Source organism: Streptomyces sp. NPDC050504 (assembly GCF_044458065.1).
GTDB lineage: Bacteria > Actinomycetota > Actinomycetes > Streptomycetales > Streptomycetaceae > Streptomyces.
In genome coordinates this window covers 1-230,686 of the sequence record NZ_JBITHO010000009.1, presented here as the reverse complement: position 1 = coordinate 230,686, position 230,686 = coordinate 1, and the positions used below count along the sequence as shown (strand labels likewise).

Genomic DNA, 230,686 nt, shown 5'->3' with positions numbered 1-230,686 from the left:
CTCCATGTTTAGTACGGGTTGTCCGCACCCAGAGTAGAACCGCCCCCGGCCGCGACGGCGACCGGGGGCGATTCTGACGGGGTCTCGGCTCAGAGCACGCACTCCGCCTCGGCGTAGCGCTCCTCGGGCACGGTCTTCAGGGTCTCCACGGCCTCGGCCAGCGGCACCATGCGGATGTCCGTGCCGCGCAGCGCGGTCATCATGCCGAATTCGCCGCGGTGCGCCGCCTCCACCGCGTGCCAGCCGAAGCGGGTCGCGAGGACGCGGTCGTACGCGGTGGGGGTGCCGCCGCGCTGGACGTGGCCGAGGATCACCGGGCGGGCCTCCTTGCCCAGACGCTCCTCCAGCTCGATCGCCAGCTGCCGGGCGACGCCCGCGAACCGCTCGTGGCCGTAGACGTCCTTGCCGCCGACGTCGAACTCCATGGAGCCCTCGCGCGGCTTGGCGCCCTCGGCGACCACCACGATCGCGAAGCGCTTGCCCGCCGCGAAGCGCTCGCCGACCCGCTGGGTCAGCTCGTCGATGTCGAAGGGCCGCTCGGGGACGACGACGGCGTGCGCGCCCGCCGCCATCCCGGAGTGCAGTGCGATCCAGCCGGTGTGCCGGCCCATGACCTCGACGATCAGCACGCGCTGGTGCGACTCGGCGGTGGTCTTGAGGCGGTCGAGTGCCTCGGTCGCGACGCCGACGGCGGTGTCGAAGCCGAAGGTGACGTCGGTCGACGCGATGTCGTTGTCGATGGTCTTCGGTACGCCGACGATCGGCAGGCCGCCCTCGGAGAGCAGGTTGGCGGCCTTCAGGGTGCCTTCGCCGCCGATCGGGATGATCACGTCGAGGCCCAGTTCGGCGACGTGGCCCCTGGCGCGCTCGACGCCGTCACGCAGGTGTGCGGGCTGGACGCGGGACGAGCCGAGGATCGTGCCGCCGCGGGCGAGGATGCCGCCGACGGCGTCGAGGTCCAGCTTGCGGTAGTCGCACTCCAGGAGACCCTTCCAGCCGTCGTGGAAGCCGATCACCTCGTCGCCGTGGTCGGCGACGGCCCGGTGGACTACGGAGCGGATGACGGCATTCAGACCGGGGCAGTCGCCGCCGGAGGTGAGGACACCAATGCGCATGGCCCGAGAAACCTTTGCAACGTGGGCAGGTACCCGGACCACGTCGTCCGGTTGGATCCCCGTCACCCTACCGGCGAGGGGTGCCCCGACCGAACCGGGCGTCCGACAGCTGGGACGCCGCTCGAATGAACGAACGGCGTCCCATGTGAGGCCGGCACCCGCGTCGGCCTGCGGCGGCCGACGGACCGTCAGGAAGGCTGCGTGGCGGCCGCCATGCGCTCGGCGCGCAGCGCCTCGTACCAGCGGTCGTCCGTCGGCGGCAGCGCGTTCACGTCGAGGGCCAGCTTCAGCAGCAGGTCCGCGATCTGCGGGTTGCGCGCCATCACGGGGCCGTGCATGTACGTGCCGAACACCGTGTCGTTGTACGCGCCCTCCGTGCCGTCGCCCGTGCCGTTGCCGCGGCCCAGCGTGACGCGGGCGAACGGGCGGGCCGTCGGGCCGAGGTGGGTGATGCCCTGGTGGTTCTCGAACCCGGTGAGCGGGGGCAGGCCCAGCTGCGGGTCGATGTCGGCCAGCACGTCGCCGACGCACCGCTCGCCCTCGCCGCGGGTGGAGATCACGTCGAGCAGGCCGAGGCCCGGCTCGCGCTGCCCGAGGTCGTTGATGAACTCGTGGCCGAGGATCTGGTACCCGGCGCAGACCGAGAAGATGATCGCGCCGTTCTCGGCCGCGCGGTTCAGCCCGCCGTCGCGGCGCAGCCGCTCGGCCGCGAGCCGCTGCGGCCGGTCCTCGCCGCCGCCGATGAGGTAGATGTCGCCCGAGGTGGGGATCGGCTGGTCGCTGCGGACGTCCACGCGGTGCACTTCGAGGCCGCGCTGACGGGCCCGGCGCTCGACCACCAGCGCGTTGCCCTGGTCGCCGTAGGTGCTCAGCAGGTCAGGGTAGACCCAGACCAGGCGGAGGCCGTTGTCGCTCATGTTTCTCCTCACTGTGTCCCGGCCCTCAGTTCCCGACTCGGCGGCGCACGTCCTGGAACGCCGTGTAGTTGGCGATCAGTTCGATGCGTCCGGGCGGGGCGAGCTGGGTCGCCTCGTCGACGGTCTCGCACACCCGGAAGTCCAGGCCCGCGACTTCGAGCCGGACCGCGAGGTCCAGCCTGCGGTCGCCGATCACGAAGATCGGGTGCCCGGCGAGGCGCGTGTAGTCGACGTCCCAGAGCCAGGAGGTGTCCGTGCCGTCGGCGCCGCGGGCGTTGACGGAGAGGACGACCGGCGTCGGCGGGGGGTCGATGAGCGAAAACGTTTCGAGCCAGCCCGCCGGGTTCTTGGCGAGCAGCAGGCGCAGTTCGCGGCCCTGGAAGGTGACCACGTCGTACCGTCCGGCCACCGCCTGCACCTGGTACATGCGCTCCAGGGCGACCTGCGGCGGCACGCCGAAGACCGCGGCGACGGCCGCGGAGGTGGCGGCGTTCGCCTTGTTGGCGCGGCCCGGCAGCTGGAGGTGGATCGGCCACGCGGAACCGTGCGGGTCCAGCACGTGGTCACCGCTGAGCGCCCAGCTGGGCGTCGGGCGGCGGAAGCCGCACTCCGCGCAGAACCAGTCGTCGCCGGGGCGCTGCATGACACCGCCGCAGGACGGGCACGACCAGGCGTCGTCCTTCCACTCCTGGCCCGCGGCCACCCACAGCACGTTCTGCGAGGAGGACGCGGCCCAGACGATCAGCGGGTCGTCGGCGTTCGCGATCACGATCGCCTTGGAGCCCGCCAGGCCCTCGCGCCACTTCTCCGCGAGCATCCGGGTCTCGGCCGCGCGGTCCAGCTGGTCGCGGGAGAGGTTGAGCAGCGCGATCGCCTTGGGCGTGACGTCGCGGGCCACCCCCGCGAGGTACTTCTCGTCGACCTCGATCACGCCGTATCGCGCGTCCGAGCCGCCCGCCAGCGCGGACGTGATGCCCGCCGGCATGTTCGCGCCGAGCGCGTTGGACACCACGGGGCCGCTGGCCCGCAGTGCCTCGGCGATCAGCCGGGTGGTGGTCGTCTTGCCGTTGGTCGCCGACACGAGGACGACGTCCAGGTGCTGCGCGAGCCGTCCCAACAGGTCCGGGTCGAGCTTCAGCGCCACCTTGCCGCCGATCACCGATCCGCTGCCGCGCCCCGCGGCGCGCGATACCGCCGCTGCGGCCTTGCCTGCCGTCACGGCCAGCTTGGCCCGCGGGGACAGCGGCTCCGTGTTGCCTGCCATCGTCCTTGATCCTCCTTGCATCGGTCCGGGCCCAGCCTATCGAGATCCGGTCCGCGGCCCGAACCGCCGTACCCTTCACCCATGCGAAACCGCCTGATCCCCGGCAGCAACGGGGCCGTACGCCCCCTGACCCTGCTGGGCGACCCGACCCTTCACACACCCTGCGGAACGGTCACGGACTTCGGTCCGTTCCTCACCGGCCTCGTCGAGGACATGTTCGCGACGATGTACGCGGCGCAGGGGGTCGGCCTGGCGGCGAACCAGGTGGGGGTGGGCCTTCGGGTCTTCGTGTACGACTGCCCCGACGACGAGGACGTCCGGCACGTGGGGCACGTGGTGAACCCGCGGCTCGTCGAGACGGACGACCTGGTGCTGCGCGGCCCGGAGGGGTGCCTGTCCCTGCCGGGCCTGGAGACGGGCGTGCCGCGGTTCGACCGGGCGGTCGTGGAGGGGGTGCGACTGGACGGCACGCCGGTGCGGGTCGAGGGCACGGGCTTCTTCGCCCGCTGCCTCCAGCACGAGTGCGACCACCTGGAGGGCACGGTGTACCCGGACCGCGTGACCGGCTGGCGCAGGGCGCGAGTGCTGCGCGCGGCACGACGGGCGGGGTGGGGCGGTAGGTAGGGGGCGGGAGGCGCGGGTTGTGCTGCGCGGGACATCCCCCACCCCGCGCTCCTGAAAGGGGCGCGGGGAACTGCGCGAGAGTGGGGCACGCGCGCAACGTGCCCACTGCCCCGCAGGGCCCCCGGAGGGTTTCGGGAAGGGGCGGGGAGGGGACCGGCCCGCCGCAGGCGAAACGGCGCCCCCGGGACCGGGTGCCCGCCCCCGTACCCCCCTAGAAGCCGGGTCCCCCGGCACGGTCACCGGCCGCGGCGAGCCGCCCCCACAGCAGATCCGCGAGTCCCCGGACGAGCTCCGCCCGCCCGCAGGGCCGCTCGGCGAGCCACCAGTCGCCCGCCGCGTGCATCATTCCGACGATCCCGTGCCCCCACACCGTCGCGAGGGCCTCCCCGCCGGGCCCGAGGTCGACCCGCTCGGCGATGACGACCCCGAGGTCCTCGCCCATCCGCCGCAGCAGCGGCGCGGAGTGCCGCCCCACGTCGAAGGAGTCCTCCGAGGGGTGCATCAGGAAGCGGTACACCTGCGGCCGCGCCTCGATCGCAGCCAGGTACGTGTCGAGCGTCGCCTCCACCCGCTCCCGCCGCCCGGCGGGAGCGTCCAGCGCGGCCCGCAGCGCGGCGAGCAGCGCGTCGGTGTGGCGCTGCGCGAGCGCCCGGTACAGCCCGCCCTTGTCGCCGAAGTGCCGGTACAGGATCGGCTTCGTGATCCCCGCCTCCGCGGCGATCGCGTTCATGGAGGCCCGCGGTCCGTCCCGCAGCACCACCCGGTCCGCAGCCTCCAGCAGTTCCTTGCGGCGCCGCTCGGCCGCGGACCGCTGCGACTCGGCCGGCTGTGTGGTGGTCTCCATGGTCTGCGTCTCCCCGCCCTGCATGTGCGAATTCCTTGGCGCCAGCGAAACGTAACACCACCGCCGCTGACAGTGCTGATGAGGCCGGTTCTGTTGACATGCGCTACTTACCGGTAACAGACTGCGGTTACCGCTAGTAACGCTTGTTGGAGGGGAAATGGCCGAGTTCACGATGGAGCTCAACGACGACCAGAAGCAGGTCCGCGAGTGGCTCCACGGCTTCGCCAAGGACGTCATGCGCCCGGCCGCCGCCGAGTGGGACGAACGCGAGGAGACCCCCTGGCCGATCATCCAGGAGGCCGCCAAGCTCGGCATCTACTCCCTCGACTTCTACGCCCAGCAGTTCTTCGACCCCACGGGCCTGGGCATCCCGATGGCCACGGAGGAGATCTTCTGGGGCGACGCGGGCATCGGCCTGGCCATCATGGGCACGGGCCTCGCCGCGGTCGGCGTCCTCGCCAACGGCACCGAGGAGCAGATCGGCACCTGGATCCCGCAGATGTACGGGGACGTGGACGACGTCAAGGTCGCCTCGTTCTGCTCGTCCGAGCCCGACGCGGGCTCCGACGTCGCCGCCATGCGCACCCGGGCCGTCTACGACGGGGCCAAGGACGAGTGGGTGCTCAACGGCACCAAGACCTGGGCGACCAACGGCGGCATAGCCAACGTCCACGTCGTCGTCGCCGTCGTGGACCCCGACCTCGGCTCCAAGGGGCACGCCTCCTTCATCGTCCCGCCGAACACCCCGGGCCTCTCCCAGGGCCAGAAGTTCAAGAAGCACGGCATCCGCGCCTCGCACACCGCGGAGGTCGTCCTCGAAGACGTGCGCGTCCCCGGCAGCTGCCTCCTGGGCGGCAAGGAGAAGCTGGACGAGCGCCTGGCCCGCGCCCACGAGCGCGCGAAGGCGGGCGGCGGCGAGCGCGTCAAGAACGCCGCCATGGCCACCTTCGAGGCGTCCCGCCCGGCCGTCGGCGCCATGGCGGTCGGCACCGCCCGCGCCGCGTACGAAGTGGCCCTCGACTACGCCAAGACGCGCCAGCAGTTCGGCCGCCCGATCATCGACAACCAGGGCATCGCCTTCCAGCTCGCCGACATGCGCACCCAGATCGACGCGGCGCGGCTGCTGGTCTGGCGCGCCTCCTGGATGGCCGGCACCGGCAAGCCGTTCACGGCGGCCGAGGGCTCGATGTCCAAGCTGTACGCGTCGGAGGTCGCCAAGAAGGTGACGGCGCAGGCCATCCAGATCCTCGGCGGCAACGGCTTCACCCGGGAGTACCCGGTGGAGCGCATGCACCGCGACGCCGCGATCTACACCATCTTCGAGGGCACCAGCGAGGTGCAGCGCCTGGTCATCGCCAGGACCCTCTCGGGGATGCCGATCCGCTGAAAGCCCGTGTCTGAACCTGGGCCGGCCCGTCAGGTGCCCGCCGTGACGCGGTCCAGCACCGCGGCGTAGAGGTCCCGCCGGTCCGGACGGGCCCGGTCGGCGGCCCGGCGCAGCGCGGACACCGCGGGCCCGCCCAGCAGCACGAGACCGTCGGCCGCCGCCGTCCGCACCACCGGGTGACCGTGGGTCAGCAGCTCCACGAGGGCGGGCGCGGCGGGCCGCCATCCGGCGTGCGCGAGCGTACGGACCGCCGTGCGCACCACGTCCGGCTGGGCGTCGGCGAGCAGGACCTCCGTATGACGGAGGTACGTCCCGCGGTCCAGCATCGCCCGCGACGTGCGGTGCGCGCGCAGCCGCACCCCCGGGCGCGGATGGGTGAGCAGCGCGCCGAGCAGCGCGCGCAGCTCGGGGTCCTCGTCGGGCGCGGATCCCGCGTGCCGCTCGGCCAGCCGCTTCAGCGCGCGGTGCGCCTGCTCGGGCGAGCCGTCGCGGGCGAGCGCGATCAGCTCCCCTCTGGACGGCTCGGCCCGCTCGGGCGCCACCGCGCTCCGGTCCCTGAGCGCGGCCAGCGCCCCGGCGTCGCGGCGCTCCGCGTCGGGCCCGCGCAGCGGCGCGTCCACCAGTGACAGCCGGTCGGCGAGGTCGGGCCGCTCCTGCGCGCACAGCCGCTCCCGGAGCCCTGCGAGCTCCGGCGTGCGCAGCAGGGCGCGCCCCCCGAGCAGATCGAGCAGCCCCCACGCGCCCCCCGCGATCCGCTCGCGCAGCCGCTCCGCGAGTGAGTCGGCCGATACCCGGGCCAGCACGGCCCGTGCCTCGGCCCGCAGACCGGCGGGGCCCTCCTCCCACCACCGCAGGAGCAGCGGCACCAGCGGCTCCAGCCCGGCGGGGTCCAGCGCGGCGGCGAGCCGTGCCACGCGCTCGGGCCGCACCCCGTCCGCCGTCAGCTCCGCCGGGTCGCACGCGACGAGCGCGCGGGCCGCTTCGGCGCCGCACGACACGGTGACGCGACCGCGCAGTTGGGCGCGGAGCACGGCGAGCCGGACCTCGGGCTCGGGCCACTCCAGCAGGGCGCGCGCCGCACTGTCCCGGCGCTCTGGCTCCGGCGCGTCCAGCAGCCGCAGCAGCCGTGTCCGCTGAGCGCCCGACCTGGGCTGGTCGAGGTCACCGTCCCTGACGGTGCGCGGCGCGGGGCCTGGGGTTTCGGCGATCGTCCACGGCGGTACGCCCAGCGGCTGGAGCTCCGTCATCCGGTCCAGCAGTTCCGCGCGCGCGTCCGGCCCCGCCGAGGCGTACGCGTCGAAGAGCTCGGCGAGCCGCACCCGTGACGCGGACGGATCGGGAGCGGACGGCCCGGGTGCGCCGAACGCCTCGTGCAGGACGGCCTCTTCGGCCCGGCGCGGTTCGGGGGAGAGCCGCGCGGACGCCAGCTCCCGGTCCAGGTCGGCGCGCACCAGCACGGCACCGGCCGCCCGGAGCAGCCGCAGCGTCGACCGGCCGCCGTCCGGCGGCAGCGCCCGCACGGCCGCGCGCAGGGCGGCGGCCTCGGACGGCGGCAGCAGCGGGGCGGCCGCTTCGAGCGCGCCGATGAGCCGGTCCCGGAAGAAGTCCGGTTCTTCGCCGGTGACTTCGCTCAACGCGCGGGCCAGGGCGCGCCAGGACCGGGCCAGCAGCGCGGGCTCGCCGTCGCGCCAGGAGCCGGTGCGGCCCCGCAGGGCGAACCGCAGCACGTGGATCGCGGACGCGGGTTCGGACTCGGCGAGCCGGAGCAGATCGGGCAGCCGGTGCCGCACGCGGTGCGCACCGGGCAGCTCGGCCACCCGTGCGAGGCGCAGCGCCACGTCGGGGTCCCAGGCGTCCTCCAGCAGGTCGAGGAGCCGCTGTGTGCTGTCCGGTGCTTCCTCTTCGCCGAGGGCGGCGTGCAGCAGTTCGCGCACGCGGGAGTCGGCGGCCCGCTCGGCTGCGGCGCGCAGGGTCGCGGTCCGTGCCTTCCCGAGGATGCCGCGCAGCGCGTCGTCCAGGTGGTCGCGGAAGCCCGGGTTGTCGTGGTGGCCGAGCCAGTGCAGCAGTTTCGGTACGGCCCCGGCCGTGCCCGCCGTCCGGAGCGCGAGGGCCGCGGCCTTCTTGACGTTCATGTTGGGGTGGTCGAGGCACGCGGCGACGGTGGCGCTCGCCCCAGTGGCCCGCGCACGGCCGAGGGCGAGCAGCGCCTGACGTACCGTCTCGATGTCGTCCGCCCTGGTCAGCACGGTCAGGCTCGCGCTGAGCGCACGGGCGTCCGTGCCGTCGGGGTCCCGCGCCAGCAACGCGATCACCTGCTTGCGCACGTGCCGGTCGCGGTGGCGCAGCAGACGGTGGAGGCGCTGCCGGGCGCGGGCGCCGGGGGAGCGCAGCAGGAGTTCGAGGAGGACGGCCTGTTCGGCGGCGGACAGTCCGGGCTCGCCGATGAGGTCGAGCAGCAGGGCCGCCAGCAGCTCCCGGCCCGCCTCGTCCGCGTCCGCGGCGTCGAGCAGGCAGAGCGGCCGGAGCTTGCCGCGCGCGTGCAGCCGACGGCCCAGGCCGCGTACGGCGTCCAGCACCTCGTCGGGCACCCCGTCGCCGTCGGCGACGGGCGCGGCGGGGTCCGCGGCGTCGGCGGCCGTCCCGGCGACGACGCGCAGCAGCAGCTCGCCGATGACCGGCAGCGTCGCGGCGCTGCCGTGGGCGGCCAGCCGGCACAGCGCGGCGACGGGCTCGGCGGGGTCCAGGTGCGAGCCGAGCAGCGCCAGTTCGCGCTCGTCGGGGGAGCCGAGGTCGGCCGCGACGCGGGCGGGCAGATCGTCCGGGTCGAGACGGCCGACGAGGACGCCGCGGGTGCCGGGGTCCGGGTCCAGGTGCCACAGCAGTTCGACGGCCCGGTGCCGGACGGCCCGCAGGGGGGCCGCGACGGGACCTTCGGGTACGACGCCCAGGGCCGCGCGCAGCACCTCGGCCGTCCGCCGCCCGCCGACCGCCTCCAGCGCGTCCAGGCAGGAGTCGGGCTCGCGCGGCAGCAGCGCGAGCACGGCCTCCTCGGCGTCGGCGTGGCGCAGCGCGCGCAGCGCCCGCAGGAAGGGGCGCGGCGAGCGGGCCAGGGGGAGCAGCCGGGTGACGGCGTCCCCGACCGGCACGTCGTCGGCGCCCTGCCCCGCCAGCGCGACGAGCAGGTCGAGCCGCCTGGGCCACCCGCGATCGTCCGGCGCCGCGTCGAGCAGGCAGCGCGCCGCCTCGGCGCGCGCCGTGTACAGGACCGTCATCAGCGCGTCGGCCGGCAGCGCGTGGTCGGCGAGCGCGATGCCCAGGACGCCCTCCACCGCGGCGCCGGCCACGAAGTGGCCGCGCTGGTGCAGCCCCCGCAGACAGTCGAGCAGCGGCCCGCCGAAGAGCAGCGGGTCCCGCGCGGCGACGGCCACCAGCGCGGCGATGTCGGCGCGCTCCGCGAGGTCCCCGAGGAGCGCGAGGGCCCGGCGGCGCAGCGGGGGCGGTGCGTCATCGTCGTCGAGGGCGAGGAACAGCAGGTGGCGGTGGCCGTGCCGGGCGGCGGCGGTGAGCGCGGCGAAGGCCACGGGCCCGTCGGAGGCCGACAGGGGCGCCAGGAGCGCGGCGGGCAGCGGCTCCAGCACGGCCCAGGGCTCGGCCAGTTCGGTCAGGGCGGCGGCCGCGACGTGCGCGGGGCCCGTGAGCAGTCCGAGCAGCTGGGCGCGCGCTCGGGCGGGCGTCAGCCGGTCGTGGTGCAGCCCCTGCCCGGCGAGCCGCAGGGCCTCGGCGCGCAGCACCGGGTCGTTGGAGGCGACGAGCGCATCCACGAGGGCGCACAGGCGGTGGGCGCGCAGGACGTCGACGCCGCGCACGGCCTGGTACAGCAGCTCGTCGGGCGCCTGCCGCAGGGCGGTGCCCGGCCGGTGGTGGAGCTCGGCGCGCAGCCAGGCGATCCGTACGCGGGCGGGCAGCGCGGCGCCCCGCCAGTCGGGCCACTCGCGGTCCCCGATGCGGGAGCCCCACGTCTCGTACGCCTCGGCGAGCAGCAGCGCGGCCTCGGGCTGGGCTCCGGGCTCCGGCATGGTCCCGGGCAGCCGCTCGGCGAATTCCGGGGGCTCATCGCCGAGCGGGATCCGCCGGGCGAGCCGCGCCAGTGCGCCGGGACCGGCCTCCGTGCCGCCCGTGTCCTTCTCCGCCCCCACGCTCACTCCCGTCATCGGCGCCCGGCCGCCACGGCGGGCATCATCACTGATCCCGCTCACGCGGAGCAACCGCGTCGGCCCCGGGCGCGAGCAGGTGGTCCAGGGCCCCGTCGGGCAGCGGATAGGGCCGCTCCGACGGCAGCAGCTGCCGCGCGGCAGCCGCCTCCCCGTTCCGCACGTGCCCGTGGATCGTGCGCGCGAGAGCGGTGACGTCGGTCACGGAGACGAGCCACTCGTCCGCGTACCGGTGGGCCGCCTCGCCCGTGAGCCCCAGCTGGAGCGAGCGGTGGGGGAGCGGCTGGAGCCGCAGATCGCGCTCGGGGTCCCACTGCACCCTGGCGGGGGCGCGCTTCAGCGTCCGCTGCCAGTGCGCCCGGTCGGGGTGGAGCCCGCGTTCGTAGTGGGACAGGCAGGCGCGGGCCAGCGCCCACTCGAAGCCCTCGCGGGTGATCTCCACGGCGAGTACGGTCTCCTGCCCCTCCTTGGCGGCCCACCCGCAGCGGTACATCATCCAGAGGAACGAGGGCTTGATCCACGTCATCCGGTCCCGCTTCCAGGCCGCGGGGAACCTGCCGTCCGCGGCGGCGGGCAGCCCGATGCCCGGCGGGTACGCCTGGTAGACGGTGACCGTCGAGTCGGTGTGGAGGGCGCGGATGCGGTACTTGGGCTCTGTCACGGGGACCAGAGTGCGCGGGGCGCAATGCGCCGCGCCAGCCAATTACCGGGTGCCCGTCACCCTTCTATGCCTTCGACCGAGTGGTTCGTGCATCATTCACCGGCGGGGTGGGCAATCTAGGGATCCGCCAGGTCAATTGCGCTTTCCCGGTGTATGCACAGAACCGCGTGCCACGCTGGGCTTTTCCATGGGTTGTTCACCCGAAGGGGTTGTTGTGGACGCGCGGGACGTGCCCGTGCCCGCAATATTGCGTTGTCCCGGGCGGATAGTAACCCGCGCTCATTCTTTGGTTCTTCCTACTGGCCGCGCCCTCGCGGTTACCGGAAGGGCGCGGCTACGAACTCAGGAGGGGAGGTTCAGTTGTGCGTTATTTCAGCAGCCTCGCCCTGAACCGACCCCACAGCCCGGGTGCCGCGAGGATCGTGTACAAGCCGACCACCATGGTCAGCGCCAGGCACAGCGCGGGCACCGCCTCCTGTTGTCCGACCGTCAACAGCATGGCGAGCGTGCCCGGACCGGCCGCGGCGACGGCGGCCTCGGTGGAAGGCTGCAAAAGGGGACGGTCCGCAGGAGACTGCGGATCAGGGTCGGCTTCCTGCCGGCCCTCGGGGGTTGTTGACATGACGACTCCTGGAGAGACGGGGGAGCGGTGCCGTGTCAGGTGCCCGTCCGATCCGGCAAGAAGAGTCGGGTGCCTGGGCGGTGCCGCCCCCCGGTTGAGTTGTGCACCGAACGTTCATGGCCCGGCTTCTCTGAGAACTTCGCGGGATACGCGAAGGTCACGCGTACGACCCATCCGGTGGGGATGGCATGTAGTTGCGTCCGGTTGACGGCCCTTGTCCGCGGCCGTCTGCGGGGATCCGGAGCCCTGCGCCCTGCCGTAACGGTTCGGCCGATGTGTCTCCCGCTCTCCCTTGTGTCCGTCGCAAACGCGTGCGCCCGGTCCGCGGGGACCGGGCGCACAGGTGCGGAACGGGCGTTACTCCGGGAGGTTCGCCTCGATCAGCGCGATGACCTCCGGGTCCTCGGGCTCGGTGCGCGGGCGGATCCGCGCGACCGGCTCGCCCTCGGGGCCGACCAGGAACTTCTCGAAGTTCCACTGGACGTCCCCGGCCTCGCCGGCCGCGTCCGCGAGCTTGGTCAGCTCGGCGTACAGCGGGTGCCGGTTCTCGCCGTTGACGTCCGTCTTCTCCAGCAGCGGGAACGTCACTCCGTACGTCGCGGAGCAGAACGTCCCGATCTCCTCCGCGCTCCCCGGCTCCTGGCCCGCGAACTGGTTGCAGGGCACGCCGAGGACCGTGAAGCCCCGGGCCTCGTACTGCTGCTGGAGCCGCTCCAGGCCCGCGTACTGCGGCGTCAGGCCGCACTTGGAGGCCACGTTCACGATCAGGACCGCCTTGCCCTGGTGGGCGGCGAGCGACGTGGGGTCGCCGGTGAGGGTGTGCAGCGGGATGTCGTACAGGGGCATTGCTCGTGACTCCTCGGTCGGTGCCGTTGCCGTCGGTGCGGCCCCGCCCTGCGGTGGTCCGGAGGGCGGGGGCAGTTCGATGAAAGCACGACCCGCGGCGGAGGCGGGGAGCCGGGCACGGCTCTCAGCCGACCGCAACCGGCCTCGGCACCGGGTCCTCGCCGAACACCCACGGCGCCAGCACCACCAGCCAGCCGTCCGGGTCCTCGAAGAGCACCGCGCCCCGCTGCGGCCAGTACGCGTTCGCGGCCTCGACCGGCTCGTGGCCCCGCTCCCGCAGCCGCCGCCCGGCCGCGGCGACCGCCTCGGGACCCCGCAGGTAGAGGACGAGCTGGTTCTCCGGGTTCGGCTCGGGGATGCGCGGCGGGTCGCCGTGCTGGGTGATCTCCATGTGGACCGGGGCGCCGGGCAGCCCGAACACCACGCCGTCGTACGCGGAATGGTCGCGCCACTGGGCGAGCACGGGCAGGCCCAGGTCGTCGCGGTAGAAGGCGAGCACGGCGTCGTACGCGGCGGTGGGGCGCGCGAAGCGGACGGCGCCGACGGCGAGGTGTTCGGGCCAGGTGTGGGTCATGCGGCCATTTTCGATCATGGTTCGGGCGGGTGGGAAGGGGCCCGGGGCGGAGACGGCGGCGGGACTCCGGACGTAGGCCGGACTACGGCCCCGCCCTACGCCCCCGGGCCCTCCGGCAGCGGCGGCAGCCCCATCGCGTTGGGGAACGGCACCCCGCCCGCCGCCGCGATCCGCCGCCCGAGCGGCCGCAGGCACTCCGTCAGCCGCTCGACCCCCACCGGGCCGAGCGCGTCGAACGGCGCCCGCGCCAGCCGGTCCGTCGCGTCCTCCACCCGCGCCCGCCACAGCCGCCCCGCCGCGCTCAGCGTGCCGTCGTCCGCCAGGTGCCCGCGCAGCCGCAGCCGCCCCGCGGCCGCCTCCCACTCCCGCTCCGTCCAGCCCCGGTCGAGCCGCTGCCCGGCGGGCGCGAGCCCGGACGCCACCGCCGCCACGTTCGCCTCGCAGCCGTCCGTGCCGTCGGCCAGCAGCACCGCCGCGTGCCCGTCGCCCCGGAACTCCCGCAGCGCGGTCACCGCCCACCACAGCGCCAGGTGCGGCTCCGCGGGCACGGGCAGCGCCGCGTGCGCCGCGAACAGCACGCGTCCCGCGGGCGGACAGGCGAAGACCATCCGCCGCGCCAGGTCCGCCGCCTCCACGGCCTCCGGCCCCAGGGCCAGCTCGCCCAGCAGCCTGCGCAGCGCCCGGTCCACCGCCCCCAGGCGCGCCGCGAGCACCCGCTCGGGCGCCGCGACGTCCCACGCGTCGGGCACGGCACGCGCGACCCTGCCGGGCGCGAAGTTGTGGAACGCGGCGGTCACCACACCGGCGGGCGCCGCGCCCAGCGCGGCCGCGCGCGAGGCGAAGTAGCCCGTCCAGAAGCCCTTGAGCCCGAGGTCCGCGTAGGCCTCGCGGGCCTCGGGGGCGAAGTACACCGGGGCGTGGACAGTCTCGATCAACTGCCAGGTCTCGTCCATGGACCGCAGGCTAGCCGGGAACCTCGGGTCCCCAGCTCCCGGTCACGGCGCGGGCAGCGGGCGGAACAGTCCCTCCTGCACCACCGACACCAGCAGCTCGCCCTCCCGGTTGTAGATCCGGCCCCTGGCCAGGCCGCGCCCGCCCGTCGCGATCGGCGACTCCTGGTCGTACAGGAACCACTCGTCGGCACGGAACGGACGGTGGAACCACATCGCGTGGTCGAGCGAGGCGATGTCGAAGCTGCGCGGCCCCCACAAGGGCTGGACCGGCAGTCTCACCGCGTCCAGCAGCGTCATGTCGGAGGCGTACGCCAGCGCGCAGGTGTGCACCAGCTGGTCGTCGCCCAGCGGGCCCACCGCCCGCATCCACACCGCGCTGCGCGGATCCGCGCCCTCGATCTCCTCCCGCGTCCAGCGCAGCCGGTCCACGTACCGGATGTCGAACGGCTGGCGGCGCGCCATCCGCTCCAGCGCCTCCGGCAGCTCGCCCAGGTGCTCGCGGATCTCGTCGGCGACCTTCGGCAGGGACTCCGGGTCGGGCGCCTCGATGCGCGGCGGCAGCTGGTGTTCGAACGGGCCCTTCTCCGGCTGGTGGAAGGAGGCCGTCAGATTGAAGATCGTCCGGCCCTGCTGCACCGCGGTCACCCGGCGCGTGGTGAACGACCTGCCGTCACGGACGCGCTCGACCTCGTACACGATCGGGACCCCGGGACGGCCGGGACGCAGGAAGTACGCGTGCAGCGAGTGGACCGGGCGGTCCTCCTCCACCGTGCGCCCGGCCGCCACCAGGGCCTGCCCCGCGACCTGCCCGCCGAAGACCCGCTGGAGGGACTCCTGGGGGCTGCGGCCCCGGAAGATGTTGACCTCGATGCGCTCCAGGTCGAGCAGGTCGACGAGGCGTTCGGCGGGGTTGGTCGGCACGTTCCTCAGACTCCTTCTACAGACCGGACAGCTGGCCCACGTCGGTGACGCGGACGACGGCACGGCCCTCCTCGTCGGACGCCGCGAGGTCGACCTCCGCGCTGATGCCCCAGTCGTGGTCGCCGTTCGGGTCGGCGAAGATCTGACGCACCCGCCACAGGCCGTGCGCCGGATCCTCCTCGATGAGCAGCAGCTTGGGGCCGCGCGCGTCGGGACCCGTGCCGAGATCTTCGTACTCGTCCCAGTACTTGTCCATCGCCTCGCCCCAGGCGTCCTCGTCCCAGCCCGAATCGGCGTCGAGTTCACCCAGTTCGCGCACGTGGTCCAGGGCCGCCAGCTCCACCCGGCGGAACATCGCGTTGCGCACCAGGACCCGGAAGGCGCGGGCGTTGGCCGTGACCGGCTTGACCTCGTCGGCCTTCTCCTGCGCCTGCTCGGCCGTCTCGACCTCCGGGTTCGCCAGCTGCTCCCACTCGTCCAGCAGGCTGGAGTCGACCTGGCGCACCATCTCGCCCAGCCAGGCGATCAGGTCTTCGAGGTCCTCCGACTTCAGGTCGTCGGGGATGGTGTGCTCCAGCGCCTTGTACGCGCCCGCCAGATAGCGCAGCACGATGCCCTCGGTGCGGGCCAGCTCGTAGTGCGAGGTGAACTCGGTGAACGTCAGCGCGCGCTCGTACATGTCGCGGATCACCGACTTCGGCGACACCGGGTGGTCGCCGACCCACGGGTGCGACTTGCGGTAGACGTTGTACGCGTGCCAGAGCAGCTCCTCCAGCGGCTTGGGGTACGAGACCTCCTGGAGCCGCTCCATCCGCTCCTCGTACTCCACCCCGTCCGCCTTCATCTGGCCGACGGCCTCGCCGCGCGCCTTGTTCTGCTGCGCGGCGAGGATCTGGCGCGGGTCGTCCAGCGTCGACTCCACGACCGAGACCATGTCCAGCGCGTACGAGGGCGACTCGGGGTCCAGCAGGTCGAAGGCCGCCAGCGCGAACGTGGAGAGCGGCTGGTTGAGCGCGAAGTCCTGCTGGAGGTCGACGGTCAGCCGGATGTGCCGGCCCTCGGCGTCGGGCGTCTCCAACTGCTCCACGACGCCGCCGTCGAGCAGCGAGCGGTAGATCGCGATGGCGCGGCGGATGTGCCGCAGCTGGTTCTTGCGCGGCTCGTGGTTGTCCTCCAGGAGCTTGCGCATCGCGTCGAAGGCGTTGCCCGGCCGGGCGATCACCGACAGCAGCATGGTGTGGGTGACCCGGAAGCGCGAGGTCAGCGGCTCGGGATCGGAGTCGATGAGCTTGTCGAAGGTCGTCTCGGTCCAGCCGACGAAGCCCTCGGGCGCCTTCTTCCGCACCACCTTGCGGCGCTTCTTCGGGTCGTCGCCCGCCTTCGAGAGCGCCTTCTCGTTCTCGATGACGTGCTCGGGCGCCTGCGCCACGACGAAGCCCGCCGTGTCGAACCCGGCGCGCCCCGCGCGGCCCGCGATCTGGTGGAACTCGCGGGCGCGCAGGGTGCGCACGCGGTTGCCGTCGTACTTGGTGAGCGCGGTGAACAGCACCGTGCGGATCGGCACGTTGACGCCGACGCCGAGCGTGTCCGTACCGCAGATGACCTTGAGGAGACCGGCCTGGGCCAGCTTCTCGACGAGGCGGCGGTACTTGGGGAGCATGCCCGCGTGGTGGACGCCGATGCCGTGCCGTACGTAACGGGAGAGGTTCTGGCCGAACTTGGTGGTGAAGCGGAAGTTGCCGATCAGCTCGGCGATCTTGTCCTTCTCCTCGCGCGAGCACATGTTGATGGACATCAGCGACTGCGCGCGCTCCACCGCCTGGGCCTGCGTGAAGTGCACGATGTAGACCGGCGCCTGCTTGGTGTCCAGCAGCTCGGTCAGCGTCTCGGTGATCGGCGTCAGCCGGTACTCGTAGCTCAGCGGCACCGGGCGGGTCGCGGAGCGGACCGTCGCCGTGGGGCGGCCCGTACGGCGGGTCAGGTCCTCCTCGAAGCGCGAGACGTCGCCGAGGGTCGCCGACATCAGGACGAACTGCGCCTGCGGCAGCTCCAGGATCGGGATCTGCCAGGCCCAGCCGCGGTCCGGCTCGGCGTAGAAGTGGAACTCGTCCATCACGACCTGGCCGATGTCGGCGTCCTTGCCGTCGCGCAGCGCGATGGAGGCCAGCACCTCGGCGGTGCAGCAGATGACGGGCGCGTCGGCGTTGACCGACGCGTCGCCGGTGAGCATGCCGACGTTCTCGGTGCCGAAGATCTTGCACAGGTCGAAGAACTTCTCCGACACCAGCGCCTTGATCGGCGCGGTGTAGAAGGTGACCTGGTCGTTCGCGAGGGCCGCGAAGTGCGCCCCGGCCGCCACCAGGCTCTTGCCCGAGCCCGTCGGGGTCGACAGGATCACGTTCGCCCCGGAGACCACCTCGATCAGCGCCTCCTCCTGAGCGGGATAGAGGGTGATGCCGCGCTCCTCGGCCCATGAGGAGAAAGCCTCGAAAAGGGCGTCGGGGTCGGCGGTCCGGGGGAGCTGATCGATGAGGGTCACGCCCTTATCTTGCCTGTCTTCCCCTCGGATGAGGGAACCGGGCGGCGGAACGAAGATCACGACGGATAGGCTGGTCCGTCCATCGGCGTGACGGTCCCAGGCGGCCGTGGCGGTTCACGACAACTGAAACGGGGCGGGACGAAACATGATGGGACCGGCGCACTCACTGTCCGGGGCGGCGGCCTGGCTGGGGGTGGGAGCGGCGGCCGCGGCGGCGGGGCACGCCATGCCGTGGCCGGTCCTCGTCGTCGGCGCGCTGATCTGCGCGGGAGCCGCGCTCGCCCCCGACCTCGACCACAAGTCCGCGACGATCTCCCGGGCCTTCGGACCGGTCTCCCGGGCGCTGTGCGAGATCGTCGACAAGCTGTCGTACGCGGTCTACAAGGCGACCAGGTCGGCCGCCGACCCCCGGCGGTCGGGCGGGCACAGGACCCTGACGCACACCTGGCTGTGGGCCGTCCTGATAGGGGCGGGCGCCTCGGTCGCGGCCGTGACGGGCGGCCGGTGGGCCGTCCTGGCGATCCTCTTCGTGCACCTGGTCCTCGCGGTGGAAGGGCTCCTGTGGCGGGCCGCCCGCATGTCCAGCGACGTGCTGGTGTGGCTGCTGGGCGCGACGAGCGCGTGGATCCTGGCGGGCGTGCTGGACAAGCCGGGGAACGGGTCGGACTGGCTGTTCACCGGGGACGGGCAGGAGTACCTGTGGCTGGGGCTGCCGATCGTGCTCGGCGCGCTGGTGCACGACATCGGGGACGCGCTGACGGTGTCGGGGTGCCCGATCCTGTGGCCCATCCCGGTGGGGCGCAAGCGGTGGTACCCGGTGGGGCCGCCGAAGGCGATGCGGTTCCGGGCGGGGAGCTGGGTGGAGCTGAAGGTGCTGATGCCGGTGTTCATGCTGCTCGGGGGGTTGGGCGGCGCGGCGGCGCTCAACGTGATCTGAGGGGGGGCGGGCGCTCCTCGCGGGGGTCCCGCTGCCCGGGGGCGCCGTTTCGCCTGCGGCGGGCAGCGCCCCGCCCCGCCCCTTCCCGAAACCCCGCCGGGGGCGCCAAAAGACCGCGCCCACGCGGCGGAGCCGCACATCGACACAGCCCCGCGCCCCTTTTTAGGGGCGCGGGGAACTGCGCGAGGGCGGGGCACGCGCCGCACCGACCCACTTGGTCCGGGCGGGCTCGCCACCGGGGCCTTCCGCTACCCGTGCCAGGACCGCCACAGCGCTGCGTACGCGCCGCCCGCCGCCACCAACTCCTCGTGCGTGCCCAGCTCCCGTATCCGTCCCTCCGCCATGACCGCCACCCGGTCCGCGTCGTGCGCGGTCTGGAGGCGGTGGGCGATCGCGATCACCGTGCGCCCCGCCAGCACCGCCCCCAGCGCCCGCTCCGCGTCCCGCGCCGTCGTCGGGTCCAGGAGCGCCGTCGCCTCGTCCAGGACCAGGACCTGGGGGTCGGCCAGGACCACCCGGGCGAGCGCCAGCTGCTGCGCACGGGAGCCGTCCAGGCGGTGCCGCCCCGCGCCCAGGACCGTGTCGAGGCCGTCCGGGAGCTCCCGGGACCACTGCGCGCCCACCGTCGCGAGCGCCGCGTGCAGCGCCCCGTCGTCCGCGCCGGGCGCCGCCAGGGTCAGGTTCTCGCGGAGCGTGCCCCGGAACACGTGGTGCTCCTGAGTCACCAGCACCACCCGCCCCGCCCGCACCGTCCCCTCGCGCGGCGCGTCGATCCCGGCCAGCAGCCGCCCCAGCGTCGACTTGCCCGCCCCCGACGTGCCGACCAGGGCGAGCCGCTCCCCCGGGCGCACCGTCAGGTCCACCCCGTGCAGGACGTCGTCCCCGCCCTCGTACGCGAAGTGCACCCCGCTCAGCACGATGCTGCCGTCGGGCGAGGGGAGCACGGGGGAGGGGCCCGCCTTCTCCGTGTGCGCCAGGCCCTCCACGCGCGCGAACGACGCGCTGCTGCTCTGGAGCTGCTCCACCCAGTTGAGCAGCTTGTCCAGCGGGCTCTCCATCTGCCGGAAGTACAGCGCGGCCGAGACCACGGCCCCCAGGCTCACCGCGTCCCGCTCCATCAGCGCCCCGCCCAGCAGCAGGACCGCGACGACGGGCAGCACGTACGCGACGTCCACCGTCGGGAAGAAGACCGAGCGCAGCCGCAGCGTCCCGAGCCTGGCCCGGCGGCTGCGCGCCACCGCGTCCTCGGTCAGCGCGATGCGGCGCTCTTCGAGGCGCAGCGCCTCCACCGTCCGCGCACCCGACGCGGTCTCCGCCAGGCGCTCGGCGAGCAGCGACTCCGCCGCGCCCTCGGTGAGGTACGCGGAGCGCGCGCGGCGCAGGTACCAGCGCGTCACCACCGAGATCACCAGCAGCGCCAGCAGCCCGCACGCGCCGAGCAGCGGATCGACCAGCACCACGGCGGCCAGCACGAACAGGCACTGGAGCAGTGCGATGAAGACGTCGGGTGCGGCGTCCCGCAGCGTCGTGCCGACCGAGGACACGTCCGTGGTGCCCCGCGTCGTCAGGTCCCCCGCCCCCGCCCGCTCCACCACCGACGCGGGCAGCCCGAGGGCGCGGTCCACGTACTCCTCGCGCACGCGGGCCAGCGCCCGCTCCCCGAAGCGGTGACCCGCGTACCGCGCGTACCGCGACAGCAGCACCTGGGCGAGCGCGCACCCCATGATGGCGAGCGCCAGCCGGTCCACCGCCGCCACGGACGCGCCCGTCCCGACCTCGTCCACGATCCGCCCGAGCAGCCAGGGCGCGACGAGTCCCGCGCCCGCCGCGAGCGCGTTCAGGGCCAGGACCGCCAGGAAGGCGCGCCCGTCGTGCCGTACGAGCCGCACCGCGGCCCGCCGGACCTGCGCGGCCCGTGCGACCGGCAGCAAGGTCGTCATCGCACGGCCTCCGAATCACCCACGGTTCCCGCGTCCCACGGGCCCTCTTCGTCGTCCCTGGCCACCAGCCGCCGGTACCCCGGCTCCCGCGCCAGCAGCTCGCGGTGGCTGCCGCTCGCCGCGACCCGGCCGTCCACCAGGAAGTGCACGGCGTCCGCCCGGTCCAGCACCAGGGGCGACGTCGAGACGATCAGCGTCGTGCGGCCCGCACGGGCCTCCCGCAGCCGCTGGGCCATCGCCGCCTCCGTGTGCGCGTCCACCGCCGACGTCGGCTCCACCGCCAGCAGCACCTCGGGATCGGCGAGCAGCGCACGGGCGAGCCGCAGCCGCTGGCGCTGCCCGCCCGAGAGGTTGCGGCCCCCCGACCCGACCGGCGCGTCGAGCCCCTCGCGCAGGCCCCGCACCACGTCCTGGGCGACCGCGGCCCGCACGGCACGGGCGATCGCCTCCTCGTCCGGCGCGCCCCGCCCCGACAGCACCTCGCGCAGCGGCCCCGCGAAGAGGTCGGCCTCGTTGTCCGCGACCAGGATCCGGTCCCGCACCTCGGTCAGCGACACCCCGTCCAGGCGCAGCGCGCCCCACGTCGCCGCCGAACGCACGAAGCCGCCGATCCGGTCGACCACCGCGACCGCGTCCCCGGGCGCGGCGCTCACCAGCGCGGTCAGCCGCCCCGGGAGCACGTCGAGGCCCGAATCGGGGTCCCGCAGCGGCGCGGGCCCCGCGGGAGCCGGAGCGGGCGTACCATCCGCACCGCTCCGGGGCTCCAGCGCCAGGAACCGCACGATGCGGCGCGCCATCACCAGGCCCCTGCTGATGTCGTAGCCGCCCTCGACGAGGAAGTACACGGGGATCCACAGCGCCGCCACGTAGCCGTACACCGCGGTCAGTTCGCCGACCGTGATGGTCCCCTCCGCCGCCATCCGCGCGGCCGGCCAGGTCACCCCCGCGAGGAACAGCGTCGGCAGACCCAGCGACAGCGCCTGGATCCAGCTCGCCACCGCCCCGACCCGGTACCCCTCGCTCCGCAGCCGCTCCGACTCCCCGCGGTACCGCTTCGCGAACGCCTCCTTGCCGCCGAGGCCGCCCAGCACCCGGAGGCCGCCGACGATGTCGCCGAGCAGCGACGCCAGTTCCCCCTGCCGCTCCCGGTACACCGCCTCGGTGCTCTGCAGCCGCCGCAGCAGCGGGCCGAGCACCACCACGAGCAGCGGCACGCCGAGGAGCACCACGGCCGCAAGCACCGGCGAGATCCGCAGCAGCAGGGCCGCCACCAGGACGTAGGCGAGCACCGAGCCGACCCCGGGGCCGATCACGGTCAGCGCCTGGCTCATCGCCCGCACGTCGGAGATCCCGATGGTGACGACCTCGCCCGCGCCGACCCGGCGCGGCAGCGCCGCACCGAGCCGCACGGCCTGGCGCACCACGATCCGCGCCGTGCGGAAGGAGGCGTCCATCCGGAGCCGGGTCATGGTGCGGTGGCGCAGGACGCCGACCAGCGCGACGAACACCCCGGACACGAGGAAGGCGGCGGTCCAGCGCAGCAGCGCGCCCCGGTCGCCCGCCGCCAGCCCGTCGTCGACCGCGCGTGAGATCAGGTACGGCTGGAGCGTCAGCAGGCACATCCAGACGCTGGCCAGGACCGCGCCCGCCCAGGCCCGGCCGGGCTGACTGGTGACCAGCCACCAGAGGTAGCGCAGGGGGCCGCGCAGGTCGGGCGTGCCCGGCTCGTCCCCGGCCGGGCCCCGGCCCGCGCCGAGGCCCGCGTGCGGCTCACCCATGCCAGGAACGCCACAGCGCCGCGTACGCGCCGTCCGCCCGCACCAGTTCGTCGTGGCTGCCCAGCTCGCTGATCCGGCCGTTCTCCACCACCGCGATCACGTCCGCGTCGTGCGCGGTGTGCAGCCGGTGCGCGATCGCCACGACCGTACGGCCGTCCAGTACGCGGGCCAGCGAACGCTCCAGGTGGCGCGCCGCCCTCGGGTCGAGCAGCGACGTCGCCTCGTCGAGCACCAGCGTGTGCGGATCGGCGAGCACCAGCCGGGCCAGCGCGATCTGCTGTGCCTGCGCGGGCGTCAGCACGGCGCCGCCCGAGCCGACCTCGGTGTCGAGGCCGTCGTCGAAGGCCCGCGCCCAGCCGTCCGCGTCGACCGCGCCGAGCGCCGCCCACAGCTCCGCGTCCTCGGCGCCCGTCCTGGCCAGCAGGAGGTTGTCGCGGAGCGAGCCGACGAAGACGTGGTGCTCCTGGTTGACCAGCGCCACGTGGGCGCGCACCCGCTCGGCCGGCATCTTCGCCAGCTCCGCGCCGCCGAGCGTGACCTGCCCGGTGCGCGGCCCGTAGATCCCGGCCAGCAGTCGGCCGAGCGTCGACTTGCCCGCGCCCGAAGGGCCGACCAGGGCGACGCGCGAGCCGGGCGCGACGGCCAGCGAGACGTCGTGCAGCACGTCCACGTCCGCGCGGTAGCCGAACCGCACCCCGTCGGCGCGCACGTGCCGCCCGTCCGGGCCGATCCGCTCGTCGCCCGCGTCCGGCTCGATGTCCCGGACGCCGACCAGCCGGGCCAGCGACACCTGTGCCACCTGCAACTCGTCGTACCAGCGCAGGATCAGCCCGATCGGGTCGACCATCATCTGCGACAGCAGCGCGCCCGTGGTCAGCTCGCCCACCGTCATCCAGCCCTGGATGACGCAGAACCCGCCGAACATCAGCACCGCGCCGAGGATCGTGACGTAGGTGACGTTGATGACCGGGAAGAGCACCGAGCGCAGGAACAGCGTGTAGCGCTCCCACGCCGTCCACTCCCGCACCCGCTGGTCGGAGAGCGCGATGCGGCGCGCGCCGAGCCGGTGCGACTCCACGGTCCGTCCCGCGTCGACCGTCTCGGCCAGGACCGCGGCCACCGCCGCGTACCCCGCGGACTCCGAACGGTACGCGGAGGGCGCCCGTTTGAAGTACCAGCGGCAGCCGACCACCAGCACCGGCAGCGCCACCAGCGCGGCGAGCGCGAGCGGCGGCGCGGTCACGGTCAGCGCACCCAGCAGCAGCCCGACCCAGACCACGCCGATGGCGAGCTGCGGCACGGCCTCGCGCATCGCGTTGGCCAGCCGGTCGATGTCGGTGGTGATGCGCGAGAGCAGGTCGCCGGTCCCGGCCCGCTCCAGCACGCCGGGCGGCAGGCCGACCGCCCGCACGAGGAAGTCCTCGCGCAGGTCGGCCAGCATCCGCTCGCCGAGCATCGCCCCGCGCAGCCGCACGGACCGCACGAAGAAGGTCTGGACGAGCAGCGCGGCCGCGAAGATCGCGGCGGTACGGCCCAGATGGAGCTCGCGCGCCCCGTCCGCCAGGTCCTCGACGACCCCGCCCAGCAGGTAGGGGCCGACGATCGACGCGGTCACCGCGACCGCGTTGGCGCCGACGAGCAGCGCGAAGGCGCGGCGGTGGCGGCGCAGCAGCTCGGTGACGTAGCCGCGGACCGTCGCGGGCGTGCCGACGGGCAGGGTGGTGGCCTCCGTCGGCGCCGCCGGGTCGTACTCCGGGGGTGCCACGCCGATCATGCGGACTCCTCGATCTCCGCGAGGGCCCGGGGCCCGCGCTCTCGTAGCTCTCGTACGGCCGTTCCGCCGTCCGTCCGGCCGACGCCCCTGGCGTCCGCCTCGTCGTCCCTCTCGTCGTCCGTCTCGCGCGTGACGACCGCGTGGTACAGCGGCTCGGTGCGCAGCAGTTCACGGTGCGGACCGACCGCGACCGCCGTGCCCCCGTGCACGAACACCACGCGGTCCGCACGGTCCAGGAGCAGCGGCGACGAGGCGAACACCACGGTCGTACGGCCCTCGCGCAGCCGCTTCACGCCGTCGGCGACGCGTGCCTCGGTGTGCGAGTCGACCGCCGACGTCGGCTCGTCGAGCACCAGCACCTCGGGGTCGGTGACCAGCGAGCGGGCCAGGGCGAGACGCTGCCGCTGGCCGCCCGAGAGGGACCGGCCGCGCTCGGTGATCCGGGTGCGCATCGGGTCGCCTCCGGTGTCCACCGACGCCTGCGCCAGCGCGTCCAGCACGTCGCCGCAGTGCGCGGCGGCGAGCGCGTCGTCCGCCGAGACCTGCCCCGACCCGGGGACGTCCAGCAGCTCGCGCAGCGTCCCCGACAGCAGGACGGGGTCCTTGTCCTGGACGAGGACGGCCCCGCGCGCGGCCTCCAGCGGCAGCTCGTCCAGCGCGACTCCGCCGAGCAGTACGGAAGCGGTCCTTACCGGCCGCGCCGCGCCTCCGGTCTTCTCGGCGTCCGAGGAGCCCTCGGTGCCCTTGCCGTCCTTGCCGTCTTCAGCGTGCTTGTCGTCCTTGTCGCCCTTGCCGTCTTCGGCGCCCCCGGCGACCGGCTCCGCGTGGCCGCCGAGACGCTCCGCGAGCGCCCCCGCCGCGTCAGGGTCACCGCACACCACGGCGGTGAACCGTCCGGCGGGCGCCAGCATCCCGGTCACCGGGTCGTACAGGTCGCCCGAGAGACCGCCGGACGGCACGGTGCCCCCGGCCGCCTCGACCGAGGTGCGCCGCAGCGACAGCACGCGCACCGCGCGCGCCGCCGAGGGGCGCGAGAAGGAGTACGCCATCGCGATCTCCTCGAAGTTGCGCAGCGGGAACAGCATCAGCGTCACCGCGCTGTAGACCGTGACCAGCTGGCCGACCTCGATCCGGCCGTCGCGGGCGAGCCCGGCCCCGTACCAGACGAGCGAGATCAGCAGCAGGCCCGGCAGCAGCACCTGGATCGCGGAGATCAGCGCCCACATCCTGGCGCTGCTCACCGCGGCCTTGCGCACCTCCTGCGAGGCGTCGCGGTAGCGGCCGAGGAACAGGTCCTCGCCGCCGATGCCGCGCAGCACGCGCAGGCCTGCGACGGTGTCCGAGGCCAGCTCGGCGGCCCTGCCCGCCTTCTCGCGCTGCGCGTCGGCCCGCCGGGTGGCGCGCGGCAGCAGCGGCAGCACGCCGAGCGCGAGCACCGGCAGCGCGAGCGCGACGACCAGGCCAAGCTCCGGCAGGTAGAGCAGCAGGCCCGTGGTGATCAGGACGAGGGCGACAGCGGCCGCCGCGAAGCGCGACAGCGCCTCGACGAACCAGCCGATCTTCTCCACGTCACCCGTCGAGACGGCGACCACCTCGCCCGCGGCGACCCGCCGGGTGAGCGCGGAGCCCAGCTCGGCGGTCTTGCGGGCCAGCAGCTGCTGGACGCGGGCGGCCGCGGTGATCCAGTTGGTGACCGCGGTGCGGTGCAGCATGGTGTCGCCGACGGAGATCAGGACGCCGAGCAGCGCGATCAGCCCGCCCGCGACGGCGAGTCTGCCGCCGTCGCGGTCGACGACTGCCTGGACGGCGAGCCCGACGGCCAGCGGCAGCCCGGCGATTCCGGCGTGGTGCAGCAGCCCCCAGCCCGCCGACTTCAACTGCCCGCCCAGCTGCCGCAGGCCGAGCCAGAGCAGGAAGCGGGGGCCCGAGCGGACGTCCGGATCGCCAGGATCTGTGAACGGAAGATCGCGAATCTGCATGACGTCCCAGTGCTAGAGAGTGTGGGGGGGGCAGGTGAAGGGCCGCGGGCGAGGCGGCACGGCGAAGCGGCCGGAGCCGTGCAAGGTTCGCGCTTGAGAGAGGCCCGCCGCAATCGAATTTCCGGTGAAACGGCTCAGAACGCGCCAAGGCTCTGACGTCGAAGCGCCGAGGCCCTGGCGTCCTGGCCGCCGTCGCGCTTCACTCCTGACCCATGAGACAGAAGATCATCACCATGGCGGCCGGGTTCGCCCTCGCGGCGGGCACGCTGCTGGGCGCGGGCCCCGCCGCCGCGGCCCCGGCGGCCGCCGAGCCCCCGGCCGAATTCGGCACCGACTGGCACGACCCGCTCACCGCGGCCCCGCCGGTACCCAAGCCGTCCACGAAGTCCTGCGAGGTGACCGTCGCCGAGGCGCAGTTCCGCGACTTCACGCCGTACGAGGGGAGCTACGCGCCCCCGAAGGGGTGCGGCGAGCGCTGGAGCAAGGTGGTGCTGCGGCTCGACGGGAAGGTCAAGGGACGGCAGTACGACCGGCTCGGCTATCTGAAGATCGGCGGCGTCGAGGTGCTGCGCACGTCGACGCCCGAGCCCTCGCCCGACGGCATCACGTGGTCGGTCGAGAAGGACGTCACCCGCTACAGCCGGACGCTGGGCGGTCCGCAGCCGGTCGAAATGCTCATCGGCAACGTTGTCAACGAGACGTACACCGGTGTCATCGACGTCAGGGCGACGCTCGTCTTCTACGCCGCCGACGGCCGCACGAAGCCCGCGCGGGTGCCCGACCGGGTGCTGCCGTTCGCCAACGGCACGGGCGAGCTGACCACCCCGCGCAACTCCGAGCGCATCCTCGCCGAGGTGTACGCGACCGGCTCGGGCGGCGGCTGCGAGGAGTACTGGTACCTGACCGTGCCGAAGGAAGCGCCGTACTCCTGCAAGGCCGACGAGGGCCCGTACCGGGAGGTTCAGATCTCCGTGGACGGGAAGCTCGCCGGGATCGCGACGCCGTTCCCGACGGTCTGGACGGGCGGCTGGTCCAACCCCTTCCTCTGGTACGTGATTCCGGGGCCGCGCGCCTTCGACATCAAGCCGATCCAGTACGACCTGACGCCGTTCGCCGGCCTGCTCAACGACGGCAGGCCGCACCGCGTCGAGGTCTCCGTCGTCGGGCTGCCAGCCGGGCAGAGCGGCTGGTCGACGCCGACCAACATCCTGCTCTGGCAGGACGCGAAGCGCGAGGTCGTCACGGGCGCGCTGACCCGCCACGAGAACGCGGCGCCCACCGGCTCGGTGAAGCACACGCCGGGCGCCGAGCACCGCCTCGACACCGAGGGCGGCCACCGGCTGACCGTCGCCGGGTACGTCGACACCTCGCACGGCCGCGTCGCGACGACCGTCTCCCGCTCGCTGGCCAACACCTCCGTGCACCGCTGGACCGAGGGCGAGAGCCTGGACGCGCTGAAGAGCACCTGGCGCGACGACGAGACGGTCACGACGGGCGGCAGGACGACCCGCACGCACCGCACGTACACCATGGACGGGCGGACCACCCTCGGCGACGGCGACCGGCTGCGGACGGTGCTGACGCTCGGCGACACGGCGGAGGTCCTGTCCTTCGGGGGCGGCGCGCGACCCGCGTACACCCGCTTCGACGACACGTACACGGGTGACGCCGCCTACACCGCGAACGTGCCGCGCGAGCAGCGGCACGCGGTCGCCACGACGAGCGAGCGCTACCGGCTGTACGGGACTTCGGGGTGTTACGACCGGAGCCTGAGGACCGTGCAGGGCACGCTGACGGTGGACCGCAGGGCCTGCTGAGCCGGGCGGGAGGGGGCCCGGTGGGCACCGGGCCCCCTCGTCACGTCACGCGGTCGGTTTGGCCGAGTCCATGCCGGGCCTGGACTTCTTCCACTCGCCCCGGGTGAAGTCCGGGATCTGCATCGGGGCGCCCTTGGCCTTGACCGAGAGGTGGCTGAGCGGCACGGGCGCGGTCCACACGGCCGCGTCGTACACGTCGAAGTCGGGTACCAGGCCCAGCCGCATGCACTGGATCAGCCGGAACACCAGCAGGTAGTCCATGCCGCCGTGGCCGCCGGGCGGGTTGGCGTGCTCCTTCCACAGCCAGTGGTCGAACTCCGCCGCGTACTTGCCGAAGTCGGCCCACTGGTCGTTGGTGTGGTCGGGCTCGATGTAGATCCGCGCCGGGTAGTCCTCGAAGACGCCGCGCGTGCCGCCGAGGCTGTTGATCCGGGAGTACGGGTGCGGTGTCGACACGTCGTGTTCGAGCCGGATCACCCGGCCCTTGGCGGTCTGGACGAGGCTGATCGTGCGGTCGCTCTCGATGTACGTCTCCTTCCAGCTCGGGTCGCCGGGCGGCATGTGCTCCTTGCGGTACTCGGCGAGGCCGAGCGCGGGGGAGCCGACGCTGACGATGGAGACGGCGCGGTCACCGCGGTTGATGTCCATGTAGTTGGCGGTCGGCCCGAAGCCGTGGTTGGGGTAGAGGTCGCCGCGCAGCCGGGTGTGCCACAGGCGGCGCCAGGGGCCCTCGTAGTAGTCCGGGTCGAACATCAGGCCGCGCAGGTCGTGGTTGTACGCGCCCGCGGCGTGCAGCAGGTCGCCGAACTTGCCCGCGTGCGCCATGCGCAGCACGCGCATCTCGTTCTTGCCGTAACAACAGTTCTCCAGCTGCATGCAGTGGCGGCGGGTGCGCTCGGAGAGGTTGACCAGCTCCCACAGCTCGTCCAGGCGCATCGCGACGGGACACTCCACGCCGACGTGCTTGCCGTTGAGCATGGCGGTCTTCGCCATCTCGAAGTGGAAGTCCCACGGCGTCGCGACGTACACGAAGTCGATGTCGCCGCGCTTGCAGAGGTTCTCGTAGTCGTCCTCGCCGCTGGCGTAGATCGCGGGGGCGGGCTGCCCGGCCTTCACCACCTTGGCGGCGGCCTGCTCGGCCTTCGCCCTGACCGGGTCGCAGACCGCGACGACGCGGCAGGCGGGCTGGGCGAGGAAGAGGTCGATCATGCTGCCGCCGCGGTTGCCGAGGCCGACGATGCCGACGCGGACGGTGGAGCGGCGTTCGAAGGGGACGCCGACCATGGTCATGCCCTGGCGGCGGGGAGCCTCGGCGGCGGCCTCCGCCGGAGGCGTGGCGGCGGAGGCGGAGGCCGTGCCGGTGCCGAGCGCGCCGAGGCCGAGTCCCGCGCCCGCGACGCCGAGCGAGGTGCCCAGGACGGAACGACGGCTCGGGGAGCCGTCGCCAGGGGTGCCGTCGCCAGGGGTGCGGGATGCTGCGTCGTTCATCGAGCCTCCAAGGGAGCTTGATCTCGCCGACAGGTGTAGACCTCGGCAATGACCTTGGAGGGTGCGGTTGTTGGTGCGCAAGGGCGCCGATTGGACTCTTGGGGCGGGGCACTTGGACTCTTGGGGGAGCGGGTTCCGCTGTGCGGCGCGTTCCCCCGCCCCTTAAGGGTGCGGGGAACTGCGCACATCTTTTGGCGCCCCCGGCAGGGTTTCGGGAAGGGGCGGGGAGGGGGAGGCCCGCGCAGCGGAACCCGCGCCCACCCGTGCCCGCACCCGCCCCGTGCCCGCACCCGCCCCCCGCCCCGTGCTCGCCCCCGCCCCGTCCCTCAGCTGCGCCGCAAGTACTCCGGGCCCGGTCGCGTGGACCGTTCCAGTTCCATCAGCGCGGAGTAGTAGCTCCGCCCCGTAGCCCGGTCCATCCCGATCTCGCACATCCGGTTCGCCGAAAGACACACCTCGAACTCCCGCGGAGCGACCTCCGCCGCCTCCCGCTCCGTCGCCGACGCGGTCAACTCCGGGTGCAGCATGCCCCGGTCGCCCGCGAACGCGCAGCACCCCGCGTCGTCCGGCACGACGACCTCCTCGGCGCACGCCTCCGCGACGGCCCGCAGCGCGCCCTCGTCGCCGAGGTGCCGCATGGAGCACGTGGGGTGCAGCACGGCGGACGACGCGGTGCGCAGCACCTCCAGGCGCGGCAGCAGCTCCTCGGCGGCCCACACCACCGAGTCCACGACCGTCAGCTCCGCGTGCAGCGCGCGGTTGTCCTCGGTGAGGTAGGGCACCACCTCGTGCGCGATGCCCAGCGTGCACGACGAGGCGTCCACGACGAGCGGCAACCGGCCGCCCGCGGTCCACCCCCACGCGGCCTCGACGATGCGGTTGGCCATGACGGCGTTCCCCGACGCGTACCCCTTGGAGTGCCAGATCGTGGCGCAGCAGGTCCCGGTGACGTCCTCGGGGATCCACACGGGACGGCCCGCGCGCTCGGAGACGGCGACGACGGCCTGTTGCAGGGACGGTCCGCGATGGCCTTCGGGCGAGCCGAAGACGCGGTTCACACAGGCCGGGTAGTAGACGGCGACCGCTCCCACCCGGCTGGTGCGCGGCGGCCTTCGGTCCGCAGCGCCGGGGATCTCGGGCAGCCACCGCGGCACGAGGTCGGGGCGCACCGCCCTGCGCACGAGAGAGGTCGCGGCGGTCAGCAGCCGGTCGTCGATCCGCTCGGCCGCGGCCACCGCGAGCCGGGCGGACGCCTCCACCGCTCCGAACCGCCGCGCGGCGAACGCGGCGACGCGCTCCTCGCGCGCGGAGTGCCGCCGGTGGCGCAGGGACTTCATCAGGGCGCCGGTGTCGATGCCGACGGGGCAGGCGAGCTTGCAGGTGGAGTCGCCCGCGCAGGTGTCCACCGCGTCGTAGCCGTACGCGTCGACGAGGCCGTCCTCGACGGGGGAGCCGGACGGCTGGCGCGTCATCTCGCGGCGCAGCACGATCCGCTGCCTGGGCGTGGTCGTCAGGTCGTGGCTGGGGCAGGTCGGCTCGCAGAAGCCGCATTCGATGCAGGGGTCGGCGATCGGCTCCACGGAGGGGATGGTCTTGAGGCCGCGCAGATGGGCGTGCGGGTCGCGGTCGAGGACGATGCGCGGAGCCAGTACCCCGTCCGGGTCGATGAGCTGCTTCGTGCGCCACATCAGTTCGGTGGCCGCGGGGCCCCACTCCAGTTCGAGGAAGGGCGCGATGTTGCGCCCCGTGGCGTGCTCGGCCTTCAGCGATCCGTCGAACCGCTCGACGGTGAGGCGGCAGAAGTCGTCCATGAACGCGGCGTAGCGCGCCACGTCGGCGGGGAGCGCGGCGTCGAAGGCGAGGAGGAAGTGGAGGTTGCCGTGGGCGGCGTGCCCGGCGACCGCCGCGTCGAAGCCGTGCCGCGTCTGGAGTTCGAGCAGGGCCGCGCAGGCCTCGGCGAGCCGGGCGGGCGGCACGGCGAAGTCCTCGGTGATCAGGGTCGTGCCGGAGGGCCTGGCGCCGCCGACCGCCGTGACGAACGCCTTGCGGGCCTTCCAGTACCCGGCGACGGTGCCGGGGTCGCGGGTGAACGCGTTGGTCACCGAGGGGACGGGCGCCACCAGTTCGAGGCCGTCCAGGACGTCGGCGGCCCGCCGTTCGCACTCCGCCCGTCCGGCTTCGTCGGGGGACCGGAACTCCACGAGCAGCGCGGTGGTCTCCTTCGGCAGGCCCGCCCAGTCGGCGGGCACCCCGGCGACGCTCACCGAGGCGCGCAGGGTGTTGCCGTCCATCAGCTCGACGGCGAGCGCGCCCGCCTCGTTGAAGAGCGGCACGGCGGCCGCGGCGGCGGGCAGCGTCGGGAAGAAGAGCAGCGCCGTCGAGACCAGGCGGTCCAGCGGGAGGGTGTCGAAGACGGCCTCGGAGATGAAGCCGAAGGTGCCCTCGGAGCCGACCATGAGCCCGCGCAGGATCTGCACGGGCGTCGCGCCGTCCAGGAAGGCGTCCAGGCGGTAGCCGTTGGTGTTCTTGATCTCGTACTTGGCGCGGATGCGGGCGGTCAGCTCCGGGTCCGCCTCGATCTCGGCCTTGAGGGCGAGGAGCCCCGCGCAGAGCCGCGGCTCTGCGCACCGCAGCTCCTCGTCGGCGCGCGGGTCGCCGGTGTCGACGACGGTGCCGCTCGGCAGGACGAAGGTGAGCGAGGAGAGCGTGCGGTACGAATTGCGGGTCGTGCCCGCCGTCATGCCCGACGCGTTGTTGGCGACGACTCCGCCGATCGTGCAGGCGATCGCGCTGGCCGGGTCGGGGCCGAGCACCCGGCCGTGCCGGGCGAGCGCGGCGTTGGCGCGCAGGACCGTGGTGCCGGGCCTGACGCGGGCGCGGCGGCCGCCGTCCTCGACCTCGACGCCCGTCCAGTGGCGGCGGACGTCGACCAGGACGTCCTCGCCCTGCGCCTGGCCGTTGAGGCTGGTGCCCGCCGCCCGGAACACCACCTGGCGGCCCTTGCCGTGGGCGTAGGAGAGGATCGCGGAGACGTCGTCGATGTCCTCGGGGACCACGACGACCTGGGGTACGAAGCGGTAGGGGCTGGCGTCCGACGCGTACCGCACCAGGTCGGAGACCTTCCAGAGCACCTTGTCCGCGCCGAGGAGCGCGATCAGCTCGTCGCGCAGCGGCCCGGGGGTGCCGTCCGCCCGCAGGTCCGGCACCCGGTCGGGTGAAGGGGCCCGCTCCGAGGTCGGGCGGAGGGCGTCCGGGTTCGGCTCCAGGAGCGGCATGGCGGGGTCCCCTTTCTCGGCGGCGCCCGGTGGGGCGACCGGCCGGCTCCGGCGGCTGCCGGGGACCGCGGTCCCCGGGCCCGTGCCCCCGTGGGGCGGCGGCCCGGTGCGGTGCGGGTCCTCAGCAGCGGCGCCCCGGCGTCCCGTCCCCGTCCGGCGGGGGACCGTCCACCAGGGTCGACAGCAGGTCGGCGAGCACCTCGCGCTGCTCGTCCGTCAACGGAGCCAGGATCTCCTCCGCGGCGTCCCTGCGCGCGCCGCGCAACGCCCGCAGCACGGCCCGGCCCGTGTCCGTGAGCTCGATCCTGATCACCCTGCGGTTGTCGGGGTCGGGGGCGCGGCGCACGCAGTCGCTCGCCTCCAGGCCGTCGACGAGGCTGGTCACGGCGCGCGGCACGACCTCCAGGCGCTGGGCCAGATCGGCCATGCGCGGCGGGCTGTCGTAGTGCGCCAGGGTGCGCAGCAGCCGGGACTGCGCCGGGGTGACGCCGACCGGCTCCAGGTGCTGCTTGTGGATGCGGTGCAGCCTGCGGGTCAGCCGCAGCAGCTGCTCGGCCAGCAGCCCGTCGGCTTCGCGGCGGACGTCGGGTGTGCTCATGCGGGAACAATATCAGGACCTAGTGCATTGTGAGCATAGGTAACAATGAGCTATGCTCTTCGACGTTCGACTCGAAGCCCGGAACGATCCGGAAGCCTCACCCTCCCGAAGGAGCCCATGCACCCCGACCGATCCACCTGGACGCCCCCGCCCCGGAGCCCCGACCAGCCGCCCGCCGAGCTGCGCCGCATCCTCCGCCTCTTCCGGCCCTACCGCGCCCGCCTCGCCGTGGTGGGCCTCCTCGTCTGCGCCTCGTCGCTGGTCGGCGTGGCCTCGCCCTTCCTGCTGCGCGAGATCCTCGACGTGGCGATCCCCGAGGGGCGGACGGGCCTGCTGACCCTCCTGGCCCTCGGCATGATCCTCACCGCCGTGGTCACCTCCGTCTTCGGAGTCCTCCAGACCCTGATCTCCACGACGGTCGGCCAGCGCGTCATGCACGACCTGCGCACCGGGGTCTACGCCCAGCTCCAGCGCATGCCCCTGGCCTTCTTCACCAGGACCCGCACGGGCGAGGTGCAGTCCCGCATCGCCAACGACATCGGCGGGATGCAGGCGACGGTCACCTCGACCGCCACGTCCCTGGTCTCCAACGCCACGGCCGTGATCGCCACCGTCGTCGCGATGCTCGCCCTCGACTGGCGGCTCACCGCCGTCTCGCTGCTGCTGCTCCCGCTCTTCGTCTGGATCAGCCGCCGGGTCGGCCAGGAGCGGAAGAGGATCACCACCCAGCGCCAGAAGCAGATGGCCGCCATGGCCGCCACGGTCACCGAGTCGCTCTCCGTCAGCGGCATCCTGCTCGGCCGCACCATGGGCCGCTCCGACTCCCTCACCAAGACCTTCGCCGACGAGTCGGAGCGCCTGGTCGACCTGGAGGTCAGGGCCAACATGGCGGGGCGGTGGCGGATGTCGGTCATCGGCATCGTCATGGCCGCCATGCCCGCGGTCATCTACTGGGCGGCGGGGCTCGCCATGCAGGGCGGCGGAGCCGCGGTCTCGCTCGGCACGCTCGTCGCCTTCGTCTCGCTCCAGCAGGGCCTCTTCAGGCCCGCCGTGAGCCTGCTCTCCACCGGAGTGCAGATCCAGACCTCCCTCGCCCTCTTCCAGCGCATCTTCGAGTACCTCGACCTGCCGGTGGACATCACCGAGCCCGACGAGCCGGTGCGCCTCGCGAAGGCCCGCGGCGAAATCCGCTTCGAAGGCGTCGACTTCGCCTACGACGAGCAGGGCGGCCCGGCCCTCAAGGGCATCGACGTCACCGTCCCGGCGGGCAGCAGCCTCGCCGTCGTCGGCCCCACGGGCGCGGGCAAGTCCACGCTCGGCTATCTGGTGCCCCGGCTGTACGACGTCACGGGCGGGCGGGTCACGCTCGACGGCGTGGACGTCCGCGCCCTCGACTTCGACAGCCTGGCGCGCGCGGTGGGCGTCGTCTCCCAGGAGACCTACCTCTTCCACGCGTCGGTCGCCGACAACCTCCGCTTCGCCAAGCCGGACGCGACCGACGAGGAGCTGGTCGAGGCGGCCCGCGCCGCGCAGATCCACGACCACATAGCCTCGCTCCCCGACGGGTACGACACCCTGGTCGGCGAGCGCGGATACCGCTTCTCGGGCGGCGAGAAGCAGCGCCTCGCGATAGCCAGGACCATCCTGCGCGATCCGCCCGTCCTCATCCTGGACGAGGCGACCAGCGCCCTGGACACCCGTACGGAGCATGCGGTGCAGCAAGCCATCGACGCGCTCTCGGAAGGCAGGACCACCCTCACCATCGCGCACCGCCTCTCCACCGTCCGCGACGCGGATCAGATCGTCGTCCTCGACGGCGGGTCCACCGCCGAGCGCGGCACCCACGAGGAACTGCTCGCGCTCGACGGGAAGTACGCCGAGCTGGTGCGCCGGGACGCGCAGCTGGCGCCCGTCGCGCCCTGAGCGGCCAATTCCTCGGCCATGGCTCCGGTGCCGTTGCCGTCCGGCCAGGTGTACCCGTCGCACACGACGACGCCGCCGCCCCCTGGGACGGGGAGCGACGGCGTCTTCAGGAACGCCCGGCGTCGGAGCGCCAGAGCGTCAGGGCATCAGACCAGCCAGCCGATGAAGTGGACGACACCGGCGATCAGGTTGGTGAGGAAGTTCATGGTGGTGCTTCTCCTTGTGCATGGTGCATGTGTGGGACCGCGTAAGTCACGGTCTGCAGCCCGTCGCTTGCGCACTGCAATCATCGTGCTGCGTACGGGAGTTGGGCAATCAATCCCGGGACGATCACGCGTTCCGGCGAACAACCGATCCCGTGTTCGTGTGTTCAACGTGTCAGCCGGGTGCTCGGGCGGGGCACCGGTTGCGGCGGTGGCGAACGGGTTAGCGTTTCGGCATGGAGAAGACGCCCTCCCGGCTGACGCGACGCGGCCGACTGGTCCTGACCCTGGTCACCGTCCTCGCGCTGACCGCCGCAGCCGTGGTCGTGGCGCTGCTCGCACGGGGGACGAAGGAAGAGCCCGGCGCTCTGGTGGTGCCCGAGGGGCGGCGCGCCGCCAAGGTGTACGAGACGGTGGACCGCGCGCTGGGCGAGGACCCGGGCACCACCAGGAAGGCGGTCGCCGGGGCGGAGCTGGCACTTCCCCCGGAGGCCAAGGGCAACCCGGAGGGCTACCTCTTTCCGGCGACCTACCCCGTCAAGTCGTCGACGACGCCCGCCGGGCTGCTCGCCTACATGGTGGACACGGCCAACGAGCGGTTCGGCGCTGAGGGCGTCACGAGCGGCGCGAAGCGCAACGGCCTGACGGTCTACCAGGCGGTGACCGTCGCCAGCATCGTGCAGGCCGAGGCCGACACCCGCGCGGACATGGGCAAGGTGGCGCGGGTCATCCGCAACCGCACGGCCAAGGGGATGCCGCTCCAGATGGACTCCACCCTCAACTACGCGCTGAACCGCTCCACCCTGGACACCACGCACGGCGACACCCGGCTCGACAGCCCCTACAACACGTACGAGCGCCAGGGCCTTCCCCCGACCCCCATCGGCAACCCGGGAGACCAGGCGATGGACGCCACCCTCGCGCCGACCCCGGGCGACTGGCTGTACTTCGTCACGGTCGCCGCCGGCGACACCCGCTTCACCGCCGACTACGCCGAGCACCAGAAGAACGTCGAAGAGTTCAACCGGAACAGGAAGAACGGCTCCTGAGGGCGTCCGGCGCTTCCCGGCAGCCCCGCCGCCCCCACCCCTGCCCCGCAGGTTGCCCCCGCCTCACGCCCCCGCAGGTTGCCCCCGCCTCACGCGCCCGAAGGCACCCGGCCGAGCAGCGCCCTGATCTCCCGCACCGCCGCGCGCCCCGCGCGGTTCGCGCCGATCGTCGACGCGGACGGGCCGTACCCCACGAGGTGGACGCGCTCGTCCCGTACGGCCCTGGTCCCGTCCAGCGCGACGCCCCCGCCGCTCTCGCGCAGCCTCAACGGCGCGAGGTGGTCGATCGCGGCACGGAAGCCGGTGGCCCACAGGATCACGTCCGCGTCCACCGTCCGCCCGTCGGCCCAGGCCACACCGGTCGGCGTGATCCGGTCGAACATCGGCAGCCGGTCCAGTACGCCCGAAGCGATGCCGTGCCGTACGGCGTCGTTCATCGGCAGCCCCGTCACCGACACCACGCTGCGCGGCGGTAGTCCCCGCCGCACCCGCTCCTCGACCAGGGCGACCGCGTCGCGCCCCCACTGCTCGGTGAACGGCCCCTCGCGGAAGACCGGCTCGCTCCTGGTCACCCAGGTGGTGTCCGCCGCGTGCTCGGCGATCTCCAGCAGGTGCTGGGTGCCCGACGCGCCGCCGCCCACCACGATCACCCGCTGACCGGCGAACTCTTCGGGACCCGGATAGTTCGCCGTGTGCAGCTGACGGCCCCGGAAGGTCTCCTGTCCCGGGTAGCGCGGCCAGAAGGGCCGGTCCCAGGTGCCGGTCGCGTTGATCAGGGCCCGGGTGGCGTACGCGCCCTCCGAGGTCTCGACGAGGAGCCGTCCGCCCTCGCCCTCGCGCACCGCCGACACCTCGACCGGCCGGTGCACGCGCAGCCCGAAGCGCTCCTCGTACTCCGTGAAGTACGCGCCGATCACCTCGGACGAGGGGCGGCTGCCGTCCGCGCCGACCAGCTCCATGCCGGGCAGCGCGTGCATTCCGTGCACCTTGCCGTACGTCAGCGAGGGCCAGCGGAACTGCCAGGCGCCGCCCGGCCGGGGCGCGTGGTCCAGGACCACGAAGTCGCGGTCGGGTTCGAGCCCCGCCCGCCGCAGGTGGTAGGCGCCGGACAGGCCCGCCTGCCCGGCGCCCACGACCACCACGTCCACGTCACGCACGTCCACGTCACGCACGTCCACGTCACGCACGTCCACGGACCGCGCCCCGATGTAGTTCATGCTTCTACCAACGCGGCGCCCCGTGCGGATCTTCCCGGGTCCGGCGGCGGGGTCGGCGTCGCGCCCGCCGCCGGACCCGGGAAACGGCCTAGCGGCCCCCCGCCACCAGCAGCGGGGCCCCGCCCGGCGCCGACGCGGGCCGGCCGTTCGCCGCCGGGACGCCCAGCAGCGGCGACGCCGGGACCCGCGCCAGCAGCCCGCGCCGCGCCAGCTCGGGCGTCACGCCCTCGCCGAACCAGTACGCCTCCTCCAGGTGCGGATAGCCCGACAGCACGAAGTGGTCCACGCCCACCGCGTGGTACTCCTCGATCCGGTCCGCCACGTCCTCGTGGCTGCCCACCAGCGCCGTGCCCGCGCCGCCCCGCACCAGCCCGACCCCCGCCCACAGGTTCGGCGAGATCTCCAGGTCCTCCCGCGAACCGCCGTGCAGCGCCAGCATCCGCTGCTGGCCCACCGACTCGCTCCGGCCGAGCGCCTGCTGCGCCGCCGCGATCGTCTCCGGATCGAGGTCGTCGAGCAGCCGGTTCGCGGTCGCCCATGCCTCCCGCGCCGAGTCGCGCGAGATGGTGTGCAGCCGGATCCCGAAGCGCACCGTGCGCCCGCGCTCCTCCGCGAGCCCCCGGATCCAGTCGATCTTCGCCTTCACCTCGTGGGGCCGTTCGCCCCAGGTCAGATAGACGTCGGCGTGCTGGGCCGCGACCGGGCCCGCCGCCGCCGACGACCCGCCGAAGAAGATCTCCGGCAGCGGGTCGGGCGGCAGCGCGGTCAGCCCGCCTTCCACCGAGAAGTGCTCGCCCGCGAAGTCGTACGGGACCCCGCCCCACACCCCGCGCACCACCGAGAGGAACTCGGCGGTCCGTGCGTAGCGCCGGTCGTGGTCGAGGTGGTCGCCGAACCGCCGCTGCTCGGTCGAGTCGCCGCCCGTCACCACGTTCAGCAGCAGCCGCCCGCGCGTGATGCGCTGGTACGTCGCCGCCATCTGGGCCGCCAGCACCGGGGAGATCACCCCGGGGCGGAAGGCGACCAGGAACTTCAGCCGCTCGGTGTGCTGCGACAGCGCGACCGTCGTCAGCCAGGCGTCCTCGCACCACGTCCCGGTGGGCGTCAGCACGGCCTCGAAGCCCAACTGCTCGGCGGCCTTGGCGATCTGTGCCAGGTACTCGATGTCCGGCGCCCGCACCCCGCTCACCGGAGTGATCCGGGACCGCTTGATCCCGCCGTCGGTGTAGGCGTGCCGGTCGACCAGGGTGCGGCCGTCGCCGCCGGTCGGCAGGAACCAGTGCAGGTGAACACTCATCGGACTGTGGCCTTTCCATAGGTGCGGGGTGCGGTGGAGGACGCGGGGAGCCTGCCGTTGAAGCGGGGGTCCACGAAGTCCTCGAAGGCGAACTTGCCCGGAATCAGCTTCAGTTCGGCGAAGGTGTCGGCGATCTCCTGTTCGGACGCGACGGCCGCCGCGTCCACGGCGACCGGGACGCGCGTGCCCTGCGAGCGCTTCACCGAGTCGAGCGCGATCTCGTACGGCAGCCCGGTGTCCTTCGACCAGACCTTCGCCCACTCCTCGGGATGCGCGAACACCCAGTCCTGGGCGCGCCGCAACCGCTCCAACAGGTCGCCGATCGCCTTCGACTTCGCCGGATCCTTCAGCGCGGACGGCGAAGCGACCTGGAAGCCGAGGCCGTTGACGACGCCCTCGCCCGTGGTCAGTACGCGCGCGTCAGCGGTGCGCAGCACCTGGGAGGTGTACGGGTCCCAGATCGCCCACGCGTCGACCTTGCCCCGGCTGAACGCGGCCAGCGCGTCGGCGGGTTGCAGGTACTTCAGCTTCACGTCCCCGATGCCCAGGCCCGCCTTCTTCAGCGAGGCGACCAGCTGGAAGTGGGCCGAGCTGCCCTGGGCGACCGCCACCGACCGGCCCTTCAGGTCGGCCGGGCGCTTGAGCGGGGAGTCCTTCGGCACCACGATCGCCTCGCCCGCCGCCGACCCGTGGGAGGCCCCGACCACCACGATCTTCGAGCCCGCGCCCGCGGCGAACACGGGCGGGGTGTTGCCGACCCCGCCGATGTCCACGGCCTTGGCGTTCATCGCCTCCAGCAGCGGCGGGCCCGAGGTGAAGGTGGACCACTTGATGCGGTAGTCGAGGTCCTTCAGCTCACCGGCGGCGCGCAGGATCGCCTCGTAACCGCCCTTCTGGTCGCCGACGTTGAGCGTGACGTCGCCCTTGCCGTCGACGCTGCCGCCCGCGTCGGCGGCGGAGGGGCCGCCGCAGGCGGCGAGCAGCAGTCCGACGGGCAGCAGGGCGGCGACGAGCGCGTGTCGCTTCGGGCGCCTCGGTCGCTCCGGGCGCTCCGTGCGCTTCGGTCGCTTGAAGGGGGTGCTCACTGGTCCACTCCGAGTTCGGTCAACAGGCGGGTGCGGAGCGCGGCGAACCGCGGGTCGCCGGCGGCGCGCGGCCGGTCCAGGGTCACGGGTGTGTCGTACGCGATGGCGCCGTCCCGCATCACCAGCGCGCGGTCCGCGAGCAGCAGGGCCTCGTCCACGTCGTGCGTCACCAGCAGCACCGCGCAGCCGCGCCGCTGCCACAGCTCCGCGACCAACCGCTGCGCCTTGATGCGGGTGAGCGCGTCGAGGGCGCCGAACGGCTCGTCGAGCAGCAGCAGATCGGGCTCCCGTACGAGCGCGCGGGCGAGCGAGGCGCGCTGGGCCTCGCCGCCGGAGAGCGTCTTGGGCCAGGCGCCCGAGCGGTGCGAGAGCCCGACCTCGGCGAGGGCCTTCTCGGCGAGCGCCCGGTCCGGCTTGCCTTCGAGCCCGAGCAGGACGTTGCGCCAGACCCGCTTCCAGGGCATGAGGCGCGGCGCCTGGAAGGCCACGGCGCGCCGCTTCGGCACGAGGACGGTGCCCGCGATGTCCCGGTCGAGCCCGGCGAGCACCCGCAGCAGGGTGGACTTGCCGCAGCCGCTGCGACCGAGGAGCGCGGTGAACTCGCCGGTGCGCAGCGTCAGTTCGAGGTCGTCGATGACGGCGCGCCCGTCGAAGGAGCGGGTGAGCCCCGCGACGCGTACGGCGGTGTCGTCCGTGCGCACGGCGCTCGCCCCGCGGGCCGCGCTCGCCTTGCTCACTGGCCGGTGAAGGTCGGTCGCCATTGCAGCAGCAGCCTTTCGAGGGTGCGGACGATGAGGTCGGCGGCGAGGCCGAGGAAGGCGTAGACGACCAGGCAGACGACGATGACGTCGGTCCGGAAGAACTCCCTGGCCTGGTTCATCAGGAAGCCGATGCCGGCGTCGGCGTTGATGGACTCGCCGAAGACCAGCGCGAGCCAGGCGGTGGCCAGCGAGTAGCGCAGCCCGGTCATGGCGCCGGGCAGCGCGCCCGGCAGCACGACGTGCCGCACGAGGCCCCACCGTCCGAGCCCCAGTGACTGCCCGGCCTCGATGAGCCCGGCGTCGACGCCGCGGATGCCCGCGTACACGTTCAAGTACAGGTGGAAGGCGACGCCGAGGGCGATGAGCGCCACCTTGGGAGCCTCGCCGATGCCCATCCAGATGATGAACAGCGGAATGAGACCGACCCAGGGCACGGTGCGCAGCATCTGCACGCTCGCGTCGATCAGGTCCTCGCCGAGCCGCGAGAGCCCGGACAGGAGCGCCAGGCCGGTGCCGATGGCGCCGCCCAACAGCAGTCCGATCAGGACGCGTTGGAGGGAGACGCCCATGGCGGACGGCAGGGTCCCGTCGGCGATCAGGTCACCGCCGACGCGGGCGATGGTGCCGGGCGAGGCGAGGATGTCGGGGTCGAGGAGGCCGGTCGTGCTGGACGCCTGCCAGAGCGCGAGGAGCAGCAGGGGCCCGAAGGTGCGGCGGAGCCAGCGGGGGAGGGAGCGGCGGGACCCGGGGGCGGCCGAGGGGACGACGGCCACCAGCTCCGGAGGGGCACCTCGGGAAGGGGTGTCGGACGGTGATTTAAGGGATATGTCCGGTGGTGCGTGATCGACGGTCATCGGGGCTCCACGGGGGTGTGACAGACGGGGGAGGGGGTCTCACGGGAAAGTGCGGACGGCCGCCACGCGAATGGCCGTCCGCGGCCCCGGCGCGCGTACAGCACACGGCGCGTACGGCGCATATCGCGTACGGCGCGTACGCCGAAGGTGCCGTACGCGACGCGAGAGCGGTCGGATGCGGCTGCCGTACGGGAGGGCGGGGCGGCGGAGTGAGGTGAAAGGGCGTCAGCGGCCGCGGCGACACGCGGCGGAGGCCACCCGCAGCAGGTCGATGTGACCGCGCGTGGTGAGCAGGGCTGAACGCAACATGCGGCAGAACGTAGCGAGCCCGTCCGGACACGGTCAATGGCGTCTCGCTCCCCGGACGCCCGGTCTTGCCCACCGGGCGGGGCGGGGGCGCGGACCGGCTCCCCCACCGCGAGGATGGAGGCATGTCAGCCTCCTTCACCACGCGCGTCCTCGACGTCTCCACCGGCAGGTCCGAAACCGTCACGGACCTCACGCACGCGTGCGAGCGCTTCCTCGCGGAGGTGGCCCCCGGCAGGGACGGCCTCCTCAACGTCTTCGTCCCGCACGCGACCGCCGGGATCGCGGTCATCGAAACGGGCGCGGGCAGCGACGACGACCTCCTCGCGGCGCTGCGCGACCTGCTCCCGGCCGACGACCGCTGGCGGCACCGCCACGGCACCCCGGGGCACGGCCGCGACCACGTGCTCCCCGCGTTCGTCCCGCCCCACGCGACCCTCCCGGTCCTGGCCGGCCGCCTGGAACTGGGCACCTGGCAGTCGGTCTGCCTGGTCGACACCAACAGGGACAATCCGGAGAGGCAGGTGCGGCTGTCGTTTTTCGGCCAGTAGGCGTGGGTCTAGCCGGCGCGGAAGCGCCTCGGGAGGTCCGTCCGCACGGGGCGGACCTCCCCAGGCGCCGACGGAGCCCGACGGGCTCGGTCAGCGCCCGAGGTCCGCGTAGCGCACGACCTGGACGGCCAGGCCGGTGATTACGGTTGCCTCGACCAGTGAGATCAGGAGCAGCGGCCAGTGCATCGGGCCGAACAGCCAGTAGACGGTCAGTGCCGCGAGTGGTGTTCCGCAGAACGTCAGCAGGTCGACGGCGAGTTGGGACCGCTTACGTGAGCTGCGATACGCGTCGCGCCGGTGGGCGGATTCCCATCCGAAGACCTCTGCCTGGTCCGCTGTCAGTTCCTTGAGCCGGGGGGACAGTTCGTCGCGTATGTACCGGCCTATGGCCGAGATCTTTTCGTCGTTCACCAGGTAGGTCCATCCCAGGATGACGGACAGCGGGGGGAGCAACAGCAGCATCTCAAGATGGCCGTTCCGAGCCAGCGTCGAGCCGACCACCGCCGCCATGGCGCCGAGCGTGGCGTAGATGAGGTTGTCGCGGAAGCCGATGCGGGCACGCTGCTCCTGCTTGATCTGCTCGTACTCGGCAAGCAGGAGTTGGCCGGTGTCGATCACTTCTGTTCGTTCTCCAGTCGGGCCAATTGGGCTTCCAGTCCACTGCGGCCGGTCTTCGCCGCGCCGCTGCGGAGCCGGGACAGCTCGGGGACGTCCAAGCGCAGTTGGAGGGCCAGGCGGGAGACGAGTTCTTCCGCTTCCTGCCGGGTGACCTGACTGCGCGAGCCCATGCGTTGGTCCAGCCGGTCGAGGAGAGCGAGCTTACGTGGTGTTTCCTCCGGGCACCACACGCGGAAGAAGAGGCTGTCCGCCATGCGGTAGCCGCCGATGCGGGACATCGGGATCCCTTTTTCACCGAAGGCGCTTGCGGGCAGTGAGACCGACCACGTGCCGTCGTCGTCCTGTTCCGGAGCGATCGAGTCAAAGCCCTGCGCTTGGAGCCAATTCCGGGCGGATCGTTGGACGCGTTCGTCCGCTTCCGTGTCCAACGCCTCCTCGTTGTCGAGAAGGTCGATCAGTTCCGGGGTGCGGGCGCAGAGTTCGCCGAGCTCCGGATCGGGCGCGGCCCCGGCTTCGGCTTGGCCGTAAACCAGGAGTTCCTTCCGGCCTCGCACCAGATAGACGGGGAGGTGGACGAGCGTCTCGTTCAGACACTTCAGGGAGTCCAGAGCCGCAGGCAGGTTGAACCGGGCACGGTCTTTACGGTCCTTGAGGCGGTCCAGGGCCGATCGGTCGAAGCCGGACATCACGTAGAACGGTGTGAAGCGCGGATAACGGTTGCTTTGCAGCACTTGGGTCAGATCGTCTCCGGACAGGAGAGTGACGACTTCGTCGTCGTAGTGGGCCCGGGTCAGCGGGGTGCACTCCAGGGCCTCGAAGTAGAGCATGCGACGGTCCTCGTGAGTGACCACGTAGCGGATGTCGTCGTCGACGGACCGCTGCCCCAAGGGCGTGAGGGACAGTCGGCCCGCGGCCTCCTCCCGCACGTGGCCGATCGCGGTCAGGAAGCGCACGGCTTGCGCGACCAGGGACCGGTCCAGGGCGAAGAAGGCGGCGAGTTCGTCCACGGTGTGCAGGGCGCCGTGGCGCAGCCCGCGCTCCAGGAACCGGTCGATCAGGAAGAACGCCTCGCCTTCGGTGACGTCGGCGCGAATCTCCACCTGCCAGACCGGCAGCAGCAGGGCGTAGAGCCGGGTGGGCACGACACCCTGGCCGAAGGCGGCGTCCTCCAGGACCCGCTCCTCGGGAAAGTTCATCAGACGGGCCGTCACGTTCGGCCTCCTTCCGGGGACGGGTCGGCGGTCTTGCCCGCTTCCGGGACGGCTTCGTCGAGGTCCGCCATGACGTCCCGGTAGTCCCGCAGGTCGCCGCGGTCGATCAGGTGCTGGTGCAGGTCGCCCATGAGGGCACGGAAGCCGGGGTCGTCCGCACGTGCCAGGGTGCCCAGGTCGCCCACGAGCACCAGCTGACTCTTGGCGCGGGTGAAGGCGACGTTGGCCCGGCGCAGTTCTTTGAGGAATCCGATCCGGCCCTCGGGGTTGCTGCGGGTGAAGCCGTACAGGACGACGTCACGCTCTCCCCCCTGGTAGGAGTCGACGCTGCCGACCGAGGCGTCAGCGAGCTGGGAATCGCCGATCAGCGGGGTCAGGTGGCGCACGACCTCCAGGCGCTGGGCGAGGTAGGGGACGATCACCACCCACTCGGATCCCCGGCGGTGGTAGAAGGCGGCGAGTCTGGCCAGGAGGCGTGCTTCGCAGGTGTTGAAGGGGCCCTTGTGACCGCGTCCCTCGGCACGCCCGCGTCCCGACTCGTGACGTAGGCGGTCAGGTAGCGCGGCAGTGTCGACGAAGGCCATAGGGCTCGTGAACAAGGGGTCGGTGTGCTGGTGCTCCTTCTCGGTGAGCAGCCCTCCCCGGTAGAAGGAGGCCGATATGAAGTCGGCGATCTCGGCGGGCATCCGGCGCTGGCGGGTCAGCTGCACGATGTGTGAAGGGGGCAGGCCGGCGCGCAGGCGCTCCAGGGCGCTCTGCGACATGAGCCGGACCAGTTCGGGGTCGCCGGCGCCTTGGGCCCACTCGTCCACCTCGGAGTCGCGGAAGGGCGGCAATTGCCGATCGTCGCCGACCAGGACGCCGCGGCGGACCCTGGTCAGTGGTACCAGCGTGTCCGCGACACCGATCTGACCGGCCTCGTCGACGATTCCCAGGTCGAAGTCGACCCCGGACAGCTCGGCGCGGGACGCGGCACCGATGCAGGTGGCGCCGACCACTTGGGCGTAGCGGACCAGTTCTGGTACCAGTTGCCCCGGTTCCTGACCGATGGCGGCCTGCCATTGCTGAGCGAGTTCCCGGCGTCGCGAGAGCAGCGGCAGCCAGCCCGTCAACTGCCCGTGCAGTGAGTGCAGCGCGGCCGCCGCTTCGGCTGGATCCGCCGAACGAGTGGGCATCGGCGTGCTGGGAACGACTGCACTGAGCGCGTGGACCGCCATGTCGGCAGCTTCGTAGGCGGACTGGACGCCCTCGTCGAGGCGGTGCTCGGCTGCCCGGCTCGCGGCACGGGCCGCGCTGACGGCGGTGCTCTCACTGATCGCGCGCTCTGCCTCGGCGTTCGCCGCTTCGGCCTGTCGACGCAGATCGGGGACCAGCGCCTGGAGCCGCTGAACCTCGGCCGCCGCCGTGGTGAGCTCCTTTTCCAGACGGCGGGCCCGGGAGCGGTGCAGCCAACCGGTGAAGAACGCGCTGGAACGCCGTTGCTCGGACTCCATTCTCTCTCGGAGCGGCACTGTGCGTTCGCTCAGCTCCCGCAGAGCCGACTCCTGCTTGGTCTCGTCCTGCCGGAGCGCATCCCGCTTTTCCCAGGACCTGGCGGCTGCTGCTCGGGTCGCCTCCTGGAGGTGTAGAGCCGCCGTGTTCTTCTTCCCGGCCAGGTCGTCGACCTGCTGAACCCTGATGGCCAGTTCATCGGTCCACGGCTCTACGGCGGTCGCGTCCCGATAGGCCTGTGTGCGCTGGGTCATGGCGTGCCGGATTTCCTCGGAGAGGCTCTCCGACTGCTCCTCCAGGAGCAACGGCTTGACGTCGGCGTGAACCTTGCTTTCGTCCCCGACCCGGATCACCACGAGATCTCGTGGCAGTCTGGCCAGCACGTTGTCCACGGCACGGTTGGTGTGCGAGGTGACGAGTACCCGGCCGTTGTCGGTGGCGTTCGTCGTCGCGGCGGTGCGGGCGATTTCCGTGATCGTCCGGGTCTTGCCTGTGCCGGGCGGGCCGAGTACCACCAGGAGGTCCTCGGTGGTCAGGGCCTTTTGGAATGCCGTGAGCTGTTCGGGGTCCAGTTCCTCGTGCGGCTGCGTGGCTGTGGCCGGGATCGCGTGCACGCGGTGCTCGACCACGGCCGGGAGGAGGCCCGCGTTCTTGGCGTTCAGTCCGCGGAGGGAGGCCACCGCCTGCCGCTGCTTGTTGAAGATCACGCTGTTCGGGATGACTTCCAGGGCGCCGCGCTGCGGCAGGCGGTCCCACGAAACGGGCTGATCGAAGCGGACGGTCAGGTATCCGCCTGCGGCCCTTCTCACTCGCCCCCGGGTTTCCGTGTCGCCCTGAATGCGCACGAAGGCACCGGACGGCGGTGCGTCCGTTCCGACGAGCTGGAATTCGTAGACGGATTGGGGAGTGCTGCTGCGCTTGACCCCGGTGGCTGTGAGGCGCTGGTAGGGGAAGGGGGCGGATCGGCGTTCTTCCCGAGTGGTGATCTCCTCCGTCGCGTCGATCAGCCGGTCCACCGAGTCGAGGAAGCTCGACTGGGCTTCGCTCAGTGCGGGGAACTCCTCCTGCCGCTTCTGCGTCCGGCCGAGATCTTTCCAGGTGCGTTCGAGGGCTTCCCACTGGGCGTCCGAGCCCTCGGGCACGGCTCTCAGCTCGAACACCATCTTCCAGGCGGGCGGGCGTACCAGGAGACACGCCCCGGCGAGGTCGGAGTGGTCCTTCAGGCGCAGCGCATCGATGTGTTTGATGAAATAGGCGGTGCCTCGATTCGTGGCTTCGAGGCGCAACCGGTACGTACGCGTGTGGACCAGCAAAGAGGCCTTGTACTTGCCTTTGGCCGCGACGAGCCGCACGGCGGCGCCGCCTTCGAGCCCGTTCAGATCGTGGACGATCTGTGAGATGTCGGACGGCAGGCCGGCGCTGGAAGCGGCCTTCGCACGGAGTCGGTCGTCGAGGCCGATGCCCGGGACGAGTACCAGCGGGGCGCGCAGGGCGACGGTGGCGATGGACATCGGCGACGCTCCTCAGTGCTGGGGCGGCGGGACGGACGCCAGCTCGCGTGCGGCGGACACCAGGGCGAGCCGGAGCGTGCGGACCCCCGGGCGGGCTCCCGGGTCCTCTCGCAGAGCTCCGGCAACCGCATGGGTGAGGCTGTTCGGTACGGATGCCGAGCCGCGGTAGGGAGGCAGCCCCGGCTGGGGGACACGGCCGGTCAGCGCGCGGTGCAGCAGCGCTCCCAACTGGTAGACGTCGGTGGCGGGACCGGGATCGGTTCGGGAGCCGCGCTGCTGCTCGGGCGCCTGGTAGGGGCCGAGGTTCTCGCCTCGGCGGGGCGGTACAGCGGCGAGGCCGAAGTCGCGCAGCGCCGTGCGCGGTTGGCCCATCACGATCGCGGTCGGCCGAAGTGCCCGGTGGGAGAGCCCCTCGGCGCTCAATCGCTCCAGGAGTCGGGCGACTTCGGCGAGTCCGCTGACGATGGACCACAGACGCTGCGGGGTCGTAGGCGTCGACGATGCGGGCAGCAGTTCGTCGAGCGTGTCCGAAGGGCGGCCGAGCCTGGGGTCACCAGGCCAGGCCAGGACCAGGGTCGCGATGTCCTTGCCGCCGGTCATCTGCACGACGTCGGGGCCGGGGAGAGTTCGGTACAGCGCGGCTTCCCGTCTGAGTGCGTCCAGGGGGTCGAACGGGCCGGGGCTGTGCGGCGGGCGTATCCGCTCGACTTGGCGCAGCCAGACGTAGGCGTCGCGGGCACCGCTGCCGGACACCGTGCGTGCTACCGCCTGGCGGCGCAGCACGTCGCCGTCCCGTGACTCTTGAAGGAGGTCTCCCGGGCCTTCGTACAGCAGGTACTCCTGGTCGACGACCTTGACGACGGGTCGGTCGCCCCAGTCCGCCGCGCCGGGGGAGCGGGCGGGGCCCGCCATGACGACGGCGGGTGCCGGGGGCCGCTGAGGGCTCGGCGGCCGGGTGGGGCGCAGGTCGCGCAGTACGCGCAGTGCGAAAGCGGCAGCGTGCCGGGCTGCGGTCTCCTGGGAGCCCGCGGCGTCGTACGAGGCCTTGTCCTGGTCGGCGAAGTCACTGATGCCGCGGATGGAAAGGGCGCGCACTCGGCGGCTCATCCGGACCGCGTGGGCGACACCGTGGCTCTCCATGTCGACGGCCGCGGCATCGTTGTAGTGCCTGCGGATCCGACGGTCCGTCTCCGAGCCGCGGAAGCCGAGCAGGACGTCGCCCGAGGCGATCGGCTCGAAGTGAACCCGGGGCAGCGGGGTTGTGAGGTCGTCTCGGGTGAGGAAGGCCCAGGGGTCGTTGCGCCGGGCGGAGCGCACCAACTGGTCCATGTCGTACGTCGGCTCCCAGACGTCGGGCCGGGCCGCGAACCCGTCCTGACTCTCACGTCCACCGTGGTAGCCGTAGACCTTCCTGGCGACGACGACGTCACCGAGGCGGACGTCGGTCTTGAGCGCACCGGCGACGCCGACGAAGAGTGCCGCCTCGGCGTCGAAGTGCTCGATCGCGGCTTGTGTGACGAGGGCGGCCCGGGTGTTGGTGGGACCGGTCTCCGCCAGCGCCACGTTCCAATTGAGGCCCGGCATCCGACCGACGTCGAGGAGCGTGCCCTGGGGCAGCTCGACCTCGCGGGCGTCCGTCATGTGCCGACGGACCGCCTCGTACTCCACCTGCAAAGCGGTGAGCACGACCACAGTGGGCCGTTGCTCGTTCGTTCCCCCCAACGGAACCCTCACCTTCACGGAAATCCGATGCCGAACCCGACGACTACTGGTGGTCGTCCCGCCCGGCACATGAAGTGGCAAGAGGAATCACTCTAGCCCGGGTCCCTCGGACGGCGTCCGCCTGCGAAGATCTTCGCGGCGAGGTCTACGCCCTCGGGACAGATGCCCAGGCAAGGCTTTGGGATGTCATAAGACAGGCTTATGGGGTCATAGATCCAACCCGGCTACTAGGTTAGGATTGCCTTAGTTTAGGCTTCCCTCCGAGTAAGACTGCCACCGCTCGAAGGGAACCTGATCATGCCTCGCCCCGTGCGGGTCGCCATCGTCGGAGCCGGCCCCGCCGGGATCTACGCCGCCGACGCGCTGCTGAAGTCCGCGGCCGCCGTCGACCCCGGTGTTTCCATCGACATCTTCGAGCGGATGCCCGCGCCGTTCGGCCTCATCCGGTACGGCGTCGCCCCCGACCATCCGCGCATCAAGGGCATCATCACCGCCCTGCACCAGGTGCTCGACAAGCCCCAGGTCCGGCTCTTCGGCAACGTCGACTACCCGGGCGACATCAGCCTGGACGACCTGCGCGCCTTCTACGACGCGGTGATCTTCTCCACCGGTGCCACCGCCGACCGCGCGCTGTCGATCCCGGGCATCGACCTCAAGGGCTCGTACGGCGCCGCGGACTTCGTCTCCTGGTACGACGGGCACCCCGACGTGCCCCGCACCTGGCCCCTCGAAGCGGAGAAGGTCGCCGTCCTCGGCGTCGGCAACGTCGCGCTCGACGTCGCCCGCATCCTCGCCAAGACCGCCGACGAGCTGCTGCCGACCGAGATCCCGGCCAACGTCCACGACGGACTCAAGGCCAACAAGGCCCTCGAAGTGCACGTCTTCGGGCGCCGCGGCCCCGCCCAGGCCAAGTTCAGCCCCATGGAGCTGCGGGAGCTGGACCACTCCCCGAACATCGAGGTCATCGTCGACCCCGAGGACATCGACTACGACGAGGGCTCCATCGCCACCCGGCGCGGCAACAAGCAGGCCGACATGGTCGCCAAGACCCTGGAGAACTGGGCGATCCGCGACGTCGGCGACCGTCCGCACAAGCTCTTCCTGCACTTCTTCGAGTCCCCCGCCGAGCTCCTGGGCGAGGACGGCGAGGTCGTCGGCCTGCGCACCGAGCGCACCGAGCTCGACGGCACCGGCAACGTCAAGGGCACCGGGCAGTTCAAGGACTGGGACTTCGGCGCCGTCTACCGCGCCGTGGGCTACCTCTCCGACGAGCTGCCCAAGCTCCCCTGGGACGCCGCTTCGGGCACCGTTCCCGACGAGGCGGGCCGCGTCATCGACGAGTCCGGCGAGCACCTCACGTCCACGTACGTCACCGGCTGGATCCGCCGCGGCCCCGTCGGCCTCATCGGCCACACCAAGGGCGACGCGAACGAGACCGTCGCCAGCCTCCTGGACGACCACGCGAACGGCCGCCTGCCCGCGCCCGTGTCGCCCGCGCCCGAGGCGGTCGAGGAGTTCCTGAGCGAGCGCCGCGTCCGCTTCACCACCTGGGAGGGCTGGTACCGGCTCGACGCCGCGGAGAAGGCGCTGGGCGAGCCCCAGGGCCGCGAGCGCGTGAAGATCGTCGAGCGCGACGAGATGCTGGACGCCAGCGGAGCGTGACCACGGCCGCACGGTGCGGCTTTCCGGCGGGGTGCGCCCACACGGGCGCACCCCGCCTTCGCGTTCCGCGGCTTCCCCCGTCCCCGCGTGGGGGATGATGGGGACGGGCAGCCGGCGGACTGACGCGGGCGGGACAACAGGGGCCGCGGTGACGGTGCATCGGCAATGGATCGAAGGCGCGACGATCCACGGGTCCGTGGTGCAGGCGCAGGAGATCCACCATCTCCACCTGGCCGAACGGCGGCCGCTCTACGGCGTGGAGGCGTTCCCCGCTGAGCGCCCCGCCATCCCGGCCGCGTACGTGCGCGAACAGCCCGCCCGGCTGCTCGACGCGCGCTACGCCCTGGTCGACTTCACCGGCCGCCGCGAGGAGCTGAGCCGTCTCACGGGCTGGCGCGACGAGCTGGACCGGGTGTCGGTGCTGCTGCTGCACGGCCCCGGCGGACAGGGCAAGTCCCGGCTCGCCGCGCAGTTCGCGCGCCTCAGCGGGGCGGCGGGCTGGTCCGTGCTCCAGGCCCGGCACGCCTCCGACGCCGTGCCCTTCCCCGTACGGCCCGAAACGGAACCGGCGACCGGGACGCCGGGCGTGCTCATGGTCGCCGACTACGCCGAGCGCTGGCCAACCGACGACCTGATGGAACTCCTCCTGGACGCCGTCAGACAGGGCGGCCGGATCCGCGTGCTGCTCGTCGCCCGGCCCCGGGGCACCTGGTGGCAGCACCTCGTCAAACGCCTCGGGGACTTCGACATCCCCGTCCTCGACCTGCCGCTCCCCGGCCTCTCCGACGACGCCGACGCCACGCCCGACGCGCTCTTCCGCACCGCCCGCGACTGCTTCGCCGCCACCCTCGACGTCGCCGACGTCGCGGCCGTCACCCCGCCCGACCGGCTCGCCGACGACCCGGAGTACCGCCAGGTACTCGCCGTCCACATGGCGGCACTCGCCGCCGTCGACGCCCACCGGCGCGGCACGCCGGTCCCCGAGGGCGCAGCCGCGGTCTCCGCCTACCTGCTCTCGCGCGAGCGCGCCCACTGGGAGACCCTGCACCGCAACGGCCGCGTCCGCATCACGCCCGGCGCCTTCGGGCAGGCCGTCTACGCCGCGGCGCTGACCGGCGCGCTCGGCCACAGCGAGGCCGTCCGCGCGCTGACCCGCATCGGCGTCGGCACCACCGAGCACACCGACCAGGTGCTCAAGGACCACGCCCTGTCGTACCCGTCGCCCGGCGGCGCCACCGTGCTCGAACCCCTCTACCCCGACCGGCTCGCCGAGGACTTCCTGGCTCTGAGCGCGGCGGGCCACGGCACCGACGGCTTCGAGCCCGACCCGTGGTCCCTGGACGCGCCGGGCCGACTGCTCGACGGCACGCCGCTGAGCTGCGAGCGCCGGGTCATGGCGACGCTCGTCGCGGCGGCCGCGCGCTGGCCGCACGTACGGGAGTCGCAGCTGGAGGTCCTGCTGTCCGGGCAGCCGAGGCTGGGCGTCGCCGCCGGCGGCGCGACGCTCGCCGCGCTCAGCGAGATGGACGGCATCGACCCGGCCGTGCTCGAAGCCGTCGAGGCGTACCTGCCGCCCGGCCGCCACGCCGACCTCGCCCCGGGCGCCGCGGCCCTCGCCCAGCGCCTCATCGGCCACCGCCTCCAGCGCACCCCCGACCTGGCGGGCCAGGCGAGGCTCCTGAACGACCTGGCCCAACGGCAGTACCACGCGGGGCTGACCGAGGAGGCGCTGCGCTCCGGGCAGCGGGCCGTGGCGATCGGCCAGGGCACGGCCGTCGACCCGGGCGCCGTGCGCGAGCCGTCGTTCGCGGCCGTCATGGCCGACGTCGGGGTCTACCACGCCAAGCAGGACGAGCCGGCGGAGGCGCTGGCCGCCACCGGGCAGGCCGTGCACCTCCTGCGCGGCCTCGCCCTGGCCCACCCGCACCGCTACGACGACTCGCTCGCCCTCGCGCTCTCCAACTACGCCGCCGACTTGGCGGCGACGGGCCAGTGGCGCAGCGCGCTGGTCACCGCGCGCGAGGCGGCGGACAGGGCCCGCGGCCTCGCCCGCGGACCCGTCGGGGACCCTGCCGGGACGGCGCACTGGGCGACCCTCGCGGCGGCGCTCGCCAACCTCGCGATCTGCCTCGCGCACGAGGGCAGCAGGGTCGCGGCGTGCGACGCGGCCGAGGAGGCCGTGGAGATCCAGCGCGGCCTGGCAGCCGTGGACCCGCACGCCTTCGAACCGACCCTGGCCCGCGCCCTGTTGAACCTCAGCAGCCGTACGGCGCACGTCTCGCGGCACGAGGAGTCCGGCACGGCTGCGGGCGAAGCGGTGGAACTGCTGCGCAGACTGGTCGGGATCAACCCGGCGGGCTACCAGGAGGAGTTGGCGGTCGCGCTCTCCCAGCACGCCGAGCGGCTGCTGACGTTGGGCCGCCGCACGGAGGCGTGCCACGCGCTGACGGAGTCGGTGACGGTGCGCCGCAGGACCGCGGCCGACGACCCGGCGCACCAGCCGGGCCTGATCGCGTCGTTGGAGAAGCTGGGGCTCGAACTGACCCGGACGAACGAGCACGGGCGGGCGGGCCCGGTGTGGGACGAGGCGCTCGAACTGCGGCGCGGGCGCGCGGAGCGGGGCGGGGAACCGGAGATCGTTCCGCTGGCCGGGCTGCTGAACACCATCGCCTGGCTGGGGTTCGCGCAGCGGCGCGACCTGCCGGGCTCGCTCGCCGCGGCCCGGGAGGCCACCGGGCTGCTGTGGCGGTTCGTTGGGCTCCAGGGGGAGCTGCCCCCGGGGCTGGCGGAGTCGGTGGACATCCAGGCCAGGGTGCTGGCCGCGCTGGAGCGCACCGACGAGGCGGTCGAGGTGCTGCGGCGGCTGGCGAAGCTGCGGACCGAGCAGCTCGCACCGGTCCTGCCGCCGGGACCACCCGGTGAGCAGGAAGGAACTTTGGCCCGGTAGAGCCCGGTAGAGCCCGGTAGAGCCCGGTAGTGGCCGTGGGGCCCACGGGCCCCGCTGGGCCCGTCGTCAGGCTCCCGCCGGGCGTGCCGTCAGTAGTTCTGCCACTCGTGGACGCTGTATTCCAGCACCGCCGGATCCATGAGGGTGCTCGCCCGCACGTCCGCCGGACGGCGGTCCAGCGGGAAGACCGTGGCGGCGGCCAGTACGGAGTCGTCCAGGAAGCGCAGCTTCGGCGCCTTCGCGGCCAGGTGCAGCCGGGGCGGCGGTCCTCCGGAGCCCGCGGTGGCCAGGACGTAGCCCCAGTTGCCGAAGCTCGGCACGTCCACCTGGTACGCGGTCGTCGCGTAGCCTGCCTCGGAGATGGTCTCGGCTATGGACCAGTACGACTTGGGGGCGAAGAACGGCGAACCGGCCTGCACGACGACCTGGCTGCCGGGGTTCAGGACGCGGCCCAGCAGATGGTAGAACTCCACGCTGTACAGCTTGGCCAGGGCCGCCGTGTCCGGGTCGGGGAAGTCGATGACGACGGTGTCGTACCGCTCGGTCGCGTCCCGCAGCCAGTTGAACGCGTCGGCGTTCACGGTGGTGACCCGGGGGTCGGCCAGGGCGTTCCCGTTCAGCTCGCGCAGCGGGCCGAAGGTGCGGGCGAGCCTGGTCATCGCCGGGTCGAGGTCGACCAGCGTGGCCTTCTCCACGTCGTCGTAGCGCAGCACCTCGCGCAGCGCGAGGGCGTCGCCGCCGCCGAGGACCAGCACCGACGAGCGCTTGCCCGACAGGGCGGGGTGGACCAGCGCCTCGTGGTAGCGGTACTCGTCGACGGAGGAGAACTGCAGGTCCCCGTTGAGGAAGAGCCGGGTGTCGGGCTTCCCGTTGAACGCGGTCGACCGGGTGACGACTATGTCCTGGTACGGGGTGGTCTCGGCGTGCACGATGGGGTCCCGGTAGAGCTGCTGGCGCGCGGTGACCTCTATGTCGTCCGCGAGCACGTACACCGTGCCGAGCACCGCGAGCACGCAGGCCATGCCGCCGAGCAGGCCGAGCCGCACGGCCCTGCGCGTCTGTTTGCGGAAGATCCACAGGACGACGAGGACCCCGGCCACCGCATTGACGGCCCCCACCACCAGCGCGCCCTTGAGCTGGCCGAAGGCGGGCAGGAGCAGCAGCGGGAAGCAGAGGCCGCCGATCAGCGCGCCGACGTAGTCGGCGGCGAACATGTCGGCGACCGCGCTGCCCGCCTCCTGGCGCCTGATCCGCTGGAGCAGCGTCATCAGCAGCGGTATCTCCGCCCCGATGAGCAGCCCGACGGCGAAGGTGACCACCACCATGGCTGGCATGTAGATCCGCAGCCAGGCGAACGCCACGTACAGCACGAGCACCGAGAGGCCGCCGACGAGCGCCAGCAGCCCCTCGACGAGGGCGAAGGCGCCGACGGCACGGCGTTGCAGCGGTTTGGCGGCGAGCGAGCCGATGCCCATCGCGAAGACCATGACGGAGATGACCACGGAGGTCTGCATCACGGTGTTGCCGATGAGGTAGCTGCCCAGCGCGGTCAGCGCCAGCTCGTAGACCAGGCCGCAGGCGGCGCAGATGAAGACCGCGAAGAGGAGGAGGAAGCGCGCCCCGCGGGAGTACCCGGGCCCGGCGGCGGCCGGGGGCGCGGAACCGGCTGCGTCTCCGGCGTCCCCGGCGGCTCCGGTGGCGGCGTCGGGGGCGCCGGCGGTCTCGCTCGGTGTCGTGGTGGTGCTCATGCGGTGGTCAGGATACGGCGGCGCCGACCATGAAGGCCGTGCCGATGTACATGGCGGCCTGCACCCAGGCGGCGGGGTGGGGACGGCCGTCGGCCGAGTCGTCCAGGACGGCGTGGCCGAGGCGGCCGGGGGTCAGCAGACCGACGACGATCGCGATGAACGTCATCACGGCGACGCCCGACAGGCCGTACACCAGCGTGCTGAACAGGCCGTCGCCCAGGCCCTGTTCGGACTCGCTGGCCCTGATGGACTGGTCGATGACGAGGCCGATGGCGACGGTCTGGCCCGCGAGGAGGATCGCGGCGCCGCGGTTGCGCTCGGTCCACACGACGTGCACGAGCTTGCCGGGGGTGACCAGGTCGAGCGCGATGAAGCCGACCGCCATCACGACGAAGCCGACCAGGCCGTAGAGCAGGGCGTTGCCTGCCGATTCGAAGATGTCTGCCACCGGGGTGCCTTTCGCTGACTGGTCCGGAACGCGGGGAGGGGCTGGGAGGGAGGTGCGGGTGCGCGGGTCGGCCGCCGGACCGTGCGCCGGGGCCGTGTGCCGGGGTCTTGTGGTGGGCCCGGCTACTTGCCGGTTCCCGGGCCGCCGCCGCGGAAGCCGCTGCTGTCCGGGTCGGGCCACGCCTGGTGGACGTACGTCCGCCAGCGGTGGTAGCCGGTCCGGTAGTCGTCGATCTCGATCTTGCTGCCGCTCTGGTGCGGGGAGATGGCGACCATGTCGTCCTTGTAGCGCAGGAACTCCATGCCGGAGCTGCTGGTGCGGTCCTTCGCCTTGGAGTGGCCGTTGATCTCCTTGGCCACCTCGGACGTGGAGTCGCTGGTGTCGACGTACCCGATGCCGCTGCCGCCGTACTCCTTGCGGATCCAGCTGGTCGGCACGTTGTTGTCGCCCTTGTCGCTGGAGCACGCGGCCAGCATCGCCGTGGCGAGGAGCATCAGACTGATGCGTCGGGCGTTCTTCATCGGGCCTCCAGCCGGGTGCGCGTCGCCACGATCTGGCGGCTCTGCGGGTAGGTGTGCCAGGTGCGCCAGCGGATCCCGGCGCCGAGCGGGTCGACCGTCAGCGCGGTGAGCGCGTCGGGCGAGCCGGGAAAGATCCCGTAGAGCGCCCTGGGATGTGCGTCCGCCCGCCGCCGCACCTCCGCGACGTGCTCGGCGAACTCGGCTTCGGCGCAGTGCCGGACGCGGGCGTCGAAGCGGTAGGTCCAGTCGGCGAACTCCTGGGCGACCGCCTCGGGCAGCCCGTCCTCGACGCCGGGCAGACAGGCCACGGTCTCCCGCACGGGACCGGCGAACACCTGGTGCGAGGCGCCGAGGAGCCGCAGTTGGACGTCGAGTCCGCCGACCGACACGTCCCGCACGGCGAGCGCCTCGCGCGCGGGACGCCCGAGTGCGAACGAGAGCTGCTCGGCGCCGGTGTCGAGATAGGGGGTCGTGAGCGCTATGCCGCTCATGTCCACTTGCGATTCAACGATGGTCCCCCGACTGACGGAACGTGCGACGAGCGCGCTGAGTATGGCACAAGTAAAACTCCGGCCATATTCGGGGGGAGCGGGAGCGGGAGCGGGGGCGGGACGGGGGCGGGATCGGGAGCGTGTCGGGAACGGAGGTTTCTAGCCGCGCAGGGCGCGGTGCCGCTCCATGGCCACCGCGCGGAGCACGTCGGCCAGGGTGTGCCGGGTCCTTCCCCGCGTCTTGATCGCGTGGCAGTTGGGGCAGAGCGCGACCATCTGGCTCGGGTGATCACGCCCGCCGCGGCCGAGTTCCGTGACGTGGTCGACTTCGAGGAGCGGCAGGCCCCTGTCCGTGCGGTCGTCGGGCTGGCCCGCGCACCCGGGGTTCTCGCACCTGCCCAGGCTGCGATCGAGCACGGCCCTGCGCGCCCATGCCGAGCGGATCGGATCGCCCGAGGCCGACGGCCGGCGCTTGCCCCGGTCGGCCTCCTCCCGGTCCTCGACGAGACGGCAGAAGCGGTCGTAGGCGGCGGCGCGCGCCACGGCGGCCTCCTCGTCGGACAGCGGTGCGGGTCCTTCGCCGTCCTCGTCGCCGGGGGCGTCGTCGGCCACGGTCTCGTCGAACAGGCCGACCGCCGTGAGCAGCGGCACCTCGTCGAGGTCCGCGAAGAAGCGGTCGACGACGGCCGCGACGAACGCTCCCCTGGCCTCGCCCGAGGTGCGCAGCAGCGTGTACACCGACGGGTCGAGACCGTTGTCCGGCTGCCTCTCCTCCGTCCACCTGAGCGGCTTCGTGCCGCCGTGCGCCCGGGGGACCTCGCCGGTCTGGCCTGGCAGGGTCCACAGTCCCGCGTGGAAGAGGGCCAGCACCGGGTAGTAGGGCCGACGCTGCTCCCCGCGCATTCCGTACCGCACCAGCAGGTCGCCGACTTCGGTGTCCGTGGTCCGCCAGTCCGTCACCCGCGGCTCGCCGCGCAGGGCCCGGCCCGCGGCCCAGAGGAGGGCGATCGGCTGGTAGAGCCGGGGACCGTCGGCCGCGTGCGCGACCCGCAGGGCCTCGACCTTCTTCACCAGACCGTCGGGGGAGAGCGGCGCCGTGCCGGGGGAGAGGGCCGTCCGGCCGGGAGCGTCGTACTCCTCGGCGGCCCGGAGGACCGCATCGGCGGTGGTGTCGGTGAGCGCCATGAATCGAACAGTAATCGATGGGGCGAGGGGCGGGTCCGGTGCGCGTCAGCCGCGCAGTGTCGCCGTGAAGCCGCGGCCGTACGCGTGGTGCGTGGTGGTTTCGAGGAGTGTTCCGCGGGGGGTGCGGGTCACCTTGACGGCGTCGTCCGTCGATACCGGGTGCAGGTGGCGGCCGCGCAGGAGGAGGGCGACCGTGTCGCGTTCGGTGGTGGGGTCGCTGACGGCGACGGTGAACGTGTCGCGGTGGGTGCGGCGCACGAGTACGGAAGCCGGGCCGTCCACCCGTAGGGCCGGAGCTCCGGGCGAGGCCGGGAGGTCGTGCGGGCCGGGCGAGAAGCTGTTCAGGGCCGTCAGGCCGAGGCCGGTGTGAGCGAGGGCCTGGAGGCGGTGGGTGAGGGACAGGATCCGCAGCGGGCCCTTGCGGCGGTAGGAGCGCAGCGCGCTCTCGGTGGCGTGGGGGAGCAGGGCGTAGGCCAGGGCGGCGGGCGGGGCGGCCGGAGCGTGGTCGAAGGTGACGGAGAGCACCTTGCGGGTGACCGGGGTGTCCGGGTTCGCCGTGCGGATCGTGCGCAGGCTCGCGGTGACGTCGGAGAGGGAGACGCGGACCGGGGGAGTGCGCAGGAAGACGTAGCCGACGGACGTCGCGCGGGTGGCGTTCGCGCAGCGGAGCCAGTCGAGCGGCGCCGCGGCGGAGCCGGTGCCGGGGCCCGGCCACGGGCGGCCGTCGCGGGTGCCGCCGGTGACCGTGACCGCGTCGCCGGGCGCGGCCGTCCTGGCGTCGGCCGTCGTCGTCACGGCCCGGCCCGCCGCGTCGCCGATCCCCGCGGCGAGCACCACGATCTCGTCGTCGAAGAGGTACCAGGACTTCGTCGCCCGCGCGTTGAGGTACACCACGAAGTCGTCGGGCAGCACGTGCCGGTCGCGGTACGGGACGTCGGGGGAGTGCACCATCGCGGCCGTGCCGTACGGGCCGAGCACGGTGCCGCCCGAGTGCGGGTGGGTGCCGCGCGGGAAGTAGACGTAGGTGTTCTGGGACTCGGACGACGCCGTGAAGCGCAGCGGGTGGCCGGGGTTGTCGTAGTACGGCTTGCCGTACAGCTCGGGGACCGTGCGCCGCGCTTCCACGGGGGCGGTGACGCCCGCCAGGCCGTACGGCGGGACCGTGGCGTAGTGCTCGGCGCCGTACGCCTGCCGCTGGTCCTCGCCCGAGAGGTACAGGCAGTGCGCGCCCTCGCCCTGGAACCACGGCATCAGGTTCTCGCCGTTCATGTACTCGTACCTGCTGATCCGCGCCGAGCTGCGGGCCAGCGCGAAGGCGTACCCGGGCCTGCGGTGCACGGTCCTGTCCATCGCGTTGAACGCCGTGCTGAGCCGTGCCGGGTTGAGGTCGGCGGGGCGCACGGCCGGGTCCGCGACGATTTCGGCGAGGCGCGCGACGCTCACCGGGGAGACGAAGCGCGCGGTGTCCGGGGGCACCGGCGAGGCCGAGACCAGGTGCTTCGCGTACGACGCGAGGGCCTCGGCGTCCGCGCCCGACGCGAGGGCCGAGAGGTCGACCACGGCCTCGACGACCGCCGCGACGTCGCCGTAGCCGGAGTCGGTCCGCGCGACCGAGCGGCCCTTCACCGCCTCCATCATCCAGCCCTCGAAGATCAGCGGCGCGAACCCGCCGCGCACCCACCCCAGCACGGTCGGCACGAGCGCCGGGCCGTCCGCGAAGCCGGTCCCTTCGAGGGTCCTCAGGCTCTGCACGACCCGGGTGAGCAGCCCCTTGCCGTACGCGCCGGTGTAGGCGACCGAGGAGTGCTGGACGAACGAGCCGTCGGCGTAGTGCCCGTCCGTGACTCCGTGGTTCGGGCGGTACGGGTCGACGGTCACGAACACCGTCAGCTGGTCGGCGAGCGCCTTGCGGATCCGGGCCGCGTCGCCGTTCAGGGCGCCCTGGAGGACGCGGTTGGCGGTGATGTCCGCGAGGTTGGCCCCGGTGTGGAAGCGCGAGTCCAGATCGACGTCGCCGTCCACGCCGTTGCGCAGGTAGGCGTCCATCGACGCGGTGTACGCGCGGATCAGGCCGGGGCGGTGCTCCTCGGCCGGTCCCGGCAGCAGGGCGAGGGCGCGGGTGATGTGCTGGGAGATGCCGATCTCCCAGTGGAACCAGTTGCCGTAGTACCCCTTGGCCTGGTCGCCGTAGTACCGCTCGTGCAGCCACCCCAGGCCGTCGACGACCCTGCGCTGCACGGCGGGGTTCTCGTGCAGGTCGGACGGGGCGGCCGAGGGCGTTCTGGTTGCCAGGGCGATCTCGTACAACTGCCGGTAGGCGGTGTTCAGCCGGGCCTCGTCCGTGCCCAGGACCAGCCCCGCGAACAGCTCGTCCGGGCCCGCCGCGTCCATCGACCTGAGGTTCGCGCGCGCGGTCCGCTCGACGGCGGCGAGCTTGGCGGCGGTCTCGGGGCGCGCGTTGGACTGGGCGGTGCCCGCGAAGACGGCGACGGCGTTGGCGATGAGCCGGGCGCCGTCCTCCCGGGCGCTCCCCGCGCTCTCCGCGCCGTCCGCGCTCGTGCTCGCCACGCCGTCCGCCGCGCCCGCGGGGAGCGCCGGGAGGGCGGACAGCAGCCCCGCGGCCGCGAGCGCGGACATCAGGCGCCTGCGGGTCAACTCGCGGCGGCTTGCGGGCGATCCGGTGTCCGGGCTGGTCTCCATGGGGCCTCCGCCCTCGGGTGGCCGTACGCGGTCGCGCCGACGCGCCGGTGAACGCGCCGGTGAAGCGGCGGGCGGAGTCAAGCAGACGCCCCGGCCGGTGACAAGAGGCCGCCCTCTGGTGTCATGTGGGCCGCGACGCCCCGAGGACATCAGGAGGACCCCTGCCGTGGCCATGGCCGACGAGACGATCCGCAGCTCCACCTACCGCCTGCTCCAGGAGTGGGGCATACACACCATCTTCGGAAACCCGGGATCCAACGAACTCCCCATGATCAAGGCCCTTCCCGAGGGCATGGAGTACGTGCTCGGGCTGCACGAGGGAGCCGTGCTCGCCATGGCCGACGGCTACGCGCTGGCCTCGGGGAAGCCCGCCATGGTCAGCCTGCACTCGGCCGCCGGGCTCGGCAACGCCATGGGGAACCTCACCAACGCCCAGGCCGCGCACACCCCGTTGCTCATCACGGCGGGACAGCAGGTCCGCTCGATGATCCCGCTCAACCCGATGCTCACCGACGTCGACGCCATCGAGCTGCCCAAGCCGCTCGTCAAGTGGAGCGGCGAGCCGAGCCGCCCGCAGGAGGTCCCGCTGCTGCTCTCCAGGGCGCTGCGCATCGCCGATCTGCCGCCGCGCGGGCCCGCGTTCGTCTCGCTGCCCGTGGACGACTGGGAGCACCGGGCCGACCCGGAGCTGGAGGCCGCGCTGGCGGTGCGCACGGTCAGCGGGCGCACCCGCCCCGACCCGGGCGCCCTGGCGGTCGTCGCGGACGCCCTCGTACGGGCCCGCAACCCGGTCCTGGTCCTCGGCCCCGACGTCGACGCGTGCGGCGGGTTCTACGACGCCGTGCGCCTCTCCGAAGCGCTCGCCCTGCCCGTGCACATCGCGCCCACCGCGCCCCGCTGCCCCTTCCCGACCACCCATCCGCACTTCAGGGGCGTCCTCCCGGCCAGCATCGGCGGTCTCTCGCGCACCCTCGAAGGGCACGACCTGGTGCTCGCCGTCGGCACGGCCGTCTTCCGCTACCACGAGAACTCCCCCGGCCCCTACCTGCCCGAAGGCACCCGGCTGTACGCCGTCACCAGCGACCAGGACGAGGCGGCCCGCGCGCCCATGGGCCACGCCGTCATCGGCGACCCCGCCTTCGCCCTCGCCGAACTCCTCGACCTGGTGCCGGAGTCGGCGATGAACCGGCCTGCCCTCGCGCCCCTGCCCGCGCCCGACCTGCCGCAGGAGGACGGCGCGCCGCTCAGCGCGGCGGCCGTCGCGCGGGCCGTCAGCGACACCAAGCCCGAGGACGCGATCGTCGTCGCCGAGTGGACGTCCGGCATCGAGGCCATCTGGCGGCACGTCTCCCTGACCAGGCCCGGCAGCTACTTCTTCCCCGCCTCGGGCTGCCTCGGCTGGGGGCTGCCCGCCGCGATCGGCGTCCAACTGGCGCAGCCGCGGCGCCCGGTCGTCGCCCTGATCGGCGACGGGGCCTCGCACTACACGATCAGCGCGCTGTGGACTGCGGCGCACTACGGCGTCCCGGTCACCTTCCTGCTGATGCGCAACAACGAGTACGGGGCGCTCAAGCGGTTCTCCGAACTGCTCGACACCCCCGAGGCGCCCGGCCTCGAACTGCCCGGCATCGACCACTGCGCGATCGCCAGGGGCTACGGGCTGCCCGCCGTGCGGCCCGACTCGCTCGCGGAGCTCCGCGCCGAGCTGGCCAAGGCGTTCGCGGCGCCGGGACCGCACTTCATCGAGGTGCCGGTACGGCGCTGGAGCGAAGGCGGGTAGCGGCAGGCGGCCGACGGGGGATGAGGGATGAGGGCGTGCCCGTGTGCCGTCACACGGGCAGCAGCCGCGCCGTCAGCGCGCCGAGCTGCTCGGCGTTGCGGCACTCGTGCATCGGCACGAGGCCCGCGTAGCCGAGCGCCGCGGAGTCGCCGGTCGGCCACAGGGAGCGCCGCTCGGGGTTGAACCAGTGCACCTGCCTGGCCCGATCGGCGATGTGGCGCAGCGCCGCGAAGTTCGGGTCGGCCTGGTTCGTACGGGCGTCCCCGAGTACGAAGACCGTGGTGCGCGGGCCGACGGCGTCGCCGTACCGTTCCACGAACTCTCCCAGCGCCGTGCCGTAGTCGCTGCTGCCGTGCCAGCCGGTCAGGGCGGCCCGCTCCTGGATGCGGGCGCCGAGACCGGCCGGGTCGGCGGCGCCGCGCGTCACCAGGGCCGTCACCTCGTCCGTCCGGTTGACGAACGCGAAGATCCGCACCTTGCTGAACTGCTCGCGCAGCGCCTGCACCAGCAGCATGGTGAAGTCCGAGAACCCGGCCACCGACCCCGACACGTCGCACAGCAGCACCAGTTCGGGCCTGACCGGGCGGCGCCTGCGCAGCACCGGACGCATCGGGACTCCGCCGGTGGAGAGCGAGCCGCGCAGGGTGCGCCGCAGGTCGACGGTGCCCCGGGCCGCCCTGCGCCGCCGTGCGGCGAGCCGGGTGGCGAGCTTGCGGGCGAGCGGGCGCACCACGCGCCGCAGTTCGTCCAGCCTGCCCTGGCCCGCGACGAGGAAGTCCACCCGGTCGGGGGCCGGTGCGACGGCCCTGCGCGCGATCTCCTCGGTGCCGCGCCGTTCGGCGACCCTGCGGCGCGCCTCGGTGGCCACCAACCGCCGGAACTCCTCGATGAGCCGACGGATCTCGTCGTCGACGAGCCGGTCCGCGAACGCGTCCCCTGGCCCGTCCTCTGGCCCGTCCCCTTGCTCGTCGCCTTGTCCGCCGCCGGTCCCGGTGCCGCGCCCCTGCCCGGCGCCCCGGCGGACGGCGGTGCGCACCTTGGCCAGCAGGGTCTGCGGCCGCATCCGGTCCAGCGTCTGGTGCGCGGACCAGCCGTCGGACCCCGGTGAACTGCCGTATCCGCCGAGCGCGTCGACCGCGTCCGCCGCGATCTGCGCCATGGCGGACTGGTCGCCCGCGGCCAGGGCGTCGGCCAGCCGGTCGCGCAGCGCGTCGCGGCTCCGGTCGTCGCGGTCCCGGTCCCCCTCTGACGCGGACGTGCGGCGCGTGAGCGGGAAGTACAGGTCGAAGACCGGGTCGAACACCGAGCGCTGGCCCTCCTGGTGCAGCAGCGCCGCCGCGAGCCCGGCCCGCAGCCGCTCCCGGTCGGCGAGGCCCAGCACGTCCACCACGGCCGCCGCGTCCACCGACTCGCCCGTGCCGATGCGCAGCCCGTGCTCCCGCAGCGTCCGCACCAGGCCGGTCACGTGGTCCGCGAGCCCGTGGTCCGCGAGCCCGTACCGCGTGGCACCGGGCGCCGTCACGGCGCGTCCAGGTCCAGCTTGGCCGACGCGGTCAGGATGTCGTCCTGGTGCTTGAGGAGCACGCCCAGGCTGTCCCGTACGAACGCCTCGTCCAGGGTCCGCGCGCCGAGCGCAAGCAGCGTGCGCGCCCAGTCGACGCTCTCCGCGACGGACGGCACCTTGCGCAGGTCCATCGCGCGCAGCGCCGCCACGACCCGTACGACGGAGGCGGCGAGCGCTTCGTCGAGCCCCGGCACCTTCAGCGAGACGATGCGGCGCTCCAGCTCCTCGTCGGGGAAGCCGATGTGCAGGAACAGGCAGCGGCGGCGCAGCGCCTCGGACAGCTCGCGGCTGGCGTTCGAGGTGAGGACGGTGAAGGGGCGGCGGGTCGCGGTGACCGTGCCCAGCTCGGGGACCGTGATCTGGAAGTCGCTGAGCACCTCCAGGAGCAGCCCCTCGATCTCGACGTCCGCCTTGTCGGTCTCGTCGATCAGCAGTACCGCGGGGTCCGTGCCGCGGATCGCCGTCAGCAGGGGCCTGGGGAGCAGGAACTCCTCGCTGAAGACGTCCGTGCGGGTCTCGTCCCAGGAGCGGTCGCGGCCCGCGGTGATCCGCAGCAGCTGCTTGGCGTGGTTCCACTCGTAGAGCGCGCGGGCCTCGTCCACGCCCTCGTAGCACTGCAACCGCACCAGCTCCGCGCCCGCCGCCTCGGCGACCGCCTTGGCCAGCTGGGTCTTTCCGGTGCCGGCGGGCCCCTCGACCAGCAGCGGCTTGCCCAGCCGGTCGGCGAGGAACACGGTCGTGGCGACCGCGGTCGACGCGAGGTAGCCCGTCGCGGCGAGGCGCGCGGAGACGTCGTCCACGGAGCTGAAGTACCCGGTGCTGGCGGGCGGCACGGTCGTCATGACAGCACTTGATCAGCTCAGGGCCCCGGCCACAACCGGCGGCGGGGCGGTGCGGTGAAGGTCATACGGTCGTACGCGCGGGTGTGCGCGGGTGGTGCCGACCGGCGGGGGACGGGACCCCGCCGGTCGGCACCGGCCCGGTCGGGGTCAGCGGCCCTGGAGCGCCTTGACGTTGTTGCCGAACGTCCAGTTCTTGGAGCCGTCCCAGTTGATCGACCAGGTCATCAGGCCCTTGAGCGCGCCGTTGTACTTGTTCCACGCCTGCGCGACCAGGCCGGGGCTCATGTAGCCGCCGCCCGCGCCGGGCTGCGCGGGCAGGCCCGGTGCCTGCTTGTCGTACGGCACCTTGATCGTCGTGCCCTGGATGACGAGGCCCTTGTTCAGGCAGTCGGTCTGCGCGGTGAAGCCCTGCACGGTGCCGGCCTGGTAGGAGTCGCCGGAGCAGCCGTACATGCTGCCGTTGTAGTACTGCATGTTGAGCCACCACAGGCGGCCGTTGTCCGCGTACTTCTTGATGATCGGGAGGTACGCGCCCCAGATCGAGCCGTAGACGATGCTGCCGCCGGTGACGTACGCCGTCTCGGGGGCCATCGTCAGGCCGAAGCCCGCGGGCATCTGGGCGAGGACGCCGTCGATGATGCGGACCAGGTTGGCCTGCGAGGCCGAGAGCTGGTTGATGTTGCCGCTGCCGACGAGGCCGGTCTCGATGTCGATGTCGATCCCGTCGAAGTTGTACTTCTTCAGGATCGGCACGATCGTCGCGACGAACCGGTCGGCCACGGCCGCGGAGTTGAGGTCGATGCCCGCGGCGGCGCCGCCGATCGACATCAGGATGGTGGCGCCCTGCGCCTTGGCCTGGCACATCTCGGCGGGCGTGGAGACCTTCACCGTGGCGTCCATGCCGTTCTCCCACAGGACGGTGCCGTCCGAGCGGATGACCGGGAAGGCCGCGTTGATGACGTTGTAGCCGCGGTCGCGGATGCGGGTGTCGCTGATCGGGGTCCAGCCGAAGGGCGGGTGGACCCCGTTGGCGGCGCCGTCCCAGTTCTCCCAGTAGCCCTGGAGGATCTTGCCCGCGGGCCTGGGCTTGAGCGGACAGGTGTCTTCCTGGGCGGTGGGTGCGGGGGCGGCGGGTGCTTGAGCGGCGGGCACGGGTGCGCCTGGCGCGGCCGGGGAGGGTGCCGCGGTGGCGGTGAGCGGGGCGAGGAGAGGGATCGACAGGGCGAGGCCCAGGAACCATCTGCTGACGGGGGACACGTGTACCTCCGACTGTGGGGGTGTCTGGAGAGACGTACGTCATGCGGTGTGCGCCCACACGCTAGGGAGGCGCCCCACCCCCGTCAATAGGTCTGGACCAAAGGGCGGACCGCGTGGTTCAGTTGGCTCCCGAGCCGTTCCCTCGGCCGAGCGGGCGCACCGGCGAACCGGCCAGGTACGCCGCGATGTCCTCGACCGCCTGCCCGTAGTACGTCGCGTAGTTGGCGCGCGACACGTACCCGAGGTGCGGGGTCGCCAGCAGGCGCGGCGCCGTCCGCATCGGGTGGTCGGCGGGCAGCGGTTCGACGTCGAAGACGTCCACCCCCGCCCCGGCGATCCGGCCCTCGCGCAGCGCGGCGAGCAGCGCGTCCTGGTCGACGATCGCGGCCCGCGAGGTGTTGACCAGGAAGGCGGTCGGCTTCATCAGTGCCAGCTCGGCCGCGCCGATCAGCCCCTCGGTGCGGTCGCTCAGCGCCAGGTGCACGGAGACGAAGTCGCTGCCCGTCAGCAACTCCTCCTTGGAAGGGGCCAGTTCGACGCCGCACTCCTCGGCGCGCTCCTTCGTCAGGTGCCGGCTCCAGGCCGTGACCTCCATCCCGAAGGCGAGCGCGATCCGCGCCACCCTGCCGCCGATCTTCCCGAGCCCCAGGATCCCGAGGCGGCTGCCGTGCAGATCGGCGCCGACCGTGCTCTGCCAGGGCCCGCCCGTCCGCAGCGCGGTGCTCTCCGGCACGAGGCCCCGGGCGAGGCCCAGCAGCAGTGCCCAGGTCAGCTCGGTGGGCGGGGTCGGTGCACTGGCCGTGCCGCACACGGTCACGCCGCCGCGCTCGGCGGCGGCGAAGTCGATCACGGAGTTGCGCATCCCGGAGGCGATCAGCAGCTTCAGCCGGGGCAGCCGGGCGAGCAGCGAACCGGGGAACGCGACGCGCTCGCGCAGGGTGACCACGACGTCGAAGTCCGCGAGCGCGGCGGCCAGCGCGTCCTCGGACGCGAAGTGCTCGGTGAACGCGACGACCTCCACCCGGTCCGCGACCGGGCTCCAGTCGGCGGCGGTGGCCGCGGCGCTCTGGAAGTCGTCGAGTACGGCACAGCGCAGACGCATGGCGGGGTTCCCTTTCGGCCGGGGAGTGCGTGGTGGGGCGCGGTGCGCCGCCGGACGCACGACGGGGGCGTCCGGAGCGTTCCGGGCGCCCCCATCATGATCCACGGACCGAAGCGGGCGGGCTACGGCTCGAAGGGGGTCAGGACGAAGACGGGGATCTCCCGCTCGGCCTTGAGCGCGTACTGCGCGTACTGCGGGAAGGCGGCCACGGACCGCTCCCACCACACGGCGCGCTCCTCACCCGTCACCAGCCGGGCGCGGTAGTCCTTCCTCACCGGACCGTCCTGGAGCTCCACGTGCGGCTGAGCGACGACGTTGTGGTACCAGGACGGGTGCGCCGGGTCGCCGCCCTTGGAGCCCACCGCCGCGTACTCCCCTTCGTGCTCGACCCGCATCAAGGGGTTCTTGCGGAGCTTCCCGCTCTTCGCGCCGACGGACGTCAGCAGGACGACCCGCATCCCCTGAAGGGTCGTCCCCTCGGTACCGCCGGAGGATTCGATGAGTTCGGCCTGCTTGCTCGCCCAGTCCCACGTACCGGGCTCGTATTCACCAGAGAGAGGCATGACCGTTCCAACGAGCGACCGCGCTCCCGGATTCCCCGCATCCGCGCTCCCCGATTCTCCGCATCCGCGCTCCCCGATTCTCCGCGCCCGTGCTCCCGGATTTCCGTACTGCGGACGGGCCGGTCCCGTTAGGGTCGACGGCATGCCCGATCCGGACGCCGTACGCCGCATCGCCGACCGCTACCGGCTCGAACCGCTGCCCGTCGAGGGCGGGTTGTTCCGCCAGACGTGGGCGGGGCCGCCGGGGCCGGACGGCCGCCCGTGCGGCACGGCCATCATGGTGCTGCTCACCTCGGCCGACGGCGACTTCTCCGCACTGCACAGGCTGCCCACCGACGAGGTGTGGCACTTCTACCGGGGCGACCCCCTGGAACTGCTGCTCCTCGCACCGGACGGCTCCGACCGGCTGGTTCGCCTCGGCGACTTCGACGGCGGCGGTCCCGTGCAGTTCACGGTCCCGGCGGGCACCTGGATGGGGGCGAAGGTCGCGCGGGGCGGGGAATGGGCACTGTTCGGCACCACCATGGCGCCCGGTTTCGAACCCGCGGACTACGAAGGCGGCGACGCGGACGAACTGTGCCGCCGCTACCCCGGGCGGGCGGGGCGCATCAGGGAACTGTGCCGCCCCGGAGGGCCGTTGCGGATGACAGCGGAGAACGAGGGAGGGGCGAACCATGGGGATGCGTGATTCCGCGCTGCCCGACCTGACCGGGCGCACCGCGCTCGTCACCGGCGCGAGCGGACTGATCGGCGGTGGAATCGCCTGGCGGTTCGCACGGGCCGGCGCGGACGTGGTGGTCCACTACCACCGCGCCGAGCGGCCCGCCCTCGACCTCGTCGAGCGGATCACCGAGGGCGGGGGCGGCGCCATCGCCGTACAGGCCGACCTCACCAGGGAGGCGGAGTGCGCGCGCCTGGTGGAGACGGCCGCCGTCTGGCGGGGCGGGCTCGACGCGCTGGTCAACAACGCCGGGGTGCAGCCCGTGCAGCCGCTGGAGGGCATGACGGCCGACGACTGGCGGGCGCTGTACGAGGCGAACACCACCAGCGCGTTCGGCTGCACCCAGGCCGTCGTCCCCGTCCTGGCGGAGCGCGGCGGCGGGACCGTCACCCACATCGCGTCGATCGAGGGCAGCGCCCCCGCGCCGGGGCACGCGCACTACAGCGCGGCCAAGGCGGCGCTGATCATGTTCGCCAGGTCGGCCGCGCTGGAGTACGGCCCCCTCGGGATCCGCGTCAACTCCGTGTCGCCCGGCCTGATCGACCGCCCCGGACTGGCCGACGACTGGCCGGAAGGAGTGCGTCGCTGGACGGGTGCCGCCCCACTGAAGAGGCTCGGCAGCCCCGAGGACATCGGCAACGCGTGCGTGTTCCTGGCGTCGGACGCGGCGGCCTGGATCACCGGGACCGACCTGGTGGTGGACGGCGGGATCGGGGCCAGGCCGACCTGGTAGCCGAAAGAGCCGGTTCACGCGACGGAAACAACGGCTCGGCAGAATTCCGTTCCATGAAGATCGAAGAGGTCGCCTGGGACGCGCCCGACGCGGTGCTGCTGCGCGCCCGCCAGCGGGCCGAGATCGCCGAGGTGTACGGCACCACGGAGAGCGAGCCCGGCCCGCCGCCGACCGCCGCCGACATGGTGGCGTTCTTCGTCGCGTACGACGCGGAGGGCACCGCCGTCGGCTGCGGCGGCCTGCGGGGGCTCGACGGGGCGACGGGCGAGGTCAAGCGGATGTACGTCGCCCCCGACGCGCGCGGCACGGGGGCGGCCGCGCGCGTGCTGGGCGCGATCGAGGAGTGGGCCAGGGGGCGGGGCTGGACGCGGCTGCGGCTGGAGACGGGTGACCGGCAGCCCGCCGCGGTGCGGTTCTACACGCGCTCGGGGTACGTACGGATCCCCAACTTCGGGGCGTACGAGGGGTGTGCGGACTCGCTCTGCTTCGAGCGGCTGCTCTGACCGGCGTTTCCTGACGGTCCCTTTCGGCGGGGCCGGGAACGTCAGGGCACCGGGCCCACCGGCCTCCGCCACGAGGGCTCGTACGACGACTCGTACGCCGACGACTCGCGCGACGACGGCTGGTGCGGCGGCCTGTGCAGCAGCGCGACCAGTTCCGGCGCGGGGCGCACGCCCAGCTCCCGCTCCAGCAGCTCCGCGTAGATGCGCAGGCTGCGCCTGCCCTCCACCCAGTTGCCCGCCGCCAGATGGGCCTCGACGAGGGTGCGCTGGGCGCTCTCGCGCAGCGGCTCGGCGCCGACGGCGACCATCGCGATGTCGACGGCCTCCGAGTGCAGCCCCGTGAGCCGCAGCTGGCGGCTCTGCGACTCCAGAGCGTGCAGCAGCCGCTGCCTGACCCGCTCGCGCTCTATCAGCGCCCAGTCGTCGTACCAGCCGGGCAGCAGCTCCAGCGAGTCCAGGCAGGGCGGTATGGCCCGCAGCTCGGCCGGGGTCGCCCGCCCCTCGATCACCCGGCTCGCCCACGCGTCGACCGTGTGCAGGTCGATGACCACGTCGTCGCGCATGGCGAGCCCGTGCTTGTCGGCGTGGAGCAGCGGCACTTCCATGCGGTTCAGCCGCCACAGCGCGGAGCGCAGATTGCCGTGCGCCCGCCCCTCGTCGTTGCAGGGCCAGAGCGATCCTGCGGCCGCCGCGCGCTCGACGCGGTGCGGGCGCAGGGCCACGAACGCCAGGAGCCTGCGACAGCTCCCCGGCACGTCGAGCCGGCGGGTCTCGACGCGCACGGACAGTTCGCCGAAGAGACGGAGGACGGGTACGGGGCCCGGACCGTCCGCCGGGACCAGTGCGTGAGGAAAGTCGGGTCCCATTCGTGTTACCCCCGCCGAACCGCATCCGCCGTGTCGCGTTGATGGCTGGTGTATCAACTCTCGGGGGGTGCGGGGAGGAAAGAGTGGAGGAACTCCCTCACTGTGCGTAGGGCCGCAGCGGCATCTGCGGTAGTCGATTCGGTTCCCTTGGCGATTCTTTCGATGTCGGGATTGAGCCGCAGGGTGATCAGAACGCCGTGGGCCTGGGTTTCCACACGTACGACGCACACCCCTGTCCTGGCTCTTTCTGAACTCATGGGGTCAGCTTGACGGTCCGTCGTCACCACCGCGTTCCGCGCGGGGCCTGCGCAACGGAGCACGGAGGGCGCACGGCGGCCGGTGACGGTGCGTGGTGACGGGCGGGTGACGATGCGCGAGGAAGCTGTCCGTGTGGATCCCTCCGCCGGAGGGTTCCGCCGAAACGACCGCACCCGCAGCGAGGAGCGCCGACGTGACGTCACGGATCCGAAGTCTCCTTCCCTCGGCTCCTGTGGTGGTGCCGCTGGCTTCCGGGCGCACGGTACGGCTCTCGCCGGGACAGCTCTCGGACGAGCTGCCCGACGCGGAGGTCGTGGACAGCCCGAAGGTCGCGAAGCTGCTCGGGCAGCGCGCGATCGAGGTGGAGCGCGTGGACGCGGAACACTGCGCGGCGGAGGACGCGGCACTCCCGGCGCCCGCGGAGTCCGCCGCCGGCACTCCCGCCGTCGACACCCCCGCCGGGGAATCGCCCGCCGAGGAAACCCCAGCCGACGAAACCCCCGCCGGGGACCCGCCCGCCGGAGCGGGCCGCAAGACCGTACGGGACTGAACGGGACCGAACAGAACCGACACGACCAGCGCGACGGGAGACGACCATGCCGACGCCGACCTATCCGGGCGTCTACATCGAGGAGACCTCCGGCGGCACCAGGCCGCTGGAAATCGCGAGCACTTCCACGGCCGCCTTCGTCGGCCTCGCGGAGATGGGCCCTGACGAGGCCACCCGGGTCACCAACTGGACGGAATTCCTGCGCCGTTACGGCTCCTTCACCACGGACGGCTTCCTCGCGCACAGCGTGTTCCAGTACTTCAACAACGGCGGCAGGCAGTGCTACGTCGTGCGGGTCACCCGCTCCGACGCCGCGATCGCCGACGTCACCGTCCACAACCGCGCCGCCGCGCCCGTCGCCGGCCTGACGTTCGCCGCCAGGAACAAGGGCGCCTGGGGCAACTCCCTCTTCCTCACCGTCGAGGACGGCACCCTCGACCCCGGCAACGAGTTCCGGCTGAGCGTGCGCCGCCAGGACGACCCCGCAGTGGTGCCCGCGAACTTCCGGGACACCGCGCCCCTGGAAACCTTCGACGACCTCTCCATGGACCCGGCGTCGCCCCGGTACGTGGTCTCCGTGCTCGCCCAGGACTCGGCGCTGGTCACCGCGCGGGTCCTGGCGGGCAACACCGCCGTGCAGCGCGGCGCGCACCGGGCCGGGTTCGTGCCCTCCCTGCCGCTCGGCACCAACCTCTCCTTCCAGATCAACCTGGACTCCGACGGCTTCCAGCCGGTCGCGCTGCCGACCGCGGCGGGCGCCTCGACCGTGCTCGCCGACGTGGCGACCGCGATCCAGGCCGCCGTACGCGCCCTGACCAAGAAGAAGACCTCCACCGACGCGACCGCGTTCACCGGCTTCACCTGCGCCGCCGAGACCGTCGCGGGCCAGTCCCGGCTGGTCCTCCAGTCCGGCACGACCGCCGTGACGTCCTCCGTGCGGGTCCAGGCGGCCACGACCGCCGACGCGACGGGCCAGCTCAAGCTGGGCACCCCGAACGGCGGCAGGTCCGAGGACGGCATCGCCGTGCGCAGGCCCGCCAGGGCCGACGCGGTGCAGATCGGCGACGCGGCGGTGGCCCCGCCGGTCACCGCCGCGACGCTCGGCGGCGACGGCGCGGACGCGGTCTCGGCGACGACGTTCTCCGCCGCCTTCCCGAAGCTGAACGCGCTCACCGACTTCAGCCTGCTCGCGGTGCCGGGCGAGGCGACGCCCGACGTGATGAACCTCGGCATGGCGTACTGCGCGAACCGCCCGCTCCAGGACGTGTTCTACATCGGCGAGACCGCCTCGCACGACGACGGGGCGGACGACGCCGCCGTCTTCCGTACGAAACTCACCGCCCCCAACTCCTACGGCGCGCTCTACTTCCCCTGGGTCAGGGCCGTCGACCCCTCCGGCAGGTCCAGGGAGCCCGTGCTGCTGCCGCCCTCCGGCTACGTCGCCGGGCTCTACGCCCGCATCGACGCGACCCGGGGCGTGTGGAAGGCCCCCGCGGGCACCGAGGCGAGCCTCAACGGCGTGGCCGGGCTCGCCGCCGACCTCAGCGACGTGCAGCACGGCAACCTCAACCCGCTCGGCGTGGACGTCATCCGCCGCTTCCCCGGCTCGGGCGTGGTGGTGTTCGGCGCCCGCACCGTGACCTCCGACCCCGCCTGGAAGTACGTACCCGTCCGGCGCACCGCCATCATGCTGCGGGTCAGCATCTACCTGGGCATCCAGTGGGCGGTGTTCGAACCCAACGACGAACCCCTCTGGTCCCAGCTCAGGCTCACCATCGGTTCGTTCATGACCACGCTGTTCCGCAAGGGCGCGTTCCAGGGCGCGACCCCGTCGCAGGCGTTCTTCGTCAAGTGCGACGCGGAGACGACGACCCAGGCCGACATCGATGCCGGAGTGGTCAACGTACTGGTGGGCTTCGCGCCCCTGAAACCGGCCGAGTTCGTGGTCGTGAAGATCAGTCAGAAGGCGGGCCTCGCGGCCTGACAGTGCCTCGCGGCCGGAGAGTTGGGGAGGGCTGACGATGCCCAGGTTCACGGTCAACACGACGCGGTTCGATCCGTACCTAGGATTCAAGTTCAAGATCAAGGTCGACGGGCTGTACGTCGCCGGGCTCAGCAAGTGCAGCGCGCTGAAGCGGACCACCGAGGTCACGCCGTGGTACGAGGGCGGCGACGCGAGCGGGCCGCACCAGATCCCGGGGAAGACCAAGTACGACCCCATCACCCTGGAGGCGGGGGTCACCCACGACCAGACCTTCGAGGCGTGGGCGAACAAGGTCAACAACTTCGAGGGCGACGCGGCGACCTCGCTCGCCGGGTTCCGCAAGGACATCAGCATCGAGGTCTTCAACCAGCAGGGCGTCAAGGTGCTCGCCTACAACGTCTTCCGCTGCTGGGTCTCGGAGTACCAGGCGCTCCCGCAGCTCGACGCCGCGGGCAACGCGGTGATGATCAGCACCGTGAAGCTGGAGAACGAGGGCTGGCAGCGGGACGCGTCGGTGACCGAACCCAAGGAGACCTAGGAAGCCGGGGGTCGAACCATGCGGGAGCTGCCCGGCGGGTACTGGGACGCCGAGGGACGGCTGCACAGGGAGGTCGAACTCGCCGCGCTCACCGGGCGCGAGGAGGAACTGCTCGCGCGGTCGGGCGGCACGGGGAGCGCGGCGCTCGTCACCGAGGTGCTCAGCCGCTGCGTACGGCGCATCGGCGCGGTCGCCCCCGTCACGCCCGACGTGGCGCGGCGGTTGCTCGTCGCCGACCGGCAGTACCTGCTGCTGCGGCTCAGGGAAGCCGCCTTCGGGGACCTGGTGCGCGCCCACTTCGTCTGCCCGTGGCCGGAGTGCGGCGAACGGGTCTCGCTGGAGTTCCGGCTCTCCGACGTGCCCGTCACGGCCGGGGGCGAGCGGGCGCCCGAGCACACCCTGACCCTGCCGGGGGACTGCGGCGACGTGGTGTTCCGGCTGCCCGACGGCAGCGACCAGGAGGAGCTCTCGGAACTGCTCGCCCGCAACGAGGCCGAGGCCCTGACCGGGCTCCTCGCGCGTTGCGTCCGGCGCCTCGGCGACACCGGGCCGCCGGACGCACGGGCACTGGCGGCACTGCCGTCGGCGGCGCGGGCCGCGATCGAGGAGCGGATGGCGCTGCTCGCGCCCCGGGTCGAGCAGACCATGGAGGCGCCGTGCAGCGAGTGCGGCAGGACCGTCGTCGCGCCCTTCGACATCCAGCGCTTCTTCTTCGGGGAACTGCGCACCGACAGCGAACTCCTCTACCGGGAAGTGCACTACCTCGCCTATCACTACCACTGGAGCGAGACCGAGATCATGCGGTTGACCAGGGAGAAGCGGCGCCGCTACATCGATGTGATCGCCGAGACGATCGAGGTGCTGAACAGTGGCGCCTGAGGGTTACGAGGAGCGCTCGCGCCAGCATGCGCGCGGAGGGTACCTGCACGGGGTGCTCGCTGATGGAGCACGGCCCTTCCGGTACCGCGAAGGCGTGCGCGCACTGTTGGGCGAGACGGCGCGGCAGACTTCGGAAGGGGAGGGCGTACGGGTCGGATTCGCACCGCCCCCGCCCAGGACCCGTTTCGTGTACCTGAGGCAGGGGTGCGGCTACGGGGCGCAGGACGGACCGGGCACGGGGTGGTGGCCGGGCGACGGGAGCACGGCCGGGTACGCGGAGGAGATCGTCGTCCCCGGCGGGCCCGAGGAGCGGGGGCACCGGGCCGCAGCCGAGGAAGAGGAGCCGGGGACGGCGGCGGGTGCCCCGGGGGCGTGGGCGGATGGGCCGCGCACGGACGTGGGCCGGAGGGACGCGAGCCCGGGAGACGCGCGCCCGGCGGGTACGGGCGGGCGCGGCGCGGGACCGGAGGGGGAGGGGCCCGAGGGCGCGGGGACGGCGGACGTACGGCGAGTGGGCGTCCGCCCGCTGGACGCCGATCCCGTGGGCGCCGACCGGCCGGACTCAGGACCGGTGGGCACGGGAGCGGACACGGGCCTGACGGCCGCCGGACCGCAGCGCTCGGGGCAGGCCGACGCGGACCGGGCGGTCCCGGTCCCGGGAGCCGTGAGCCGGGTGTCCTTCGGTTCGGCGGATGTACGTCGGGAGGGCGCGGGACCGGCCGGGCAGTCGCACTCCGACCGCCGGACGCGACGGACGGATGCCGGTCCGTCTCCCTCGGGAGACCAGCGCCCGGACAGTGCCGCACACATGCCGTCGCCACCGCCCATCTCTCGGTCCGCCCCTCCGCCTGCCCCTCCGGGCAGGACACCGCCGCGCCCTTCGTCCCCGCGGAGGGTTCCGAACGGCTCCGGCGCACAGGAGCCCCGTAACGGGCCCGGAGCCGTACCAGGAACGACCTCGCCGTTCGGACGCGAACAGTCCGCCACCGGACCGCAGCCGAAAGGGCGCCGCGCGGAGCCCGGTCCGGGCCAGGGACGCACCGGGGGAGCGGCCCCGGCAGCGGGACCCGTCCCGTACGGACCACGCCCGGCCCCACCCGCGCGGAAACCGGCCGCCTTCCCACCGGAACAGGAGCACGGGGCCTGGCCCACGAGCCCGAGCGCCCCACCTCCCGCACCGCGCCCCGCCCCGCCCCCCGAACGGGGCGCCGCCCCCGCCCCCAGGCCCGCCGCCCCGCCCTTCGACGCGCCGCCCGCCTACTGGGCACGCCGTCACCTCGGCAGGCTCAGAGGCAGGAGCCTGCGATGAGCGCCTCCACCGCGATCGGCATGGTCAGCGCCTCGCTGCGCAACCTCCTCGTGGGCGAGATGAAGCTCTCCCCCGCGATGGACGTCACCGTCCTCTCGCCCGACGAGTCCGGCGGCGCGCGCCGCGTCAACCTCTACCTCTGCAAGATCACCGAGAACGCGTTCCTGCGGAACCAGGACTGGACGCTGCGCCCCGGCGCCCCCGGCTCGCCGCCCGAGCTCCTGGACGCGCCCCTGTCCCTGAACCTCTTCTACCTCCTGACGCCCTACGCCCCCAACGACCCCCTCACCGGCAACGCCACCGCGCACCAGAGCCTCGGCGAGGCCATGCGGGTCTTCCACGAGCACCCGGTGGTCCCCGCCGCGTACCTCGACCCCGGCCTCGCGGACGCCCGCGAACGGCTCCAGATCGCCACCATGGAGCTGGACACCGAGGAGCTGAGCCGGCTGTGGGGCACGTTCTCCCAGCCGTACCGCCTCTCCGTCCTCTACCAGGTCTCCACCGTCCAGCTCGACCGGCTGCCCGCCACCGCGCGCCCCGTCCCGCAACGCGTGCGCACGGTCGGCGTGCCCGGCGTCGAAGCACCCTTCCGGCCGCCCGCGGTCACCGCGATGACCCCGGACAGGGGGCCCGGCGGCACGGTCCTCACCTTCACGGGCACCCACCTGTACGGCAGGCGGGTCACCGTACTGTTCGGCGGCGCGACGGTGGCGGACAAGGTGGAACTGACCGGCGACGCGTTCACCGTGCCCGCCGGACAGGGCCTCGTCACCGGACTGTACGAGGTGCGCGTGGACGTCTCCGGGCTCTTCAGGCGCTCCTTCCTGTTCGAGGTCACGCCATGAACGGACCCCCCGGATACCGCGAAGGCCCCGAGCACGTCGAGGACGAACTGCGCCGCCTCGACCTGCTGATCCGGCGCCACCTGACAGTGACCCGCCTCCAGAACGAAGAGGCGCCGCAGAACCAGGCGGCCCGTACCGTCTACATCACCCGCCAGGAGGTCGACTGGCTCCTGGCGGACAAGGAACGCCCGACGCCCGTCTGCGACCTGGACGCCGACCTGGACCGCGTCGAAGCGGAGATCGCCGCGCGCGTCGAGCGCGCCGCCGCCGAGGGGACCGTGCTCCCGCTGCCCGCGCTCGGCGGACTCTTCGGGCTCGGCCCGCTGGAGCTGGGCGCAGTCGTGATCTGCCTCGCCCCCGAACTGCGCCGCAAGTACGACCGGTTGTACGCGTACCTCCAGGACGACATCACCCGCAAGCGCCCCAGCGTCGACCTCGTCGTCTCGCTCCTGTGCCCCGCCGAGCGGGACCGCTGGGCCGCGCTCGGGCGCTTCGCCGACACCGCGCCCCTGTTCCGGGCGGGCATCCTGCGCAAGGCGGACGACCCGCAGAGCCCTTCGGGCAGCACCGCGCTCGCCCAGCTGCTCTCCCTCGACCCGCGCATCTGCCGCTATCTGCTGGGCGCGGACGAGCCGTACCCCGGCCCCCTGTACGAGCCCGCGCACCCGAACCCCGCCGAAGCCCCCGCCGAAGCGCCTGCCGGAGCCCCCTCCGAAGCGCCTGGCAAAGCTCCCGTCGCCCCCGCCGATCCCGTCGCCCCCGCCCCCGCTGCCACCGACCTGGCCGCCACCGACCCGGCCGACGCCCTGTGCCGCCTCGCCGCCCGCCACCTGGCGGCCCGCGACCCCCGCCCCCTGGTCCTCCAGCTGTACGGCCCGCCGGGCACCGGACGCGGCGCCCTCGCCCGGCGCACCTGCGACCGCCTCGGCGTGCCCCTGCTGACCCCCGCGGGGGACGCCGGGGACCGCCCGCTGCGCCCCGCCTTCCGTGAGGCGCTGCTGCGTGGCGCGGCGGTGCACGTCCCGGACGCGGACGCGCTGCTGCGCGACGGGACGGGAGCGCTCCGCGCCGAACTGTCCGGCGCGCTCGCCGACTTCGGACGGCTGGTCTTCCTGACCGGACAGACGCCCTGGACGGGCGAAGAGGCGAACGAGGGGACCTTCGGCGACGCCCTCGTCCTGCCCGTCCCCGTACCCGTTCCCGACGCCCCCGCGAGCGCCGCTCTGTGGCGCGACGGGCTCACCGGCCTTACGCCCCGGGCGGACGCCTGGGCCGGCGAACTGGCCGCGCTCTTCCGGCTGCCGCCCGCCCGCATTCCGTACGCCGTCGAACTCGCCGAGAGCCGCCGCGCGTTGGAGCGGGACGCCGGGCCGCTCGCGCTCGCCGATCTGACCGAGGCCTGCCGGGAGCTGTCCCGGCGGCGGATCGGGGACCTCGCCGTGCGGGTGCGGCCCCGGTGCGGCTGGGCCGACCTGGTGCTCCCGGACGACAGGCTGGAACAGCTGCGGGACATCTGCGGACAGCTCAGGCACCGGCACCTGGTGTACGAGGAGTGGGGCTTCGGCGCGCGGCTCAGCCGGGGACTGGGGCTGAGCGTCCTGTTCAGCGGACCGCCAGGCACCGGCAAGACCATGGCGGCCGAGGTCGTCGCGGGGGAGCTGGGCCTGGACCTGTACGCGGTGGACCTGTCGGGCGTGGTCAGCAAGTACGTCGGCGAGACGGAGAAGAACCTCGCGCGCGTCTTCAGCGAGGCGGGCGACAGCAACGCCATCCTCTTCTTCGACGAGGCGGACGCGCTCTTCGGGAAGCGCACCGAGGTCTCCGACGCGCACGACAGGTACGCCAACATCGAGACCAGCTACCTCCTCCAGAAGATGGAGGAGTACGCGGGCATGGTGATCCTGGCGACCAACCTCAGGCAGAACATGGACGAGGCGTTCACCCGCCGCATCCGCTTCGCCGTGGAGTTCCCGTTCCCCGACGCGGACAGCAGGGAGCGCATCTGGCGGACCCTCTTCCCGCGGCGCGCCCCGCTCGACGCGGACGTCGACCTCGCCGCCCTGGCGCGGGAGTTCCAGATCGCGGGCGGCAACATCAAGAACGTCGCGCTGAACGCGGCGTTCCTGGCGGCCGCCGACGGCGGCACCATCACCCTCCGGCACGTCCTGCGGGGCACCAGGCGGGAGTTCGAAAAGATCGGCAAGCTCTGGACGGAGCCGCGATGCTGACCACGCACACGCACGGGACCAAGCAGCACGGCCCCAGAGAGCACGGCCCCGGGGAGCACGGCGGCCGGCCGCACGAACCGGCCCCCGCCCCCACCGTCCACCCCGCCCCGTACGCACTGGTCCAGCGCAGTCTCGGCGGGTCCTACCTCCAGCGGCTCGCGGAGTGCGGGGGAGAGGAGCACGAAGGCGGCACCTGTGCGGGTGACTGTACGGGCTGCGGACCGGGCCGTGCCGTACAGGCGAAGCTGACGGTGGGGCCCGCGGGCGACGCGTACGAACAGGAGGCCGACCGCATCGCGGACCGGGTGGCGGGGCCCGCGGCAGCCACCGGACCGGCCCACGAGGCACCGGCGTCCGCCGCCTCGGCATCCGCGGCCCCGGCATCCGCAGCCTCGGCGTCCGCGGTCCCGGCGTCCGCCCCGCCGGGCGGCCGTCCCCTGGCCCCCGAGACCCGGGCCTACATGGAGCCGCGCTTCGGGCGGGACTTCGGGGACGTACGACTGCACAGCGGCCCCGACTCCCACCGCGCGGCCGACCGCATCGGCGCACGCGCCTTCACCCACGGCAAGGACGTCCACCTGGGCGCGGGCGAGAGCGAGCGCGACCACCGCCTCATCGCCCACGAACTGACCCACACGCTCCAGCAGTCGGGCGCGGCGACACCGTCCGTGCGGCGGGCCCCGAAGAAGCCGCCCACGACCGCCGCACCCCCCAAGTCGAAGAACCCGAAACCCGAAAAGCCGGAACGGACGGAGAGGCACGAGAAGGACGAGCGGCACGACGGCGACGCGCCGCACGCCACCGACTACGCCTCGGTCACCATGGAGTTCGACGGCCGCGACCTGATCGTGCGCGGAGACGGCAACGAAGTGCTCCGCTACGGCGCCCAGTCGGGCAAGTCGAAGCCCGTCGAGCGCAAGCACGCCGAGTCCTGCGGCGGTGACCCCGTCCTCGACTCGTACATGAACGACCGGCGCTACATGGGCATCGAGGACTACGGGACGATCCCCGAGGGCCGCTACACCTTCTCGCCGCCGACGATCCAGCGGTTCTCCCTCGGGGAGCAGCTGTCCCTGTTGTGGGCAGGCATCCTGCGGCAGCAGAACGCGACGATCCAGGGCGCGCCCGTGCACGCGGGCGACTGGGGCTCGGGCCGGGTCGCGCTGTCCCCGCTCGGCCGGCTGAAGGACGGCCCCTGCGGGACCGAGAAGGGCAACTCCAACCAGCGCAGCGGGTTCTACCTGCACGGCGGCTCGTGGTCGGGGAGCGCGGGCTGCATCGACATCGGCTGGGACTTCGACGAACTGGCCGCGTTCCTCGCCGGGTACCGCAGACCGGTCGTGGTGACGGTCGAGTACCGGCACCCGCCGCCCACGCTCGGCTTCTTCACCGGGCTGACCGGCGCCCTCGCCTACGGGGCGCGGCTGCGGCACGGCCCGAGCCTGACGCTCGGCGCGGAGTTCTCCCCCGCGGGCGGGCGCGGCCTGGCCTCGCTGGGCTACGAGGGCGCCCTGGAGTGGGCGGGCGGCGCCCTCGCCGCCGGAGTGCGGCTCGACGTCCCGTTCAGCGACAGGGAGGCGTTCGTGCGGGCGGGGCTGAGCGCGGGCTTCGACTTCCGGATCTTCGGGCCGCTGTACGGGCGGCTGCGCGCCGGGTACAGCGCCGACCTGTCGGGGGACGCCAGGTCCCGCGGCTTCGAGGCGGGCGGCGGGCTGCGGCTCGACCTGGACCGCCTCCAGCTCGAAGCGGTCTACAACGTCCTGCGGCCCGCGGCGCAGGACGAACGCGTCCACCAGGCCCTCGTGGGTCTCGGATTCAGGTTCTGAGGAGGTGCGAAGGAGATGACCGACGGTTTCCCCGGCAAGCCCCGGATCCTGCGCGGAGCGTTCGTCGAGTTCGGGCTGAGCCTGCCGCCGCTGGTGGTGGTCTTCCAGTTCAACCCGCAGCAGCTGACCCGCAACCGCTCCCTGAACTTCAGCTTCCCCGGCGCACCGAAACCGGGCGACCCGCAGGCGGCCACCGCGCCCCAGCAGACCCTGCGCGGCTTCCACGGCGATCCGGACCGGACCCTCCTCGACATCCAGAAGGAGCAGCTGGTCACGGTCGAGGAACAGCAGCTCGGCTTCGAGATCCGGCTGGACGCCACCGACAAGCTGGACGAGGGCGACACCGTGGCCGAGGAGTTCGGGGTCGCGCCGCAGATCGCGACCCTGGAGCTGATGACCCAGCCGAAGAAGGAGAGCCTGCTGGGCGCGGGGGCCGACTTCCTGCTCGGCGAGCCGGGCGGCTTCAGCTTCACCCGCGGCGACAACCCGCCCCTGGTGCTGTTCGTCTTCGGCCGCAAGCGCGTGCTCCCGGTGAACATCACCGCCCTGAACATCACCGAGACGGAGTTCAGCACCGTCCTCAACCCGGTCAGGGCCACCGTCGCGGTCTCCCTGACCGTCATCGAGGGCAACAGCCTGCCCTACCTCTACACCCGGGCCATGACGGAGGTGATGGCCACCGTCAACCTCGCCAACATCTCCGACGTGGCCAACGTCGTCGTCCCCGGCTGACCCCACTGACCTCGCAGACCCGGCACCCGCAGCACCCGCAGCACCCGCACGGACCCGTGCGCGCGAACGAAAGGAGTGGACCCGCGTGTTCAGCAAGCTGTCGCGCTACCGCACCGTCCCCGACGTCGCGGCCCCCGACGCCCGGGGCCGGGTCCGGGCGGGCAAGGACTTCAGGCCGCTGCCCGAGGTCACCGGCGACTTCACGCACACGGTCGACTCCGGCGACCGGCTCGACCAGCTGGCCGCCACCTACTACGGGCAGCCCCTGCACTACTGGCGCGTCTGCGACGCCAACCCGGACTTCCTCTCGCCGCTGGACCTCCTGGACCGGGGCCCCGTGGCGACCACCCGCTTCCCGCTCACCGCCCCGGCCGGGGGCCCGCCGTGGGCGGCGCTGCTGGCCGCGCTCGGGCAGGCCCGGGGCGTGGAGTCGGTGGACGTGGCCGAGAGCGTCGTCCTGGTGCCCGAGCGCGGGACAGCGGGCGGCGAGCCGGTCACGGTGTGGACCGAGCGCTTCGAGCGGGCGGTGCTCGTCACGTACAACCCGGTCGACACGGACCCGCGGACACTGGCCGACACGATCGCCGCGCAGGGCTTCGCCGTCGGACCGCCCGTCGACCACGGGCGGCTCGGGCAGCCGGTCGTGGTCCCGGCCGCGGTGAGCGGGTGACGGCCGTGGACCACGACGAACTGCGCATCGAGATCGACGGCACCGAGGCCGCCGACCTCTACCCCGACCTGCTCGCCCTGGAAGTGGAGCTGGACAACGAGCTCGCCGGGATGTTCCGCATCTCCCTCGCCCTGCTGCTGCGCCCCGACGGCGCCTGGTCGCACCTCGACGACCCGCGCCTGGCCGTCTGGCGCAAGGTCGACATCACGGCGGGCCTGCGCGGGGAGACCCGACGGCTGATCACCGGCTACATCACCCACCAGCGGCCGCGGTTCGGCCCCGGTCTCGCCCAGTGCCGCCTCGACGTGTGGGGCATGGACGCCACCGTCCTGATGGACCGCGTCGAACGGCTGCGGACCTGGCCCAACAAGAAGGACAGCGACATCGCGACCGAGGTGTTCCAGCAGTACGGCCTCACGCCCCGCGTCACCTCCACCGGCATCGTCCACAAGGAGGACGTCTCCACCGTCGTGCAGCGGGAGACCGACATCCAGCTGCTGCGCAGGCTCGCCCGGCGCAACGGCTACGAGTGCTACGTCGACGGCGGCACGGGGCACTTCGAGCCCGCCGCCTACGGCACCGTCCCGCAACCCGTGCTGGCCGTGCACTTCGGGCCCGCCACCAACGTCAACCGGCTCAGCGTGGAGGTCGACGCGACCGTGCCGACGGGCGTCCGGATGGCCCAGATCGACCGGATCACCGGTGACGTCCTGGGCGTCGACGTCAGGGAGGGCGACCGCCTGCGACTCGGCGGCACCACCGCGGACGGACTGCTCCCGCCGGGCGCGGAACCGGCGCTCGTCACCGTCACGGACACCGCGGCCACCGGCGGACAGGAGATGGCCGCGCTGTGCGGGAGCGTGTTCGACGAGGCGGCCTCCCTGGTCACGGGGGAGGGCGAGGTCGCGGCGAACGCGTACGGCAGCGTGCTGATGCCGCGCGGCACCGTCACCGTCAAGGGCATCGGCGAGACCCACAGCGGCGTCTACTACGTCACCCACGTCACGCACCGCTTCGCCCCCGACGGCTACGTCCAGCTGTTCCGGATCGAACGCAACGCGATCAAGCCCACCGGGACGGAGGACTTCGGATGAGTCTGGAGCGCGTCGTCGCGGGCCTCGTGGAGGACGGCGCCCGCCGCTACGGCAAGTACCGGGGCAGGGTCGTCGACAACGCCGACCCCAAGCGCCTCGGGCGGCTCAAGCTGACCGTGCCCGACGTGTTCGGCCCCGACGTGGTGACCGGCTGGGCCTCGCCCTGCGTGCCGTACGGAGGAGCCAAGGGACGGGGCCTGTTCTTCGTCCCGGAGAACGGGTCCGGGGCGTGGGTGGAGTTCGAGCAGGGCGACACGGACTGTCCGCTGTGGGTCGGCACCTACTGGTGCGCGCCGGGTGACGAGAGCCAGGTACCCCGCACCGTCGACGCCGAAGGGGCCGACGGGGACGCCGTGCAGTCGCCGCCGACCGCCAAGCTGCTCAGGACCGGCGCGGGGCACGTGATCCAACTGGAGGACGCCCGGGGCCGGGAGAGCCTGATCCTGCGCGAGGGCGCGCGGGGCCACCGGATCGTGCTCGACCAGGACGGCATCACCGTCACCGACGCCCGGGGCAACACCGTCGCGCTCCGCGGCGACGGCATTCGGCTCACCGACGCCACGGGCAACGCGCTGGAGCTGACGGACGCGGCCGTGACCCTCACCGCGAAGCGGGACCTGACCATCGACGCCGCGGGACACAAGGTCACGGTCGTCGCCGCCGCCATCGACCTGAAGAAGGGGTGAGCCGCCGTGGACAAGCACATCGTGGTCAAGGGCGACGCCGTGACCGGCACCGACACCCACAACGTGGCGGGAGTCCTCGAAGCGGACCCCACCAAGGCCTACGCGGGCAAGGGGAAGTACGCGTACAAGGGCGCCGTGACCGAGCACCTGAGCGCGTTCGTCACCATCGGCGGCGTCCCCGTCGCCCTGACCAGCAGCGGCAGCACCCTCGACGCGGGCGAGACCGCGAGCGGCGGCCACTTCGGGCCGAACGGCTCCCAGTTCCTGCCCCCGGGCCCGTCCGCCCCGTCGCTGACCGTCACGGACGAGGTGGGCCCGGGAAAACCGGGCACGTCCGCGGGCAGCGGCCTGCTCACCGTCGGCGGCGTGCGGGTGCTCCTCGACGGCGACCCGTTCGACACGTGCAGCGGGGTGCCCGCACCGGGCGTCTCGAAGGTGACCGCGGGCGGCCAGTCCTTCGTCCGCTGTACGAAGTAGGAGGGAGGAGCGACCGTGACCGTCACCGGCTTCGGATTCCCGTTCCGCGTCAACCGGTCGGGGACGATCGCCCCCGACCAGGACGAGGGCGCCGAACTGCGCGGAAAGATCGTCCAGGTGCTGCTCACCGCGCCCGGCGAGCGGATCAACCAGCCCGAGTTCGGCTGCGGGCTGCTCAACCTCGTCTTCGACCCCGCCAACGCAGTCATGGCCACCGCCGTCGAGTTCAGCGTCGGCCAGGCGCTCACCCGCTGGCTCGGCCGGGAACTGGCGGTCGCCGCGGTCGACGTGCGGGCCCACGAGGAGACGCTGACCGTCGAGGTCGGCTACGTACGGCGGCGCGACCTCACCCGGCAGGCGGTCCGGGTCCACTTCAAGTAACCGCACGGACACCACAGGCACCACAGGCACCACGGACACCACGGACACCCACGGTGGGGGAAACGAGACCATGGCCGAGATCCGCAGGACCGACGACGGGCCCGTCGTCGACTACATGGCCCGGGACTACGAGAGCCTGCTGCACGCCATGCGCGAGCAGATCCCCCGCAAACTGCCCGAGTGGCGGGACTTCGGCAACGAGGCCGACTTCGGCAACGTACTCCTCCAACTCTTCGCGCACATCGGCGACATCATCGGCTACTACCAGGACCGGGTCGCGGGCGAGGCGTTCCTCGGCACCGCCCGCACCCGCCGTGCCGTCATCCAGCACCTGCGCCTGATCGGCTACGAACTGGGCACGGCGGCCCCCGCGGCCGCGACGCTCGCCCTCAGCCTCCCCGCCTCCGCGACCGGCACGGTCACCGTCAACAGGGGCGACGCGTTCGCGACGGCCAGCAGCCGCGACCGGCCGGGCGTCCGCTTCGAGTACGCGCGCGAGTCGCCGCTCACGATCGACCTCACCGCCCTCCCCGTCGACCCGACGACGGGACGCAAGGTCTTCGGACCCGCCCAGGGCGGCGGCGTCCCCGTGGAGGAGGGGCGGCTGATCAAGGACGAGGTGCTGGGCACCTCGAACGGCAGGCCCGACCAGCGCTTCCCGCTCGCCCGCCCCGCGCTCGTCCTGCGGCCCTCGGCCCCGGCCGGGCAGACCGGGCGGGACATCCTGCTGACGACCACGCTCGCCGCCACCACCGAGGCGTGGACGCCGCGCGACACCCTCGCCTTCAGCCAGGCGGCCCAGCGCGACTACGTGGTCGAGACCGACGCCGACGACCGCTCGGCCGTCCTCTTCGGCGACGGCAGGTTCGGCGCGATCCCGCCGCCCGGCGCGCTGGTCAAGGCCACCTACCGGGTCGGCGGCGGCGCCGCGGGCAACGTACCCGCGGGCGCCGTCGACACCGTCGTGGCCCAGCAGCTCGCCCTCATCGGCGCCCGCGTCAGCAACCCGGCCCCGGCCACCGGAGGCGCCGAACGCGAGTCGATCGAGCACGCCGTGCTGCACGCCCCCGCCGTCTTCCGCTCCCTGCGCCGCGCGGTGACCGCCGCCGACTACGAGGCCCTGGCCCTCAGCTTCGAAGGCGTCGGCAAGGTGCACGCCGAGGCCACCGGCTGGAACCAGGTCACCCTGCACGTCGCACCGGAGGGCGGCGGCAAGGTCAGCGACGCCCTGGAGGCGGGCCTCAAGGGGTACTTCGAGGACAAGCGGATGCTCAGCCAGCTCATCGAGATCTCCGACGTCGACTACGTCCAGATCAAGGTGACGGCGGAGGTGGCGATCGAGAGCTTCTACGTGCGGGACGACGTCGTCGCGGCCGTACGGACGGCGGCGGGCGCGCTGCTCGCCTTCGAGCGGGTCGACTTCCGCCAGACCGTCTACCTCAGCAAGTTCTACGAGGAGATCCAGGACGTCCCCGGCGTGGTCTTCGCCAACATCACCGAGTTCCGGCGCGGCGACCGACAGGGGCCCGCCGTCGAACCCAGCGGCACCCTCGCGCTCGGCGCCAACGAGGTCCCCGTCGCCCCCACCGATCCCGCGTACGGATCCGGCATCAAGATCGTCGTCCTCGACGGCCGAGACCAGGGAAGGGGCTGAGCGGGCGTGCGGCTCACCGACATCACCGCCACCGCGCACTCCGGCGGCAACCGCATCGACCTGACCTGGCGCAACCCCGATCCCGCCCGCGCACCCGGGGTGCGCGTGGTGCGCCGCGAACGCACCCATCCGACCGGCCCCGACGACGGCACGGTCGTCGCCCACGGCCTCGGCCTCGCATCGGCCGCCGACACCGGGCTCAAGGGCGGCACCGTCTACTACTACGCGCTGTTCCCCTTCAGCGGCTCCCCGGTCCCCGCCTACGACCCCGACCCGCACAACACCGCCTGCGAACTCGCCACCGGACGCCACGACTTCGCGGGACGCATGTACGGACTGCTCCCCGCCGTCCACCGCCGCTACGACGCCGAGCTGACCCCGCCGCCCGGCGCCGTGGCGGCCCTGCTCGACCCGGCGGACAAGGACCGGGGGCAGCTGCGCCGCTTCCTCGACCTGCCCGGCGCCGAACTCGACCGGCTCTACAGCCTGGTCCGCGCCGGGCTCGACCTCGCCGACCCCGACCTGACCGACGGCCGTCTCCTGCCGCTGCTCGCCCAGTGGATCGGCTGGCGCACCGACTTCGCGCTGCCCGTCTCCGCGCAGCGCGCCGAGATCAGGGCCGCCCCGCGCGTCTACCGCACCATCGGCTCCCTCCCCACCCTGGACGCCACCGTCACCCGCGTCACCGGCTGGCCCAGCCGCACCAAGGAGTTCGTCCACAACGTCGCCCGCACCAACCAGCCCGAACGGCTCAACCTCTGGTCGGCGGTCCGCAGGGGCACCGGCACCGCGGGCGCCTTCACCGAACCCGAGCTCGCCTCGGTCAACTTCGCCCACGACGGCCGCCCTTCGGCGGTCCGCGAGGCGGACGGCTCGACGCTCTTCTTCTTCCACACCCGCCGCCGGCACGGCTGGGACATCTGGACCAAGCGGTTCGCGGCGGGCCGCTGGGAGCCGAGCGCCCCGCTGGTCGACCGGCCCGGCATCGACAAGCACCCGACGGCCGCCGTCCAGGGCACCACCCCGCAGAACACCAGGCTCTGGCTGTTCTGGCAGGCATACGACCCCGAGCAGCCGCCCGCCGACCGCAAGTGGCGCGTCCACTTCAGGATCCGCACGGGCACGGGCACGGGGACGTGGAGCGAGCCCGAGGTCTTCGGCGACGGCGCGACCGAACGCCGGATGCCGACCGCCGTCGCCGACGACACCGGAGGCCTCTGGCTCTTCTGGCTCGAACAGCTCTCCGGCACCTGGCAGTTGCGCTACAACCGGCACGACGGCACCGGCTGGCTGGCGGCCCCGCTGACCCTGCCGCTCGACGCGGGAGCGGACCCGCGCGTCGAGGACGACCTCTTCGCCCTGTTCCACCCGGGCAGCGCGAGCCAGCGGCTGTGGCTCTTCTGGGCCCGCCACGAGCCGGGCGGCCCGCCGGGACAGACCCGCTGGAGCGTCGTGCACCGCGTCAAGGCGGGCCTGGACCCGGCCGCCGCCGACTGGTCGCCCGTCCGCGCGCTCCCCAAACCGGGCGCGGGCGGCCACCACGACCGCCAGCCCGCCGCGCTGCTCACGGCGGGGGGCGACATCGAGGTGTTCTGGAGCTCCACGCAGAACGGCGGCTGGCGCCTCGCCCGCAACGTCCTCACCGCCGCCACCCTCTCCTGGGGCACCAACCAGCAGATCGGTACGGGCCCGTACGCGCGGCGCGGCCCGCTCGCCGTCGACACGGGCGGCTCGACCCTGCTGGTCCACCGATCCAACGCCAGCCTGGAGTACGCGAGTTCCACCTACGCCGCGACGCGGACCCTGGACCACCGCTACGCGGGCACCACCACCGTCGACACGCGGGACACCGCGAAGCTGGACCTGCGCGGCACCTTCGAGGACTTCCAGACCTACACCTACCAGGTGGCGCCGGGCCGGATCGCCCGGGACGCGGTCGGGCTCTACCTCACCCCGGAGGCCGGCGCGGACCCGGACGAGACGGCCGCCAAGGTCACCCGGCTCGCGGGAGCGCTCGCCGACGTGACCCCGGTGACCGTGCGCCCGGTCCTCATCACACCCGACGACACCCCGTAACGACCACATCCGGCACCCCGTATCGCGTTCGAGCGGAGGCAGGGGGCGGAGGCAGGGAACGGACATGGCGGACTACTCGCAGTCCCCGCTGGAACTGCTGCTGGCCAACCAGCAGAAGGGCTACGTGGGCATCCACATCGAACAGAACGTGCCGATCCTCGACCGGGACTGGAACCTCCTCCACGACCTCGTCACGGCCACCGTGCGCGCCGTCGTCAGCCGCTACATCGGCAACGGCGCCGCGCAGGGCGAGGGCGGCTTCGCCGTCCAGGCGCTGCCCGCGGGGGAGAACACCCAGGACTTCAGGGTCACCGCGGGCGACGGCGGCCCAGGCAGCGCCCTGGTGGGCGGCATCGAGGTGACGATCCCCGCCCCCGTCACGTACAGGAGCCAGCCGGGGCTGCCCGCGCTCACCACCCCCACCGCGGCCCAGCCCGACCCGCGCACCGACACGGTCTACCTCGACGTGTCGCTGACCGAGATCGACGGCACGATCGACGCCGAACTGACCAACAGCCGTGACGTGGGCGTGCAGACCACGGTCCGGCTCAAACCGGTCTGGAAGGTGCGCGTCGCGGAGGGCGCTGCGGTGCCCGCGCCGCCGCCCGGCCACAGCTTCTACCCGCTCGCCACGCTGCTGCGCCGCAGGGACGTCGCCACGATCGAGGCGGGCATGGTCACCGACCTGCGCCAGCGCCGCCTCACCGTCTCCGACCTGGAGCGCAGGCTCGCCCTGATGGAACGCGTGCTGCTGCTGCCGGCGTTCGTGGACGCCTCGCTCGCCCAGTTCGTGCCGCAGAGCGGGGTCATCAACCAGCTGATCACGCTGAACGGCGGCAACTTCGACGTCAGCGCCGTCACCGTGAAGTTCGGCGACGTCCCGGCGAAGGTGGTCGGCGCGCCGTCGGCCACCCAGATCGTCGTCCGCGTGCCGGGCGGGCTCACCCCCGACGGGGTGGCCGTGCAGCTGAGGGTCACCGTGACGAACGCGGGCGGCCCCGTGGTGAGCGACGACCTGTTCACCGTGCATCCCGCCCCGGCGTTCGCCGATCCGGGCGGCCAGTTCACCCCGGTGAAGGGCACGCCGGGCACCCAAGTCGTCCTGAACGGCTTCAACTTCAACGTCGGCACCCCGCAGGTGAAGTTCGCGGGCGTGGGCGCGGCGCTCTCCGGGACCGTGACCAACACCCGGATGACCGTACTGGTCCCCGAAGGGCTCGTGCCCGCCGGCAGCGCCAACGCCGACGTGAAGATCACTGTCACCACGTCGGCCGGAACGGTGGTCAGCGACCAGGACTTCCGCGCCGAACTGGCCATCCCCGCTCCGACGTTCTCGGCCCCGCCGTTCGTCCCGAAGAGCGGGGTGGCGGGCCAGACCATCCAGCTCAACGGGAGCAACTTCAACTTTCCGCCCGTGGCGGTCAAGTTCGGCACGGTCAACGCGGCGATCGTCGGCGCGCCGACCGCGAACCAGATCAGCGTCCAGGTACCCGCGGGAGTGACGCCGCCCGGCACGTCCAAGGAGGTCCAGGTCACGGTGACCACCGTGGGCGGCACGGCCGTCAGCGCCACCAACTTCACCGTCAACTAGCCGCACCCAGAACAGAGATGGGGAATCCCATGACCTTCCACGTCTATCCCGATCCACAGGTGGAACCGCTCCAGGTCGCCTCCGCCCAGACGCGCTTCGCGTCGATCGACCAGCTCACCGGTGCCTCCAACCCCATCGGCTACACCAAGATGATGTTCATCCGGGTGTGCGTCACGGGCGCCGTCGTCCCGCCGACCTTCCTCATCAAGGCGGGCGCGGGCACCGAGGTGGCGATCGGCCCGCTCACCGCCGGGGTCTTCAACGACGCGGGCGCCACCGGCTACGTCGGCGACGTCATCGGCGTCCCCGAGCCCGACAGCGTCACCCTGATCCGGATGGGCTTCGACCAGGACTCCGCCGAGACCTGGCAGCTCGGCTTCCGGAACAACAACGCGGCGGGGGACAACAAGGGCCTGCCCGTCAAGATCACCTGGACGGTCGCCCAGTCGGCCCCGGAAACCGCCCAGCCCTGGCTGGACGTCACACCGGGCGAGCAGCCGTTCGTCTCGCTGATCAACGGCACCGACGAGGTGGGCGTCAAGGTCTTCAACTACGGCACCGCCGCGCTGGACGTCGGCGCGGTCGGCGGGCTCCCGCAGGACGGGTTCAGCGCGGGCGTCGCGCTGCCGCTGACCGTCCGCCCCGCCCACGAAGCGACGCTGCCGATCGCCTTCGCCGCCCCCGCCACGCCGCCCGCCACCGGCAAGGTCGAGCTCACGGCCGACCTGACCGTCTCGCCGCCCGACACCACGGTGGGTACGGCGCCGGGGCACAACCGGCGGCTCGCGCTCTCCGGCACGACCCAGCGGCTGGAGGTCGTCCTGCTGCTGGACTCCTCGGGATCGATGAGCTGGGACCCGCTGGGCCCGGTGCCCCCGGTCCCCAAGGAGGAATCGCGCTGGGGCGAGCTGACCACGGCCGCCCAGGACTTCCTCAACATGCTGGCGCACTTCGGGCACGGCGGCGGGAAGCTCGGCATCGCCCGCTTCCCGGCCGCGGGCAACCCCGCGAGCTTCGACGTCCTGCCGGTGCAGGACATCCCCGACCTCGCCGGGATGGCGGACGTCGGCCTCGCCATCGCCGCCGTCGACCCGATCGGCGGCACCCCGATGGGCGACGGCCTCGACCACGTCCTGGCCCCGGGCACCACCTTCTTCGCCACCGACCCGGTGAGCGTCAACACGGGCCGCCGCTGGCTGATCCTGATGAGCGACGGCGCGCACAACTCCGGCACCCACAACCCGCTGGAGTTCATCGCCCCGCCGATCGGTTCCGCGCCCCTCGGCTCCTCGCTCGCCGAGAAGAAGATCTCGCTGTTCAGCGTCGCGTACGGCATCGAGGGCGCGACCGACGTGGACCACATCCTGATGAAGACCCTGTCGACCGGATCGGTCAACGGCCAGATCCGCAACGTCGACGGCCCCAGCGGGATCACCCCGCACCAACTCGCCCTGGCCCTGCGCGAACCCCTCAAGGCCGGCCTCACCAAGGCCTCCTCGCCCGCCGACCCCGAGGGCCTGTACGTCTTCGACGGACGGGAGAACCTGCACGAGGCGGTCATCACCCCGTACGACACCAAGGCCGCGTTCGTCCTCAACTGGAACACCTCCTTCGCCCGCAGGCTGCGGCTCGAACTGCTCACCCCTAGCTGCGAGCGGATCACCCCGGAGAACGCCGGGAGCGGCCGGTTCGCCCAGGTGACGTTCAAGTCCACGGACCGCTCGCACATGTACCTGATCGACCCGGACTTCCTCTGCGGCGGGGGAGGGGGCGGCAGCGACGACCCGAGCGGCGTCGACGGCGGCTCGCGGCGGCGGTACGGCACCTGGCGGCTGGTGGTCACCGAGGGCGGCGGCGTCATCGGGGACGCGGACTCCGCCGCCGACGGCGGTGCGCGGGAGGACGCGCGGGCCGCCGACGCACAGGGCGGCCCCGACACCGAGCGCTACGTGTACGACGTGCTCGTCGACTCGACGCTGCGGCTCCAGGTCTCCCCGGACCGCGACACCTACTTCGCGGGCGACCCGATCACCCTCACCGGCCGCCTCACCGCGGGCGGCAGGCCGGTCACCGGCGCCGCCGTGTCCGTCTCCACCACCGCGCCCGCGCAGTCCGTGAACAACCAGATCGCCGCCCTGCGGGTGCCGCCCGAGTTCATCGAGCGCGCCAAGGAGATCCTCGCGGGGCAGGACGCGACCCCGCTGCTGGTCAAGCAGCTCGGCGCGCGGCTCGCCGGGCTGGACATCGACGGCGGCGTCCGCGAGGACGCGCACGCGATGAGCGACCCGTTCGGCACGGGCGAGTACCAGGTCACGCTCACCGACACGGCGGTGCCCGAGCAGCGGACCTTCTACGTGTCGGCCACCGGCATCACCCCCGACGGCGTGGTCTTCCACCGCGAGGCCAAGCAGGAGACGCTGGTCCAGGTCCGCCCCGAGCCCGAGCACACCCGGCTGGACGTGCGGCAGACCGATCCCGGGATCATCGACGTGACCGTCACCCCGCGCGACCGGTTCGGCAACGTAGTGCTGGTCAACCCGGACACCACGGGGGGCTTCGGGCTGACCGTGCTCGGCGGCCGGGCGGACCCGCTCACCAGCGGGCTGGACGGCACCTACGGCAGCACGGTCACCTTCGACCCCAAGGTCACCCCGGCGATCGGGCTCCAGTTCGGCGGCCGGGACGTGATCGTCCCCAAGCCGGCCCCGCCGATCGGCGACCTGCGGTACGTGAACCGCGTCGTGGAGTTCGAGCCCGGCGCGATCAAGAGCGCGAACCAGCACGCCGACGCGTGCGCGGTGCTCGGCACGGTCGTCGGCAAGCCCGCCGACACCTTCGTCTCGCTCGGCGCGTTCGGCGTGCTGACGGTCACCGTGGAGCGCATGGTGATCATGGCGTCGGGCCGCGACGACGACATCACGGTCTTCGTGCGGCCCGACACCGACCCGCGCTCCTACCGCGTGGAGGCGTACGCGGTGGAGAAGAGGCAGTGGGTGGCACTCGGCGATTCGGCGGGCGAGACCAAGTCCTTCGGGCTGCGCGCCGCCCGGCTGAAGTTCACCCTCGCGGTACGGGTCGTCGACACCAGCGGGCGCACCAGGGACGCGGCCTTCCAGCCGTTGACGACGCCGGGCGTGAGCGTGCGGGGCATCGGCGCGCTCAAGACCGGCAAGAAGCTGCCGTGCCGCCTCGACCAGCTGCCGGACTGGTTCCCCTGGCCGCTGACGGCGGCGGAGGGGCTCGACGAAGACGAGGCGGCTGAGGCGGACGAGGCGGACGAGCTGGGAGGCGAGGGGTAGCGGGGCGAGCGCGGGGGAGGGCGGGAGGACAGTCTCCGCACCGCCCTCCCGCCTCGGCCGCCCTCCCGCCTCGGCCGGTCACCCGGTGCTTCCCGGCCTCCCGGCCGAGGCCCTGCCCACCGACTCCACCAGCGGCAGCAGCCGCTGCGGCACCCGCTCGCGCAGCGCGATCTCGGTCCGCGTCCGCACCACGCCGGGCAACCGGATCAGCCGCTGCACGACGTCCTCCAGGTGTTCGTTGTCGCGGGCGACGACCCGGGTCAGCAGGTCCCCGCCGCCCGTGATCGAGAACGCCTCGATGATCTCCGGCACCGTGGCCAGCGCGTCCCCGACCTCGTCCAGGTGCCCCTGGGTCACCTCGATGTGCACGAACGCCAGCACCGGGTGGCCCAGGGCGGCGGGCGAGAGGACCGGGCCCGTGGCCGTGATCACCCCGGTCCGTTCCATCCGGTCGATCCGGGCCTGGAGGGTGCCCCTGGCGATCCCGAGGATCCGTGCGTACTCGCGCACGCTGGTGCGCGGCTGCTCGATCAGCAGACGCAGGATGCGGGTGTCGAGCTCGTCCACCGCCATGGTCCGTTGGCCTCCTTCTGGCCCGGTGATCCGTTGATCGACTGTACCAATGGCCCATCGGCATCAGAGCGAGTTGAGCCATTGCCCCATGAATGCTTTCCTGTGCATATACATGGCGCCGCGCAGCGCCGGACCGGGCGACGACGCCGGGTCCGGGATCCGCGGCGCCTTTGCCATGTGCGTGCGGAACCGGCAGAGCGGAACCGGCAGAGGGGGGCGGTCAGACCGTCGTGAAGAGGATGTTCAGCGCTCCGGACCCGGGGCTCGTCCGCCTGCGGGTCTCGCTCCGCGCCGTACTGGGCATCGGCCTCGCCGTGGCGGCGGCCGAGCTCTGCGGGCTCTCCCTCACCGCCTCCATCACCGGCGGTCTCGCCGCGCTCCTCGCGCTCTTCACCGTCGGCGACGGCACGGTCAGGGGCCAGGCGGTCACCACCGCGCTGCTGCCCGTGATCGGCTTCCCCACCCTGGCGCTCGCCACCGTGCTGCATGACGTGCCGCCGCTGCGCGACGCGGCCTGGCTCGCGGTCGTCTTCGCCGGGGTCTACGCCAGGCGCTGGGGACCGCGCGGCCACGCGCTCGGCATCTTCGCGTTCATGCAGTTCTTCGTGACGCAGTTCCTGCACGCCGTTCCCGCGCAGCTGCCCGAGCTGTACGGGGCGGTGTCGCTGGCCATCGCGTCCGCGGCGGCCGTCCGCTTCGGCCTCTGGTGCATCGAGCGGCGCACCCCGCCGCCCGCGGTCCCCGCCCCGCTCACCGGGCGCGGCCTGGACCGCCCCACCACGCGGCAGGCGTTCCAGGCGACGGTGGCCTGCGGCATCGCGCTCGCGGCCGGACAGGTGCTCTCGCACGAGCGCTGGTACTGGGCCGTCGGCACCGCCTGGTGGATCTTCGTCAACACCGCGTCGCGCGGCGAGACCCTGGTCAGGGGCTGGCGCCGGGTCGTCGGCACGGTCACCGGCATCGCGGCGGGCCTGCTGATCGCCATCCCGCTGCACGGCGCGCCCGTGCCGACCGCCGCGCTCGTCGCGGTCTGCGTCTTCGGGATCTTCTACACGGCCGCGCCCTCGTACAGCTGGATGATGTTCTTCGTGACCGTCATGGCGGGCCTGCTGTACGGGCTCCTCGGCGTCCTGCACCCCGGGCTGCTCCTGCTGCGCTTCGAGGAGACGGCCGCGGGCGCGCTCGGCGCGGCGATCGGCGTCGCGCTGGTGCTGCCCGTGACCACGCACGCGGCGACCGACGCGTGGATCCAGCGGGCCCTGCGCTGCGTCCACGAGTGCACCGCGACCGCCGCCCGGCGCCTGGGCGGTGACGAGGCGGCCGACCCGGCGCGGCACGTCGCCGACCTCGAACTGCTCCTCGGGCGCGTACGCGTCTCGCTGGCCCCGCTCGTCCACCCGCTGAACCCGTTCCTCGCCCGCAAGGAGAGCGCCCGCCAGGTCATGGTGCTGCTCGACGACTGCGCGCGCGAGGTGCGCGGGCTGGCCTCCGTCGCCGCCGACCCGGACGCCTCCCACGACGCCAGGCTCGCCGCCGCCTGCTGGCGCGTGGAGGCCGCCGTGCACTGCCTGGTCTCGCCGGACGCCGAGCCCGCGCGGCCGGCCGCGCCGCAGGCCGTACCGGAGCTGCACCCCGGCGCCGAGGCCGCGCTCGGCCACGTCCACGGAGTGGAGCGGGCCCTGGGCGCGCTCACCCCGGTCCTGCGCCGCACCCCGTCGGCGGCCTGAACCGGCGCGGCACGGCAGGCGCCGCGGGCTCCTCGACGCGGCCCGCAGCGGCGGCCGGCCCGGCCGGTTCCCCTGACACCTGCCCACCTGGTCTAGACCCCTGCTACCGTCGGCCGATCAGCACGCGTGCGGTCGACCTCCGCACGCGACCAGTCGTACGTGAGCGGTCGCGCACGGTGAACGGCGCGCGACCGCCGGGAAGTGGGGTACCGCGGTGAGCAGCGAGAGCGCCGGGCGGGCATTCATCGGATCGTTCACCTCGACGGGCGGCCGCGGCATCGTCGCCGCCGCGGTCGACCCCCGCACCGGGGCGCTCACCGAGATCGGCGCGACCGACGCGGTGGCCGATCCGTCGTTCCTGACCGTCGGGCACGGCGCGGGCGGCACCGTCCTGTACGCGGTCGCCGAGACGAAGGACGGCGCCGCGGCGGCCCTGGACATCACCGGCGACGTGCCCCGGCTGATCGGCGGGGCCCCGGTGCCGGTCGACGGGGCGAGCCCCACGCACCTCGCGCTCGCCTCGGGCCACCTGCTGACCGCCAACTACGGCTCGGGCAGCGTCACCGCGCTGCCCGTGCGCGCCGACGGTTCGCTCGGCCCGGCCGCTTCCGTACTGGTCCACGAGGGCTCGGGCCCCGTCGCGGCGCGCCAGGCCGGGCCCCACGCCCACCAGGTGCTCCCCGACCCGACCGGGCGCCTGGTGCTCAGCGTCGACCTGGGCACCGACTCCGTGCGCGTCTGCGCGCTCGACGCGGAGAGCGGCGCGCTGACGCTCAGGGCCGAGACGGCACTGCGCCCCGGCAGCGGGCCCAGGCACCTCGCCTTCCACCCGGACGGACACCACGCCTACGTGCTGAACGAGCTGGCGCCGACCGTGACCGTCTGCCGCTGGGACGCGGAGGAGGGCGCGCTGACGCCGCTCGGCGAGACGCGGGTGGTCGGCGAGGACGTGACGGAGCCGACGCACCCCTCGGAGGTCGTGGTGGCGCACGACGGCCGGTTCCTGTGGACCGCCAACCGGGGCCACGACTCGCTCTCGGTGCTGGCGCTCGACGCGGCGGGGGAGCGGGCGGAGCTGGTGACGACGGTGCCGTGCGGCGGCCGCTGGCCGCGCGACCTGACGCTCGACCCGAGCGGCCGCAGGCTGTACGCGTCGAACGAGCGCTCCGGCGACGTGACGTGGTTCGACATCGACGAGGAGACGGGCGTGCCGCGCAGGGCGGGCGCCCTGGAGGGCGTCCCGTCGGCCACCTGCGTGATCTTCGTCTGAGCCGGGGCCCCCGAGTACCAGGAGGCCGCCGTCGGGCCCCTGAGGGGCCGTCACGGCCCGCCGCGGCGGCTCCCCTGGACGTGCCGAGGGCCCGCACTCGCGGGAGTGCGGGCCCTCGGCACGTCACAGGACGCCGTACGTGCCGTGCACGCGGGTCGCGGGTCAGCGCGGGGCGACGCCCTGCGTCTGCTGCGGGCTGATGCCCAGCGCGGTCGTGTACTTCGAGAGCACCAGCTTTCCTATGGCCGGGTACGCGCCGAGCGCCTCGGCGGACGCGCAGCCCGCCTCCTTCGCGGCGGCGTCCAGCAGCTCCTGCGGGGCCTCGGGGCCCACCAGGTAGGGGGCGAGGGCCAGCTGCGCCGAGCCGGAGCCGCGCAGCTGCTCGGCGACCGAGGCGACGGAGCCCTCGACGTCCAGGGCGGCGGCCATCACCGGGACGGCGAGCCGGGCGGCGAGCAGCATTCCGGTGATCCCGGCGGCCTGCACGGCCTCCTCGCCGCCGACCGTGGCGAGCACGATGCCGTCGGCCGCGGTGGCCACGGTGAACAGCCTCGCGCGGTCGGCGCGCGCGAGCCCGGCCTCGGAGAGCCGTACGTGCAGGGCCTCGGCGAGCAGCGGGTGGGGGCCGAGGACGTCGGTCAGCTCGGCGGCGGCACCGCTCTCCTCGATCGCCTGCCGTATCCGCTGGACCAGGGCGTTGTCGGGACCCGCGAGCAGCGGCACCACGACGGCGGCGGGGCCGGTGGGCTCCTCGACCTCGCGGCCGGCGGCCCTGGCCAGCTCCAGGCGCTGGGCGCGCTGGGCGACGGTGTGGGCGAGGACGCCGGAGAGGGTGGGGTGCTCGGCGTCGTCGCCGTCCAGGAATCCGATGCGCGCGTCGAGGCCGGGCAGCTCGGAACGGGCGATGCTGACGACTTCCTCGGCGAGGCCCCGGATCGCGGAGGAGGGTGTTCCAGGAACCGCGAGAACCAGTGCGGCAGCGCCCTCAGGGGCAACCACCGGTTCCGGACGACGGTGGCGTCCGGGCTGGCGAGGTCGCGGCATTCGTACAGGCAGGCCGGATGCGGGCCCAGTGGGGGAGCTCATGCGCCCGCATGCTACTGGCATTGGGCAGGGGCCTGTTCGGGGAGGGGCCGCTCCTGCGACATCTGTCCGTATTTATCCGAACAATTCTTTACCGCGCACTACTTGTCATATGCCTTGCATATGCCACGCTCTGTCGTGAACGGTCGCCCGCGCGGCATCACCGGAGGTTTGCGCCCGGGGCCTCACGCCCCGTCGGATCCGTACAGGGACAGCATCGTCGGATGGCGCGGCAGCCGCAGCCCGTCCGACGCCAGTGCCGCCGCGATGCGCAGCGCTCCCGCCAGCGGATCCCCGGCGGCCGGCACCACGGCGGCGTGCGGCAGCCGCAGGGCGAGCTCCTCCCGCACCGGTACGAGAACGGGGTCGCCCATCTTGAACACGCCCCCGGTCAACGCCACTTCGCACGCCCCGTCCTCGGGGCACACCGCCTCGGCGGCGGCCGCGATCTCCCGCGCGGCGCCCCGCAGCACCCCGGCGGCGACCGCGTCCCCGTCCTCGGCGCACCGCGCCACCTCAGGCGCGAACGACGCGAGCACCGCGGCCCGGTCCGTGCGCGGGTAGAGCAGCCCCGGCAGTTCGCCCGCCGTGCCCAGCACGGCCTCCATCCGGGCGAGCAGCGCACCGGACCCGCCCCGCCTGCCGTCGTGCGCCCGCAGCGCGGCATCGAGTCCGGCCCGCCCGATCCAGGCGCCGCTCCCGCAGTCGCCGAGCAGGTGTCCCCAGCCGTCCGCGCGCCGCCAGCCACCGGCCTCCGTGAGGTCGGTGCCGAGCGCGATCATCCCGGTCCCCGCGGCGACCACGGCCCCGCGCCGCTGGCCGAGCGCCCCGGCGTACGCGGTCACCGCGTCGGCCGCGAGCGCGAGGCGCCGCACCCCGAGCGCATCGCGCAGCGCGCCCGGCAGTTCGGCCCTGAGCCGGTCCCCGAGCGTCGCCGTCCCGGCGGCCCCGATCGCCACCGCGTCGATCACCACCGCTCCGGGCGCCACCCCTCCGGACCCCACCGCGTCGGGCGTCGGAGACCCTGCGCGCTCCAGGAGTTCGCGCACGGCGGGCAGCAACTGCCCCAGCAGGTGCTGCGCGTCGATCCCGGCGGGACCCGTGCGCACGGGCTCCCGGGACGCGACGGTGTGTGCGGCGGCCCCCGGCTCCGACACTGGCCCGAGGGCGATCCGCAGCCCGGAGCCCCCGGAGTCCACTCCGAGCACCCAGCCGCCCCCGCCTCCCGGGCCCCCGGTCACGGCAGCTGCCAGTCGACCGGCTGCGCGCCCTGGCGGACCAGCAGTTCGTTGGTCCTGCTGAAGGGCCGCGATCCGAAGAACCCGTTGTTGGCGGACATCGGCGAGGGGTGCGTGGACTCGATGGCGGGGAGGTCGCCGAGCAGGGGCCGCAGGTTGCGGGCGTCACGTCCCCACAGCACGGACACCAGCGGCTTGCCGCGCGCGGCGAGCGCCTTGATGGCCTGTTCGGTCACCTCTTCCCAGCCCTTGCCGCGGTGCGCGGCCGGCTTGCGGGGCGCCGTCGTCAGCGCCCTGTTGAGCAGCAGCACGCCCTGCTGTGCCCACGGCGTGAGGTCGCCGTTGGAGGGCCGGGGGTGCCCGAGGTCCTTGTGCATCTCCCAGAAGATGTTGTCCAGCGACGGCGGCACCGGCTGTACGTCGGGCGCGACGGAGAACGACAGTCCGACCGCGTGTCCCGGCGTCGGGTAGGGGTCCTGGCCGACGATGAGGACCCGCACCTCGTCGAAGGGCTGTTGGAAGGCGCGCAGGACGTTCGCGCCCGCCGGTAGGTAGGTGCGTCCCGCGGCGACCTCCGCGCGGAGGAAGTCGCCCATCGCCGCGATGCGTTCGGCCACGGGCTCCAGGGCCCGCGCCCAGCCGGGCTCGATGATTTCGTTCAACGGTCGTCGTGCTGCCACGGTGCGTCACTCTACTGGCCCAACGCCGCCTCCCCTCAATCCTCCGTGCGTCGGGGGACCGGACCCACCGGCCCCACCGGACTCAGCCGATGACCGCGGCCCGTACGCAGAGCACGTCCGGCAGGTGTTCGGCGAGTCGCTGCCAGCTCTCCCCGTCGTCCGCGCTGGCGTACACCTCGCCGTTGCGGTTGCCGAAGTACACCCCCGCCGGGTCCGCGTCGTCCGTGCAGAGCGCGTCCCGCAGCACCGTGCCGTAGTGCGCCTCCGCGGGGAGTCCCGCGGAGAGCGGCTGCCAGCTCTTGCCCGCGTCCGAGGTCCGGAACACCCGGCACTTGTGTCCGGCGGGCACCCGGTCCGAGTCGGCCTCGATGGGGAAGACGTACGCCGTGTCGCCCCGGTGCGGATGCGCGGCGGCGGCGAAGCCGAAGTCGGACGGCAGGCCGCCGCCGATGTCGGTCCACTCGCCGCCCCCGTCGTCACTGCGGAACACGCCCCAGTGGTTCTGGAGGTAGAGCCGGTCGGGGTCGGCCGCGTCCCGGGTCACCTTGTGCACGCACTGGCCGAACTCCGGGTTCTGGTCGGGCAGGAACACCGCGCTCACGCCCTTGTTCGCCGGGTCCCAGCTCGCGCCGCCGTCGCGGGTGCGGAACACCCCCGCCGTGGAGACCGCGACCGTCACGGCCTCCCGGTCGCGCGCGTCGGTGAGGATGGTGTGCAGCCCCTCGCCGCCCCCGCCCGGCACCCAGCGGGAGCGGGTCGGATGCTCCCACAGGGGCCGTACCAGCTCGAAGGACTCGCCCCGGTCGGTCGATTTGAACAGCGCGGCCGGTTCCGTGCCCGCGTACACCACGTCGGGGGCCTCGGCGCCCGCCGGGTGGAGCTGCCAGACCCGCTCCAGCGACGCCCCGGTGAACTCCGGGAACTTCACGGCCGGTCGGGACGGCTCGGTCCAGGTGCGGCCGAGGTCGTCGGAGTGGAACACCGAGGGGCCCCAGTGCGCGCTGTCGCCCCCGGCCAGCAGCCGGGGAGCGGGCCCCCTGGTGTCGATGGCGACCGAGTAGATCGCCTGGGCGTTGAAACAGGGCTCGTCGAACGTCCACGCGCCGCCTCGCCTGCGGCCGATGAACAGGCCCTTGCGCGTGCCCACGGTGAGCAGTACGTCGGTCATGGCCGACACCTCCATAAGTCCGGACGTCGTTGTCGCGGAGCCGTGGAGCTGCGGAACTGCCGGGAACGCAGGGCCGCGGAACCACGGAATGCGGATAGGTGTCAGTCTGCACCGACCCACTGACAATGGCCGGTTCAGCAGGCGTCGTCGCAGGTCACAGGGCACGTCACGGAAGCCAGCAGGGCGGGCAGGAAGCGCTCGGCCAGCTCGCCCGGGGCCGTGCGCCCAGGCTCCACGTACGCCTGCCCCAGCGACCCCTCGCGCAGCGCGATCACGGCCCGTACGACCTCGTCGGCCGCGACCCCGGGCCGCAGCCGCAGCCCCGCCCGCGCGAGCAGCCCGCGCAGCAGCGGCGCCGCGCGCTCCCGCAGCCGCGCGTCGTGGTCGGCGAGCGCGGACGCCGCGGCCGGGTTGCGGATCGCGTACAGCGTGAACTCCGTGGTGATCAGGAACCAGGTGCGCTCGTCGGGCTCGACGCGGGCGAGGAGCCCGGCGACCGCGTCGAGCGTCAGCGCACCGCTGCCGTGCCCGCCGCCGGACCCGCCGCCCGGCCCCTCGGCCGACCGCGCGCCCGGCCCCTCCACCTGTCCGCCGCCCGGCCCTTCGGTCAGTTCCTCCGCCAGCCCCGCGATCCGCCCCAGCTCACGCGCCGCGTGCGCCTCGAACAGGGCGAAGAACAGCTCGTCCTTGGAGGAGAAGTTGGAGTAGAAGGCGCCCCGCGTGTACCCGGCGAGACGGCAGACGTCCTCGATGCGGGCGCCCTCGAACCCCGCGTCGGCGAAGACCCGCAGCCCGGCGTCGAGCAGCCGCGCGAGCGTCTGCGGCCGCCGCTTGGTCGTCCCCTTCGGCATCCAGGAACCCCCTCGCCCCTTGACAGCGCACCCGGGCTCGGAAAGCATCCGGCGCGGAAACGGATACATGAATGTATCCGATTGCCCGCGGGCTCCGAGAGCCCGGGAACCCGCGTGTTCCAGTGAGCCCCGAGAGCCGAGGAGCGCCCACATGTCCGACGCACCCACCCCCGCCCAGGTCGTTGCCGCGGCCGCCGGGCCGCTGCCCGAGGGCGTCACGGTCCCGACCCCGCCGTCCTTCGCGTCGCCCGACGAGGAACGCCAGTACCGCAAGGAGCAACTGGCTGCGGGTTTCCGGCTGTTCGGGAAGTTCGGCTTCTCGGAGGGCGTCGCGGGCCACATCACCGTCCGCGACCCGGAGAACCCCGACGCCTTCTGGGTCAACCCGTTCGGCATGAGCTTCGGCCAGATCAAGGCCTCCGATCTGATCCTCGTCGACCACGAGGGCAACCTGCTGCACGGCGGGCGCCCGGTGAACCGCGCCGCCTTCGTCATCCACGCCGCCGTCCACCGGGCCCGCCCCGACGCGCTCGCCGCCGCGCACTCCCACTCGTTGTACGGCAAGGCGTTCTCCAGCCTCGGGATCCCGCTCGACCCCATCACCCAGGACGCCTGCGCCTTCTTCGAGGACCACGGCATGTACGCCGACTACCGTGGCGTGGTCAGCGACGCGGAGGAGGGCAAGCGCATCGGCGCCGCCCTCGGCCCGCACAAGGCCGTGATCCTCCAGAACCACGGCCTGCTGACGGTCGGTCAGACAGTGGCCGAGGCCGTCTGGTGGTTCATCACCATGGAGCGCTCCTGCCAGGCCCAGCTCCTCGCCATGGCCGCGGGCACGCCCAAGCACATCGACCGGGAGACCGCGCTGCACACCAGGGGACAGCTCGGCGGCGCCTTCGCGGGCTGGTTCCAGGCGCAGCCGCTGTACGACCAGATCCAGGCGTCCGACCCGGACCTCTTCGGGTGAGCCGCCACGCGCGCGCCGATGCCGATGCCGATGCCGACGTGACCGGTGCCGGTGGCGGGGCCACCCGCGTCGGGGTCGGCATCGCCGACATCACCGGAGAGGCGGCCGAGTGCGGCATGCTCGGCTACGGAAAGGCCGACCAGCTCACCGAGGGCATCCACACCCGCCAGCACGCCCGCGCGTTCGCCTTCGAGGAGACGCCGCCCCGGGCCTTCGAGGGGACGCCGCCGGGGGCCGGGGCGCCACGCCGCCTCCTCCTGATCGTCTGCGAACTGCCGCTGATGTCATCGGGAGTGGTGCGGGAGGTCCTGCGCCGCCTGCCCGACGGCTACACCGAGTCCAACGTCATGATCACCGCCACGCACACCCACTGCGGTCCCGGCGGCTACTTCCACCACGAGCTGTACAACGGCAACACCGGGGGATTCCGCCCCGAGACCTTCGCGGCGATCGTCGACGGCATCACCGAGGCCGCCCTGGCCGCCCACGCCGACCTCGCGCCCGCGACCCTGCGCCTGGCCCACGGCGAGCTGTACGGCGCAAGCGCCAACCGGTCCCGGCGGGCCTTCGACGCCAACCCCGCCGCCGACCGCGCCCACTTCCCGTACGCCGTCGACCCGCAGACCACCCTGCTGCGCATCGAGCGCCCCGACGGACGGCTCGCGGGCGCCGTCAACTGGTTCGCCACCCACAACACCAGCATGACCAACCGCAACCGGCTGATCAGCGCGGACAACAAGGGCCGCGCGGCCTCCCGTTGGGAGAGCCTGGAGCCGGGCGCGGTCACCGCCTTCGCCCAGACCAACGCGGGCGACATGTCCCCCAACCTCCATCTTCGGCCCGGACACGGCCCCACCGCCGACCAGTTCGAGAACGCCCGGATCATCGGCGACCGCCAGCACGCCGCCGCGACGGCCCTCACCGGCGACGAGACCGGGGGCACCCTCGACCACCGGCTCACCCACATCGACCTCTCTCACACGCTCGTCGCACCCGGGTTCACCGGCGACGGCAGGCCGCACCGCACCTCGCCGCCCTGCGCCGGAGCCGCCGCCTTCGCGGGCGCCAGGTCCGACGGCCCCGCCTTCAAGGGCTTCAGGCCCCGCTCCAACCCCCTGTGGGACACGCTGTCGCGACGGCTGCTCTACCCCCTCGCGCCGAAACTCCGCGACGCCCAGGCCCCCAAGGGCATCGTGCTCCCCGCGGGGCCGGTCAACCGGCTGCGCCCGATGGTCCAGGAGCGCGCGCCCGTCCAACTCCTGCGCATCGGACGGCTGTACCTGATCGGCGTCCCCGCCGAGGTGACGATCGTGGCGGGCCTGCGGCTGCGCCGCACCGTCGCCGCGATCGTCGGCGCCGACCTGCGGGACGTCCTGGTCGCCGGGTACAGCAACGCGTACCTGCACTACGTGACGACCCCGGAGGAATACGACGTCCAGGAGTACGAGGGCGGCTCGACGCTCTTCGGGCGCTGGGAGCTGCCCGCGCTCCGCCAGACCGCGGCGGCCCTCGCCGAGGCCATGCGCGACGGCAGGCCGGTCGGACGCGGAACGCCGGAACCCCTGGGCCCGCCGCGCCGCGTCCACCGGGGCCACGCGCACGGAAGGCCGCCCGAAGTCCCGCACCCCGGGCGGGCGTTCGGTGATCCGCTCGCGCTGGTGGTGGCGGACGGCCGGGTGACGGCGAGCTTCGTGGGCGCGCATCCGGGCAACGACCTGCGCAGGGGCGGCACGTTCCTCACGGTCGAGCATCGCACTGGCGGCACCGGCAGCACGGGCGATGCGGACGGCACCGGCCGTAAAGGGAGTTGGGTGTCCGTCGCCGACGACCGGGACTGGTCGACCACCTTCCGCTGGGCGCGGACCGGCGCCGCCTCCTCCACCGTGTGGATCACCTGGACGTTCCCGCCGGACGCGGTTTCCGGCCCGTACCGCATCCGCTACCACGGCGACACGGCCGCCGGGCCCTTCACGGGGGAGAGCGCGGAGTTCGAACTCGGGCGGGACCCGGACCCGATGCGGCCGGGCGCGAGTGGAACCGGAGACCACGGGCGTGGCGTTCTCTCTCCATAGGAACGCGCGCGCGGCGGAACACGCGCGCCGAGGGGAGTGAACCGGTGGCGATCGGGACGGCACGGATCGACGGAGACAGCCTGTTGCTGCCCGGCGGGGCACGCGTCAGGTTCATGCGGACACTGCGGCTGCCCGAACAGGGCACCTACGGCCTGCCGCCGGGGCTCGGCTGCTTCCCGCTGCGCCGTGTCGAGGACTATCCGGACACGGCGCCGCGGGAGTGGCTGGCGCGCGGCGGCGTGATGCTGCCGGTGTACCTGCGCGAGGCGATGTGGCTCAGCTTCTCCGGCACGACCGAGCCCGCGGCGCTCCAGGTTGGCGTCGGCAAGGTGTGCGCGGTGTCGGGCAAGCCGTGGAGCGCGCGGCTGTCGCGGACCCCGCAGAACTACGTGGTGCTGCCGCGCCAGCCCTGGCTGGACGGGATCAACTCGGGCAAGGGGACGGTCCGCCAGTTCGTGGCGGTGCCGCTCGGGCTCGGTGCGACGGTGGAGGGCCAGGTCACGGGGGAGGAGACGTGGGGCGGGCTGCAACTGCAGTCGTTCGGGCTCTCGGAGCGGGCCCTGGCGCGCTGGCGCGAGGAGCAGCGCGCGGCGGCCGAGCGCGCGGCCGTCCCGCCGCCCGCGCCCGGCGCGGCGCCCGGTGGGGGGTACGGCTTCGCGGGCGCGCCGCCCGCCGCGCCCGCCATGGCGTACGCCGCCGGGCCGCGGCCCGGGGCGGTCCCCCGCCCCGGGCCGAAGGCGCCCGCCGCGATGGGCCTGGGCGTGGGCGGCTCGATGCGCCAGGAGGTGTACCGGGACACCCGTCCCGCGGCCGACTGGGCCGTCGAACCGGCGGGGCGGATCTTCGTCCACATGGTCACGCCGCCCGAGTGGCGGCGCATCACCGGCGAGGAGCCCCCCGCGACCCCGGCCGACCGCGCCGCCTACACGAAGGCGGGGCTGCCCTGGTTCGACTACTACGACGAGGGCGCGGCCGACCTCGCCCCGACGGACACCCTCGGCGACGTGAAGCCGGTCGGCGAGTGGCTCGGCGACGACCACGAGCCGTGGCAGGACCCGACGCCGGGCCAGACGAAGCACCTGGGCCCCGGCAAGCCGGTCGCGGACGGCGACTGGTAGCGCCCGTACTTCGGGGGTACGGGGGGCGCCCCCCGTACCCCCGTACCGTTTCAGACGGAGCGGTGGTACTGGTCCGGCACGTGCACGTCGCCGCCCAGCGTGCGGGCGGCGTGCCGTGCCCACGACGGGTTGCGCAGCAGCTCGCGGCCGAGCAGGACCGCGTCCGCCTCGCCGTTGGCGATGATCTTCTCCGCCTGCTCCGCCTCCGTGATCAGGCCGACGGCCGCGACCGGCAGACCCGTCTCGGCGCGGACCCGGGCGGCGAAGGGAACCTGGTAGCCGGGGCCAGTGGGGATGCTGACGCGGGGCGCGTTGCCGCCGGTCGAGACGTCGAGCAGGTCGACGCCGTGCTCCTTGAGCAGTGCGGAGAAGCGCACCGTCTCGTCCGCGGTCCAGCCCTTGTCCTCCAGCCAGTCGGTCGCGGAGATGCGGAAGAACAGCGGCTTGTCCTCGGGCCACACCTTCCGCACGGCGTCCACGACTTCGAGCGCGAGGCGCGTGCGGTTCTCGAAGGAGCCGCCGTAGGAGTCGGTGCGGTGGTTGGAGTGCGGGGAGAGGAACTCGCCGATCAAGTAGCCGTGCGCGCCGTGCACTTCGAGGACGTCGAAGCCAGCGGCGACGGCCCGTCCGGCGGCGGCGGCGAAGTCGGCGACGACGCCCTGGATCTGGTCGGCCGTCAGCTCGGTCGGAACGGGGTGGCCCTCGTCGAAGGGGAGGGGGCTGGGCCCGACCGGCTGCCAGCCGTGGTCGTCGGCGCCGACCGGGGCGCCGCCCTTCCAGGGGCGGTCGGTGGACGCCTTGCGCCCGGCGTGGCCGATCTGGATGCCGGGGACGGTGCCCTGGCCCTTCAGGAACGTGGTGATCCGGCGGAACGCCTCGACCTGGGTGTCGTTCCAGATGCCGAGGTCGGCGGGGGAGATGCGGCCCTCGGGGCTCACCGCCGTGGCCTCGACCAGGACGAGGCCGGTGCCGCCGACGGCGCGGGCGGCGTAGTGGGCGAAGTGCCAGTCGTGCGCCACGCCCGCGTTCGGGCCGAACACCTCGGCGCTGTACTGGCACATCGGGGCCATCCAGACGCGGTTGGGGACAGTGACGGACCGCAGGGTGTAGGGCTCGAACAGCGCGCTCACGGCAGACTCCTAGGAAGAGGTTCGAAAGACCGGGCGGGACCGGCTCGCTTCGTACGATACTCATCGTAGTACGCAAGATGTCAAACTACGAGAGGTCTCGTACAATGGATTTCCCGCACCCTCCCCCGGACGAAGAAGTGGAGCCGCCGTGAGCACCGCCCGCGAACTGGCCCATCCCGAGCGCGACGAGATCCGTCTGGAAGGCGTGCTGCACGCGCTCTCCGACCCGATGCGGCTCCAGATCGTGTGCGAGCTGGCGAGGTCGGAGTCCGAGCTGGCCTGCTCGTACTTCGAGCTGCCCGTCACCAAGTCGACCACCACGCACCACTTCCGCGTGCTGCGCGAGAGCGGTGTGATCCGGCAGTGCTACCGGGGCACGGCGAAGATGAGCGGGCTGCGCACGGGCGACCTCGACGAGCTGTTCCCCGGGCTGCTGGCGAGCGTGCTGGCGTCGGCGGACCGCCAGGCGGAGCGCCAGACGGAGCGCCAGGAGGAGCGCGCGGCGAAGGCGTGAGGGGAGCGGGCCGGGGCGGCTACCGTCCGCCCGCCGCGCCCAGCAGCCCCGCCCAGTCCGGGATCTTCACCGTCCGGCGGCCGAGCGACGCGCCCAGCGCCGCCTCCGCCGCCTCGATCGCCAGCCACCCCGGCCACTGCACGGGCGAAAGGCCCAACTCCCGTACGGCCTCCAGTGGTTCCCCGGGCAGGCGGCGCCGTACGAGATCGGGCGCGTCCGCGAGGAGCGAGAGCACCGTCTCCTTGGCGCACGGCCTGTTGGTGCCGATCACCCCGGTCGGGCCGCGCTTGATCCACCCCGCCACGTACTCGCCCGGTGAGGCCGCCCCGTCCCGCAGCACCCGCCCCGCGAGGTGCGGCACGGTCCCCGACCCGGCGTCGAACGGCAGCCCGGCCAGCGGCGAACCGCGGTAGCCGACCGCCCGCAGCACCAGCTGCGCCTCGATCACCTCGTACGTCCCCGAGCCGCGCACCCCGCCCCGCCCGTCCGGCAGCGTCCGCTCGAACCGCACCCCGGCCACCCGCCCGGCGCCGTCCCCGACGATCTCCACGGGCCGCAGGAAGAAGCGCAGCGCGAGCCGCCGCTCGGCGGGCGTGCCCCCCTCGCCGGCCTCCGCGTCCGCCCAGCCGCGCAGCACCTCCACGTTGCGCCGGTTCACCGCGGGCAGCCCCGCCGGGTCCGCGTACGCGGGGTCGAGCGTCAGCTCGGCCGGATCCACGGCCACGTCCGCCTTCGGCAGCGCCCCGAGCTCCCGCAGCTCCTTGGTGGTGAACTTGGCCTGCGAAGGACCCCGTCGGCCCACCATGTGCACCGCGCGCACCCCGCTGGCCGCGAGCGCTCCGAGCGCCGCGTGGGGCACGTCGGTGGGGCGCAGCTCGTCGGCGCCGCGCGCGAGGATCCGCGCCACGTCCACCGCCACGTTGCCGACCCCGACCACCACGGCCGAACGGGCCTCCAGCGCGAAGCCGTTGCCCACGGCGTCGGGGTGCGCGCTGTACCAGGAGACGAAGTCGGTGGCCGAGTGGCTGCCGTACAACTCCTCGCCCGGGACGCCGAGTTTGCGGTCGACGGCGGCGCCGACGCAGTAGACCACCGCGTGGAAGTGCGTGCGCAGCCACTCGGGGCGCAGACCCCCGGGTCCCACCTCCACGTTGCCGACGAAGCCGATCCGTTCGTCCTCCAGGACCGCCCGCAGGTTGTTCTGGAGCGACTTGATCTTCTCGTGGTCGGGCGCGACGCCGTAGCGCACCAGGCCGTACGGGCACGGGAGCCGGTCGAGGACCAGGACCCGCACGTCGGGGACCGAGGTCTGCTGGACGAGGGACTGCGCGGCGTAGACGCCGCTGGGCCCGGAACCGACGACAGCGACGTGAAGCACGGTGGTGCTCCTTCCCGCGGGGTCCCTCCAGCATCGCACCGGGGCGCGCGCAGGGGGAGGTGTGCGCGGGGGGAGCGTGGTGCGGAGGGTCAGCTCATGGAGCGCATCCGGTTGATCTCGGTGGTCTGGGTGGCGACCACGTCGTTCGCCATCTCCTCGACCAGGACGTTGTTCCCCTGCGACAGGACGTCGGTGGCCATGGTCACTGCCCCCTGGTGGTGGGTGATCATCAGCTTCAGGAAGAGCCGGTCGAAGGCCGGTCCCCGGGCGGCGCGCAGCTGGCCGAGCTGGGCGGCGGTGGCCATGCCCGGCATGGAGGCGTGGTCGTGCTTGCCGGGGGCCTTGCCGGTGTCCGGGCTCGCGTCCGTCTCCGGGGTGCCGTGCGCGCCGCCGTGAGCGGATCCGTGCCCGCCGCCCTGTCCCTTCCCCGGCTTCTTGCGCCGGTCGGCGCCGTTGACCTGCTGCCAGCCGCGCATCGCGGCGATCTCCGGCTTCTGCGCGGCGGTGATGCGGTCGGCGAGCGCCTTGAGCTTGGGGGAGGCGGCCCGGCCGGGCACCAGCTCGGTCATGGTGAGGGCCTGGGTGTGGTGGACGATCATCATCTCCGCGTAGTCGTAGTCGGCGGAGTTGGGCTCGTCGGACGGGGTCGCCCTGGCCGCCTCCTCGGCGGACAGGGTCTTCGCGGGCTCGCCCGGCTTTCCGGGTGCGACCACCGAAGGGCCGCCGCCCGCAACGGACTTGGCGCTCGCGCCCGTGCCGCTGCCGCCGCCGTTCCCGCTGCCGCCGCCGTCGCCCGAGTCGCAGGCGCCGAGGGCGAGCACGGAGAGGGCGGTGAGGGCGACGACCACCGGCGCGAGAGCGGGTCTGCGGATCGACACGGCGACCTCCTAAGGGCGTACGGGTAGTTGGTGACCGTTCCTAGCACGCTTACGCACGCATTTGATCAAAAACTTTCATTACATCTCCGTTGCCGTCTATTGAGATGTGCATGATGAGGACCATACTGCCGACGTCCGTGAACCGTTCGAGCAGGAACGGATACAAGGGAGGACGCAGTGACTTCGTTGCACACCACCCGGGGGCGGCGCAGACGTCTGGCGGTGGCCGCGGCCGCCGCCGGGCTCTTCGCGACGCTGCTCTCGGCGGGACCCGCCGTCGCGACGCCGGACCCCGGTGACGCGCCGGCGGTCGAGAAGACCGTCTCCGAGCAGGCACAGGCGGAGGCCAGGGCGGCGATCAGGAGCGGTGAGATACCCGGCCAGGACGAGATCGTCCACAGCGAGAACATCACGCACCTCGCGAACATCCCCAAGGACGCGCTCAAGGGGACCAACTCGGACCTGGCGTTCCAGGGCAAGTACGCCTTCGCGGGCAACTACGACGGCTTCCGGATCTTCGACATCAGCAACCCGAGGGCCCCCAGGACCGTCGCCCAGGTCCTCTGCCCCGGCTCGCAGAACGACGTCTCCGTCTCCGGGGACCTGCTGTTCCTGTCCACGGACTCGTCGCGCAGCGACGACTCCTGTGCCAGCACCTCGCAGCCCGCGACGGAGAAGTCCTCGTGGGAGGGCATCAAGGTCTTCGACATCAGCGACAAGCGCAGCCCGCGCTACGTCGCCGCCGTCGAGACGGCGTGCGGCTCGCACACCAACACGATCGTGCCCGAGCGCAGGAACGTGTACGTGTACGTGTCCTCGTACGCGCCCAGCGCCGCGTACCCGGACTGCCAGCCCCCGCACGACGGCATCTCCATCGTGAAGGTGCCGCGCAAGGCCCCGCAGAAGGCGGCCGTCATCGACTTCCCCGTGCTGTTCCCCGGCAGCGGTCCCGACGGCGGCGGCAACCCGGGCGCGCCCACCAACCCGGGCGTCTCCAAGACCACCGGCTGCCACGACCTGACGGTGCTGCCCTCCAAGGACCTGGCGGCCGGCGCCTGCATGGGCGACGGCATCCTCTTCGACATCAAGGACCCGGAGCGGCCCAGGGTGATCGACCAGGTCCAGGACAACGTGAACTTCGCGTTCTGGCACTCGGCGACGTTCAACCAGAAGGCGAACAAGGTCGTCTTCACCGACGAGCTCGGCGGCGGCGGCGCCCCGACCTGCAACGCCGAGGTCGGCCCGAAGCGCGGCGCGAACGGCATCTACGACATCGTCGGCAAGGGCGACAAGCGCAAGCTCGTCTTCCGCAGCTACTACAAGATCCCCCGCCACCAGGCGGACACCGAGAACTGCGTGGCCCACAACGGCTCGCTGATCCCGGTCAAGGGCAAGGACCTGATGGTCCAGGCGTGGTACCAGGGCGGCGTCTCCGTCTGGGACTTCACCGACTCCTCGCGCCCGAAGGAGATCGGCTACTTCGAGCGCGGCCCGATCTCGACCGGGACCCTGGTCGGCGGCGGCTCCTGGTCGGCGTACTACTACAACGGCTACGTCTACTCCAACGACATGGCCAAGGGCTTCGACGTCCTGAGGATCGACGACAAGCGGACCGATGCGGCGAAGCGCGTCCGGCTGGACGAGCTGAACGTCCAGACGCAGCCGGACTACTTCGACCGCGACTGATTCCGGGAACCCGGTCGGGCTCCCTCAGGAGGCGGCCGGGTCGTGACGCGTCCCGCCGGGCGGTTCGTCGCCCGGCGGGACGCCGAGCTCCCAGCCCAGCCCGTAGCGCTGGAACAGCTCGGCGCGCAGCCGTGCGTGCGGCATGGGCGCGCCGGGCAGCAGCAGCGCGAACACCGCGCCCATCAGGTTCGCCCGCAGCAGCGGGTACTCGCTGTCCGGGTCGGCCGCCCCGTACAGCCGTACGGTCTCCCGCAGCACTTTCGCGAGCAGCTGCTGCTCGGGGCACTGCACGAACCCCTCGGCCTGGAGGATCCCGGCCATGTGCGTCCGCATGAGCACCGGATTCTCCACCGCGAGCCCCAGGACGGCGTCGACGGCCCGCGCCAGCAGCTCCCGCCCGTCCTCGCTGCGCGGCTCGCGCTCCAGCGCGGCGGAGATGGTCAGGTGCATGAACCGGTGCACGGCGGACTGCAGGAGGTGCCGCTTCCCGGGGAAGTAGTACGAAACGAGCCCCCGCGCGGTTCCCGCCCGATCGGCGATGTCCCCCAGGGTCGTCGCCTCGTACCCGCGCTCCGCGACGAGCTCCACGGTCGCCTGCAGCAGCCTCTCCCGAGAACGACGTCGCATCTCTTCATTGACCGATGCGCTGCGCGGGGACATCCTGGACTCCTGCGTTGACTGGCTCCGAGCCAACTATAATCAACGCACCCCATCGCACGCCGTTCCGGCTTGTAGGCGGGGATCTGCTGTCTTGATTCGGCGACGCGGGGGATCGCCGAATCAAGGCGGCCGGGCAGCTCCACACCGAACGACCCGGCATCGCGCCCGGTCGAGGGTTGTCCGCAGACGGGCCGTGCCGTGGGCCGATGAGTTCCACGGCACGGTCCCGGACGCCGTCCGAGGAGGGGCCGCGGTGAAGTCCGTCAGCGAGGTGGACGCGCTGGTCGAGCGCGCGCACGCGGGCCAGGTCGACAAGATCGGAACGGCGTACGTCGAGCACGTCAGGGCCGTGGCCGCAGGCCTCGTGCCGTTCGGCGACGAACTCGTCATGGCGGGGCTGCTGCACGACGTCGTCGAGGACACCGACTGGACGGCCGACGAGCTGCGGGCGCACGGCCTCCCCGAGCGTGTCGTCGCCGCCGTGGAGGACGTCACCAATCAGGCGGGCGTGCCCTACGAGGAGAAGATCCGGCGGATCACGGGAAACCGGGACGCCACCCTCGTCAAGATCGCCGACAACGCCCACAACAGCCACCCGGACAGGGCCGCCCGGCTGCCGGAGGACGAGCGCGCCAGGCTGGCGGCCAGGTACCGGGCCGCGCGGGACGTGCTGTGGGCCGCGGCCGCTCCCGAGGAGATCGAGCTGATCGTCTCCCGCGTCAATCCGTCGCTCCTGACGGAACTCCGGGAGCGCGGACAGCGGCGCGACCGTTCCCACGAGTCCCGCTGAGCACGGCGAACAGGGCCCCGGAGACGCTTCAGGAGCGGCGCCGGGTCGTTCGGGGAGCGGCTCGTCTCAGGAGCGGCTCGTTTCAGGAGGACCGGCGGCGGCCGTACGTCGTCACCGCCAGGCCCACCGCCGCCGCGCCCAGGAGCCAGCCCGCCAGGACGTCCGTGAACCAGTGCACGCCCAGGTACAGGCGCGTCAGGCCCACGCCCACCACGGAGACCGTCGCCGCCGCCAGGGCGCAGCGCCACGCCGTGCGTGACGGGGCGGCGCGGGCCAGCAGCCACAGGAGCAGGCCCGAGGTGACCGCCGCCGTCATGGCGTGGCCCGAGGGGAACGCCGCGTAGTGCGCGGAGTCCACCGGGTCGGGCCACTCGGGGCGCTCGCGCCCCACCGCCGCCTTCATGCCCTGCTGCACCAGCGTGCCCGCCACGCTCGTCACCGCGATCCACAGCGCGAGCGACCGCTCCCCGGCCCGCAGCAGCCACAGCACGGCCACCGCCGTCAAGGCGCGCATCGTCCAGGGGTCCCACACCCAGTCGGAGAGCACCCGGTTGGCACGGGTGAGCCCGGGGGAGTCCACCGCCCAGCCGTGCAGGCCGTCGGCGATCGCGCGGTCCAGGCGCATCAGGGGCGACCATTCGACGGCGACCAGCACCAGCAGCGCGAGGGACAGCGCACCGCACAAGGCCGCCGTGAGGAGCGCCCGTCGGTGCGGGGTGTGCGTCGGTGGCGTGAGGGGCGGGGAGTGCATGCCCCGATCCTCCCCGATGCCGCGTGCGACGGGCCACAACCGCGCCGCCGTCCCCGCCCGCCGTAAGGTTCCCCGGGCGGTGAGGGCCCCCGGACGGTAGAGGGCCCCGGGGCCGTAAGGCCGTAAGGACTAACCGAGCGCCCGCAGTGCCGGTACGAAGGCCAGCAGCACCGGAACCACGGGGACCAGCGAAGCGGCCGCGGTCAGCCGCAGCCTGCGGCCCGCCGTCAGGCGGGGGACCGGGGACAGGAGGCGGTTCACACGCTGCGGAAGCTGCGCGTGCGGCGTCGGGCAGGGCCCGAACACCCCCTTGTCCTCGTTCAGTTCCACCAGCGCGAGGGCGATCGTCAGCCGCCCGAACCTGCGCGAGGCGACGTCGTCCGCGGCCAGCTCGACCAGCCGGTGCATCTCGGCGTGGAACGCGGCGAACACCGGGATCTGCGGGAAGCCCGAGGCCAGTGCGCCCGAGCAGTGCAGCAGCCAGTCGTGCCGCGCCCGCGCGTGCCCCTGCTCGTGGGCGAGCACCGCATCGAGCTGACGTCCTTTCAGACGGCGCAACGCGGCGGTGGTGATGACCAGTTGGGGCGCGGCGCCGGGCAGCCACCACGCGTCGGGCCGCTCCGCCTCCAGCAGCACCAGCGGACCGTCGGGCTCCTCGCCCGGCATCAGGGGCGCGCGCACCAGGAGTTCGGCGCGCCGCCGCTTGCGCTCCCGGCGGGCCCCGCGGACCTCGCGCGTGAGCATCGCGCCCGTCCACAGTCCGCCGAGGGCCAGGACCACCGCGATCACCGCGGACCACGGGCCGTACTCGGCCAGGGCGTACGCCTCGACCACCGAGTGCGGCGCGGGCGCGAAGACCCGGCCGCGCACCGCCTGCCAGGCCGCCGCCGCGCTGAACGTCATCGACAGCGCGAAGCACAGCAGCACCGCGGCCACCGCGCACTGCCACACCCACAGCGCCACCACGGGCTCGCGCTCGGTCCACTGCGCCCGCGCCAGCAGGCGGGGCGCGACCACGGCAGCCAGGGCACCGAGCATCAGCAGCGCTAGGGAGAGCAGCATGGCCCCAGCCTATGAGCGGGGAGCCGCCCCGGGGTACGGCGGTGGCGCCCAAGTGACGCACGCCACGGGACGCGCCTCGCGCGGCGCGGCCCGCGGGCTCCCGCAGACGCGTCCTCAGGGGCGCGCTCCCGGGCGTACGCCCTCACGGCGTGAGCGGCGCGGACGCCCTCGCACGGCGAGCGGCACGGACGTCCTCACAGCGTGAGCAGCATCGTGAGCATCGCGAGCCCCATCGACAGCCGACAGGCCAGCGCGAGCTCCGGCCGCGCCCCCCATGCGACCCCGCTGCCCCCCGCGGTCGACGCCACCGGCACCAGGCGCGCGCCCGCGAGGAGCACGTACCCCGCGAAGTACAGCACCAGCACCCCGGTCAGCAGCGGGATCCCGCCCGCGCCCGCCGCCCCCGCGCCGGTCCCGCCGCCTCCGCCGTGCCCGGCGTGCGCACCGCCCCCGCCGCCCGCGCCGGGGGCCATCGCCACCGCCATGTACACCATGGCCAGCGACCCCACCAGGTGGTGCAGGTGGTGGGCGTCGCGCCGGGCGAGCCACAGTGCGCGCAGCGCGGCCGCGCCGAACACCGCCGCGTACACCAGCCAGCTCCACTCCGGCGGCGCGACCACCGCCGCGGGCACCGCCATCGCGGCCATCCCGAACCCCATCACCGCCTCGCCCCGCGCGGAACCGCGCTCGTCGGCCCCGCTCCCGCTGCGCATGCGCAGCAGGCAGTACGCGCCCGTGGCGGCGCAGAGCGCCACCAGGAGCCAGCCGGACATCGCCGGTCCGTGCACGGCGTACCTCCCCGATCGACGTGTCGAGGGGTCGATGCCCGCACCCGGCGGTCCGTACCCGGCGCACGGGGGTACGCGGGGAGCACGCGGCTCCGGGCAGGGGCCGGACGGGGTTACTGTCCTGGGGCACGAGAGCACTGCTGAGAACGGAGAGCCACCATGGAGACCGCGGACACCGCCCTGCTCCGCTTCCGCGACGCCACCGACGCGGACGTCCCCGGACTGGTCGAGCTGATCGAGTCGGCCTACCGGGGCGACGAGAGCCGCGCCGGCTGGACGACGGAGGCCGATCTGCTGGACGGCACCAGGACCGATGCCGAAGGCGTCCTCGCGGTGGTCAGGGCCCCCGGCAGCCGCCTGCTGGTGGTCGAGCGGGACGACGATCTCGTGGCCTGCTGCCAGCTCGAACACCGGGGCGACGCCGCCTACTTCGGGATGTTCGCGGTGCGCCCCGGCCTCCAGGGCGCGGGCCTCGGCAAGCTCATCCTGGCGGAGGCCGAGCGGGACGTGCGCGAACGGTGGGGCGTGCGGACGATGCAGATGACGGTGATCTCGGTACGGGACGAGCTGATCGCGTACTACGAGCGGCGCGGCTACCGGCGCACCGGCGAGAGGAGCCCCTTCCCCTACGGCCAGGAGCGGTTCGGCGTCCCGCGCAGGCCGGACCTGGAGTTCGAGCGCCTGGAGAAGGAACTCGGCCAGGAGCCCCACGCGCGGTAAGCGGTAAAGGGGCGCGCCCCGCGAGGCGCGCCCCCTGCCGCTCGGTTTCCGCTCAGGTTCTGCTCGGGTTCCGCTCAGGCCGTGAACCGGCCCGTCCTGCGGATCTCCGGGAAGTCCGTCGTCACCCCGTCCAGCTCCAGTGCCCGAGCCAGCCGCAGCTGTTCCTGGGTGTTCACCACCCAGCCGATCACCTTGAGGCCCGCCGCGTGCGCCGCCTCCACCGTCTCCAGCGTCAGTCTGCGGATGCTCAGCGCCAGCGACCCCGCGCCCACGGCCCGCGCCCGGTCCACCACGTCGCCGCCCCACCTGTCGGCGATGAGCACGGTGCGCACGCCCGGCACCAGCGAGGCGATCTCGGCGACGGCCTCGTCGTGGAACGACGACACCTCGACCCGCCCCGCCAGATCGTGCCGGCGCATCAGCTCCGCGAGCGCGCGGGCCGCGGCCACGTCCTTGATCTCGGCCTGGAGCGGCGCGCTCACCGCCGCCAGTACCTCGTCGAACGTCGGGATCCGCTCGCCGCGCCCCGCGTCGAGCCCGCGCAGCTCCGCGAGCGTCTTCTCGGCGACCGGACCGCTTCCGTCGGTCGTGCGGTCCACGTCGGCGTCGTGCAGGACGACGAGCGCGCCGTCCTTGCTGAGGTGCAGGTCCAGCTCGACGGCGTCCATGCCGCACCGCTGGGCGCGTACGAAGGAGCGCAGGGTGTTCTCGGGCTCGACGCCCATCACTCCGCGGTGGCCGATGGTCAGGAACGACAAGGCTGTCTCGCTTCCGTCGACGGCGGCTCCCGCGCGGAGCCGGGCGCCCCGCACGGCACGGACGCTAGCGGCCCGTGTTCAACGCGGGACCCTGCGTGTGCACGGGTCCCAGAGGTGCGGTATGCCCGGTTCTGGCCCCCGCGACGCCCAGGATGAACCCGGTGATGAGGGCTGCGACCAGTACGGCGCGGGTGCTCATGCGGTACGACTCCCAGGGGCGGCGGCGGTACGGAGGTGCGTGCCCGTCCTACCGGCGCGCGCCCGTCCGGTGCGAGCAGTGTCACCCGTGCGTGGGCGCGCCCCGGCGCCGCGTTGCCTTCCGCGTTGCCTTCCGTGCCGCCGCCCGTCTCCCCGCCCGCGTCGCCGAGCCCCGGCACGGACCTGTGCACCCCCTCCCCACTCGCCTTCGAAGGCGGCCGCATCGGCTGCATCAGTGGTGCATCACAGGAAAACTTCCGGCGACCATGGGGGGTCGGCAGGATAATTTACTCAGCCCCTCTTGTCCGGAAGAACCGCACATGGATACGGTGTCTTGACGCGAGGTTCTCCCGTGGAGGAAGTGACATGACGCAAATTCTGGTGCAGGAAGCTGCCGGTGGGGGCATATCCACTGCCTCGCGGGTGATCGACCACCCGTCCTGGGCCGTGCTCAAGGCCGCGGTCGAGGAGATCAGGCCCTGGCAGTCCAAGGACGGCTCGATCGACTTCGACGCCGAGGGCGCCCCGACCCGCGCCGCCGCCGACGCGGCCGTGGAGCGCGTGGCCGGAGCCGTCGTCGACCTCGCCCCGCTGCTGCCGCACGACGCCGCGTACCACCAGGCGCTCGTCGCCGACCTGCGCAAGTGGGCGGACGGCGCCTTCGCCGTACCGGACTTCCTGGACTCGCTGCTGGCCTTCCAGCCCGCCCAGGGCCGCGCCGACGGGCTCCAGCACCTCGTCGTCTTCCCGATGTACACGCAGAACGGCAACCCGGACCGCAACCTCGAAGCGGTCGTGCTGCGCATGGTCTGGCCGGAGTGGCTCGCCGAGCTGGAGGCCACCCGCTACGACAACCCGCTGTTCTGCGGTATCACCTTCGAGGACTTCACCTCGGGCTACGACACCAACTCGGCCGTCCTCTTCCCGGAGACCATCGCCGTGCGCGAGGCCCCCGAGCGGTTCAGCTGGGGCGGCATCTTCTGCGACCGCGAGGCGGCCCGCTTCCGCAAGGTCACCGAGGCCTCCGTGGACATCCTGGGCCTCGAACTGCCCGCGGACATCCAGGAGATGGTCGGCGACCAGGCCCGCTGCGAGCAGGCGTTCGTGCTCTGGGACATGGTCCACGACCGCACCCACAGCCACGGCGACCTGCCCTTCGACCCCTTCATGATCAAGCAGCGCCAGCCGTTCTGGATGTACGGGCTCGAAGAGCTCCGCTGCGACCTCACCGCCTTCAAGGAGGCCGTGAAGCTGGAGGCCGAGGGCAACGCGCACGGCCGCGACGTGCAGTACGCCGTCCTCTTCGACCGGATGTTCCGCTTCCCGGTCACCGGCGACCGCGTCCGCAACTACGACGGACTCGGCGGCCAGCTCCTCTTCGCGTACCTCCACAAGCACGACGTGCTGCGCTGGACCGACAACCAGCTGCACATCGACTGGCAGCGCGCCCCCGAGGTCACCAACCAGCTCTGCGGCGAGATCGAGGAGCTGTACCGGGCCGGCATCGACCGGCCGAAGCTGGTCCACTGGTTCAAGGCGTACGAGCTGGTCTCCACCTACCTCGCCCCGCACCCGGGCTCCCGCTGGGCCAAGGGCCCGGACGCGCTCGACCTGTCGCTGCCGCCGCGCAAGCTCGTCGATGACGTGCTTCCCGACGAGTTTCCGCTCAGCATGTTCTATGAGGCGCTTTCCAAGAAGCTCAAGGGCGTGATCGCCTCGACCAGGGGGATCACCGCCGAGAGCGCGGGGAGGGCCGCGGCGTGAGCGCAGTGACTGAGGAGGCGGTACCCATGAGCAAGGGAACACTGGACGGAGCCGTGGTGGCCGTGGCGGGAGCCGCGGGACCCGCGGGACGCGCCACCCTGCTGAGGCTCGCCGAGGCGGGCGCCACGGTGGTCGCGGCCGACGCGGACGCGGCGCGCCTGGCGGAGGCCGTCGACAGCGCCAGGTACGCCCACGGCGGCGCCACGGTCACCGGGGACACCGTGGACCTGCTGGACCTGGCGGCGACGCGCGCCTGGGCCGACAAGACCGAGAAGGAGTTCGGCCGCATCGACGGCCTGGTGCACCTCGTCGGCGGCTGGCGCGGCAGCTCGTCCTTCGCCGAGACCGACCTGGCGGACTGGGACTTCCTGGAGAAGCTGCTGATCCGCACCGTGCAGCACACCTCGCTCGCCTTCGAGGCCGGGCTCTCCCGCGGCGACAACGGCCGCTACCTGCTCATCAGCGCGGCCGGCGCCTCCAAGCCGACCGCGGGCAACGCCGCCTACGCCGCCGCCAAGGCCGCGGCCGAGGCATGGACGCTGGCACTCGGTGACGCTTTCCGTAAAGCTGGGGGTGAGGACGGGCCGAAGACCGCCGCGTCCGTCCTCGTCATCAAGGCGCTGGTGCACGACGCGATGCGTGCCGAGCGCCCGAACGCGAAGTTCGCGGGCTTCACGGACGTCACGGAGCTGGCCGAGGCCATCGCCGGAGTCTGGGACAGGACCGCGGCCGAAGTGAATGGAAAGCGTCTGTGGCTGACCCCGCAACCGTGAAGACCGCCGCCCGAAGGCACCACGACCCGCAGGTGCGCGGTTTCGCGAGCGACAACTACGCCGGGATCCACCCGGAGGTGCTCGCCGCGATAGCCCTCGCCAACGGCGGCCACCAGGTCGCCTACGGCGAGGACGAGTACACCGACCACCTCCAGCGGATCGGGCACAGCCACTTCGGGCAGCGGGCCGAGGTCTACCCGGTCTTCAACGGCACGGGAGCCAACGTCACCGCGCTCCAGGCGCTCACCGACCGGTGGGGCGCGGTGATCTGCGCCGAGAGCGCCCACATCAACGTCGACGAGGGCGGCGCCCCGGAGCGGATGGGCGGCCTCAAGCTGCTCACCGTCCCGACGCCCGACGGCAAGCTCACGCCCGAGCTGATCGACCGGCAGGCGTGGGGCTGGGAGGACGAGCACCGCGCGATGCCGCAGGTCGTCTCGATCACCCAGAACACCGAGCTGGGCACCGTCTACACCGTGGACGAGGTCAGGGCCATCGTGGAGCACGCCCACGAGCGCGGCATGAAGGTGCACCTCGACGGCGCCCGGATAGCCAACGCGGCCGCGTCGCTCGACGTCCCGATGCGGGCGTTCACCAACGCGGTCGGCGTGGACGCGCTGTCCTACGGCGGCACCAAGAACGGCATGATGTTCGGCGAGGCCGTGATCGTCCTCAACCCGGACGCGGTCAGCCACATGAAGCACCTGCGCAAGCTGTCGATGCAGCTCGCCTCCAAGATGCGCTTCGTCTCGGCGCAGTTCGAAGCGCTGCTCGCCGGCGACCTGTGGCTGCGCAACGCGCGGCACGCCAACGCCATGGCGCAGCGGCTCGCGGAGGGCGTGCGATCGGTCGACGGCGTGGAGATCCTGTACCCGGTGCAGGCCAACGCGGTCTTCGCGCGGCTGCCCCACGACGTGAGCCTGCGGCTGCAGAAGCGGTTCCGCTTCTACTTCTGGGACGAGGCGGCGGGCGACGTGCGCTGGATGTGCTCGTTCGACACCACCGAGGACGACGTGGACGCGTTCCTGCTCGCCCTCAAGGAGGAAATGGCCCGCTGAGCAGCCGGTCCGTGTGAGGAGCGCCCCTGCGGGGGCGCTTTCTCATGACCAGGGGAGTCCAGTGGAGTGGACTTGTGGGTACGTTATGGTGAACCGCATGACGCTCAACTTCACCGTCGCGGACGACGTGCGCACCCTGGTCCCCGGCTTCACCCACCTCGCCGTCGAGGCCCACGGCCTGGTCAACGGGCCCAGCAGCGAGGAGAGTTCCGCGCTCCTCGACGACGCGGCCCGGCGCCTCGCCGAGCGCCTGGCCGGCCGCGCGCCGCACGAGGACCCGCACGTCGCCGCCTGGCGCGCGGCGTACACCGCGTTCGGCGCCAAGCCCTCCCGTACCCGCAACTCCGCCGAGGCGCTGGCCAAGCGGGCGCTCGCGGACGGCGGGCTGCCCCGGATCAACCTGCTGGTCGACGCCTACAACGCGGTCAGCGTGGCCCGTCTGATCCCGGTCGGCGGCGAGGACCTGGACCGCATCGAGGGCGGGATGAGGCTCGTACGGGCCGCGGGCGACGAGCCGTTCGTGACCGTCGCGGGCGGCGAGGAGAGCGTCGAGCACCCGGAGCCCGGCGAGATCGTCTGGTGCGACGGGCGGGGCGTCACCTGCCGCCGCTGGAACTGGCGCCAGGGCCCGCGCACCCGCATCGAGGAGGAGACCGTGAACGCGGTCTTCCTGCTGGAGTCCCTGGCGCCCATGACGCCGGGCGAACTGCGGGCGGCGGGCGAGGAGCTCGCCCGGTCGCTGGAGAAGCTGAGCCCCGGCGCGCGCGTCACCGTGCGCGAACCGGAGTCGGCGTAGCGCCGCGGGCCGGGACACCGCATGCCGTGACGCCGTGGGCCGTGACGCCGCGGGCCGTGACGCCGCGGGTCGTAACGCCGCAAGGGCGGGCCCGCACGTCGCGGACCCGCCCCCGAGGTGCGGCAGTGACGTTTCTGCGCCGGGCCGGGGCCCGGTCAGCCGGCCTCGCGCAGCTGCGCCGGGGTCGGCGCGGTGCCGCCGAGGTGCGCCGGGACCCACCAGGTGTCCGAGGCGTCCTTGGGACGTACGGGATAGGCCCGCTGCGCCGCTTCGAGCAGCTCCTGGCAGCGCTCGCGCAGCCGCCGGGTGATCGCGCCCGCGTACTGGTCGGTGGGGGCCTCCATGGGCTCGCCGACCCGGATCGTCACGGGGATGTGGCTGCGCTTGAGGTTGCGCGGGCGGCCCTTGGTCCACAGCCGCTGCGTGCCCCACAGCGCCATCGGGATCAGCGGCACCCCGGCCTCCTGCGCCAGGCGCGCGGCGCCCGACTTGAAGCTCTTGAGCGTGAACGACTCCGAGATGGTCGCCTCGGGGAAGACGCCGACGATCTCGCCGGAGCGCAGCGAGGCCAGCGCGTGCTTGTACGCCTCCTCGCCCTGCTTGCGGTCGACCGGGATGTGCTTCATCCCGCGCATCAGGGGGCCGGAGATCTTGTGCCGGAACACCGACTCCTTCGCCATGAAGCGCACCAGGCGCTTCTGCGGCAGGGCGGCGAGGCCGGAGAAGATGAAGTCCATGTATCCGATGTGGTTGCTGACCAGGACGGCGCCACCGGTCCGCGGAATGTGCTCGGAACCCTGAGTGTCGATCTTCAGGTCCAGCGCTTTGAAGAGCCCGAGAGCCGCGCCGACGACCGGCCGATAGACGAGTTCTGCCATCAGGGGAAGACCCTTCTTCACGTGCCTGGGGAGGTTCTCCCGGCTGAAGTTACGCTGCCGTAGGTTTTCGGCGTTGTGGCAGATCGTGCCGTATGCGCGCTCCGGTGGCCAGTCCTGACGGGTGCGCACGGGGAGATTCTCGTCACTGTCGCCCAGGTGAGCGCGGGGAATGCCACGGCGTGCGGCGCTGCTGACGCTGTGGGGCACGGTAGGAGGCCGTGGTCCGGACGTGTCGGACGGAAGGGCGGTAAGGGGCGGTGGACGCGATGCGGCTGAGCGCGGCGGACCTCGGTGCGGAGCTGGGGGAGCGGGCCACGCTCGTGCAGTTCTCCAGCGCCTTCTGCCAGCCCTGCCGGGCCACCAGGCGCACGCTCGCCGAGGTCGCGGGCGTGGTCGAGGGCGTCGCGCACGTGGAGGTGGACGCCGAGGCGCACCTGGAGCTCGTCCGCGCGCTGCGCATCGACAGGACCCCCACCGTGCTGGTGCTGGACGCGGCGGGCCGCGTCGTGCGCCGGGCCGCCGGACAGCCGCGCAAGGTCGACGTCTACGCGGCGCTCGGCGCCGCGGTGCGGGGCCCGGCGGACCGAAACCCTTCGTGATCCATCTCCCATGAGGGGAAAACAGGCTTGACTGCAACCGCCACACATCGTCAGTCTGACGCTATGCCGCCGCGGATCCTTCTCTACGGCCGGGCCCACGTGGACCTCGGCCGCCATGCGAGTGCGCGCTGTCCGGGTGCCTGAGTGACCCAAGGCCCCCGTCGTACGCCCCCCTCGCAGAAGGACAACTCCATGACGGCTACATCCGACTTCCGTACGTCCCTGACCGCCTCCCCCGACCTGCTGCGCTCGGTCTTCCGGCAGCACGCCGCGGGCGTCGCGGTGATCACCGCGGCCGGTGAGCGGCCGGTCGGCTTCACCGCCACCTCGCTCAACTCCGTCGCCGCCGAGCCCCCGCTGATCTCCTTCGGCGTCGGCGTCACCTCCTCCAGCTGGCCGGTGATCTCCGGGGCCGAGCACATCGGCGTGCACATACTCGGCGAGCACCAGCGCGAGCTGGCCGCCACCTTCGCCCGCAGCGGCGCCGACCGCTTCGCCGCCCCCACCGAATGGCGTACGGGCCCCGAAGGGGTGCCGGTGCTCGGCGGCGTGCTGGCGTGGCTGGTCTGCCGCGTGGTGGCCCGGGTCCCGGCCGCCGACCACCGGATCGTGGTGGCCGAGGCGGTCGCGGGCGACCCGACGGGCGAGGGCCGGCCGCTGGTCTACCACCAAGGACGCTTCAACGCTCTGCGCGACTGAGAGTTCCCGGTGAGGGACGATTACGGAGCGTTGGCAAGGTCACAGTTCGAAGCGCTTGCTTAGTGGGAATGAACTGGGTGTACTGGCGAGTAATATTTCGTTCGGAGCGGTGGTCGCCCCGACCGGAAACCGCCCCGTGAGGCGCCTATGCTGCCTGCAACGAGGCAGCCAAGAAATAGACGATTGCAGTAGGAGAGCCGGCGTGAGCTTGAGGATCGTTGTCTGTGTGAAGTACGTGCCCGACGCCACCGGCGACCGGCACTTCGCCGAGGACTTGACCGTCGACCGCGAGGACGTCGACGGCCTGCTGTCGGAGCTCGACGAGTACGCGGTGGAGCAGGCGCTTCAGATCAAGGAAGCGGCCGACGACGACGCCGAGATCACGGTCCTCACCGTGGGCCCCGAGGACGCCAAGGACGCGCTGCGCAAGGCGCTGTCGATGGGCGCCGACAAGGCGGTCCACGTCGAGGACGACGACCTGCACGGCTCCGACGTCATGGCCACCTCGCTGGTGCTCGCCAAGGCCATCGAGAAGACCGGCTACGACCTGGTCGTCGCCGGCATGGCCTCCACCGACGGCGTCATGGGCGTCCTCCCGGCGATCCTCGCGGAGCGCCTGGGCGTCCCGCAGGTCACGCTGCTCTCCGAGGTCTCCGTCGACGGCGGCGTCGTGAGGGGCCGCCGCGACGGCGACACCGCCTCCGAGCAGCTGGAGGCGGCCCTGCCGGCCGTCGTGTCCGTGACGGACCAGTCGGGCGAGGCCCGCTACCCGTCCTTCAAGGGCATCATGGCCGCCAAGAAGAAGCCGGTGGAGTCGCTGGAGCTGGACGACCTCGACATCGACGCGGACGAGGTCGGCCTGGAGGGCTCCTGGACGGCGGTCGACTCCGCCGACGAGCGTCCGGCCCGCACCGCCGGAACGATCGTCAAGGACGAGGGCGAGGGCGGCAAGCAGCTCGCGGAGTTCCTCGCGGGCCAGAAGTTCATCTGAGCTTCGGCCGTCCCACCCACCGCCCCCGTTCTTTCGTTCGCAGGAGATTGAAGTCCCATGGCTGAAGTTCTCGTCTACGTCGACCACGTCGACGGAGCCGTCCGCAAGCCCACCCTGGAACTGCTGACGCTGGCCCGCCGCATCGGCGAGCCCGTCGCCGTCGCGCTCGGCAACGGTGCCGCCGACACCGCCGCCGTGCTCGCCGAGCACGGCGCGGTGAAGGTGCTCACCGCCGACGCCCCCGAGTTCGCCGACTACCTCGTCGTGCCGAAGGTCGACGCCCTCCAGGCCGCCCACGACGCCGTGTCCCCGGCGGCCGTGCTCGTCCCGTCCTCCGCCGAGGGCAAGGAGATCGCGGCGCGCCTCGCGGTCCGCATCGAGTCCGGCATCATCACCGACGCCGTGGACCTGGAGGCCGGTGCCGAGGGCCCGGTCGCGACGCAGTCCGCGTTCGCCGCCTCCTTCACCACCAAGTCCCGGGTCTCCCGGGGCACCCCGGTCATCACGGTCAAGCCCAACAGCGCCGCCGTCGAGGCCGCCCCGGCCGCCGGTGCGGTCGAGGCCCTGGCCGTCTCCTTCTCGGAGCAGGCCACCGGCACCAAGGTCGTCTCGCGCACCCCGCGCGAGTCCACCGGCCGCCCCGAGCTGACCGAGGCCGCGATCGTGGTCTCCGGCGGCCGCGGCGTCAACGGTGCCGAGAACTTCCACGTCATCGAGTCCCTGGCCGACTCGCTCGGTGCCGCCGTCGGCGCCTCGCGCGCCGCCGTGGACGCCGGCTGGTACCCGCACTCCAGCCAGGTCGGCCAGACCGGCAAGTCGGTCTCCCCGCAGCTGTACATCGCGTCCGGCATCTCCGGCGCGATCCAGCACCGCGCGGGCATGCAGACCTCGAAGACCATCGTGGCCATCAACAAGGACGCCGAGGCCCCGATCTTCGACCTGGTCGACTACGGCGTGGTCGGCGACCTCTTCGACGTCGTCCCGCAGCTGACCGAGGAGATCCAGTCCCGCAAGGGCTGACCTGCTCGTTCGCTTCCGACGGGGGCCGCGCGGTGATCTTCACCGGGCGGCCCCCGCCGCTTTCCGGCGACCATTGACGCGAATGAGGGGCGGCCGTTAACTTCGCCATACGGATTGATGATTCCGGGAAGCGGAAACGCCGAAAGTGTGGAGGGAACGGGAAATGGGTCAGCAGGAGATCGTGGCAACGAGCCTCGCCGGCGCGGTCAGCGAGGGCATCAGCGCCTCCCTCGCCCCGGTCGACGCCGAGCTGGCCCGCCGCTACCCGGGAGACCCGGGAGGCCGCCAGCCCGTCCACACGGTCTACGTCCCCGGCGACGCCTTCGCCGCCGACACGGTCCGCTCCTGGGGCGACCGGGCGCTCGCCGCGCTCGACGAGCACGCCCCCGACGCCGCCACCTTCGCCGCCGTGCTCGGCCTGCCCGACCACCTCGCGGACGACGTCCACGGCCGGGTGCGCGCCAAGCTGGAGCGCGAGCCGATCGAGGACCTGCGCGTCGACTTCGAGGACGGCTACGGCGGCGCCGACGAGGACCAGGACGCCGCCCGCGCCGCCCGCCTGATCGCCCAGGCGTACCGCGACGGCACCGCCGCCCCGTACATGGGCATCCGCATGAAGTGCATGGAGGCCGCCGTGCGCGACCGGGGCATCCGCACCCTCGACGTCTTCCTCTCCGGGCTCGTCGAGCACGGCGGACTGCCCGAAGGCCTCGTGCTGACGCTGCCCAAGGTGACGTACACCGAGCAGGTCACCGCCATGGTCAGGCTCGTCGAGGCGTTCGAGAAGGCGCACGGCCTCGACGCGGGGCGCATCGGCTTCGAGATCCAGATCGAGACCAGCCAGTCCATCCTCGGCCCCGACGGCGCCGCCACCGTCGCCCGCATGATCGACGCCGCCGACGGCCGCGCCACCGGACTGCACTACGGCACCTTCGACTACAGCGCCTGCCTCGGCGTCTCCGCCGCCTACCAGGCCAGCGACCACCCCGCGGCCGACCACGCCAAGGCGGTCATGCAGGTCGCCGCCGCGGGCACCGGCGTACGCGTCTCCGACGGCTCCACCAACGTCCTGCCCGTCGGCACGACGGAGAAGGTCCACGACGCCTGGCGGCTGCACTACGGCCTCACCCGCCGCGCCCTGGCCCGCGCCTACTACCAGGGCTGGGACATGCACCCCGGCCACATCCCCACCCGCTACGCCGCCGTCTTCGCCTACTACCGCGAGGGCTTCGAGCAGGCCGCGGCCCGCCTCGCCGCCTACGCCAACCGGGCGGGCGGCGACATCGCCGACGAGCCCGCGTCCGCCAAGGCGCTCGCCTCCTACCTGCTGCGCGGCATCGACTGCGGCGCGCTCGACACCGACGAGGTCGCGAAGCTCACCGGCCTGACCCGCGACGCCCTGGACGGCTTCGCCGCGCCGCGCCGCGGCGACCTCACCGCCACGACTCGGTAACACCCGTAAACACCCGCCGGAAACCGGCCACCGCCGCCCCGTAGGCTGTACGCGACCACACACGTTCGTACAGAGGATCGGGGCAGCGGTGTCTTCGGGGGAGAACACGCGGCTGGTGGCGGGCCGCTACCGCGTCGTCGCGCAGCTGGGCCGCGGCGGCATGGGCGTCGTCTGGCGGGCCTTCGACGAGGTCCTGGGCCGCGAGGTCGCCGTCAAGGAACTGCGCACCTACACCGACGCCTCCTCGCCGGAGCTTGCCGACCTGCGCGTGCGGATGCAGCGCGAGGCGCGCGCCGCCGCCCGCGTCAGCCACCCCGGCGTCATCGCCGTCCACGACGTCACCGAGCACGAGGGCCGCCCGGTCATCGTCATGGAGCTGATCGACGGACCCTCGCTCGACGACGTGCTCGGCGGGCGCGGCGTCCTGGACCCGCGCGAGGCCGCGGGGATCGGCGCCAAGGTCCTCCAGGCGCTCGCCGCCGCCCACGCGGCCGGGGTCCTGCACCGCGACGTGAAGCCGGGCAACGTACTGCTCGCGAACGACGGACGCGTCGTCCTCACCGACTTCGGCATCGCCGCGATGGACGACCCGGGCGACGGCAGGTCCACCCACCTCACGCGCAGCGGCGAACTGGTCGGCTCGCTGGACTACTTGGCGCCCGAGCGCGCCCAGGGCCAGGAGCCGGGACCCGCGTCCGACGTCTGGGCGCTCGGCGCGACGCTGTACGCGGCGGTCGAGGGCGCGTCGCCGTTCCGCCGCACCTCCACCTGGTCGACGCTGAGTGCGATCGTCCAGGAGCCGCTGCCCGAGCCGCGCCGCGCGGGTGAACTCGGCCCGATCCTGGCCCAGTTGATGGACAAGGACCCGGCGATGCGGCCCGACGCGCAGACGGCGGCCCGGCTGCTGTCCGCCGTCGCGTCCGAGGGCGGCACCGGTTCGACGGTGCCGCTGTCGCCGGGCGGCGCCGCGGCCCGGGTGCCGACGGTGCTGAACGCGGCGGCGCCCCCGGTCGCGGGCTTCGGGCCCGCGCAGGACGCGCCGCAGGGCTTCGGGGCTCCGCAGCAGCCGTACGGAGCCCCGCACCCGGCGCCGTACCCGGCGCGGCCCTTCTCTCCCGTTCCTCCCGCGACCGTGCCCCCGACCGGCATCGGCGGTGCGCCCGCGCCCGAGCCCGCCGCGCGCGGCGGGCGTTCCAGGGCGCTGGTGGCCGCGGGCGTGGTGGCCGTGCTCCTGGCGGGCGGCGGCGTGACGTACCTGCTCTCCGGGCAGGACGAGAAGCCCAAGTCCGCTCCTGTGGCTGCGGGTTCGTCGCCGAGTGAGTCAGGGACCGGCGGCGAGGACGGCGACGTCGCGCCCGGCGCCGGGCCCGCCGAGCCGGGTGGGTCCCGGAGCCCGAAGCCGGGAAAGTCCGAGGAGGGCAAGGGCGAGAAGGGCAAGGGCGGGAAGGACGGCGACGAGGCGAAGCCGTCGAAGTCCGCGGGCCCGGACGCCGGTTCTTCGCGCGAGCCCGCCCGCAAGGCCCCGACCGCCAAGCCGTCCGGGGCGGTCACCGAGTCCAAGCCCCCCGCGGGCGGCGGAGGCGGCAGCGCGGAGCAGCCCGAGACGCCGGTCTGCCACCCCATCGGCGGCGGCAAGTACAACTGCACGGTGTGGAGCCGCGCCGTGTCCTACCGGGCGGACGGTTCGCGGGCCGGGCACCTCAACGCGGGCACCAACTACTTCTACTGCCAGAGCAACCTCGGCCGCCGCGAGACCTCGGGCCGGTGGACCAACGTCTGGTGGGCCAGGACCGACGACGACAGCGGCAACACCAACGTGTACGTGAGCGACGTCTGGATCAAGGGCGGCGAGAACGACCGGCCCGTGCCGGGGCTACCGCACTGCTGACGGCGGGACCTCCCCGGAGCCGCGCGGGATCAGCACGGTCTCCAGCTCGACGCGGGCCGGTTCGTCGGCGGCCCCGTCGAGGCGCCGGAACAGCAGCTCGGCCGCCGTGCGGCCCAGTGCGGCGGCGTCCTGCGCGATGACCGTGATGCCGAGCAGGTCGGCCAGCTCGATGTCGTCGAACCCGACCAGCGCGACGGGGTGTTCGCGCCCGCTCAGGGCCCGTACCGCCGTCACCGTCACGCGGTTGTTGCCCGCGAACAGCGCGGTGACCGGCTCGGGCCCGGACAGCATCGCGGCGACCGCCTCCGTGACGCGCTCGGGCGCGGTGGAGCCGAGCGACACCCACTCGTCCCGTACGGCGATGCCCGCGTCCGCCATCGCCGCGTGATAGCCGCGCAGCCGCTCCACTGAGGTGTGGATGCGCGGCTGGTCGCCGATGAAGCCGACCCTGCGGTGGCCGTGCGCGAGGAGGTGGGCGGTGCCCGCGCGGGCACCGCCGAAGCTGTCGGTGAGCACCGTGTCCGCCTCGATCTTCCCGGCGGGGCGGTCCACGAAGACCGTGGCGACGCCCGCCTTGATCTCCGGCTCCAGATAGCGGTGGTCGTCGCCCGCCGGGATCACGATCAGCCCGTCCACGCGGCGGGCGCACAGCGCGAGCGCCAGTTCCTGCTCGCGCTCCGGGTCCTCGGCGCTGGAGCCGTTGATGAGCAGCGCGCCGTGGGCGCGGGCGACCTCCTCGACGGCGCGGTTCAGCGGACCGTAGAACGGGTCGGCGAGGTCTTCGAGCACGAGCCCCACGGAGGCGGTGCGGCCCTTGCGCAGGACGCGCGCGCTGTCGTTGCGGCGGAAGCCGAGCGCCTCGATGGCCTCCTGGACGCGGCGCTCGGTGTCGGGCGTGACGCCGGGCTCCCCGTTCACCACGCGTGACACGGTCTTGAGGCCGACCCCGGCCCGTGCGGCCACGTCCTTCATCGTGGGCCGATTGCCATAGCGGGACGGTGCGAGATCGGCCACGGGGCGCTGTCCTGTCGTCAGGTGGGGGGACGTGCGGGCTGTGCCGTCGAGCATAGGCCCTGGACAACGTTGTCAGGAGAATAGGAGACTATGGTCGGGCACCCGCCCACCTGGACGCTCATCGGGAGAACCGGCATCCATGCAGACGCACCTCGTCGCCGCGCTCGACATCGGCGGCACCAAGATCGCCGGCGCGCTGGTGGACGGCACGGGACGCATCCTGGTGCGGGCCGGGCGTCCGACGCCCGCCCGTGAGGACGGCGAGACGGTGATGCGGGCGGTCGAGGAGGTCGTGGCCGAGCTGGCGGGATCCCCGCTGTGGGCCTCGGTGAGCGCGGTGGGCATCGGCAGCGCGGGGCCCGTCGACGCGTCCGCCGGTACGGTCAGCCCGGTCAACGTCCCCGGCTGGCGGGACTTCCCGCTGGTCGAGCGGGTGCGCAAGGCGGCCGGCGGACTGCCGGTCGCGCTCGTCGGCGACGGGGTCGCGATGACCGCGGCCGAGCACTGGCAGGGCGCGGCGCGCGGCTACGACAACGCCCTGTGCCTGGTGGTCTCCACCGGCGTGGGCGGCGGCCTGGTGCTGGGCGGGCGGCTGCACCCGGGGCCCACGGGCAACGCGGGCCACATCGGGCACATCAGCGTGGACCTCGACGGCGACCCCTGCCCCTGCGGCTCGCGCGGGTGCGTGGAGCGGATCGCCAGCGGCCCCAACATCGCGCGGCGCGCCCTGGAGGGCGGCTGGCGGCCCGGCCCCGACGGCGACGCGTCGGCCGGGGCGGTGGCGGCGGCGGCGCGCGCGGGCGACCCGGTGGCCCTCGCGTCCTTCGAGCGGGCCGCGCAGGCGCTGGCGGCCGGGATCGCCGCGACCGCGACCCTGGTGGAGATCGACATCGCGGTGATCGGCGGCGGGGTGTCCAAGGCGGGCGAGGTGCTGTTCGCGCCGCTGCGCGAGGCGCTGGGGCGGTACGCGACGCTGTCGTTCGTCGCGGGGCTGACCGTGGTGCCCGCGCTGACCGGGACGGACGCGGGCCTGGTGGGCGCGGCGGCCGCCGCCGTGCCGCCCGGAGGGGTCCCGGAGGAGGCGGCCGGGGCCGTCGTCACCGGCCGGGCGCGGGTCGGCGGATTCGGGGAACTCGGGGGATTCGGAGGATTCGGGGGCTGAGGACCGTACCGGCCGCTCGGAGCGAAGGTTCCGGGCGCGCGGGGCGCCCGGAAACTTCGTGGCGTCGACGCGGCTCAGCAGCTCAGGGTGGGCTCCGCCCAGTCCGCGTGGTCGGAGTCGACGCCGTCGCCCGCGCTGGTGGCCACCAGCCGTACCGTACGGGCCCCGGTGACGTCGGCCGTCAGTTCCCGTGCGGTCATCGCGCCCGTGAGGGTCCCGCTGGAGGCGACCCTGCGGCCGTCCGCCCAGATCTCGAAGGCGACCGTGCCGCGCACGCCGGTCTCGTCGTCCAGACCGACCAGCGCGCTCACCCTTTCGCAGGCCCCCGCGGTGTAGAACTCGACGGCGCTCTCCGCGTGCGCGCCGAGCCCCTTGGCGTACACCGTCCCGCCGATGGTCAGCGGCCCGCCGTCACCGGCCGCGCTCTCGCCGTTGCTGCGGTCCCGCTCGACGGGGCCCCACCCGTTGTCGGCCGACAGCCACGGCAGCGCGCCGAGCGCCGACGTCCCTGCCGGAGGAGCCACCGCCACGTGCGCGCGCACCGGGAGCGACGAGGCGGCGCGGTTGCCGTTCGGCGCGCGGTAGGCGGCGGTCAGCTCCATGTCGTACGCCCCCGTGGGCGTCCCCGCGGGTGCGGTGATCCGCCAGCGGGTGGTCAGCGCGCGGCCGCCGGGGAGGGCGGGGGACGCGGTGGGGGAGAGTGCCTCGACGCGCCAGCCCGCGGGTCCCGTGAGGGCGACGGCGGTGCGGACGGCCGGGGTGCGGCCGAGGTTGCGCACCGTGCCCGTGAGCGTCACCGGCTTGCCGGCCTCCGCCAACGGGGTCTCGTCCAGGCCGAGTTCGACGGCGGGCGGGTGCTCGGACCACTTCGGGTCGGGGGCGATCCGCAGCAGGACGGTGCCGTGCGCGGGGACGGTCGCGGCGATGGTGCCCGCGGTGTTGTGCGTCTCGTGCCGCCACAGGTCGCGCTGGCTGTACGCGGGGGCGGCGGGCAGTCCGACGGCGCGCGCGGTGGTGGCGACGCGCTGCGCGGTGCCCGTCTCGTTGAAGAGCGCGACGGCGCGGCTGCCGTCCGCCATCTCCTTGGCGACGACCCAGCGTCCGGCCTCGGAGGAGACGACGGTGCCCTGCTTGCCGAGCGGGTCCTGGTCGACGGCGATGACCTCGCGGTTGGCGAGGATCTCGAACGTCTCGGGGGTCGCCTTGCGCAGGTCGGAGCCGATCAGCAGCGGGGCCGCCATGACGGACCACATCGAGAAGTGGGTGCGGTACTCGGTGTCGGTCATGCCGCCGTTGCCGACCTCCAGCATGTCGGGGTCGTTCCAGCGGCCGGGGCCCGCGTGCGCGGCGAGCGGCAGGTTCTGCTTCATGATGGAGAGCATCGAACCCCAGGTGTCGCTGATGTCCCCGGTGGTGCGCCAGAGTTGGCCGAGGTCGCCCGCCCATTCCCAGGGGTCGTTCTCGCCCCATTCGCAGATGCTGTAGACGATGGGGCGCCCGGTGGCGGCGAGCGCGTCGCGCATGGTCGTGTAGCGCTGCTTGGCGTCGACGCCCTGGTTGTAGCAGTTGTCGTACTTCAGGTAGTCGACGCCCCAGTCCGCGAACTGCCGCGCGTCGCTGTACTCGTGGCCGAGACCGCCGGGGAAGCCCGCGTTGTTGCAGGTCTTGGTGCCCGCGCTGGTGTAGATGCCGAACTTCAGCCCCTTGGCGTGGACGTAGTCGGCAACCGCCTTGATCCCGTTGGGGAACCGCGCCGGATCGGGGACGAGCCTGCCGTTCGCGTCGCGTCGCGGGAGGGCCCAGCAGTCGTCGAGGTTGACGTACTCGTACCCGGCGGCCTTGAGCCCCTTGGTGACGAAGATGTCGGCGATGCCCTTGACCATGGCTTCGTTGAAGTCCGCCCGGCAGTGGGTGGAGTTCCAGTTGTTGAACCCCATGGGCGGGGTGAGGGCCTGCCCTCCGGCGGGGGCCGCGGGGGCCGCGGTGGTTGCGGTGCGCGCGGCGGGAGCGGGGGCGGGGGCCGGGGCGGCGGTGGCGGTCGGGGCGGTCAGCCCCGCGCAGCCGATGAGGGTGGTGGCGAGCGCTCCGACGACCGCTCGGGCCCGGCGGTGAGGTGTGCGGCCTGGAAGTTGACGCATCGTTTGCGTTCCTCCGTACTCACGCGTGATCGGACGATGACATGTGCGTGTTCGTGGCGCGCGTTTACGGTAGAGCCTGTTCGAGTCTGTTGGAAGAGTTGGGGTAACGGTTGTCCAGGATTGGGCCAAGGGCCTTGACTGTGGCCCAAGTTGAGAGTGTGATCCAAGCTTCGCGTTCGGTTGTGTTGGGTTGGAACCTGGTTCGAGCTCGGAGGACAGCACATGACGCACTCGATGTTGGATTCGGTTGACCGGTCCCGTCGGACCCACCCGTCCTACCCGTCCCACCCGTCCCGCAGGGGTCTTCTGCGGGCGACGGCCGTCGGCGCGGGAGCGGTCACGCTGCCCGCGCTCCTCGCCGCCTGCGGAGGCGGACCCGGCGGCGACGGCAAGACCGTCAGGGTGGGGTCCAACGCGTCCGACGCGGTGCCGAAGAAGGCGTTCGCCGACGCCTTCGCCGCGTACGCGAAACAGTCGCGGGAGAAGCGCAAGGTCAGGGTCAACACCGTTGACCACAACGCGTTTCAGACGAACATCAACCGCTACCTCCAGGGCAAGCCGGACGACGTCTTCATGTGGTTCGCCGGATACCGCATGCAGTTCTTCGCGAAGAAGGGCCTGCTGCACGACATCAGCGACCTCTGGGCGGAGTACCGGGGCTTCACGCCCGCGCTGAAGGCGCAGTCGACCGGCGAGGACGGCAAGCAGTACCTCACGCCGTACTACTACTATCCGTGGGCCGTCTTCCACCGCAGGAGCCTCTTCGCCAAGTACGGCTACGAGGCGCCGAAGACCCTCGACGAGTACCTCGCGCTCGCGCGCCGCATGAAGAAGGACGGGCTCGTCCCCATCGCCTTCTGCGACAAGGACGGCTGGCCCGCCATGGGCACCTTCGACTACATCAACATGCGGTCCAACGGCTACGACTTCCACAAGCGCCTGATGGCGGGCGAGGAGGCGTGGACGGACAAGCGCGTCAAGGCGACGTTCGACACCTGGCGCCGGATCCTCCCGTACTGCCACCCGGGCGCCAACGGCCGCACCTGGCAGGAGGCCGCCACCACCCTCCAGAAGCGCGAGACCGGCATGGCGGTTTTCGGACTCCCGCACCCCGGCGCCCAGTTCCCCGCGGCGGACCGCCCCGACCTGGACTTCTTCCCCTTCCCCGTCATCGACCCCGAGCACGGCCAGGACGCGGTGGAGGCGCCGATCGACGGCTTCCTCCTCGCGAAGAAGTCCAAGAGCCTCAAGAACGAGAAGGCCATGGCGAGCGCCAGGGACCTCCTGACCTGGCTCGCCACCGGCCCGGCCGAGGACGCCTACCTGGCGGGCGACCCGAACAACGTCGCCGTCAGCGACCTGGCCGACACCTCCGCGTACACCCCGCTCCAGAAGAAGGCGGTCCAGCTCGTCTCGGGCGCCAAACAGATCTCGCAGTTCCTCGACCGCGACACCAGGCCCGACTTCGCCCAGACCGTGATGATCCCCGCGATCCAGAGCTTCATCAACGACCCCAAGGACGTGGACGGCCTGGTCAACGGCATCGAGCGGCAGAAGAAGACCATCTTCGCGCAAGGCTGACGACGGGAGCCCGACCCGTGCCACCCACCCCAGGAAGACGCGCCGGGCGACGCGGCCCGCGGCGGTTCACCGCCCGCGACACCGCCGTCCTCTGCGCACTCCTCGGCCTGCCCGTCCTGCTCGACGTCGCCGTCGTGTGGGGCCCGACCCTCGCCTCGATCGCCCTCTCCTTCACCAGCTGGGACGGCATCGGCGACATCGAATGGGTCGGTACGGACAACTACGCCGACCTCTTCACCAGCTACCCGCAGTTCTGGCCCGCCGTCCGCCACAACCTCCTCTGGCTGGCCTTCCTCGGCCTCGTCGCCGCCCCCTTCGGCCTCCTCCTCGCCGTCCTCATCGACCGGGGAGTGCGCTTCAGCCGCTTCTACCAGTCGACCCTCTACATGCCGGTCGTGCTCTCGCTCGCGGTCGTCGGTTTCATCGCCCAACTGGTCTTCTCCCGCGACCAGGGCGCGCTCAACGCGATGCTCGGCAACCAGGGCGACCCCACCGACTGGCTCGGCGACCCCGACCTCAACATCTGGATGGTGCTGCTGGCCGCGGGCTGGCGGCACACCGGCTACGTCATGATCCTCTACCTGGCCGGACTCAAGGCCGTGGACGCCACCCTCAAGGAGGCCGCGGCCATCGACGGGGCGAACGAACGCCAGACCTTCTTCCGCGTGGTGCTACCGACCCTGCGCCCGGTCAACGTCGTCGTCGGAGTCATCACCGTCATCGAGGCGCTGCGCGCCTTCGACATCGTCTACGCCGTCAACCAGGGCCGCAACGGGCTCGAACTGCTCTCCGTCCTCGTCACCGACAACATCGTCGGCGAGGCCGCCAGGATCGGCTTCGGCTCCGCCGTCGCCGTGGTCCTGCTGACCGTCTCGCTTGGCTTCGTCGTCACGTACCTGGTCCAGGAGATCCGCGGGGAGAAGAGCCGATGACCACCACCGCCACCCCCGCCCCGCCGACCACCAGGACGCCCGGCCGCCCCGCGCCGCCGCGCCGCGGCCGGGTGCGCCCCGGCCGCCTCGGCGTGCACGCCTTCCTCATGGCCGTCTCGCTGGCCTTCCTGGCCCCGCTGCTCCTCGCGGTGTACGCCTCGCTGCGCCCGTACGACGAGACGTCCGAGCACGGCTACTTCTCGCTCCCGAGGAAGCTCTCCTTCGACTACTACCGACAGGCCTTCTCCGACGCGGAGTTGACGAAGTACTTCCTCAACACCCTGATCATCGCCGTCCCCGGCGTGCTGATCGTGCTCTTCTTCGCGTCCTTCGTCGCCTTCGCCGTCTCAAGGCTCGACCTGCGCGGCTCGATCGTGCTGCTGATGCTCTTCACCGCGGGCAACCTGCTGCCGCAGCAGGTGCTCGTCACCCCGCTGTACGTCGTCTTCACCCGCATCCCGCTGCCCTACTGGATGTCCGACTCGATGACGATGTTCGACTCCTACTGGGCGGTCGTCGTCGTGCACGTCGGCTTCCAGATCGGTTTCTGCGTCTTCGTCCTGGCGAACTTCATGCGCACCCTCCCGAAGGAGATCCTGGAGGCGGCGGTCGTCGACGGGGCGGGCGTCTGGACGCGGTACTGGCGCATCACGCTGCCGCTGTGCCGCCCCGCCCTCGCTGCCCTCGGCACCCTCCAGTTCACCTGGATGTACAACGACTTCCTGTGGGCGCTGGTCTTCATCTCGGACGGCGAGAAGCTGCCCGTGACCTCGGCGCTGAACAACCTCAGGGGGCAGTTCTTCACGGACTACAACCTGCTGGCGGCGGGCTCGGTGATCGTCGCGCTGCCCACGGTCGTCGTCTTCCTGCTGCTCCAGCGGCACTTCATCGCGGGGCTGACGCTGGGGTCGAGCAAGGGCTGAGGGCCCGGGTCCGAGCGGGGCGCGGCCGCGCCCGTCGCGGGCGTGGTCCCGACGGGCGCGGCCGACGATCAGGTCAGCGGCGCGGTGGTCGTGCCGTAGAAGGTCAGCGGGGGCCAGCCCTTCGACTGGGCGAGCTGGTTGATCGCGTTGGCGATCTCGGTGTTGGAGATGTCGTGCGCCGCGGACGCGGACTCGGTCCGCACGCTGAACGTGACGGAGAGGAACTCGTCCGCGTCGCCGTAGCTGGTGTCCGCGGAGAACTTGGTGCCCGGCGCGAAGACGACCGTGTTCTCGGCGGTGGTGGCGGTGGCAGCGGTGGTGGCGGTGGCGCCCTCGGAGGCCTGGGCGCCCTCCGGCTTGGGCGCCGCCTCTGCCGCGGCGCCTGAGGCGAGTACCGCTCCGGCGGCGGCGGTTCCCGAGTAGCCCAGCAGTGAGCGTCTGGAGAGCTTCGACATGGTTCCCTCTTTCGTGAAACCTGCGCCTCCCCCGTGGAGGCCGGAGCTTGATCGTAAAGTCGGAAGGCCGGGGGCGGCAGGGAAACAAGATCGTCCGTTTGTGAGCGTGGACGGCGGGGCGGGGCGGGTCGGGGCGAGGCGGGTGTTACGCGGTGGACGCCGCTGCCCGTGCCTGGTTAAGGTGCCCGCATGCCCAGCCCCGAGTCCGACAGACTCTAGCCACCGGTCGTCCGGTGGCGTTCCCGTGCCGTCCGGCCCGCGCCCGTCGCGCGTGCCGTCGACCCTGAGCACCGCCGTCGGACAGCCGTAACTCCCTTCCCCGTTCCCGTTTTCCGCGCGGTGACCGCGTGCGCCCTCGTACCGGCGCGCGCCGAACACCGCCGCTTCGTCGTGGAGTTGTGCTGTGCCACCTGCCGTGTATCTGCTCGGTCTCGCCGTCTTCGCCCAGGGCACGTCCGAGTTCATGCTGTCCGGGCTCCTCTCGGACATCGCCCGCGACATGGACGTCTCCCTGCCCGCCGCCGGAGCGCTCACCTCCGCCTTCGCCGTCGGGATGGTCGTCGGGGCGCCCCTGATGTCCGTCCTCAGCCTGCGCTGGTCGCGGCGCGGCGCCCTGCTGGCGTTCCTGGCCGCCTTCCTGCTCGCCCATGTAGTCGGAGCCCTCACCCACAGCTTCGGGGTGCTGCTCGTCACCCGCGTGGTCGGGGCACTGGCCAACGCCGGATTCCTGGCGGTCGCCGTGGCCACCGCGGCCGCGCTGGTCGCGCCCGACGCCAAGGGCCGGGCCACCTCCGTACTGCTCGGCGGCGTCACCGTCGCCTGCGTCGCCGGAGTCCCCGGCGGCGCCCTGCTGGGCCAGGAGTGGGGCTGGCGCGCGGCCTTCTGGGCCGTGGTCGCCCTGTCCGTGCCCGCGCTCCTCGCGATCCCGCACTCGGTTCCTGCCGACGAGGCGGGCGCCGAAGTCCCCGACGCGCGAAGCGAGTTGCGCGCCCTTCGGGACGCGCGCCTCCTGTTGACCCTGCTGCTGGGCGCCCTGGTGAACGGCGCGACCTTCTGCGCCTTCACCTACCTCGAACCCCTCTTCACCCGCGTGACCGGCTTCGGCGACAGCTGGGTCCCCGTGCTGCTCGCCCTCTTCGGCCTCGGCTCCTTCGTCGGCGTCACCCTCGCGGGCCGGGTCTCCGACGCGCGCCCCGTCCCGCTGCTGACGACCGGCGGGGCCGCGCTGCTCGCCGGATGGGTACTCTTCGCGCTCGGCGCCGGACACCCCGCGGCGGCCCTCGTGCTCGTCTTCGTCCAGGGCGGACTGTCCTTCGCGGTCGGCTCCACGCTGATCACACGGGTGCTGTACGCGGCGAACGGCGCGCCGACCCTGGCTGGCGGCTTCGCGACGGCCGCGTTCAACGTGGGCGCGGCCGTCGGGCCCGCGCTGGGCGGGCTCGCCATCGGGGCAGGGCTCGGCTACCGCGCTCCGCTGTGGGCGAGCGCGCTGCTGGTGGCCCTCGCCTTCGTCGCCGCGGCAGCGGGCGCCAGCGTGCTGCGCGGGAAGGTCAGGGGGGAAGCAAGGAGGAAAGTCAGCGGTGAAGCCAGGGGGGAAGCAAGGGGGACGCGTACCCCCGGCTCGTGATCAGGCGTCCCGCTCGCCGCTCGCCTCGGCGCGGGCCAGGAGGAGGTCGCGTTCCCGCGCGTTGCGGGTCAGGGACGCCGCCCGCTCGAACTCCGCCCGCGCCTCGGCGCCCCGCCCCAGCCGCTCCAACAGGTCGCCCCGGACGCTCGGGAGCAAGTGGTAGGCGGCCAGGGCCGGTTCGTTCACGAGGCGGTCGACGACGGCCAGGCCCGCCCGAGGGCCTTCGGCCATCGACACGGCGACCGCCCGGTTCAACTCCACCACCGGAGAAGGGGCGATCGTCGCCAGGTGCCCGTACAGCACGGCGATCGCCGCCCAGTCGGTGTCCTCGTAGCGGACCGCCCGCGCGTGGCAGGCGGCGATCGCGGCCTGGAGCGCGTAGGGCCCCGCCTGCGGGCCGAGCCCCGACCTGGCCAGGGATTCGATGCCGCGCCCGATGAGGAGGCGGCTCCAGCGGGTGCGGTTCTGGTCGGCGAGCAGCACCGGTTCGCCCTTGGGTCCCGTACGGGCCGGGATCCGGGACGCCTGGAACTCCACCAGGGCCGCCAGGCCGTGGACCTCGGCCTCGTCCGGCATCAGGCCCGCGAGGACGCGGGCCAGTCGCAGGGCGTCCTCGCACAGCGCGGGGCGCACGAGGTCGTCCCCGGCCGTCGCCGAGTACCCCTCGTTGAAGACCAGGTAGATGACTTCGAGGACGGAGGCGACGCGCTCGGCGCGCTCGGCGGCGGCCGGCACCTCGAAGGGGACGCCCGCCCTGGCGAGCGACCGCTTGGCGCGGACGATGCGCTGGGCGACGGTCGCCTCGGGCACCAGGAAGGCGCGGGCGATCTCCTCGGTGGTCAGCCCGCCGAGCAGCCGCAGCGTGAGGGCCACCCTGGCGGGGGTGGAGAGCACCGGGTGGCAGGCGGTGAAGATCAGCCGCAGCAGGTCGTCGTCGATGCCGTCGGGGTCGGCGGGCTCGGGCGGCGGCACGTCCTCCAGCGTCCGCCCCACCTCGGCCAGCTTGCGCGCGTACGTCTCCTTGCGCCGCACGAGATCGATCGCCCGGTGCTTGGCCGTGGCCATGAGCCAGGCGCCCGGCTTCTCCGGCACGCCCGCCCCCGGCCACTGTTCGAGGGCGGCGACCAGGGCGTCCTGCGCCAGCTCCTCCGCGATCCCCACGTCCCGCACGATGCGGGCGACCCCGGCGATGATCCTCGGGGACTCGATCCGGAACACGGTCTCGACGGTGCGGGCGGTGCTCTCCGTGCGTGCCCCGCCCGCCGCGTCCGCGGTGTCGCCGGTGTTCGTCGTGCCTGCCGTACCTGTCGTACTCGCTCCCGTCACGGCCACATCAGAGCAGCCGTACGGGGGACCGGCAAGCGAGGGCCGGGTCAGCCCTCGGCGATCTCCCTGACCTCGGCGGTGATGGTCCAGTACTCCTCGTGGGTGCTGAGGAAGCGCCTGGTCCACTCCACGGCCTCGGCCTTGTCCTTGGCCTGGACGATGGAGTAGCCGCCGACGACCTCCTTGCTCTCGGTGAAGGGGCCGTCGGTGACGTCCAGCCTGCCGCCGGACCAGGAGACCACGGTGGACTCGGAGGCAGGGGCGAGACCGGCCGTGTCGAGCATGACCCCGGCCTTGGTGATCTCCTCCAGCAGGGCGCCCATGCGCTCCTGGAGCTCGGGGCTGGGGCCGCCCTCGGGGGCGGTCTTCTCGTCGACGCGGATCAGCGTAAGGAAGCGCGGCATGGTGACTCCTCGGTCGGGCGGGCGGGGTCTCTCCCCGCCTCTCACCCCTCTGTCGAACGGGAGGGGCCCGGATCGACACCCTCGCCGAAATTTCTTCGAAGTTTTTCTGCGGCAGATCTTTCGGGGGATTCCTCCCGGTCGCCACTCGGGAGGGACCCCAGCATGCTGGACCGGTGGGGAGTGACGCGGGTCACTCGGACGGGGCGATCAGTTGCCCGGGAAGCGGTGGTCATAGCTGCGAGACCACCGCGGCGGGCGGCGGCGGATCCGTTCCGTCCGCCGGACCGTCCGCATCCCGCGTGAGGAGCATGGGCATGGACCGCGATCGCATTCTGGAGTGGACGAAGGCCGAGAGGCTGGGCGTCGCCGACTTCCTGGAGGGCCTGGACGGCCACGAGTGGCGGACGGACTCGCTCTGCGCCGGCTGGACCGTGCACGACGTGGCGGCCCATCTGACGCTGTCGACGCGCACCACGGTCAAGGACGTGCTCAAGGGCGCGGTCAAGGCGCGCGGCAACTGGGAGCGGATGGAGTTCGACGCGGCGAAGGCGAGGGCGGGCGCCTTCGGGCCCGCGGAGCTCGTCGCGCAGATCCGCGAGACGGCGGGCTCGGCCCGCCGCGCGCCGATGTCGTCCCCGTTGGACCCGCTCACCGACTTCCTGGTCCACGGCCAGGACGTCGCGCGACCCCTGGGCCGCGTGCGCCCCATGCCCGTCGAACAGACGGTCGCGGCGCTTCGACACGTCGTGTCGAGCCCGTTCTACGGCGCCGGGAAGCGGCTGCGGGGCGTGCGCCTGGTGGCGACCGACGCGGACTGGTCGACGGGTGGGGGACCGGACAGGGCCGAGGGCCCGGCGGGCGACCTGCTGCTCCTGGCGACGGGGCGGCCCGCGGGCCTCGCCGGGGTCACGGGGCCGGGCGCGGAGCGGCTCGCGGCGGTGCTGTCGTAGGAGGTGGTGCTTTCGTGGGAGGCGGTGCTGTTGTGAGTGGCGGTGCTGTTGTGGCATGCGGCGGCCGGGCGAGGTCGTCGACGGCGGGGTACGGCTCGTCCGCAGCCGTACCGTGCACGAAGGTCCGCACCGCCCCATGCCAGGGCTCGCCGTTACGCGTCGGGTGCCTCAAGGAAGAAGTCGGCCACCGCTGCGGCGATCGGGGCGGGGTCCGTCTCGGGGCCGAAGTGGTCCAGCTTGGGGTAGAGCTTCAACCGGGAGCCGGGCAGGATCTCGTGGATGCGCGGGGCCGCGCGTCCCGCTCCGGTGCTCCGGACTTCTTTGCCCGCCATCAGCAGTACGGGCTGGGTGAGGTGCCCGTACTCGCGGAACGTGGTGTCCCGGGCGGCGATTTCGGCGTGTTCGCGTATCGCGGCGGGCAACAGGGCGTGCTTCTGAAGCCGTTCGGCCTTCTTGATGGCGAGCGGGAGGATCAGGCTCAGCAGCCAGCGCGGCGCCTTGCCGCTGGTCTCGGGGTTGACGCCCCGTACGAACGTCAAGAACGCCTCGGCAGGCTGCCCGGCGTCGAGTTGCTCGCGGCACCGCTCGGCCCAGTCGACGGGGATGGACCCGTCGATGGACACGCCCGGCTCGTAGACGGCGATGCGCTCGAAGGCGGAACCGGCCAGCGCGGCCTCCAGGGTCAGGAAGCCCCCGAAGCTGTGGCCGAACACGAACCGCGCACCCGTGGCCGCGCGCACGGCCTCGATGTCCGCGCACTCGGCCCCCGCGCTGTACGCGGCGCCCTGCGGGCCGCTCGCGCCGCGTCCCCGCCGCTCGATGACGTGCACCGTGAAGCGGTCCGCCAACTCCCCGGCCAGAGCGTCGAAGTCGGCCGCGAGCGCGAACGCCCCGGGCACCAGCAAGAGCCCCGGACCGTAACCGGAACTGCGGTAGCCGATGACGGTGCCGTCGGCGGAGCGCACCGATCCGACCGTCACGTCCGGCGCTGTGCCCTGGGCAGTCATTCCGTCCCCCTGTACAAACGATCACTTTGGACCCGCGCACTGTACGGGCCACCGGCGGGATCCGACAGGCGCTCCGGACCGGTGGGACGGGGAAGGGACGAACACGGGAAGCGTGAGACGCCCTGAGAACCAGGGTGAGGAGAGCGTGAGTTCGAGCCATCGGTGAGTGCCGACGGCGACGGTGTCCCCCCTGCTCGGGCGCGACCGGTCCGCCGAACCGGCGGAACTCTTGGACCGCACGCTCACCGCGACCACGTGGGGACGACCGCACGCGGCGGCCCTCGTCCGCCGCCGACTACCGCGTCCTACCGCGTCGTTCCTGGCGCGGAAGTCGAGCTGCTGCCCGGACCCGGGCACTCACCCGCGCCGGAGGATCCCCCGCGGACCGCCGCCCCTTGCCGCCGTTCACCGCGCGCCGCGCACCACCACCCAGAAGGCGTCCGACTCCAGGTCCATGACGACCTCGGCCGCGACGCCCTCGGCGCGCCGGGCCCGCGCGAACTCCTCCGCGGGCAGGTTGCCGCGCGGTCCGCCCGCGGGAAAGCGTTCCAGGACTGCCAGAAACGATCGACGCATGTCGTACTCCCTTGCCACGTCCGGCTCCAACGAATGCCAGGACGTCCCCGTTACGGCTCCGCGGAGCAGGAGCCGCACAGGGGGAGACGCGGTGCGCACCCGCGGGGTTCGCCGGTACGAGCGCCCAAGGTCCGCCGCACCGGGGTCCGTTGGCGAGCTGACCACTCTCGGCACGACCGAAGAGGCGTGCCGCAATACATCAAGTGACGCATTGACCTCATAGAGCTGTTGCGGGTTGCATCTTGTGGACTTCCGGTGGAGAACCGGAGGAGGAGACATGCTCGGGAGGAAAAGGTGCAGATGAACCCGAACCGGAGCACTTCCAGACGTGCGAGAGCCGTCCTGGGCGCGGCGGTCGTGGCCTGTGCGGTCACGGCCGTGGCGTCCGCGGCCGCCACGGCCGTCCCGGTGGGGCCGACGGTCGCGACGGGCGGTCTCGGCGTCGGCGTCGGCGTCGAGAGGATCAGCGTCGCGACCGACGAGGGCTACGGCGCCGCCTCGATCACCCCCGACGGCCGCAGCGTCGTCTTCACGTCGCTGAAGAACGCACAGGGCGGCAACGCGGTGCACGTCCTGGACAGGGACACGGGGCAGACCAGGACGGAGCCCATGACCGAGGTCAGGACCCCGGCGATCAGCGGCGACGGGCGACAGGTCGCCGCCACCACTCCGGGGGACATCAGGACCGGCCTGCGGATCCAGCAGAACTCGCTCGACCTGGGCGCGCTTCCCGCCAACTGCAGCCGCTGCGACTACCCGTCGCTGAGCGCGGACGGCCGCTACCTCGCCTTCAGCGTCCTGGTCAAGCCGGGACTGTTCCGGCACGTCATCGTCGCGGACCGCAACGGCGGCTTCGAGACCGTCGCCGCCCTCAGCACCATGGTTCCGACCCGGCAGTCCATCAGCGGCGACGGCCGCTACGTCGCCTACCAGGACGTCGGGTACCCGCAGGAGGACGTCCGCATCCGGGACCGGACCGCCGGCACCACCTCCGCACCGCTCGAAGGCCCCTCCAAGGCCGCCTCGCTCGTCCAGCTCAGCGACGACGGCAGCAAGGTCGTCTACCTCTCGGGCGCCGACACCTACGTACACGACGTCGCCTCGGGCAGTGCCCAACTGGTGCCGAACGTGAAGGGCGTGGCCATCGACCCCACGGGCCGCTACCTGCTGTACGCGCCGGTCGGCACGACCGGCCCCTCGCTCGTCCTGCGCGACCTCCAGACCGGCACCGACGAGACCGTCTCGGACCAGCCCGCCACGGCCGAGGTCGATTCGGTCAGCGCCGGCGGGCGCGACGTGGTCTTCCAGTCCGCGGCCGACGGCATCGTCCCCGGCGACACCAACGGCAAGTCCGACGTCTTCGTGCGCCGCTTCTTCTGACAGCGCCGCTTCTTCTGACGGCGCCGCTCCTTCTGATCGTGCCGTTCTTCTGATCGTGCTGCTCCAGTGATCGTGCTGTTCCCTGATCGTCCCGGCGACCGACCGGCCCCTCCGCCGCACCCGCCGACAGCGAGGGGGAGCGAAGGCTTACGCTCCCGCTGTCCGCCGTGCGCCCCCTCATGGGTGTGGCGGACCCGGGGCGCCGCGGCCACAGTTGGGTGTCCGCGGCAGGGTGCCGCGGACAGGCCACCGGCTACGGCATTGGGGGAAGCGTGATCATCTGGATCAACGGAGCGTTCGGCGCGGGCAAGACGAGCGCCGCCCGCGAACTGATCGACCTGATCCCGAACAGCACTTTCTACGACCCCGAACTGGTGGGAGCGGGCCTGAGCCGGCTGCTGCCGCCCAAGCGCCTCGCCGAGGTCACCGACTTCCAGGACCTGCCGATCTGGCGCAGGCTGGTCGTCGACACGGCCGCGGCCCTGCTCACGGAGGTGGGCGGGGTGCTGGTGGTGCCCATGACGCTGCTGCGGCAGGAGTACAGGGACGAGATATTCGGCGGGCTGGCGGCCCGCCGCATCCCTGTCCGGCACGTGCTGCTCGACCTTGACGAAACGATCCTGCGCGTACGCGTCGCGGAGCGCGAGGAGCACGAGGGCGACCCCGACGCGAGCGAGCGGGTGCGCGAGTGGGCGTACGCGCACATCGAGCCGTACCGCACCGCGCGCGACTGGATCCGTCGGGAGGCGTACGCGGTCGACACGGACGCGCTGACCGTACGGGAGACGGCCGAGCGCATCGCGGACGCCGTGCGCAGCGGCGCGGCCGGCCCCTGCGACATCGTGCAGACGCCCGAGCCGGGGGCCGAGACCGTCGCCGCGGGCGTCCTGCTCTTCGACGAGCAGGACCGGGTCCTGCTCGTCGACCCCACCTACAAGCCGGGCTGGGAGTTCCCCGGCGGGGTCGTCGAGAAGGGCGAGGCACCCGCGCGGGCGGGGGTGCGGGAGGTCGCGGAGGAGATAGGGGTACGGCTGGAGAAGGTGCCCCGGCTCCTGGTGGTCGACTGGGAGCCGCCGAGGCCGCCCGGGTTCGGCGGGCTGCGGATGCTCTTCGACGGCGGCAGGCTGACGGGCGAGGTCACCCTGCCGGGGGCCGAGCTGCGGGACTGGCGGTTCGTCGGCGAGGCGGAGGCAGCGGGGATGCTTCCTCCGGCGCGCTACGAACGGCTGCGGTGGGCGCTGCGCGCCCGGGAACGGGGGACGGTGCTCAACCTGGAGGCGGGGAAGCCGGTCTGACGCACCATCGGGTCGCGGACCGGCTCAGACGGTTTCCGCCGCGACCTTGCCCAGGATCGCCGCCGCGTCCACCGTCAGCGGGTCGCCGTGCCCCACGCAGACCGTGCTGGGCGCGAGCGCGGCCAGTCGCCTGAACGTCGCGATCGCCTCGGCGCGGTCGGTGTTGAAGACGCCCAGCATGACCTGGCCGAGCGTCGCGACGCAGTCGCCGGTGAACAGCACGCCGTGGCGCGGCAGATGGACGGAGAGCGAGCCCGGGGTGTGACCGGGGGAGTGCACGGCGACCGCCCCGCCGAAACCGAGCGGGTCACCGTCCTCCACCTCCCGGTCCACCCGGGTGGGCGGGGCGGGCGGAACGGTCAACCCGTGCTCGTACAAAGGCACTTCCCAGTCGAGCAGCACGGGCTCGGGAACCGGCTGCTCGCCCCTGATCGCGGGGGCGTCCAGCCGGTGCGCGACGATCTCGGCGCCGTGCCGGTCGGCGAGTTCCTGGGCCGCGCCGACGTGGTCGCGGTGGCAGTGGGTGAGGACGATGCGGGTGAGGTCGGCGGGGTCGTAGGAGAGACTGCGTATCGCGTCTTCGATCTCGCCCGCGGCGTCCTTGTGCCCCGCGTCGACGAGCGTCAACTCGCCGGTGTCGTCCCGCCAGAGGTAGGCCTGGCCGATCGGGAAGCGGAGCATGTGGAGCCGGGGGCGCACGGGTACGAGATCCATGGGGCGAACGTACGCCGGGGAAGGCGCCGAGTGGCCGGATCTACGCTGTCGGCGATGTTCGCCCAGCGCACAACGGGGGCGCACGGCAAAGCCGCGCGGCGGGACCGTACGAGCCAAGTCGGTACGAGCCAAGGTGGTACGAGCCAAGGTGGTACGAGCCGGGACCGTACGAGCCAAGGCCGGGCGAGACGGGGGCGTACGGCAGGCCCGCGCGGCACGGCGTGCGGAGCGGCACGGGCGAGCGGGGTGTCCGGCCGGGCGGGCCCGGCGGCACCCCGCGCGTCCGGTCACCCGCGCTCGGGAGGTCGGGTCCGCCTCATGCCGCTCGCCCCCAGGCTGCCGTGCCGGGACGCCCCGCGCGACGGCCGTTGATGGACGGCACCGACGTGTGCTCGGCCGTCGCCAGGACGGCGCGGCCGGTGTGCTTGCCGTCGTACAGCGCGGCGTCCGCCGCGCGCTGGAGCCGGGACAGGTCCCGGGTGCCCAGCCGCTCGGGTACCGCGACGCCGATGGAGGCAGCCACGTCGACGGACCGGCCGTCGTCCACGACGACCGGCATGTGCAGCATCCGCACCAGCTGGGCGAGGCGCGCCTCGCGCCGCTCGGGCGCGGCCCGCGCAACGATCACGAACTCGTCGCCCCCGAGCCTGCCGACGGCCGCCCGCTTGCCCGCCCAGGCCGCGAGCCTGGCGGCGGTCGCCGCCAGCACCGCGTCGCCCGCCGCGTGCCCCAGCGTGTCGTTGATCTCCTTGAAGTGGTCCAGGTCGACCATGACCAGGACGGCGTCGTCGCCGCTCCTGTTCAGCACCTGCCGCGCCTGGACGGTGAAGCTGTCGCGCCGCAGCAGCCCCGTCAGCGGGTCGCGCCTGGCGGCCGCCAGCCGCCGGTGCAGCGCCAGCACGTGCACGGTCCAGCCGGTCAACGGCACGGCGGCGGTGGTCAGTAGGAGCGTGCGCTGCCCGAACCGGGCCGACGCGGTGGAGTAGAGCGCCATTGCGGGGTCCTCCGTCTCGTTTCGTACTCGGTCTTGTCCTTGATGACATGTGAGTGCCGCACACGGGCCGTATCAAGAAGGCCGTATCAAGAAGGCGGTGCAAGGCCCGTACCAAGAAGGCGGACGCGAACGCCGCGGCGCCCCGGTCCACGAGGGACGGGGCGCCGCGGCGCGACGCGGTCCCCGCCGGCCGGGCCGACGGGGACCGCGGGTGCTACGCCTGCTTCGACGCCGCGTAGTTGCCGAGGAACAGCGCCTCGGACAGGGCCAGGCGCTCCAGCTCCTGCGGCGACACGCTCTCGTTCACGGCGTGGATCTGCGCCTCGGGCTCCGAGAGGCCGATCAGCAGGATCTCCGTCGACGGGTACAGCGCGGCCAGCGTGTTGCACAGCGGGATCGAGCCGCCCATGCCGGAGACCTGCATCTCCTGGCCCTCGTACGCCTCCTTCATGGCCTCGGCCATCGACGCGTACGCGGGCGAGTCCACGTCGGCCTGGAACGCCTGGCCCTGTCCGACCTGCTCGAACGAGACCTTCGCGTTCCACGGGACGTGCTTCTCCAGGTGCGCGAAGAGCAGCTTCGTCGCCTCCGCCGCGTCCTGGCCCGGCGGCACCCGCAGGCTGATCTGCGCGCGGGCGCTCGCGGGCACGGACGGCGCGGCGCCGGCGACCGGCGAGCAGTCGATGCCGACGACCGTCACCGCGGGCCGCGCCCAGATCCGGTCCGCGACCGTGCCGCCGCCGATCAGGTCGACCCCGTCGAGCACCCGCGCGTCCTGGCGGAAGTCCTCGTCCGGGTACTGCAGCCCCTCCCACGACGCGTCCGCCGCCAGACCCTCGACCACCGTCGAGCCGTCCTCGGCGCGCAGCGAGTCCAGCACCCGGATCAGCGCGGCCAGCGCGTCCGGCGCCGCACCGCCGAACTGTCCCGAGTGGAGGTTGCCCTGGAGCGTGTCCACCTTGACGCGGACCATCGTCATGCCGCGCAGCGTCGCCGTGACCGTCGGCAGACCGAGCCGGAAGTTGCCCGCGTCACCGATCACGATCGCGTCGGCGGTGAGCAGCTCGGGGTGCTCCTCGGCGTACCGCTCCAGGCCGCCCGTGCCCTGCTCCTCGGAGCCCTCGACGATGACCTTGACGGTCACCGGGACGCCGCCGTTCGCCTTCAGCGCCCGCAGCGCCACCAGGTGCATGATGAAGCCGCCCTTGCAGTCGGCGGCACCGCGCCCGTACCAGCGGCCGTCGCGCTCGGTCAGCTCGAACGGCGGGCTGATCCACGCCGATTCCTCCAGCATCGGCTGCACGTCGTAGTGGGCGTACAGCAGAACGGTCGGCGCGCCCTCGGGGCCCGGCAGCACGCCGTACACCGACTGGGTGCCGTCGGGCGTGTCGAGGAGCGCGACGTCCTGGAAGTCCTCGGCGCGCAACGCGTCGGCGACCCAGTTCGCCGCGCCCTCGCACTCGCTCTTCGGCGCGACCGCCGGGTCGGCGACCGACTGGAACGCCACCAGTTCGGTCAGTTCCGTCTTGGCCCGGGGCATCAGGGAGGCGACGGTTTCGGCGATCGGGCGGGCGGTCATGGGCACGCTCCTCGTGGGTGCGACGTTGGTATGTGTGTATGGGGGATCCTCCCACAGGGAGCCCGGCCCGGACCGCGCCGTAGGATGCCCCAAGCAGCCCGCGCCACCGCCAGGATCAGGAGCAGAACCACATCGTGAGCAGCGAGAACGAAGATCACGCAGAGTCGGTGGCGGCGCCCGTGTGGGATGTCGTCGTGGTCGGTGCGGGACCTGCGGGCGCCTCGGCGGCGTACGCGGCGGCGACGGCCGGGCGGCAGGTACTCCTCCTGGAGAAGGCCGAGCTGCCCCGGTACAAGACCTGCGGCGGCGGCATCATCGGCCCCTCGCGCGACTCCCTGCCGCCCGGCTTCGAACTGCCGCTGCGGGACCGGGTGCACGCGGTGACCTTCTCCATGAACGGCAAGCTGGCCCGCACCCGCCGCTCCAAGAAGATGCTCTTCGGGCTCATCAACCGGCCCGAGTTCGACGCGGGCCTGGTCACGGCGGCCGAGAAGGCGGGCGCCACGGTCCGCACCGGCGTCGCCGTCGCGCGCGTCGAGCAGCACGGCCCCGCGGTCCCCGACCGGCGCACCGTCGCCGTCGTCCTGGCCGACGGCGAGACCGTCCTGGCGCGCGCCGTCGTCGGCGCCGACGGCAGCGCGGGCCGGATAGGAGCCCACGTCGGGGTCAAGCTCGACCAGGTGGACCTGGGCCTGGAGGCGGAGATCCCGGTTCCCAAGACCGTCGCGGACGACTGGGCGGGCCGGGTCCTCATCGACTGGGGCCCCATGCCGGGCAGTTACGGCTGGGTGTTCCCCAAGGGGGACGTGCTCACCGTCGGCGTCATCTCGGCGCGCGGCGACGGCGCGGGCACCAAGCGCTATCTGGAGGACTTCATCGGCAGGCTCGGCCTCGCCGGGTTCGAGCCCGCCGTCTCCTCCGGGCACCTGACGCGCTGCCGCAGCGACGACTCGCCGCTGTCCCGCGGCCGGGTGCTGGTCTGCGGCGACGCGGCGGGCCTGCTGGAGCCGTGGACCCGCGAGGGCATCTCCTTCGCGCTGCGCTCCGGGAAGATCGCGGGGGAGTGGGCGGTGCGGATCTCCGAGGCGCACGACGCGGTCGACGCCCGCCGCCAGGCGCTGAACTACGCGTTCGCCATCAAGGCGGGCCTCGGCGTGGAGATGGCCGTCGGACGGCGCATGCTCAAGCTCTTCGAGCGCAGGCCGGGCCTCTTCCACGCGCTGCTGACCGGATTCAGGCCCGCCTGGAACGCCTTCGCGAACGTGACGCGCGGTTCGACCTCGCTCGGCGAGATGGTCAGGGCGCACCCCGCGGCGCAGCGGCTGCTCAACACGCTCGACAAGTGACGCCGACGGCGGGGCACTGACTCCGCCGCCCCCTGGGCCGGGCACCCGGGACCGCTCTCGCGGTCCTGCCGGTGCTCGGCTCCGGCGTTTTCGTCGAGCGGTGACGACGGGCGGCGCGGCGCGGCTTTGGTTCGTGCGGCTGGGATTGGGGTTGGGGTTGGGGTTGGTGCCGGGGCCTCACTTGGTGACCGTGATCCGGAAGACGGGGTGGTCGGGAGCGGCGGCGATGATCTCCGCGTCGGTCGACTTCGCGGTGACGCCCTGGAAGTACTGGTTGACCTCCCAGCCCCACCGCTCCAGGTAGGTGCGGATGACCTGGAGCTTCTCGCCGTCGGAGAGTTCGGTCGCGGTGAACGTGCGGACCTTGCGGCCGATCTTCAGCTCGCCGCCGCCCGCGGCACGCATGTTGCGCACCCACTGGGAGTGGCCGCGGGCGCTGACGAGGTACTGGGCGCCCTCGTGGGCGTGCGGGTTGACGGGGATGCGCTGCATGCGGCCGCTCTTGCGGCCCTTCACGGAGAGCTCGGCGGAGCCCATGAGGCTGATGCCGTGGCGGGCGAGCCAGCCGATGGCCTTGTTGAGGCGGGCGGCCATGGGGGAGGCCTGGAGGTAGTACGGCTGGGACTGCTGGGTCGACCGGGACTGCTGGGGCTGGCTGGTCTGCGTGGTCTGCTGCGACATGGCGGGCTCCTCGGGGGTGGTGGCGAAGTGGTGCCGAGTGGCTTTACGAGAGCGGTGCTCTCGCTTGAGATCAGTGTTCTACGGATCAGTGCTCAAAAGCAAGAGCAGTGCTCTCTTTTTTGTGCACCGCTCTCGCCCGCATGGCAGACTGCCTCCATGACCAGCATTCGAGGAGCCAGGGAACGGGCCCGCATCGAACTGACGGCCGCCATCAAGGACGAGGCCCGCAGACAGCTCGCGGCCGAGGGGGCGGCGAAGCTCTCCCTGCGGGCCGTCGCCCGCGAGCTGGGCATGGCATCTTCCGCGATCTACCGCTACTACCCCAGCCGCGACGAGTTGCTGACCGCGCTGATCGTGGACGCGTACGACGCCATCGGCGAAGCGGCGGAGTCCGCGCTCGCCCCGGCCGTCGCCCCGACCCCCTCCGCCCCCGCTGCCCCCTCCGCCCCCTCCACCACCCGCGACCTGATCGCGTGCTGGGTCGACGTCTGCCGGGCCACCCGAGCCTGGGCCCTGGCCCATCCCCATGAGTACGCCCTCATCTACGGCTCGCCCGTGCCCGGCTACTCCGCGCCGCAGACCACCACGGGTCCCGCCGCCCGCGTCGCCGGGGCGCTCATCTCGCTGGTACGGGAGGCCCACCGCACCAAGGGCCTCGCCGTCCCCGTGCTGCCCGCCGCCCTGCGCGCCGAGGCCGAGCGGCTGGCCGCCGACGTCGCCCCCGACCTGCCGCCCGCCGTGGGCATCGCGCTGGCCACGGTCTGGGCGCAGCTCTTCGGGTTGATCTCGTTCGAGGTGTTCGGCCAGTTCAACCGGGTCGTCGAGGAGCGCGACGCGTTCTTCGCGCACGCGGCGGCCGGGCTCGCCCGCGAGGTGGGCCTGACGGGTCCCTGAAACGGGCCGGCGGGTCCCTGAAACGGCGCGACGGGTCCCTGAACGGCCCGGCCGGTCCCCGGACAAGGGGGCCGCGTGCGGCTCGGCCGTCGCTGACCAGGCGCGGCGTACTCCCACGGGAGTACGTGTGATCGCCACGCCCGGCGGACGCCGGGCCAGGTCGGCCGGGTCTAGCGTGGCCGTCATGGAAGAGCAGCGGGACAGCGGACGCGCCGGGCGCCTCGCCGGACGCATGGGCCTCAGCAGGCCCATGCGTCTCACCAGGCCCATGCGTCTCACCACGTCCGTGCGCCTCGCCCGTGCCCGCTGGGCCGGGCGTCTCCCCGGGCCGGGCGCGTCCCGGGCCTGGGGGCCGCCGCCGTGGGTGACCAGGGAGGCGGACAGCCGCAGGCTCCCGTGGCTCTCGACGCTCGGGCTCGCCGCGTTCGTGATGCTCGGCTCGGCGTTCGCGGCGCGCGGCCAGGCGGGCGACAGGGCGGGGCTCGACGCGTTCGCGCGGGTGCTGCTGCTCGCGGGCCCCGCGATGCTGCTGCTGCGCCACCGCCACCCGGTCGCGGTGGCGTTCGGCACGGCGGCGACCGCGACGGTCTACCTCGGTGCGGGATATCCGTACGGCCCGGTCTTCGTCACGGTCGCGGTCGGAAGCTACGCGGCCGTGGTCGCGGGCAGGCGCCGGGCGGCCTGGGCGGCGCTCGGCATGTTCTGGGTCGGCTATCTGCTGGTGGGTCACTGGCTGTTCCGCTGGCTGCCGCCCGCGGGTGACGACGCGGCGCCGTGGGGCTCCGAACTGGGCCTCGCCGCCTGGTCGGTGGCGGTGGTCGCCGCGTCGGAGCTGGTGCGGGTGCGCCGCGAGCAGTGGGTGCGGGCGCGCGCCGAGCAGGAGGCGGCCGAGCGGCGCAGGGCCGACGAGGAGCGGCTGCGGATCGCCCGCGAACTGCACGACGTGCTGGCCCACTCCATCTCCGTGATCAACGTCCAGGCGGGGGTCGGCCTCGCGCTCCTGGACTCCGACCCCGAGCAGGCCCGTACCGCGCTCACCACCATCAAGGCCGCGAGCAAGGAGGCGCTGGGCGAGGTCCGCCAGGTCCTGGACACGCTGCGCGCCCCCGGCGCCGCCCCGCGCGCCCCCGCCCCCGGCCTGGCCCGCCTGCCCGAGCTGGTCGAACAGGCGGCGGGCGCGGGCCTCGCCGTCGAGGTCACCGAGGAGGGCCGGGCGCCCGCGCTGCCGCCCGGCACGGACCTGGCGGCGTTCCGCATCGTCCAGGAGGCGCTGACGAACGTGGTCCGCCACTCGGGATCGCGCACCGCACGGGTGCTGATCGGCTACGGTCCCGGCCGCCTCCGACTCCGTATCGACGACGAGGGACCCGCCACCGGAGGCGAGGCGGGCGGCAGCGGCAACGGTCTGATCGGAATGCGGGAGCGCGCCGCGGCGCTGGGTGGCACGATCGACGCGGGCCCGCGCCCCGACGGCGGCTTCCGGGTCCTGGCGACCCTGCCCGTCACGTCCGAGGAGACACCGTGATCCGCGTAGCACTCGCCGACGACCAACTGCTCGTCCGCGCGGGGTTCAGGGCGCTGCTCGACGCGCAGCCCGACATCGAGGTGGCGGGCGAGGCGGCGGACGGCGAGGAGGCGGTGCGCCTCGTGCGCGAGGTGCGGCCCGACATCGTGCTGATGGACATCAGGATGCCGCTGCTCGACGGTCTCGGGGCGACCCGCAGGATCACCGGGGACCCGGAGCTGGCGGAGGTGAAGGTGGTCATGCTGACCACCTTCGAGCTGGACGAGTACGTCTTCGAGGCGATCCGCTCGGGCGCTTCGGGCTTCCTCGTCAAGGACACCGAGCCCGAGGAACTGCTGCGCGCGGTGCGGGCGGTGGTCGAGGGGGACGCGCTGCTGTCGCCGAGCGTGACGCGTCGGCTGATCTCCGAGTTCGCCGCCCGTTCCAAGGAGCCGGCGGCGGCCGCGGGCCTGACGGCGCTCACCGAGCGGGAGCGCGAGGTGATGGCGCTCGTCGGGATCGGGCTCTCCAACGAGGAGATCGCCCGGCGGCTGGTGGTCAGCCCGCTGACCGCCAAGACGCACGTGAGCCGCACGATGGTGAAGCTCGGCGCCAGGGACCGGGCCCAGCTGGTCGTGCTGGCCTACGAGTCGGGGCTGGTGAGGCCGGGCTGGCTGGGCTGAGCGCCCGACCGCTCGCGGCGCCCGAACCGCCACAGCACCAGCACGGTACGCACCACGAAGGCCGCCCCCGCGAGCGCGCAGCCCGCCATGAGCAGCATCCGGTCGGCCCGGGGCGGCAGATCGAGCAGCAGTACGGGCCAGGCCGTCGCGCCGAAGGCGAGGCCCGCCACGAAGGCGGCGCTCACCAGTGCGTACACGATCTCCACTGTGACGGCGTCCCGCTCCGCCCGGGTCCGTGTCCGCCGTCCTTGTGCCCCCAGCGTTTCCATGGCCGAAGTCTCACAAAACGTGCGGTCCACAAGCAAGGCCGGGGTCGATGTGCGTGCATTTGTTGCCGGTGCAACAAATCTTGTCGATTCTGCTAGCGTGCGGTCATGGCGGCTGAGACGGCTGGGAAGGCCGGAGAGAGCGGGAGCGCGCTTGAGGAGCGGTGGCGGGAGCTGCTCTCCCTGCACGCCAGGACGCTCTGCGAGATCGACCGTGAGCTCCATCAGCACGGCCTGGGCGCGAGCGACTTCGAGGTGATGGACATCCTCGCCGAGGAGTCGGCCGAGGACGGCAGCGCCGCGTACCGGATCCAGGAGCTGACCGCCAGGGTCCACCTCAGCCAGAGCGCCCTCTCGCGGCTCATCGGACGCCTGGAGAAGGACGGCCTGGTCTGCCGGGGGATGTGCCGCGAGGACCGCAGGGGCGTGGTGGTCGAGCTGACGGACGAGGGCCGCGAACGGCACGCGCTCGCGCTGCCGCTCCAGCGGGCGGTCCTGGCCAGGATGCTCGCCACCCCTTCTTGAGGCACCCTTCTTGTTCTTGAGGGACTCGTCTTGAGGGACCTGTTTTGAGGCACCTGTCTTGAGGTGCCCGGTCGGTCAGGCGGCGTTGCGCGCCGCGTAGCCGATCAGTGCGGCGGCCGCCGCCAGCGCCGCGACCGTGGTCAGCGCGACCGGCAGCGAGAACCAGTCGGTGACGAATCCGATGGTCGGCGGCCCGATGAGCATGCCGCCGTAGCCGAGCGTGGACGCGGCGGCGACACCGCTCGGCCCGGCCAGGGCGCCCGCGCGGGCGACGGCCACGGGGAAGATGTTCGCCAGGCCCAGGCCCGTGACGGCGAAGCCCGCCAGGACCAGCCAGGCGGTGGGGGCGAGCGCCCCGACGAGCATGCCGCAGGCGGCCACGGTGCCCCCGGCGACGAGGGTGCGGGTCTGGCCGAGGCGTTCCAGCATGGTCGTGCCGGAGAGCCGCCCGGCCGTCATCGCCAGCGCGAACACCGAGTAGCCCGCGGCCGCGACGCCCGGCGCCGCGTCGAGGTCCTGGGTGAGGTGCAGCGCGCCCCACTCGGCCAGCGCCCCCTCTCCGTACGCCGTGCAGAGCGCGATCACGCCGAAGAGGACGACCAGTTTGCGCGTACGGCCCGTCATGCCGCCCGGCACGCTGCCCGTCGTGCCGTCCGACGTGCCGCCCGTCGTGCCGCCCGACGGGGCGGCCGTTCCGCGGGCGCGGGCGGGGGCCGGTGCCGGGTGCCGCAGCAGTACGGGCCCCGCGGTGGCCGTGACCAGCAGGCCGATCACCGTGAGTCCGACGAGGTGGACGGTGGGGGAGAGGCCGCCCGCCACCAGTCCGCCGAGCCCGGCCCCGAGCATCCCGCCCAGGCTGAACGCGGCGTGGAAGCCGGGCATCACGGGACGGCGCAGCGCGGCGACCAGGTCGACCGCGGCGCTGTTCATCGCGACGTTGATGCCGCCGTAGGTGGCGCCGAAGACCAGCAGCACCAGGCCGAGCGCGAGCGTCGAGTGGGTGAGCGGCGGGAGCGCGATGCTCAGCGAGAGCAGCGCGCCGCAGGCGACGGTCACCGCGTGGCTGCCGAAGCGGTGGCAGAGGCGGCCGGTGAACACCATCGTCACCACCGCGCCCGCCGAGACCCCGAGGAGGGCCAGGCCCAGCTCGCTCGCGGAGGAGTGCGTCTGTGACTTGATGGCGGGTATGCGGACGACCCAGCCCGCGAAGAGGAAGCCGTCGAGGGCGAAGAAGACGGTCAGGGCGGTACGGAGGCGGGTCAGGGAGGCGGGCGCGACGGTGTCTCCGTGCGGGTCCCCCTGAGCGGCCGTCCGTATTTTGTTTATGAGCGGCACAAAGTCAGGATAGGGGTGCGCGCCGGTTCCGGACAAGGCGGGTGCGCACCGGGCGACGGGCGGCGGGCCGGGTACGGGGGGCGGGGCGTCCCGCGCGAACGGGACGGCTCCCGGCCCTGTTCGGACATGGGAGACTCGCACCCATGACCGGCAAGGCGACCATCACCCAGACGAAGCGGACGAAGCTGGAGAGAGGGCGCAGCGCGCTCGGCCCCGCACTGGAACTCGTGCACACCGGACGCGCCCCCACCCGGGCCGTCCTCACCGCCGAACTGGGCGTCACCCGCGCCACCGCGGGAGCCGTCGCCGCCGAGCTGGAGTCGCTGGGGCTGATCCGGGTCGACTCGCGCCCCGGGGCCGCCGCCGGGTCCCAGGGCCGGCCCTCGCACCGGCTCGCCGTGGACGAGAAGGGCCCCGTCGTGCTGGCGGCGCAGGTGCACGCGGACGGGTTCCGCGCCGCGCTCGTCGGGCTCGGCGGGCGCCTCGTCGCGACCGCGCCCGGCTGCACCGCCGTGAGCGCCGACCCCGCGCAGGTGCTCGGCGAGGTCGTGGACGCGGGCGCCGCGCTCCTCGATGCGAGCGGGCTGCGCTGCGTGGGCGCCGGGCTCGCGGTGCCGTCCGCAGTCGCCGAGCCCGAAGGCACCGCACTCAACCCGCTGCACATCGCGTGGCCCGCGGGTGCGCGGGTGCGTGACATCTTCGCCGAGCGGGTACGGGCCGCGGGCATCGAAGGGCCCGCCTTCACCGGCAACGACGTGAACCTCGCGGCGCTCGCCGAGCACCGGCACGGCGCGGGCCGGGGCGCCGGGCACCTGCTCTGCGTGGCCACGGGGCACCGGGGCGTCGGTGGCGCGCTGGTCCTCGACGGCCGTCTGCACACCGGCAGTTCGGGCCTGGCCCTGGAGGTCGGCCACCTCACCGTGACCCCCGAGGGCCGCCCCTGCTACTGCGGCAGCAGGGGCTGCCTCGACGTGGAGGCGGATCCACTGGCGTTCCTGGCGGCGGCGGGGCGCGAGCCGGGGCCCGAGGTGTCGCTGCTGCACCAGGCGCGCGAGCTGATCCGGGCCGAGTACGGGCACGCCGCCGATGCGGCGGTCCGTGCCGACGCGGTCCGCCCCGATCCCGCGGTCCGCACCGACTCCACTTTCCGTGCCGACGCCGCCCGCGTCGAAACCGCCCGCGCCGATACCGTCCGTGCCGACCCCGCCGTTCGCGCCGCGACCGAGCAGCTGATCGACCGGCTCGGGCTCGGGCTCGCCGGGCTCGTGAACATCCTCAACCCGGACCGCATCGTCCTCGGCGGCCTGCACCGGGCCCTGCTGGAGGCCGATCCGGAGCGGCTGCGCGCCGTCGTCGCCGACCGCAGCCTGTGGGGGCGCAGCGGCGGAGTGCCGATCCTGGCGTGCTCGCTGGACCACAACAGCCTCGTCGGAGCAGCCGAGTTGGCGTGGCAGCCGGTGCTGGACGACCCGCTGGGGGCGCTCAGCGGGTAGCGGCGTCCCGTGCCGGAACCCAGGCTGCGGCGTCCCGTGCCGGAACCCAGGCGAACGCCCGCGCCGCGTTCTCCGTGAGCATCCGCTCCACCGGCTCCTGCCCCAGGGCGGCTTCGAGCCGCGCCCGCAGGCGTCCCGCCAGGTGCGGCATCCCCGGCGTCTCGGGGACCGTCGTGTCCCCGCCCAGCAGCAGCCGGTCGCCGAAGCCCGCGTCGAGCAGCGCCGCCAGCTCGTCGGGCAGCTGCCAGTCCGTGGCGTGGTTGGCCCGCGAAGGGCCGTCGAACGTCAGGAAGGCACCCGCTCCTGCGGCCTGGCGCTGGGTCACCCGGTCCGGCGAACGGCCCAGGTGCCCGAGCAGTACGCGCGCGGGCGGCACCCCCAACTTCCCGCACAACAGGTCGAGTACGTCCAGGGCGCCCGTCCCCAGCTCCAGATGGACCGCGATCGGCGCGCCCGTGCGGTGGTGCGCATCGGCCGCCGCCCTCATGGTGAGCCGCGCGTGCGCGTCGATGCCGTGGAACGCGCCTGCGACCTTGATCAGACCGGCCCGCACCCCGGTGTCCGCGATGCCCTCGGTCAGCTCGGCGGTGAACAGCTCCGCGAGCCCCTCGCCGACCCGGGCCAGCAGCTCGGGCGCGTAGTGCGCGGCCTGGTGCAGCCCGGTCGCGGCCACCACGTGGACCCCGGCGGCGGCCGAGAGGCCCGGCAGGAGCGCGGCGCGGCGCCCCATCCCGTACGGAGTCCACTGCACGACCGAACGGCCGCCGAGCGCACGGAAGTTCCGCAGCCGGTCCGCCGCGTGCGCCTGGTCGTCCAGCTCCTGGCCGACGAGGAGCGGGCTGCGCAGGAAGAGGTGGTCGTGCGCGTCGCACACCCCCAACTCGGTTGCGGGCAGATCTCCTTGAACGGTACGCACCAGAAGGCTCATCGCTCGCTCCCGCGCGAAAGGTGCAGCACCTCGTAGCGGTCGCCCGGGGCGGTGGGCGCGTCGTGGTCCCAGAGGGAGAAGTGCACCAGCTCCCAGCGGTACGGATCGAGGGCGAGTGCCGTGCACACCGCGCCGCTCTCGCGCGCCAACTCCACGCTCTCGCGCAGCGCTTCGTCGACGACCTGCGCGACGGGGTCGAACGGTTCGACGGGCTGGGTGCGGCGGACGGCGGTACGGGTGCCGGAGGCGTCACCGCCGCCCTCCGCGTATCCGACGCCCTGCCAGTTCCGCACGGCCGGGCGTCCGAAGTCGGCCGACAGGCCCTGGAATCCGGGGCCGCGCAGGAACCCGGTCATCGCGGCGGGGTCGTGCCAGAGGTAGAAGGGCGCGTACTGGTTGACGGGCGAGGCGTCGCCGCGCTCGCGCACCAGATACGCCTTGAGGCCCAGGCCGGGGAGGCCGTCGAGGAGGTGCCCCTTGGCGGCGACGCGTTCCCGGATGATCCGCATGTCGTAGTCGGCGGGCAGGGTGATCTCGTACTGCATGGCGTGCACGGTGCGGTTCTCCTGCTGCGTAGGTGGAAGGAAGAGGGAGAAGGATGGTGCAACTCGCTCAAGAAGCGGGGGAGATGAGGGAGAGCAGGCCCCGGACGCCCGCGTCGAAGGCCGCCGTGTCGCCGCTCGCGCGCGCCAGCACGTAGCCGCCCTGGACCGTCGCCATGACCGTCGCGGCGATCTCCACGGGCACCAGTCGCGCCGTGAACTCGCCGCTCTCCACGCCCTCTTGGACGATCTCCGCGAGCCGCCCGCGCAGCCAGTCCAGGGTCTCGTCTACCGGTGCGCGCAGGGTCTCGTCGGCGACGATCTCGGGGTCCATCGTGAGGCGGCCGACCGGGCAGCCGCGCAACACGTCCCGCTCGCGCAGCAGGTACGCCTCGATCCGCTCGTACGCCGGTCCCGTACCGCCCAGCGCCGCCTCGGCGCTCGCCCGCAACTGCTCGCAGGTGCGCCGGATCGCGGCGAGCGCGAGATCGGGCTTGCCCGCGAAGTGGTGGTACATGCTGCCCTGGCCCGCGCCCGCCTGCTGCTGGATGGCCTTGGGGCTGGTGCCCACGTAGCCGCGCTCCCACAGCAGTTCGCGGGTGGCCTCGATCAGACGCTCGGGAGTGCTCATGCAGGAACTGTACATACTAGTAGGTACAGAATCCAGGGAAGGCGTCCGCGCTCCCGTGCGCAGCCCCGGGGAGCAGGCGGGAAAGGGCCGCGTACTCCCCGCGTGGTACGCCGACGGCCGCTGGCCGTACGACGACCTGGACCCCCTGTGCACGGGAGCCTCTAAGCACCGCAAGGACGTGAACGAACACCCCAGGAGCTGATCGAGATGAACACCTTGGCGCACGCGGGCGGATCCGGCCCCGGGCCGTGGATCCTGCTCTTCCCGCTGGTCTGGGCGGCCGTCGTGGCCACCGCCGCGACCGTGCTGCGCCGCATCGTGCGGCGAGGCCGCGCCCCCTGGCAGCAGCACGCCGGGCGCGCCGCGCACGGCGAGCGGTCGCCGATCGGGCTGCTCGGCCGGCGCTTCGCCGCCGGTGAGATCGAGGAGGAGGAGTACTGGAGTCGACTCTCCGTGCTGGACGAGCAGTTCGGCACCGCCGGCACCAAGGGCGGTGCGGCATGAACGCCTCGCCCCTCGGCTCCTCGCCCCTCGGTCCCTCGCCCCTCGGCACACCGTCCCGTGCCGCTTCGCACCTCACCACCTCGACCCTCGCCACCGCCGCGGGGACCGCGGCCCGCGTCGTGGACGCGGTCAAGGTCTACGGCAGGGGCGACACCGAGGTGCGCGCCCTGGACGGGGTGAGCGTCGACTTCCCCGCCGGGTGCTTCACCGCCATCATGGGCCCCTCCGGTTCGGGCAAGTCCACGCTGATGCACTGCGCCGCCGGGCTGGACACCCTCACCTCGGGGTCCGCCCGCATCGGCGACACGGAGCTCGGCGCGCTCGACGACCGCAAGCTCACCCGGCTGCGCCGCGAGCGGATCGGGTTCGTCTTCCAGTCCTTCAACCTGGTGCCGACCCTCACCGTCGCCGAGAACATCACCCTCCCGCTGGACCTCGCCGGCGACCACGGCGACCTCGACTGGATCGACACCCTCATCGACACCGTCGGCCTGCGCGAGCGCCTCCACCACAGGCCCGCCGAGCTCTCCGGCGGCCAGCAGCAGCGCGTCGCCGTGGCCCGCGCCTTCGCGAGCGCCCCCGACGTCGTCTTCGCCGACGAGCCGACCGGCAACCTCGACTCGCGGGCGGGCGAGGAGGTGCTGCGCCTGCTGCGGCGCACGGTCCACGAGACCTCCCGCACGGTCGTCATGGTCACCCACGACCCGGTCGCCGCCGCCTACGCGGACGAGGTGGTCTTCCTCGCCGACGGACGGCTCGTCGACCGGATGCCCGCGCCCACGGCGGAGCGCGTACTCGACCGCATGAAGGCGTTCGACCCCCGGGGCCACCAGAGCACCCTGAACGCGCAGGGCCACCAGAGCACCCGGGGAGCCAGGCCATGAGCGTCACACGGACTCCCGCACCCCCGCGTACGACCCCCGCGCACAAGAGCCGACCGCGCACCGGCCCCGCACGCACCGCCCTGCGCCTGAGCCTCGCCTCGCTGCGCGCCCACAAGCGGCGCTTCGCCGGAACGTTCACGGCCGTCCTGCTCGGCGTCTCCTTCCTCGCCGGGACGCTCGTCATGGGCGACACGCTGCGGGCCGGGTTCGACGAGATGTTCGCCGGGGCCAACAGCGGCACCGACGCGGTCGTACGCGGCGCGGACACGATCACCGCCGGCGGCACCCCCACCCGGCGGCCCGTGCCCACCGCGCTCGCGGCGAAGGTCGCGGCCGTCGAGGGCGTCGCCGCCGCCGAACCCCGCGTCGAGGGCGCGGGCCAGCTCGTCGGCAAGGACGGCGAGCCCATCGGCGGCCAGGGCCCGCCCACCCTCGCGGGCAACTGGATCGAGGACCCGCGGCTCAACCCGTACCGGCTCACCGAAGGCCGCGCCCCCGCCAGGAGCGGCGAGGTCGTCGTCAACCGCGCCACCGCCGACAAGGGCGGACTGAAGATCGGCGACACCACCACCCTGCGCACTCCGGACCCCGTGGAGGTCACCGTCGTCGGGCTCGCCACTTTCGGCGGCGAGGACGGCATGGCCCAGGTCACGTACACCGGGATGACCCTCGCGGACGCCGAGAAGCACCTCGCGGCGAAGCCGGGCCAGGCCTCGTCGATCCAGGTGCGGGCCGGTCCCGGCACCACACAGGAGGAGCTGGTCGCCGCGCTCGCGCCGGTGCTCCCCGACGGCGTCGAGGCGATCACCGGACAGGAGTCCACCGACGAGAGCCAGGAGTCGGTGTCCGGCTCCTTCCTCTCCCTCTTCACCACCCTGCTGCTGGTCTTCTCCGGGATCGTGCTGCTCGTCGCGGTCTTCTCGATCCACAACACCTTCGCCATCGTCGTCGCCCAGCGCACCCGCGACAACGCCCTGCTGCGCGCGCTGGGCGCCGGTCGCCGCCAGGTCGTCGGCGCCACGCTCGCCGAGGCGAGTGCCGTCGCGCTCGTCGCGTCGGCCGCCGGGATCGTCGGCGGCATCGGCATCGCCGCCGGGCTCCAGGCGCTCTTCCCGGCCGTCGGGTTCCCCTTCCCCGAGAGCGACCTGGTGATCGGCGCCGTCTCGCTGACGCTGCCGCTCGCCGTCGGCGTCGTCGTCTGCCTGGGCTCCGCGCTGCTGCCCGCCGTACGGGCCGGACGCACCGCGCCCCTGGCCGCGCTGCGCGAGAGCGCGGTCGACCAGTCGGGCGCCTCGCGCACCCGAGCCGTCGTCGGCACGGCGCTCGCCGCGGCCGGCACCGGCCTCGTGCTCGGCGGCGCCCTGGTCTCGCCGTCCCTGTGGCTCAGCGGGGCGGGCGCGGTACTGGCCATCGTGGCGTTCGTGGTCCTCGGCCCCGTCGCCTCGTCGTCGGCCGTACGGGTCATGGGCGCACCGCTGAAGCGGCTGCGCGGCGTCAGCGGCACGCTCGCCCAGCGCAACGCGCTGCGCAGCCCGGCGCGCACGGCCGCCACCGCGACCGCGCTGATGATCGGCGTCGCCGTGGTCTCCCTCTTCACGGTCTTCGGCGCCTCGCTCAAGGCCACCATGGACCAGACGGTCTCCCGCTCCTTCGCGGGCGACCTCGCGGTCAGCGCGCCCGCCATGGGCGCGGGCGGCAGCGGCCTCAGCCCCCGGCTGGCCCCCGCGCTCGCCGCCCTGCCCGAGGTCGCGAACGCGGTCGGCCTCGGAAAGGGCGTCGCGGAGGTCGACGGCACGGGCGAGCAGCTCACCGTCACCGACCCGGTCGCGCTCGCCAGGGGCTTCGACCTCGGCACGGTCGAGGGCAGCCTGAAGGACCTGGGGACGGACGGCATCGCCGTGTCCGAGCCGGAGGCCGGGGCGCGCGGGCTGCGGCCCGGCTCCACGACCCGGCTGACCTTCGCCGACGGCGTCTCGGCCACCTTCACCGTACGCGCGGTCTACGAACGGTCCGAACTGGCGGGCGACCTCGTCGTCACCCGCGCCGCCTGGGCCCCGCACCGCGGCCAGGACGCCGACACCCTGATCGCCGTCACGTTCGCGGACGGCGTCACCGCGGCCGACGGCAAGGCGGCGGTGGAGAAGACCGCCGATGCGTACGGCGCCCCCGAGGTGCAGACCCGCGACGAGTACGCGCGAACCTCGGCCGGAGCCATCGACATGATGCTCACGCTGATCTACGCGCTGCTCGCCCTCGCCGTGCTGATCGCGCTGCTCGGCATCGCCAACACGCTGACCCTCGCCGTCCACGAACGCACCAGGGAACTGGGCCTGTTGAGGGCCGTCGGCCAGACCAGGAGCCAGCTGCGCGCCATGGTCCGCTGGGAGTCGCTGCTCGTCGCGGCCTTCGGCACCGCGGGCGGCCTCGGGCTCGGCGCGCTCCTCGGCTGGGTGCTCGTGAAGGCGTCCGAGGGGACCGGTGACACGCCGTTCGCCTTCGCGGTGCCGCCGCTGCAACTGACGGTGGTCGCGCTGGTGGGCCTCGCGGCGGGCGCGCTCGCGGGCTGGCGGCCCGCGCGCAGGGCGGCGCGGCTGGACGTGCTGCGGGCCATCGCCACGGACTGACGAGCACCGGCGAGGCGTGCCCTCCCCGCCCGGTCAGCCCGCGACGGCCGACCGGGCGGCGGCGTGCGCGCGGCCCGGATGCGCGCGGCCCGCGGGGGAGCGGCCGCCCGGGGCGTGCGCGGCGGCGCGTTCCCCGTACAGCGGATCCGCCGCCCCGGCGACCGCGGCCGGTGCGGGGAGCGTGAACCACACGACCTTGCCCGCCGCCCCCCGGGGCCGTATGCCCCAGCTCTCGCTGACCGCCTCGATCAGCGCGAGACCGCGCCCCGACGTGCTCAGCGGATCCGCGTCGCGCAGCGTGGGCACCCGCGGATCGTGGTCGTGGACCGAGACGGTCAGCCGGTCGAGCAGCAGCTCGATCTCGACCGTGCACATCTTGTCCGGCTGTGCGTGCCGGTGGACGTTGGTCAGCAGTTCGGTGACGCCCAGCGCGGCCTGGTCGATCAACGGATCGAGATGCCAGTAGCGCAGTTGCGCCGATACGATTCTGCGGACCTGACCGATCCGCGACGGCAGTGCCTGAAGCTCCACCGCGCAGTACCTGCTTGGCTGGCTGATCACGGCTGCGACTCCCCGAATGAGGTCCGGAAGAAGACGAAGGATCGGATCCAGCAGTGTGGGCTGCCCCTGCTGTGTGTAACCGGCGGGCTGGGTCGCAGCGTCACGGCCGGTGAACCCTGAGTGACGTCGTGGGATCAGCGTCACCCAGGGGACAACACTCCGCAACTCGCCGTCACGCCTGTGTGCCCCGCGCCCTGCGCACCGCTTCCCTGAACAGCCCCGCGTCGGCCTCCCCGTCGGGCCGTCTGCCGCGCTGTCCCATCGTGAGCCGGTACCGCACGCCGTTGACGTGGGCCACCGCGGAATTGCCGCTCGCGAACCACGGCTTGGCCGTGCTGACCGTCGCCACCGGAGCGCTGTCGATCTCCTGGCCCCCACTGGTCAGCAGGGCCAGCCTGCCGTCCTGGACGACGACTTGACCGGCCTTGGTGAGCGAGCGGGTCCAGCGATCTATCCGCACTCCCGTGGCACTGAAATCCGGCTCCGCCATGGCCGCTCCGCTCCCCTCGCACCTGTTGCTGTGTCGCAGTCTGCACAACCTCCGGCACGCGCACCAGTGTGCGTCGGCAATGAATGCAAGCCAGGGCTATGGAGTATCAAAGTCAACGTTTGTGCAGGTGAGCGCGGTACTGTTGGCGCGGGGGCCAGAGTTGGCAGAGCGAGGAAAAGCGCGCATGAGCACCACTGAGCAGTCCGTGCGGACAGTGACGGCAGAGCCGACGGCCACCGTCGACGTGGACCGCAGCGACCCCGGGTACCGGAGCTGGCTGAAGGAGGCGGTGCGCAAGGTCCAGGCCGACGCCAACCGCTCGGCCGACACCCACCTCCTGCGCTTCCCGCTGCCCGACGAGTGGGGCATCGACCTGTACCTCAAGGACGAGTCGACGCACCCCACCGGCAGCCTCAAGCACCGCCTCGCCCGCTCGCTCTTCCTGTACGGGCTCTGCAACGGCTGGATCCGGCCGGGCAAGCCCGTGATCGAGGCATCGAGCGGTTCGACGGCCGTCTCGGAGGCGTACTTCGCCAAGCTGATCGGCGTGCCGTTCATCGCGGTCATGCCGCGCACCACGAGCCCGGAGAAGTGTCGGCTGATCGAATTCCACGGCGGCAGCTGCCACTTCGTGGACGACCCGCGGAAGATGTACGAAGAGTCGGCGGCCCTCGCGGCGGAGACCGGCGGCCACTACATGGACCAGTTCACCTACGCGGAGCGCGCGACGGACTGGCGCGGCAACAACAACATCGCCGAATCCATCTACCAGCAGCTGAAGTTGGAGCGGTACCCGGAGCCCGCCTGGATCGTCGCCACCGCGGGCACCGGCGGCACCTCCGCCACCATCGCCCGCTACGTGCACTACATGCAGTACGACACCCGCATCTGCGTCCCCGACCCGGAGAACTCCTGCTTCTTCGACGGCTGGACGCGCCACGACCCGCACGCCACCAGCGACTGCGGCTCGCGCATCGAGGGCATCGGCCGCCCGCGCATGGAGCCCAGCTTCCTGCCCGGCGCGGTCGACCGGATGATGAAGGTCCCGGACGCGGCGTCCGTCGCCGCCGTGCGCGCCCTGGAGACGGCGATCGGCCGCAAGGCGGGCGCGTCGACCGGCACCGGACTGTGGAGCGCGCTGAAGATCGTCGCGGAGATGGTGGCCGAGGGGCGCACCGGAAGCGTCGTGACGCTGTTCTGCGACCCGGGCGAGCGCTACCTGGACAAGTACTACTCGGACGCCTGGCTGGCCGAACAGGGGCTGGACATCGAGCCGTACGCGGCGGCCATCGACCGCTTCCTGGCCACGGGGGAGTGGCCTGCCTGACGCGAAGGGCCGGTGGACGCGGACGCGGCGGCTCTCGCGGACGCGGCTCTCAAAGCGCGCGCTCGGAGCCGCGCTCTCAGAGCCGCGCGCCCGCCAGCCGCGCCCCCAGCCGCTTCGCCGCGCTCCGGAACGACGAGGCGACCCCGGGCCGCGCCAACCGCATCGCGGCCCGCACCCCGGCCGGGCCGTCCACCGCCATCGTCCAGCGCACCCGCGTACCACCGCCCACCACCGGAGTCAGCAGCCACTCCTCCAGCATCGCGGACACCCCGGGCGCGTTCGTGGTGTCGATCCGGTACGCGTACCTGACCCCCGGCTCCGCCGCCACCACCGTCTCGTCGAACCGGATCCCGCCCTTGAGCCGCACCTCGCGCCCCGCCGCGGTGGGCCGCGCCGACGTCACCGCCGAGAACCAGGCCGGCCACGCCTCCGTCTCGTCGGCCAGCGCCCCGTACACCTCGCCGGGCGCCGCGCCCACCAGCGCGGTGAAGGACAGCCGGATCGGCGCGGTCTCGACGAACTCCAGCCCCACCGGGCGTAGTTTGCGGGCCATGGGACCGTACCTCCAGTAGTCCGGGGCGGGCTGTCCGGGCGCGCACACCCTAGCCGAGGGCCGGTCAGATGTCTGCGGGAGCCCCCGCCACCACGAGCCCCGGCAGATGCTCCACGATCTCCTCGCGCGCCTCGTCCGAGACCCCCGAGTCGGTCACCAGCGTGTCGACCTGCTCCAGGTCGGCGAACGAACTCAGGCCCACCGTCCCCCACTTGGTGTGATCGGCGATCACCACCACGCGCCGCGCCGAGCGCACGAAGTGCCGGTTGGTCTCCGCCTCGGCGAGGTTCGGCGTCGACAGGCCCGCCTGCACCGAGATGCCGTGCACCCCGATGAACAGGACGTCGAAGTGGAGCGAGCGGATCGCCGCGTCCGCGACGGGCCCGACCAGGGTGTCCGAGAGCGTCCGCACACCACCCGTCAGCACCACCGTCGCCGCGCCTGGCCTGGGCCCCGAACCGCCGGACGAGCGCCGCGCGCTGTGGAACACGTCGGCCACCTGCACGGAGTTCGTCACCACGGTCAGCTCGGGCACCTCGACCAGCTCCTGCGCCAGCGCGAACGCGGTCGTCCCGCCCGCCAGCGCGATCGCACTCCCGGGCACCGCCAGCTTCGCGGCCTCCCGGGCGATGTCCCGCTTGGCGTTCAGCTCCAGCGCCGACTTCGCCTCGAAGCCAGGCTCGTGGGCCGTCGCCTCGACCACGGGCACCGCACCGCCGTGCACCTTCTCGATCACGCCCTGCCTGGCCAGCGCGTCGAGGTCGCGGCGCACGGTCATGTCCGAGACGCTGAGCTTGCGGGTCAGCTCGTTCACCCGGACCCCGCCGCGTCTGCGCACCTCGTCGAGGATGAGCGCGCGGCGTTGTTCCGCGAGCAGATTCTGATGGTCGCTCACCGTCGAATCAGGTCCTTCCGCCACGTCGCAGCCGTTCGGATCGAAGGCACCCCATCCTGTCACGCGGCGACACCGGCCGCGCCACTGGGGAGATTCCGTGAGAAGTGCTTCCTGGGGCCGCTGGGATCCGCGATCCTGGATGCCCCGGCCGTCCCGTACCGCCGTCGCCGCACCGCCCGTCCCCGCTGTTGCTCCCGCCGAGAGAGCGAGCCGCCGTGTCCCACACCCCCCAGGTCCAGCCCCCGGCCGCCACGAACGCGCCCCGGGGCGCCGCACTCGAACTGCTGGTGCACGGCGTCGGCGGTGCCACCCCGCAGGAAGTGCTCGCCGATCCGCGCACGGTCCGCGTCACGGGCGACGAAACGGCCGCCATGTACCGCCGCGCCGACGACGTCGACGCCGAGGAGCACCCCGAGAGGTACACCGAGCAGCCGGTCCGCGAGGCCTACTGCTGGGCCAACCTCACCTCGGGCAACGGCGCCCGCGCCCTGTGGCTCCTGCTGCTCCCCTTCATGGTCGCCAACCTCTCGCACTGGATGCGGCCCCCCGCCCGCCGCGCCAGGCGCCTCAAGCGGCTGTACGGCGCGCTGGTGCGGCTCGTCGCCCTGAGCCTCACCGTGCTGCTCACGGCCGCCGCCTGCGAGGTCGCACTCGACCTGGTGGCCTGGCAGTGCGCCGGCGAGCCCGACTGCGTCGCCGACCGCTCCTGGCTCGGCTTCCTCTCGCCCGAGCAGGGCGGCTGGTGGTCACAGCCGGGGCGCCGCGTCGCGCTCGCCGCACTGGTGCCGACGGCCCTGGTCGGACTGCTCTGGTACCTCTCCAACAGGACCTGGAGCGCGTACGAGTCCCAGCGCCCGCTCGACGTGACGGCGGTGGCCGACGACGCGGCCGACGACACCACCGGCGGCAACGAGAGCACGGACGCCGCCGACGGCGCCGCCGACACCGACGATGACGACGCCGACGAGGCCCGGCCCCGGTTCCACGCCGCGCTCGCCAGGCCCGGCTTCTGGTACGGCCGCAGGCTCGTCGCCCGGCTGCGCGCCGCACACACCGCCGCGGGCTTCCTCACCGTCGCCGCCGCACTCGTCGGCGCCGCGGCCGGGCGCGACCGCGACACCGGCGCGATGGGCGAGGCCCCGGGCCTGGTGCTGACCGCGGCGCTCGTGCTCGGCTCGCTCACCGTCCTGTGGGTGGTGTGCCGCAGGGGCCGCGGCGAACGCCGCGCCGACTACGAACTGGAGCGCGCCCTCGTCACCTGGCTGCCCGGCGCGGCCCTCGGCGTCCTGGCCGCGTCCGCCGTGTACGCCGCCTGGTCCAGGCCCGGTTGGGAGTCGCACGGCGCACTGCCGGGCGACGTCACCTTCCGGGTCGTCGCCGTCGCCCAGTGCGCGCTCGTCGTCGGCCTCGGCGCGGTCGCCCTCGCGCTGTACCGCAGGACGCCACGGTCCAGCACCCCGCTGTACGGACTCGGCGGCCCCGCCGTCGCCATGCTCGCCTGCGCCCTGGGCGGCGTGATGTCGGGCGGCGTCGCCCAGCGCGTCGCCGACTGGCTCGACGGGCCGGGCACGCCCGGCATGGACGACCGGGGCAGGATCCCAGGACCGCCGGTGCTGCTCAGCTGGCAGGCGTCGGTGATCCCCGTCCTGCTGGTCCTCCTCCTCGCACCGCTGACCTACCTCGTCGTGCGCACCCTGCGCGAGGCCCGCCGCACGGGCCCCGGCATCGAAGCGGAGTACGCGGTGCGCAAGCCGGACGAGGTCCGCACGCGCCGCATCTCCCGCATGCGCGCCGCCGCCCGCCTCACCGACTCCGCGCCCCGCCTCGTCGGCCTGGTCTCGGCGACCACCCTGCTGCTCGGCACCTTCGCGATCGTGGGCGCCTGGGCGACCGGCGAAGTGCCCGGCAGGGCCGCCGCGGGCACGTCCCCGTTCGTCGAGTCGGTCGCCGACTCCGCACAGGCGCTGGGCTCCTGGCTGATCGGCTTCGGCTTCATCCTGTTCGTCGCGCTCGGCAGGCGCGCCTACCGCGACCCGGCGGCCCGCCGCACGATCGGCATCCTCTGGGACGTCGGCACGTTCTGGCCGCGCGCCGCCCACCCCTTCGCACCGCCCTGCTACGCCGAGCGGGCCGTTCCCGACCTGGCCTGGCGCATGGCGGGCTGGACCGGCCTCACGGGCGGGCGCCTCGTCATCTCGGGCCACTCCCAGGGCAGCGTGCTGGCCGCGGCCGCCGTGTGGCAACTGCCCGCCGCCATCCGCCGCCGCGTCGCACTGCTCACCTACGGCTCACCGCTGGAGCGGCTGTACGGGCGCTGGTTCCCGGCCTACTTCGGCCCCACGCCGCTCGGCGCGCTGCACGAGTCCGTGGACTGCTGGCGCAACCTGTGGCGGCGCACCGACCCGATCGGCGGCCCCGTCGGCCTCGACGGCGTCGACCGGGACGCACTGGCCGACCCGGTCGCCTACGACCGCGACCCGGCGCACCCGCTGCCCGCACCGGTCCTCGGCCACTCCGAGTACCAGACGGACCCGGCCTTCCCCGTCGAACGCGCGGCCCTGCTGGACCGGCTGCCGCCCGCCGCCGTACCCCGCCAGAAGACATCACCCGACGGGCAGCGCGTTCAGGGAAGTTCGGGCAGGTCCTGAGGGTAGAGCAGCGTCAGGTCGTCGGTGGAGACGTCGGTGAGCGCGGCCACCCGGCCCGCGTGCCGCTCCACCATCGACTCGAACGTCTGGCGCGCGGTGCGGCCGTTGCCGAAGGCGGCGCCCTTGGGCAGCGCGGTGAAGTACTTCAACAGCGCCTCGCCGGTGCCCGTGCCGAGCCGGTACTCGTGCTCGTCGGCCTGCTGCTCGACGATCCGCAGCAGCTCGTCCGCCGCGTAGTCCTGGAAGGTGATGGTCCGTGAGAAACGGGACGCCACACCGGGGTTGACGGTCAGGAACCGCTCCATCTCGGCGGTGTACCCCGCGACGATCACCACGACCGCGTCCCGGTGGTCCTCCATCAGCTTCACCAGGGTGTCGATGGCCTCCTTGCCGAAGTCGCGCCCCGAGTCCTCGGGCGACAGGGCGTACGCCTCGTCGATGAAGAGCACCCCGCCGCGCGCCCGGTCGAACGCCTCCTGCGTGCGGATCGCCGTGGAACCGATGTGCTCGCCCACCAGGTCGACCCGGGACACCTCCACGAGGTGCCCGCGCTCCAGCACGCCCAGCGACGCCAGGATCTCCCCGTACAGCCGCGCGACCGTGGTCTTGCCCGTGCCGGGGGAGCCGGTGAAGACCAGGTGGCGGCGGACGGACGCGGCCTTGAGCCCGGCCTCCTGGCGCCGCCTGCCCACCTCGATCATGTTGGTGAGGGAACGGACCTCCCGCTTGACGCTCTCCAGGCCGACCAGCGCGTCCAGTTCACCGAGCACGTCGGTGGAACTGCGCGCCGGATCGACGGCGGCCGGTGCCTCGGTCGCGCGCTGCACGGGCATCGCGGAGAGCAGCCCCACCGTCTGCGTCGCGGTCTGCACGACGGGGGCGCTCGGCGCGTCCGCCCCGAGCAGACCGCTCTCGTCGCTCCCGCAGTCCTCGACGGTCGGCCCGTCGTCGGGGAACTCGTAACCCCCGCGCGCACAGCGCTCCGTACGGCAGCGGGTGAGCGTCGTGCGACAGCCGTCCATCACGTGGAAGCCGTAGCCGTCGCTGCCGGTCACCCGGCAGGCGTGGAACGTGCCGCGCCCCTCGGCGGACACGTAGAAACCGGCCTCCGCCGGGCCCGTGACGGTGCACCGCTCGACGGTCGGGTCGGCACCCTTGGTGACGATCACGCCCGTCTGCACGGCGTCGATGGTGCACGCCGAGAGGGTGCCGCCGCTGCCGTGGTCGCGGAACCACGCCCCGGTGGACGCCTCCCTGATCCGGCAGTCGTCGAGCTGCGCGGTCGCGCCGTCGCTGACCGACACCGCCGTGTTGCGCACCTGCGAGAAGTCGCTGTCCAGCACGTCGGCGCGCGAACCCCGGTCGAGGACGAACAGCGCGTCGGGCACGTCGTGCACCCGGCACGATTCGAGGACGGCGCTCGCCCCGTCGCTGACCCAGACGGCCGGGTAGTCGCCCGTACTGTCGTGGATCTCGCACTGGTTGGCGTCGACGCGGGTGCCCGGGTCCCAGACGGAGAGGCCGTTGCGGCCGAAGCGGCGGACCGTGGAGCGGGTCAGCGTCAGCACCGAGCGCGAGCGCAGGTCGACCGCGTTCTCCGGGATGTCGTGGATCTCGCAGTCGGCGAGCGTCAGCACGGCGTCGGTGTCCAGCGTGATGCCGTCGGCCGACGTGCGGTGCACCGTGCAGTCGGTGAGGTGGGCGACGGCCCGCGCGGTGATCTGGGCCCCCGCCCCCTTGATCTCGTACACCTCGCAGCCGATGGCCTCCAGGCCGCTGCCCTCGCCGGTCACGGACAGCCCGGCACCCGACGCGTGGTGGACGCGGCAGCGCTCCAGACGCGGATGGGCCCCGTCGCGCACCGAGATCCCGGACTGCCCGGCGGAGACGACCTCGCACTCCTCGAACAGGCCGCCGGCACCGTCCAGTACGCCGATCCCGACACCGCCCGGATTCTCGACCGTGCACCGCCTGACCGTCGGCCTGGCCTGCCCGCGCACCTCTATCCCCGCGGCCGAGCGCGTCACGATGCGCAGCGACGTCAGCTCCGGCGCCCCGTCCTCCACGAGCAGCGCGGGCGCCGCCCCGTCCTGGCCCTCCACGTGCAGGTCCTGGACGACGGCCGACGCGCGGACGGTCAGCGGCACCCCGTCGCTGGGCGCGATGCGCACCGAGCCGGCGGAGCCGTCCGCGCCGCGCAGGGTGACGGCGCGCGCGACCACGACGTTCTCGCGGTACGTGCCCGGCCCGACGGTCAGCACGTCGCCGTCGCCCGCGGCCTCCAGGGCGGCGGTCAGCGTGGCGTACTCACCCGTGCGGCGCCGCCACCGCGTCGTACCGGCGTGCGTCACCTGGACCGACGTGCCCTGTGCCATCGTGCTGCTCTGCCCCCGCCTCGTGCCGCTGCCGTCCCTGTCGTGTTCCCGCGGCTCCACCGTAGCGCGCGCGGGGGTGCGGGAAGGACGGGATCGGCACGGCCGGGGTCAGTACCCCCGGCCCTGGTACGGCCGGTTGTACGGATCCTCGTACGGCGCGGGGGCCGGGGCGGGCCGCGGCGCGGCGGGCCGCATCGCCTCGTAGCCCGTCGGGGACGCCGACGCCATGGGCGAGGTGCCCATCACGGGGGCGGCGGCGACGGGGCGCGCCTGCTGCGGGACGTAGGGCGCGGGCGCCTGCTGCATCGGCGCGGGCATCTGGGCCATCGGCGGCTGCGGCAGGGCGGCCATGCCCATCGGCTGGACCGGCTGCTGCTGGTAACCCTGCGTCATGTACCCCTGCTGCCCCTGCGGGGACGGCGCCGCCGGGAGGGCGGGAAGGGCGGGCGGGAGCGCCGGGAGGTAACCGCCGCTCGGAGTACCCGCGCCATTGGTGTCGTAGAGGGAAGGCACTCGGATCGGGGCGATCTGAGGCGTGCCCCGCTCCGCGACCAGGGAGTCGTAGATCGGGGTGTCGGCGAAAGACGGCGCGGCGTAGTAACCGCCGCCGTAGGTGGAGCGGGGGGAGGTCATGGCACATAAGTAAAGCCCACGATGTGGTCTGTGGGGAGCCCGGTAAGAGGGTTGTTTTGCGCGTTCTGCGTGACTGCATGTCCCCAATGCGAGCGAACTTGGGAAAATCGGTCGTGCGGTGTCGTAGGAATCGTGTAAAGGCCAAGCTGGAGGGGGGTTACCGACGGGTCGCTGTCCGTGTTCGAATCGGTGTCCCCGAGGTGTCCCGAAGGCGTCAGGACGGGGCTCGAAGGGGCGCCGGCGGATCGGTGGTGGGCCCGACGGGGTGCCGGGGATTAGGTTGTCCGCAGGGAATCTTCGAGGACGCCGACTAGCGATGGGGGAGAGCATGACAATGCTTAAGGGAACGAACGTTCCGGTGCCGGCGCGTGCCGTGCGGGTGGAATTGGGATGGAGTTCCGCGCCGGGCACTCCTGACGTGGACGCGTCGGCCCTGCTCCTGCTCTCCGCGGGAAAGGTCCGCTCCGACGCCGACTTCGTCTTCTACAACCAGCCGAACCACACCTCGGGCGCCGTCCGCCACGAAGGCAAGCGCCCCGCGGGCGGCACCACCACCGACTCGCTGGGCGTCGACCTGGACCGGGTCGAGTCCGCCATCGACCGCGTCGTGATCGCGGCCTCGTCGGACGGCGGCAACTTCGGCCGCGTGCCCGGCCTCTACGTACGCGTCGTGGACGCCTCCAACGGCGCCGAGATCGCCCGCTTCGACAGCCAGGACGCCACCGTCGAGACGGCGTTCATCCTCGGCGAGCTCTACCGCCGCCAGGGCGCCTGGAAGTTCCGCGCCGTCGGCCAGGGCTACAGCACCGGACTCGAAGGCCTCGCCACGGACTTCGGCATCTCCGTCGACGAGCCCCAGCAGGCCGCGCCCCAGCCGCCGCCCCAGACCTGGCCCACGCCCCCGCCCGCCCCCGCCGCGCCCACCTACCCGACCGCGCCGGCCACTCCCTCGTACCCGACCACGCCCGCGGCGCCCACCCGCCCCACGACCCCCGCCGCGCCCGCGTACCCCGCCCCCGCGCACCACACCCCGCCGCCCGCGCCCCCGGCCCCCGCTCCGGTGGCCCCCGCGCCCGCGCCGGTGCGCCTCACCAAGGTGACGCTCACCAAGGAGGCGCCGACCGTCTCGCTCTCCAAGCAGGGCGGCACCGGCGGCGGCATGCGCGTCAACCTCAACTGGGAGGTGCGCAAGCAGTTCAAGGGCTGGGGGGCCAAGCTCGGCCGGGCCGTCGCCATGCACGGCGACCTCGACCTCGACCTGTGCGCCCTCTACGAGCTGTCCAACGGCCAGAAGGGCGTGGTCCAGGCCCTCGGCAACGCGTTCGGCGCGCTCAACCAGCCGCCGTTCATGCAGCTCGACGGCGACGACCGCACCGGCGCCGTCGCGGCCGGCGAGAACCTCACCATCAACCTCGACCACAAGCACCACTTCCGGCGCATCCTGATCTTCGTGACGATCTACGAGGGCGCCAGGAGCTTCGCCGACCTGCACGCCACGGTCACCCTCACCCCGCACAACGGCGCGCCCATCGACTTCTCGCTCGACGAGTGCACCGTGCCCTCCAACGTCGCCGCGCTCGCCCTCATCACCAACAACGGCAACGACCTCATCATCCAGCGCGAGGCCCGCTACCTGGTGCCCGAGCGCGGCGTCAGCCCGCAGCGCACCGTCGACTACGCGTACGGCTGGGGCATGAACTGGACCCCCGGCCGCAAGTAGCGCGGCGTCACCGGTCGGGCGCGGCCTCGGGACGGGAGTACGTACGCCCCTTCCAGGCCGCGCCCCGGCCGCGGTAGTGCCGCACCGCGGAGTCGACCGTCATCAGCAGGTACAGCAGCGCGGTGAGGGGCAGCAGCGGCGCGAGCCACAGCGACTGCCGGTAGTAGCGCAGCATCGGCACGTACGTCGCCGTCATCACCGCCCACGCGACGCCGCCCGCCCAGGCCGCTGCCGCGTCGCCGCGCGCCGACCCGGCGCAGAGCGCGAACGGCGGCACGAGGTAGACCAGTGCGAGCCCCAGCACCGTCCCCGCGAGCAGCAGGGGGTTGTGCCGCAGCTGGGCGTACGCGCTGCGCGACACCATCCGCCACAGGTCCGCCAGGCGCGGATACGGCCGTACGCTGTCCACCCGCTCCGCGAGCCCCAGCCAGACCCGGCCGCCCGCGCGCCGCACCGCACGCGCCACCGACACGTCGTCGATGACCGCTCCCCGCACCGAGTCCGGGATCCCGGCCCGTACCGCCACCTCCGTGCGCAGCAGCACGCAGCCGCCGGCCGCCGCCGTCGCCAGCGGGCGCCGGGCGCGGTTGATCCAGCGGAACGGGTACAGCTGCCCGAAGAAGTAGACGAACGCCGGGACGATCAGCCGCTCCCAGGTGCTCACCACCCGCAGCCGCGCCATCTGCGACACCAGGTCGATGTCCTGGGTGAGGGCGGCGGCCACCAGCTCCCGCAGGCTGTCCGGCTCGTGGGCGATGTCCGCGTCCGTGAGCAGCAGCCAGTCCGGGTCCCGCTCGCGCGCCAGCGCGATGCCGTGGCGCAGCGCCCACAGCTTCCCCGTCCAGCCCGGCTCCGGCTCGCCGGGCGAGGACACCGTCACCGGTACCCCGCCGTACTTCGCGGACAGCGTGCGGGCCAGCTCGCCCGTGCCGTCCTTGCTGCCGTCGTCGACCAGGAAGACCTCGGCCTGTCCCGGATAGTTCTGCGCGAGCAGCGCGGGCAGGCTCACCGGCAGCATCTGGGCCTCGTCCCTGGCGGGCACGACGATCGCGACCGAGGGCCACGCGGCGGGTTCGGCGCGGCGCGGCAGCCGCTGGTCGGTGCGCCAGAAGAAGCCCTGGCCGAGCGCGAGCCACGCCCACGCTGCCAGCGACACCACGGCGGTCCAGGCAAGGGTGCTCATCTGCCGCAGTGTGCACCACTGGGCGGGGGCCGCAAGGGGAGGTCGGATAGGGTGACCGGGTGAAGATCGCGCTCATGGACTCCGGAATCGGCCTGCTGGCGGCCGCCGCGGCGGTACGCCGACTGAGGCCCGACGCGGACCTGGTCCTCTCCTCGGACCCGGACGGCATGCCCTGGGGCCCCAGGACGCCCGCCGACCTCACCGAGCGCGCGCTCGCCACGGCCCGCGCCGCCGCCGAGCACCGGCCGGACGCCCTGATCGTCGCGTGCAACACGGCGACCGTGCACGCGCTCGACGCCATCAGGGCCGAGCTGGAGCCGGGCATCCCGGTCGTCGGCACGGTCCCCGCGATCAAGCCCGCCGCCGCGGCCGGCGGCCCCGTCACGATCTGGGCGACCCCGGCCACCACCGGCAGTCCCTACCAGCGCGACCTCATCCGCACCTTCGCCGCCGACGTCGACGTCACCGAAGTGCCCTGCCCCGGGCTCGCGGACGCGGTCGAGGAGGCCGACGGGGCCGCGATCGCCGAGGCGGTGGCGGCGGCAGCCGCCCTGACCCCGAAGGACACGAAGGTCCTCGTCCTGGGCTGCACCCACTACGAGCTGGTCACCGGACAGATCCGTGCGGCGGTCGGCGAAGCCCCCGTCTTCCTCGGCTCGGCCGACGCGGTCGCCGCCCAGGCGCTGCGGCGCGCCGGGACCAGCCCCGCGCCCGCCGACACCCCGCCAGGCGACCTGACCGTACTGCTCAGCGGCAGGACGGCCGCACTGCCCGCCGCGGCCCTCGCCTACGACCAGGGGCGACTGCTGGGGGCGGCCTCGCCGACCCGCTGACGCACGGGGAAGCCGCTTCTCCGGCGCACCGCCGCGGGCGGGGGCGGGCTTCTCCGGCGCGCTGACGTATGAGCGGAACGTGAGTAGTCTGCTACGCATGAGGGACCATTCCCACGCCCGTACGGCCTCCGACGGCGACGCCGAGGTCTGGACCGGTCGCGCCAGGAACCGCATGCAGTGGCTGCTCGCCACCGCGGGCGCGGCCTGCCTGGCCCTGGGCATCGAGCTCGCCGTCGACTCCTCCTGGACGTCCGGCGTCGCCGCCCTCCTGATGGCCGTCGTCGGCTGTGTCGCCGCGGGCCTGCTGGTGCTCTTCGGCACCCTCGCGTTCGTCCATGTGGCCGTCAAGGTCGACCGGGAGTGTCTGGAGGTGCGCTGCGGTCACATCGGCCTGCCGCGCCGCCGCATCCCCCTCTCCCACGTCGTCGGCGCCGACTTCGCGCCGACCGTCACTCCGAGGCAGTGGGGCGGCTGGGGCTACCGCTGGCGTCCCGAGAAGGGCACGGCCGTGGTCGTGCGGCGCGGTGAGGGCGTGGTGCTGCGGCTCGGCGACGGCCGGGTGTTCACGGTGACGGTGGACGACGCGGAGGCGGCCGTACGGGTCATCAGGGAGCGGCTGCGGCTGGCGGGGGCGTAGCGGCCAACAGAGGGAATTTCCTCGGCCGAGGCATGGAATTCCATCTGCCGAAACGGCCGGCATCCCAAAGTCCCGCTCGGAATCCGACGGAATCCGAAATCCCGACGGTCCAACGCTCGTATTAATCCGCGAACGCGTAAAGCGCTCGTGCGGTGGTGTGCCACCGGTCGCGCTCGGTGCTCAGTGCTCGGCGGGACGGCTGGGGGAGGCGCGTGACCTGCCCGACTTCAGGCCGCCCCACCTGCACCGATCACATCCCACCCCGCCGGGCGTACTGCCCGGGGTGGACACGCGCCGCTTGAGCCGCCGACACGACCCGTGCTTTTGCCGGGCCCGGTGGGACGGCGTGCTACCAATATGCTGCAAAAACCCATCAGGTCATGCCTTCCCGTGATGCTTTTCCGCGTCCGATCGGGACGGGCATGACCGCCTGCCAGAAAACCTGGAGCAATGGGAAACAAAGAAGAGAGCAATTCGCTGCGGCGGCTGCCCCGCGCGTGCGGGCGGTTCATCGCCGGCGCGACGTCGTCCACGCTTCTAGCCGGAGCCTGTGTCGTCGTGACGAGCCACCCGGCGTTCGCGGCGGACCCCTTCCCGGTGACGAAGCTCTACGGAACGGCCTGGGACTCCAACTTCCAGGGTGTTCGTGAGATCTACGAGATCGACAAGGACACGGGACAGACGACCCAGGTCATCGTCGCGCCTGCCAGTGCCGGGGGGACCGTCCTCAACCAGATCGGCGTCTCCCGGGGCGGCGGCAAGATCATGTTGACCAACAGGTCGACCGTCTACGAGTACACGGCCGCCACGGAGACCTGGGAAGAGACCGCACGCGGTGACGACGGCGTCCCGGGAACCATGGGCGGCGTGAACCCGTCGAACGACTGGCTCTACTACGGTGGCCAGGTCGAGGGCGAGACGTTCCGCTTCGCGGGCTACAACCCCGACACCAACACGGTGGTGGGTTCCGTGCTGACCGCCACGCTGCCGGGCTCCCCGGGGAACAACGGCGACCTGGCGTTCGACCGCCAGGGCAACATGTTCGCCGTGGTCGGCGGTGGGTCCGAGGCACAGATCTACCGGGTGGACGGGCCGATGCCCACCGCGTCCGGCGGTACCGCCACGGGAACCCCCGTGGGGTCACGCATCCCGGACGTGAACAGCCTGAACTCCATGGCGTTCGGCGACGACGGCTACCTCTACCTGTACGCGAACAACGGCTTCCTGAAGGTCGACCCGAGCACGGGCGCAGTGGTCCGGCGGGGCGAGCTCAGCGGCCCCGTGCAGAGGCTCACCGACCTGGCGTCCTGGGCGACGCCGTCGACCGCCGAACTGGAGGTCGACCTGCCGCAGGGGCGTGCCAAGGACGGCGACCAGTTCGGCGTCTCGCTCACCGGCGGCGGGATCACGACCGGGAACACCGGCGAGACCACCGGGAACGAGACCGGGACGCAGGACCAGGAGAGCGGCGAGCACGTCGGCCCCCTCATCGGACTGCCCGGCAAGACGTACACCATCACCCAGACGGCCGCCGGCACCACCGATCTGGCGGACTACAACACCACCTGGAAGTGCGTCGACCTCAACGACGGCAACAAGGTCATCGCGAGCGGCGAGGGCAACTCGGGCGAATTCACGATGCCCGACGGTGCCGACAGCTCCAGCATCTCGTGCGCCTTCACCAACGTCCCGAAGCCCGTGGCGACGGATGATGAGTCGCTGAACAATGAGCCGGGCAGCACGGTGAAGGTGCCGGTGCTGGGCAATGACAAGGGTGATCTGGATCCGTCTACGGTCCGGATTGTCGACCCGAAGTCCGGTGACCCGGTGAGTGAGCTGAAGGTTCCGGGTGAGGGTACGTGGACGGTGGACCCGAGCACTGGGGACATCACGTTTGTCCCGGAGGACGGTTTCACGGGGAATCCGACGCCGATCGACTATCAGGTGGCGGACAAGGCCGGTAATGAGACCAAGGCGAAGGTGACGGTCACCTACAAGCCTGAGGCGACGGATGATGAGTCGCTGAACAATGAGCCGGGCAGCACGGTGAAGGTGCCGGTGCTGGGGAACGACAAGGGTGATCTGGATCCGTCTACGGTCCGGATTGTCGACCCGAAGTCCGGTGACCCGGTGAGTGAGCTGAAGGTTCCGGGTGAGGGTACGTGGACGGTGGACCCGAGCACTGGGGACATCACGTTTGTCCCGGAGGACGGTTTCACGGGGAATCCGACGCCGGTTGATTACCAGGTGGCGGACAAGGCCGGTAATGAGACCAAGGCGAAGGTGACGGTCACCTACAAGCCCGAGGCGACGGATGATGAGTCGCTGAACAATGAGCCGGGCAGCACGGTGAAGGTGCCGGTGCTGGGGAACGACAAGGGTGATCTGGATCCGTCTACGGTCCGGATTGTCGACCCGAAGTCCGGTGACCCGGTGAGTGAGCTGAAGGTTCCGGGTGAGGGTACGTGGACGGTGGACCCGAGCACTGGGGACATCACGTTCGTCCCGGAGGACGGTTTCACCGGGAATCCGACGCCGATCGACTATCAGGTGGCGGACAAGGCCGGTAATGAGACCAAGGCGAAGGTGACGGTCACCTACAAGCCCGAGGCGACGGATGACGAGTCGCTGAACAATGAGCCGGGTACCGCGGTGAAGGTGCCCGTACTCGGTAACGACAAGGGCGACTTGGACCCCACCAGCGTCCGGATCGTCGACCCGAAGTCCGGTGACCCGGTGAACGAGCTGAAGGTTCCGGGCGAGGGTACCTGGACGGTCGACCCGAACACCGGGGACATCACGTTCACCCCGGAGGACGGCTTCACGGGGAATCCGACGCCGATCGACTACCAGGTCTCGGACAAGGCCGGTAATGAGACCAAGGCGAAGGTGACGGTCACCTACAAGCCCGAGGCGACGGACGACGAGTCGCTGAACAACGAGCCGGGTACCGCGGTGAAGGTGCCCGTACTCGGCAACGACAAGGGTGACCTGGACCCGTCCACGGTCCGCGTCGTCGACCCGAAGACCGGCAAGCCGGTGAGCGAGCTCAAGGTTCCGGGCGAGGGCGTGTGGACGGTCGACCCGAAGACGGGTGACATCACGTTCACCCCGGACGAGACCTTCGGCGGGAACCCGACCCCGATCGACTACCGGGTCTCGGACAAGGCGGGCAACGAGACCACCGCCAAGACCACGGTCACCTACAAGCCCGGGGCGGCGGACGACAAGTCGCTGGACAACAAGCTGGGCAGCACCGTCAAGGTGCCGGTACTGGGCAACGACCACGGCGACCTGGACCCCACCAGCGTCCGGATCGTCGACCCGAAGTCCGGTGACCCGGTGAACGAGCTGAAGGTTCCGGGCGAGGGCACCTGGACGGTCGACCCGAACACCGGGGACATCACGTTCACCCCGGAGAAGGGCTTCGGCGGGAACCCGACCCCGATCGACTACCAGGTCTCGGACAAGGCGGGCAACGAGACCACCGCCACGGTGACGGTCACCTACAAGCCCGAAGCGGGGAGCGACAAGTCGCTGAATAACGCGCCGGGCAACGCGGTGACGGTGCCGGTGCTCGGCGACGACAACGGCGACCTGGACCCCTCCAGCGTCCGGATCATCGACCCGAAGACCGGAAAGCCGGTCCGTGAGCTCAAGGTCCCGGGTCAGGGCGTGTGGAAGGTGGACCCGAACACCGGGAACATCACGTTCACCCCGAAGAAGGGCTACCTCGGGAACCCGACCCCGATCACCTACCAGGTCACCGACCGGGCAGGCAAGACCGCCAGGGCCAGGGTCACCATCACCTACAAGGCTCCCACGAGCACGATCCGCATCAAGAAGACGGACGCGAAGAACGGCGCCCCGCTGGGCGGCGCGGTGTTCGAGCTGTGGCGCGAGTCCAACGGGGTGCGTGGCCTTCAGACCTCGGGCAAGAAGAAGGACACCCGAATGGGCGCCAGCTGCGCCACGAACAAGAAGGGCGCCTGCACGTTCGGGCGGCTTCCGCTGGGGTCGTACTACCTGAAGGAGACCGACGTCCCCGACGGTTACGTCCTGCCGAAGAAGTCGGTGACAGGGCCTTACGTCCTGAAGCGCGAGAACGCTTCGAAGGGCGTGACCGCCACGCTCACCAACCGCCGCGGAGACCTCTCCAAAGGCAAGTAAGTAGCACCAGAAGCCTGTTCCGGGCCTTCCTCACAAGGCCCGGAACAGGCTTCAGTGACGTCCTGCCCGACAGTCACGCGCACCGCGCCTACGCCGAGGTCTTGGCGTTCGATCCGCGAGGGCGGTGCGCCACGCCGGAGCCGTACGCGGTTCCTGTTCCCGGTCCGTACGTCGTCCCGGGCGCCCCGCTCGCGTCGTGCCGCGCCTCGCGCGTCCCGTGCGACCCCCGAGTCCCGTGCGACACCCGGGTCCCCTGCGTGCCTGGTGAGGGCGTCCCGGGCGAACCGCACGCCAGGCCCGCGCCCGGCAGCTCCGCCCCCTCCGGCGCCCCGTACCCCGGCAGCCGGGCCGACGCCAGACCCGCCAACAGCCCCGCCCCCGCCGTGACCGGGGTGAAGCTCAGCGCGTTGCCCACGCTCGCCAGTGCCGCCAGCGCCGTGAGCGCCGCCGCGGCCGTCAGCACCACCGGCGTCGCCCGGGGCGAGCACAGCAGACCGTACATGATCCACAGGTACGCCGCCGCGAGCAGGCCCACGCCCACCACGCCCTGTTCCGCCGCCTGCTGGAGCGGCGCCGAGTGCGGCTTGCCGTCGGACAGGTACGACTGCTGGGCCGTCGGGCTCAGCTCGCCGAAGCTGTCGGGCCCCGCGCCCCGTACCGGATGGTCCTGTGCCAGGTCGACCGCGTCCGCCCACAGCAGCACGCGGTTCTCGGTCAGCCGGTCCTGGAGCGACACGGACACCTCGTCGGGCAGCGCCCGCTCGGCGACGGCCCAGGAAGCGCCGACCAGTGCCAGCGCCACGAGCGCCAGTGCGACCAGCACGGGCAGGCGGCGGCGCAGCCGGGACGCGGCCAGCGAGCACAGCAGCACGGTCAGCGCCGCGCCGCACCCGACGGCCGAGCCGAGCGCCAGCGCCGCGCCCGCCGTCCCCAGGGCCAGCAGCCGCAGCGCCAGCCTCGGCGCCCGCCCGCGCGCTGCCGCCGCCGCGCAGCACGCCGCGCCCGCGCCCAGCACCAGCAGCGCCGCCGCGGCGCCCGTGTGACCGGGCGGCACCGCGCCCGAGGGGATCGCCCCGGGCAGCCCGTGCCGTGCCGCGACCGCCAGGCACAGCGCCGCCAGCGCGGCCGAGGCCCCGGCGGCGACCGGCAGCAGCGTGCCGCAGATCCGGCCGCACGCGAACCCCGCCGCGACGGCGAGCACCGCGAGCAGCACCCCCTCGGGTCTGGCCTCCCGCCCCGCCGCGCTCACCAACGACCAGGCAGCACACGCGCCGAGGACGACCACGCCCGCGACGTCGGGCGCGCTGCCGCGCTCCTGAGTCATCCCGCCGTACCCCCGAACCGTGACGGGCCCCGCTTGGCGGGGACTGGCGCACACGGTAACGGCAGCCACGACGGTTTGGGGATGGCCGGGGCGCGAACAGGGCACCGCCTTCCGCTACGGCTACTGTCCGGCGCCGCCGGGCACCGCAGTGCCGCCGCCTCCCGGTACCGCTGTGCCGCCGACCTGCACCGCCGCCGTAGACTCCGCCGGGTGAGCACCACCATCACCCCCATACAAAACCCCGAGGGGCCAGCCGCCCCGTCGCGCGGCAGGGCCCTGCCGCACCGCCTGGTGCGGCCCGCACTCGCCGTGCTCTCCGGGGTCCTGCTCTATCTGAGCTTCCCGCCCAGGCCGCTGTGGTGGCTGGTGCTGCCCGGCTTCGCGCTGCTCGGCGGCGTCCTGCACGGGCGCAGGCTCCGGGCGGGCTTCGGCCTCGGCTTCATCGCCGGGCTCGGTTTCCTGCTGCCGCTGCTGTACTGGACGGGCGAGGAGGTCGGCCCGGTGCCGTGGCTCGCCCTGGCCACGGCCGAGGCGCTGCTCGTCGGGCTGACCTGCCTGGCCGTGACGGCCGTGAGCCGGCTGCCGGTGTGGCCGCTGTTCGCGGCGTGCGCCTGGGTGCTGGGCGAGGCGGTGCGGGCGCGGGTCCCGTTCGGCGGCTTCCCCTGGGGCAAGATCGCCTTCGGTCAGGCCGACGGGGCGTTCCTGCCGCTGGCCGCGCTCGGCGGCACGCCCGTGCTCGGCTTCGGCGTGGTGCTCTGCGGCTTCGGGCTGTACGAGGCGGTGCGCCAGGTCCTCGCGTACCGGGAGACCGGCAAGGTGCCCCGTGCGGGGATCGCGGTCGCCGCGCTCGCCGTCCTGGTGCCCGTCGCAGGGGCCGCGGCCGCGCTCCCGTACGTCGACGACTCTGCGGAGGACGGCACCGCGACCGTCGCCGCGATCCAGGGCAACGTCCCGCGCCTGGGCCTGGACTTCAACGAGCAGCGGCGCGCGGTCCTCGACAACCACGCCCGCCGCACCGAGCAGGTCGCGGCCGACGTGAAGGCGGGCAAGGTGCCGAAGCCCGACTTCGTGCTGTGGCCGGAGAACTCCTCCGACCTCGACCCGTACCGCAATCCCGACGCCCGCGCGGTCATCGACCGGGCCGTCAGGACCGTGGGCGTGCCCACCGTGATCGGCGCGGTCCTCTCGCCCGACACCGGCAAGCTCCGCAACACGCTCATCCAGTGGGACCCGAAGCGCGGCCCGGTCGAGACGTACGACAAGCGGCACGTCCAGCCGTTCGGCGAGTACATCCCGATGCGCTCCTTCGTACGGCTCTTCAGCTCCGACGTCGACCGGGTGCGCCGCGACTTCGGCCCCGGCAACAAGGTCGGCGTGTTCGACCTCAACGGCACCTACGTCGGCCTCGCCACCTGCTACGAGGCGGCGTTCGACTGGGCGGTGCGGGACACCGTGACGCACGGCGCGCGGATGCTCACCGTGCCGAGCAACAACGCGACCTTCGGGCGCAGCGAGATGACCTACCAGCAGCTGGCGATGTCGCGGGTGCGGGCCGTCGAGCACAGCCGGGCCGTGGTCGTGCCCGTCACCAGCGGCGTCAGCGCGGTCATCATGCCGGACGGCAAGGTCGTCCAGCAGACGAAGATGTTCACGCCCGACGCGCTCGTGGCCGAGGTGCCGCTGCGTTCCACGATCACGCCCGCGACCCGGCTCGGCACGATCCCGGAGTGGACGCTGGTGGGCATTGCCGTCGGCGGCCTCGGCTGGGTCCTCGTCACGTCGCTGCTGCGGCGCCGCGCGGGGGCCTCGGCGGCCACTGCGGACGCCTGACCCTTCGCCCGCCGCGGCGGGTACCAATGGGCCGGGTCCTCCACGGAGAACCCGGCCCATTCGCGTCGTGCGGCGGCTCTCGTACGGCTTCGCTTCGTGCGGCGGCTCTCGTACGGCACCCTCGTGCGGCGGCTCCCGTGCGGCGGCGGAGCCCCGTACGGCCGTGGTCGGGCGCATTAGGGTCGGCGCATGAGCACTCCTGACTTCATCCGCGCCATCCGGGCCACCGCCGGCCACCAACTCCTCCTGCTGCCCGGCATCAGCGCCGTCGTCTTCGACGACGAGGAGCGGGTGCTGCTCCAACGGCGGGTGGACAACGGGCTGTGGGGGATCATCGGCGGCATCTCGGAGCCGGGCGAGGAGCCCGCGACGACCGCCGTGCGCGAGGTGTACGAGGAGACCGCCGTGCACTGCGTGGCGGAGCGCGTCACGCTGGTGCAGGCCATGAAGGAGCCCGTCGTCTACCCCAACGGCGACCGGTGCCAGTTCCTCGACGTCTCCTTCCGCTGCCGCGCGACGGGCGGCGAGGCCCGGGTGAACGACGGCGAGTCGCTGGAGGTCGGCTGGTTCGCGCTGGACGCGCTGCCCTACATGCTCGACTTCTCGGTCTTCCGGATCAAGCAGGCGCTCGTCGACGAACCCACCTGGTTCGACACCACCGGTCAGGGCTGAAGTATGGGCGGCGGCCACATGGGGCGGCGTCCCGACGCTGCCTAGGGTGCGGGCATGACGTCTGCCGCGCCCCTGCCGGGCCCCGCCCCGCTCCCCGGCCCCGCCCCCCGGTCCGTCGCCCTCGACCTCGGCGGCCGCACCGCCCTCGTCACCGGCGCGGCCGGCGGCATCGGCCGTGCCTGCGCGCTCCGCCTCGCGGCGGCCGGTGCCAAGGTGCGGGCCGTGGACCGGGACGCCGAGGGCCTCGCCGAACTGGCCGCCGCCGCGCCGGGCGTGGAGCCGCTGGCCCTGGACCTGACGGACCTGGACGCCGCGGAGGAGGCGGCCGCGGGGACGGACGTGCTGGTCAACAACGCGGGCCTGCAACTGGTCCGCCCCATCGAGGACTTCCCGCCCGACGTCTTCCACACCGTCCTGACCGTGATGCTGGAGGCGCCGTTCCGGCTCATCAGGGGCGCACTGCCGGGCATGTACGCGCAAGGGTGGGGCCGCATCGTCAACCTCTCCTCCGTGCACGGACTGCGCGCCTCCGCGTACAAGTCGGCCTACGTGGCCGCCAAGCACGGCCTCGAAGGGCTCTCCAAGACCGCGGCCCTCGAAGGCGCCGCGCGCGGGGTCACCTCCAACTGTGTGAACCCCGGCTATGTGCGCACCCCACTGGTCGAACGCCAGATCGCCGACCAGGCCGCGGCCCACGGCATCCCGCGCGAGAGCGTCCTGACCGACGTGCTCCTCAAGGACTCGGCGCTCAAGCGCCTCATCGAGCCGGAGGAGGTCGCCGAGGCCGTCGCCTACCTCTGCACGCCCGAGGCGTCCTTCATCACCGGCACCTCCCTGGCCCTGGACGGAGGGTGGACGGCCCACTAGCGCGACGGGTATCCCTTGACCCCATGTCCCACACCCAGCCCGCGACCGGCCACGGCTCCGGCTCCGGATCCGATCCCGCTGCCGTGTCCGCTGCCGCCACCGTCCCCGCCGCCCAGGCCGGTACGGCGCCCCCGCCTCCCGACCAGGCCGCCTACCTGGAACTCCTGGCCCGGGACGCGGCGGCCGAGGCGTACGACAGGCCGGCGCTGCTCGCCCGCGCGGACGGCGCGGGGCCCGAGACGCTCGCCGCGCTGGAGGGTGCCAAACAGCTCGCGCTGCGGGTGCGCGGCGAACTGGCGGGGCTCCGCCGCCGCCAGGCCGAACTGTCCGCGCTGTTCGAGACCGCGCACGACCTGGCGGGGCTGCGCGACCTGGACGCCGTGCTCCGCGCGATCGTGCAGCGCGCCCGCTCGCTCCTCGGCACCGAGGTCGCCTACCTCAGCCTCAACGACCCGGCGGCGGGCGACACCTACATGCGCGTCACCGAGGGCTCGGTCTCCGCGCGCTTCCAGCAACTGCGGCTCGGCATGGGAGAAGGGCTCGGCGGCCTCGTCGCCCAGACCGCCCGCCCCTACGTCACCGCAAGCTACTTCGACGACCCCCGCTTCCAGCACACCGCCACGATCGACTCCTGCGTGCGCGACGAGGGGCTGGTCGCCATCCTCGGCGTGCCGCTGATGCTCGGCAGCCAGGTCATCGGCGTGCTCTTCGCCGCCGACCGGCGCGCCCGCGTCTTCGAGCGCGAACAGGTCGCGCTGCTCGGCTCGTTCGCCGCGCACGCCGCCGTCGCCATCGACACCGCGAACCTCCTCGCCGAGACCCGCTCCGCCCTCGCCGAGCTGGAACGTGCCAACGGCATCATCCGCGCCCACAGCGGCGTCCTGGAACGCGCCTCCGAGGTCCACGACCGGCTCACCGAACTGGTGCTGCGCGGCGGCGGCGTCCACGACGTGGCGGGCGCGGTCTCCGAAGTGCTCGACGGGACGGTCGAGTTCACCGAAGAGGTGCCCGCGCTGCCCGGCACCGACGGCCACGCCGTGCGCAGGGGCGAGGAGTGGGTGGCGGCCGTCTCGGCCGGCGGCGAGGTGTTCGGCGCGTTGGTGCTGCGCGGCCACCCCGACCTCGACCCGGTCGACCGGCGCACCCTGGAGCGCGCCGCGATGGTCACCTCGCTCCTGCTGCTCGCCCGCCGCTCCGCGTCCGACGCCGAACAGCGCGTGCGCGGCGAGCTGTTGGACGACCTGCTCGACGCGCCGGAACGTGACGTGCGGCTGCTGCGGGAGCGCGCGTTCCGCCTCGGCGCCGACCTCGACGCGCCGCACGCGGTGCTCGCGGCGCGCATCGACGGCCCCGAGTCCGACCGGCAGCGCCTGTGGTCGGCGGCCTCGCACCTGGCGGCGACCCGGCGCGGCCTCGCGGCGGCCAGGGACGGCGGGACGGTGCTGCTCCTGCCGCTGGGCGGTGCGGGGGGCCTGCCGCCTGGCGGCGCCTGTGCGGAAAGCGCGCCGCCGGACGCGGCGGGTCTTGCCCGCCTGGTGGCGCGCCAACTCGGCGAGACGCTGCGCGAACCGGTGACGGTGGGGGCGTCCGCCCTCGCGGCGGCCCCCGCCGCCGACCCGGAGGCGATCGCGGAGGCGTACGCCGAGGCGCGCCGCTGCCTGGACACGCTGGGCGCCATCGGCCGCTCGGGCGAGGGCGCGGCGGCCCAGGACCTGGGATTCCTGGGGCTGTTGCTCTCCCAGTCGCGGGACATACCCGGTTTCGTACGGTCCACGATCGGCGAGGTCGTCGACTACGACGAACGCCGGGGCACCGACCTGGTCCGCACCCTGGACGCGTACTTCGCGTGCGGCATGAGCCCGGCCCGTACGAAGGACGAACTGCACGTGCACGTCAACACCGTGGCGCAGCGCCTGGAGCGGGTGGGCAGACTGCTGGGCCCCGGCTGGCAGTCGCCCGCCCGCGCGCTGGAGATCCAGCTGGCGCTGCGACTGCACAGACTGTCCGGGGCCCTGACCCACTGAGGCGCGGCCGTCACACGGGACGGGCCGCCCCGACCTCCGGCTCCTTGGCGGCGGGCCCCGCGGGCTCAGGGGGTTCGATCTCGCCGAGGTCCCGGTGGCGGGTCTCCTGGGCGCACCCGATCGCGACGACCGTGAGCAGCGCGGCGGCGATCACGTACAGCGCGATCGGCGTGGCGCTGTCGTAGTCGGAGAGCAGCGCGGTGGCGATGAGCGGGGCGGGCGCGCCGGCCGCGACGGAGGAGAACTGGGCGCCGATGGAAGCGCCGGAGTAGCGCATCCGGGTCGCGAACATCTCGGAGAAGAAGGCCGCCTGGGGCGCGTACATCGCACCGTGGAAGACCAGCCCGACGGTCACGGCGAGCAGCAGGCTGCCGAAGCTGCCGCGGTCGATCAGCCAGAAGAACGGGAACATCCAGGCGCCGACCCCGACGGCGCCCACCAGGTACACCGGCTTGCGGCCGACGCGGTCGGAGAGCGCGCCCCAGGCGGGGATGACGGCGAAGTGCACGGCGGACGCGACGAGCACGGCGTTCAGCGCGGTCTGCTTGCTCAGGTCCACCGCGGTGGTGGCGTACACGAGGATGAAGGCGGTGATGACGTAGTACGAGATGTTCTCGGCCATCCGGGCGCCCATGGCGATCAGCACATCGCGCCAGTGGTGCCGCAACACGGCGACCAGTGGCATCTTCTCGACCTTCCCCTCGGCGGCCGCCCGCTCCTCGGCGCGCGCCAACGCCTCCTTGAACACCGGCGATTCGTCGACGGAGAGCCGGATCCACAGACCCACGACCACGAGCACCCCGGAGAGCAGGAACGGCACGCGCCACCCCCACGAGGTGAACGCCGAGTCGGAGAGCAGCGCGGTCAGCGCGGAGAGCACCCCGGTCGCGAGCAACTGCCCGGCGGGCGCCCCGGTCTGCGGCCACGAGGCCCAGAACCCGCGCCGCTTCGCGTCCCCGTGCTCGGACACCAGCAGCACGGCCCCGCCCCACTCGCCGCCGAGCGCGAACCCCTGCACGAGCCGCAACACGGTGAGCAGCACGGGTGCGGCGGATCCGACGGTGGCGTGCGTGGGCAGCAGCCCGATGGCGAACGTGGCGCCGCCCATCAGGAGCAGGCTCAGCACGAGCAGCTTCTTCCGCCCGAGGCGGTCACCGTAGTGCCCGAAGACCAGCGCCCCGAGGGGCCGCGCGGCGAAACCGACGGCGTAGGTGAGGAAGGAGAGCAGGGTGCCGACGAGGGGGTCGGAGTCGGGAAAGAACAGCTTGTTGAACACGAGCGCGGCGGCCGACCCGTACAGGAAGAAGTCGTACCACTCGATGGTGGTCCCGATGAGGCTGGCGGCGACGATGCGCTTGAGGTTGGAGGGAGCGGGTGAAGCTGGCGGGGCGGTGGAGGGGGACGACATCGGCACCACTTCCAGGCGGTCGACGGGGACGTTGAGCGTGTCGCCATACCGTAGGAACGTGCTGGTGAGCGGCGTATGTGGCGGGGAGCCATAGTTCGGGACGGAGGAGTGCGCGGGGGCTACATGGAGGGGCGTGGGGGTCCGCGAATCCTGATCTTCCCGAAGTCGCCGCTGCGCTCACTGAATCGTCGTGTTCCGTACCGGATGGGAGATTCTTCCCCGTGAGGCCGGAGCGGGTTCTAAACTCGTGCCACATTCCTACCGCCCGCGGGTTCATCTGGGGGGCTCTGTGGCAGGTCCGCGTGCTGGTCAGTCGGGTCGCCGTCGGCTACTGGGCATGGCGTGGCGGCATTGGGCCGCACCGGGTCTCACCGCGGTCGGTTCGATCGCGATTCTGCCGCCGTCCATCACGGCCCCCATGCTGATTCTCGGATTCCTGGTGGCCGGGGCCGCGTCATTCAGTGCGACGCGGCTGGCACGGGACGACGCCTTACGACTACAGGCGGCCCAGGCCGAACTGAGCGTCATCGGTGTTCTCCAGACGGTGTTCCCGGTGATCGAGAACTTCGAGGAAGAAGTGCCGGGCACCAGCAATCTGCGCGCCTGTGTACTGACCTTCACGGATGAAGGGACGCTGCGCATCGCCTACGCCTTCGGCCCCTATTCGCGCCTGGAGCAGGAACTGCGCTGGCAGGAAGGCCAGGGCCTGGCCGGGAAGGCGTGGCAGGAGAAGACCGTGGTGTCCGCGCCTGAGGACATGGGGTTGCCGACCGACCTCCACGGGGATCCCGCTCTCTGGCAGCTCACCGACGATCAAAGGCGGGCGATCGCGGGGAAGTCGTTGACCGCGACGGCCTTTCCGCTCATCGACGCTGTCGGTGCGGTGCGCGCGGTGCTCCTGCTCGAAGACCGCAGGCCGCCGCTGACTTCCGACCTTCGGAGACCCGGAATCCGTGCCATCCTGGAGCAGCGTGTGGTGACGCCTATTCGCGACCAATTGGCTCTGACGGGTTTCGCCTTTCCCGAGGTGGCCCGGACCACGGGGGTGTCGTGAACGACACGGCGATGGACCACGGGGACTACGCGGGCCGCGTGGAGCAGGAGATGGCGCGGCGCCTGGACCTGATCGGCGCGGCCTCGGACTCCGCCCTGTTGCGTTCCCGTTTCGGCGAATACAGCCAGTTGCGGTCGCCGGTGCCGTCGGAGGAGGGTTTGCGGAGGCGGAGGCGCCGCCGCACCGACAAACGCATGTTCCATGCGGTCCTGCGTGGGCTGCTGGTCGCTGCCTTCGCGATTCCCACGGTGCTGGCCGCATCGGGCTTCGGAACCTGGATCTGGGCCGTGGGTCTGATCGCCGTGCTGTGCCTCAACGAACTCGTTCACGCCTGTTCCTGGCCCAAAGGCGCGCTGCGGGCGCGTCGTGGGCGGCGCGTCGTCCTGGTCGGAGCAGGCGAGCAGGCAGCGGACTTCATGAAACTCTGGGATCCGGCATCGGCCGGGATTTCGGTGGTCGGCGCATGCGAGCCGGTCACGACGGGCACCGAATCCGCAACGTGGTGGGGAGAGCTGAGAATCGGGGTGCTGGGCACCGTCGACGACCTCCGCGAGGTCGTTACCGCCGGCGGGGCCGACACGGTGATCGTCATCCCCCACAGTGGCCTGTCCAGGTCGGCTCTGCATCAGATGGTCTGGTCGCTGGAGGACACTGACGCCGAACTGTTCCTCTCCCAGAGCATCGTGGATCTGGGCACGTCCCGGCAGGCGACGGTGTCGGTCGCCGGGCTGACATTGATCAAAGTGAGCCGTCACATGCGGCAGGGAATTCAATATCGTTTGCGGGCTTTCGCCGACCGGGTGCTCGCCGCCGCGCTGTTGCTCCTGTCCCTGCCGCTCGTCCTCTTCATCAGCGTGCTCATCTGGATTACGGATCCTGGGCCCGCGCTGTTCCGCCAGACCAGGGTGGGCCGGGACGGGGAACAGTTCATCATGTACAAGTTCCGCACCATGAAAGTCGAGGCGGCGAGGTTCGAAGCCGAACTGTCCCAGCTGAACTACAGCGGCGACGGCCTGCTGTTCAAGATGCGCCGCGACCCGCGCATCACGCCGGTGGGGAGAGTGCTGCGGCGCTATTCGCTGGACGAGCTTCCGCAACTGATCAATGTGCTGATCGGTGACATGTCCCTGGTCGGGCCACGTCCGCCGCTGCCGGAGGAAGCCGCTGCCTACGGTCCCGACCTGCGTCGGCGCCTTCTGGTCAAGCCCGGACTCACCGGGCTCTGGCAGATCAGCGGCCGGTCCGATCTCAGCTGGGAGGATTCGGTGCGCTTGGACCTCGCGTACGTGGACAACTGGTCCATCCGCCTCGATCTGGCGATCATGTTCCGGACCATTTCGGCGGTCCTGCGCGGTACGGGGGCCTACTGAAGCGGCCGCCGGATCCCCGGAGGGGCGCCTCGCAACAGCGAGGCGGCCGCGCGGAGGGTGTGCGGGTGGTCGGGACCGAGCTGTCGGCTCAAGGGTGACGACGATGTGCTGGTGCTGCCGAGCGCCGTCACGCTCGGCGCTCGGCGGCCCGTGCGGTGCTGAGGCTGCAACAGGGAACAGGGCTGTTTCGCTGCGGTCAAGCGGCTCGGGCCGAGGCGTGCGGGTCTGGGGACGTCGTGGGGGGTTCGGCTGAGGTGGCGTGCCGTGCCGTGGCGGCTGGTCCGTGGACCGGCCGGTCGGCCGACCGGGCTTCGTCCGGCCGGGGTTCGGGGCGTTCGGGCCGCTCGGGGCGTTCGAGTCCGGCGAGGGCCTCCTGGGTGATGCCGTGGGCGTGGGCGAGGTCCAGGAGCTCGGGGCACGCGTTGATGTTGTCGACGTGCGGGACGTCCCATTCGTCGGTGCCGCAGCCTGCGCACGCGTCCCACGCCATGGTGTCCGGGTCGGGTCCGTGCCGGGCGAGGACGCGGCGGTCCGCCTCGCAGCGGCGCAGGACTGCCAGAGGGGCGTTGCGGACGATGCGGTCGGCGTCCGTGTCGCGGTCGGCGGCGACGCCGTCGCGCGGGTGCCGCCGGTCGGCGGCAGCGCGGTCACGGGCCAGTTCCTCAACGGCGTTGACCCGTTGGGTGATCCAGGTGTGGAGATCCATGGCGCGGGCTCCTGTGTGTCGGGCCGGTCGGGGGCGTAGTGGCCAGGTTCGTCGCTGTCGGGCCCGCTCCATATGACGCAGATCACATGCTCGTCGGCCGCGGTCCGGGTGCCGCCGTGCGCGGGGGGTACGGGGAGGGCCGGACGCGGTGCGTGGGCACGTACCTGGAGGTACGTACTTGATCAAGGACCGGTGACCGGGAAGTCTTGTCGAGGCGCGCCAAGCCCCTCGTCCGATACCGCCCCTGTCCTCGTGGCCAGGTGGTCCCGACCCCAGGCGGAGAGCAGTTCCAGCAGTTCGTAGAGCCGACGGCCCCGCTCGGTCAGCGAGTACTCGACCCGGGGCGGCGACTCGTCGTAGTCCTCCCGGTGCACGATCCCGTCGGCCTGGAGCTCCCGGAGCTGCTGGGTCAGCACCTTCTCGCTGATGCCGGTGACCAGCCGTCTGGTCTCGCCGAAGCGGCGCGGACGCTCGGAGAGCGCCCACATGACGAACGACTTCCACTTTCCCTCGAACACCCCGACGGCCACGCCCATCCCGCAGGTGTGCGGGTCGGCCACCGTCACGACCTCGGAGTTCCCCATGCCTGCTTCCCCCGTCACCGTTCTCGGCCTGGGCCCGATGGGCCGCGCCCTGACCTCCGCCTTCCTGACCGCGGGCCATTCCGCGACCGTCTGGAACCGTACTCCAGGACGGGCCGGCGAGCTGGTGGAGAAGGGCGCCGTCGAAGCCGGTACCGCCGCGGAGGCCATCGCGGCGAGCGACCTCGTGGTGATCTGCGTACTGGACTACGCGGCTGTCCGCGCCGTCACCGCTCCGCACGCCGCCGCGCTCAAGGGCCGCACCCTGGTCAACCTCACCGCCGGTACGCCCGACGACGCCCGCGCCACCGCCGAGTGGGCCGACGCGCACGGCATCGGCTACCTCGACGGCGCGATCATGGTTCCGACGTACCTCGTCGGCGGCCCGTCGACCCTGGTCCTCCACAGCGGCCCCGCCGACCTGTACGAACGCCACCAGGGCACCCTCCGGGCCATCGGCGGTACCTGCGTGCACCTCGGCGCGGACCCGGGCCGCGCGGGAGCCCACGACGTCGCCCTGCTCGACGTCTTCTGGACGGCGCTGACGGGCGTCGTCCACGCCTTCGCCCTCGCCAGGTCCGAGGGCGTCACCGCGTCCGACCTCGCCCCCTACGCCAAGGGCGTCGCCGCTCTCCTGCCCGACGTGATCGACGCGTTCGCCGAGCAGGTCGACACCGGCGGCTATCCCGCCGGAGGCTCCAACCTCCGCTCGGCGGCGGCGATCATGTCCCACGTCCTTGAGGCCTCGCACAGCCGGGGCGTCGACAGTACGGTGATCTCCGCCGCCCACGACATCGCGCGCCGGGGCATGGCAGCCGGTTACGCGGACGACTCCTACGCCCACGTCGTCGAACTCCTCGGCGGCAGCGGCGGTCCCGCCGAAGACTGAGCGGGCCGGTTGCGCGCACCTCCCTCCCGCGCGGCCGGGACCTGGCCCTGGTGAAACCGGCCCTGATGAAGGGGCTCCGCCCGAAGCGCCGGTACCGCGGTGCCTTCTGATCGCCTGCTTCTGATCGCGTGGTCGGTCCGCTGGCGTCCTGTTCGATTTCGATCATGGATGACACAGTGGGCGTCCGCTCGGGGCGGGCTGTGGCGAGGGAGAGGGCGCATGCTGGAGATAGCGGGGATCGGGGCAGCCGAGGAGCGGGTCTACCGCCTCCTCGTGGAGGTGCGGGACGCCGGTGTGGACGAGATCGTCCAGCAACTGCGCATCAGGGAACGCGAGGCGGCGCTGCTCCTGTCCTCCCTCTACGACAAAGGCCTGGTCGAGCCGCTGCCGGGGGCCGGCGGCATGCGGTACGTACCCGTCCCGCCGGACGTGGCGCTGCAACCCCTGCTGGCGCGCGGCCAGGAAGCGCTGGAGTGGGCGCGGCGCGGAGTGGAACAGCTGGCCGAGGAGTACCGGGCGGGCGGTCGGTGCCACGACGCCGGGCAACTGGTCGAGGTGATCACCGGCAGCGGCGCCATCCGCCAGCGACTGCGCCAACTCGCCTACGGGGCCCGCAGCGACCTGCGGTGGTTCTGCAAGGCCGACCCCGTGGCACTGCGCGCCCAGGACAACGACGAGGAGTTCGAACTGCTCGCCCAGGGCATCCGGTACGAGGCGATCTACGAACGGGCCTGTCTGGAGGAGCCCGGCATGGTCGACAACGTTGCCCAGGGCATCCGCGCCGGTGAAGCGGCCCGCGCCACCAGCACGCTGCCCGTGCGCATGGTCATCGTCGACGGCTCCGTCGCCGTCTGCCCGCTGGTGCCGGGCAGCGCGACCGCCGCCCGGGGCGAGCCGACCGCCGCGCTCATCCGCAGCAGCACCCTCCTGGACGCCCTCGTCGCCCTGTTCGAGATCCAGTGGGCGGCGGGAACCCCGCTGCACATCACGGAGGCGGGCGAGCTGGCCGACTTCGCCGGTGGCATGGGGCCGGGCGGCAGCCTCGCCGACGACGAGCGGTATCTGCTCTCCCTGGTCGTCGCGGGCGTGGCGGACAAGGCGATCGCCACCCAGCTGGGTGTCAGCCACCGCACGGTGCAGCGCCGGATCACCGCGCTGATGCAGCGGGCGGGCGCGACGACGCGCACGCAGCTGGTGTGGCAGGCGGCGCGGCGCGACTGGCTGTCGTAGGACGTGCGGAAGCCGCGACCGGGGCCGGCCGCGGCTTCCTGATCCCGCGTACTACCTCAGTGCGTACGCCCGCTGGATCTCCTGCGTCACCTCGTTGCCCGCGTCGTCCCAGGCGCGGACCCGCAGCGTGACGTACCCGCCGGTGCGGGCGGTCGGGGGGTGGGTGACCTGGACGCGGTAGGAGCCGTCGCCCCGGCCGGAGGTCTTCGCCGACCGCCAGTGCGCGCCGTCGTCGTACGAGACGGACACCTGCACGCCCTTCACGGCACGGCCCGTCAGGCCGTCCTGGTGGCGGGCGCTGACCCCGAAGGCGAAGGGCCCGGAGCCGGGGGCGGAACCCCGGAGGTCGGTGGCCACGTCGTAGTCGAGCTGGAGGAGGGGGAGCAGGGACTCCTTGCCCTCGGGCGGTCGAGGGGCCGTGAACGACCAGCGGGTGCTGGTGGCCCGCGAGAGGGTGCTCCCGGGACTGGTGCGCTTCACGTCCAGGTCGAGCTGGTAGCGGCCGTCGTCACCGCCCGCGGGGAAGGTGCCCCACGCCCGGGGGCCTTCCGCGAGGATCCGGCCGTCGTGACGCAGTACGGCGCGGGTCTCGTCGGGGTAGGGGGTGGCGGCGTCCTTGCGGGGCAGGGCGTAGCCGTAGTGGCCGGACGCGGTGTCGGTGAACTCGGGTATCCCGATGGTCAGTTTGTCTCCCTTGCGCTGGGCGAGCCCTTCGACGCCCCGGGGGATCGCCGGGCGCACCACGGGGGCGTACCAGCTCTCCGTGGTGTGCTCACCGGGCCGGTAGGTGCGCAGGGGGCCGAACATGCCGGTCCCCACCGCGTGGACCGCCCAGGTGTTGCGGGGGTTGACCCAGTGCAGCCACCGGCTGTCGGCGGGACCGCTCAGGTACTCCGTCCGCACCTGCCCGGTGCGGACGTACCGGGCCCGCGTGGTGAGGAACACCTGCTCGCCCTCCCACGGACGCCAGGACTCCCGGTTCTCCGCGACGTAGCGCGTCCCGCTCGTGTCCGGGTAGCGCGAGACCACGGTGGCCGTGTTCCCGGGACCGACCTCGTGGACCACGCGCCGGGGGACGCGCTGTGCGGAGACCTGCACGACGTCGTAGAGGTAGGGGCTCTCCGGGACGCCCGTCAGCTCCAGCACGCTGCCCGGCGCGCGCAACCGCTGCGCGGTGGCGTGGGAGGCGTACAGCCCGATCGCGGGCAGCCGCTCGCTCACCGGCTGCCAGGGCGTGGTCGCGTACAGGTCCTCGCCGGCGGTGGTGACGGCGGCCGCGGCCCCCGCTCGGGCGGCCGCGGTCACCGCCTCGTCGTACTCGATCCCCTCCAGCTCCACGAGCACCGCCGCTCCGCGGACGTCCGTGCCCCGTGCGCGCAGCGCCGCGTAGTCCTCGGGGCGTCCGTGACCGGCGTCCACCACCCGCAGGCGCCGCACGCCGTCCACGGCGGGGGAGTTGTGGAGCAGGCGGACGGGGACGCCGGACGCGGCGGACGCGGAGACCGCGCGTGCGCGCAGCATCGGCGCGGTCAGCTGCCAGCGGGAGGAGAACTCGAAGGTTCCCCCGGTGAACTCCTCGGTGGGCGTGACGTTGAGGAGCTGTCCGCCGCTGTGTCCGCCGGTGAAGAAGCTGACGAACTCCCGCTCCCCCTTCTTCCAGCGGGTGGAGAAGACCAGCGGCCCCCGCTGCTCGGCCGGCCTGGGAGTCTGGATCCGCACGGGGACCGCCTTGCGCGCGTCGAGCACCAGGTCCGTGGCGCCGTCCACCCGCAGACCGGGGTTGACGACCAGGCTGTTGGTGACGTTGTCCTCCGTGTACTGCGTGATGACGCCGTGCAGGTAGTACGCGCCCTCGGGCAGGTCCACCGTCAGGCTCTGGCCCGCGGGCACCGGCTGGATGACGTCGAAGCGGCCCGTGGGACCCAGCAGGATCAGCGGCCAGATGGTCGCCGGCTGTCCGGCGCGGTCGATGCCGCGCACGGTGACCTTGTGCTTGACCGGGTCCTTCGTCGCGGAGAGCACGGTGTGCGCGACGGTCTGTCCGTCGGCCGAGGTCGCGGTGAGGCGGCCGCCGTAGACGCCCTCGGGCAGTGCGGACGCGTCGAGGGTCACGGTGACGTCGGCAGTGCCGTGGGCGGGCACGGTGACCTGCTCGGGAGCGCCCACGACACCCGCGGGGGCCGGGGAGCCGTAGAGCTTGTCGAAGGAGGTGTCCAGGGTGAGCGCGACGGGTGCGTCACCGTCGTTGGTGTAGGTGACGCCCACCTTTCGCGGGCCCGCGTCCGGCGCCAGGGTGCCGAAGGTGGTGGTGCCGGTGGCGCGCACCTGCTGGCGCACCGAGCGGGCCACGTCCACCCGGCCGGTGCCCTGCTCGTAGACCGTCTGGCCGGGAGCGGTGCGCGTCGTGCTCAGCAACGAGTCCTTGAGCTGCTGGGCGCTCCAGCCGGGGTGGCGCCCGGCCAGGATCGCCGCCGCGCCCGCCACGTGCGGGGTCGCCATGGACGTGCCCGACGCGGCGGTGTAGGCCGCGTCCACCGGGCGGCCCATGGACGTACCGGTGGCGCGGGCGGCGACGATGTCGACGCCGGGGGCGGTGAGGTCGGGCTTGGCACCGTTGTCCCCGACGCGCGGGCCGCGGCTGGAGAACGGGGCCAGCTTGTCGTCGCGGTCGACGGCGCCCACGGTCAGGGCCTTCTCCGCGGCGCCGGGGGAGCCCACGGAATAGTCGGAGCCCGTGTTGCCCGCCGCGACGACGAAGAGGGTGCCGGTCTCCTCGCTGAGGCCGTTGAGCACGGCGCTGAGCACGTCCGTGCCGTCGGTGGCCTGGCCGCCCAGGCTCATGCTGACGACGTCGGCGCCGGAGCGGGCGGCCCAGTCCATGCCGCCGATGATGGCGGAGTACGAGCCGGAGCCGCTGTCGTCGAGGACCTTGCCGATCAGCAGTCGTGCCCCCGGTGCCACGCCCTTGCGCGAGCCGCCCGAGGCGGCGCCGCTGCCCGCGATGGTGGAGGCGACGTGGGTGCCGTGGCCGTGGCCGTCGTTCGCGGTGGGGTCGGTGGTGAAGTTGCGTACCTCGCCGAGCTTCCCGGCCAGGTCGGGGTGGGTGGCGTCGACGCCGGTGTCCAGGACGGCGACGGTCGCGCCCTTCCCGTCGTAACCGGCCCGCCACGCCTCGGGCGCACCGATCTGCGCGGTGCTGCGGTCGAGGGACGCGTGGACCTTCGCGTCCAGCCACAGCTTCTCGACGCCGCCCTCGAAGGCGGCGTTCTTGAAGGAGGAGGCCCTGGAGGCAGAGGCATTGGAGGCGTTCCGCGCGTCGCCCTCGACGCCGCTTCCTGCGAGCGCGTCGTCGTCGATGGCCTTCCAGAAGAGCCCGGCCCGCTTCTTGTCCGCCTTCAGCGCCGAGCCGCGCAGGCTCTTGAGGACCAGGCCCTTGCGCGCACCGGCGGGCGCCGCCTTGGCCGCGGGGTCCGTACCGCCGGTGTAGCGGGCGATCAGCGGGATGGCGGAGGCGTGGGCGTCGTCGTAACCCTGCTCGACCAGGGAGGTGATGTTGAACAGCTGCCGGTCCAGCTTGCCGGACGAGACGTACGGGAGCGCGGCGCGGGGCAGCACGTACAGCTGCTTGTCGATCTCCAGCTGGGCGAAGTCGGCCTCCGAGGAGCCCGGGGCGGGCTCGACGGAGACGGCCTTCCGGCCGTCGGGGAAGGTCTCCAGCCGCACCCGGTCGCCGGTCACGAGCGTGACGGAGGTGACCTGGGGGCGGGCGGCGGAGTCCGCGCGGGGGGAAGGGGGCGCCGGGGCGGCGCTGGCGCTGGAGGAGACGGGGGCCAGGGTGGCGATGAGGACCCCTGCCGCCAGAACGGCGGCAGGGCGAAGCCGTATGTGCATCGGAACCTTTCCAGGGGGCAAGGAAACGGACACGCGGTGCGGCTACAGACTCGGGCCCCGGTGATCGTCGCACCAGCCTTTTCGGTGTCGTGCTTACGACATGTCGCTTCTACGACACGCGACTTGTCCCACCTCGCCCCAGGTGCCCGACGAGCGGCCTCGCCTGCCCGACGGGCGGTCCCGGGTGCCCGACGGGCGGCCCCGCCCCGCCCCGGGGACAAGGCGCGGCCCGGTCCCGGGAATCCTCCCTGGGACCGGGCCGCGCCGGTGCGCCGCGTTCCGCGTGTTCCGGAACGCGCTGGGGTGCCGCTACTTACCGCACGTGCCGCCCTTCTTCCCCTTGCACGGCTCGCCCCGCTTGTTGGTGAGGCTGACGCGCACCGTTTCCGTGCGGTCCGTGATGCGGTAGGGGCCGGAGACCGGGTCGGCGGGGACGACGTAGCCCTCGCGGGCGGCGAGTTCCTTCAGGTAGAACGTGCCGTTCGGCAGGCCCGTGAAGGTGCACCGGCCGCGCGCGTCGGTGGCGCAGGCCGCTCCCACCGCCTTGTCGGTCCTCTGGAGCCCGGGGCGCCCGTTGGTCTCGCGCCACAGCTGGAACACCGCTCCCTTCAGCGGCTGTCCGGTCTTGGCGTCCTTCTTGAGGAGCGCCACCTTGCCGCCCCGCGGGGTCACCGCGGTGCTGCACGGCAGCGGGCGCCGGTCGGCGCAGACGCCACCGGGGACGCTGGTCGTGACCGCGTTGACCAGCCGCTTGCCCGAGGCGTTCGCGTGGACGCGGACGCTGTAGGTGACGGTGGCGGACTCACCGGGCTTGAGGGTGCGGCCGCTCGCGTCCTTCCAGGTCAGGCGTGTTCCGGAGAGGGTGGTCGTGCCGCGGGTCGCCTTGGTGTCGCGGTTGTGCGCGGCGTGGGTCAGCACCTTGGCGAGGTTGTCCGTGAAGGTGGCGCGGGCGATCTCGGTCCGTCCGGTGTTGGTGGCGGTCACGGTGTAGGTGACGGTGCCGCCGGGCCGCACGCGGCGAGGGGCGGACGTCTTGCGGAGGGTGAGCTGCTGGATCGGCGTGGCCGTGCCGCAGCGCGGGTCGACGGGCGCCGAACGCGGCATCGGGAGCGGGCAGTTGGTTTGGGAGTCGCTGGTGACGCTGTTCTTCAGGGTCTTGTCTCCGCGCAGCGGCGACTTGACGGTGACCGTGTAGGTGACGGTGACGGTCGCCCCGGAGGGCACGTCCCCGGTCCAGGTGAGCTTCGGCGCCGCGTAACTGACCCGGCCCGCGCTCGCCCTGGCGTTCCGGTCGTACGCGGCGTCGTCGAGGACGCCGGTGAGGTCGTCGACGTACGAGGCGCCCTGGTAGGCGGTCGTGCCGCTGTTGTGGACGGTCACGGTGTACGTCACCCTGCCGCCCGCGACCGCGAAGGCCGGCCGGGCCGACTTCGCGACCTCCAGCTGCGGCGAGGGGAGCTCCTCGGAGCAGCGCGGATCGTCGGACGCCGGTTCGCAGTTGGAGCCGGCGCCGGTGACGGTGTTCTTGAGCTTCTTGTCGCCCGCGTTGGTCACGGTCACGGTGTAGGCGACCGTGGCACTGTCCCCGGGGCCGAGGTCGCCGGTCCAGGTGAGGGTGGGTTCGCGGTAGTCGACGGTGCCGCCGGTGGCGGTGGCGTCCCGGTTGTAGGTGGCGTCGTCCAGGACCTCGGTGAGGTCGTCGGTGAAGGACGCCCCGGGGTAGTCACCCTTGCCGACGTTCTGGACGACGACGGTGTAGGTGATGGTGTCGCCCTGTTTGACCTCCCTCGGGCTGCCGGACTTGGTGATCCGGAGCTGTGGGACGGGCTGGACCGTGGAGCAGTCGGGGTCGGTGCCGTCCGGCGGGCAGTTGGACCCGTCGGGGCCGGTGACGGCGTTCTTCAGCGTCTTGTCGCCCTGCGGCGGCCTGCCGACGGTGACGGTGTAGGTGACCGTGACCGTGGCGCCCGCTCCGACGTCTCCCCGCCACGTCACCGCGGGGCGGGTGAACGCGGCGGTTCCGGAGGTGGCGCGGAGGTTGCCGCCCCAGGCGGCGTCGTCCAGGACGTCGGTCAGGTCGTCGGTGAAGGAGGCGTTCTCGTACGGGGCCCGCCCCGCGTTCTCGACCTTGACGGTGTAGGTCACCTCGTCCCCGGGCTTGGGGTTCGCCGGTGAGGCGGTCTTCTTGATCCGGAGGTCGGTGAGCGGCACCACGGTGGCACAGTCGGGGTCGGTGGAGTCCGGCGGGCAGTTGGATCCGGTGCTGGTCACGGCGTTGCGGAGCACCTTGTCCCCGGCCGGCGGCCTGTTCACCGCGGCGGAGTAGGTGATGGTGGCGGTGGCGCCCTTGGCGACGGTGCCGGTCCAGGTGAGGGTGGGTTCGCGGTAGTCGACGGTGCCGCTGGTGGCGGTGGCGTCCCGGTTGTAGGTGGCGTCGTCCAGGATGCCGGTGAGGTCGTCGGTGAAGGACGCGTCCGGGTAGGCGGCCTGGCCGGTGTTCGTCACGGTCACGGTGTAGGTGACCTCGTCACCGGCCTTGGCGGTGCGGGGAGAGACGCTCTTCTCGATCCGCAGGGCCGGGAGCGGGGTGACGGTCGAGCACCGGGGGTCGGTGCCTTGGGGCGGGCAGTTGGTGTCTTCGGTGCCGGTCACGGCGTTCTTGAGGATCTTGTCGCCCTTGGGCGGTGAGCCGACGGTGACCGTGTACGTCAGGGAGACGACCCTGCCGACGGTGACGTCTCCGCTCCAGGTGAGCGTGGGCGCCCGGTAGACGACGGTCCCCTCGGTGGCGGTCGCGTCCTCGTTGTAGGCGGCGTCGTCGAGCAGCCCGGTCAGGTCGTCATCGAAGCGGGCACCGGTGTAGGTGGCCTGTCCGGTGTTGGTGATCTGGACGGAGTAGGTGACCGTATCGCCCGGCTTGGGGTTCTTCGCGGTGGTGGACTTGTCGATCTCGATCTTTGCCAGCCGCGTCTGCGTACCGCAGTCGGGGTCGGTGCTGTTCGGCGGGCAGTTGGAGTCGTCCGGGCCGGTGACCGCGTTCTTCAGCAGGCCGTCGCCCGACCCGGTGCGGTTGACGGTGACCGAGTAGGTGAGGGAGGCACTCTGCCCCGCGGGCAGGTCGTGCGTCCAGGTCACCGTGGGTTCGGCGTACCGTACGGTACCGGCGGTGGCCTTCGCGTCGTCGTTGAACGCGGCGTCGTCCAGGACCTGGGTCAGGTCGTCCTCGAAGCGGGCGCCGGTGTAGGTGGCGGTGCCCGGGTTCTTCACGGTCACGGTGTACGTGACCTTCTGGCCCGGCTTCACCACCGCGGGCGAGGCCGTCTTCTTGATCTCCAGTTCGGCGATGCGGGTCTCGGTCGTGCAGGCGGGATCCGTACTGTCCGGCGGGCAGGTGGAGCCGTCGGGCCCGGTGACCGCGTTCTTGAGGATCTTGTCGCCCTTCGGCGGCGCGGCCACGGTCACGACGTAGGTGACGGTCGCGGTCGTCCCCACGGCGACGGTGCCGGTCCAGGTCAGCTTCGGGGAGGCGAAGGAGGCCGTGCCCGTCGAGGCGTGGACGGTGTCGTCCCAGGTGGCGTCGTCGAGCACACCGGCGAGGTCGTCGCTGAAGGAGGCGCCCTTGTAGTCGGCCTGTCCGGTGTTCTTCACCGTGACGGTGTAGGTCACCTTCTGCCCCGGCTTGGCGCTCGTCGGCGCCGCGGTCTTCTTGATGTCCAGTGCGGGCAGCGGCGTGACGGTGGAGCAGTCCGGGTCGTTGCTGTCGGGCTCGCACGTGGAGCCGTCGGGCCCGGTGACGGCGTTCTTGAGGATCTTGTCGCCCTTGGGGGGCTTGCCCACGGTGACGGTGTAGGTGACCGTGACCGTGGCCCCAGGAGCGACGTCGCCCGTCCAGGTCAGCTCGGGCCGGGCGTAGGCGACCGTGCCCGCCGAGGCGGTGGCGCTGTCGTCCCAGGTCGCGTCGTCCAGGACGCCCGCGAGGTCGTCGGTCACCGTGACGCCGTTGAAGGGGGCACTGCCGGAGTTGCTGAGGGTGAGGGTGTAGGTGACCTTGTCGCCGGGCTTGGGATCGCCCGGTGCGGCGGTCTTCTTGATGTCCAGGGCCGGCTTGGGGACGACCGTGGCGCAGTCGGGGTCCTTGGAGCCGGGCGGGCAGTTGGAGTCGGTTCCGGTCACCGCGTTGCGCAGGTACTTGTCGCCCTGGGCCGTGACGGTGACCGTGTACGTGACGGTGGCCTTCGCCCCGGCGGCGAGGTCACCGCTCCAGGTCAGCTTCGGGGAGCTGAAGGAGGCCGTGCCCGGGGACGCCGTGACGTCGTCGTCCCAGCGCGCGTCGTCCAGCACGTCGGTCAGGTCGTCGGTGAACGACGCTCCCTCGTACGCGCCGCCGCCGGTGTTCTCGACGGTGACGGTGTAGACGACCTTCTCGCCGGGCTTCGGGTTCTCCGGCGCTGCCGTCTTCTTGATCTTCAGGGACTTGACCGGCGTCACCGTGGCGCATTCGGGATCGGTGCTGTCCGGCGGGCAGGAGGAGCTGTCCGGGCCGGTCACCGCGTTCCTGAGGATCTTGTCCCCCGCCGGGGGCGAGCCGACCGTGACCCGGTACGTGACGGTGACCGTGGCCCCCTTGGCCACGTCGCCGCTCCACGTGAGCGTCTTCGCGTTCCCGTCGTACGACGTGGTACCTGAGGTCGTGGTGACGACGTCGTCCCAGGTCGCGTCGTCCAGGACGCCGTCGAGGCCGTCGGTGAAGGCGGCCCCCTCGTAGGCGCCGCCGCCGGTGTTCTTCACCGTGACCGTGTAGGTGATCCGGTCGCCGGGCTTCACCTCGGACTTGTCGGCCTTCTTCTTGATCTCCAGGCTTCTGACCGGGGTCTCGGACGAGCATTCGGGACCGGTCGAATCCGGTTTGCAGTTGCTGTCCGGGGCCGTGACGGTGTTCTTCAGCACCTTGTCCCCGGCCGGTGGTCTGCCGACCGTCACCGAGTAGGTGAGGGTCACCGTCGCGCCGGCCGCGATCGGCCCGCCGGTCCAGGTGAGCTTCTTCGTCCCCGAGTCGTACTTCGGCTGGGTGGCGGCGCTGCTCCCGCCGACCGTGGCCCTGGCGTCGTCGTTGTACGTGGCGTCGTCCACCACGCCGGTCAGGTCGTCGGTGACCGTGGAGCTGGGCAGGGGAGCGTTCCCGGTGTTCTTGGCCGTGACGGTGTACGTCACCGTGTCGCCCGGTTCGGCCGTGGCCAGGGACGCGGTCTTCTCGACCTCCAGTTGGGCCGTCAGGTCCGTCGCGATCGAGCAGCTGGCCAGGTCGGTGATGGGCCAGCTGCCGCCCGACTCGGACTTGACGGTACCGACCTGGTTGTTCTGGGACAGGCCGCCCACCTCGGTGGAGGCGCCGGTCTTCGGATCGACCCGGTAGAGGTTGCCGCCGTAGTAGCCCAGGTAGATGGAGTCGTTGTGCCAGGCCATGCCGTAGTTGTTGAAGCCGTTGCCGGACGCCGGACCGGTGACGGTGACCGCGCGCCGGGTGGTCCCGGTGGCCGGGTCCAGACGGTAGATGTGGCTCTGGCCTCCGTGGACGATGCCGTAGTAGATGCCGCCGTTCTGGTCGGCGAACATGTCCGGCACCAGGGTGCCGCCGTTGAAGACGGCGTCGTCGGCGGGCACCGGGGTGAGCGGGTCGGTCGACGAGCCCCGCTCCCACACCGTGGTGGCGCCCGTGGCCAGGTCCATCCGGAACAGCTTGGGCGTGCTGCCGTTCTGCGCCCCGTACAGCATTCCCCGGTTGGGGTCGGCCGTGGTTCCGCCCCAGTTGGTGCCGGAGGGAAGGTTGCGCGGCTGGCCGCCGGCGATCTCGTCGGTGACCGTGTTGGTGCCCGAGACGTGCTTGTACAGCTTGAGGTTGCTGGTGGTGTAGCTGGAGTAGAAGGCGGCGGGCTTCCCGGTGTCGGGGTCCTTGCCCAGCGCCATGTTGGTCGACCAGTAGTCGGGCAGGCCGTTGGCGGTCGGGTTCCGCTTGGAGATCACGGTGTTTTGGATGGTGGCACGGCCGTTCGCGTCGTTCGCGTACTGCATGCCGGACCGGTAGTTCGAGTAGTACAGGTGATCGCAGTCGAACGCGGAGGGGTTGCTCTCCCCTTCCACGGTCCAGCTCTGAGCAGCCGCCTCGCCCGCGCCGATGAGCGCCAGTGCGGGCAGGGACATCGCGATGCACAGGGACTGCGCGAGCAGCCCCCGTACGGAGCGCCGGAGGCGGCCCGGTGCACGAGGTGGTCCAGACATGTTCCCTCTCCAGGACAACGGGGATGAGGCCCCAGACAGACAGGGAAAGCTGGAACATGCAATTACCCGGGACGGCTCTCCGGCACAATTCACCCGCCCGCTTCGCTGCCGGGCAGGTCGACCGTTCGGTACGACCACGGCGTCGTGACCGGCCGGGGGTGAGCGGGCGACGGCGTCGACACCGGCCGACAGGGCCGCGACGACCATCGGGGACGGTTACCGCGAACAGCGGGATTCGCATCTCCCGCCGCACCCGGCCCCGCGCCAACTCGCGTCACGGGCGGCGCGATTGGCAAAGGCTCTGTAACGGATTCGACGCGGGATTCTTGCCCCGGCCCGCCCTCCCTATCCTGATGGGACGCGTCGGAACGGGGTCCGTATCGGCCGCTGCCGGTACGCCCGTCTCGGTCCGCACGTGACCTTCTGGAGGCGTGGACCGCATGGTTGCAGGGGCAGGCAAGTTCGCCGAACGTCTGTATGAGGCGAGTGACGGTGCGTACGCAAGCTTCACCGAGCTCCACGAGCACGGCGGAAGGCTTGCCCGCGTTCTTGAAGATCCGGAGAAGATCAAGGTCGCGGCGTACGCGACGCGATTCGAGAACAGTCGCTACGGCTGCGGAATCGTCATGCAGAAAAAGCGAGTACTGCTCCTGCCCGAGCAGCCGTACGTCAAAGCGACTCAAGCATTCATGGGCGCCCTTCGAGGCAAGGGGGAAGTTTTCGAGATCCGGTACAGCCAAATCAGACGCGCACAGTCTTTCAACAGCGGCGAAAGCGTGAACTTCGTCCAGGGAATCTTCCGGGGGCGCTACACGGACGACAACATTCGAATCACTCTGTGGAACGGCGAAGTCGTGCTGCTGGAATCGATAATGGGAAACCGGAGTCCGGTGTTGATGGCCACGTTCAAAAAGCGGCTCTGAGGGTTCCCTGGACACCGCACGACAGCGCCGACGCGGGGATCAGGGGACGTCGGTCGTCGCCAGCGGGCGCGGCGCGGGGGCGGTCGGCGCGGGGGTCAGCCGCGCCTCCAGGCGTTCGGGGAGCGCCAGCCGGTACAACGGCAGAGCCGACGCGCTCGTGACGACCGCCACCAGGACGAGCACGGAGAACACGGGTTCGCTGATCAGGCCCTGGGCCAGCCCGATGTTGATGAAGACGAGGATCATCATGCCGCGGGCGTTCATCAGACCGCCCACCGCCAAGCACTCGCGCCAGCCGAAGCGGAGCTTCCGCATGGCCAGCGCGCTTCCGAAGTACTTGCCGGTGAATCCGGCCAGGAGCGCGGCGACGCCGAACAGCAGGGTGTCCGCCGAGATGCCCCGGAGGTTGGTGGTCAGACCGGACAGGGCGAAGAAGACGGGCAGCATCAGCGTCGATACGGTGTCCATCATCCGCCTGTGCAGGGCCTGGCGGAACTGCGGGTCGCGGGGCATGGCGAGACCGGCGACGAAACCGCCGAAGACCGAGTAGATGCCGATCAGGTCGGTGACGTACCCGCAGACGATCGGCACGAGGACCACCACGTACATCGCGCCGGGGCTCAGCGTGCCCTGCCGGGCGACGTGCCGGGCCAGCGGGCGCAGCAGCTTCGACACGCCGAGCATCATCACGGCGGTGAACAACAGGCTGTAGCCGATCATGGGAAGGGCGTCCACGGCCCCCGAACCGGTGTGCACGGCGGTCAGCATGGCGAGGAAGCACCAGGCCGCGGCATCGTCGATGGACGCCGCGACCAGGGCCAGCCGTCCCAGGCGCGAGTTCTGCAGACCGCGCTCGTAAAGCATGCGCGCGAGCATGGGGAGCGCCGTGAGGGACAGCGCGCCGCCCACGAAGAGGGCGAACTCCCACCGGCTGACGTCCTGGCGGGAGACGTCGTCCCACATCAGCAGGCCGACGGCGCCACCGAGCACGAGGGACGGCAGTAACCCGGAGACGGCGAGCACCGCCGGGTGGTGCCTCCGGTCGGCCTCGTGACCGCCGTGGTCCAGTCCGGAGCCGACCAGGAACATGTAGAGCGTGAGCCCGATGGTGCTCAGGACGTACAGCACCGGTCGGGCCTCCGCGGGGAAGACGGCCGACTGGGCGTCGGGCGCCAGCCAGCCGAACAGCGTCGGGCCCAGCAGGATGCCCGCGACGATCTCGCCGAGCACCCTCGGCTGTCCGGCCATGGCCGCCAGCTTGGCGAACACGGCCGCCGCCAGCAGGATGACCGCGAGCGCGGGAAGGACCTTCAGCGTCAGTTCGAGGTTGGGATCGGTCACGGCCAGGGTCATGTGGTCCTGCATGGGAAAGGGGTCTTTCTGAGTAGGGCCCGGGGGCGGCGGTCGCTCGGCGGCGTCAGCGGGAGCGCAGTCGGCGCCGTGCCCGCGCTCCGCGCCACATCAGGTCGAGGGCCGCGGCGCGCGGGCCGCGCGGCTGATCCATGCGCAACAGGGCCCGGACGCACCACAGCTGGGTCTCCGCGGTGTGCCGCGGCGACCCGTGCACGTCGTCGTGTTCGAGCAGGGTCAGGGCGCGCACGTGCCGGGCGATCCGACGGGTGTCGCCCGCGGGAATGATCTCGTCCCGGCGGCTCGCGACGTAGTGCAGCGGAACGGCCAGCGAGGCGAGCTGCTCGTCGTCGATCGCGAAGTCGGCCATGTCCCGCAGCACGTGGCGTTCCGTGCCGCCGGTGAGGTGGGCCAGCGTCGACCTGGTGACGCGCGGGACCCCTTCCTGCCACGGCTCGTCGGTGAAGAAGTCGTGCACCGGGGCGCCCACGGTGACCACGCCCCGGATCCGGTCGTCCTCAAGGGCGCACCGCAGCGCCAGGTGGCCGCTGAAGCTGAGCGCCATGGCGTAGGTCCGGCGGACGTCGGCCCGGTCGCCCACCGCGTCCAGGACGCCCGAGAGCATCCGCCAGCTCTTGACGCCGTACGGCAGGGTGTTCTCCCCGACCCCGGGCATCTCGGTGACGACGGCCGCCATGCCGAGCTTGCGGATCCGCACGAGCGCGGGGACCCACTGCTCCTTCACCGTGACGATCCCGCCCATGACGAGCAGCAGCGGGCGGCGCTCCTTCGCGGACAGCCCCGTGGTCCAGCAGCGGACCCGGCCGCCGGGCAACTCCACGTCGAGGCGCTCCAGTTCGGGCGCCCGCTCGCGCTGCCACTGCTCCAGGGTCTGCGCGCAGCGCTCCAGCGCGTGCGCCCGTCCAGGACCGTCGACGAACGGGAAGCGCGCCAGGGCGAAGTGCCGGGAGGCCTCCAGCGGCTTGCCCAGCTCGGCGAGGCGCTCGGCGGCCCTGGACCACTCCGCCACCCACGAGCCGGGCCCGTCGCCGTCGTCGGACTCGATCCGGTCGAGTACGTCCCGGAAGCCCTGGACGCGCTGGCCCCGTGCGTGCACCTCGACGTACTGCTTGAGTTCGGTGACGTCGTTCATGACTCTCCGTCCGGGGCGCACTTGACCGATTCGAGGCCCTCCTTGACCTCCGCGAGCACGTCGGCGGCCTCGGCGCCGTCGATCACCCGGTGGTCGAAGGTGAGACTGAGCCGCATCAGCGGCGCGATGTCCAGCCGCCCTTCGCGCACGACGGGCCGGTCGGCCGTGGCGCCGAGGCCGAGGGTGACGGTCGTGCCGCCCACCGCGTAGAAGCCGTCCACCGGGCGGTGCCCGAGGGAGGAGACGGCGAAGGTGCCGAACGCGGCGGCCCGCCTGCGCAGCGGACGGGTGCCCGCGCGGAACGCGAGGGTGCGCAGCGGCCAGGGCAGCCGGTGCAGGGTGCGCGTCGGCGCGAACTCCGCCATGGTCCCGGGGTCGCCGTCGCGGAAGTGGTCGATGCGCTCCTGGATGTCGGGCAGTCGGGCGTCCTGGAGGTCGCCGAGCACCGCCGAAAGCACCACGCGCTGCCCGTCGAGCTCCCGGTCGAAGGTCAACTTGCCGTTCACCGTGCCGTATCGGGCGACCTTCGGCCGGGCCCGGCCCCGGATCGCCGCGTTCGCCTCGGGATGCCGGGCCAGCGTCCGGGCGGCGGTGTGCAGGACGTACGCGGTCGTCGAGTACCGGCGGCCGCGGGCGCGGGCCGCCGCCTGGTGCGCCCGGACGCCGCTCATGTCGACCTCGGTGTCGATGAAGACCGGCGAGAACGCCCGTACCTCCGTCAGGAAGCTCAGCGTGTGGCGGCGCTCCCTGGCCACGGGACGGACGGTGACCGAGGCCGCTCCCGCGGGCGTCACGAGCCCACCGCGAGGCGGTAGATGTCCTCCAGGGAGTCCGCCGCCAGGGCGTCCGCCAGGGGGAGCGGCCGGCCTGTGGCGCGCTCCAGGGTCGTCAGCAGCGACAGCAGGTGCACGGAGTCCCAGCCGGGGATCTGGTCCAGGCCCGTGCCGACGTCGGCACGGGCCACCGGGAGGCCCAGGTCGTCCTGGAGCAGGACGAGGAAGTCGTCGATGGTGTTCACGAGTCGTTGTCTCCGTCTCCGCGGCTCTCGGTGAGCCGGACGTGTGCGGGCGCGCCGGGCAGGTCCTTCAGGTCGTGCCGGTACGTCGCCCCGGTGCCGTCGTCCGACACCTGGGCGAAGCCGTTGCGCGGGTAGAAGTCCTTGGTCCTGGCGTTCTTCGGGGTGGGCAGGTAGGCGGCGAGCACCTGGGCCGCGCCGCCCTCGCGGGCCCGGCGCAGCACGGCCGCGAGGACCGCCTGCTCGATGCCGCGCGAGAAGACCCGGCAGCTCAGCAGGAAGTTGTCGATGTGCAGCGTGGTTCCGTCGCGCCGAGTGAACACCGCGCCGACCGTGCCGTTGTCCCCGAACCGGTCGGCGGACCCGATGACCAGGACGCGCGACGCCGGGTCCGCCATGAGGGCGCGTATCTCGGCGGGCTGCAGCCGCCGGGTCGTCTGGTTGAACTGGTTGGTGCGCAGCGTCATCTGGGAGACGCGGGCCACGTCGGCGTCACCGGCCCGCGCCAGCCGCACCTCCACCCGGAGCTGCAGCAGGTACTCGTCGAGGGAGTCGAAGCTGTCGAGGAAGTCCTTGCGGACCAGCTCGTCCCGGTACTTGGCGACGCGGGTGACGTCCTCACGGGTCAGTTCCGGCGCGTCGAACCAGCCGTCCCGCAGCAACGCCTCCACGTGCAGGGCGGGTTCGTCGCTCACCGCGACCACGGCCACCGCGGGCAGTTCGTGCGCCACGAGACCGCGCTCGTACGGGCTGTCGTCCACGAACACGAAGCTGTCCACGCCCAGGTTGAGCGAGTCGGCCAGCTCGGTGAGGTTCTCGTGCTTGGGGCGCCAGTTGGCGACCACACGGACGAAGTCGTCCTCGCGCAGCGTCATGTCGGGATGGTCGCGGAGCACCTCGCGCACCGGCTCGGGATCGTTCTTGCTGACGGCGGTCAGCACGACGCCCTGCGCGCCGAGCTGCTTGACCACCCGCTGGAAGGCGCGGTGGGCCTCGCCCCGGTAGCTGCCGGCGGCCTCGATGCCGGCGGAGCCGTCCTCGCCCAGGATGCCGCCCCACACCGTCCCGTCCAGGTCCAGGGCGAGGGCCTTCTTCGTCCTGCCCGCCCGGTGCCGCGCCAGGTGCCCCACCTCGCGCGCGTACCCGGCCAGCAGCGCGGGCGAGAGGTGGGCCTTGGCGTACAGGCTCAGGCGCGGTTCGTCGACGGCGGCGCCCTCGCCGATCAGCGGATCCAGGTCGAGGACGACCACGTTCGGGTGCGCCTCGGCCAGCCGCAGCAGCCGCGCGTTGGCCTCCCGCCACACCGCGCCGAGCCGCGCACGGGAGCGGTGGTCGACCAACTGCGCGGTGAACCGCCGTGGCAGCGGAAGGGTGTTGAGGACGAGCGTGCCCCGGGAGGCCGCCGCGAACCGGGCCGCGAGGCCCGCCACGGTCGCGGTCCTCTCGCGCGCCAGGCGCGCCACGTCGTCCGGGGTCCAGGGCACGGGCACGTCGTCGAAGACGACCATGGGGTCGAGCACGCACAGCACCAGGTCGGGCTCGAAGCGGTACAGCGGGCTGTCGGGGTCGGCCAGGTCGAAGACGTACGAGTCGAAGTCCGACACCCGCGGGCGCAGCAGCAGGCCGTGCCTGGCCAGCTCGGCGGTGAGGGGCGCCAGCAGCGGAGTGAGCACGCCGTGGCCGGTGACGGCGACCCGGACGGTGGGGGTGGCGGGGTGCAGGGCCAGGACGTCGTCGGCCTCGACGCGGGCCAGGAGCTGACCCGAGCGGGCGAACCCGGCGTCGTCGAGGCCGGTGAGCAGCGCCGGCACGCGGGGGTACTCGTGGGCCAGCCGACCGGCCCGGTGCAGGTCGAGGAGGGTCGCTCCGGACGGTGGCGTGGTCGTGGGTGCTCCGGTGTCCGTCACGGCTCAGACCTTCTCCAGGGCGAAGCCCGCCTGGATCCACTTGCTCGACTCGACGGCCACCGCCAGGGCGCGGTCGCCTTCGACCATCCGGGGCAGCAACTGCTCCAACTGGAAGAAGGGGAGCGCGTTGCCCGTGTTGCCGGTCTCCCGGACGCAGGACACCTCGACGGCCCCGGACAGGCCCAGGTGCGTCACGATCCGGTCGGTCATCCGGCCCGACAGCTGGGGCGGCAGCAGGTAGTCGACCTCGGTGTCCTTCCAGTCGAGCAGGTCCAGGACCTCGCGGACCACCTCGGCGGCGAGCACGGGCACGGACTCCTCGATCGCCTTGTAGTCCTCGGCCACCGGCGGCCGGTCGCGGCCCCGGTCGGCGCGCCCGTACCAGTCGATGACCTGGCCAGGCTCGCGGCCGAGCCCGACGAGACGGTTGTGCACGTGCCGGACGGCCACCGACCGCGGCGACGGCGTCGAGCTCAGGACCAGCGCGCCCGCGCCGTCACCGAACAGTGCGCCGTTGATCTGCTCGGCCGGGGGCAGCGCGGCCGCGTCCATGGTGACGTCCAGGTGCTTGGCGCAGGAGTCGGCGCCGAGGACGAGCGCGGTGCCGTGGCGCCCGGACCGCAGCATCTGCACGGCGACGTCGAGGGCCTGTACGGCGCCCGCGCACCCGGACTGCAACTGGTAGGTTGCCACGCCGTCTATGCCGAGCCGGTCGGCGACGGTGTTCACCGTGGCGGGCATCAGCAGGTCGGGCGACGAGGTGCCCATCACCACCAGGTCGACCTGGCCGGGTTCGGTCTCCGCGGCGGCCAGTGCGCGCCTGGCCGCGCTCTCCCCGAGGTCGGCGAGGGTGAAGCGGACGTCACCGGATGCGAGGTCGACCGCGAAGTGCCGCCGGTGGGTGCCGACGAACGTCTCGACCCACTGCTCCCAGGCCTCGGGCATGCCGAAGCGCCGGGCCAGGGCGGCGTTGTCCACGGCCGGGCCCGGCAAGGCGGTGCCGGCCGACCGTACGTAGGTGTCGGGTGCGTTCATCGTCGGCTCCTCGGTCGGCCCCGCGCGGTCCGGTGCGGGGGCGGGCGGTGCGGCCACCGCACACGGCGGTGCGCACACCCGCGGTGGCTGTCTCGCACGCCGCTCATCGTCGGAGGCGCCGCTAAAGCTGTTCTTTCGCAGGGCGTGGTCCACGGGGTGCGGGGCGCCCCGTCCGACAACAGCGCTAGGGGTGCTTTAGCCCCGGATCCCATGCTGGCTGCCTGCGAGAGCCGGTGACGGCGACCGGCCGCCGGTACGACGAAGAGGGAGCGGGCGAGTGTCTGACAGTGGGACGACCGTGACGGACGGCGTGGCGAATCCGGAGGGACTCGACGAACGGGCCCTGGAGTCGGGCAAGTTGGCCTTTCAGGGGGAGATGCCCGCAACGAGCCTCGTGGCGCCCCGCGATCTCGCGCTCGCCGCCGCGGCGGCGGCCGGGATCTACACGCCGGACAAGGACTCGGCGGACGAGGTGCTCAAGCGGTGCGTCGTCGTCGAGGGCCTGACCGAGGTGATCGAGAAGATGGCCATCCACGACGCGGGCACCGACGGCGCGGCCGCCCTCGCCGAGTACCAGGACGGCTTCTTCGACGCCGAAGGCAACCGCGTCGGCACGGTGACCGGCACCGCGCGCGTCCTGGCGATGGTGCCGCACATGTGGCAGTACCACCAGAGCCGTACGGAGTTCGACGGCGGCACCTTCGAGACCAGCGGCGTCATCGACGCCACCGCGATCCTGCACGGCTACACGCAGGTCTTCCGGGTGGTCGGCAGGACGGGCAGGTTCAGCGGCAAGTCGGGGTTCATGACGCTGACCATCGACGACCCCACGCAGCGTCCGCCGCGCTACCGGACGTCGTTCGCCATGGCCTGAGCGGCCCGAGCGGCACCGTATGGCCCGTACACCCCGATCCTGGGGAGTACGGGCCATGGCGTACGTACGGGGGAAGTCCCCGCAGCCCGCCGACCGCCTGCTACTGGCCCTGACCCTTGTCCTGCTTCTGGTCCTGGTCCTGCTCCTGGTCCGGCCCGGAGCCCTCGGAGCCGAACCACCGGTCGGCGGCCGCCGCGAGACCGGCCGTGTCGGCGGCCGGGCCCGCCCAGGCGACGCGCCCGTCGGGCCGCAGCAGGACGCCCTCGGCGGCGAGCCCATCGACGGGTGCGCCGGTCACGACGTCGATCCGGCCCGGTCGGCCAGAGACCGCGTCCCCGAGCCCGCCCTCCGGGGACAACTGGAGCAGGACGCCGTGCCCGGCGTGCAACAGCAGGGACACGGCGACCGGCCCGTCGCCCGTCTCCACCTCGGTCAGTGGAAGCCGGTGTCCCACCAGGGGGTGCGCGCCTTCCCCCGCGAGTGAGGCGTAGCGGACGTCGAGGCCGCCCACCAGCGCCACGAGGTGCCGGTTGACCTCGTCGAGCCCGGCCAGCTCGGTGAGCAGCGCGCGCAGTGGCTGCGCGCCACCGCCGGGGCGCAGCAGCGCCATCTGGGCGCGCGTGGTGGCACAGGCGCGGGCGCCCACGGGGTGCCGCTCCTCGTGGTACGAGTCGAGCAGGTCGGCACGGGCCTCGTCCCGGAGGGCCGTGGCCAGTTTCCAGCCGAGGTTCACCGCGTCCTCGATGCCGGTGCTGAGCGCCTGCCCGCCCAGCGGGAAGTGCAGGTGCGCCGCGTCCCCGGCGAGGAACACCCGGCCCTCCCGGTACCGCTCGGCCTGCCGGGTGGCGGCGGTCCAGCGCGAGAGCCAGCGCGGTGCGCCGCCGGTGGTGGGCTCCGCGCCCGTCAGGTGCCGTACGTGCGCGCCGAACTCCGCGAACGAGGGCGCGGATCCGGGGGAGTCCGGTGCCGCGTCGAACTCCCCGGTGGTCACGCGCAGTACGGTCGGGGAGACCGGGCCCACGGTGAAGAAGCCCTTCTCGTGCTGGTGCACGCCGAGTTGGTGGAACAGCGGGTCGTCCGCCTCGACGGTCAGGTCGCCGATGAGCCCGTAGAAGGCCTCGTCGGCACCGGGGAACCCGATCCCGGCAAGGCGGCGCACCGCGCTGTCCGCCCCGTCGCAGCCCACCGCGTACGCCGCCCGGACCACCTCGATCCCGCCGTCGTGCAGCACGTCGAGCTCGACGCCGGAGGCGTCCTGGCGCAACCCCACCACCTCGGCGCCGCGCCGCACCCGCGCGCCGGCCTTCGTGGCGTACTCCTCAAGGCGCCGCTCCACCACGTGGTGCGGCACCAGGAAGGTGTACGGGTGGGCACCGGCGAGCGCCTCGGGGTCGAGCCAGATGTGCGCGAAGTGGGCCCGGGGGAACTCCATGCCGTCGCCCTGAAGCAGGTCCATGATGCCGCGCTGGGCGAGGAGTTCGACGACGGCGGAGTTGACGGCCATGCCGGGAGCCTGTTCGCCGGGCTCGGCCCTGCGGTCCAGGACGAGCGCGGGAACGCCCGCGAGGGCGAGCTCGCCGGCGAGCATCAGACCGACGGGGCCCGCGCCTGCGATGACGACGGGGTGGTTCATGAGGCCTCCGGGAGGTGTGCGGCCGCCGGGCTGTCGGCTCCGGCGAATCGGGTGTGCAGGTACTGGGCGAGCGCGCGCGGGCTCGGGTGGTCGTAGACGATCGCCGGAGGCACCTCGATGCCCGCCGTGCGCAGTCGGCCGCTCAGCTCCAGCGCGGCGAACGAGGACAGGCCCAGGCTGACGAAGTCGCTGTCCTCCGTGACGGCCGAGGGGTCGAAGTGGCCGAGCACCGAGGCGATCTGACGTCGAATCAGGTCGAGCAGGAAGCCGGGGCGGTCCTCTTCGGGGATGTCGGCGAGCCTGCGCAGCACCGCGTCGTCCGGGCGGGAGGTGGCCTCCAGGGCCAGCCGCGCCTCCGGGACCCCGCGCAGCAGGCCGCCGGCCCGGCCGCCCGCGAGGTGCGGCACGAGGAGCTCCCAGTCGAAGTCGGCCACCACCTGGGTGTGTTCGCCCAGCTGCGGGGCGCGGCCGAGCAGCGCGGTGACGTCCTCGGGGGCCGCGCCGCCGACACCGGGGACGCCCGCACCGGCCGGGGCGGACCCTTCCCAGGGCGCCACGAGCAGGGAGAGCGCGGGCAGCCCCCGGGCCCTGCGCCGGGCGGTGAGCGCGTCGAGCGCCGCGTGGGCGGGGCCCGCGTTGCCGAAGCCGGGGAGGCCGAACGCGGCGGTCAGCGAGGAGACCGTGACGAACGCGGCCAGGTCCAGGTCACGGGTGAGCCGCTCCAGCTGTCCGGCCACGGCCGCGTCGGCCGAGGCCCGGAGGAGGGCGTCGGGTGCCAGCGGGCGGGGCCGGGCGTCGGTGAGTGGCGCGGCGACGTGGACCACGGCCGTCAGGGGCAGCTCCCTGGGCACCGAGGCCAGCAGATCGGCGGCTGTCGAAGGATCGGCGGGGTCGATGTGGGCGATCGTCAGCTGATCCCCCAACTCGTCCTGAAGTGAGGTCAGTTCGGGATCGGACGGGTGGTCGTGGGGGAGTGCGGCGAGAATCCTGGTGCCCTCGTGGCCCGCGATCCACCGGGCCGCTTCGGCGCCGTGGCCGGACAGCGACCCGCTGACGAGGACCGTGCCGGTCGGCCGCCACGCCTCCCCGTCGCCCCGCACGCCCCGTCCGCCCCGCCCGCCGGGTGCGAGCCGCCGTGCCCGGATGCCCGAAGAGCGCACCGCCACCTGGTCGTCCACCGTGCCGTCCGCCAGGAGCCTGGCCAACATGGCTGCCGTACGCTCCAGTTCGCCCGACGGGTCGATGTCCGTCGGCCCGGCCGATTCCGCAGGCCCGTCGTCGGCGGGGAGGTCCACGAGGACGAAGCGGCGCTGCGGGCGCTCGGCGGCCAGGGCCTGGCCGAGCCCCCACAGCGACGCCTGCGCGGGATCGGGCGCCGGATCGCGCTCGGCCGCGACCATCGCGCCCCGCGTGCCGATCCACAGCGGCACCGTGAGCCCGAGCTCGTCCAGGGCGTCCGCCAGGGCCAGCGTCGCGGACGACACCTGGCCGATCGACCTGCCGCCGGAAGCCGGGACGAGGTGGGAGGCCGGACCGTCACAGGAAGCCGGACCGTCACTGGAAGCCGGGTGGTCGCCGTCCGCCGGGCCGCCGCCGCATGCCTGGCTGTCCGCTTCCTCCGCTCCCCCCGCTCCCTCCATTCCCTCCTCGGCCAGGGCCAGCAACGACAGCACGCCGTCCGCGTCCGGCGCCTGCGCGAGCGCCGTGCGCAGCGCCCGCGCCAGACCCTCGGCGGAGGCGGTCGCGACATCGACGGCCACGGGCACCACCTGCCCCAACGGGCCGTCCAGCGCGCGCAGCAACCGGGCAGGCGACGCGCCGTCCGGCACCGCCACCAGCCACGTGCCCGCCCGAGCGGGACCCGAGGGGTCGGCCACCGGCTCCCACCCGATCCTGAGGTGGCGCCGCTGCTGGCGCCGCCACCCGGCGAGCGCGGGCAACAGGGCCTTCAGCGCTGCCAGGCCGTCGTCGCCGACCCGCAGGTCCGCGGCGAGCCGGTCCAGGTCCTGCTCCTCCACCGCCGTCCAGAACCGGGCCTCGGGCGCGGTCCCCGCACCGGCTCCCGCACCGCCGGGCGCCGCGTCGATCCAGTAGCGCCGGTGCTGGAAGGCGTAGGTGGGCAGGGCGACCGTCCCCTCGCCGTACTCCGCGAAGAACGTGCCCCAGTCCACGTCCGCCCCGTGCGCGTGGGCGTGCCCCAGCGCCGTCAGCAGCGTCTGGGGCTCCGGGCGGCGCGCGTTGAGCACCGGCACAGGCACCGGCTCGCCCGCGGTCAGGCAGCCCGCGGCCATGGGCGCGAGAACCGCGTCCGGCCCCAACTCCAGGCAGACCCGCACCCCTTGGGCGTACATCGTGGCCACGCCGTCGGCGAACCGCACCGCCTGCCGGGCGTGCGCCACCCAGTAGCCGGGGTCGCACAACTGCTCGGCGGTGGCGAGCGCCCCCGTCACGTTCGACACGACGGGAACGACCGGCGGGTGGTACGTGAGGGACCGGGCCACCCGCTCGAAGTCGCGCAGCGCCGGATCCATGTGCGGCGAGTGGAACGCGTGCGAGACCCGCAGCCTGCTCGTCCTGCGCCCTTGCGCGGCGAAGCCCTCGGCGACCGAAAGGACGGCGTCCTCGTCACCGGAGACGACCACGGCGCGCGGCCCGTTCACGGCGGCGACGGCCACCCGCGCGCCCTGCCCGTCGAGCGCCGCCACCACCTCGCCCTCGGTGGCCTCGACCGCGACCATGGCCCCGCCCCGCGGCAGTTCCTGCATCAGCCGCCCGCGCGCCGCGACCAGCGCGCACGCGTCGGCCGGCGAAAGGACCCCCGCCGCGTGCGCCGCAGCGAGTTCGCCGACCGAATGGCCCATCAGCACGTCCGGCCGCAGACCGTAATGACCGAGGAGCCGGAACAGCGCCACCTCCACGGCGAACAGCGCGGTCTGCGTGTGCGCCGTCTGGTCCAGCAGCCCGGCCTCGGCACTGCCCCGCTCCGCCCACATCACCTGCTTCGGCGACCGCCCGAGCAGCGGTTCGAAGTGTCGGCACACCTCGTCGAGCGCTTCGGCGAACACCGGGAACGCCCGGTGCAGTCGACGCCCCATGCCGAGGCGCTGGGAGCCCTGCCCGGAGAACAGGAAACCGAGCCCCCCGGCTGCGGCCACGCCCTCCACGAGGTTCCCCGCGGGCTCGCCGTCGGCGAGGAACCCGAGGCGCCGTACGAAGTCGTCGCCCTCCTCCGCGATCACGACCGCGCGGTGGGCGAGCGCGGCCCGCGTCGTCGCCAGGGAACGGCCGACCTCCGCGACGTCGAGGCCCGGCGAGCGGGCGACGTGGGCGCGCAGCCGGTCGGCCTGCGCCCGCAGCGCGGCCGGGCTCTTCGCGGAGAGCACCCAGGGGACGGGGCCGCCGGACCGCGTGGGCGCGGGAGCCTCCCGCGCCGCCTCCACCGGGGGAGCGTCCTCCAGGATCACGTGCGCGTTGGTGCCGCTGATCCCGAACGAGGACACCCCGGCCCTGCGGGGGCCGGCCGACCGCGGCCAGGCGACCGGCTCGGTGAGCAGCCGCACCCCGCCCGACGCCCAGTCCACGTGCGGCGACGGCGCGTCCACGTGCAGCGTCCTCGGCAGCTCGTCGTGGCGCATCGCCTCGACCATCTTGATGATCCCGGCGACGCCCGCCGCGGCCTGCGCGTGCCCGATGTTGGACTTCACCGAACCCAGCCACAGCGGCCGGTCGGCGGGCCGGTTCCTGCCGTACGCCGCGAGGAGCGCCTGCGCCTCGATGGGGTCGCCGAGGGTCGTGCCGGTGCCGTGCCCCTCCACCACGTCCACGTCGGCCGCCGTCAGGCCCGCCCCGGCGAGCGCCTGCTCGATGAGCCGCCGCTGCGCGGGACCGTTCGGCGCGGTCAGGCCGTTGCTCGCGCCGTCCTGGTTGACGGCGCTGCCCCGTACCACCGCGAGGACGGTGTGCCCCTTGGCGCGGGCGTCCGAAAGGCGTTCGAGGACCAGCACGCCCACGCCCTCCGACCAGCCCGCACCGTCCGCGCCCGCGGCGAACGACTTGCACCGCCCGTCCGGGGCCATGCCGCGCTGCCTGCTGAACTCCACGAACAGCATCGGCGTCGCCATCACGGTCACTCCGCCGGCCAGGGCCAGCGAGCACTCCCCGCGCTCCAGCGCCCGGCACGCCAGGTGCAACGACACCAGCGACGACGAGCACGCCGTGTCCACCGAAACCGCGGGCCCCTCGAAGCCGAAGGTGTACGCCACCCGGCCCGACGCGACGCTGCCCGCGCTGCCGTTGCCGACCAGGCCCTCGTACTCCTGGGCGTCGCTGCCCATCAGCCGCGCGCCGTAGTCGCTGTACATCACGCCCGTGAACACGCCCGTACCGCTGCCGCGCAGCCCGCCGGGATCGATGCCCGCCCCCTCCAGCGCCTCCCAGGAGGCCTCCAGGAGCAGCCGCTGCTGCGGATCGACCGCCATCGCCTCGCGCGGACTGATCCCGAAGAACTCGGCGTCGAACTCGGCCGCGTCGTACAGGAACCCGCCCTCGCGCGCATAGGAGGTGCCCGGGTGCGCCGGATCGGGGTGGTACAGCTCCGTGGTGTGCCAGCCCCGGTCCGAGGGGAACGACGACACCGCGTCGACCCCGTCGCGCACCAGCCGCCACAGATCGGCGGGGCCGCGCACGCCGCCGGGATAGCGGCAGCCCATGCCCACGATCGCGATGGGCTCCCGCACGCCCGACTCCAGCTCCGCCAGACGCTGCCGCGTCCGGTGGAGGTCGGCGGTGACCCACTTCAGATAGTCGACCAGTTTCTGTTGGTCCGTCATTCCTGCACCAGCCCTCACTCGTTCATCAGCCCTTGTGCGATGCGTGGGATCCCGGTCTGCCGCCGCGCCCCCGCTCAGGTCCGCCGCAGCTCCCGGTCGATGAAGTCCAGGACCTCCTGCGCGGACGCCTCCTCGAACCGCTCGGTGACCTCCTCGGCGTCGGGGCCCCCGCCGTACTTCGCGGTCAGGACGCGCAGCCGCCGGCCGATCGCCCCTTCGTCGTCCTGCGCCGCGCGGGCCGCGAGCGCCGCCTCCAGCCGGTCGAGTTCCTCCAGGACCCGCTGGAGCGAGCCCTCGGGCGCGGGCGCGAGCAGCTCCAGGACGTGGGCGGCGAGCGCGTCGCCCGTCGGATGGTCGAAGACGACCGTGGCCGGCACCCGCGCCCCGACGACCTGACCGAGCCGGTTGCGCAGCTCGACGGCGGTCAGCGAGTCGAAGCCGAGCTCCTGGAACGCCCGGCCGGTGTCGACCTGCGCGGGCGAGGCGTGCCCGAGCACCGCCGCGATGTGACCGCGCACGACCTCCAGGACCAGCCGGTGCCGCTCCTGCTCGTCCAGGCCCACCAGGCGCTCCGCGAGCGAGGGCCCCGAGGTGTCGACGCGGCGCGCGGGCGGCCGCACGAGTCCGCGCAGCACGGGCGGCAGCAGCCCGGCCGCCGCCCGTTCCCGCAGCCCCTGCCGGTCCAGGCGGGCCGCCAGCAGCACCGGATCCCGGCCGCTCGCGGCCACCGCCGCGTCGAACAGGGCGAGCGCCTCGTCGGTCGCGAGCGGCGCGAGCCCGCCCCGGCCCATCCGGCCGACGTCCGCCTCGTCCAGGTGCCCGGTCATGCCGCTGGACTGCGCCCACAGCCCCCAGCCGATGCCCGCCGCGGGCAGGCCGAGCGCGTGCCGGTGTTCGGCGAGTGCGTCCAGGAAGGCGTTGGCCGCCGCGTAGTTGCCCTGACCGGGGCTGCCCAAGGTGCTGGTGGTCGAGGAGAACAGCACGAACGCGGCCAGCTGGTGCCCGCGGGTCAGCTCGTGCAGGTTCCACGCCGCGTCCGCCTTCGGGCGCAGCACCGAATGCAGCAGCTCCGGCGTGAGCGAGGCGATCGTCGCGTCACCGATGACGCCGGCCGCGTGCACGACGCCGGTCAGCGGATGCCGCGCGGGAACCGCGTCCAGGACGGCGGCGAGCCGCTCCCGGTCCGCCGCGTCACAGGCGACGACCGTCACCTCGGCGCCCGCCCCGGCCAGCTCCTCGCACAGTTGCCCGACGCCCTCGGCTTCCGGGCCGCGCCTGCTGGTCAACAGCAGGTGCCGCACGCCGTGTTCGGCGACCAGGTGCCGGGCCACGACGGCACCGAGCGTGCCCGTGCCGCCCGTGATCAGGACCGTGCCCGCACCGTCGAACACCGGACCCGCGAGAGCCCCGTCCGACTGGGCCGCCCGGCCCACCGAAGGCACCAGGAACTCGCCCCGGCGCAGCGCGCCTTGGGGCTCGCCCGCCGCGACGGCCCGGCCCAGCGCCTCCTGCGACGCCTCGTACCCGTCGACGTCGAGGAGGACGAACTGCCCCGGATGCTCCGCCTGGAGGCTCCGCCCGAACCCCCACACGGCGGCCGCGGACAGCGCCCCGGCGTCATCGCCGTCCGGCGCCGCGAGCCCGCCGTGCGTGAGCAGCACCAGACGGCTGTCGGCGAGGCGCTCGTCGGCCAGCCAGTCCTGCACCAGCCGCAGGTAGTACTCGGCAGCCGAGTGCGCCGCCTCCGCCGGGCCGACCGTCCCGTCGGGCCAGGACGGCGCCACCACCAGCGGCGGCACCGCGCCGCCCGCGTCGAGGAAACTGCGCAGCGCGGCCATGTCCTCGTGGACGACCGCCGCGTACTGGCAGCTCCTCGCCACCCCCGTGCCGTCGTCGAGCGCCACCCACCCGGCGGCCTCGTCGACGCCCAACGGCCGCGGCAGCCACTCGGTGCGGAACAGCGCACCACCGGGCGCCGCCGTGCGCAGCGCGGCCAGCTGGTCCCCGGTCACCGGACGCAGCCCGAGCGCCTCGACCGAGGCGACGGGCTCACCCGTCTCGTCGGCGACCTCCACCGACACGGCGCCCTCCGGCCCCGCGGGGGCGAGCCGCACCCGCAGCGCCCGCGCCGCCACCGCCCGCAGCGACAGGCCCGACCAGGAGAACGGCAGCCGGATCTCCGCCTCCCGGCCGTCGCCGGCCCCGAGCAGCATCGCGTGCAGCGCGCTGTCGAGCAGCGCGGGATGCACCGCGAACCCGTCGACGTCCGCGTCGGCGGCCAGATCCACCTCGGCGAACACCTCGGAACCGCCGCGCCAGGCTGCCCGCAGCCCCTGGAACGCGGGCCCGTAGTCGAGGCCGACGGCCGCGAACCGCTCGTACACGTCACCGACCGGCACCGGATCCGCACCGGCCGGCGGCCAGTCGCGCAGCGGCGCGGGCGCCGCGAAGGACGCGCCCGGCGCCGCCAGGACGCCCGTGGCGTGCCGGGTCCACTCGGCGTGCCGCTCGGCGGACTCCGCGGAGGCTGCGGACTCGGCGCGCGAGTGCACCGAAAGGGGCCGCCGCCCCGACTCGTCCGGCGCCCCGACCACGACCTGCAGCCGCACCCCGTCCCGCTCGCCGACGACCAGCGGCGCCAGCAGCGTCAGGTCCTCCACCCGGTCGCAGCCCACCTGCCGCGCGGCGTGCAGCGCCAGGTCGGCGAAGGCCGTACCGGGCAGCAGCACCGTGCCGAGCACCGCGTGGTCCGCGAGCCACGGATGCGTCCGCAGCGACACCCGCCCCGTCAGCACCCAGCCGTCGTCACCCGCCAGCTCGACGGCGGCGCCGAGCAGCGCGTGCCCGCCGTCGGCGAGACCCACGCCCCCCATGTCACCGGTGGCGGCAGCGGGCTCCAGCCAGTACCTCTCCCGCTGGAAGGCGTACGACGGGAGAGGCACCCGGCGCCCGGACGCCGCGGGCAGCACCTTCGGCCACTCCACCGGCGCGCCGTGCACGTACGCGGCGGCCAGCGCACCACGGAACTCGCGCGGCCCGTCCTCGTCGCGGCGCAGGCTCCCGGTCACCGTCGCCGTCACGTCCGCCGCGTCGGCACCCTGCTGCACCCCCACCGTCAGGATCGGGTGCGGACTCGCCTCCACGAAGAGCCGGTGACCGTCCGCGAGCAACGCCTGGACGGCGTCCCCGAACCGGACCGTGTGCCGCAGGTTGCGGTACCAGTACGCCGCGTCGAGCGCACCGGTGTCCAGCAGGCCACCGGTGACCGTCGAGTAGAACGGCACCGCCGACGGCCGGGGCACCACCGGGGCGAGGAGGTCGAGCAACTCCTCGCGCAACGCCTCCACGTGGGGAGAGTGCGACGCGTAGTCCACCGGGATGGTGCGGGCCCGCACCCCCTGCTCGCGATACCCCTCGACCAGCGCGTGCACGGCCACCGGATCCCCGGCGATCACCGTCGCCGCGGGCCCGTTGACCGTCGCCACACCAGCCCGCCCGGCCCACCGCTCCAACTCCCGCTCCACCTGCTCGGCCGGCAGCGGTACGGCGGCCATCGCCCCCGTGCCCGCGAGGGCGACCAGCGCCCTGCTGCGCAACGTCACCACGCGCGCCGCGTCGTCGAGCGACAGCGCGCCCGCGACGTGCGCCGCGGCGATCTCGCCCTGCGAGTGCCCGATCACCGCGTCCGGCTCGATCCCGACGGACCGCCACAGCTCCGCCAGCGACACCATCACCGCGAACAGCACCGGCTGGACGACGTCCACGCGCTCCAGGTCGGGCGCGCCCGGCGCCTGCCGCAGCACCTCGACGACGTCCCAGTCCGCATAGCGGCCCACCGCGTCGGCGCACTCCCGCAACCGCCGCGCGAACACCTCCGAATCGGCCATGAGGTCCAGGGCCATCCCCGCCCACTGCGACCCCTGCCCGGGGAACACGAACACCGTCCGGCCCGGCGTGGGCCCGGCGACGCCCTGGACCAGGCCCGGGTGCGCCTCACCGGCGGCGAGGGCCGCGAGACCCTCCAGGAGCTCCGCACGGTCCGCGCCCACCACCACGGCCCGGTGGGCGAACCCCGACCGGGTCGTGGCCAGCGCGTGCGCGACCTCGGCGGGCGCGAGTCCGGGCGACGACACCAGGTGGCCGCGCAGCCGCTCCGCCTGTCCGCGCAGCGCCTGCTCCCCGACACCCGAAACCGACAGAGCCACCGCGCTGCCGCCCTGTACGTCCCGCACATCTCGTACGTCCGGCGCATCTCGTACGGACTCCGCCGCCGCGCCCACGGCGTCCGGCGCCTGCTCCAGGATCACGTGCGCGTTGGTGCCGCTGATCCCGAACGAGGACACGGCGGCCCGCCGCGGCCGGCCCGTCTCGGGCCAGGGCCTGCCCTCCCCGAGCAGCTCGACGTCCCCGGAGTCCCAGTCGACGTGCGGGGTCGGCGCGTCGACGTTCAGGGTCTGCGGCAGCACTCCGTGCCGCATCGCCTCGACGACCTTGATGATGCCCGCGACGCCTGCCGCCGCCTGGGTGTGCCCGATGTTCGACTTGATCGACCCCAGCCACAACGGGCGCTCCGCGTCACGGTGTTGGCCGTACGTGGCGAGCAGTGCCTGCGCCTCGATCGGATCGCCGAGCGTCGTACCGGTGCCGTGCGCCTCCACCGCGTCGACCTCGGCGGGCGTCAGCCGGGCGTCGTCGAGGGCCGCCCGGATCACCCGCTGCTGCGAGGGCCCGTTCGGTGCGGTCAGCCCGTTGCTCGCCCCGTCCTGGTTGACGGCGGAGCCGCGTACGACACCCAGGACGTGGTGACCGTTGCGCAGCGCGTCCGACAACCGCTCCACCAGCAGCAGCCCCACCCCCTCGCCCCAGCCCGTGCCGTCCGCGCACGCCGCGAACGGCTTGCACAGACCGTCCGGCGCCAGCCCGCGCTGACGGCTGAACTCGATGAAGATGCCCGGCGAAGCCATCACCGCGACGCCCCCGGCGAGCGCGAGGTCGCACTCGCCCGCACGCAGTGCGCGCGTCGCCAGGTGCAGCGCCACCAGGGAGGACGAGCACGCCGTGTCCACGGTGATCGCCGGACCCTCGAACCCCATCGTGTACGCCACCCGGCCCGAGGCCACACTGGTCGTCGTGCCCGTCAGGAGATACCCGTCGAGACCGCCCGACGACTGCTCCGCGCCGACCGCGTAGTGCTGCGACGCCATCCCCACGAACACCCCGGTCCTGCTGCCCCGCAGCCCGCCGGGGGCGAGCCCGGCGTGCTCCAGCGTCTCCCACGCCGTCTCCAGGAGGATCCGCTGCTGCGGATCAGTGGCCAGCGCCTCGCGCGGGCTCATCCCGAAGAACTCCGCGTCGAACAGGTCCGCGTCCTCCAGGAAACCGCCCTTGTCGACGTACGTCGTGCCGGACCGCTCGGGATCCGGGTCGACGAGCCGTTCCAGGTCCCAGCCCCGGTCCGTGGGCAGCCCCGAAATGCCGGTCCGCGCCTCGGCGACCAGCCGCCACAGGTCATCGGCGGAACGGACACCGCCGGGATACCGGCACGCCATCCCGATTATCGCGATCGGCTCGTCCGCCGCACCGGCAGCCGCATCCGTATCCGCACCCGTGCCCGGCCCCCGCCGCACCGCCGCCTCAAGGGCGGGCGCCACCACGGCCACCTCCCGCAGCAGATGGGACGCCAGCGCGGACGTCGTCGGATGGTCGAAGACCAGCGTGGCGGGCAGCCGGAGCCCCGTCGCCACATTGAGCCGGTTCCGCAGCTCCACGGCCGTCAGCGAATCGAAACCCAGGCTCTGGAAGGGGAGTTCGGGATTCAGCGACCCCGGATCGTCGTGCCCCAGCACGACCGCGACATGGCCGCGTACGAGATCGAGCAGCACCCGCCGCTGCTCCGCCTCGTCCCGCCCGGCGAGCTTCCCCCGTAGCTCCGAAGTGCCCCCCGGCGCGCCACCGGCCCGCGCCCGCTTCGGCGCGGCCCGCGACAACCCGCGCGCCATCGGCGGCAGCGCCTGCGCGTCGGCCATCGCACGCAGGGCCCGCATGTCGATCCGGGCCGGCACCACCAGCGCCTCGACCCCGGTGCGCCCGGCGTCGAAGAGCGCACAGGCCTCCGCGCTCTCCAACGGAATCATGCCGCTGCGGCTGATGCGGTTGCGGTTGGTGGTGTCGAGGGTGGCGGTGATGGTGCTGGTGTCGGCCCAGGGTCCCCAGGCGAGGCTGGTGGCGGGGAGTCCTTGGGTGTGGCGGTGGTGGGCGAGTGTGTCGAGGAAGGTGTTGGCTGCGGCGTAGTTGGCTTGTCCGGGGTTGCCGAGGATGCCTGCGGCGGAGGAGAAGAGGACGAATGCGGCGAGGTCCTGGTCCTGGGTGAGGCGGTGGAGGTGCCAGGCCGCGTCGACTTTGGGCCGTAGGACGGTGTCGAGCTGTTCCGCCGTGAGGTTGGTGAGGGTGGCGTCTGCCGTGACGCCGGCGGTGTGGATGACGGCGGTGAGGGGATGGCCGACCGGGACGGTGGCGAGCATGCCCGCGAGCTGCTCCGGATCACTGGTGTCGCACGTGGTGATCGTGACGTGCGCACCGGCCTTCGTGAGCTCGTCGTACAGCGCGGCCGCACCCTCGGCGTTCGGTCCGCGCCTGCTGGCCAGCAAGAGGCGCCGTACGCCGTGCTCGGAGACCAGGTGACGGGCGACGGTCGCGCCCAGCGTGCCCGTACCGCCGGTGATCAACACCGTGCCGTCCGGATCGAGTTGATGAGGAACGCTCAGCACCAGCTTCCCGACGTGCCGGGCCTGGCCCATCAGCCGGAACGCCTGCGGAGCCTGCCGCACGTCGAACGCCGTCACGGGAAGCGGCCGCAACACCCCCTCGTCGAAGAGCTCCCCGAGGGCGGCCAGCATCTCGGCGATGCGCTCCGGCCCGGCCTCGATCATGTCGAACGCCCGGTAGAGCACACCCGGGTGGAGCGCCGCCACCTCGTCGGCGTCCCGCACGTCGGTCTTGCCCATCTCGACGAACCGCCCGCCGCGCGGCAGCAGCCGCAGCGACGCGTCGACGAATTCGTGCGCCAGTGAGTCGAGCACGACGTCCATGCCCGCGCCACCGGTCGCGTCGAGGAAGGACCGCTCGAAGTCGAGCGTGCGGGAGTTGGCGAGATGCGCCTCGTCATACCCCTGCTCGCGCAGCACGGGCCACTTCGGGGCGCTGGCCGTGCCGAACACCTCGGCGCCCCAATGCCGGGCGAGCTGGGTGGCCGCCATGCCGACACCACCGGTGGCCGCGTGGATCAACAGCCTCTGCCCGGCGCGGAGTTCAGCAAGATCCGCGAGCGCGTAGTACGCCGTCAGATAGACGATGGGAGCGGAGGCGGCCTGAGCGAACGACCACCCCTTGGGCACCGGCGCGAGGAGCCGGTGGTCGGCGACGGCCAAGGGTCCCATCGCCCCCTGCATCAGCCCCATCACCCGGTCGCCCGGCTCAAGCCCCGTGACACCGGAACCCACCTCGACGACCACCCCGGCGCCCTCACTGCCGATGGCGACCGGCCCCGGATACATGCCCAGAGTCATCAGTACGTCCCGGAAGTTGACCCCGGCCGCACGCACCGAGACCCGCACCTGCCCCGCCGCCAACGGCTGCCCGGCCTCCGGGGACGACACCAGGGCCATGTTCTCGAACGTGCCCGCCTCGGTGACGTCGAGCCGCCACGGCTCGGCGCCCTCCGGCTCCGGCACGAGAACGGCCTTGTCGTCGACGACGCCGAGACGCGGAACGTGGAAGCCCGACTCGCGCAGCGCCAACTGCGGCTCACCGGTGGCCAACGCGAGCGGAAGCAGCGCTCCGACCTCCCCGACTTCGCCGACCGCCCCGGTCTCCCCGGCCTCCACCGCACCGCCGATGTCCACCAGGACGAAGCGGCCGGGCTGCTCCGACTGCGCCACGCGCAGGAACCCCCAGGCGGCCGAGGCCGCCAGGTCCCTCGTCCGCTCACCGGCGTGCACGGCAACCGCACCGTCGGTCACGGCGATCAGCCGGGACGAGCCCGTGCGCTCGTCGGCCAGCCAGTCGGCGACGAGGCGACGCAGCTCCTCGGCCAGGACGTGGGCACGGGCGTACGGGGCGCCGTCACTGTCACTGTCACCGTCACGGCCCCTGGCCCGGTTCCCGTCCCCGTCCCCGTCCCCGTCCCCGCTCAGGCAGACGACGACCGTATCGGGTATCGCCCCGCCTTCCCCGACGTCGTGCAGCAGCGCCGACAAGTCGGGCAGCGAACGCAGGGCGATCCCGCCGGACTCCAATCCGCGGGCGAGCGCCGGGAAGACCTCGCCGACAGCCGCCCAGGTCGGTCCGTCCTGACCCTGCGACTCCCTGCTGTCCTCTCCGAGCGCGAGCGGCGTCCACTCGACCCGGTACGCAGGGTTGGCACGTCCCGAACTGCCGAGCGCGGCCATCCGCCGGGCGTCGAGGGTCCGTACGGTCAACGCGTCCACGGTGATCACGGGCGCACCGGTCGCATCGGCCACGCACACCGTGACGGTGTCGGGCCCCTTCGGAGAGAGCCGCACGCGTACGGCGCCGGCGTCGACCGCGTGCAGAGTGATCCCGGCCCAGGAGAACGGGAGACGGGGAGCGCCGCCGTCGTCTGTTGCGCTGAGCGCGGTGGCGTGGAGTGCGGCGTCGAGGAGCGCGGGGTGGATGCCGTAACCGGTGGTGTCGGTGCCCTCGGGGAGCTGGACCTCCGCATAGAGGTCGTCGCCGTGCCGCCAGGCGGCCTTGAGACCTTGGAACGCGGGCCCGTAGGGCAGCCCGAGGTCGGCGAACCGGGGGTAGACCTCATCCACGGACACCGGTGTGGACGCGGCCGGAGGCCACGCGCCGCGCAGCGGCTCCATCGACTCGGAGGCCGTGGGCGGCGTGCTGGTCAGTACACCGGTGGCGTGCAGGGTCCACTCGCCCCCGTGCTCGGCGTCGGACACCTGGGAGTGCAGGGCAAGCCGCCGAAACTCGGGCCCGTCAGCCCCGGTGTCCAAGCCCGGCTCCACCTCGACCGTGATGCGGAGTCGTACCGCTGTTTGTTCGGTGAGGGCGAGGGGGGTGTGGAGGGTGAGTTCTTCGATGTGGTTGTGGCCGGTGTGGTGTGCGGCGTGGAGGGCGAGGTCGAGGAGTGCGGTGCCGGCTACGACGGTGGTTCCGAGGACCGTGTGGTCGGCGAGCCAGGGGTGGTCGCTGAGGGTGAGGCGGCCGGTGAACAGATAGGTGTTGTGCGGGAGTTCGGCTATGGCTGCGAGGAGGGGGTGGGTGGTGGGTGTTTGGCCGATGTCGGTGGCGTTGGTGATGGTGGGGGTGTGGTGGAGCCAGTAGGGGTGGTGTTGGAA

Annotated in this window: 177 protein-coding genes and 1 pseudogene; 84 read left to right on the top strand and 94 right to left on the bottom strand. The window is 73.0% G+C overall.

Annotated features, from left to right (window positions below; genetic code table 11):
* Positions 1-89 precede the first annotated feature (89 nt).
* The 3 genes from ACIBNE_RS31255 to ACIBNE_RS31245 all read right to left on the bottom strand — a co-directional run bounded on the left by ACIBNE_RS31255 (position 90) and on the right by ACIBNE_RS31245 (position 3,296).
* On the bottom strand, positions 90-1,115 hold the full coding sequence (locus ACIBNE_RS31255; protein ID WP_399277513.1) for a 6-phosphofructokinase: 1,026 nt from the start codon (positions 1,113-1,115) through the stop codon (positions 90-92).
* 188 nt (positions 1,116-1,303) lie between these two features.
* Positions 1,304-2,032 carry a type 1 glutamine amidotransferase gene (locus ACIBNE_RS31250; RefSeq protein WP_399277511.1) on the bottom strand — a complete coding sequence of 243 codons (729 nt, stop codon included), beginning with the start codon at positions 2,030-2,032 and terminating at the stop codon, positions 1,304-1,306.
* 25 nt (positions 2,033-2,057) lie between these two features.
* Positions 2,058-3,296: a MurT ligase domain-containing protein gene (locus ACIBNE_RS31245; protein WP_399277509.1), complete on the bottom strand. Its 1,239-nt coding sequence runs from the start codon at positions 3,294-3,296 to the stop codon at positions 2,058-2,060.
* Positions 3,297-3,377: 81 nt separating this feature from the next.
* On the opposite strand from ACIBNE_RS31245, the gene def reads away from it, so the two are divergent.
* Entirely contained in the window at positions 3,378-3,920 is a 543-nt protein-coding gene (def, locus tag ACIBNE_RS31240; protein ID WP_399277507.1) for a peptide deformylase, read from the top strand.
* A 211-nt stretch (positions 3,921-4,131) separates the two neighbouring features.
* Here the strand turns inward: def and ACIBNE_RS31235 are convergent, their stop codons facing one another.
* Entirely contained in the window at positions 4,132-4,764 is a 633-nt protein-coding gene (locus tag ACIBNE_RS31235; protein WP_399277505.1) for a TetR family transcriptional regulator, read from the bottom strand.
* A gap of 157 nt (positions 4,765-4,921) precedes the next feature.
* Between ACIBNE_RS31235 and ACIBNE_RS31230 the strand changes: the two genes are divergently transcribed.
* Positions 4,922-6,151, top strand: coding sequence for an acyl-CoA dehydrogenase family protein (locus ACIBNE_RS31230; RefSeq protein WP_399277503.1), 1,230 nt, complete (start codon positions 4,922-4,924; stop codon positions 6,149-6,151).
* A gap of 29 nt (positions 6,152-6,180) precedes the next feature.
* Here the strand turns inward: ACIBNE_RS31230 and ACIBNE_RS31225 are convergent, their stop codons facing one another.
* The 8 genes from ACIBNE_RS31225 to ACIBNE_RS31190 form a co-directional block, all read right to left on the bottom strand.
* A complete protein-coding gene (locus ACIBNE_RS31225) occupies positions 6,181-10,347 on the bottom strand; it encodes a HEAT repeat domain-containing protein (RefSeq protein WP_399277501.1) in 4,167 nt (1,388 codons plus the stop codon).
* Between the two features lie 43 nt (positions 10,348-10,390).
* Positions 10,391-11,023 carry a DUF4291 domain-containing protein gene (locus tag ACIBNE_RS31220; protein WP_399277499.1) on the bottom strand — a complete coding sequence of 211 codons (633 nt, stop codon included), beginning with the start codon at positions 11,021-11,023 and terminating at the stop codon, positions 10,391-10,393.
* Between the two features lie 367 nt (positions 11,024-11,390).
* Positions 11,391-11,645, bottom strand: coding sequence for a hypothetical protein (locus tag ACIBNE_RS31215; RefSeq protein ID WP_399277497.1), 255 nt, complete (start codon positions 11,643-11,645; stop codon positions 11,391-11,393).
* A gap of 357 nt (positions 11,646-12,002) precedes the next feature.
* Positions 12,003-12,491 carry a glutathione peroxidase gene (locus ACIBNE_RS31210; protein ID WP_399277496.1) on the bottom strand — a complete coding sequence of 163 codons (489 nt, stop codon included), beginning with the start codon at positions 12,489-12,491 and terminating at the stop codon, positions 12,003-12,005.
* A 124-nt stretch (positions 12,492-12,615) separates the two neighbouring features.
* Entirely contained in the window at positions 12,616-13,065 is a 450-nt protein-coding gene (locus tag ACIBNE_RS31205; protein ID WP_399277494.1) for a VOC family protein, read from the bottom strand.
* A gap of 95 nt (positions 13,066-13,160) precedes the next feature.
* Positions 13,161-14,018 (bottom strand): hypothetical protein, encoded by an 858-nt coding sequence (locus tag ACIBNE_RS31200; protein ID WP_399277493.1) that lies wholly within the window; start codon positions 14,016-14,018, stop codon positions 13,161-13,163.
* A gap of 42 nt (positions 14,019-14,060) precedes the next feature.
* Entirely contained in the window at positions 14,061-14,939 is an 879-nt protein-coding gene (locus tag ACIBNE_RS31195) for an acyl-CoA thioesterase (RefSeq protein WP_399277491.1), read from the bottom strand.
* Between the two features lie 16 nt (positions 14,940-14,955).
* Positions 14,956-17,538 carry a DEAD/DEAH box helicase gene (locus ACIBNE_RS31190; protein WP_399277489.1) on the bottom strand — a complete coding sequence of 861 codons (2,583 nt, stop codon included), beginning with the start codon at positions 17,536-17,538 and terminating at the stop codon, positions 14,956-14,958.
* Positions 17,539-17,623: 85 nt separating this feature from the next.
* On the opposite strand from ACIBNE_RS31190, the gene ACIBNE_RS31185 reads away from it, so the two are divergent.
* Positions 17,624-18,415: a metal-dependent hydrolase gene (locus ACIBNE_RS31185; RefSeq protein ID WP_399277487.1), complete on the top strand. Its 792-nt coding sequence runs from the start codon at positions 17,624-17,626 to the stop codon at positions 18,413-18,415.
* Positions 18,416-18,663: 248 nt separating this feature from the next.
* Here the strand turns inward: ACIBNE_RS31185 and ACIBNE_RS31180 are convergent, their stop codons facing one another.
* Genes ACIBNE_RS31180 through ACIBNE_RS31165 form a run of 4 tightly spaced genes read right to left on the bottom strand, consistent with a single transcriptional unit; the run spans position 18,664 to position 25,886 of the window.
* Positions 18,664-20,355, bottom strand: coding sequence for an ABC transporter ATP-binding protein (locus ACIBNE_RS31180; protein ID WP_399277484.1), 1,692 nt, complete (start codon positions 20,353-20,355; stop codon positions 18,664-18,666).
* A complete protein-coding gene (locus ACIBNE_RS31175; protein ID WP_399277482.1) occupies positions 20,352-22,133 on the bottom strand; it encodes an ABC transporter transmembrane domain-containing protein in 1,782 nt (593 codons plus the stop codon). Before ACIBNE_RS31175 ends, ACIBNE_RS31180 begins: the two co-directional genes overlap by 4 nt.
* Positions 22,126-23,907: an ABC transporter ATP-binding protein gene (locus ACIBNE_RS31170; protein WP_399277480.1), complete on the bottom strand. Its 1,782-nt coding sequence runs from the start codon at positions 23,905-23,907 to the stop codon at positions 22,126-22,128. Before ACIBNE_RS31170 ends, ACIBNE_RS31175 begins: the two co-directional genes overlap by 8 nt.
* Positions 23,904-25,886 (bottom strand): ABC transporter transmembrane domain-containing protein, encoded by a 1,983-nt coding sequence (locus tag ACIBNE_RS31165; RefSeq protein WP_399277478.1) that lies wholly within the window; start codon positions 25,884-25,886, stop codon positions 23,904-23,906. The genes ACIBNE_RS31170 and ACIBNE_RS31165 overlap by 4 nt, the downstream gene beginning before the upstream one ends.
* A 212-nt stretch (positions 25,887-26,098) precedes the next feature.
* Between ACIBNE_RS31165 and ACIBNE_RS31160 the strand changes: the two genes are divergently transcribed.
* Positions 26,099-27,703: a peptide-N4-asparagine amidase gene (locus tag ACIBNE_RS31160; protein WP_399277476.1), complete on the top strand. Its 1,605-nt coding sequence runs from the start codon at positions 26,099-26,101 to the stop codon at positions 27,701-27,703.
* 45 nt (positions 27,704-27,748) lie between these two features.
* On the opposite strand, the gene ACIBNE_RS31155 is transcribed toward ACIBNE_RS31160, so the two are convergent.
* From ACIBNE_RS31155 to ACIBNE_RS31145, 3 genes are all read right to left on the bottom strand, one after another.
* A complete protein-coding gene (locus ACIBNE_RS31155; protein WP_399277474.1) occupies positions 27,749-29,191 on the bottom strand; it encodes a Gfo/Idh/MocA family protein in 1,443 nt (480 codons plus the stop codon).
* Between the two features lie 326 nt (positions 29,192-29,517).
* Positions 29,518-32,466: an FAD-binding and (Fe-S)-binding domain-containing protein gene (locus ACIBNE_RS31150; protein WP_399277472.1), complete on the bottom strand. Its 2,949-nt coding sequence runs from the start codon at positions 32,464-32,466 to the stop codon at positions 29,518-29,520.
* A 121-nt stretch (positions 32,467-32,587) separates the two neighbouring features.
* Positions 32,588-33,064 carry a MarR family winged helix-turn-helix transcriptional regulator gene (locus tag ACIBNE_RS31145; protein ID WP_399277470.1) on the bottom strand — a complete coding sequence of 159 codons (477 nt, stop codon included), beginning with the start codon at positions 33,062-33,064 and terminating at the stop codon, positions 32,588-32,590.
* Between the two features lie 117 nt (positions 33,065-33,181).
* Between ACIBNE_RS31145 and ACIBNE_RS31140 the strand changes: the two genes are divergently transcribed.
* Positions 33,182-34,987 (top strand): ABC transporter ATP-binding protein, encoded by a 1,806-nt coding sequence (locus ACIBNE_RS31140; RefSeq protein WP_399277468.1) that lies wholly within the window; start codon positions 33,182-33,184, stop codon positions 34,985-34,987.
* A gap of 439 nt (positions 34,988-35,426) precedes the next feature.
* Positions 35,427-36,239 (top strand): endolytic transglycosylase MltG, encoded by an 813-nt coding sequence (gene mltG / locus ACIBNE_RS31135; RefSeq protein WP_399277466.1) that lies wholly within the window; start codon positions 35,427-35,429, stop codon positions 36,237-36,239.
* 89 nt (positions 36,240-36,328) lie between these two features.
* Here the strand turns inward: mltG and ACIBNE_RS31130 are convergent, their stop codons facing one another.
* The 6 genes from ACIBNE_RS31130 to ACIBNE_RS31105 form a co-directional block, all read right to left on the bottom strand.
* On the bottom strand, positions 36,329-37,396 hold the full coding sequence (locus ACIBNE_RS31130; protein WP_399277781.1) for an NAD(P)-binding domain-containing protein: 1,068 nt from the start codon (positions 37,394-37,396) through the stop codon (positions 36,329-36,331).
* Between the two features lie 148 nt (positions 37,397-37,544).
* Positions 37,545-38,753 (bottom strand): LLM class flavin-dependent oxidoreductase, encoded by a 1,209-nt coding sequence (locus tag ACIBNE_RS31125; protein WP_399277464.1) that lies wholly within the window; start codon positions 38,751-38,753, stop codon positions 37,545-37,547.
* Positions 38,750-39,754: an ABC transporter substrate-binding protein gene (locus ACIBNE_RS31120; RefSeq protein ID WP_399277779.1), complete on the bottom strand. Its 1,005-nt coding sequence runs from the start codon at positions 39,752-39,754 to the stop codon at positions 38,750-38,752. The genes ACIBNE_RS31125 and ACIBNE_RS31120 overlap by 4 nt, the downstream gene beginning before the upstream one ends.
* 80 nt (positions 39,755-39,834) lie before the next feature.
* Complete coding sequence (locus tag ACIBNE_RS31115) at positions 39,835-40,599, bottom strand: ABC transporter ATP-binding protein (protein ID WP_399277462.1); 765 nt, start codon at positions 40,597-40,599, stop codon at positions 39,835-39,837.
* Positions 40,572-41,453 (bottom strand): ABC transporter permease, encoded by an 882-nt coding sequence (locus ACIBNE_RS31110; RefSeq protein WP_399277461.1) that lies wholly within the window; start codon positions 41,451-41,453, stop codon positions 40,572-40,574. Before ACIBNE_RS31110 ends, ACIBNE_RS31115 begins: the two co-directional genes overlap by 28 nt.
* Before the next feature lie 225 nt (positions 41,454-41,678).
* The gene (locus ACIBNE_RS31105) at positions 41,679-41,762 is read right to left on the bottom strand and encodes a putative leader peptide (RefSeq protein ID WP_313884353.1); all 84 of its coding nucleotides are present in this window, start codon (positions 41,760-41,762) and stop codon (positions 41,679-41,681) included.
* A 122-nt stretch (positions 41,763-41,884) separates the two neighbouring features.
* Here ACIBNE_RS31105 and ACIBNE_RS31100 point away from each other — a divergent pair, with 122 nt between their 5' ends.
* Positions 41,885-42,310, top strand: coding sequence for a YjbQ family protein (locus tag ACIBNE_RS31100; RefSeq protein WP_399277459.1), 426 nt, complete (start codon positions 41,885-41,887; stop codon positions 42,308-42,310).
* Positions 42,311-42,400: 90 nt separating this feature from the next.
* Here the strand turns inward: ACIBNE_RS31100 and ACIBNE_RS31095 are convergent, their stop codons facing one another.
* From ACIBNE_RS31095 to ACIBNE_RS31080, 4 genes are read right to left on the bottom strand one after another with little or no spacing between them, the layout of a single operon-like run.
* Positions 42,401-42,928, bottom strand: coding sequence for a hypothetical protein (locus tag ACIBNE_RS31095; protein ID WP_399277457.1), 528 nt, complete (start codon positions 42,926-42,928; stop codon positions 42,401-42,403).
* Complete coding sequence (locus ACIBNE_RS31090; protein WP_399277456.1) at positions 42,925-44,139, bottom strand: hypothetical protein; 1,215 nt, start codon at positions 44,137-44,139, stop codon at positions 42,925-42,927. Before ACIBNE_RS31090 ends, ACIBNE_RS31095 begins: the two co-directional genes overlap by 4 nt.
* Positions 44,136-47,141, bottom strand: coding sequence for a DEAD/DEAH box helicase (locus ACIBNE_RS31085; RefSeq protein WP_399277454.1), 3,006 nt, complete (start codon positions 47,139-47,141; stop codon positions 44,136-44,138). Before ACIBNE_RS31085 ends, ACIBNE_RS31090 begins: the two co-directional genes overlap by 4 nt.
* A 12-nt stretch (positions 47,142-47,153) precedes the next feature.
* Positions 47,154-48,863, bottom strand: coding sequence for a hypothetical protein (locus tag ACIBNE_RS31080; protein ID WP_399277452.1), 1,710 nt, complete (start codon positions 48,861-48,863; stop codon positions 47,154-47,156).
* A gap of 297 nt (positions 48,864-49,160) precedes the next feature.
* On the opposite strand from ACIBNE_RS31080, the gene ACIBNE_RS31075 reads away from it, so the two are divergent.
* The gene (locus ACIBNE_RS31075; RefSeq protein ID WP_399277450.1) at positions 49,161-50,525 is read left to right on the top strand and encodes an FAD-dependent oxidoreductase; all 1,365 of its coding nucleotides are present in this window, start codon (positions 49,161-49,163) and stop codon (positions 50,523-50,525) included.
* Positions 50,526-50,673: 148 nt separating this feature from the next.
* Positions 50,674-53,472 carry a hypothetical protein gene (locus ACIBNE_RS31070; protein ID WP_399277448.1) on the top strand — a complete coding sequence of 933 codons (2,799 nt, stop codon included), beginning with the start codon at positions 50,674-50,676 and terminating at the stop codon, positions 53,470-53,472.
* Positions 53,473-53,561: 89 nt separating this feature from the next.
* On the opposite strand, the gene ACIBNE_RS31065 is transcribed toward ACIBNE_RS31070, so the two are convergent.
* From ACIBNE_RS31065 to ACIBNE_RS31040, 6 genes are all read right to left on the bottom strand, one after another.
* Positions 53,562-55,220, bottom strand: coding sequence for a polyamine aminopropyltransferase (locus ACIBNE_RS31065; RefSeq protein WP_399277446.1), 1,659 nt, complete (start codon positions 55,218-55,220; stop codon positions 53,562-53,564).
* Between the two features lie 7 nt (positions 55,221-55,227).
* Entirely contained in the window at positions 55,228-55,668 is a 441-nt protein-coding gene (locus ACIBNE_RS31060) for a DUF350 domain-containing protein (protein ID WP_399277444.1), read from the bottom strand.
* Positions 55,669-55,790: 122 nt separating this feature from the next.
* Positions 55,791-56,189: a DUF4247 domain-containing protein gene (locus tag ACIBNE_RS31055; RefSeq protein WP_399277442.1), complete on the bottom strand. Its 399-nt coding sequence runs from the start codon at positions 56,187-56,189 to the stop codon at positions 55,791-55,793.
* Positions 56,186-56,680 carry a DUF2617 family protein gene (locus ACIBNE_RS31050; RefSeq protein WP_399277440.1) on the bottom strand — a complete coding sequence of 165 codons (495 nt, stop codon included), beginning with the start codon at positions 56,678-56,680 and terminating at the stop codon, positions 56,186-56,188. Before ACIBNE_RS31050 ends, ACIBNE_RS31055 begins: the two co-directional genes overlap by 4 nt.
* A 159-nt stretch (positions 56,681-56,839) precedes the next feature.
* A complete protein-coding gene (locus ACIBNE_RS31045; RefSeq protein WP_399277438.1) occupies positions 56,840-57,865 on the bottom strand; it encodes an HNH endonuclease signature motif containing protein in 1,026 nt (341 codons plus the stop codon).
* 45 nt (positions 57,866-57,910) lie between these two features.
* Positions 57,911-60,565, bottom strand: coding sequence for a polysaccharide lyase family 8 super-sandwich domain-containing protein (locus ACIBNE_RS31040; RefSeq protein WP_399277436.1), 2,655 nt, complete (start codon positions 60,563-60,565; stop codon positions 57,911-57,913).
* 172 nt (positions 60,566-60,737) lie between these two features.
* On the opposite strand from ACIBNE_RS31040, the gene mdlC reads away from it, so the two are divergent.
* Complete coding sequence (mdlC, locus tag ACIBNE_RS31035; RefSeq protein ID WP_399277777.1) at positions 60,738-62,345, top strand: benzoylformate decarboxylase; 1,608 nt, start codon at positions 60,738-60,740, stop codon at positions 62,343-62,345.
* A gap of 49 nt (positions 62,346-62,394) precedes the next feature.
* Here mdlC and ACIBNE_RS31030 read toward each other — a convergent pair whose 3' ends face one another.
* From ACIBNE_RS31030 to ACIBNE_RS31010, 5 genes are all read right to left on the bottom strand, one after another.
* Entirely contained in the window at positions 62,395-63,867 is a 1,473-nt protein-coding gene (locus ACIBNE_RS31030) for a VWA domain-containing protein (RefSeq protein WP_399277434.1), read from the bottom strand.
* Positions 63,864-64,751: an AAA family ATPase gene (locus ACIBNE_RS31025; RefSeq protein WP_399277433.1), complete on the bottom strand. Its 888-nt coding sequence runs from the start codon at positions 64,749-64,751 to the stop codon at positions 63,864-63,866. The genes ACIBNE_RS31030 and ACIBNE_RS31025 overlap by 4 nt, the downstream gene beginning before the upstream one ends.
* Before the next feature lie 147 nt (positions 64,752-64,898).
* The gene (locus ACIBNE_RS31020; RefSeq protein WP_399277775.1) at positions 64,899-65,966 is read right to left on the bottom strand and encodes a chitinase; all 1,068 of its coding nucleotides are present in this window, start codon (positions 65,964-65,966) and stop codon (positions 64,899-64,901) included.
* Between the two features lie 160 nt (positions 65,967-66,126).
* Positions 66,127-67,110, bottom strand: a complete 984-nt coding sequence (locus ACIBNE_RS31015) for a D-2-hydroxyacid dehydrogenase family protein (protein WP_399277431.1) — start codon at positions 67,108-67,110, stop codon at positions 66,127-66,129.
* Positions 67,111-67,232: 122 nt separating this feature from the next.
* Complete coding sequence (locus ACIBNE_RS31010) at positions 67,233-67,673, bottom strand: nitroreductase family deazaflavin-dependent oxidoreductase (protein ID WP_399277429.1); 441 nt, start codon at positions 67,671-67,673, stop codon at positions 67,233-67,235.
* Positions 67,674-67,815: 142 nt separating this feature from the next.
* Between ACIBNE_RS31010 and ACIBNE_RS31005 the strand changes: the two genes are divergently transcribed.
* The 3 genes from ACIBNE_RS31005 to ACIBNE_RS30995 are packed head-to-tail and all read left to right on the top strand — an operon-like array spanning position 67,816 to position 69,630.
* Complete coding sequence (locus ACIBNE_RS31005) at positions 67,816-68,361, top strand: cupin domain-containing protein (RefSeq protein ID WP_399277427.1); 546 nt, start codon at positions 67,816-67,818, stop codon at positions 68,359-68,361.
* Complete coding sequence (locus ACIBNE_RS31000; protein ID WP_399277773.1) at positions 68,354-69,127, top strand: SDR family NAD(P)-dependent oxidoreductase; 774 nt, start codon at positions 68,354-68,356, stop codon at positions 69,125-69,127. The genes ACIBNE_RS31005 and ACIBNE_RS31000 overlap by 8 nt, the downstream gene beginning before the upstream one ends.
* Positions 69,128-69,180: 53 nt before the next feature.
* The gene (locus ACIBNE_RS30995; RefSeq protein ID WP_399277425.1) at positions 69,181-69,630 is read left to right on the top strand and encodes a GNAT family N-acetyltransferase; all 450 of its coding nucleotides are present in this window, start codon (positions 69,181-69,183) and stop codon (positions 69,628-69,630) included.
* A gap of 41 nt (positions 69,631-69,671) precedes the next feature.
* Here the strand turns inward: ACIBNE_RS30995 and ACIBNE_RS30990 are convergent, their stop codons facing one another.
* Positions 69,672-70,496 carry a BTAD domain-containing putative transcriptional regulator gene (locus tag ACIBNE_RS30990; RefSeq protein ID WP_399277422.1) on the bottom strand — a complete coding sequence of 275 codons (825 nt, stop codon included), beginning with the start codon at positions 70,494-70,496 and terminating at the stop codon, positions 69,672-69,674.
* Between the two features lie 451 nt (positions 70,497-70,947).
* Between ACIBNE_RS30990 and ACIBNE_RS30985 the strand changes: the two genes are divergently transcribed.
* From ACIBNE_RS30985 to ACIBNE_RS30905, 17 genes are all read left to right on the top strand, one after another.
* A complete protein-coding gene (locus ACIBNE_RS30985) occupies positions 70,948-71,304 on the top strand; it encodes a hypothetical protein (protein ID WP_399277421.1) in 357 nt (118 codons plus the stop codon).
* A gap of 46 nt (positions 71,305-71,350) precedes the next feature.
* A complete protein-coding gene (locus ACIBNE_RS30980; protein WP_399277419.1) occupies positions 71,351-73,288 on the top strand; it encodes a phage tail sheath family protein in 1,938 nt (645 codons plus the stop codon).
* Between the two features lie 37 nt (positions 73,289-73,325).
* A complete protein-coding gene (locus ACIBNE_RS30975; RefSeq protein WP_399277417.1) occupies positions 73,326-73,826 on the top strand; it encodes a phage tail protein in 501 nt (166 codons plus the stop codon).
* A gap of 18 nt (positions 73,827-73,844) precedes the next feature.
* Positions 73,845-74,705 carry a DUF6760 family protein gene (locus tag ACIBNE_RS30970; protein WP_399277415.1) on the top strand — a complete coding sequence of 287 codons (861 nt, stop codon included), beginning with the start codon at positions 73,845-73,847 and terminating at the stop codon, positions 74,703-74,705.
* Positions 74,706-76,010: 1,305 nt separating this feature from the next.
* On the top strand, positions 76,011-76,859 hold the full coding sequence (locus ACIBNE_RS30965) for a Pvc16 family protein (protein ID WP_399277413.1): 849 nt from the start codon (positions 76,011-76,013) through the stop codon (positions 76,857-76,859).
* Complete coding sequence (locus ACIBNE_RS30960; RefSeq protein WP_399277412.1) at positions 76,856-79,087, top strand: ATP-binding protein; 2,232 nt, start codon at positions 76,856-76,858, stop codon at positions 79,085-79,087. The genes ACIBNE_RS30965 and ACIBNE_RS30960 overlap by 4 nt, the downstream gene beginning before the upstream one ends.
* Positions 79,081-80,913: a DUF4157 domain-containing protein gene (locus ACIBNE_RS30955; RefSeq protein WP_399277410.1), complete on the top strand. Its 1,833-nt coding sequence runs from the start codon at positions 79,081-79,083 to the stop codon at positions 80,911-80,913. The genes ACIBNE_RS30960 and ACIBNE_RS30955 overlap by 7 nt, the downstream gene beginning before the upstream one ends.
* A 15-nt stretch (positions 80,914-80,928) precedes the next feature.
* Entirely contained in the window at positions 80,929-81,645 is a 717-nt protein-coding gene (locus tag ACIBNE_RS30950) for a hypothetical protein (RefSeq protein WP_399277408.1), read from the top strand.
* A gap of 85 nt (positions 81,646-81,730) precedes the next feature.
* The gene (locus ACIBNE_RS30945) at positions 81,731-82,315 is read left to right on the top strand and encodes a hypothetical protein (protein WP_399277406.1); all 585 of its coding nucleotides are present in this window, start codon (positions 81,731-81,733) and stop codon (positions 82,313-82,315) included.
* Between the two features lie 5 nt (positions 82,316-82,320).
* Positions 82,321-83,409, top strand: coding sequence for a phage late control D family protein (locus ACIBNE_RS30940; RefSeq protein WP_399277405.1), 1,089 nt, complete (start codon positions 82,321-82,323; stop codon positions 83,407-83,409).
* Positions 83,406-84,095 (top strand): phage baseplate assembly protein V, encoded by a 690-nt coding sequence (locus ACIBNE_RS30935; protein ID WP_399277403.1) that lies wholly within the window; start codon positions 83,406-83,408, stop codon positions 84,093-84,095. Before ACIBNE_RS30940 ends, ACIBNE_RS30935 begins: the two co-directional genes overlap by 4 nt.
* A gap of 6 nt (positions 84,096-84,101) precedes the next feature.
* The gene (locus ACIBNE_RS30930) at positions 84,102-84,572 is read left to right on the top strand and encodes a hypothetical protein (RefSeq protein ID WP_399277401.1); all 471 of its coding nucleotides are present in this window, start codon (positions 84,102-84,104) and stop codon (positions 84,570-84,572) included.
* Positions 84,573-84,587: 15 nt separating this feature from the next.
* Positions 84,588-84,953, top strand: coding sequence for a GPW/gp25 family protein (locus ACIBNE_RS30925; RefSeq protein WP_399277400.1), 366 nt, complete (start codon positions 84,588-84,590; stop codon positions 84,951-84,953).
* 70 nt (positions 84,954-85,023) lie between these two features.
* A complete protein-coding gene (locus ACIBNE_RS30920; RefSeq protein WP_399277398.1) occupies positions 85,024-86,607 on the top strand; it encodes a baseplate J/gp47 family protein in 1,584 nt (527 codons plus the stop codon).
* Positions 86,608-86,613: 6 nt separating this feature from the next.
* A complete protein-coding gene (locus ACIBNE_RS30915) occupies positions 86,614-88,683 on the top strand; it encodes a hypothetical protein (RefSeq protein WP_399277396.1) in 2,070 nt (689 codons plus the stop codon).
* 64 nt (positions 88,684-88,747) lie between these two features.
* On the top strand, positions 88,748-90,274 hold the full coding sequence (locus ACIBNE_RS30910) for an IPT/TIG domain-containing protein (protein ID WP_399277394.1): 1,527 nt from the start codon (positions 88,748-88,750) through the stop codon (positions 90,272-90,274).
* A gap of 29 nt (positions 90,275-90,303) precedes the next feature.
* Entirely contained in the window at positions 90,304-93,573 is a 3,270-nt protein-coding gene (locus ACIBNE_RS30905; protein WP_399277392.1) for a vWA domain-containing protein, read from the top strand.
* 78 nt (positions 93,574-93,651) lie between these two features.
* On the opposite strand, the gene ACIBNE_RS30900 is transcribed toward ACIBNE_RS30905, so the two are convergent.
* Positions 93,652-94,146 carry an Lrp/AsnC family transcriptional regulator gene (locus ACIBNE_RS30900; protein WP_399277390.1) on the bottom strand — a complete coding sequence of 165 codons (495 nt, stop codon included), beginning with the start codon at positions 94,144-94,146 and terminating at the stop codon, positions 93,652-93,654.
* 239 nt (positions 94,147-94,385) lie between these two features.
* Here ACIBNE_RS30900 and ACIBNE_RS30895 point away from each other — a divergent pair, with 239 nt between their 5' ends.
* Positions 94,386-95,873 carry an FUSC family protein gene (locus ACIBNE_RS30895; protein WP_399277388.1) on the top strand — a complete coding sequence of 496 codons (1,488 nt, stop codon included), beginning with the start codon at positions 94,386-94,388 and terminating at the stop codon, positions 95,871-95,873.
* A 214-nt stretch (positions 95,874-96,087) separates the two neighbouring features.
* Positions 96,088-97,143 (top strand): lactonase family protein, encoded by a 1,056-nt coding sequence (locus ACIBNE_RS30890; protein ID WP_399277386.1) that lies wholly within the window; start codon positions 96,088-96,090, stop codon positions 97,141-97,143.
* Positions 97,144-97,305: 162 nt separating this feature from the next.
* On the opposite strand, the gene ACIBNE_RS30885 is transcribed toward ACIBNE_RS30890, so the two are convergent.
* The 5 genes from ACIBNE_RS30885 to ACIBNE_RS30865 form a co-directional block, all read right to left on the bottom strand.
* The gene (locus ACIBNE_RS30885) at positions 97,306-98,229 is read right to left on the bottom strand and encodes a sirohydrochlorin chelatase (protein WP_399277384.1); all 924 of its coding nucleotides are present in this window, start codon (positions 98,227-98,229) and stop codon (positions 97,306-97,308) included.
* Between the two features lie 182 nt (positions 98,230-98,411).
* Positions 98,412-99,467, bottom strand: a complete 1,056-nt coding sequence (locus ACIBNE_RS30880; protein WP_399277382.1) for an N-acetylglucosamine kinase — start codon at positions 99,465-99,467, stop codon at positions 98,412-98,414.
* The gene (locus ACIBNE_RS30875) at positions 99,464-100,126 is read right to left on the bottom strand and encodes a uracil-DNA glycosylase (RefSeq protein ID WP_399277771.1); all 663 of its coding nucleotides are present in this window, start codon (positions 100,124-100,126) and stop codon (positions 99,464-99,466) included. Before ACIBNE_RS30875 ends, ACIBNE_RS30880 begins: the two co-directional genes overlap by 4 nt.
* A 100-nt stretch (positions 100,127-100,226) precedes the next feature.
* On the bottom strand, positions 100,227-101,312 hold the full coding sequence (locus tag ACIBNE_RS30870) for a WD40/YVTN/BNR-like repeat-containing protein (protein WP_399277381.1): 1,086 nt from the start codon (positions 101,310-101,312) through the stop codon (positions 100,227-100,229).
* Between the two features lie 134 nt (positions 101,313-101,446).
* Entirely contained in the window at positions 101,447-102,163 is a 717-nt protein-coding gene (locus ACIBNE_RS30865; RefSeq protein ID WP_399277379.1) for a TetR/AcrR family transcriptional regulator, read from the bottom strand.
* Positions 102,164-102,314: 151 nt separating this feature from the next.
* Here ACIBNE_RS30865 and ACIBNE_RS30860 point away from each other — a divergent pair, with 151 nt between their 5' ends.
* Genes ACIBNE_RS30860 through ACIBNE_RS30850 form a run of 3 tightly spaced genes read left to right on the top strand, consistent with a single transcriptional unit; the run spans position 102,315 to position 106,320 of the window.
* Complete coding sequence (locus ACIBNE_RS30860) at positions 102,315-103,130, top strand: class II aldolase/adducin family protein (RefSeq protein WP_399277378.1); 816 nt, start codon at positions 102,315-102,317, stop codon at positions 103,128-103,130.
* On the top strand, positions 103,127-105,202 hold the full coding sequence (locus ACIBNE_RS30855) for a neutral/alkaline non-lysosomal ceramidase N-terminal domain-containing protein (RefSeq protein ID WP_399277376.1): 2,076 nt from the start codon (positions 103,127-103,129) through the stop codon (positions 105,200-105,202). Before ACIBNE_RS30860 ends, ACIBNE_RS30855 begins: the two co-directional genes overlap by 4 nt.
* Before the next feature lie 44 nt (positions 105,203-105,246).
* Positions 105,247-106,320: a hypothetical protein gene (locus ACIBNE_RS30850; RefSeq protein ID WP_399277374.1), complete on the top strand. Its 1,074-nt coding sequence runs from the start codon at positions 105,247-105,249 to the stop codon at positions 106,318-106,320.
* Positions 106,321-106,370: 50 nt separating this feature from the next.
* Here the strand turns inward: ACIBNE_RS30850 and ACIBNE_RS30845 are convergent, their stop codons facing one another.
* The gene (locus ACIBNE_RS30845) at positions 106,371-107,450 is read right to left on the bottom strand and encodes an NADH:flavin oxidoreductase/NADH oxidase (protein ID WP_399277372.1); all 1,080 of its coding nucleotides are present in this window, start codon (positions 107,448-107,450) and stop codon (positions 106,371-106,373) included.
* A 148-nt stretch (positions 107,451-107,598) separates the two neighbouring features.
* Between ACIBNE_RS30845 and ACIBNE_RS30840 the strand changes: the two genes are divergently transcribed.
* Positions 107,599-107,964, top strand: a complete 366-nt coding sequence (locus tag ACIBNE_RS30840) for an ArsR/SmtB family transcription factor (RefSeq protein ID WP_399277370.1) — start codon at positions 107,599-107,601, stop codon at positions 107,962-107,964.
* Positions 107,965-107,983: 19 nt separating this feature from the next.
* Here the strand turns inward: ACIBNE_RS30840 and ACIBNE_RS30835 are convergent, their stop codons facing one another.
* Both ACIBNE_RS30835 and ACIBNE_RS30830 read right to left on the bottom strand, forming a co-directional pair.
* Positions 107,984-109,342 (bottom strand): FAD-dependent oxidoreductase, encoded by a 1,359-nt coding sequence (locus tag ACIBNE_RS30835; RefSeq protein WP_399277369.1) that lies wholly within the window; start codon positions 109,340-109,342, stop codon positions 107,984-107,986.
* 89 nt (positions 109,343-109,431) lie between these two features.
* Positions 109,432-110,220, bottom strand: a complete 789-nt coding sequence (locus ACIBNE_RS30830) for a DUF305 domain-containing protein (RefSeq protein ID WP_399277367.1) — start codon at positions 110,218-110,220, stop codon at positions 109,432-109,434.
* Positions 110,221-110,397: 177 nt separating this feature from the next.
* Here ACIBNE_RS30830 and ACIBNE_RS30825 point away from each other — a divergent pair, with 177 nt between their 5' ends.
* Positions 110,398-111,906 carry an LVIVD repeat-containing protein gene (locus ACIBNE_RS30825; protein WP_399277366.1) on the top strand — a complete coding sequence of 503 codons (1,509 nt, stop codon included), beginning with the start codon at positions 110,398-110,400 and terminating at the stop codon, positions 111,904-111,906.
* Between the two features lie 24 nt (positions 111,907-111,930).
* Here the strand turns inward: ACIBNE_RS30825 and ACIBNE_RS30820 are convergent, their stop codons facing one another.
* On the bottom strand, positions 111,931-112,566 hold the full coding sequence (locus ACIBNE_RS30820; protein WP_399277364.1) for a TetR/AcrR family transcriptional regulator: 636 nt from the start codon (positions 112,564-112,566) through the stop codon (positions 111,931-111,933).
* 253 nt (positions 112,567-112,819) lie between these two features.
* Between ACIBNE_RS30820 and ACIBNE_RS30815 the strand changes: the two genes are divergently transcribed.
* Positions 112,820-113,356 (top strand): HD domain-containing protein, encoded by a 537-nt coding sequence (locus tag ACIBNE_RS30815; protein ID WP_399277362.1) that lies wholly within the window; start codon positions 112,820-112,822, stop codon positions 113,354-113,356.
* An 82-nt stretch (positions 113,357-113,438) separates the two neighbouring features.
* Here ACIBNE_RS30815 and ACIBNE_RS30810 read toward each other — a convergent pair whose 3' ends face one another.
* The 3 genes from ACIBNE_RS30810 to ACIBNE_RS30800 all read right to left on the bottom strand — a co-directional run bounded on the left by ACIBNE_RS30810 (position 113,439) and on the right by ACIBNE_RS30800 (position 115,957).
* Positions 113,439-114,107, bottom strand: coding sequence for a phosphatase PAP2 family protein (locus tag ACIBNE_RS30810; RefSeq protein ID WP_399277360.1), 669 nt, complete (start codon positions 114,105-114,107; stop codon positions 113,439-113,441).
* Positions 114,108-114,236: 129 nt separating this feature from the next.
* Complete coding sequence (locus tag ACIBNE_RS30805) at positions 114,237-115,169, bottom strand: M56 family metallopeptidase (protein WP_399277358.1); 933 nt, start codon at positions 115,167-115,169, stop codon at positions 114,237-114,239.
* Positions 115,170-115,363: 194 nt separating this feature from the next.
* A complete protein-coding gene (locus tag ACIBNE_RS30800; protein ID WP_399277356.1) occupies positions 115,364-115,957 on the bottom strand; it encodes a DUF5134 domain-containing protein in 594 nt (197 codons plus the stop codon).
* 159 nt (positions 115,958-116,116) lie between these two features.
* Here ACIBNE_RS30800 and ACIBNE_RS30795 point away from each other — a divergent pair, with 159 nt between their 5' ends.
* Positions 116,117-116,677: a GNAT family N-acetyltransferase gene (locus ACIBNE_RS30795; RefSeq protein WP_399277354.1), complete on the top strand. Its 561-nt coding sequence runs from the start codon at positions 116,117-116,119 to the stop codon at positions 116,675-116,677.
* A gap of 74 nt (positions 116,678-116,751) precedes the next feature.
* Here ACIBNE_RS30795 and ACIBNE_RS30790 read toward each other — a convergent pair whose 3' ends face one another.
* A complete protein-coding gene (locus tag ACIBNE_RS30790) occupies positions 116,752-117,435 on the bottom strand; it encodes a glycerophosphodiester phosphodiesterase (protein ID WP_399277352.1) in 684 nt (227 codons plus the stop codon).
* A gap of 564 nt (positions 117,436-117,999) precedes the next feature.
* Between ACIBNE_RS30790 and ACIBNE_RS30785 the strand changes: the two genes are divergently transcribed.
* The 4 genes from ACIBNE_RS30785 to ACIBNE_RS30770 all read left to right on the top strand — a co-directional run bounded on the left by ACIBNE_RS30785 (position 118,000) and on the right by ACIBNE_RS30770 (position 122,024).
* On the top strand, positions 118,000-119,397 hold the full coding sequence (locus tag ACIBNE_RS30785) for a DUF6421 family protein (protein ID WP_399277350.1): 1,398 nt from the start codon (positions 118,000-118,002) through the stop codon (positions 119,395-119,397).
* Between the two features lie 26 nt (positions 119,398-119,423).
* On the top strand, positions 119,424-120,170 hold the full coding sequence (locus ACIBNE_RS30780) for an SDR family NAD(P)-dependent oxidoreductase (protein ID WP_399277348.1): 747 nt from the start codon (positions 119,424-119,426) through the stop codon (positions 120,168-120,170).
* The gene (locus tag ACIBNE_RS30775; protein WP_399277346.1) at positions 120,149-121,228 is read left to right on the top strand and encodes a threonine aldolase family protein; all 1,080 of its coding nucleotides are present in this window, start codon (positions 120,149-120,151) and stop codon (positions 121,226-121,228) included. The genes ACIBNE_RS30780 and ACIBNE_RS30775 overlap by 22 nt, the downstream gene beginning before the upstream one ends.
* Before the next feature lie 97 nt (positions 121,229-121,325).
* Positions 121,326-122,024 (top strand): B3/4 domain-containing protein, encoded by a 699-nt coding sequence (locus ACIBNE_RS30770; protein ID WP_399277345.1) that lies wholly within the window; start codon positions 121,326-121,328, stop codon positions 122,022-122,024.
* A 155-nt stretch (positions 122,025-122,179) separates the two neighbouring features.
* Here the strand turns inward: ACIBNE_RS30770 and ACIBNE_RS30765 are convergent, their stop codons facing one another.
* Positions 122,180-122,902 carry a lysophospholipid acyltransferase family protein gene (locus ACIBNE_RS30765; RefSeq protein WP_399277343.1) on the bottom strand — a complete coding sequence of 241 codons (723 nt, stop codon included), beginning with the start codon at positions 122,900-122,902 and terminating at the stop codon, positions 122,180-122,182.
* A gap of 266 nt (positions 122,903-123,168) precedes the next feature.
* Here ACIBNE_RS30765 and ACIBNE_RS30760 point away from each other — a divergent pair, with 266 nt between their 5' ends.
* From ACIBNE_RS30760 to ACIBNE_RS30735, 6 genes are all read left to right on the top strand, one after another.
* On the top strand, positions 123,169-123,501 hold the full coding sequence (locus ACIBNE_RS30760; RefSeq protein WP_399277341.1) for a TlpA family protein disulfide reductase: 333 nt from the start codon (positions 123,169-123,171) through the stop codon (positions 123,499-123,501).
* A gap of 192 nt (positions 123,502-123,693) precedes the next feature.
* The gene (locus ACIBNE_RS30755; RefSeq protein WP_399277339.1) at positions 123,694-124,200 is read left to right on the top strand and encodes a flavin reductase family protein; all 507 of its coding nucleotides are present in this window, start codon (positions 123,694-123,696) and stop codon (positions 124,198-124,200) included.
* A 202-nt stretch (positions 124,201-124,402) separates the two neighbouring features.
* Positions 124,403-125,191 (top strand): electron transfer flavoprotein subunit beta/FixA family protein, encoded by a 789-nt coding sequence (locus ACIBNE_RS30750; RefSeq protein WP_399277337.1) that lies wholly within the window; start codon positions 124,403-124,405, stop codon positions 125,189-125,191.
* 57 nt (positions 125,192-125,248) lie between these two features.
* Positions 125,249-126,211: an electron transfer flavoprotein subunit alpha/FixB family protein gene (locus ACIBNE_RS30745; protein ID WP_399277335.1), complete on the top strand. Its 963-nt coding sequence runs from the start codon at positions 125,249-125,251 to the stop codon at positions 126,209-126,211.
* A gap of 163 nt (positions 126,212-126,374) precedes the next feature.
* Positions 126,375-127,664, top strand: coding sequence for a DUF6986 family protein (locus ACIBNE_RS30740; protein WP_399277333.1), 1,290 nt, complete (start codon positions 126,375-126,377; stop codon positions 127,662-127,664).
* 88 nt (positions 127,665-127,752) lie between these two features.
* On the top strand, positions 127,753-129,552 hold the full coding sequence (locus tag ACIBNE_RS30735; RefSeq protein ID WP_399277331.1) for a protein kinase: 1,800 nt from the start codon (positions 127,753-127,755) through the stop codon (positions 129,550-129,552).
* Here the strand turns inward: ACIBNE_RS30735 and ACIBNE_RS30730 are convergent.
* On the bottom strand, positions 129,538-130,524 hold the full coding sequence (locus ACIBNE_RS30730) for a LacI family DNA-binding transcriptional regulator (protein WP_399277769.1): 987 nt from the start codon (positions 130,522-130,524) through the stop codon (positions 129,538-129,540). The genes ACIBNE_RS30735 and ACIBNE_RS30730 overlap by 15 nt on opposite strands.
* A gap of 181 nt (positions 130,525-130,705) precedes the next feature.
* On the opposite strand from ACIBNE_RS30730, the gene ACIBNE_RS30725 reads away from it, so the two are divergent.
* A complete protein-coding gene (locus tag ACIBNE_RS30725; RefSeq protein WP_399277329.1) occupies positions 130,706-131,728 on the top strand; it encodes an ROK family protein in 1,023 nt (340 codons plus the stop codon).
* 74 nt (positions 131,729-131,802) lie between these two features.
* Here ACIBNE_RS30725 and ACIBNE_RS30720 read toward each other — a convergent pair whose 3' ends face one another.
* Entirely contained in the window at positions 131,803-133,866 is a 2,064-nt protein-coding gene (locus ACIBNE_RS30720; protein ID WP_399277328.1) for an NPCBM/NEW2 domain-containing protein, read from the bottom strand.
* 234 nt (positions 133,867-134,100) lie between these two features.
* Between ACIBNE_RS30720 and ACIBNE_RS30715 the strand changes: the two genes are divergently transcribed.
* Genes ACIBNE_RS30715 through ACIBNE_RS30705 form a run of 3 tightly spaced genes read left to right on the top strand, consistent with a single transcriptional unit; the run spans position 134,101 to position 137,302 of the window.
* Positions 134,101-135,447 carry an ABC transporter substrate-binding protein gene (locus ACIBNE_RS30715; RefSeq protein ID WP_399277327.1) on the top strand — a complete coding sequence of 449 codons (1,347 nt, stop codon included), beginning with the start codon at positions 134,101-134,103 and terminating at the stop codon, positions 135,445-135,447.
* A 17-nt stretch (positions 135,448-135,464) separates the two neighbouring features.
* A complete protein-coding gene (locus ACIBNE_RS30710; protein WP_399277325.1) occupies positions 135,465-136,379 on the top strand; it encodes a carbohydrate ABC transporter permease in 915 nt (304 codons plus the stop codon).
* Entirely contained in the window at positions 136,376-137,302 is a 927-nt protein-coding gene (locus tag ACIBNE_RS30705) for a carbohydrate ABC transporter permease (RefSeq protein WP_399277323.1), read from the top strand. Before ACIBNE_RS30710 ends, ACIBNE_RS30705 begins: the two co-directional genes overlap by 4 nt.
* 68 nt (positions 137,303-137,370) lie before the next feature.
* Here the strand turns inward: ACIBNE_RS30705 and ACIBNE_RS30700 are convergent, their stop codons facing one another.
* Entirely contained in the window at positions 137,371-137,757 is a 387-nt protein-coding gene (locus ACIBNE_RS30700; protein ID WP_399277321.1) for a twin-arginine translocation signal domain-containing protein, read from the bottom strand.
* Between the two features lie 403 nt (positions 137,758-138,160).
* Between ACIBNE_RS30700 and ACIBNE_RS30695 the strand changes: the two genes are divergently transcribed.
* Complete coding sequence (locus ACIBNE_RS30695; RefSeq protein WP_399277320.1) at positions 138,161-139,384, top strand: Cmx/CmrA family chloramphenicol efflux MFS transporter; 1,224 nt, start codon at positions 138,161-138,163, stop codon at positions 139,382-139,384.
* Here the strand turns inward: ACIBNE_RS30695 and ACIBNE_RS30690 are convergent, their stop codons facing one another.
* Positions 139,385-140,602, bottom strand: coding sequence for an RNA polymerase sigma factor (locus ACIBNE_RS30690; protein ID WP_399277767.1), 1,218 nt, complete (start codon positions 140,600-140,602; stop codon positions 139,385-139,387). It lies immediately after the preceding gene.
* Between the two features lie 155 nt (positions 140,603-140,757).
* Complete coding sequence (locus ACIBNE_RS30685; protein ID WP_399277318.1) at positions 140,758-141,114, bottom strand: YciI family protein; 357 nt, start codon at positions 141,112-141,114, stop codon at positions 140,758-140,760.
* Positions 141,115-141,428: 314 nt separating this feature from the next.
* Between ACIBNE_RS30685 and ACIBNE_RS30680 the strand changes: the two genes are divergently transcribed.
* Positions 141,429-142,064: a maleylpyruvate isomerase family mycothiol-dependent enzyme gene (locus ACIBNE_RS30680; protein WP_399277316.1), complete on the top strand. Its 636-nt coding sequence runs from the start codon at positions 141,429-141,431 to the stop codon at positions 142,062-142,064.
* A gap of 152 nt (positions 142,065-142,216) precedes the next feature.
* Here the strand turns inward: ACIBNE_RS30680 and ACIBNE_RS30675 are convergent, their stop codons facing one another.
* The gene (locus ACIBNE_RS30675) at positions 142,217-143,071 is read right to left on the bottom strand and encodes an alpha/beta fold hydrolase (RefSeq protein ID WP_399277314.1); all 855 of its coding nucleotides are present in this window, start codon (positions 143,069-143,071) and stop codon (positions 142,217-142,219) included.
* A gap of 294 nt (positions 143,072-143,365) precedes the next feature.
* On the opposite strand from ACIBNE_RS30675, the pseudogene ACIBNE_RS30670 reads away from it, so the two are divergent.
* Positions 143,366-143,467: pseudogene (locus ACIBNE_RS30670) on the top strand (alpha/beta hydrolase); the annotation flags it as partial.
* A gap of 9 nt (positions 143,468-143,476) precedes the next feature.
* Here ACIBNE_RS30670 and ACIBNE_RS30665 read toward each other — a convergent pair.
* Positions 143,477-143,647 (bottom strand): hypothetical protein, encoded by a 171-nt coding sequence (locus tag ACIBNE_RS30665; protein WP_399277312.1) that lies wholly within the window; start codon positions 143,645-143,647, stop codon positions 143,477-143,479.
* A 300-nt stretch (positions 143,648-143,947) separates the two neighbouring features.
* Between ACIBNE_RS30665 and ACIBNE_RS30660 the strand changes: the two genes are divergently transcribed.
* Both ACIBNE_RS30660 and ACIBNE_RS30655 read left to right on the top strand, forming a co-directional pair.
* Positions 143,948-145,027 carry a hypothetical protein gene (locus tag ACIBNE_RS30660; RefSeq protein WP_399277310.1) on the top strand — a complete coding sequence of 360 codons (1,080 nt, stop codon included), beginning with the start codon at positions 143,948-143,950 and terminating at the stop codon, positions 145,025-145,027.
* A 272-nt stretch (positions 145,028-145,299) separates the two neighbouring features.
* Entirely contained in the window at positions 145,300-146,322 is a 1,023-nt protein-coding gene (locus tag ACIBNE_RS30655; protein WP_399277308.1) for an NUDIX domain-containing protein, read from the top strand.
* 24 nt (positions 146,323-146,346) lie between these two features.
* Here the strand turns inward: ACIBNE_RS30655 and ACIBNE_RS30650 are convergent, their stop codons facing one another.
* From ACIBNE_RS30650 to ACIBNE_RS30640, 3 genes are all read right to left on the bottom strand, one after another.
* A complete protein-coding gene (locus ACIBNE_RS30650) occupies positions 146,347-147,036 on the bottom strand; it encodes an MBL fold metallo-hydrolase (RefSeq protein WP_399277306.1) in 690 nt (229 codons plus the stop codon).
* A gap of 316 nt (positions 147,037-147,352) precedes the next feature.
* Positions 147,353-148,030, bottom strand: coding sequence for a GGDEF domain-containing protein (locus ACIBNE_RS30645; protein WP_399277304.1), 678 nt, complete (start codon positions 148,028-148,030; stop codon positions 147,353-147,355).
* Between the two features lie 214 nt (positions 148,031-148,244).
* Positions 148,245-149,609, bottom strand: coding sequence for a dipeptidase (locus tag ACIBNE_RS30640; RefSeq protein WP_399277302.1), 1,365 nt, complete (start codon positions 149,607-149,609; stop codon positions 148,245-148,247).
* Positions 149,610-149,743: 134 nt separating this feature from the next.
* On the opposite strand from ACIBNE_RS30640, the gene ACIBNE_RS30635 reads away from it, so the two are divergent.
* Positions 149,744-150,955, top strand: coding sequence for a geranylgeranyl reductase family protein (locus ACIBNE_RS30635; RefSeq protein ID WP_399277300.1), 1,212 nt, complete (start codon positions 149,744-149,746; stop codon positions 150,953-150,955).
* 177 nt (positions 150,956-151,132) lie between these two features.
* On the opposite strand, the gene ACIBNE_RS30630 is transcribed toward ACIBNE_RS30635, so the two are convergent.
* Positions 151,133-151,636 (bottom strand): nitroreductase family deazaflavin-dependent oxidoreductase, encoded by a 504-nt coding sequence (locus tag ACIBNE_RS30630; protein WP_399277298.1) that lies wholly within the window; start codon positions 151,634-151,636, stop codon positions 151,133-151,135.
* Between the two features lie 156 nt (positions 151,637-151,792).
* Here ACIBNE_RS30630 and ACIBNE_RS30625 point away from each other — a divergent pair, with 156 nt between their 5' ends.
* The 3 genes from ACIBNE_RS30625 (at position 151,793) to ACIBNE_RS30615 (ending at position 154,717) form a co-directional block, all read left to right on the top strand.
* Complete coding sequence (locus tag ACIBNE_RS30625) at positions 151,793-152,530, top strand: TetR/AcrR family transcriptional regulator (RefSeq protein ID WP_399277296.1); 738 nt, start codon at positions 151,793-151,795, stop codon at positions 152,528-152,530.
* Between the two features lie 184 nt (positions 152,531-152,714).
* The gene (locus ACIBNE_RS30620) at positions 152,715-154,055 is read left to right on the top strand and encodes a sensor histidine kinase (protein WP_399277294.1); all 1,341 of its coding nucleotides are present in this window, start codon (positions 152,715-152,717) and stop codon (positions 154,053-154,055) included.
* A complete protein-coding gene (locus ACIBNE_RS30615; RefSeq protein WP_399277292.1) occupies positions 154,052-154,717 on the top strand; it encodes a response regulator in 666 nt (221 codons plus the stop codon). Before ACIBNE_RS30620 ends, ACIBNE_RS30615 begins: the two co-directional genes overlap by 4 nt.
* Here the strand turns inward: ACIBNE_RS30615 and ACIBNE_RS30610 are convergent.
* Positions 154,678-154,986, bottom strand: coding sequence for a DUF6332 family protein (locus tag ACIBNE_RS30610; RefSeq protein ID WP_399277290.1), 309 nt, complete (start codon positions 154,984-154,986; stop codon positions 154,678-154,680). The two genes, ACIBNE_RS30615 and ACIBNE_RS30610, sit on opposite strands and share 40 nt — an antisense overlap.
* Positions 154,987-155,091: 105 nt before the next feature.
* On the opposite strand from ACIBNE_RS30610, the gene ACIBNE_RS30605 reads away from it, so the two are divergent.
* The gene (locus tag ACIBNE_RS30605; RefSeq protein WP_399277288.1) at positions 155,092-155,508 is read left to right on the top strand and encodes a MarR family winged helix-turn-helix transcriptional regulator; all 417 of its coding nucleotides are present in this window, start codon (positions 155,092-155,094) and stop codon (positions 155,506-155,508) included.
* A gap of 75 nt (positions 155,509-155,583) precedes the next feature.
* Here the strand turns inward: ACIBNE_RS30605 and ACIBNE_RS30600 are convergent, their stop codons facing one another.
* Complete coding sequence (locus tag ACIBNE_RS30600) at positions 155,584-156,843, bottom strand: MFS transporter (RefSeq protein WP_399277286.1); 1,260 nt, start codon at positions 156,841-156,843, stop codon at positions 155,584-155,586.
* A 143-nt stretch (positions 156,844-156,986) separates the two neighbouring features.
* On the opposite strand from ACIBNE_RS30600, the gene ACIBNE_RS30595 reads away from it, so the two are divergent.
* The gene (locus ACIBNE_RS30595; RefSeq protein ID WP_399277284.1) at positions 156,987-158,336 is read left to right on the top strand and encodes an ROK family protein; all 1,350 of its coding nucleotides are present in this window, start codon (positions 156,987-156,989) and stop codon (positions 158,334-158,336) included.
* On the opposite strand, the gene ACIBNE_RS30590 is transcribed toward ACIBNE_RS30595, so the two are convergent.
* The 3 genes from ACIBNE_RS30590 to ACIBNE_RS30580 are packed head-to-tail and all read right to left on the bottom strand — an operon-like array spanning position 158,326 to position 160,452.
* Positions 158,326-159,264 carry a phosphotriesterase gene (locus ACIBNE_RS30590; protein ID WP_399277282.1) on the bottom strand — a complete coding sequence of 313 codons (939 nt, stop codon included), beginning with the start codon at positions 159,262-159,264 and terminating at the stop codon, positions 158,326-158,328. The two genes, ACIBNE_RS30595 and ACIBNE_RS30590, sit on opposite strands and share 11 nt — an antisense overlap.
* The gene (locus ACIBNE_RS30585) at positions 159,261-159,818 is read right to left on the bottom strand and encodes a DUF4865 family protein (RefSeq protein WP_399277280.1); all 558 of its coding nucleotides are present in this window, start codon (positions 159,816-159,818) and stop codon (positions 159,261-159,263) included. The genes ACIBNE_RS30590 and ACIBNE_RS30585 overlap by 4 nt, the downstream gene beginning before the upstream one ends.
* Before the next feature lie 58 nt (positions 159,819-159,876).
* Positions 159,877-160,452 carry a TetR/AcrR family transcriptional regulator gene (locus ACIBNE_RS30580; protein WP_399277278.1) on the bottom strand — a complete coding sequence of 192 codons (576 nt, stop codon included), beginning with the start codon at positions 160,450-160,452 and terminating at the stop codon, positions 159,877-159,879.
* Between the two features lie 40 nt (positions 160,453-160,492).
* Here ACIBNE_RS30580 and ACIBNE_RS30575 point away from each other — a divergent pair, with 40 nt between their 5' ends.
* From ACIBNE_RS30575 to ACIBNE_RS30560, 4 genes are read left to right on the top strand one after another with little or no spacing between them, the layout of a single operon-like run.
* Entirely contained in the window at positions 160,493-160,639 is a 147-nt protein-coding gene (locus ACIBNE_RS30575) for a hypothetical protein (protein ID WP_399277277.1), read from the top strand.
* A gap of 5 nt (positions 160,640-160,644) precedes the next feature.
* Complete coding sequence (locus ACIBNE_RS30570; RefSeq protein ID WP_399277275.1) at positions 160,645-160,941, top strand: SHOCT domain-containing protein; 297 nt, start codon at positions 160,645-160,647, stop codon at positions 160,939-160,941.
* On the top strand, positions 160,938-161,825 hold the full coding sequence (locus ACIBNE_RS30565; RefSeq protein ID WP_399277273.1) for an ABC transporter ATP-binding protein: 888 nt from the start codon (positions 160,938-160,940) through the stop codon (positions 161,823-161,825). Before ACIBNE_RS30570 ends, ACIBNE_RS30565 begins: the two co-directional genes overlap by 4 nt.
* Positions 161,822-164,449 (top strand): ABC transporter permease, encoded by a 2,628-nt coding sequence (locus ACIBNE_RS30560; RefSeq protein WP_399277271.1) that lies wholly within the window; start codon positions 161,822-161,824, stop codon positions 164,447-164,449. Before ACIBNE_RS30565 ends, ACIBNE_RS30560 begins: the two co-directional genes overlap by 4 nt.
* 33 nt (positions 164,450-164,482) lie before the next feature.
* Here ACIBNE_RS30560 and ACIBNE_RS30555 read toward each other — a convergent pair whose 3' ends face one another.
* Entirely contained in the window at positions 164,483-165,010 is a 528-nt protein-coding gene (locus ACIBNE_RS30555) for an ATP-binding protein (RefSeq protein WP_399277269.1), read from the bottom strand.
* 172 nt (positions 165,011-165,182) lie between these two features.
* The gene (locus ACIBNE_RS30550) at positions 165,183-165,500 is read right to left on the bottom strand and encodes a hypothetical protein (protein WP_399277267.1); all 318 of its coding nucleotides are present in this window, start codon (positions 165,498-165,500) and stop codon (positions 165,183-165,185) included.
* Positions 165,501-165,684: 184 nt separating this feature from the next.
* Here ACIBNE_RS30550 and ACIBNE_RS30545 point away from each other — a divergent pair, with 184 nt between their 5' ends.
* Complete coding sequence (locus ACIBNE_RS30545) at positions 165,685-166,827, top strand: PLP-dependent cysteine synthase family protein (RefSeq protein ID WP_399277265.1); 1,143 nt, start codon at positions 165,685-165,687, stop codon at positions 166,825-166,827.
* 76 nt (positions 166,828-166,903) lie between these two features.
* Here ACIBNE_RS30545 and ACIBNE_RS30540 read toward each other — a convergent pair whose 3' ends face one another.
* A complete protein-coding gene (locus tag ACIBNE_RS30540; protein WP_399277263.1) occupies positions 166,904-167,380 on the bottom strand; it encodes an SRPBCC family protein in 477 nt (158 codons plus the stop codon).
* Positions 167,381-167,444: 64 nt separating this feature from the next.
* Positions 167,445-168,275, bottom strand: a complete 831-nt coding sequence (locus ACIBNE_RS30535; protein WP_399277261.1) for a DeoR/GlpR family DNA-binding transcription regulator — start codon at positions 168,273-168,275, stop codon at positions 167,445-167,447.
* Positions 168,276-168,646: 371 nt separating this feature from the next.
* On the opposite strand from ACIBNE_RS30535, the gene ACIBNE_RS30530 reads away from it, so the two are divergent.
* Positions 168,647-170,923: a hypothetical protein gene (locus ACIBNE_RS30530; RefSeq protein WP_399277765.1), complete on the top strand. Its 2,277-nt coding sequence runs from the start codon at positions 168,647-168,649 to the stop codon at positions 170,921-170,923.
* On the opposite strand, the gene ACIBNE_RS30525 is transcribed toward ACIBNE_RS30530, so the two are convergent.
* Positions 170,899-173,298 (bottom strand): right-handed parallel beta-helix repeat-containing protein, encoded by a 2,400-nt coding sequence (locus tag ACIBNE_RS30525; RefSeq protein WP_399277259.1) that lies wholly within the window; start codon positions 173,296-173,298, stop codon positions 170,899-170,901. The genes ACIBNE_RS30530 and ACIBNE_RS30525 overlap by 25 nt on opposite strands.
* A 108-nt stretch (positions 173,299-173,406) precedes the next feature.
* Positions 173,407-173,931: a DUF6643 family protein gene (locus ACIBNE_RS30520; RefSeq protein WP_399277257.1), complete on the bottom strand. Its 525-nt coding sequence runs from the start codon at positions 173,929-173,931 to the stop codon at positions 173,407-173,409.
* 316 nt (positions 173,932-174,247) lie between these two features.
* Between ACIBNE_RS30520 and ACIBNE_RS30515 the strand changes: the two genes are divergently transcribed.
* Entirely contained in the window at positions 174,248-175,651 is a 1,404-nt protein-coding gene (locus tag ACIBNE_RS30515; protein WP_399277255.1) for a TerD family protein, read from the top strand.
* 7 nt (positions 175,652-175,658) lie between these two features.
* Here the strand turns inward: ACIBNE_RS30515 and ACIBNE_RS30510 are convergent, their stop codons facing one another.
* Positions 175,659-176,834 carry a glycosyltransferase gene (locus ACIBNE_RS30510; RefSeq protein WP_399277253.1) on the bottom strand — a complete coding sequence of 392 codons (1,176 nt, stop codon included), beginning with the start codon at positions 176,832-176,834 and terminating at the stop codon, positions 175,659-175,661.
* Positions 176,835-176,893: 59 nt separating this feature from the next.
* Here ACIBNE_RS30510 and ACIBNE_RS30505 point away from each other — a divergent pair, with 59 nt between their 5' ends.
* From ACIBNE_RS30505 to ACIBNE_RS30495, 3 genes are all read left to right on the top strand, one after another.
* On the top strand, positions 176,894-177,667 hold the full coding sequence (locus ACIBNE_RS30505) for a glutamate racemase (protein ID WP_399277251.1): 774 nt from the start codon (positions 176,894-176,896) through the stop codon (positions 177,665-177,667).
* A 97-nt stretch (positions 177,668-177,764) separates the two neighbouring features.
* Entirely contained in the window at positions 177,765-178,304 is a 540-nt protein-coding gene (locus tag ACIBNE_RS30500; RefSeq protein ID WP_399277249.1) for a hypothetical protein, read from the top strand.
* Between the two features lie 450 nt (positions 178,305-178,754).
* A complete protein-coding gene (locus ACIBNE_RS30495; RefSeq protein ID WP_399277247.1) occupies positions 178,755-182,474 on the top strand; it encodes an Ig-like domain-containing protein in 3,720 nt (1,239 codons plus the stop codon).
* An 88-nt stretch (positions 182,475-182,562) separates the two neighbouring features.
* Here the strand turns inward: ACIBNE_RS30495 and ACIBNE_RS30490 are convergent, their stop codons facing one another.
* Complete coding sequence (locus tag ACIBNE_RS30490) at positions 182,563-183,798, bottom strand: O-antigen ligase family protein (protein WP_399277245.1); 1,236 nt, start codon at positions 183,796-183,798, stop codon at positions 182,563-182,565.
* 210 nt (positions 183,799-184,008) lie between these two features.
* On the opposite strand from ACIBNE_RS30490, the gene lnt reads away from it, so the two are divergent.
* From lnt to ACIBNE_RS30470, 4 genes are all read left to right on the top strand, one after another.
* Positions 184,009-185,628, top strand: a complete 1,620-nt coding sequence (lnt, locus tag ACIBNE_RS30485) for an apolipoprotein N-acyltransferase (RefSeq protein ID WP_399277243.1) — start codon at positions 184,009-184,011, stop codon at positions 185,626-185,628.
* Positions 185,629-185,817: 189 nt separating this feature from the next.
* Positions 185,818-186,300, top strand: a complete 483-nt coding sequence (locus tag ACIBNE_RS30480; RefSeq protein ID WP_399277241.1) for an NUDIX hydrolase — start codon at positions 185,818-185,820, stop codon at positions 186,298-186,300.
* A gap of 54 nt (positions 186,301-186,354) precedes the next feature.
* Positions 186,355-187,167 carry a 3-hydroxybutyrate dehydrogenase gene (locus tag ACIBNE_RS30475; RefSeq protein WP_399277239.1) on the top strand — a complete coding sequence of 271 codons (813 nt, stop codon included), beginning with the start codon at positions 186,355-186,357 and terminating at the stop codon, positions 187,165-187,167.
* Positions 187,168-187,190: 23 nt separating this feature from the next.
* Positions 187,191-189,191 (top strand): helix-turn-helix domain-containing protein, encoded by a 2,001-nt coding sequence (locus ACIBNE_RS30470; protein WP_399277237.1) that lies wholly within the window; start codon positions 187,191-187,193, stop codon positions 189,189-189,191.
* Positions 189,192-189,201: 10 nt separating this feature from the next.
* Here ACIBNE_RS30470 and ACIBNE_RS30465 read toward each other — a convergent pair whose 3' ends face one another.
* Complete coding sequence (locus tag ACIBNE_RS30465) at positions 189,202-190,599, bottom strand: MFS transporter (RefSeq protein WP_399277235.1); 1,398 nt, start codon at positions 190,597-190,599, stop codon at positions 189,202-189,204.
* A 337-nt stretch (positions 190,600-190,936) separates the two neighbouring features.
* Between ACIBNE_RS30465 and ACIBNE_RS30460 the strand changes: the two genes are divergently transcribed.
* Entirely contained in the window at positions 190,937-191,653 is a 717-nt protein-coding gene (locus ACIBNE_RS30460) for a hypothetical protein (RefSeq protein WP_399277233.1), read from the top strand.
* Positions 191,650-193,023: a sugar transferase gene (locus ACIBNE_RS30455; protein WP_399277231.1), complete on the top strand. Its 1,374-nt coding sequence runs from the start codon at positions 191,650-191,652 to the stop codon at positions 193,021-193,023. The genes ACIBNE_RS30460 and ACIBNE_RS30455 overlap by 4 nt, the downstream gene beginning before the upstream one ends.
* A 196-nt stretch (positions 193,024-193,219) precedes the next feature.
* Here ACIBNE_RS30455 and ACIBNE_RS30450 read toward each other — a convergent pair whose 3' ends face one another.
* Both ACIBNE_RS30450 and ACIBNE_RS30445 read right to left on the bottom strand, forming a co-directional pair.
* A complete protein-coding gene (locus tag ACIBNE_RS30450; protein ID WP_399277229.1) occupies positions 193,220-193,729 on the bottom strand; it encodes a DUF6221 family protein in 510 nt (169 codons plus the stop codon).
* 182 nt (positions 193,730-193,911) lie between these two features.
* A complete protein-coding gene (locus ACIBNE_RS30445; protein ID WP_399277227.1) occupies positions 193,912-194,313 on the bottom strand; it encodes a winged helix-turn-helix transcriptional regulator in 402 nt (133 codons plus the stop codon).
* Here ACIBNE_RS30445 and ACIBNE_RS30440 point away from each other — a divergent pair.
* Together ACIBNE_RS30440 and ACIBNE_RS30435 are read left to right on the top strand one after the other, a co-directional pair.
* Entirely contained in the window at positions 194,312-195,199 is an 888-nt protein-coding gene (locus ACIBNE_RS30440; protein WP_399277225.1) for an NAD(P)-dependent oxidoreductase, read from the top strand. The two genes, ACIBNE_RS30445 and ACIBNE_RS30440, sit on opposite strands and share 2 nt — an antisense overlap.
* Before the next feature lie 219 nt (positions 195,200-195,418).
* Positions 195,419-196,429 (top strand): helix-turn-helix domain-containing protein, encoded by a 1,011-nt coding sequence (locus tag ACIBNE_RS30435; RefSeq protein ID WP_399277223.1) that lies wholly within the window; start codon positions 195,419-195,421, stop codon positions 196,427-196,429.
* Between the two features lie 51 nt (positions 196,430-196,480).
* On the opposite strand, the gene ACIBNE_RS30430 is transcribed toward ACIBNE_RS30435, so the two are convergent.
* Positions 196,481-200,320, bottom strand: coding sequence for a S8 family serine peptidase (locus ACIBNE_RS30430; RefSeq protein WP_399277221.1), 3,840 nt, complete (start codon positions 200,318-200,320; stop codon positions 196,481-196,483).
* 309 nt (positions 200,321-200,629) lie between these two features.
* The gene (locus tag ACIBNE_RS30425; protein ID WP_399277219.1) at positions 200,630-206,596 is read right to left on the bottom strand and encodes an isopeptide-forming domain-containing fimbrial protein; all 5,967 of its coding nucleotides are present in this window, start codon (positions 206,594-206,596) and stop codon (positions 200,630-200,632) included.
* Between the two features lie 431 nt (positions 206,597-207,027).
* On the opposite strand from ACIBNE_RS30425, the gene ACIBNE_RS30420 reads away from it, so the two are divergent.
* Positions 207,028-207,519 carry a hypothetical protein gene (locus ACIBNE_RS30420; RefSeq protein WP_399277217.1) on the top strand — a complete coding sequence of 164 codons (492 nt, stop codon included), beginning with the start codon at positions 207,028-207,030 and terminating at the stop codon, positions 207,517-207,519.
* A gap of 39 nt (positions 207,520-207,558) precedes the next feature.
* Here ACIBNE_RS30420 and ACIBNE_RS30415 read toward each other — a convergent pair whose 3' ends face one another.
* From ACIBNE_RS30415 to ACIBNE_RS30390, 6 genes are read right to left on the bottom strand one after another with little or no spacing between them, the layout of a single operon-like run.
* Positions 207,559-208,884, bottom strand: a complete 1,326-nt coding sequence (locus ACIBNE_RS30415; protein ID WP_399277215.1) for a cation:proton antiporter — start codon at positions 208,882-208,884, stop codon at positions 207,559-207,561.
* Between the two features lie 52 nt (positions 208,885-208,936).
* Positions 208,937-210,022 carry an alpha/beta hydrolase gene (locus tag ACIBNE_RS30410; RefSeq protein ID WP_399277213.1) on the bottom strand — a complete coding sequence of 362 codons (1,086 nt, stop codon included), beginning with the start codon at positions 210,020-210,022 and terminating at the stop codon, positions 208,937-208,939.
* Positions 210,019-210,816: a 2-oxo acid dehydrogenase subunit E2 gene (locus ACIBNE_RS30405; RefSeq protein ID WP_399277211.1), complete on the bottom strand. Its 798-nt coding sequence runs from the start codon at positions 210,814-210,816 to the stop codon at positions 210,019-210,021. The genes ACIBNE_RS30410 and ACIBNE_RS30405 overlap by 4 nt, the downstream gene beginning before the upstream one ends.
* Positions 210,813-211,040 carry an acyl carrier protein gene (locus ACIBNE_RS30400; protein WP_399277209.1) on the bottom strand — a complete coding sequence of 76 codons (228 nt, stop codon included), beginning with the start codon at positions 211,038-211,040 and terminating at the stop codon, positions 210,813-210,815. The genes ACIBNE_RS30405 and ACIBNE_RS30400 overlap by 4 nt, the downstream gene beginning before the upstream one ends.
* Positions 211,037-212,944: an HAD-IIIC family phosphatase gene (locus ACIBNE_RS30395; protein ID WP_399277207.1), complete on the bottom strand. Its 1,908-nt coding sequence runs from the start codon at positions 212,942-212,944 to the stop codon at positions 211,037-211,039. The genes ACIBNE_RS30400 and ACIBNE_RS30395 overlap by 4 nt, the downstream gene beginning before the upstream one ends.
* A 3-nt stretch (positions 212,945-212,947) precedes the next feature.
* Entirely contained in the window at positions 212,948-213,979 is a 1,032-nt protein-coding gene (locus ACIBNE_RS30390; RefSeq protein WP_399277205.1) for a 3-oxoacyl-ACP synthase III family protein, read from the bottom strand.
* 277 nt (positions 213,980-214,256) lie between these two features.
* Between ACIBNE_RS30390 and ACIBNE_RS30385 the strand changes: the two genes are divergently transcribed.
* Positions 214,257-214,853 (top strand): hypothetical protein, encoded by a 597-nt coding sequence (locus ACIBNE_RS30385; RefSeq protein WP_399277203.1) that lies wholly within the window; start codon positions 214,257-214,259, stop codon positions 214,851-214,853.
* Between the two features lie 100 nt (positions 214,854-214,953).
* On the opposite strand, the gene ACIBNE_RS30380 is transcribed toward ACIBNE_RS30385, so the two are convergent.
* The 3 genes from ACIBNE_RS30380 to ACIBNE_RS30370 all read right to left on the bottom strand — a co-directional run.
* Entirely contained in the window at positions 214,954-216,486 is a 1,533-nt protein-coding gene (locus ACIBNE_RS30380; protein ID WP_399277201.1) for an FAD-dependent monooxygenase, read from the bottom strand.
* Positions 216,483-221,315: a type I polyketide synthase gene (locus ACIBNE_RS30375; protein ID WP_399277199.1), complete on the bottom strand. Its 4,833-nt coding sequence runs from the start codon at positions 221,313-221,315 to the stop codon at positions 216,483-216,485. Before ACIBNE_RS30375 ends, ACIBNE_RS30380 begins: the two co-directional genes overlap by 4 nt.
* Positions 221,316-221,389: 74 nt before the next feature.
* Positions 221,390-230,686, bottom strand: a 9,297-nt coding sequence (locus ACIBNE_RS30370) for an SDR family NAD(P)-dependent oxidoreductase (protein ID WP_399277197.1), incomplete at its 5' end; no start/stop codon positions are given.

What these genes read in the sequence shown, in the direction of transcription:
- ACIBNE_RS31210 (WP_399277496.1), bottom strand. Translation starts at nt 12,491, where the DNA reads ATGCCCCTGTACGACATCCCGCTGCACACCCTCACCGGCGACCCCACG.
- ACIBNE_RS30820 (WP_399277364.1), bottom strand. Translation starts at nt 112,566, where the DNA reads ATGTCCCCGCGCAGCGCATCGGTCAATGAAGAGATGCGACGTCGTTCT.
- ACIBNE_RS30860 (WP_399277378.1), top strand. Translation starts at nt 102,315, where the DNA reads ATGTCCGACGCACCCACCCCCGCCCAGGTCGTTGCCGCGGCCGCCGGG.
- ACIBNE_RS30960 (WP_399277412.1), top strand. Translation starts at nt 76,856, where the DNA reads ATGAACGGACCCCCCGGATACCGCGAAGGCCCCGAGCACGTCGAGGAC.
- ACIBNE_RS30965 (WP_399277413.1), top strand. Translation starts at nt 76,011, where the DNA reads ATGAGCGCCTCCACCGCGATCGGCATGGTCAGCGCCTCGCTGCGCAAC.
- ACIBNE_RS30715 (WP_399277327.1), top strand. Translation starts at nt 134,101, where the DNA reads ATGTTGGATTCGGTTGACCGGTCCCGTCGGACCCACCCGTCCTACCCG.
- ACIBNE_RS30810 (WP_399277360.1), bottom strand. Translation starts at nt 114,107, where the DNA reads ATGCACTCCCCGCCCCTCACGCCACCGACGCACACCCCGCACCGACGG.
- ACIBNE_RS30590 (WP_399277282.1), bottom strand. Translation starts at nt 159,264, where the DNA reads ATGAGCCTTCTGGTGCGTACCGTTCAAGGAGATCTGCCCGCAACCGAG.
- ACIBNE_RS30435 (WP_399277223.1), top strand. Translation starts at nt 195,419, where the DNA reads ATGCTGGAGATAGCGGGGATCGGGGCAGCCGAGGAGCGGGTCTACCGC.
- ACIBNE_RS30870 (WP_399277381.1), bottom strand. Translation starts at nt 101,312, where the DNA reads ATGACCGACGTACTGCTCACCGTGGGCACGCGCAAGGGCCTGTTCATC.
- ACIBNE_RS30795 (WP_399277354.1), top strand. Translation starts at nt 116,117, where the DNA reads ATGGAGACCGCGGACACCGCCCTGCTCCGCTTCCGCGACGCCACCGAC.
- ACIBNE_RS31005 (WP_399277427.1), top strand. Translation starts at nt 67,816, where the DNA reads ATGCCCGATCCGGACGCCGTACGCCGCATCGCCGACCGCTACCGGCTC.
- ACIBNE_RS30785 (WP_399277350.1), top strand. Translation starts at nt 118,000, where the DNA reads ATGACGCAAATTCTGGTGCAGGAAGCTGCCGGTGGGGGCATATCCACT.
- ACIBNE_RS31055 (WP_399277442.1), bottom strand. Translation starts at nt 56,189, where the DNA reads ATGAAGAACGCCCGACGCATCAGTCTGATGCTCCTCGCCACGGCGATG.
- ACIBNE_RS30660 (WP_399277310.1), top strand. Translation starts at nt 143,948, where the DNA reads ATGAACCCGAACCGGAGCACTTCCAGACGTGCGAGAGCCGTCCTGGGC.
- ACIBNE_RS31170 (WP_399277480.1), bottom strand. Translation starts at nt 23,907, where the DNA reads ATGATCGGCGTGGCACCCCCGGAGTACGACCCGGCGGCGCCGACGGAG.
- ACIBNE_RS30475 (WP_399277239.1), top strand. Translation starts at nt 186,355, where the DNA reads ATGACGTCTGCCGCGCCCCTGCCGGGCCCCGCCCCGCTCCCCGGCCCC.
- ACIBNE_RS30910 (WP_399277394.1), top strand. Translation starts at nt 88,748, where the DNA reads ATGGCGGACTACTCGCAGTCCCCGCTGGAACTGCTGCTGGCCAACCAG.
- ACIBNE_RS30465 (WP_399277235.1), bottom strand. Translation starts at nt 190,599, where the DNA reads ATGTCGTCCCCCTCCACCGCCCCGCCAGCTTCACCCGCTCCCTCCAAC.
- ACIBNE_RS30580 (WP_399277278.1), bottom strand. Translation starts at nt 160,452, where the DNA reads ATGTACAGTTCCTGCATGAGCACTCCCGAGCGTCTGATCGAGGCCACC.
- ACIBNE_RS31155 (WP_399277474.1), bottom strand. Translation starts at nt 29,191, where the DNA reads ATGAACGACGCAGCATCCCGCACCCCTGGCGACGGCACCCCTGGCGAC.
- ACIBNE_RS30765 (WP_399277343.1), bottom strand. Translation starts at nt 122,902, where the DNA reads ATGGCAGAACTCGTCTATCGGCCGGTCGTCGGCGCGGCTCTCGGGCTC.
- ACIBNE_RS30610 (WP_399277290.1), bottom strand. Translation starts at nt 154,986, where the DNA reads ATGGAAACGCTGGGGGCACAAGGACGGCGGACACGGACCCGGGCGGAG.
- ACIBNE_RS30460 (WP_399277233.1), top strand. Translation starts at nt 190,937, where the DNA reads ATGGCGTGGCGGCATTGGGCCGCACCGGGTCTCACCGCGGTCGGTTCG.
- ACIBNE_RS30510 (WP_399277253.1), bottom strand. Translation starts at nt 176,834, where the DNA reads ATGAGCACCCTTGCCTGGACCGCCGTGGTGTCGCTGGCAGCGTGGGCG.
- ACIBNE_RS31180 (WP_399277484.1), bottom strand. Translation starts at nt 20,355, where the DNA reads ATGACGACCTTGCTGCCGGTCGCACGGGCCGCGCAGGTCCGGCGGGCC.
- ACIBNE_RS30380 (WP_399277201.1), bottom strand. Translation starts at nt 216,486, where the DNA reads ATGAACCACCCCGTCGTCATCGCAGGCGCGGGCCCCGTCGGTCTGATG.
- ACIBNE_RS30895 (WP_399277388.1), top strand. Translation starts at nt 94,386, where the DNA reads ATGTTCAGCGCTCCGGACCCGGGGCTCGTCCGCCTGCGGGTCTCGCTC.
- ACIBNE_RS30990 (WP_399277422.1), bottom strand. Translation starts at nt 70,496, where the DNA reads ATGGGACCCGACTTTCCTCACGCACTGGTCCCGGCGGACGGTCCGGGC.
- ACIBNE_RS31050 (WP_399277440.1), bottom strand. Translation starts at nt 56,680, where the DNA reads ATGAGCGGCATAGCGCTCACGACCCCCTATCTCGACACCGGCGCCGAG.
- ACIBNE_RS31025 (WP_399277433.1), bottom strand. Translation starts at nt 64,751, where the DNA reads ATGACGACCGTGCCGCCCGCCAGCACCGGGTACTTCAGCTCCGTGGAC.
- ACIBNE_RS30560 (WP_399277271.1), top strand. Translation starts at nt 161,822, where the DNA reads ATGAGCGTCACACGGACTCCCGCACCCCCGCGTACGACCCCCGCGCAC.
- ACIBNE_RS30950 (WP_399277408.1), top strand. Translation starts at nt 80,929, where the DNA reads ATGACCGACGGTTTCCCCGGCAAGCCCCGGATCCTGCGCGGAGCGTTC.
- ACIBNE_RS30550 (WP_399277267.1), bottom strand. Translation starts at nt 165,500, where the DNA reads ATGGCGGAGCCGGATTTCAGTGCCACGGGAGTGCGGATAGATCGCTGG.
- ACIBNE_RS30725 (WP_399277329.1), top strand. Translation starts at nt 130,706, where the DNA reads ATGCAGACGCACCTCGTCGCCGCGCTCGACATCGGCGGCACCAAGATC.
- ACIBNE_RS30565 (WP_399277273.1), top strand. Translation starts at nt 160,938, where the DNA reads ATGAACGCCTCGCCCCTCGGCTCCTCGCCCCTCGGTCCCTCGCCCCTC.
- ACIBNE_RS30625 (WP_399277296.1), top strand. Translation starts at nt 151,793, where the DNA reads ATGACCAGCATTCGAGGAGCCAGGGAACGGGCCCGCATCGAACTGACG.
- ACIBNE_RS30440 (WP_399277225.1), top strand. Translation starts at nt 194,312, where the DNA reads ATGCCTGCTTCCCCCGTCACCGTTCTCGGCCTGGGCCCGATGGGCCGC.
- ACIBNE_RS31110 (WP_399277461.1), bottom strand. Translation starts at nt 41,453, where the DNA reads ATGACCGTCGATCACGCACCACCGGACATATCCCTTAAATCACCGTCC.
- ACIBNE_RS30685 (WP_399277318.1), bottom strand. Translation starts at nt 141,114, where the DNA reads ATGCCGCGCTTCCTTACGCTGATCCGCGTCGACGAGAAGACCGCCCCC.
- ACIBNE_RS30705 (WP_399277323.1), top strand. Translation starts at nt 136,376, where the DNA reads ATGACCACCACCGCCACCCCCGCCCCGCCGACCACCAGGACGCCCGGC.
- ACIBNE_RS31215 (WP_399277497.1), bottom strand. Translation starts at nt 11,645, where the DNA reads ATGTCAACAACCCCCGAGGGCCGGCAGGAAGCCGACCCTGATCCGCAG.
- ACIBNE_RS30995 (WP_399277425.1), top strand. Translation starts at nt 69,181, where the DNA reads ATGAAGATCGAAGAGGTCGCCTGGGACGCGCCCGACGCGGTGCTGCTG.
- ACIBNE_RS30605 (WP_399277288.1), top strand. Translation starts at nt 155,092, where the DNA reads ATGGCGGCTGAGACGGCTGGGAAGGCCGGAGAGAGCGGGAGCGCGCTT.
- ACIBNE_RS31230 (WP_399277503.1), top strand. Translation starts at nt 4,922, where the DNA reads ATGGCCGAGTTCACGATGGAGCTCAACGACGACCAGAAGCAGGTCCGC.
- ACIBNE_RS30375 (WP_399277199.1), bottom strand. Translation starts at nt 221,315, where the DNA reads ATGACGGACCAACAGAAACTGGTCGACTATCTGAAGTGGGTCACCGCC.
- ACIBNE_RS30545 (WP_399277265.1), top strand. Translation starts at nt 165,685, where the DNA reads ATGAGCACCACTGAGCAGTCCGTGCGGACAGTGACGGCAGAGCCGACG.
- ACIBNE_RS30425 (WP_399277219.1), bottom strand. Translation starts at nt 206,596, where the DNA reads ATGTCTGGACCACCTCGTGCACCGGGCCGCCTCCGGCGCTCCGTACGG.
- ACIBNE_RS31105 (WP_313884353.1), bottom strand. Translation starts at nt 41,762, where the DNA reads ATGTTGCGTTCAGCCCTGCTCACCACGCGCGGTCACATCGACCTGCTG.
- ACIBNE_RS30935 (WP_399277403.1), top strand. Translation starts at nt 83,406, where the DNA reads ATGAGTCTGGAGCGCGTCGTCGCGGGCCTCGTGGAGGACGGCGCCCGC.
- ACIBNE_RS30645 (WP_399277304.1), bottom strand. Translation starts at nt 148,030, where the DNA reads ATGGCGCTCTACTCCACCGCGTCGGCCCGGTTCGGGCAGCGCACGCTC.
- ACIBNE_RS30885 (WP_399277384.1), bottom strand. Translation starts at nt 98,229, where the DNA reads ATGAGCTCCCCCACTGGGCCCGCATCCGGCCTGCCTGTACGAATGCCG.
- ACIBNE_RS30390 (WP_399277205.1), bottom strand. Translation starts at nt 213,979, where the DNA reads ATGAACGCACCCGACACCTACGTACGGTCGGCCGGCACCGCCTTGCCG.
- ACIBNE_RS30770 (WP_399277345.1), top strand. Translation starts at nt 121,326, where the DNA reads ATGACGCTCAACTTCACCGTCGCGGACGACGTGCGCACCCTGGTCCCC.
- def (WP_399277507.1), top strand. Translation starts at nt 3,378, where the DNA reads ATGCGAAACCGCCTGATCCCCGGCAGCAACGGGGCCGTACGCCCCCTG.
- ACIBNE_RS30700 (WP_399277321.1), bottom strand. Translation starts at nt 137,757, where the DNA reads ATGTCGAAGCTCTCCAGACGCTCACTGCTGGGCTACTCGGGAACCGCC.
- ACIBNE_RS30450 (WP_399277229.1), bottom strand. Translation starts at nt 193,729, where the DNA reads ATGGATCTCCACACCTGGATCACCCAACGGGTCAACGCCGTTGAGGAA.
- ACIBNE_RS31250 (WP_399277511.1), bottom strand. Translation starts at nt 2,032, where the DNA reads ATGAGCGACAACGGCCTCCGCCTGGTCTGGGTCTACCCTGACCTGCTG.
- ACIBNE_RS31125 (WP_399277464.1), bottom strand. Translation starts at nt 38,753, where the DNA reads ATGAGTGTTCACCTGCACTGGTTCCTGCCGACCGGCGGCGACGGCCGC.
- ACIBNE_RS31255 (WP_399277513.1), bottom strand. Translation starts at nt 1,115, where the DNA reads ATGCGCATTGGTGTCCTCACCTCCGGCGGCGACTGCCCCGGTCTGAAT.
- ACIBNE_RS31140 (WP_399277468.1), top strand. Translation starts at nt 33,182, where the DNA reads ATGCACCCCGACCGATCCACCTGGACGCCCCCGCCCCGGAGCCCCGAC.
- ACIBNE_RS31245 (WP_399277509.1), bottom strand. Translation starts at nt 3,296, where the DNA reads ATGGCAGGCAACACGGAGCCGCTGTCCCCGCGGGCCAAGCTGGCCGTG.
- ACIBNE_RS30650 (WP_399277306.1), bottom strand. Translation starts at nt 147,036, where the DNA reads ATGGATCTCGTACCCGTGCGCCCCCGGCTCCACATGCTCCGCTTCCCG.
- ACIBNE_RS31205 (WP_399277494.1), bottom strand. Translation starts at nt 13,065, where the DNA reads ATGACCCACACCTGGCCCGAACACCTCGCCGTCGGCGCCGTCCGCTTC.
- ACIBNE_RS30640 (WP_399277302.1), bottom strand. Translation starts at nt 149,609, where the DNA reads ATGACCGCCCGCCCGATCGCCGAAACCGTCGCCTCCCTGATGCCCCGG.
- ACIBNE_RS31115 (WP_399277462.1), bottom strand. Translation starts at nt 40,599, where the DNA reads ATGGCGACCGACCTTCACCGGCCAGTGAGCAAGGCGAGCGCGGCCCGC.
- ACIBNE_RS30430 (WP_399277221.1), bottom strand. Translation starts at nt 200,320, where the DNA reads ATGCACATACGGCTTCGCCCTGCCGCCGTTCTGGCGGCAGGGGTCCTC.
- ACIBNE_RS31175 (WP_399277482.1), bottom strand. Translation starts at nt 22,133, where the DNA reads ATGGGTGAGCCGCACGCGGGCCTCGGCGCGGGCCGGGGCCCGGCCGGG.
- ACIBNE_RS30780 (WP_399277348.1), top strand. Translation starts at nt 119,424, where the DNA reads ATGAGCAAGGGAACACTGGACGGAGCCGTGGTGGCCGTGGCGGGAGCC.
- ACIBNE_RS31045 (WP_399277438.1), bottom strand. Translation starts at nt 57,865, where the DNA reads ATGGCGCTCACCGACACCACCGCCGATGCGGTCCTCCGGGCCGCCGAG.
- ACIBNE_RS31150 (WP_399277472.1), bottom strand. Translation starts at nt 32,466, where the DNA reads ATGCCGCTCCTGGAGCCGAACCCGGACGCCCTCCGCCCGACCTCGGAG.
- ACIBNE_RS30740 (WP_399277333.1), top strand. Translation starts at nt 126,375, where the DNA reads ATGGGTCAGCAGGAGATCGTGGCAACGAGCCTCGCCGGCGCGGTCAGC.
- ACIBNE_RS31100 (WP_399277459.1), top strand. Translation starts at nt 41,885, where the DNA reads ATGTCAGCCTCCTTCACCACGCGCGTCCTCGACGTCTCCACCGGCAGG.
- ACIBNE_RS31075 (WP_399277450.1), top strand. Translation starts at nt 49,161, where the DNA reads ATGCCTCGCCCCGTGCGGGTCGCCATCGTCGGAGCCGGCCCCGCCGGG.
- ACIBNE_RS30755 (WP_399277339.1), top strand. Translation starts at nt 123,694, where the DNA reads ATGACGGCTACATCCGACTTCCGTACGTCCCTGACCGCCTCCCCCGAC.
- ACIBNE_RS30805 (WP_399277358.1), bottom strand. Translation starts at nt 115,169, where the DNA reads ATGCTGCTCTCCCTAGCGCTGCTGATGCTCGGTGCCCTGGCTGCCGTG.
- ACIBNE_RS31200 (WP_399277493.1), bottom strand. Translation starts at nt 14,018, where the DNA reads ATGGACGAGACCTGGCAGTTGATCGAGACTGTCCACGCCCCGGTGTAC.
- ACIBNE_RS30490 (WP_399277245.1), bottom strand. Translation starts at nt 183,798, where the DNA reads ATGACTCAGGAGCGCGGCAGCGCGCCCGACGTCGCGGGCGTGGTCGTC.
- ACIBNE_RS30760 (WP_399277341.1), top strand. Translation starts at nt 123,169, where the DNA reads ATGCGGCTGAGCGCGGCGGACCTCGGTGCGGAGCTGGGGGAGCGGGCC.
- ACIBNE_RS31235 (WP_399277505.1), bottom strand. Translation starts at nt 4,764, where the DNA reads ATGGAGACCACCACACAGCCGGCCGAGTCGCAGCGGTCCGCGGCCGAG.
- ACIBNE_RS30620 (WP_399277294.1), top strand. Translation starts at nt 152,715, where the DNA reads ATGGAAGAGCAGCGGGACAGCGGACGCGCCGGGCGCCTCGCCGGACGC.
- ACIBNE_RS30630 (WP_399277298.1), bottom strand. Translation starts at nt 151,636, where the DNA reads ATGTCGCAGCAGACCACGCAGACCAGCCAGCCCCAGCAGTCCCGGTCG.
- ACIBNE_RS30980 (WP_399277419.1), top strand. Translation starts at nt 71,351, where the DNA reads ATGCCGACGCCGACCTATCCGGGCGTCTACATCGAGGAGACCTCCGGC.
- ACIBNE_RS30540 (WP_399277263.1), bottom strand. Translation starts at nt 167,380, where the DNA reads ATGGCCCGCAAACTACGCCCGGTGGGGCTGGAGTTCGTCGAGACCGCG.
- ACIBNE_RS30675 (WP_399277314.1), bottom strand. Translation starts at nt 143,071, where the DNA reads ATGACTGCCCAGGGCACAGCGCCGGACGTGACGGTCGGATCGGTGCGC.
- mltG (WP_399277466.1), top strand. Translation starts at nt 35,427, where the DNA reads ATGGAGAAGACGCCCTCCCGGCTGACGCGACGCGGCCGACTGGTCCTG.
- mdlC (WP_399277777.1), top strand. Translation starts at nt 60,738, where the DNA reads ATGGCCGACGAGACGATCCGCAGCTCCACCTACCGCCTGCTCCAGGAG.
- ACIBNE_RS31085 (WP_399277454.1), bottom strand. Translation starts at nt 47,141, where the DNA reads ATGTCCATCGCCACCGTCGCCCTGCGCGCCCCGCTGGTACTCGTCCCG.
- ACIBNE_RS30680 (WP_399277316.1), top strand. Translation starts at nt 141,429, where the DNA reads ATGGACCGCGATCGCATTCTGGAGTGGACGAAGGCCGAGAGGCTGGGC.
- ACIBNE_RS30480 (WP_399277241.1), top strand. Translation starts at nt 185,818, where the DNA reads ATGAGCACTCCTGACTTCATCCGCGCCATCCGGGCCACCGCCGGCCAC.
- ACIBNE_RS31065 (WP_399277446.1), bottom strand. Translation starts at nt 55,220, where the DNA reads ATGAGCACCACCACGACACCGAGCGAGACCGCCGGCGCCCCCGACGCC.
- ACIBNE_RS31015 (WP_399277431.1), bottom strand. Translation starts at nt 67,110, where the DNA reads ATGCGTCTGCGCTGTGCCGTACTCGACGACTTCCAGAGCGCCGCGGCC.
- ACIBNE_RS30445 (WP_399277227.1), bottom strand. Translation starts at nt 194,313, where the DNA reads ATGGGGAACTCCGAGGTCGTGACGGTGGCCGACCCGCACACCTGCGGG.
- ACIBNE_RS30975 (WP_399277417.1), top strand. Translation starts at nt 73,326, where the DNA reads ATGCCCAGGTTCACGGTCAACACGACGCGGTTCGATCCGTACCTAGGA.
- ACIBNE_RS30470 (WP_399277237.1), top strand. Translation starts at nt 187,191, where the DNA reads ATGTCCCACACCCAGCCCGCGACCGGCCACGGCTCCGGCTCCGGATCC.
- ACIBNE_RS31165 (WP_399277478.1), bottom strand. Translation starts at nt 25,886, where the DNA reads ATGCAGATTCGCGATCTTCCGTTCACAGATCCTGGCGATCCGGACGTC.
- ACIBNE_RS31040 (WP_399277436.1), bottom strand. Translation starts at nt 60,565, where the DNA reads ATGGAGACCAGCCCGGACACCGGATCGCCCGCAAGCCGCCGCGAGTTG.
- ACIBNE_RS30955 (WP_399277410.1), top strand. Translation starts at nt 79,081, where the DNA reads ATGCTGACCACGCACACGCACGGGACCAAGCAGCACGGCCCCAGAGAG.
- ACIBNE_RS30730 (WP_399277769.1), bottom strand. Translation starts at nt 130,524, where the DNA reads ATGAAGGACGTGGCCGCACGGGCCGGGGTCGGCCTCAAGACCGTGTCA.
- ACIBNE_RS30865 (WP_399277379.1), bottom strand. Translation starts at nt 102,163, where the DNA reads ATGCCGAAGGGGACGACCAAGCGGCGGCCGCAGACGCTCGCGCGGCTG.
- ACIBNE_RS30920 (WP_399277398.1), top strand. Translation starts at nt 85,024, where the DNA reads ATGGCCGAGATCCGCAGGACCGACGACGGGCCCGTCGTCGACTACATG.
- ACIBNE_RS30745 (WP_399277335.1), top strand. Translation starts at nt 125,249, where the DNA reads ATGGCTGAAGTTCTCGTCTACGTCGACCACGTCGACGGAGCCGTCCGC.
- ACIBNE_RS30570 (WP_399277275.1), top strand. Translation starts at nt 160,645, where the DNA reads ATGAACACCTTGGCGCACGCGGGCGGATCCGGCCCCGGGCCGTGGATC.
- ACIBNE_RS30970 (WP_399277415.1), top strand. Translation starts at nt 73,845, where the DNA reads ATGCGGGAGCTGCCCGGCGGGTACTGGGACGCCGAGGGACGGCTGCAC.
- ACIBNE_RS31145 (WP_399277470.1), bottom strand. Translation starts at nt 33,064, where the DNA reads ATGAGCACACCCGACGTCCGCCGCGAAGCCGACGGGCTGCTGGCCGAG.
- ACIBNE_RS31160 (WP_399277476.1), top strand. Translation starts at nt 26,099, where the DNA reads ATGAGACAGAAGATCATCACCATGGCGGCCGGGTTCGCCCTCGCGGCG.
- ACIBNE_RS31185 (WP_399277487.1), top strand. Translation starts at nt 17,624, where the DNA reads ATGATGGGACCGGCGCACTCACTGTCCGGGGCGGCGGCCTGGCTGGGG.
- ACIBNE_RS30410 (WP_399277213.1), bottom strand. Translation starts at nt 210,022, where the DNA reads ATGAACGACGTCACCGAACTCAAGCAGTACGTCGAGGTGCACGCACGG.
- ACIBNE_RS30665 (WP_399277312.1), bottom strand. Translation starts at nt 143,647, where the DNA reads ATGCGTCGATCGTTTCTGGCAGTCCTGGAACGCTTTCCCGCGGGCGGA.
- ACIBNE_RS30515 (WP_399277255.1), top strand. Translation starts at nt 174,248, where the DNA reads ATGGGGGAGAGCATGACAATGCTTAAGGGAACGAACGTTCCGGTGCCG.
- ACIBNE_RS31010 (WP_399277429.1), bottom strand. Translation starts at nt 67,673, where the DNA reads ATGCCTCTCTCTGGTGAATACGAGCCCGGTACGTGGGACTGGGCGAGC.
- ACIBNE_RS30905 (WP_399277392.1), top strand. Translation starts at nt 90,304, where the DNA reads ATGACCTTCCACGTCTATCCCGATCCACAGGTGGAACCGCTCCAGGTC.
- ACIBNE_RS30415 (WP_399277215.1), bottom strand. Translation starts at nt 208,884, where the DNA reads ATGCAGGACCACATGACCCTGGCCGTGACCGATCCCAACCTCGAACTG.
- ACIBNE_RS30595 (WP_399277284.1), top strand. Translation starts at nt 156,987, where the DNA reads ATGACCGGCAAGGCGACCATCACCCAGACGAAGCGGACGAAGCTGGAG.
- ACIBNE_RS30500 (WP_399277249.1), top strand. Translation starts at nt 177,765, where the DNA reads ATGAGGGACCATTCCCACGCCCGTACGGCCTCCGACGGCGACGCCGAG.
- ACIBNE_RS30720 (WP_399277328.1), bottom strand. Translation starts at nt 133,866, where the DNA reads ATGCGTCAACTTCCAGGCCGCACACCTCACCGCCGGGCCCGAGCGGTC.
- ACIBNE_RS30900 (WP_399277390.1), bottom strand. Translation starts at nt 94,146, where the DNA reads ATGGCGGTGGACGAGCTCGACACCCGCATCCTGCGTCTGCTGATCGAG.
- ACIBNE_RS30520 (WP_399277257.1), bottom strand. Translation starts at nt 173,931, where the DNA reads ATGACCTCCCCCCGCTCCACCTACGGCGGCGGTTACTACGCCGCGCCG.
- ACIBNE_RS30525 (WP_399277259.1), bottom strand. Translation starts at nt 173,298, where the DNA reads ATGGCACAGGGCACGTCGGTCCAGGTGACGCACGCCGGTACGACGCGG.
- ACIBNE_RS31000 (WP_399277773.1), top strand. Translation starts at nt 68,354, where the DNA reads ATGCGTGATTCCGCGCTGCCCGACCTGACCGGGCGCACCGCGCTCGTC.
- ACIBNE_RS30495 (WP_399277247.1), top strand. Translation starts at nt 178,755, where the DNA reads ATGGGAAACAAAGAAGAGAGCAATTCGCTGCGGCGGCTGCCCCGCGCG.
- ACIBNE_RS30530 (WP_399277765.1), top strand. Translation starts at nt 168,647, where the DNA reads ATGTACCGCCGCGCCGACGACGTCGACGCCGAGGAGCACCCCGAGAGG.